The following is a 230,208-nucleotide window of genomic DNA, read 5'->3' as shown; positions in this document are numbered from 1 at the left end:
ACGTAATTCGGATTATCGAAGATCGGCAGCGGATTCATTTGCGCTTCCGCACCGGGCTGCCGATCTTGATGCTGCGGCGGATAGGGCGGGGCCGGCGGCTGCAGCGGCTGCTTTGGGCTCGGGTTGGGAGTCGTCGCTTGTGCCATTTCTATATTCTCCTTTTGGTCCCTGTTAACGCTGCAAAATCGGGATGCATGATTGTTCGGCTAGTATGCCGTCCCGCCGGCTCGTTTATTACCTGCGATTCCTCCGATCGCACGGGTCTCCCGAATGGAGGAAGCACCGATTCTATCTGTTGCGCTTAGGTCATCCGTAGCAGGTCATTGGAACCGAAACCAAAACGATCCTTGACATCGATTGGAAGGCACCATACCATGAGTAATGGTGTCGAAATTTCGAGATTAAGGGCGTATGAACGCATTGACAACATCATATAATGCAACTCTGGTTGCTTTGTCCTATCTTCTATCCGTTCTATCTTCCTATACCGCGTTGAATTTAGGAGGGCGGATTCACGATTCGCGGGGGAAGGTCCGCCTGTTCTGGCTGCTGGGCGGCGCTTGTTCCATGGGGATCGGCATCTGGTCGATGCACTTCGTGGCGATGCTTGCTTTGCATCTGCCGATCGAGGTGAAGTACGACATCAAGATTGTCGCGCTCTCCATTTTTTTTGCGATTTTCGCTTCGGGAATCGCTTTATTTGTGTCCGGCGGCAAGCATCTCTCGCTGAAGCGGCTGGCCGTCGGATCTTTATTTATGGGGGCGGGGATCGCCTCCATGCATTATACCGGGATGGCCGCCATGCAGATGGAGGCCGAGATCCGGTACGACCCGTTCTGGTTCACGGTCTCGATCCTGGTGGCCGTGCTTGTATCTGCCGCGGCTCTTGCGATTACATTCCGTTTAAGGAACGTCAGCCAGACAAAAGGAATCTTGCTCAAAATCGCGGCGGGCTTCGTCATGGGCGCGGCGGTAGCGGGCATGCATTATACCGGCATGTATGCGACGACGTTCGGCTATCATCATCGCCAGGAAGCATCCTCTTCCATGCTTATCAATTCATCGCTGATGGCTTACGTCATCGTGCTGGCTACCATCATCATCCTGAGCGTAACGCTGGCGACGGCATACATCGAGAAGCTGTTCATGCAGAGAACGCTCAAAATGCTGGAAAGCGACGAACGCTACAAATCGCTGTTCGAACATAATCTGGACGGCGTGGTTTTGTTTACGACGGACGGTCAGTTCCTTCACATGAATCCGCGGGCGGCCGCCATCACCGGCGAACGGGAGGTTTCCTTCCAAACGCTGCAATCGATCTGTTCGCCGCCGGACGCCGATAAGCTTACGACATATTTTCAATCGGCCACGCAAGGCGAAGCGCAAAGCTATGAAATCTCCATCGTGAAGCGAGACGGTACCGCTCTGGTCCTGAATATGACCAACGTTCCCGTCATTCTCCATGGCGAGATCTCGGGCGTATTCGTAATGATTCGGGATATTACGGAGCGCAAGCAGGCGGAAGAGAAAATCAGCCGGATGGTTTATCACGATTCGTTGACGGGCTTGCCGAATCGAAGGTACTTCGAAGAGAAGCTGCAGCAATCGATTGCGTCGGCGATGAAGATGGGGCGCGAAGCGTTCGTCATGTTTCTCGATCTGGACGGGTTTAAATTGGTGAACGACTCGCTCGGGCATGACTTCGGAGATTTGCTGCTGCAGGAAGTCGCCAAGCGAATCGAGGAGTGCGTCCGGGAGCACGGCATGGTATCGAGATTGGGAGGGGACGAATTCACCGTGATTCTCGAGGACATCACGGAAGAAGAGGCCATTGCGATCGCCGACCGGATCATTCATTCGATCGAGGCGCCCATCCTTCTGGAAGGTCAGGAATTATACGTTACCACCAGCATCGGCATCTCCCGCTATCCCGACGACGGAACGGATTCCCGGACTTTGATGAAGCGGGCCGACGCGGCGATGTACTCCGCCAAGGAGCAGGGGAAAAACAATTATCGCGTATATGCGCAGGCGATGCAGCAATCGACCGATCGAAAAATCTTTCTGCAGAATGAATTGAATCGCGCGCTGGAATGCGGAGAATTCGTGCTCCATTATCAGCCGCAGGTCAGCATGAAGGATGGCTCGGTCGCCGGGATGGAGGCGCTGATCCGATGGAATCATCCGACCCGGGGGCTGATTCCGCCGGATCAATTCATTCCCCATGCCGAGGAGACCGGCCTCATCGTTCCGATCGGCGAATGGGTGCTGCGAACGGCCTGCAAGCAAAATAAGCAGTGGCAGATTCTGGGTCTGCCGCCTGTGCGCATGGCGGTCAACTTGTCCGCCCGCCAGTTTTTGAAAAAAAACCTGGTCCAGTTCGTGGAATCCGTCCTCCGGGAGACCGGGCTCGCGCCGGAGTATCTCGAACTCGAGATTACGGAAGGAACGATGCTGGACGTTCAGCGCTCGACCGACGCCCTGGAGAAGTTGAAAAAAATCGGCGTCCACATCGCGATCGACGACTTCGGGACGGGGTACAGCTCTTTATCCTACTTGACGAACTTTCCGTTGGACAAGCTCAAGATCGACAAATCGTTTATCCGCGGCGCCCCGTACAACTCCAATTACACAGCCATTATCTCGACGATCATCTCCATGGCCCGCCATCTGAAGCTGCAGGTGATCGCCGAGGGCGTCGAGACGCAGGAGCAGCTGCTGTTCCTGCAGGAGCAAATCTGCGATGAGGTTCAAGGCTACCTGTTCAGCAAGCCGCTTCCGGCCTCGGAGATGGAAGCCTACTTGAATCAACTGCCGGTTCGGTCATAAACGTTGTTCCTATACCAGCGATAAGCAAACTCGTCCGCCCGGGCTTCATGACGCTCGTCCGCCGTCAAATAACGGTCGTACGGGATCTGGACATAAATCTTGGCCGAAGTTCCTTTCCGATTCAACGTCACAGAGCCTCCGTAAAAGGGGGAACACGAGAGAATAAGAGAACGGCGAACCATGCTCGGAAGTTGAAACGTCAATTTCAGGTTTCCATTTTTCGTTATCCTAATGGACAGGCGATTGCACATATAAAGGAGGAGGGAGAAGTCAAAAGAAAGGAGATGCGGAATGTCCAATGAGTTTGTGGCGCGTTCGTTGGACGAAATAAGGTTTTGGGCACGAATTATGAAGGAACATTCCCTGTTTTTAAAGCTTGGCTTTCGCGCCGAAGACACTCAGTTGATTCAGGAGGCGAACCAATTTTATCGCCTCTTCGAGTCGATTGAGAATAAGGCGAACGCGTACACGGTCGACACCGATCCGCAAACGATCCGGCAATTTAACGAAGAGGTCCGCCAGGCGGCAACCATGATCTGGGCGTTTAAACGAAAAGTGCTGGGCCTCATCCTGAGATGCGAGCTTCCGGGAGCGAACAATTTTCCCTTGCTCGTCGATCACGTAAGCAGGGAAGCCAATTACTTCCGGAACCGGTTGGGCGAACTCAATGCGGGCCGCTTGGAACCGCTCCCCGACGCCATTATCGACGAGAACGTATTTTTCCTGCGGATTATGGCGGATCACGCCAAGTTTATCGGACACCTGCTGGATCCTTCGGAACGCAAATTGGTCGAACAGGCCAACCATTTCAGCGAAGAGTTCGATAAGCTGTTATTTCAAGCCCGGGATTTGGAATCGATGCGCCCGCAATCGCAAACGGTTCCCCTCCTGGACCAGTTCCTCGATCAGAACCGCGTATCCGTGAAGTCGCTGCGCGACTTTAAGAAGACGGCCCGCGACTTGATCGATGCCTGCAAAATCAAAAGCATTATCCATCCCTTGCTTGCCGATCATGTGTTTCGCGAAGCCGAACGATTTTTGTTTATTATCGATATGTTTGAGAACAGCTTGACAGGAAAACCGATGGCGTCCCGTCAAAGCCTTCTTTTTGATTAACGCGTCGGGACAGGAGAAGGACGTACGCATGGGGGAAAGGCTCCCAAGCGTGCGTCCTTCTTTATCGGTGTTTATCCGCTGTTCGCTTCGTTTCCCGTACGTCCGCTATAAGCATGGGAGTGGGGATGGCTGCCGTTCACCGTCGTGAATCCTTGGAATAAATGATAGTGGCCTCCCCCCGGAAGGGAGATGGCCGGTCCGGTGGTTCCTTGAATGACGTGCGTATGGCCTTGATTGAGAGAAGTGATGGTGCGGTAATCATGAACATGGGGGACTCCGGTCGGCGCGGGGGCGGTCCAGCTGGAATATTGATGCGAATGTCCGTCATTGACCGATGTCACGCCGGCAAAGGCATGAACGTGGACAGGCCTGCCGTCCCACGACGTAATATAAAGCTTATGGGAATGCCGACCGTCATCATCCTGGGATTCCACCACGAATCCTGTAACCGGAATTTGCATACTCGGCTCCTTTCCGATCATGGTCAAATACAGTTTAGCCTATGGAAGGAGAAGGAAGCCCGCAACGGCGGAAGCCTATGGAAGCGATAGCCTTGTTGTTGAGCATGACCAACAATATTTGGCTTTGACAATTGTATTGATAGAAACAAAAACTGCTAGGAGGCGGCAAAACTGTTTCTCTAGACCCACACGAATCTGCTTTTGTATAATGACACCTAAAGCCGGGATCGAGGATAGGAGTTGTTATCGTGAATAGCGCAAGGCAGGAAAAAAAAGGATTTTCTGCGGAGAACGGGGCTTGGCTCAGCATTGCCGTCTACATCGGATTGTCTTTATTGAAGCTTGCCGTAGGCTATTTTTTCGATTCCGAAGCGTTAACGGCGGACGGCTTGAACAACACAACCGATGTGATCGCCTCGCTCGCCGTGCTGATCGGCTTGAAAATATCCAAAAAACCGGCGGACTCCGATCATAAATACGGGCATACCCGTGCCGAAACGGTAGCTTCCATGGCATCCTCGTTCATCATGCTTGCGGTAGGATTGGAAGTTCTCCTAAACGCCGTGACCCATCTGATGAAAGGAGATACTCGGTCCCCGAGCTTGCTTGCGGCCGTCGTGGCGGCTTTCGCGGCTGCCGTGATGTACTCCGTATACCGCTATAATCGGAAGCTTGCGGCAAAGTCCGGCAGCCATGCGCTGAAAGCGGTAGCCGCCGACAACCGCTCCGACGCCTTGGTCAGTCTCGGAACGGTTGTCGGCATCTGCATGAGCGTGCTGGGGCTTCCTTGGCTTGACGCCGTCACGGCCATTATTGTCGCGGTCTTGATCTGCAAGACAGGTTGGGACATCTTCAGAGAATCGTCCCATATGCTGACGGACGGATTCGATACGGATCGGCTGGAAGAGTATAAGCAAACGATTAGAACGATGGATGGCGTGGAGAAGATCAGGGATATCAAGGGACGCTACCTCGGAAACCAGGTATACCTCGATTTAACGATCGCGGTCGACCAAGAGATGAGCGTTTACGACAGTCACGCCATTACGGAGAATATCGAGAACGAACTGAGGGACAAGCACAAAGTCCGCCATGTTCAGGTTCATATCGAGCCCTATTGAACGCTCCATGCTGAGAGGTTATTTTTTGCTATTTTTTCCGAAAGTTGAACCGGTAATCCTAACCTTTCCGTATGAAGATGTATTATGATAATGAATGATTATCGACATCGGAGGTTGGGGAAATGGGATTGTTCGATTGGATTCGCGAGGGGTTGACGGGAGAACGGGTTTGCCCTCCCGAGCATTTGGAGAGCTATAAGCGTCTTGGGGAACAAGTCTATGAACTTCATGTGGAGTTGGCCGAATGCAATCATCCTCGGGCTCTTGCGTTTATGCAAGCGGCAAGGACCGTGCAGGCGATGGCGGATGCGATGCTGGGTGATGCCTTCTCGGCCTCGGATCGTTCCCCCCGTCCGGTTCCGATCGTCACCCATGAGCAAGCCGATGTCTGGTACGGCATGATTCCGGATCTGATGATTGCCGCGCGGCAAGACGCCGCTTTTCCCGATTCCGCCCGAATCGCGCTTCCGGTGCGAATGGGCAGACAGGTCGAAGGACCGGACCCCTGTCCGGTGGAGCACTTGGCCGGTCTTCGCCGCGCAGCCGAGAAAATGGAAGAGATGAATGCGCAAGCGGTGGAATCGGTTCGCAGTCAGGGAGACGTCTATAAAACCGTCATTCTGCTGTATGAATCGGCCAGAACCCGCAAGCAAGCCGGCGACGCCATCGTCGGCAGCATCGCGAACGGCCGGCGGGTCTCGAAGGAGAGTCACGAGGATGCGGAGAAGCAATATTGGCTGGCTCTGACGGATTATCTGCTGATCGCCCAAGGCTTGAAGGCGCCGGCTCTGGTTGCGCAAGCGCCGTCCGCGGCTCCGTCGCCGGACTACCGCCAAAGACGGTGCAAGCTGGACTCGGCCGATATCTGGAAGGTCACATCATCCGTTGCCAAACGGGAAATTATTCGTTCGGGCGAATGGGATCAAGCGGTGGAGGATCTCGAAGAGCACTGGGCTACCTTTGTCTTGACCGAAGTGGAACGCGAATACGAAACGACCGTTGAAGATCTGTTGGCCCGGAATCTGATTGAGGAGAACGGCTATTGGTATTGCTGTCCTTTCCCCGCTGTCTATCGCGTGCGTCCTTCGTCGGGAGGCGTCCGGGTTCTCGGCCGTTCGATTCCGGCTGGGCACGTGTTCGTTTTCGAATACGGAGACGACGGAGCCCCGGGCGAGTTCATCACGGCCGCTTCCTTCCAGACCGGAGCTGACCGGAAGTATTGCGAGGATGACTGAGCACAGAATGGAAACGGAGAGGAGGAGGCTTCGATGGGATGGTTTCGTCGCGTAAGGGACTTGTTTCACGCCGATACGCAGCCGCAAGACGACCCGGAACGCGTGCTGAACGCCTATATCGAAGCTTCTTCGGAGAAGCTTCGGGCCCTGTCGGTGTCGGTGAATCGATCCCGATCCGAGTGGCTGACCGCGAAGGAAAACTGCGAGCGCCTCGAGACGGATATGGCACAGTTGCGCTCGAAGGCGGAAGAAGCAGCCAAGCAAGGCCATGCAAACGCGGCAAGGCGTTTCCTGGAAGAGCTTCATGACCGGCGGCCCCAGGCCGAGCAATTGACGCAAGACACGGAGAAGCTGAAGGAGCGGGCTGACCAGTTGGAGCGCAAGTTCGAGCTTCTTGCAAGCAAGCTGGAGACGGCCAGGAAACTGAAGGAGCAGTTCCGGCTCCGGGCACGCGACGCGATGCTGCAACTGGAGGCCCGGAGAGCCTTGGAGATGGATTTGACGACATCGTCGGCCATGGATCAAATTCAGGAAGCGGCATTTCTGGCCGAAGCCAAAGCGGAATTGGAAAGGACCTAGCGCATGAAGACGCTTCTTCGCCGCAAGAACCGTACGATAGCGCGGCCGGTCTAGGATTTTCGTTCAGCGGGAACCTTCGGACGGCGGGAAATGAGCCGGACCAGCTCCAGCAGCAGCGTGGGCAAATAGACGCCTCTCGGGTAGGCAAGATAGCGCGGTTCCCAGTCCGGCGAGAACTTCTGCTTGTACTTGCGCAGTCCCTCGAATCCGTACCAGTACCCGCCGTATTGGAACACGATCCGAGCCAGCTTCTCTTCTCTCATCGCTCCTTGTCTCTGGCCGACGCTCGACAGCGGAGCCATGCCGAGGTTGAAGCGGTCGTAGCCGTTTTGCTTGGCCCATTCCAGTAAAGAGAGGAACAACATGTCCATCGTGCCGTTCGGCGTATCGGGAAGATGCCGCATCAGGTCGACGGATATCGTTGTTCCTTCGTCATATCCGGGCGCGAGCGTCGCGAACGCGATGATGTTCCCCGCGCCGTCCGTCAGAGTCGCGATCGGTGCGAGCTGCAAATACGGTTTATCGAACCAGCCGAGCGAGAATCCCTTCTCATGCCTCTTTTTTAACCAAGCCGCCGAGATTCTGCCTAACGTTTCGATGAGGGCGGAATCAAAGGGCGGCGACAGCACCTCGAACCGAAATTCTTCCCGTTCGAACCTGTTTTTGACCGTCCGCAGGTTGGTGTTGCGCTTGCCGCTTAAGGTGAAGGCGGACAAAGGGACGATCGCTTCTTCGCCCAGCTTGAAAAATCGGCAGCCGTTCTCGTGATAGATGGGCAAATATTCCGGTGCTACTTGGTAAAATACGACCTTGAGCGCATACTGATCCGCATAGCGTTGGAACTCTTGAACGGCGATGCTGACGAATTCCGGTTCCCCGATCGGATCGCCCAGGACCACGAGTTTATTTCGGATCTTCGCATAGGAGATCAAGACCTGGTCATCGGCAGCCCAATAGAAGCTTTTATCGCCGGCCAGGAGCATATGGGTCAGCAAGTTGCCCCGGTGATCCTTCAAGAAGGCCTGCAATTTCCGGCGTTGTTCAAGCGATGCGCCATGATCTTCCAGACGAACCGGTCTGAGCATCCACAGCATGGAGAGAATGAGCCATGCGATTCCCAAGCCCAGAATGATGGTGATTCTTTGTTCCTGAGGGGTGAAAAACCAGCGAATATTCGCGTTCGGAGGCAAATGGCGGATGATTCCGGCATGGGTGTTGGCGGCGATCAGGTCGTAAATCCAGACGAGAAGGAAGGTCGCCAATCCCCACTTGGCGATCTGTTCTCTGCTGACGGGAACGCCGACGCGGTAAAACCGCTCTCTGGACAGCCACAGCAGAAAAGCTACGATCAGCAGGAAGATCGCTTCCTCGAAATCGAACGCCTTGACGAAAGTAAAAATCGCGCCGGCGACCATCAGCAGGAGGGTCCATTGATAGGCGCGCTTGATCCGGAGGGAGATACCCCGCGACAGCACCACCAGCAAGATGCCGACGATGACGCTCAATTGAAGGGACAGCCTCATGAGCGGGATGGACAAGATCTCTTCGGCGACGTGCAGACGACGCCATAATCCCGGCGTCGCGGCCGACAGCAGCAGGACGATTCCGCTCAGGAACACCAGCTTGCCGAGCGACCAGGCGCCGAGTTCTCCGATCACGCCGATGCGTCCCGGCCAGTTCCACCATCTCTGCCAGGCATTGAACGCATTCTCGTCCTCCGTCTCCTCCTTCTCCTCCCGCTGGTAGCGGTTGCCCGAGAATTCGACGGCGGCCATGATCAATCCGATGAACCATGGCACGAAATAATAAAACAATCGGAACGTAATCAGCACCGCCGCGGCAAGATTGGGATCAAAGCCGAACCGTTGAAAGCCCAGCAAGGCGGTGATATCGAAACCTCCGATGCCGCCCGGAACGAGGCTGATCAGACCGGCGACGGCGGAAACCGTATAGATGCTTAGAGCGTTCCCCATGGAGACGGGCGCAGGAAGGACGGTGCGCGCAATCCACCAGAAGGCGATTCCCGCGCAGGCCCACTCCGCAAAAGAAGCCGCGATCCCGTATCCGATCATCCTCCAACTCAGGCGCTCACCGTCTCGTCTGAACCACTTCGCGAACCATGACGTCCGCTGAAAGACCGCGAAGACCGGCAGATAAAGAGCAACGGCCCATGCCGCGGCGAATTGCCAGGAATGCGCGGGAAATCCGGCTCGCAACGGAATGATCCCGAGAAGCCCGATCCAAGCCAGAACGGAAAGTCCCGTCATCGTAAGAGGAGACAGGTACGCGACGGCGCGAACGAGCTTCTCCGGCGGAATCTGCCGGTTCCGGTACAAGAGCATTCGGAGGCCGGCTCCCGTGAGTCCCGCAAAACCGGCGATGTTATTCGTCGTATTCGCAATCCACCCGTATCGAAACGTGTCGGCCAAGCGAAGAGGCAGGCGGTACAGCCTGCGGATGAGGAAGTCGTAAGCGCTCATCGAAGCGACCGCGGCGAGCGAAACGCCGAGCAGCACGATCCAATCTTCAAAAGGCAATCTTCGGAAAAGATGCAACGCCCGGCCGAAGTCGATGTGCCGCAGCTCTTTTTGGGCTTCCCAGAAGATCAGCCCGATGGCGGCCGCCGGGATGAGCAGCCGCAGCAGCCGAATGCGATAAAGGGATGCTGCGGCCCGAACGATTTTCCATTTTCGCATTCGCATTTGATCCCCCCGTAATGACGACCTTTAGGGTATCCTTGCGCGTCTCATCTTATCAGGCCAGGCTGCTCATGCTCGCCGTGCTCGTGCTCAAGGCGGCCGTTTCGCCAAGAACGCCGATATGGAATCGCTGTCGGACAAGGCAAAGCCCGCGAAACGGAAGAGTTCTGACGGCAAAGAAGGACGATCGCGCAAAAGGCGGTGGTCCTTCTCCCTTTCGATCCCTTTCGATCCGAATGGGAAGCAATTCGGGTATAGAGGCATATACATAAGAAAAATAGGAAGGGATGGCTGCTATGAGATATACGGTGCAATATATACCTCTTAGCAAGATCAGGCCCGGATTTTCCGACAGAATCACGCGGCGGATCAAGGAGCTTCGAAAAGCGGCGCAGGATTGCATGCATTTGATGGTCGTCCGCAAAAGCAGGAAAGAAGGCGGCTACGTCATCATTAGCGGAACCAGCCACTTCGATTACCTTCAAAAACATACGAAGCAGACTGCCGCTCCGTGTCTGATCGACGAAAGCCAAGCGTCGAGCAAATGGAACTCGCTGGTTCACCGGATGCGCAAGCGGAAACTGCCGTACGAAGTTCCTTATATCGGAAGGGAACGAACCCCCGTAAAAAGCTATGCGATCATCCGAAGATTTTTGAAGCAGGAGCCCCGGTTCAAGGCTTTGTCCCGCAGGCAGCAGATCAAAGTGCTTCGGCTCGGGCTTCAATATAAGAAAACGACCGTCTTATCCATGAAAGCGATGGTCGACGATATCCTCAAGACGCGAAAAACTGTTTGACGAACTGAAGAAAATGAACCGCGGCTTTCGATAAATAGTGCTTACGGTTCCAGGCGATCCCGAAGGTTCTCATGCAAGTCGGCTCGACGATCTTGAGCTGAACCGTTTCTTTGTTGAACGCCCGGTTGCCGAGCGTCATGGGAAGCGTCAGCGTGACGCCGAGTCCCATCTCCACCAACGTCTGAATGGCGCTTGTCTCTTCCAGTTCGAAGGCGATATTGGGCTCGAATCCGGCCCGGCGGCAGTAGTCGTCCGTAATTTCCCGGAAGCTGGTGCCGACAGGCAGCGAGATAAAAGGCTCCTCGGACACTTCGCTCAAGTTGACGCTTTCCCTAGAAGCGAGCCGATGATGCTTGGGCACGGTCAAGCGCATCTCTTCTTTCACGAAGGTCAGCCATTCGATGTCGGGACCCGAGATGGGGAAGGTCGACAGGCAGAAGTCGATGCCGGACCGTTCCAGCTCTTTTTTCATTTCCAGCGTGGAATTCAACTGCCGCTGCGAAATCCGGACATGGGGATGAACCGCCAGAAACTCCTTCAATAAGGTAGGCAGAAGGTGCGGGAGCATCATGCAAATCGTCAAATGGCCCTTGCTCAAGCCGGCCATTTCTTTGATCTCCGTTTCTCCTTCCTCCAATGCCTTGAACGCCTGCTCTATTTTGCCGAGATAGACTTTCCCGAATGCGTTGATCTTGAGGTGTCTCCGATGGCGGTCGAACAGGGGGACGCCTAATTTCTTTTCCAATCGTTGAATGGAGTTGCTGAGAGAGGGCTGAGACACGTTTAACTCAGCCGAGGCTTGCGTCATATTCTCGTAGCGGGCAACGGCTTGAAAGTACTTCAACTGCAGGAACTCCATTTCCGCCCCCCATATCATATCAATGTGATGAATAAATCATTTAATTGGTATTATACATGATAAAAATGGTCTTGTATAATATTTCACATACTAGATAGACAAAAAAAGGATGGAGCAGAGATGCCGGAAGGACAGAAAATCTGGACGCGAAATTTCGTTATCGTTTGTTTAAGCAGCTTTTTTATGTTTCTTACGTTTTACGTTTCCGCAACGGCTTTTCCTTTGTACGCGCGGGACAGCCTGGGAGGAAACGTTCAGCAGATGGGACTAGTCATTACCATCTACGTCATTGGGAGCGTCTTGATCCGGCCGTTCTCGGGCTTATGGGTGGATCGTTTCGGTCAGAAGAAGATGGCGCTGATCGGAATGACGCTGTTCCTGCTTGCTTGCATCGGTTATCTGGGCGCCAAAGGAATCGCCTTGTTCCTCGTCATCCGTTTTATTCATGGAATGAGCTACGCCGCGGCATCGACGGCGACGAGCACGATGGCTTCCGCGATGGTTCCGGCCGCCCGGAAGGGGGAGGGCATGGGCTACTTCAGCATGTTCATGAGCATCGCCATGGTCATCGGACCGGCGCTCGGCTTGCTGCTGTGGAAAGATCGGCACGCGATGCTGCTTCTGTCCGCGGTTGGCGCGATCGCGCTGTTATCTTTGCTGCTCGTATTTCCGCTTAAAGAACACACGCCGGCCGTTTCCGCTTCAAGAACCTCATTTCGCCTCCAAGATATATTCGAACCGAAGGCGTTGCCGATCTCGCTGGTAGGGTTCGTTCTGGCCTTCGCGTACAGTCCCATTGCGGGATTTCTCGCGCCTTATACGAACGAGATTCATCATTCCGAGGTGGCCGGCACCTTTTTTATCGTGTTCGCGATCATGATCGTGGCGTTCCGACCGATCGTCGGCAAAATATTCGATAAGTTCAACGAGCACTTTTTGTTCTATCCCGGCATTGTTTTATTCGGAGGCGGGCTGCTCTTGCTCAGCCGATCGCATTCCGGGAGCATGGTGTTGTTCTCCGCCGTGTTGATGGGCATCGGCTATGGCGCGCTTTTCCCGTGCTTTCAGGCTCTTGCGATGAAGCTGGCCCCGAAGCACCGTACGGGAGCCGCCAACGGCACGTTTTTCCTGCTCTTCGATTTGGGGTATGGGGTAGGGACGTATATGATGGGCTCCATCAGCTCGCATTCCGATTATCGCACGATGTTTATGACCGCGGGTCTGATCGCATGGGTATCCATCTTGTTTTACTACTGGATCCATCATAAACGATCGCAGGCGCAAACGTTGGAGGATAGTCAAGGCAGAGGCATTGCTTGAAGTTATAGACCGATCGGTTTACAATGGAACAAACGGATTAGAAAGGTGATGAGCCCATGAGCGTGCTCGTACCCCCATTCACCCGGGAAACCGCCATCCAGAAAGTCCGGATGGCCGAGGATAGCTGGAACAGCCGCGACCCGCACCGGGTGTCGCTCGTCTATACGGAGGACAGCCAATGGCGGAACCGCGCCGAATTTCCGGTCGGTCGGGCGGAGATCGAGGCGTTTCTCGCCAGGAAATGGGCGAAGGAGCTGGATTATCGGCTGATCAAGGAGCTTTGGTCCTTCCACGGCGACCGGATCGCGGTGCGATTCGCCTACGAATGGCACGACGACAGCGGCCATTGGTTCCGGTCCTACGGGAACGAGAATTGGGAATTCGCAGCCGACGGCTTGATGAAACGGCGTTATGCTTCGATCAACGATATGCCGATCCGCGAGTCCGAACGGAAATTCCATTGGCCGCTCGGCCGGCGCCCCGACGATCATCCCGGCCTCGCCGAACTGGGCCTATGACGCGTACCGTGTTCGAGAAGGCCGATATCGTTCCGATGATCGCCGAGGTGTTCCGCGAGCTTGGTTACGAAGGCGCAACGATGAGCCGGATAACGTCCCGTACGGGAATCTCCAAGGGAAGCTTGTATTATTTCTTTCCCGGAGGCAAAGAGGAGATGGCCGCCGAGATTCTCGCCGAAATCGAGGAGTGGTTTGTCCGCAACGTTTTTGAGCCGCTGGAACGGGAAGAACCGCAAGCAGCCGTTCAAAAGATGTGGCGCGAGGTCGATGCGTATTTCCGATCCGGACAACGGATCTGCCTCGTCGGCGCATTCGCTCTTGACGAAACCCGGGACCGGTTTGCCGCGAAGGTTGCCGAATATTTCAGAAGTTGGATCGATTCCTTGCGCGCAGCGCTCGTTCGTTCGGGAGCGTCCGCCGAATCCGCGGCCGCCCTTGCGGAGGAGACGGTGGGCGGGATTCAGGGAGCGTTGATCCTCGCCAGGGCGCTCCGGGACGAGCGCGTTTTTGCACGCGCCGTCGCAAGCCATGCCGAGAGAATAACGAAGTGCATGCAACCGTTATGAATCCGCGCCTCGCGCGGATTTTTTTGTTTTGGGCGATAAAGGGCCCGTTTCATGATTTGATTTATCGCGGAATATACTTCGTTAACTCGTGAACATCGGGAGGTTGGGTCATGTCCGTTCCCTATTACCCGTACATCGGATCGAAGCGGAAGTGCGCGGAAGTGCCGATCGTCTTTCCTCCGCAGCACCAGAATCGAAGGCCGGGGTACGAATACCTCATGAATCCTCGGCCGATCTCTGAAAATCCGTCCTATATCGGATCCGGCAGGCTGCGGGATAAGGTGGCCATCGTGACCGGAGGCGACAGCGGCATCGGACGGGCGGTGGCGATCGCCTTCGCCAAGCAGGGGGCCGATCTGGTCGTCCCCTATCTGGATGAACATCGGGATGCGGCAGAGACGAAGTTTAGGGTTGAGCAACTGGGCCGCAGGTGCATGACGCTTGCGGTCGATTTGCGGGCGGAGGGAGCTTGTGCCCATGTCGTGGAGAGCACTCTCCAAACGTTCGGAAAACTGGACATCCTGGTCAATAATCACGGCGTTCAATATCATCAGGCCAGCATCCTGGACATCAGCAGAGATCAGCTGTTGGACACGTTTCATACCAACATCATCTCATTCTTCGAGATGATCCAAGCGGCGCTGCCGCATCTTCCTCCCGGAAGCTCCATCATCAATACGACCTCGGATACCGCATTCTCGGGAATGGCGAATATGATCGACTATACGGCTACGAAGGGGGCGATTGTTTCATTAACCCGTTCTCTGTCGCTCTCGCTGGCCAAGCAGCGGATTCGGGTAAACGCCGTCGCTCCAGGACCGACTTGGACGCCTCTGATTCCGACGGCGTTTACCGCCGATGAGGTCTCTACGTTCGGTACGGATACGCCGATGGGAAGGCCGGGACAACCGTTCGAACTGGCGCCGACCTATGTCCTGCTGGCTTCCGACGATGCTTCCGCGATCTCCGGCCAAGTCGTGTTCGTCAATATGGGATCGGTCGTAACGTAACCGGCCGGTTGGATCTCATTGAGGAGGTATTTTCGGACCGTTCGAACGAAAACAAGACGATCTCCCGAAGGACCGGGGGATCGTCTTGTTTTATTGGGGATTGAAAAGCGGGACTATGAGATCGTCTGCAAAATTCGGGCGATCTCTTTTTCGATTTCGGAATCGTTCGTCGCGTCCAGATATTCCGGTTTGAGTAGCTCATACTTTTTCAGCTTGTAATAATCGACAATCGCTTGTTTCAAAGTGATATCGTACTGAATGGAGAAAGCCGGCTCCATGATGCGGCGCAGAACGGCGTCATCTTGAACCATAAACAAGACGGCGTTCAACCGGTTGAAAATGTTCCGGTCCATCCCGGACTCAAAGAACGCTTGCAAGTTTTGATTTCGGTTTTGTTGGGCAACCGCAAGCTCGTCGAAAAGTGGAGGGTAAAATTCTTTGAGATCGTTCTGGAAAATATCGGAAATATAAATCACGCAGATCAGCGACTGCAGAAACGTCTTCTGAAATCGCTCCACATAGGAGAGGGAATCGTCTTGGACGACGGTATCGACCTCCTGCAGAAAGTGAACGGAATATTCGACGACCTGTCGGATGATGTCGTCTTTCGATGCGAAATGCTTATACAGCGTCACCTTGCTGATATCCATCGATTTGGCGATATCGTCAATTTTCAGTTGGCTGAACTTGGTTTTCCGGATCACCGGTTTGATTTTCTCGATATATTTCATCTCGTTCGAGGGTTTCCTCATATTACGATGCCTCCTTTGATCCATGCCAAACCATTATAACGAAAAGCTTGCACAAGCAAAACACTCTTTGGCAAATTAATTAAATTAACCAATTGATATAAAGTAGTTTACTTGATTAAGTTATCGTACCGGCCGACAACCCGGCCTCGAGCGCGCGGACACAGGAATTGCTGGGCTGGAAGCCCGCGCATCGCGCACTGATTCCGGATCTAGAGCAGGGCCATTATTTCGGCAAGTGAGCGGCAAAAAAGCGTGGAACCGGCGAAACGTCCGGTTTCGCGCTTTTTTTGATCAGCCCATGAAACGGCGAGGTCGGGAAGCTAACCCTATGCGGCTAAATGCCCAGAAGCGAGGAGGGGAGGGGGCGTTGAATTTATATCCACGGTTAGTTGTGCCGGTAAATCTCTTCAGGTAACATCAGAATCGACCGGAAGAGCAAAGGAGGACGATGGTGTGGAAAATAAGAAGAAGTATGCCAACCTGTTGAGCATGCCGGAATTGGATTCGACGGCGAAGCGCTTGTTCCCCTTCGAGATCCTAACGGGTCTGAGAAGAGAATCGCCGGTTCGGTACGACGGCGCGAGAGGCTGTTGGGACGTCTTCGCCTATGAGGATGTTCATCGCGTTCTGAAGGATTCGCGCATCTTCTCCTCCACGCGAGGCCCGGCTGCCGGGCAGAACATGCTGTATATGGATCCCCCGAAGCACACGCAACTGCGCGAACTGGTCAACAAAGCTTTTACTCCCAAAGCCATCCAGGACTTAGCTCCGCGAATTCAATCGATTGCCGAGGATTTGCTGGATCAGGCGGCAGGCGAACGGATGGACGTCGTAAGCCACTTCGCGACTCCTCTCCCTGTCATCGTTATTGCGGAGCTGCTCGGCGCGCCGGCCGAGGATCGAACCCGCTTCAAGAGTTGGTCGGATATTCTGGTGGAAAGCGCGGAGGACTTGTCCGAGGAAGCGTTCGTCAAAATCAATGAAAAGCGAATGCAAGCGATTCAGGAGCTTTCGGAATATTTCGTCAAAATCCTTGAACTCCGAGCCCAACATCCGCAGAACGATCTGATCACCGCGTTAATGAGCGCCGAGATTGACGGAGAGAAGCTGAGCGGGCGGGATATTATCAACTTCTGCATTCTCCTCTTGGCGGCCGGCAATGAAACGACGACCAACTTGATTACGAACGGCGTGCGGATTCTGACGGAGCAGCCGTCGCTGCAGGATGAGCTCCACGCAAACCCGGATCTTATTCCGCGCTTTGTAGAAGAGGTGCTCAGATACTACCCTCCCATCGTGGCCATCGGACGGATCGCGACGCAGGATGTCGAGATCGGCTCGCAGAAAATCCGGGCCGGCGACCAGATCATCGCATGGGTAGGGGCGGCGAACCGGGATGAAGCCAAGTTTGCGAAAGAGCCGGATCGGTTCGATCTGCAGCGCAGCCCGAATCCGCATATGTCCTTTGGCTTCGGCATCCATTTCTGTCTGGGGGCGCCGCTGGCGCGTCTCGAAGGAAAGATCGCTTTGGAGGTCTTGCTGCGGCGTCTTCATGAGATGAAGCTGACTTCGGAGCAAGATTTGATTCCGATTCAAAGCTCGTTTGTATTCGGCGTGAAGAACTATCCGATCTCGTTTCAACGAAGAGCTTAGGAACGAATTCCGACCGTATTCAACCAAAGCGGGCCGCCCCTTGAAGGGACGGCTTTCTTTCCTTTATTCGCTCCATGGGGAATGAAGGACGCAATCGCAAAAGCTGGGGCGCTTGTATCCCGGCAGAAGAAGCTCGCAAACATCGGACTTGATGTTGCCGAACGTCGTCTCCGGTTTGTGCTTGAATCCTTCCAGGAACGCGGGGAGGATCTTCTGTTTGAACCGGTCGCGGGGAAAAGCATCGACGATTTGCCCGCGAACCTCTTCCGTAATGAGCTCGAAATGCTCTCCCATGACGTCGTAACCGACGCCGAAATAGAGCAGGGCGACTTCCTTTTCTTTATATTCCGCGATGCCGAGCGTCGTATGCAGGGCGATCGCATCCCACACAAGCCGGACGGATTCCTCCGGAACCCCGCGGCTATGCAGAAAATCGCGGGCGGCATTCGCCCCGTCGACTTCAAAGCGCTTATCGGGGCTGCTGTATTTGGGGGTGAGGCCGAGATCGTGGAAAAGCGAACTGATATACAGCAGCTCGGAATCGTACTTCGCGCCGATACGATTCCCTTGAAGGGCGGCAAAAAGAAAGACCCGGTTCGAATGATTCCACAAAAGATCGTCTCCGTGCTCGCGCAGCAATTCGGCAGCTTCGGCAGCCAGCTTGCTGTCGGGGATTTTCACATCCGCGATGAATTTGGTCATGGGTCCATCCTCCTGTCAGATCGTCAAATGCAGCTTTATTCTAACTTTCAAAAAATCATAGATCAATACGATTGTTTCTATTAAAATGATAGATGAGATGCCTGGTTTGAGCCTGGATCGGAGGGGGACGTTGTGGAATTACGACAATTGGAATGCTTTAAAGCGGTGTGCCGGGAGCTGCACTTTACGAGAGCATCGGAGACTTTGGGAATCACGCAGCCCACTTTGAGTTACCAGATCAAGCTGCTGGAGGACGAGCTCGGCGTTCCTTTATTCAACCGGATCGGCAAGAAGATATCCATGACGGCCGCCGGAGAAATTTTGGATAAGCATTGCCACACGATCTTTTCGTCCTTGGAAGGAGCCCGCCGGGAAATCCGCGAATGGCAGCACTCCGAGCGCGGTACGCTTGCGGTTGCGGCGCTCATCGGGGAAATCAACGAGCTGGTCTCCCGTACGTTGGGGGAGTTTTACAAGTCGCATCCGAAACTGCAATTTTCGCTGCGCGGATCGGAGGACGTCACGGGGCCGTTATTGCTGGAGGACCTGGATTTCGGCGTGACGATTCTGCCTTCGGAGGACGAGCGGTTCGAACAGATTCCGCTGTATGAAGAACAATTTTTTTTGGTGGCGAGCCGGGATCATCCTTTGGCCGGTCAGGAATCCGTCGACTTTGAAGAGATCAGGCGGCAAACGGTCGTGATGTTTCCGAAGACGCACCGGTGCCGCCAGATGATCGATTCGGTCTGCTCCCTCAAGGGATTCCGACTGCGCCCCCAAATCGAGACCACGACCATCGAATCGCTGCTGCTCCTGGTCGGCTCCGGCGCCGGGGTATCGATTCTGTCGAAGACCCTGCTGGAATTGTACGACACCGAAAATTTGAAAATCATCCCCTTGTCCAATCCTTCGCTGCGCAGGGAGATCGGGGTCGTTTACCTAAAGGACAAATATATCGGGAACGCAGCAAGAGAGTTTATCGAGCTCCTGAAGAAGCAGGTTCAATCGTTCTAGGGCGTCCCCATGAATAGCCGCCCGAAGTTTGGCAAAATGTAAGCTGACATGCCAAATCAGGGGGGCGATGAAGGATGAGAAGAAGTGCAGCGACGGTTTGGGCCGTAGCCGTATTATCTTGCTTGCTGTGGGCCGCGGCGCCTTCTTCGGCGAGCGGCAGCGAAGGGCCGTACCATTTCGGCTTTAAGAAGAGCAAGGGAGGCCAGCTTCCTTCCATTGCGGAAGAAGGCTTTATGCCGATTTTGCAAAAGCACGGGGCCATTTTCCTCGGGGATACGGACAAGAAGGAGCTTTATCTGACGTTCGACAACGGATACGAGAACGGCTATACCGGCCGAATCCTGGATGTGTTGAAGGAGAAGAAAGTGCCGGCCGCCTTTTTCGTCACGGGCCATTTCGTCAAGGACCAGCCGAAGCTGCTCTTGAGAATGGCGAACGAGGGCCATCTGATCGGCAACCATTCGTGGAGCCATCCGGATATGACGCAGATATCGCCTGCGCAGATCAAAGACGAGCTGGAGAAAGTAAGCCGCGAGGTGTCCAAGCTTACGGGATTGCAGCCGATGCGCTATGTGCGGCCGCCGCGAGGCATCTTCAGCGATCGGATGCTTGGCGTTTGCCGGGAGCTCGGCTACACGAACGTCTTCTGGTCGATTGCTTATCGGGATTGGGAGAGGGATCGGCAAATGGGGTGGAATTACGCTTATACGAACGTTCTGAATCAGCTGCATCCCGGGGCCGTGATTTTGCTTCATTCCGTATCCCGCGACAATGCCCAAGCGTTGGGGAGAATCATCGATGAAGCGAGAGCGCGCGGATTCGAATTCAAAAGCCTCGATTCTCTTGAGGAAAAAGTTTACAGGTAGATCTTTTGGGGAAAATCGATGATCGGTGGTTATACCATGGGAATCTTGTGTATAGGCAGGAAGGGGGGCGGAATTTATTGTATAATGACGGATAGCGACAATCGGATCAGGGAGGCGGAAAGAAGTGGACGACGCAAGGTTTAACCGGCAGAACTTGTTCGCGCACGTTTTCAACTTTACGCCTGTCGGAATCGCGCTGATCTCGCTTGATTACCAATGGATCGACGTGAATCCGGCGGCATGCCATATTCTCGGATACGAACGGGACGAGCTCATTCGACGCGATCCTAACGAATTGATTTTCTCCGCGGAGGACGGCAAGCTCGGCGCCCGGTTCGACGATTTGCTCCAGGGCCGTATCTCGAAGTTCAGCCTGGAGAAGAAGTACGTGCACAAGAACGCTTCCGTGTTCTGGACGTCCGTGCATGTCTCGCTTGTCAGCGGCGGTTCGGACGCCGAACCTTGGTATTATATCGTCCAGATCGTCGACATCACTTCGAACAAATTGACCGAGCAGAAGCTGCAGGAATCGGTAGAGAGGTATACGTCGCTCAAGAAGTACAATCACGATGCGATCATCTCTTTCGATCTGCAGGGCAACATCATGAACGGGAATGCAATGGCCGAGAGGCTGACCGGGCAGCGGGTGTCGGACTTGATCGGCACGAGCATCGCCGCAATCATCGGCGAAGACAAGCTTTCGCGCATCCTGGCCGATAACGAACCCTTTAACGAGATCGAAGGTTCGATCAATCACGTGCCTCATATCGAAGGATATCTCGTCGAGGTTCTCGTCACGATCGCGCCGATCATCGTCAACAACAGAAGCATCGGTTTTTATCTGCTGATCAAGGACATTACGGAACAGAAGAAGCTGCTGATCGAGAAGGAAGCCGCGGAGAGAACGAATGAAGTCAAGAGCGAATTCCTGGCCATGATGAGCCATGAGATCCGCACCCCCATGAACGGCGTGATCGGCATGACGGATTTGCTGCTCGATACGCCGCTCGACGAGGAACAGAGGGAATACGTCTCCATTATCCGCAAGAGCGGGGATACGCTTCTGGCGATCATCAACGATATTTTGGACTTTTCCAAGGTGGAATCGGGCAATGCGGAATTGTCGGAGGAGCCGTTCAATCTGACCGCGGCGATCGCGGAGACGTTCGATACGCTGATGCCGAAAGCGCTGGAGAAGAACCTGACCCTCAACGTGGCGATCAACCCCGGCATTCCGCAGACGGTCATCGGCGATCCGCTCAAAATCCGGCAAATCCTGATGAACCTGATGGGCAACGCCATCAAATTTACGCCCGAGGGCTCCATCGCCGTTACCGTCGACAGAGCCGATGTCGAGGGCGATCGGGTGCGGATTCATTTCGCCGTGAAGGATACGGGAATCGGCGTTCCGGAGGACAAGCTGCCCTATCTGTTCGAACCGTTCTATCAGGCGGATCACTTTATGGTGAGACAAGCGGGAGGCACGGGTCTCGGCCTTGCCATTACGCGCAAGCTCGTTGAACTGATGGATGGCGAAATCCGTTGCGAGCCGAATCCCGGCGGCGGCACGATCTTTAGTTTCCATGTGCTGATGAGCGCGGAGACGCTGCCGGCGGTCGTCGAGACCGAAGAGCGGTTGGAGATAGTGCCGGCGCAAGACGAGACGCTGCGCATTCTTATCGCGGAGGACAACGACGTCAACCGGCGGGTGCTGATCCGGATGGTGGAGAAGCTCGGCTATCGTCCCGACGCGGTCTGCAACGGAGTCGAGGTGTTGGAAGAGATTCAAAAGAAGAGTTACGATATCGTGTTTATGGACATTCAGATGCCGGTCATGAACGGCATGGAAGCGACGAGAATTCTGCGCCAGACGATCGGACCCGGCGAGCTTCCGTATATCGTCGCCGTGACGGCGAACGCGCTCGTCGGCGACAGGGAACGCTATATGAATTCGGGAATGAACGAATATATCAGCAAGCCTCTGCAGAGCTCGGCGGTCGCGGCCGTCATTCGGAAATGCCTCGAGAGCAAGACCGCGCAGGCGAGAGCCTCCAGCTAGGGCGCAAGGAACGGCAAAGACGGCGAAAAAAGGGGCCGGGCGTGCAGACGCCCGGCCTTTGATCCGGCGTCAGAGAACCTTCAGAGCCAGGATCCCCAAGTATTCCCGGAGCGCGACCCCGGAGGCGCTCAGACCGCCGGAGGACGGAGCCAGCTTGTTCGCATACAGGATCGCCTGCCGCCCGGCCCAATAGTCTGCAGGATAGGGAATGGGCTGCATTCCGGCTGCTTGAAAATCGAGCAGGGCCCGTTCCATATGAAAGGCCGACGTGACGAGAACGGGCTTGCTCCAATGACGCTCGTCCAAGATTTGTCCGACATTCTCGGCGTTTTGCTCCGTATTCAGCGATCGATTCTCCATCACGATCTGATCGGCCGAGACTTTCAGGCCGATGAGCTGGCGGCGGGCGATTTCCGCTTCGTTGCCGCTGTCCTTGTATACCTGGCCGCCGGAAAATACGATCGGAAGTCCGGTCCGGAAGTGCAGCCTGGCGGCGGTCAACAGACGGTTCGCGGCGGCTCCCGTCAGATTGCCGTACCCATCCACGTCCGGCGAATCCTTGACTGCGCCTCCGCCTAGAACGACGATAACGTCGCCTTGAACCCGGTCCGGACCCGGAGGCGTATAGCGGCTCTCCAGCGATCGGATCAGCGCATCTCCGACAAGCTGCGTCGACAGCAGATAGAGCACGATCGTCGCCGACAGCAGGAGCAGCGCCGCGATCCGGTCCCGTTTGCGGATTCGCAAGGCGAGCAGCAGCAGAATCACGACGAACAAGCCCGGCGGCAGCGCAAAGCTGTACAAAAATTTAACGACATAAATCAATCGGGCAACCACCTTTCCCCAAACCCCCATGACGCGTCTATTGTAACACGTATTCGGTTGATTAAGGCCAAGGGCTTTCGGCATGTTTAAACAGGCCGGATGTATCCGAGAATGAAAAAAAGCCTGCTTAAAAGCCGGAAGGGGATCGGGTCTTGACTGTTCGCGCTTGGTTCAAATCGGTGACGACCTGGATCGCTATTCTCTCGATCGTCCCGCTTCTGTCCGGATGCTGGGACCGTCTGGAGATCGAAGACCGGGCCGTAGTGCTTGGCATCTCGGTGGACACGGTCTCACCGGAGGAGGCGGAACAGGAGAAGGAGGACGAGATTACCCATCTTCGAGGCAGCTACTTGCCGCCCGGCGGTTCCAAAATCCGGGTCGGGGTGCAGCTCGCCGTACCGGGACGAATTCCGCTCGGTCCTGGTGGAGGAATGGGAAGCGGAACAGGCTCGTCGAGCCGGACCGTTTGGGTGCTGGATGTGATTGGCAACACCATTGACGACGCGCTGATGAATTTGCAGCAGCAAGTGTCGGGCCAGCTGTTCTTCGGACATCTTCGGGTCATCGTGGTATCCGAAGATTTGGCCCGGAAAGGTCTGCAAAATTTGAACGATTATTTTCGGCGCAATTCGCAATTGAGGCGGATGGCCTGGATGATGGTGTCCAGGGGCAAAGCGCTGGATCTCATGCAGACGACTCCGGAACTGCAAAGAGTTCCGACGTTCTATTTGTTGTCGACAATGGACAGTGCCGTTCGAATGGGAAAGCTTCCGGTCAATTACGTCGGCATGTATTGGAGCCGAACCTCGAAATTGGGACAGGAAGGTTTTCTGCCGTACGTGGAGATGAAAAAGAACCAGAATATCGAGATCGAGGGGCTTGCATACTTTCGGAAAGACCGGATGGTCGGCAGCACGAATCCTTTTCAGATTGCCTCTTATATGTCCGTCATGGGGATGAATCCGGCTGGATACCGGGGGATGATCCAAGTAGGCTCCCCCGAACGGACCGTGATGGTTTATGCGACCTATCGAAAAGCGACAAGAAAAGTCGACATTCGGAACGGGGTGCCTCACTTTACGTTGAATCTGTTTTTTGAACTCAACCTGGAAGAAAAAGTAAGCCATGCGTTGACCATCGACCGTTCGAGTTTGCTGAAGCAGATCAACAGGCTGGATGAGGAGGGAATCGCCAAATCCGTCACAAAGCTTATTGAAGAGACCAAACAGGCACATAGCGATATTTTCGGCTTCGGAGAATATGTAAGGGCATTGAAGCCGGGTTTTTGGCGGAAGCATGTGAAAAACAGCGAAGCCTGGGAAGAGATGTATGGAAGAATACAAATCGATATTAAGGTTCATTCCAATCTTAGAAGAATCGGGATGAAAGCCAGGTGACGAAAGCGGGCGGTTGTTTGCTTTCCATGCCGAGCAACGGCCGACGCAACGTTATGTTAAAATAATAAATATACCGGATTATTATCGACTTATGGAGGTCCGATCGGATGACTCCCTTTACTACGGATCGTATCGCAATGCCTTCGGGATTCTGGGCCGGACTGCTCCGATTAGGAATAACGGCTTCCGACGTCGCCCGCCAAGCGCGGCTGCCGCTGACCGTTATTCAGGAACCCGCGCTTGCCGCCGCCCCTTATTTCGCGATCTGGCAGGCTTATTCCGAGCTGATGGGAGACGCGGCGGCCGGCATCGTTAAGCTTGTGAGCGCCTTTGCGAGCGCTCAGTACCCGCCGGCTGCCTTGGCGACGTTCCACGCTCGCGATTACCGGGACGCATTGAATCGAATGGCCCGTTACAAAGCCATGTGCCCTCCCGAGAGCCTGCGGATTCAAGAGGGAGGCGAGCTCTGTACCCTCGAACTGGATTCGCCGAATGGCGAGCAGCCCTGCCCGCCGGTGCTGGTCGGCATCACGCTGGCCTATTTGCTGGAGCTTGGCCGCCGCGGCACCGGCCGACAACTGACGGCTCGGCGGGTCGAATTTTCGCAGGATATGGGAGATGTCCAAGCCCTTGAAGCCTACTTCGGCTGCCGAGTTCGAGCGGGCGCGGACGCGAACCGCTTGACGCTGGACCGAAGAGATCTGGATCGTCCTTTCGTCTCGCATAACGAAGAACTGTTGGAGATTCTGACTCCCGCGGTGGACCGCTCGCTGGACGAGCAGCGCCGAAGCGGTTCCATCAGCGAGACGGTAAAGAGGATCATGAAGCGCAGCCTGACGGGAGGACGTCCCGATATCGCGGCTGTCGCAAGCGAACTGGGGTTGAGCGACCGCACCCTGCAGCGCCGTCTTACGGAAGACGGCACGACCTTCAAAAGCCTGTTGGCTAGGGCCCGGCACGAGCGGGCTTGCGAATACTTGGCCGATCCGGCGATCGATATCAAAGAGGTGGCGTTCCTGGTCGGATACGAAGACCAGAGCTCCTTCTACCGCGCTTTCCGCCAATGGGAGGGGGAGACTCCTTCGAATTGGCGTTCCGAACAGGGAATGGCGGGTTAAGCAAATCCTTTGGCGCACGGGGCCAGTTACGGAGCGATCCGGACTTGATAAGATGGTCACAGCCGGCGCACAAGATTGCTTAACGAGGAGAATGATTCATGGATATGGGATTGAGCCGTCAAACCGCTCTTGTTACCGGATCAACGAAAGGAATCGGCAAAGCGATTGCCGTCGAGCTGGCCAGAGAAGGCGCTCATGTTCTCATTAACGGCCGAAACGGGGAAGAAGCGGAACGGACGGTGAATGAGATCAAGACGATGTTTCCGGATACGTCGCCTCAGAACGCCGCGGCGGATCTTGCAGATATTCGGCAGAGAGAAGCTTTGTTCGAGAAATATCCTCATGTCGATATTTTAGTGAACAATATGGGGATTTATGAGATCATGAGTTATGAAGACGTTGACGATGCGATATGGGAGAAATATTTCCGTACCAATGTTCTGGCCGCCAACGGCTTATCCAAATTCTATTTGCCCGGCATGCTGGGCAAAGGTTGCGGCCGCATCCTCTTTATTGCGAGCGAAGAAGCCGTTATGCCTTCCGGACAGATGCCCCAATACGCCGTGACCAAGTCCATGCTGCTGTCGTTGTCCAGAAGCTTGTCCAAGTTGACCGCAGGAACGGAAGTCACCGTCAATACGATTATGCCGGGACCGACCCTCTCCGAGAACGTCCGGCAAATCATCGAGAGCATCTACCCGAATGAAGAGATGACCTTCGCGGAGAAAGAAAAACAGTTCATGGCAGCCAACCTGCCTCAATCGGAAATCCGGCGATTGATCAGACCCGGCGAAATCGGCAGACTGGCTGCATTCGTGTGCAGTCCGTATGCTTCTGCCTTCAAAGGGTCTCCCATTCGCATGGACGGGGGAATGGTTCCGACGATTTTCTGACGGCACCGCCCTGGGGAACGGAACGGGGGAACAGACTTGAGATACGAGTTCGCGGTAATCGGCGCGGGCGTCGCCGGTATCTTCGCCGCGCGCGAGTGGGCGGAGCGCGGATACAAGGTGCTGATGATCGACAAAGGCAAGAAGCTGGACGAACGCAGCTGTCCGCTCGACCGGGGAGAGAGCTGCGACTGCGACGCATGCGACAAATACGTCGGCTTCGGAGGCTTGGGCTTGTCCGAAGGGAAGTACAACTATACGAACGACTTCGGAGGAGATCTGGAGCGGAAGGTCGGATACGGGCGCGCGCTGGAGCTGATGGACGAGGTCGATGCCGTACTTTGCGAACATGGCGGAGGCCGCGTCCAACTGTACGACACCCGCGACCCGGAGATGGCCGAGAGGGCGGAGAAAGCCGGATTCGGCGTCCTGACGACGAGAACCCGCCATCTGGGCTCGGAGCTTTCCCGATCGGTTCTTCACAAAATGTACGAGGAAATGGAGAGCCGGATCGACTGGCGATTCCGCTCCGAGGTTCGCGAGATGCGCCGGCTCGCGTCCGGGGGCTTCGAGCTGACGCTGGCGGACGGGGAGACCGTCCAAGCCGGCACGGTCGTCATCGCCACCGGCCGCAGCGGCAGCGAATGGCTGACAAGGCAGTGCCGGGTTCTCGGTATCGACCGCGGCGAAGCGAGAGTCGATCTCGGCCTGCGGATCGAGATGCGTGGCGATCAGCTGCGATCGATTCTCGGCCGCTCGTTCGAGACCAAGCTGCGCTTCGCCGGCAACGGTTATTCGGCGACGACGTACTGCATGAACCCGAGCGGACGCGTCATCCTCAAGCATCAGGAGGGACTCGCGATGCCGGACGGACAGAATTACCGGGAGCGCGAGGAAGGGGGCTCGCCCAATCTGAACTTCACCTTGTTCGTGCCTTCGTACTTCCGGTCGCCAGAAGAGGCGGACAGGTATTTGCGCGACGTCGTCGGCGGCGTGAACCGGGGGCGCGCCCGAATCGCGGCGCAGAGGCTCGGGGAGCTTCGCCGAAGGCGAAGCTCCTCCCGAACCGCGTCGGTATCCGCTCTGCGCGCCGTCGTCCCGACGCTCGATGCGGAGCTCGCGGATCTGAGGCTCGAGGTGCCGGAGACGTACATACGGGCCACGCTTGAATTTTTGGATGCGCTGGAGAAGCTGCTCGGCGAACCGATCGACGAAGACACGATCCTGTACGCCATCGACGGCAAGCTCTACTCGCCGGGAATCGAGACCGACGGGCGGTTCGAGACCCGAATCCCGCGGCTGTTCGTGATCGGCGACTGTTCCGGCACCACTCATTCCCTCTCCCAGGCGGCGGCGAGCGGCCTTTATGTCGGGAGGGAGCTGGCGGCTGAATAACGTCACGGATTTTTCTCGATGACGCCGTTGCCTCGGTAACTCCACTTTCGATTAAAGAGGGCCTCGCTTTGCTCCCAATATCGGCGGACCGCGTTGTCGCGGTCCGGATTCGGATAATATTCGTGAACGAGAACGCTGGCAGGACAAAAGATGACCCGATAACCGCAAAAATTCGCGTTAAAGCAGTAATCCGTTTCCTCGAAGTAATGAAAATACCCTTCATCCAGCATGCCGATGGCGTCCAATAACTTTCTCTTCAAGAGAAAGCAGGCTCCGTTAATAGCCAGACATGCCCTCTTCTCCGTAAGGAGATTTGCCTCATGCTCACACATGAAATAGGGAGAAGTCCAGTCCCAATCGGTGCCCACCCCGACAAGCTGATTGGAACTATTGATCAACTTTGGAGCGACGATTGCGTTTTTCTCATCCGACCAAAGCGTGTCATGCAGCGGAGGCAGCCATCCGCTCGTAACGAATACGTCGGGATTCATAATCACAATCGTATCGGAGGCGCCGGCGAGCATACCGCAGTTCACCGCTTTGGCATAACCCGCGTTGTAGCCCATCTCGATGAGCTTGATATTCGATCGGCTTCTCAGAATTTCAACCGTGCGGTCGGCGCTGCCGTTATCGACGACAATCATCGTTGCGTTCGGCGGCGTATGCTCTTCAATGGCATCAAGGCATTTCTCGATATAGGCAGCGGCATTAAAAGTGACGATAACCAGGTCCGTATTCATGGATTCCTCCTTGCAGCCACCGGCTTTTTCGTACAGTTTATGATTTCCGCCGCTCGGTCGTCAGGGATACGCGACTAGCTCTGACGCTAATTTTAGAGAAAAGCCTATACGGACAAATGCCAATGTTCTCGGGATATACGACGGAATAGAATGAGCGTATACGAATCCAGGAGAGGTGTGTATGTCCATAACCGTTATTACTCCCGTCCTGAATGAATCGACTTTCTTGCCCTTGTACTTGCAGAGCGTGACGGCCTTCGCGGATGAAGTGATCATTGTCGATGGAGGAAGCACGGACGGCTCGATCGAAATGATCGAATCGTTCGCGAGCACCCATCCTAACATTCGTCTCTATTTATCGATGCAAGGAACAGCCTACACGGACGAATGGAATGAGTCGGACGTTCGCAATTTTATGGTCGATCAGGCAAAAGGCGATTGGATCGCCAATATCGATGCGGACGAGGTCTTTGATGACGCATTTCAATCGACCGTGCCGGCGTTGCTTCCCCAACTGGATGCGGACGTCTTGATGTTTCCAATGATTAATTTTTGGAAGGATCCCTGGACCGTGCGGGTCAATGCGCCTAACGACGAGAGATGGTCGAACGATATCATTCGGATGTGGCGGAACGGCAAGGGGATCCGTTATCGGGATCAAAAGCATCACTGCACGCTCAGAGGCAAGACCGGGGATGTGTGGACGCTTCCGTCGCAGAGGCTGAACATCCCCCTTTACCATTATCACTATGCGTTCGGAAATCGATTTAAATTCAACGACAATCGGCGCGGAGACGTAAACTTGTACGAAAACGTCGGGAAGCCGGATTGGTCTTACCGACATGGCGAATACGAGATCAAGCTGGTTCCGTTCGCCGGAAAACATCCTGAAGTGGTTAACGCCTACATGGAATCTCAATCCATGAAAGGGTGGGATGGATAACATGTACTCCAAAGAGCAGAGAAGACTGTTGCGTATGTTGAATGGAGTTGTCCGTTGGAAGAAGAATAAAAGACAGGCGCGGCTGCAAAAGGCGAGACTCCTTCGAAAAATAGAGTATTGGCGGCGAACGAGAGCAAAGTCTCGAACAAGGATTGCCCCTGCACATTCAATACCGGTTCTTCAAGAAGGGAAGGACCCTGCTCTTCCGGAACTTGCGACCCCCTCGTTTGATCTGAGCTCATCGACTTCGGAATCGACGGCATCCGAGGTCCCATCCTCGCCCGCCAGTGTCCGTTCTTTCGATTTATTTCGGTTTCCGATCATCGATTGGGGCTACCGATGGCAACGGCCGCAGCATATGAGCCGTCATTTCGCGCAGGATGGCATCCGCGTTTTCTATTTCTCGGTTCATTCGACTCAAATCGAAGATCCGAACGCTACATCTGATGACATTCGTTCGAAACTTCAAATCGAACAAGTAGAGCCGAATGTTTGGTTGGTCAAGTTATGTTCTCATACGTTATTAAACGCGTATGTCCATACCATCGAAGATCCCTTGGATAAACAGTATTTGCAGTGGTCGATTGAAGCTTTAAAGCAAAAATTCGGCATTGACTATACGGTGTCGATTGTAGATCTTCCGTTTTGGACCGCATTGGTCTTTGAGCTGAAGAACAACAAAACGATTTATGATTGCATGGATGAGCATTCCGGATTCTCGAATACATCGGAAGAGCTGCTGGCGTTGGAGCCGAAATTGCTGGCATCGGCGGATGCAGTCGTTGTTTCGTCCGTTCATCTCCAGGAGAAAGCCAAGAAGTGGAATCGGAGAGTCGAATGGATTCCGAATGCGGGCGAGTACAAACACTTCAGTCGTCACTTTCACGATGCGCCGAATGATATGCCTTCCGTTAACGGCCCGATTATCGGTTATTTCGGAGCCATTGCCGACTGGTTCGATATCGATCTTATCTACCAAGTCGCAAGTGCGAATAGGGACTGGAGCTTCGTGCTGATCGGAAATTCCTACCATACCGACGTTGCCAAGTTAATGTCGCTGGAGAATGTATACCTTCTGGGCGAGAAACCTTATCAAGAACTTCCCCGTTACCTCGACCGGTTTGACGTTTGCATCATCCCGTTCCTGATCAACAAGCTCACCAAAGCGACCAATCCGGTAAAGGTTTACGAGTATTTGGCGGCAGGCAAACCCGTCGTGGCTACAGATCTGCAAGAGCTTCACGGCATGAAGGAGTACGTTGAGCTTGCAGCTGACAGTTCGGAATTCGAGACTTCGATACGGCGGGTCCTTCAAGAGAAGAACGACCCGACATTGGCGGACAAAAGACAGCAATTCGCTGCCGAGAATACATGGGAGAAGCGGTACCTTCAGCTGAAAAAACTCATTCGTACCAAGCTGTATCCTAAAGTCAGCATTATTGTCGTGACGCACAACAACTGGGAATTGAGCGAAAGGTGCATGGACAGCGTGCTTCGCAAAACCGACTATCCGGATTACGAAGTTATCGTCGTGGATAACGGTTCTCTTGACGAGACGCCGGCATCCTTGCTGCAGCTTAATCACCCCAAAGTGAAGACCATTCTTCTTCCGAAAAATGGAGGTTATGCGCAAGGGAACACCATAGGCGCGTTCAACGCGGTCGGGGACATTTTGGTATTGCTTAATAATGATACCCTCGTATCCGAAGGCTGGTTGAACAGGCTGTTACATCCCTTTAGCCTTGATCCCGAGATCGGGGCCGTGGGGCCAATGTCCAATTCCGTTGGCAACGATCAACATGTGGATTTCTTTATCGGAGACAGCACGAACGGTGCGAACGAAAACTGGCTGCGGGATTTTTACGAGCTTTATGACGGAAAGATGCGGTACACGGAGATGCTCGGTTTCTTTTGCGTAGCCATTAAAAAAGAAGTATTCGCGAAAATCGGCTACCTGGATGACCGTTTTGGCGCCGGCATGTTCGAAGACGACGACTACTGCCTGCGCATGCTGGCAGGAGGTTACCGGCTTGCGATTGCGGAAGATGCCTTTGTTTATCATTACGGCAGCGCAACGTTCAAGCAATGGGATGAACACCATTACGACGAAACGTTTAAGAACAACAAAAAGATCTTCGAAGAGAAGTGGCAGAGGGAATGGAAGCAGCACAAAATGCCGGCGTCGCCCTTTCTTCATCTTGCCGACCGGGACCGAATCGCGGAAATTATCGCGGAAAGCGGTCAGCCTGCCGTTCTCGTCTATATTTCCAAGGATTGGAGCGAACTCCATTCGATTTGGAAACGAAGGCTGATCGAACTTAACCAGAATCAAACCATGGTTTTTGTTCGTTGTTCTACCTATCTCCAGAAGCCGGTGCACGGCATTCGGCGAATCGGCCCGAATCTTTATTTGACAAACGATGATAATCTTCTAAAAAAAGCCCGCTTCGCTCACATCTATACTTTCACGGAATACAGGAGGGAAGCGAATGACAACGCCGGATGATTACTTGATCGCTTCTCAATCGCCCGAATATAGGGAAGCCTTCGAGATCGATCAGCCGCTGGTTACGGTGTGCATTCCTACCTATAACCGGGCTGATCTCCTGTTAAACCGCAGCTTGAAGTCAGTCGTGAATCAAACCTATCGACATCTGGAGATTCTCGTTGTCGGGGACGGTTGCACCGATCATACGGAGGAAGTCGTTCGGGGATTCAACGATCCCCGAATTCAATTTGAGAATCTGGACAATCATGGACTTTATCCTGACGAACCGTTCCAGCGATGGCTCGTGGCCGGAAGCATCCCCACCAATCGGGCGCTTCAAAAGGCAACAGGACATTTTATTACACACTTGGATGACGACGACGATTTTAATGCGGATCGCATCGAGAAGTTGGTTCAATTCGCCCGACAGACGAGAGCCGATTTGATCTATCACCCCTTTTATTTCATGTTCGCCCCGGAACAATGGGGAATGAACGATGCGGAGCCGCTGCAGTGCGCCAAAATCACGACCTCGTCCATGTTCTATCATCATTGGCTAAAGCGCATCGAATGGGACCCGAATTCTTATCTTCTTCAAGAACCGGGGGATTGGAACAAAGTTCGCCGAATGATCGAGCTTGGGATCAAGACGGCCAGATTTCCGGAACCGTTGACCTGGAAGCATTGAGGAGAGGAGAAGACTCGGAAGAACGGAGGAGAAGTATCGGAATGGACGAGATTCCGTTTCTTAAGCCGCGGCTCGTTTCCAAAGATGCTCTGACGGGGTATCTCGAGCAAATCGATGCGACGAGAATCTATAGCAATCACGGTCCGCTCAACAAGCGAGTGGAAGAACGAATCCTTCGCCGTTTTTTCTCCGATGAAGGAGCTGTCGTCACGGTTAACAATGCAACGACCGGACTCATGCTTGCGATCATGCAAGTCAAACGGGCCGGCAAGTACGCGCTGATGCCCAGCTTCACGTTCTCCGCCACTCCTCTTAGCGCCATGTGGTGCGGACTGGAGCCCTATTTTATCGATATCGATCCGGAGCGTTGGTGCCTGAATGAACGGCAGCTCGAGGAGGCACTGCAGAAGCTCGGCGATGAAGTCGCCGTCGTCGTGCCTTATGCGGCTTTCGGAGCCGAACTGAACCTTGAATATTATGAGTCGTTGAGAAGGAGCGGGGTTCCCGTCGTGATCGATGCGGCGTCCAGCTTCGGATGCATGAGGGACGACCAGTTCGGTCGGGGCTTTAAAGGAGCCGTCGTATTCAGCTTTCATGCCACGAAGTTGTTCGGAATCGGAGAAGGAGGATTGATATACAGCGCGGATGAGACTCTGATCCATCGTCTGCGCCAGAGCTCCAACTTCGGCTTTGACCAGAATCGGGAATCGAGGCAAATCGGGCTTAACGGTAAAGTATCCGAGTATGCCGCCGCGATCGCACTGGCAACTTTGGAGGTCGTCGACGAGAAAATAATCGCCCGCGAACGGATCGCCGATTGGTACCGGGCCGAATTGCAAGATGCCGGAATGCTGTTCAAGGGGTGGAAGCTTCAAGAAGGCGGGGGGAAGATTCCCTACCAGTTTTTTCCCTTGTTATGTCCGCCTAAGCATGACCATCGGTTTTACTTGAGCAAGCTGCAGGCCGCAGGCATACAAGCCAGAACGTATTTTTCTCCTTCCTGCCATGAACAACCGCTTTTTCAGCGCAGCCCCCATTCGGATTTGTCCGTTACCGAAGACGTCTGTCGAAGGATATTGAGCTTGCCCGTCTGGGAAGACATCGAACAGGCGCAAGTGCAGCGTATCGTCCGGTGTCTGGCCGATGAATAAGGATAAGCTGCTGATCTGGGGTTGCGGCGGCATGGGAAGAGAAGTTGCAGCCTTATGCGACATTTTGGGTCGCGAGGTTGCCGGGTTCCTCGACGAACGTCCCGAGATGAACGGGCAGGTCGTCGAAGGGATTCCTGTTTTTGGAGATCTGAAATCGTTCGAAAAGTACCGGGAAGAATTCGCCGTCGTCTGTGCAGGAGTCGGGGACCCGCATCTGAAGAAGAAGTTCGCGAACATCACGGCAAGCCAAGGCTTTCGGCTGTCCGAAGCCCTGGTTCATCCGTCGGTTCACATTCCCGAGAATACCGAACTCGGCCTGAATTGTATCCTATGCGCAGGCAGCATCGTCAGCATTCACGTGCGAATCGGCAGCTTCGTTATCGTCAATACGAATGTGACGCTGGCGCACGACGTATCCGTTGCCTCGTATGCGACCATCAGTCCCGGAGTTAACGTAAGCGGCAATGTACAGATCGAAGAGGGGGTGTTCCTGGGCACCGGTTCTTCCATCCGAGAGAAGGTAAAGATCGGAGCATGGTCGGTCATTGGAGGCGGGGCGTTCGTTCGAAGCGATGTCCCTCCTCAAATGCTCTATGCCGGGGTTCCGGCTGTATTCAAAAAGGCGATCGTTCGCCCTAAGGGGTGAACGATCGCCTTTTTGCCATAGAGTCGCTTAGCCGCGTTTTCTGACCAATCGGAGACTGATATAGTCGCATACATACTCATAGGCGTCCTGCGCGCACATTTCATCGACCGCTTGCGTGACTCCGGGCAGCTCCGCCCACTCGTATCCCGGACATTCCCTGTAGGAATAATCGTGGAAAGCGATGATCCCGCCGGGTACGACACGGGAGGCGTAATGAATGATATCGTGAACAACGCCTTCATAGCTGTGGTCCCCGTCAATGAACAAGGCCGCGATGGCTTCCGGACAATCTGCGTACGCCTCCTGGCTGGGCTTCTTGATCACGTTGACGACAGAGCCGATACCGGCTTTTTGAATATTGGCTTTAAACCCTTCTTCGTATGGGGCCAATGCAGGATGGGAGAAAGGATCGATCGCCCAAACCGGGCGCTTTTGCGTAGTCAGAAGCTGACTGCCTTTGGCCAACGCAATCGTGCTTTTTCCCTTGAAACTGCCGATCTCCACAATGGCACCCGGTAGATGATCGACCCATGCGGGAAGCTGCAGCAGCCCCATGATCTCCAGATCCATCAGGAAGCCTTCGGTTCCTTTTACGGTTTCGAGCAGTTGAGAGATACGGACGTCTCGATGTTCCTCCAAAGTTGAATCGCGCTCCTTTAATCGGTTTTGTTCTTTGATTTCCTTCTCATATTCGTTTACGAACAACAGCCGGTTCTCCTCGAAGCCCGTTAAATCCGCGACTCCGCAATCATGCAGCGCCCAAGGCTCGGCCTGAAAGGGAATCGCGATCTCGTACCCGGCCCGGCGAAACTCCATGCATTGAGACAAGTCGTAATAGTGCCAGCCTTTGAAGAGGTCCTCGCGCCAGTTAAGGTCGTACTGCGTTATCATCAGCAAACCGTCCACGGCAGCAACCCGTTGAAATGCGCTTTCGCCGTTTTGCTGAAAGGAGAGTAGCTCCATCTTGCCCGAATGGCTGCCATACACCAGACCGTAATTGTCGTCGGATTCCCACCACATTCCGCTCTGGGGAAGTTTGGCGGTTCCGATCATGCCGATGAGTCCGATCTGCGGATGCCGTTGGAAAAGAGGGAGAGCATCCTTGATGAATCGCCGATTGAGGATGTGAACGTCTTGGTGGAGATAGACCTTGTATTTCGCTTCCGTTCTTCCCATCGCTTCATTGTAGCCGGACGTCATGCTTGCGGCGTCGAATATTCCCAATATTTCAATTTCATAGCCCTCGGGAACTTCAAGTTCTTCGATGTGCCGAAGCGATGTTTTCCATGCCTCCCGGTCGTTGACGCAAAAAATAAAGCTGATTTTTTTCTCGTTCAAATGACACGCCTCGGCTCTCGGTTCATTTATCCTGAAGATTCGTCCTATGGACGGGAATAAACCTGGAATTGGCAATAACGATCGTGGACAAACAGAGCTTCCAAGTCTTGTTTGGATTTCCATTCCTGATAGGGATGGCCGCTGTCTGCGTAAACGTCCCAAGTGAGGTGAACGGCTTGGCTGAGCTTCGTTTTTCCCCATTTTTTCCCGAGAACATGGTGACAGTAATGATGCATCGGGATATCCAAAATCGAATTCCCCGTTTGTCGGGAATAGTCCAAATACTGAGCGAATTCCTTTGCTCTCAGCAGGAGGAGATGGAACCCGGTCACCGTCTCCACATAATCGGGGTGAACGTGGAAATCGCCCGGAATCCACGACGTCGCATCCGGGTAGTTGTTCAATGGAAGATTGTGCATGCTTAAGCTCACTCCGCATGCAAACAGCTCCGGATGCCGATCCAAGATGTTCAATTGTTCGGTTAGGAAATCGGAATGAGGGACGATCAAGTCACCGTCCGTCAACATGAGATAATCGCTGGCCGACGGTTCGATCAGCCCGTGTTCAAACGCGATCCGATAGGCATTCATCGTAATATTTTCGTCAAACAGCACATAACGCTCGATTTTTGAATCGTTCACGAGACTCTGCAAATAGGGTTTGATCGTCGAGTCGGTGTGGATACTCTTATTCTCGAGAACGGTGATGGCTAGACGATCGGAATAAGGCAGCAGAAACTCCATCGTGCTGACAATAATTTCGGCATTATAATAAAACAAGACCACGCATGGTATTCTGGATTCCACGATTCCCCCTCATTTCTGACTGTTATTCATCAGTCCCGTTCGATCCATTATATGCAAGTCCGGTATCCTGGAAAGGGCGAAACGGAAGGGAAGGCTGTCCAAAAAAAGGGAAAATGCATAAAATGGCTGGCCAGAAGCACTCTAGATGTGAAAATTTTGGAGGAGGGGTTATGTTGACCGAGAACCAAGGGACTTCTATAGGGCAAGATGTGCGCCGTGACACCTTGACGACGCGACAGGGTCATCCGGTGATGGACAACCAGAATCTCAAGACCGTCGGCAATCGGGGACCGGCCACGCTGGAGAATTATCATTTTATAGAGAAGATTTCGCATTTCGACCGGGAAGAGGTCCCGGAGCGGGTGGTCCATGCGCGCGGATCGGGAGCGTTCGGCTATTTCGAAACTTATGGGAAAGTCGGAAACGAGCCTGTAGAGAAGTATACGCGGGCGAAAGTTTTCTCCGGTGCCGGGAAGCGTACGCCGCTGATGGTCCGGTTCTCCACCGTAGCCGGGGCAAAGGATTCGCCGGAGACGGCGAGGGATCCGCGCGGTTTTGCAGTAAAAATGTATACGGAGGAGGGGAATTGGGATCTGGTGGGGAACAACCTGAAGATCTTCTTCATTCGCGATGCGATGAAGTTCCCCGATATGATTCATGCATTCAAGGCGGATCCGGCATCGAACACGCCGAACCCGCAGCGAATGTTCGATTTCGTGTCCCGCACGCCCGAGGCCACGCACATGATTACGTTCCTGTTCTCTCCGTGGGGGATTCCCGCCACCTACCGCCATATGCAGGGGTCCGGCGTCAACACCTACAAGTGGGTCAACGACAAAGGCGACGCGGTACTGGTGAAGTATCACTGGGAACCGAAGCAGGGGATCCGCAATCTGACGCAGGAGGAGGCCGCCTCGATCCAGGCCAAGAATGTCGGTCATGCGACGCAGGATTTGTATGAGGCCATTGAGCGGGGAGATTATCCGGAGTGGGAGCTGTACGTTCAAATCATGGAGGACGGTTACCATCCGGAGCTCGATTTCGATCCCCTAGACGATACGAAGCTCTGGCCGGAAGATCGGTTCCCTTGGCTGCCGGCCGGGCGGATGGTTCTGGACCGCAACCCGGTCGATTTCCATGCGGAGATCGAGCAGGCCGCTTTCGGCACGGGCGTTCTTGTCGACGGAATGGACTTCTCGGACGATAAAATGCTCCAGGGACGCACCTTCTCGTACTCCGACACGCAGCGTTATCGCGTAGGCGCCAACTATTTGAAGCTGCCCGTGAACGCTCCGAAAGCGCCGGTTCACACGAACCAGCACCGCGGCCAAATGGATATCCGCGAGCCGAAGGAGTCCGGGGAAAATCCGCACATCAACTATGAACCGTCCCTGATCGGCGGCTACCAGGAAGCAAGCAGAGAACATCGTCCGCCGCACCAGCCTGCGTATCAAGCGACGGTAATGAGCGCCCCCATCGATCGCCCGAATCCTTACGGCCAAGCAGGCGTTACCTACCGCAAGTTTGAAGATTGGGAGCGCGAGGAGTTGATCATAAATTTGTCCGAAGCGCTGGCCGTTTGCGATTCACGCATTCAAGACGCGATGATCGGGCACTTCACGCAAGCCGATGAAGAGTACGGCCGCCGCGTGAAGGAAGGCATCGAAAAGAAAAAGAAAGAAATCGAACAAGCCAAAACGGAAGCCAAAGTTCCAGGCCGGGAAGCGGGCATTTCGAAATATGGAGAAGGCTCGTTGGATGCGAACGATGCGGCACAAGCCGCGGCGAACAAAGGCCGCGAAGCGGATCCTTACTAAGCACGAACCATGCTCCCCATTAAGATAAATGGGGAGCGTTTCAACCACTAGGATTTTACGAAAAACCAACCCGGCGATCGCGCCGGGTTTTTATTTTTGCGCGGAAGGCCGTTGAGAACTCCCATCATTCATGACCGTTCAGTCCAAGGGCGGTCGGCACGCCGTCAACCCGAGCCGGTTCGACCCGATCGAGCTCCAGCCTAAACTTTCCCTAAAGAGTTGAAAATCTTGGAATCTACTTGCAGAATCCTGCGTATCTAATAGTGATCTAATAGAATGCTCAAGGAGGCTGCAATGAGAACAAAATTATGGCTGCCGGCGGCGGCGACCGTCTTATCGCTTCTCGCGCCGACAGCGGCAATGGCTTCGGCCGCGGACGGGACATCGAACGCTTACGAAGAGACGCAGAAGGCTTCGGCGGAGAAAGCCGATCTCCTCACGAAATCTTACGGCACCACCAGCGTGCAGTACGCCCTCATCGATCATGGGCACATTGTCGTATCCGGCCAATCCGGCGTGAATGACGAGAAGGGGAAGAAGCCGCTAACGGCGGACACGATGTACGGAATCGGCTCGACGAGCAAGATGTTCACGACAACGGCCGTCATGCAGCTGGTCGACCAAGGGAAGATCGACCTGGATACGCCGGTCGTGCAGTATATCCCCGAGTTCACGATGAAGGACGATCGCTACAAGAAGATTACGCCGCGCATGCTGCTGAACCACTCCTCGGGTCTGAACGGCTCGTCGCTGACGAACGCCTTTTTGTTCGAAGACAACGATCCTTACGCGCACGATACGCTTCTGAAGCAGCTGGCCGATCAGACCTTGAAGGCCGATCCTGGCGCTTATTCCGTTTATTGCAACGACGGATTCACGTTGGCCGAGATTCTGGTCGAGAGAGTCAGCGGCATGGACTTTACCTCTTATATCCACCGGTTCATTACGGAGCCGCTCGAAATGTCCGATACGAAGACGCCGCTCGATTCGCCGAACGCATCCAAGATGGCGGGACTCTATTATCCGACTTACGAGGGACAGCTGCCGAACGAGACGGTCAATGTCATCGGGACGGGCGGAATTTATTCCACGGCGGAGGATTTGGCTCGATTCTCGCAAATCTTCACGGGGCAGGCCGAAGGGATTCTGTCCGGCCAATCGGTCGAGGCTATGGAACAGGACGAATACAAGACGCCCTTATGGCCGGACGATGCGGACAATTCGATCGGATACGGACTCGGCTGGGACAGCGTCGATCTGTATCCGTTCGGAGACTACGGCATCAAGGCGCTGACCAAAGGCGGGGATACGATCCTCTACCACGCGTCGCTCGTCGTGCTTCCCGGGGAAGATATGGCGGCGGCCGTCGTCTCTTCCGGAGGATCCAGCACGACGGACCAGCTGCTGGCGAATCAGATGCTGCTTCAGGCGCTGAAGGAAAAAGGAGAGATTGCCGATTTTAAGCCCGAGAAGTCATACGGCAAGCCGATGAAGGCGGATATGCCGGAATCTGTCCTCCAATATGCGGGAATCTACGGAGCGAGCAATCAAACGATGAAGGTCGGGATTAGCAAAGGCGGAGAACTGTCCTTGTCTACGGAGCAAGCCCCGGATTATCCGGCCGAGAAATACGAGTATGCGGCGGACGGTTCGTTCCGGAGCGCGGACGGGAATACCAAAATCAGCTTCGTGACGGAGGACAACGGCCGCACCTATTTGTGGACTCGACAGTACGCTTCGCTGCCGGGATTGGGGCAGACGGCTCTGTCGTTGTACTCTGCCGAGAAGCTTCAGCCAGGCGATCCCCTTCCGGCCGAGACGGCTGCGGCTTGGGAGCGTCGCGACGGCAAGAAGTACTACCCGCTGAATGAGAAGGATACGTCGCTGGCCTACTTGCTATTGCCGGCCATGACCTTGAACCTTTCCGAGCAATTGCCGGGTTACGTGCTGGATAAACGCATCACGGGTCCGGATACGGCCGTCTCCGAAGTGCAAATTCCGGGCATGTCCGGCCGGGACCTCGTGAATTATACCTTCTATACCCGGGATGGCGTCGAATACCTGAATGCGGCGGGAAGCGTCTATGTAAACGAAGAGGCCGTGAAGCCCATTTATATCGCCAAGAAGTCGTCGGTCACGATCCCGTCGAGCGGTTACGCCAAGTGGTACACGGTAAGCGACAAGGATGCGGGCAAGGCCGTTCGGGTGAAAACGCCCGCGAACGGCTCCGTCGCCGTCTACGATGAGAAGGGAACGTGCGTATTCTTCAGCGTGATCGGCGGCGATCGGAAGGTGGAGCTGCCGGCCAAAGGATCCGTCGTTTTCGCCGGAGATGCCGGCTCGAAGTTCGAGATTTCCCTGCAGTAATCTATTAGGAAGCAAAGATTTGCCCGCCCGGTCATTGGCCGCGGCGGGCTTATTTTATAAACTTCGTTCCAATAATGTCCCGACCTGCCTGGCCATGACTTCCGGAGGATAGGGCATACCGTTCGTGATCCACCCTTCCACAATCCCGACGTAGGCCGTTCCGACATATTGGAGGATGACCTCATCGCGTAACCCTTCGTTTTTGCCGTTTCTGTCCACTTCATCCCTATCCATAGCGCCTACGGAGAATGGGGCGGAGGAATCTTCCCGATGGTTCCGGGCCATGAAATCGCCGGAATTACAACTCCTTGGATTATGACGGGAATCCGACTTTCGGCGGTTACAGTCAGAAGATCGTCGTGACCTTTTTTTATTGCCGGCGTCCGGCCGCCATGAGGGAGAAAGGCGGATCGTTCGTTCGGCAAAAAACGGGGTTGACACGACACCAAACGGTGACCTATAATCTAAGCGTCACTAAATGGTGTCCGATCTTCAAACCCAACGGCTGATCTTTCGTATGAATATTTAGGAGAGGGTGTTGTGGGCGGGAACAACCAGTTGCGGGATGTATTTGACGCGATTGCAGATCCAACCAGACGCCGGCTGATTCGTCATCTGGCAGAGGCGGAGGAGCTGCCGCTCCATGAGTTGACGGCGCTGTTTCCCATGGGACGAACGGCAGTATCCAAACATTTGGCCGTCCTCAAGGAAGCCGGACTCGTGCTGGACCGCAAAGTCGGCAGAGAAACGCGATATCGGCTAAATGCCGCTCCGCTCAGAGAAGTCAAAGATTGGCTGGCTTTCTACAGCAAGTTCTGGAGTACGAATATGCTGCGCTTGAGCCAACTTATGGAGGAGGAAGAAGAATGAGTTTAGCATTAGCTATGGATTTTGAATTCAAGACATCGATTGAGAAGCTTTGGTCCGCCTTAACCGACTCCAACAAGCTTGCCAAGTGGGTGGTCGACATCCACAACGGACAAGCGATGGATAATGATTTCAAGCCGGTCGTCGGACATCGTTTTCAGTTCCGCACTCAGCCGTCGGAATGGTGGGACGGAATTATCGAAGGAGAAGTGCTGATCGTAGACGCGCCGAACCGGGTGTCCTATACTTGGGCCAGCGGCGGGGAGAAGCACACGGTCACCTGGACGCTGCAGGATCTAGGGAACGGCAAGGTGAACCTTCATCTCGATCAAATCGGATTCGCCAACGCTCAAGGACTCGAAGGGGCTCGGTATGGCTGGACCAAATGGTGCGGCGAGCTTGAAAAGTTGTTGGAACAATAATCGTGTGAACCGTATCGACTTAAACCGGCTGCATGTGATGTGCAACCGGTTTAAGTGTGCTTCGGACAAACCGCAGCGATGAATGGTACAATGCGAATAGGAGTAGAAAAAAACGCGACGGAAGGATGTCAGGATGAGCGAATCGAATCAGGAGTACATCGTCATCTCGGGCGCGAGAGAGAACAATCTCAAGAACGTATCCTTGCGCATACCCAAGCGGAAGATCACGATTTTCACCGGAGTATCCGGTTCCGGCAAGTCGTCGATCGTCTTCGATACGATCGCCGCGGAATCCACGCGGTTATTGAATGAGAACTTCAGCACGTTCGTGCGTACCTTTCTGCCGCGCATTCCGCAGCCGGATGCAGACGCGCTCGAAAATCTCAGCATGGCGGTCGTTGTGGATCAGAAGCGGCTGGGCGGCGGCTCCCATTCCACGATGGGCACGATTACCGACATTTCTCCCATTCTTCGTTTACTCTTCTCCCGCGTGGGCGAGCCATATGTCGGATCGGCGCATATGTTCTCGTTCAACGATCCGCAAGGCATGTGTCCCGAGTGCAACGGGATCGGGCGCAGCCTGGGCGTCGACTTGAGCAAGGCGGTGGATCAGTCAAAGTCGTTAAACGAAGGGGCGATTCAGCTTCCGGGCTATACGGCGGGCAGCTGGGATTGGAACCTGATCGTTCAGTCGGGGCCCTTCGATCCCGACAAGAAGCTAAGCGACTATACGGATGAGGAACGGGAACAGCTGCTGTACGGCAAGGCAAGGAAAGTGAAGATGGATTTCGCCGGGAAGGCGACGAACATCACCGTGGAAGGCGTTATCGAGAAGTTCAGCAACAAATACATCAGGCAGGATGTAAAGACGAAGTCCGAGCGCACGCAGCAAACAGTTGCGCCGTACATCACCGAAGGGGTCTGCACCAGTTGCCGCGGCGCGAGATTGAGCCAGGCCGCGTTGAGCTGCAAGATCAACGGGCTCAACATTGCCCAGATGTCGTCCATGGAGGTCGGGCAGCTCATCCGGATTATCCGGGAGCTTGACGCCCCGACCGCCGCTCCGGTTCTCAACTCATTGGTTGAGCGGCTGCAGCATCTGGTGGATATCGGACTGGACTACTTGACATTGGATCGGGAGACGGACACGTTATCCGGCGGCGAGTCGCAGCGGGTCAAGATGGTCAAGCACCTGAGCGGAAGCCTGGTGGATGTCACGTACATCTTCGACGAGCCCAGCGTCGGCTTGCACCCCCGCGATGTGCATCGCTTAAACGAATTGCTTCAGAAACTGCGCGACAAAGGAAATACCGTGCTGGTCGTCGAGCACGATCCCGATGTGATCAAGGTGGCGGATCATATTGTCGACGTCGGTCCTCATGCCGGCAACCGCGGCGGCAACATCGTGTATGAAGGCGGCTACTCCGGCTTGCTGGAAGCAGGTACGCTGACGGGCACCCATATGAAACGCCCGCTCCAGTTAAAGAGCGATTGCAGGCAGCCGTCCGGCAAGCTCTCCATTCAAGATGCCAATCTGCACAACCTGCGGAACGTGAGCGTCGATATCCCTGTCGGTGTGCTGACCGTCGTGACGGGAGTCGCCGGCTCGGGCAAGAGCACGCTCATTAACGATGTATTCCTCAGCCGGCATCCGGATGCGATCGTCATCGACCAATCGGCGGTAGGCGTGTCCACGCGCTCGAATCCGGCGACCTACACGGGCATCATGGATGATGTTCGCAAGGCGTTCGCCGCCGCGAACAAGGTGAACCAGGGCTTGTTCAGCTTCAACTCCAAGGGGGCCTGCGAGAACTGCCAGGGGCTCGGCGTCGTGTATACGGACCTATCCTTCTTCGAGAGCGTGAAGATGCCCTGCGAAGTATGCGGAGGCAAACGGTTCAAGGAAGAAGTGCTCGCGTACAAGCTGAACGGCAAATCCATAGCCGAAGTGCTGGAGATGACGGTGGAGCAGGCGTTGGACTTCTTTGAGCAGAAAGAGGTCGTGCGCAAGCTCCAGGCGATGAAAGACGTGGGGTTGAACTATCTTACGCTCGGCCAGCCGCTCAGTACGCTCTCGGGCGGAGAATGCCAACGCATCAAGCTGGCCAGCGAGCTGCACAAGAAGGGCAGCATCTACGTGATGGACGAGCCGACGACCGGCCTTCACATGTCCGATATCGGTCACCTGCTGGAGATCATGAACCGTCTGGTGGATAGCGGCAACACGGTGATCGTCATCGAGCACAACCTCGAAGTGATAAGCCAGGCGGATTGGATCATCGATATGGGACCGGACGGAGGCAGCAGGGGCGGCCAGGTGGTGTTCGAGGGGACGCCGTCGCAGATCGTTCATGCGGACCAGTCGATTACGGGAAGATATTTGAGGTAAAACAAAGACAGTCATTGTCATAAAAGTACAGTGGAACGGCTTTGCATCTAATCATATAATAATAGAAAGAAGCATGAGCAGCCGCGTGAATCGCGGCTTCTTTTTGTTTGGATAAAGGGGGAAGCATCTTGAAATGGAGCATGGATCCCAGGAGATTGAAGATATTCCCGAAGCTCGTGATCACTTTGCTGCTGGTCTGCATCCCGCTTTATTTGGTCAGTTTATTCATGAATCAGGCATCCTCCCGAACGGTCGAGAAGGATATCTCCGAATCCACGCAATCCCATTTGCAATTTTATGTAAACTCTTTGGAAGCCGAGATGAACCACTTAAGCAAAATGAAAAAGGATTTTCTATTAGACGATGACGTTCAAAACTTATCGACCATCGCCCCGGCCATGAACGATTACGAGATCGCGAAGAGCATTTTAAGAGTGGAGAACAGGCTTACGGTGTTAAAAGAATCCAGCGTTTATGTCAGGGAAGCGAAAATCTACATTCCTTTGTTGAATCATACGATTTACTCAAGCAGCTATGAAGCGGCTATGAACGAACAAGAGTTCCGGTTTATATCCGACCATGCGGACAAGCTTCCGGTATTTTATTTCAAACCGGACGATCGCCTGTTGATGAGCCAGATTTATCCGGACCCACTGAGCGAAGGAAGATCGCCTACGTTTGCGCTTGAGATCGATTTGTCGATTGGCAAAATCCGTGATATCCTCTCTCAGATTTCCTCCGACAAGGGGGAAGTCCTCCTTGTTTCCAACGACGGCGAATGGTCGGTGTATGAGAATCCGACCGATCCCGCAGCCAAGATGGTTTCGAGTGATCTGCTTCGGAACAAAGAAATCGCAGCTTCCGGCGAAAGATTGGTGAAAATCGGGAATCTGCCTTACTTCGTTTTTTATCAGAGCTCGTCCGTTCTGAATGCTACCATCGCCTGCTACTTGCCCGAGCAAGAAATCATGGGGCCATTGCATACCTATCGGTTGTGGTTCTGGGCACTCTCGATTTTATCTATTTTCATTATCCTCCTTTCTTCCTACTGGACGTATAGCGTCATCCATCGTCCGCTGGTCCAAATGGTTCAGGCTTTCCGAAGGGTCCAGAAGGGGGATCTCGCCATCTCCATAGAGCATCGCTGGGAAGATGAATTCGGATACCTATATGCGCAATTTAACAAAATGGCGGATCGACTGAGCACCTTGATTCAAGAAGTGTACGAACAAAAGATCCGCAATCAACGTGCCGAATTGAAACAATTGCAAGCGCAAATCAACCCTCATTTTCTTTATAACAGCTTTTTCATTCTGTACCGGATGGCCAGAGTTCAGGACCATGACAATATCGCAAGGATGACCCGGCATCTGAGCGAATACTTTCAATTCGTTGCCCGCTCGGCCGCCGATGAAGTTCCGTTGGAGCGCGAGGTCAGCCACGCCAGAGCTTATGCCGAGATTCAGTCGTTTCGATTCAGAACGCAATTGTCCATCGAATTTGGCGAATTGCCGGAATCGTGCCGGTCCGTGGCGGTGCCGCGGCTTATTTTGCAGCCGGTTTTGGAGAATGCTTTCCAGTACGGATTGGAACAAAGAGAGAAAGACGGCCTTCTCCGCGTTGCGTTCAGAGAAGAGGGAGACGGAACCGTCCTGACGGTTGAGGATAACGGAGAAATGTTAACGGAGGCGGACTTAACGGGATTGCAGGCTTTGCTTCAGCCGCAGACGTCCGATCTGGAGACGACGGGACTTCTAAACGTTCACCGGCGGCTTCAAATGAAGTTTGGAGACCAGGGAGGGCTCTCCCTGTCGCGAAGCGAGCTTGGCGGACTCCGTGTGGACATTCATATTCCGATTGCGAGGGGGGAAGGGCATGTATCGGATTTTGCTGGTCGATAACGAATCCTACATCGTGGACGGATTAGCCGAGATGGTGGAGGAGGAAAGACGCGAATTGGAGGTTTATAAAGCCTATTCGGCATCCGAGGCGGTCGATTGGCTGAATCGTACCCGAATCGATCTGATGCTGACGGATATCCGCATGCCCGGCATGTCGGGACTGGAGCTGCAGCGTCTGGTCGTCCGGCAATGGCCGCGCTGCAAAATCCTGTTTCTGTCCGGCTATAATGATTTTGCTTACGTTCAGGAAGCGATGCGTTACGGCGGAGTCGATTATTTGCTGAAGACGGATGGGGACGAAAAAATACTGGAGGCGATCGACCGGGCCGTGCAATCTCTGGAAGATCAGCTCCAGGCAAACGAAATTTTGCAGCGCGCCCAAGCTCAGGTAAGAGACACGCTGCCGCTGCTGCGCAAGGATTTCTTTTGTGACCTGCTGCATGGCGACTTGCAAGCGCTTCGCTCGCTGTCCGGTCAATTCCAAATGCTTGACGCTGGTCTGGATAGCGCGCAGCAACTGCTGTTGGTGGTCGGAAGAACGGACCGTCCGGCGCATATTCCGTCGACGGATTGGCCTCTGCTGTTATTTGCCGTCCAAAACATCGCGGAGGAATATATGGCGACTTCGGTCCGGTCTTTGTCCATTCCGTTCGACTCGAGCCGCATCGTTTGGTTCGTTCAATTGCCGGACGGCGCAAGCGAAACGGAGGAGTGGGAGCGGGCCGCTCGCTTTATCGGGGGCACGTTGGAAAGAATACAGGAAACCTGTCTGCAGCTGTTGGAACTCAAAATTTCATTCGTATTCGAATCGGAATGCGGGGCATGGCAGCAGGTTCCCGAGCGCTTCGGGGCGCTGTGCAGACACATGAACCGAAGTCTCGTTAACGGTCTCGACATGCAGCTGCTGCGGATCTCGCCGGAAAGCGAAGCCGCTTCCTCTTCGCCCTCCATCATAGGCAGGCCGACCGTTCCCGGCTATAAGCTCGAAATGCTTGCAACCTGTTTGGAAACGGGACAAAAATCGCAGTTTCTGGCGGTTCTCCATGAAATGGCCGGCGCCGCTTCTCTCCAAGATCCGGATCCGCTGGAACAAGTGTCGCTTTATTACGGCATCGTCTCTGTGCTTCTGTCCTCTCTCTCGCACGGCGAGTCGAAGGAGCTGGCGAAGCATCCTATCGATCTATGGGGACTGACTCACTACGAACAGCATCCTTCCTGGCTGGAAGCCATTGAATACTTGTCCGCTGTCGCGGAGAAGTTATTTCTCTTGCAGAACAATCGGCTCCAAAAGACGGAAAATGAAACGATCGTCAAAATCCACAACTATATTAAAAGTCATCTCGAAAACGATCTGTCCCTCACGCGTCTGGGGGAAGTGACCGGGTACAATCCGTCTTATTTATCGCGATTCTACAGTCAGACGACCGGGCAAAATCTGACCGATTACATTGCCAAAGAACGTCTTCTTCAGGCCAAAGAGCTTCTTGCCGGAAGCAAACTGAAAATAAGCGAAATCGCGGAGCGGATCGGGTTTGCGTCCGAGCACTACTTTTACCGTTTCTTTCGGAAAGCGACGAATGTATCCCCTCAGGAATATCGAGAATGCGTAAAGCGAGGACAGTCCATGTAATGCATGGACAGTAGAGCCGCTTACACGTTCTTTTTATAATCAAAACGTAAGCGAAAATAGGAAAAAGGGGGCATGGAAAGCATGAAGAGACGCAAGAGCAAAGCCATTCTATCCGTCCTGATCGGTCTCCCTCTCGTATTGTCCGCCTGCGGCGGAAACCAGGAAGAGAGCGCCGGCAATACTCCTTCGTCGGCATCTGCCAGTCAAGGGGGCGAGGAGGGGAGTCCGAGTCCAAGCGGCACCGCACAGGCGGATCCTTTCGGGAAATACGATCCGGCGGTCTCCATTACGGCGGCCAGACCGGTCGGCAAGCCTTCGGAAGGCGACGCCAACAACCCTTACAATCGACTGTTCCAACAAGAGCTGGGAATCAAAGTCGCCTATGATTGGACCGCGCCCAACAATTCGTACGATCAGAAGCTAAGTGTCTCCATGGCCTCCGGGGAGCTGCCCGATCTGTTCTGGGTGAACGCCAATCAGCTCGCGCAGCTTGTGGAGGCGGGACAGGTCGAGGATTTGTCGGCTGTGTACGACAAGTACGCTTCGCCGTTGACGAAGAAAATCATGACGGAGGCGGCGAATCAGCTGGACTCGGCCAAATTCGACGGCAAACTGTACGCGCTGCCTTACACGAGCTCGCCGTACGATCAATCCCAGTTCATGTGGATCCGCACCGACTGGCTGAAAAAGCTGAATTTGCCGGAGCCGAAAACCATGGCTGACGTGCTCCAATTGTCCGACGCGTTCACCCATAACGATCCGGACGGAAACGGCAAGAACGATACGTACGGACTGGCCATCAACAAAAATCTGACGACGGCCTTCTACACGGTCATCACCGGCTTGATGAACGGTTATCACGCTTATCCGGACATATGGATCAAGGATTCGTCGGGAAAGCTGGCATACGGAAGCATCCAGCCGGAAGTGAAGCAAGCGCTCGCGGAGCTGCAGAAGCTGTATCAATCGGGACAGATCGATAAGGAGTTCGGGGTGCAGGACGAATCGAAAGTGATCGGTTCTATCGACAAGTTCGGCATTTTGTTCGGTTCGTTGTATGCCCCGGTCAGCGGCATGAACGCCGTCAAGGACCAACATCAAGATATGGATTGGCAAGCCTATCCCGTTCCTTCCATCGACGATGACCCGGCGAAAGTGCAAACGACGCTGGGCGTTCAATCCTATTACGTCGTCAAAAAAGGATATGCGCATCCGGAAGCGCTGATCAAGCTGATGAACACGCACCTTGAGTATGACTTTGGCGACGGCGAGAGAGCGGATCAGTACAGGGAGAAGCTCAAGGCGCTGTCGGGCGGCAACGAATTTGTCGTGGACGATAACGATGCCGTTGTCGGCGGAGAGCCGCCAACCAAAAATTACGACGAATACGTGGCCATCAACCAAGCGTTGCAGTCCAACGATCCGAGCAAGCTCGGCCCGTCCATGAAAGCTCCGTACGATCAAGTATCGGCGTATTTGAAAGGGGATACCGAGAATTTGGGCCTGAATTGGGCCTTTGCCAAAATCTTCGGTCCGCAGAGCGCGGAGTCCGTGGAAGGACATTACTTGGATCAGCAATTGTTTATTCCCGATGCGTTCTACGGCGCGCCGACACCTACGATGAGAGACAAAATGGCGGCGCTGAACAAGATGGAGGTCGAAACGTTTACCAAAATCATCATGGGCGCGGCCTCCGCGGATGAGTTCGATAAATTCGTAGAGGATTGGAAGAAGCTTGGCGGAGAACAAATCACGAAGGAAGTAAACGATTGGGCGGCAAGTCGATAAGACGCTGGAACGGGGCCGTTAAAGAGAATCCGTCTTTTAACGGCCTTCGCTTTTCAAATACAAGGCAGGGCGGATCGGGGTGTACGGGAGATGAATGCCAGGCTGAAGCGGGAGCTGCCTCTTTATTTATTGATCCTTCCGGGCGTTTTGTTGGTTCTCGTCTACAATTACGTTCCGATGCTCGGCAGCGTTATCGCCTTTCAGAAATTCGTGCCGGCATTGGGCGTCTTCAAGTCCAAATGGATCGGGCTGGATAACTTTCAATACTTGTTCGCATTGCCCAGCTTCGAGCAGGTGTTATGGAATACGGTTTTGATCGCTTGCATGAAAATCGCGGCGGGGCTTATCGTTGCGATTGCCGTCGCCGTCTTTTTGAACGAGATGCTTCATGAAAAAATGAAGAGGCTGGTTCAGACTTTTATCTATTTGCCCCATTTTCTATCCTGGGTCGTTTTGGGCGGCATCTTGATCGAGATTTTGTCTCCCAATGGCGGGATTGTAAACCGAATATTGGCGGGGCTCGGCATCAACCCGATTTTTTTCCTCGGAAGCAATCATTGGTTCCAACCGACATTGGTCGTATCGGACGTATGGAAGGAATTCGGCTTCGGCACCATCGTCTTTTTGGCCGCGATCACCGGGATCGATCCGGCGTTGTATGAATCGGCCGAATTGGACGGGGCGAGCCGGCTGCGCAAAATGCGGCATATCACGCTTCCGGGCTTGGCTTCCACCATCGTTCTCATGATGACGTTGAGTCTTGGCAACGTACTGAATGCCGGGTTCGATCAAATCTTCAATTTGTACAGTCCGGTGGTCTACCAGAGCGGAGATATTCTGGATACGATGGTTTACCGGATCGGATTCGAGGATGCCCAGTATGGCGTCGCGACGGCGCTGGGCATGTTCAAATCCGTCGTCTCGCTGCCGCTGATCTCGGTTGCTTATTGGCTGGCGTACCGTTTCGCGAACTACCGGATTTTCTAACGAAGGCGGGGGCAACCGAATGAATTCGCATAAGTCGTTTCACCTGTTCAACTATGCCTTTTTCATCGTACTAAGCTTGCTCTGTCTATTGCCGATCGTTCACGTGTTGGCCGAATCGTTCAGCTCCAATTCCGCGGTCACGTCCGGAATGGTCGATTTATGGCCTGTCGATTTTACGCTGGATTCTTATCGGTACGTTCTCTCGAAGCCGGAGCTTTACCGCGCGTTCGGAATTTCCGTCGAGCGTCTCGCCGCGGGAACGCTGATCAATCTTGTACTGTGCGTCATGATCGCTTATCCGCTCTCCAAAGAAGTGAAGTCCTTTCGAGCGAGAACGTTTTTTGCCTGGTTCTTTGTGTTTACGATGCTGTTCAACGGCGGCCTCATTCCGAGCTATATGGTCGTACGTTATACGGGCTTGCTGGATTCGATCGGGGCTCTTACCTTGTCCAACGCGGTCAATGTTTTTTTTGTCGTCCTGATGCTGAACTTCTTCCGGGGATTGCCCAAGGAGTTGGAGGAAGCGGCATTCGTGGACGGTGCGGGGCATTGGACGACGTTATGGCGGATTTACGTTCCTTTGTCCACGCCTTCGATCGCGACGATCGCCTTATTCTCGATGGTGTTCCATTGGAACTCCTGGTTTGACGGGTTGATCTTCATGAATTCGCCGGACCATTATCCGTTGGCCAGCTATCTGCAAACCGTGGTCAACGTTTCGCTGCAGCAGTTGATGGAGCAGGGAGACTTGAACAACCTGGTGGAAGTGTCCGACCGTACCGCGAGAGCGGCCCAAATTTTGGTTACGACAGCCCCGATTTTGGTCGCCTATCCGTTCCTTCAACGATACTTCGTCAAGGGGATCGTCCTCGGCAGCGTGAAGGGGTAGAGCATGACCATGAAATAACCAAGTTGGATTTTCACGCAAAGGGAGAGATGGACGCGATGAAAGCATTGCAAATTATCGGAAAAAACGACTATCGGATCGTGGACTTGGAGGTTCCGGCCATTGGCGATCATGAGGTGCTGGTGGAGATCCGGATCGTCAGCACCTGTCCGCGCTGGGATCTGAACATGATGGGCGGAAGGGATATGTTCCGGCTTGATTCCGAGCCGGCGTATCCGCTGCCTCCCGGTTGGCCCGGACATGAGATGGCCGGCTTCGTTGCGGCCGTCGGGCGCGGCGTGAAGGAGCTTCGGATAGGAGACCGCGTCGCGGCGCTCAATCACATCGAAGGCAACGGGGCGTACGCGCAGTATTTGGCCTATCGCGAAGAAGAATTGATCAAGCTTCCGGACGAAATCTCCTTTGAGCAGGCCGCTTCCTTCGAATTGCTTCAATGCGTCGTGACCGGATTGCTGCAATTTTCCGATCTCAAGGGCAAATCGATCCTTGTATCCGGCCTGGGGCCGGCGGGGATTTTGGCTGTTCAGGCCGCGAAGCTGTGGGGGGCTTCCCGGGTTGTCGGAATCGATATGAACGAGGAGCGGTTGGCGTTCGTTCGGGAGAAGGGCTGGTGCGAAGCCGTTCACGTGAAAGATCTTGGAGACCTGCGGTTCGACCTGGGATACGACTGCGTGGGCGATGCGGCCTCGGTGCAAAACGTGCTCGACCACACGGACGATCACGTCGTCATCTTCGGCGTGTTACGAGGAGAAGTGAAGTACGGGGCGCAGCTGTGGTTCAAGGGCACCCGGTTGGAGTCTTACCGCTATCAGCCTTTGGGCAAGAAGGAACGCAAGCTGCTGCTCGATCTTGTGGTTCATAAAGGGCTCGACACCCAAGTCCTGCAGAGCGTACACGGTTCGTTCGCGCGGTATCGCGAAGCGGTCGACCTGCTGAGGAACCAGCAGGCCATCAAAGTGTATTTTTATCCGCAGACGGACTTTGAATAAGGAGGGGATCGATTGAAAGCGCGAGCGGTCGTTTTTACCGATAAGCTGAAGGTTGAATTCCGCGAAGTTGCCGTTCCCGAACCGGGCCCCCACGAGGTCGTCCTCGATCTCGACTATTCCTGGATCAGCATTGGGACGGAATCTTCCTTCCTGCGCAAGGAACGGATAGGCGGCGAAGTCAGATGGAAGGAAGGCGACCCATCTCCCTTTCCGCATGTGCCGGGCTATCAGAAGACCGGGACGATTCGTCATGCGGGGGCGGAAGTGCGGGGGCTGAAGCCGGGGGATCGGGTATTCGCCACGTCGAGCAAGGTGGAACAGATGGTTTTCCCGACGGGCGGACATGTCAGTCCGGCCGTCACCCACAGCAGTCAAGTCTGGAAGCTCCCGGAAGGAGCCGATCCTCTGGCCTACTGCGGGATGGTATTGACCCAGGTGGGATATAACTGCGGGCAGCGGGCGCCGGTCGCTCCGGGAAGCACGGCGGTCGTCATCGGCGACGGCCTTGTCGGTCAATGGACGGCGCAAACCTTGCTTCACCGCGGCGCCGACGTCATCGTCCTCGGACGGCACGACGAACGGCTTGCCTATCTGGCTCCGGAAGTTCGCAGGATCAATGCCAAGAAGGAGCAAGCCGCGGCCGCTCTTTCCGAATACGAGGGGCAAATCCATATCGTTGCCGATACGGTTGGCGCCATCGATACGTTCCATGAGCTGCAGCCGCTTATGGCGAGGGAAAGTCATTTGGTGTCCGCGGGCTTCCTCGGCGAGCGAGGACTCATCGATATCCAGGGGCTTCGCGAGCAGGAGATCACCTTGCATTGTCCGTCTGGCGCAACCGGGCAGCGGATGGACGCAACCTTGGCCGCCATTCAAGAAGGCTGGCTTCGGACAATTCCCTTGATCACTCATCGTTTCCCCGTTCAACAAGCTGCGGAGGCTTGGAGCGTGATCCTCGATCCGAAGCAGGTTTGCTTGGGCGTGATTCTGGAATGGCCGAGATAGAAGCAGGGCAGAGAAGGGGGCGGCGCAAGTGAATTCAAGATTGTCGGACAATCTGAACGGCAGTCCGGACAACTATATTCTCCCGTTTTTTTGGCAGCGCGGCGAAGACCAAGGGACGATCCGGGAAGAAATCGCGAGAATTCAGGAGGCGGGAATTCAAGCGCTCTGCGTGGAGGCGCGTCCCCATCCGGACTTCGTCGGTCCGACATGGTGGGAAACGATGGATGCGATCCTGAACGAAGCGCGAAGCCGCGGCATGAAAGTATGGGTATTCGACGACGATCACTATCCGACCGGACGCGCCGTCGGGCGATTGATCGGGGCGCCGAGAGAGCTGCGCCGGCTGTTCCTCCGCGAGCATCATATCGATGCGATCGGCCCGATGAAGAGCGCTTCGTTTTCCTTGAGACAGCCCGGCTGGCTGGACAGGCAGGAAGAAGACGACAAGCTGATCGGAGTCACGGCGGCCCGCCGTCATCCTCAAAGCGGCGAACTGACGGGGGAACTGCTGGATGTCAGCGAATTCGTTCATGGCGACAGGTTGATCTGGGACGTTCCCGAAGGCTTCTGGCGTATTTTTGTCATGGCGGAAACGCCGATCGGAGGAGACCCGAACAAACAAGATTACGTGAACTATATCGTCCCGGAATCCGTTCGCGTGCTGATCGACACGGTATACGAACGATTCTATGAACGGTACAGGGAGGATTTCGGCAAGACGTTCGCGGGCTTCTTCTCCGACGAGCCGGGCTTCTACAACGATCCTGCACCGGGCTTCGATTCGAAGCTGGGGAAGAGCATGCCGCTGCCGTGGAGCGGGGAGCTGCATGCCTTGCTGCGCGAACGTGTCGGACCGGAGTTCGCGAAGCTGCTTCCTCTGCTCTGGCATGAGGGCGGCAAGAGAACGCAAGCGCTGCGGTATACGTATATGGATCTGGTCAGCCGGCTGTACGCCAAGCACTTCGCCGAGCAAATCGGCGACTGGTGCCGAAGCCATGGCGTCGAATATATCGGTCACCTGATCGAGGACAATAACGCGCATACCCGATTGGGCGTCGGTGCCGGTCATTTCTTCCGGGCGCTCCGGGGACAGGACATGTCGGGCGTCGATGTCGTGCTGTGGCAGCTCGTGCCGGGCTTCGACGAAACGCCGTTCACCTGGTGCGCGGGGGAGACGGACAGCGAATTTTTCCACTACGGCTTGGCAAAGCTGGCTTCCTCGCTCGGACACCTTGACCCGAAGAAAAAGGGAAGAACCGTCGCCGAGGTGTTCGGCGCTTACGGCTGGGCCGAAGGGTTGAAGCTGATGAAATGGATGACCGATCACATGCTGGTGCGGGGCGTCAATCACTTCATCCCTCATGCGTTCTCCCAGAAGGAGTTTCCCGATCCGGACTGTCCTCCTCATCTGTATGCCCGAGGGCAAAATCCGCAATTCCGCTATTACCGCATCCTGAATGAATACACGAATCGGATGGCCCACTTGCTCAGCGGGGGACGTCATGTGGCGTCGGTCGCCGTATTGTACCATGCGGAGGCGGAATGGTCCGGGGAATCGATGTCCTTTCATAAGCCGGTCAAAGAGCTGCTGCGCAATCAGATCGACTGCGATGTCGTTCCGATCGATTATCTGCTTGAATCGGCAGTTCCGGAAGAGGCGAAGCTCCGCATCCATGAAGAAACCTTCGACTGTTTGGTGATCCCTTACAGCGAAGCGCTGCCTCGCGATCTGTTTCTTCGCTTATTCGTCTATGCCAGGCAAGGATTGCCGCTCGTATTCGTGGACGGCTACCCCGTTCGATCGAGCGAAGGCGAAGAGGTGGCCGAGATCATCGAGACCTTGTCCGAATTATCCAAAGTCCGCTGCGTGAAGTTGGACGAATTGGCGACGTCATTGAAGGGGCAGGGGGTACGCAAGATCGAGATAAGCGGCGCTCATCCCTATTTGCGGCATTATCATTACGTCCATTCCGATCTCGACGTGCATATGTTCTTCAACGAGCATCCTTACGAGGAGATAAAGACGGCGGTCGAATTGCCGGCTCCAGGAGACGTTCTCCAATATGACGCGTTTCGCAATGAGCTGTTCTTCGTCGACGGGCAGTTTCGGCAGGGCCGATTTGGTATGAGTCTGAACCTTTCTCCCTACGAATCGGCAACCTTTATCGCCGGCGAGAAGGAAGTCATGCAACTCTGCAATGCCAAGAGGGAAGCCATCCATACGGAAACGAACATAAGTATCGCAACCCTTGAAGGACCCTGGACGCTCTCCATGGCTTCTTCAGAACAGTATCCCAGGTTCCAACACGCGGGCAAGCTCACGGAGCTTCAGGATATGAGCGCTCCCGGCAGGTTTCCCGCTTTTTCCGGCACCTTCCGATACGAGTCGCAATTGGACTGGACCCCGGCAGAAGGACCGGTATGGTTGGATCTGGGCGAAGTCTGCGAGACGGCGCAAGTCTGGGTCAATGATAGGGCGGCAGGCATTGCCATCTGTCCGCCTTACCGATTTGAAGTCGGCAGCCGGCTGCGTGAAGGTTCAAATACAATCGTTATCGAAGTCACCAACACCCTTGCGAAGAAGGTGTCCGATCCGTTTTCCCGTTTTGCCCAGTGGGAACCCAGCGGTTTGATCGGCCCCGTTCGGCTCATCGATAACAGGAGCTAATCTGTCGAAGGACAAAACGATATTCCTATCCATCCGCGCTCCTGCGCGGTTTTTTCTTTTTTTGCGAAAGGCTATTGTTCGCTCCAGCTGTTTCTGCTAAGATGATCCTAACTTATTAAAATGATTTAATAAGTCTCGCGATTAACGAATGAAGGAGCATCCGGAACATGACGCCAAAAGAGATGAAGAAAGCGATTGTTCATCGCATTCGCGCGGGACTCATTACGATGGGAAGCGCCACAAAGGCCGAGCTCAGCCAGAGGCTGGGAATCAGCTTCCCGACGATCAGCAAGTTTCTGGCGCAGATGGAAGAGGACGGAGAAATCCGGTACGCGGGCGATGACGATTCCAGCGGAGGCAGGAGAGCCAAGCGGTTCACCTACGATCCCGAATATATGTTGGGCCTGGCGATCTTTATCGAGAAATCGGAGACGAATTATTCGGTCTTTAATTGCGTCGGCGAGATCAAGGAACAAGGCACATTGCCAAGCATACTGCAGCAAGATACGCAAAAGCTGGCGGATGTCATTGAGTCCTTGATCGAGAAATATCCCAAGCTTCGTTCCATTGCAATCGGAGTGCCCGGCGCGGTAAACAACGGGAAAATCATCTTTATCCCTTACACGCAGTTCACGGATTACGATTTAAAAGAGATGTTCGAGTCCCAGTTCCAAATCCCGGTCGTGGTCGAGAACGATATGAACGCCTCTGTGCTTGGTTACGCGACGAAGCTGGAGATCGAGAACGAATCGCTGGTGTATCTATATTTCGGGCAGAACGGACCCGGCTCCGGAATTATGATCAATGGAGACGTGGTGCGGGGGAGTACGTTTTTCTCGGGCGAGATTTCCTTCGTTCCGCAGTATGATAACCGCTCCTTCCTGCAAGCTCTGCAGCAAGGGAAGCCCAATAGCCGGGTCGTTCTGACCGAGGAGAATCAGATCGATGCCGTCGCCCGTTTAATCGCGACGTTCGCCGCCATTACCAATCCTCAGGCGGTCGTGTTCTGCGACGACGAGGTGGACGAATCTCTCTTGGCCCGGATCGCCGACAGGAGCGCCGCGTATATTCCGCGCGAGCATTTGCCGGCCCTCATCATGAGCAATTGGAGACAGGATTATTTAGCCGGCTTGCAATATTTGGCGCTCGAGCAGATGGTTGCGGAATGATGAAGGGATGAGGCGTGATCGACGGCCTCTCTGAAGGAGATGCACGGGGACTTCTGCATGAGACTCCGGCCCGGTTCGGGAAAGAAAATTCCGCAAAGCTCATGGGGTATCAAATGGCTGTCGCCTACACGGGCTCGACCGTTCTTCCGCCGCTCTTCGGTTTCATCGCAACCCATACGAGCATCGCCTTCTTTCCGTTTATTTTGGTTGCATTCCTGTTTGCCATGTGGATGAGTTCGGAGAGCGTTAACCGCAAGATCAAAAATACGAACGCCGTCAGAGGAGCAGAAATATCGCAAGCTGAAGGATCTTAAACGGAATGAGCAAGGGCATCCGTCCGGGTGCCTTCCTGCTTTGCTTCATTTGGCTTATTTCTCCCGTATTGCCTCCCATATAACGGATGTCCAAATAGTAAGGATCACGAAAAAAAGAAGTCCCCGGGGGAGAGCGGGGACTTTTTGATGTGCGAAGCAGATGATCAAATCACAGATTCCGATCATGAGAATGCATCGTCTTCCGGCCGGCCAAGTCGTACACTTGCTGTAAGAAGGAGGAGACGCCATGTTGACGGAGCAGGTCTTTGTTGGAAGCGTATTTCTGGCCGGCATCTTCTCGTTTTTCTCCCCCTGCATTCTGCCGCTGCTGCCCGTCTACATCGCACAGCTAGGCGGCACTGCGCCCGGGGATCGGAACAAGGCGGTCATGTTCGGCCGGCTGCGGCTTCATCCGGCGCTGATCGGCAATACGATGTTTTTTGTCCTCGGCGTCTCGTTCGTGTTCGTCCTGCTCGGCTTCGGTGCGGGTGCGCTGGGTAATGTTATCAACGCGTCCTGGTTCATGCGGGCGTGCGGTCTGCTCGTCATCGCGTTCGGGATTTTCCAGACGGGCGTGATCCGGCTGCCGTTCCTGCAGCGGGAGCGCAGATGGTCGGTCGATTGGAGCGGCAAAAAAGGCTTCGCCGCTTCCTTGCTGCTGGGCTTTACGTTCAGCTTCGGCTGGACGCCGTGCATCGGGCCGGTGCTGACGGCGGTGCTCAGCCTGTCGGCGGGCGAAGGCTCGGCCTGGCAGGGCGGCGGCTATATGATCGTATACGCCCTCGGCCTCGCCATTCCGTTCCTCATTCTGGCGCTGTGCTCGGATTTGCTGCTTGGGCGGCTAAGGAGGCTGAACCGTTATACGACCGCCGTGAAGATCGTGTCCGGCATTCTTCTCATCGTCATGGGCGCGCTCTTGATGACCAACGACCTGGACCGCATCGTCACGGCGATCTGACGCTTTATCGACAAGGAGGAGTTACCATGAGCAGGAAATGGAAGCTGGCGGCGACCGCCATCGCCTTGATCGCCATGCTGTTCGGGCTTGCCGCCTGCGGGAGCCAAGGTCCGGAGACGGATCTGCCAGCCGGTCCCGCGGCGGTGAAGAACAAAGGATCGGCGGCGCCGTCGTTCGACCTGAAGGACGTGGACGGCAACGAGGTGTCCCTCGCCAGTCTCGCCGGGCAGAAAGTATACGTGAAATATTGGGCGTCCTGGTGTCCGATCTGCCTCGCCGGCATGGACGAATTGAACACGCTGGCCGGTCAGGACAACGACTTCAAGGTCATCACGATCGTCAATCCGAACTACAAGGGAGAGCAATCGGAAGAGGATTTCAAGGAATGGTTCAAAGGGCTGCAGGCGGAGAATACGGCCACCAACGTAACCGTCCTGCTCGACGACGACGGCAAGCTGGCGCAGAAATTCGGCATTCGCGGCTATCCGACGTCTCTGTACATCGGCTCGGACGGCGTGCTCGTCAAAAGCTCGCCCGGCCACAACACGAACGATGCCATTACGGAGGAATTCACGCACATTTCCTGACGCACAGGGATCGAATCTGTTGCAACAAGCAGGGAAAACATGGCTTAATAGGGGGAGGAGAAGCTTGTGAAGCGAATCGCTTATGCATGTGCTTTAATCTCCGTCCTGTTGCTGTCCGCATGCGGCAGCCGGGCGGACTCCGGCAATTCGTCCAATGCGGCGGCGCCGGAGCAAGGGGCCGGCGCGTCCGTCGTAACGGCCGCCGCGGAGGCGGACGGCGGGACGACAACGACGAGATCGCCGAATCCGAACGACAACATCGATTATTCGCACAGCAACCTGAAGACGATTTATTTGGCCGGAGGCTGCTTCTGGGGCATCGAGGCTTACGTGGAGCGCATTATCGGCGTGCAGGACGTCACCGTCGGTTACGCCAACGGAACCGGCGAGAATCCGACTTACGAGGACGTCGTGCGCGGCGACCGAGGCTTTGCCGAGACGGCCGAGGTCAAGTATGATCCGGCCAGGCTGCCGCTGCCCGAGCTGCTGACCGACTTCTTCAAGGTCATCAATCCGACGAGCGTGAACAAGCAGGGCAACGACGTCGGCATCAATTACCGGACGGGCATCTATTACACCGACAAAGCCGATCTGCCCGTCATCAACGAAGTCGTCGCCAAGGAGCAGAAGAAGTATTCGAAGAAGATCGTCACGGAAGTGCTTCCGCTGCAGAACTACTATCTCGCCGAGGAATACCACCAGAACTATCTGGACAAAAACCCGGACGGCTACTGCCACGTCGACTTGTCCGTGCTGGACCAGGTGAACGACAAGCCGGTGAAGGTCGATCCTTCACTGTACTCGCGGCCGAGCGACGCTGAGCTGAAGACGAAGCTGACGGACGCCCAATATGCGGTCGCCGTGCTCAATGACACGGAAACGGCGTTCTCCAACGAGTATTGGGATAACTTCGATCCCGGCATCTATGTCGACGTGGCGACAGGCGAACCGCTGTTCTCCAGCAGCGACAAATACGATGCCGGCTGCGGCTGGCCCAGCTTCACGAAGCCGATCGATCCGGACGTCGTAACCTACCATGAAGATACAAGCTTCAATATGGTGCGCACCGAAGTGCGCAGCCGGGTCGGCGATATCCATCTGGGCCATGTGTTCGACGACGGCCCGGAGGATAAAGACGGGAAAAGATACTGCATTAACAGCGCCTCGATCCGGTTCGTCCCGCTTGCGGACATGGAGAAGGACGGCTACGGCTATTTGACCGCGGCCGTCAAATAAGGTTAGCTTAAGGGGAATTTGCCGATGTACACGCTGCTGATCGTGGAGGACGAAGAGCTGGTCAGAACCGGCATCCGGCGGCTCGTTCCGTTCGAGGAGTTCGGCATCACGACCATCCTGGAAGCGGGCAACGGGGAGGAAGGGCTTCGGCTCTTCCTCGCCCACCAGCCCGATCTCGTGCTGCTCGACATCAACATTCCGAAGCTCAGCGGACTGGAATTGGCCGCCAAGGCCAAGGAGAGCCGGACCGGCGTCAAGATCGCCGTCATTACCGGCTACGACTATTACGATTACGCGGTGACCGCGCTGAAGCTCGGCATCGACGACTACGTGCTGAAGCCGGTGTCGAGGGGCGACGTGTACGAGGTGCTCCGCAAGCTGGTCGACAAACTGCGCGCCGAACGGCAGCAGTCGGAATTGCGGCTTCTGGTCGGCGAGATGATGTCGGCCCGCGGGAATCCCGACGAATCCGACGCCAAAACCGCGATCGCCCAGTCGATCGAGGACAACATCGGCAATCCGGAGTTCAACTTGACCGCGCTTGCCGAACGGCAGGGCTTCAGTCCCGGCTATATGAGCGTGCTGTTCAAGCGGCTGTTCAATGTCGCTTTTCAGGATTATGTGCTGTCCGTACGACTGGAGCGCGCCAAGCTCCAGCTGCTCATGACCGACATGAAGATGTACGAGATCTCGGCGGCGCTCGGCTTCGACAATCCGAACTATTTCAGCGCCGCCTTCAAAAGAAAATTCGGGCTGTCGCCCCTTCAATACCGGGAAAGGACGAAGCATCCGTGAGCCGATTTCCACGTTCCCTCCAGTTCCGTATCTCATGGGTGTATGCGCTGATCAGCTTCGTGACGATCGTTATCATGGGAGCCGTTCTGTACGTCGGCATCTCCAGAGTGGTGCTGAACGATTCGATCCGCTCGTCGCAGATGGCGATCTCCAAGAGCGGGACGCTCGTGGAAATGTACGTGGAACGGCTCAAGGTGCTGTCCACCCTGCTTGCCCATAATCCCCAGACGATTCAGGCGCTCTCTTCCCCGACGCAAAACGGGGAGCAGGGCGTATTGCAGTTTATCGACACCGTGCTGACCTCCGACCCCAACATCAAGTCGGTCATCGTCGTCGGCAAGGAAGGCTACGTGCTCTCCAACGAGAAAAAGCTGAACATGACGCGTTCCTCCGACATGATGAACGAGCCATGGTATGTCGCCGCGATCAACAGCAGCATGCCGGCACTGACCTCGGCGCGGATGCAAAATTTTTCGATGGACAAGAACAATTGGGTCATCTCCATGAGTCAGGAGATCAAAGATGCCGACGGCGGCAATCTCGGCGTCGTGCTTCTGGACATCGAGTACAGGGGAATCGAGAGCTTCCTGAACGACCTGGACCTCGGCAAGCAAGGGTTCGCGTTCATTATCAACAGCAAGGGCGGCATCGTCTACCATAAGGATCCCGCGTACTTCACCGACGCGGATAAGCAGGCCCGGCTGAGAGACATCGTCAAGACGGAGAAAGGCTACATTCCTTCGCAGAACAGGCTGGTGTACCAAACGAAGCTGCCGGGTACCGACTGGACGCTGGTCGGCGTCAACTCGCTGGACGGATTGCGGCAGATCCGCGACCAGTTGATGCGCTCCATCGCCATCGTCGGCATCGGCCTGCTGCTGCTTATCCTGGCGGCGGCTCCGTTCCTGGCCAAGGGCATTACCCGGCCGATCCATCGGCTGCAGCAGGCGATGGCGAAGATGAAGAGCGGCTCGCTGGAGGTCAGCGTCGCGGAGACGGGCTTGACGGAGGTGCAGGGACTCGCCCAGCAATTCAACGCGACGGTGCTCGAAGTTCGGCGGCTGATGCGGGAAGTGGAGGCGAAGGAGAAGGCGCTGCGCGGCTACGAGCTGAGCGTCCTGCACAGCCAGATCAATCCTCATTTTCTCTACAATACGCTGGACACGATAGTCTGGATGGCGGAATTCAACGAGAGCGATCGCGTCATCTCGACGACGAAGGCGCTGGCCAAGTTTTTTCAACTGTCGCTCAGCGGCGGCAGCGAGACGACGACGATCGAGAGCGAGATGAACCATGCGGCCCAATATTTGTTTATCCAGAAGGAACGGTACGGCGAGAAGCTGCAGTATCGGATCGACTGGGACCGCGAACTGTCGGAGCGCGTCATTCCCAAGATCATCCTGCAGCCGCTCATCGAAAACGCGATTTATCACGGCATCCGCGAGAAGGACGGGCCCGGGCTGGTGGAGATCCGCTGCGGCCGCGACGGCGACGGCAATGTGATGTTCATCGTGCGGGACGACGGCGTCGGCTTCGATCCCTCGTTGCGCCTTAAGCGAAAGGGAGCCGAAGCCGACGAGCTTCCCGATAGCGCAGGCTCTCTCGCGCCGCCCAAGCTGGGCGGCGTGGGCATCCGCAACGTCGACGATCGGCTCAAGTTGTATTACGGGCCCGAGTACGGCGTCCGGATCGACTCCCGTCCCGGGGAAGGGACGACGGCGAAGATCGTCATTCCGCATTAATTTTCTAGCGTCCATCCTTGAATTTGTCTTGCTCAAACGGATCTGGGCAAGGCTAACAAACGCTTAAGGTTGTCGTCAATAAATTGATTATCGTCCCTGTTGATTCCGCGGCCGGCAAAATGTCCCCAGATCGACGGGATCGGATTCAAAACAGCGTGAGGGATAAGCTTGGCCTCGTATTCGTTATCGTCCGCCGTGCAAAAGAGATCCGTACTCCCCGGCATGACGCAGGCGAGCGCTTGGATGCTTTTGAGCGCCTTATCGAAATCTCCGTTATAGGAGGGGTTTGCGCTAATATCCGCATTTTGGCCTGTCCATAACATGGCCAGGACATTGTGCGGATCCATCTTCATAAAGCTGCCTTCCCAGACGCCGGCTACAAAATCCGCCAATGTGTCAAATCCCAGCTCACGATAAAGTTCCTCTCGATAAAACGCCTGCGAGACTCCCCATCCCGCATAGACACGGCCGACGGCACGCATGTCTTCCGAAGTCAATCGGTTAAGTTTACTTGAATCGAAGCCGACTGCAGCCATGAGCGAAGCTTTCATTCCGTCCAAGACCATAAACGTATGGGGCCATGTCTTGGCAACTCCGGCGAAGGGCGCAATTCGTTCCACCATGTCCGGGTAACTTGCCCCCCATTGGAACGCTTGAATGCCACCCATCGACCATCCGACTACGAGAGCGATTTTTCGAATGCCGAATTTTTCGGTCACCAGCCGATGCTGGAATTGAACGTTGTCATAAATGGTTACCTGCGGAAAATGTGCCCGATCGAAAGGGGGAGGCGTATTGCTCGGAGACGAAGATAAACCGTTGCCCAACAGATTGGGAACGATAATGAAGTATTTCCGAGGATCCAGCGCCATGCCGTTTCCAATCAGCCATTCATTCTGAACATGCCGGTCGCCGAAAGCAGTCGGATAGACGATGACATTATCTTTCTTTTCATTTAATGTTCCATAAGTCTTATAAGCAAGAAAAGCGTCCGGTAACGTCGCTCCCGATTGCAAGGTTACGTCGCCCAAATCAAAAATCTCATAATCCATCGCATGATCTCTCCCTTCTTGTTAGTAGTATAGATCTGTGATACCCTCAATAAAAGTGAATGAAATTCAAAGCAACATTCAATATCATTGACAGCAAAAGGGGGAGCTGACGATGGAGTTGCGCCAACTGAATACGTTCCGCACGGTCGCATCCACTTTAAATTTCAGTCGGGCTGCGGAAGCGCTGAGCTACGTCCCCTCCAACGTCACGATGCAAATGAAAGCATTGGAGGATGAGCTTGGCGTTCGTCTCTTTGATCGCTTGGGCAAGCAGCTCGTTCTCACAACTGCGGGCAACCGCTTCTTAACTCATATCCAAGACGTACTAAACAAATTGGACGAAGCTCGCAGCGTCGTTCATGACAATGAAAATCTAAGCGGCACCCTAACGATAAGCGCCAACGAGGTTCTTTGCGCCTATCGGCTTCCAGGCGTCTTTCATCGGTTTCGTTCGCGCTATCCGGGAGCGCGTCTCATCTTCCGCTCCGTATCCAATCAGCAGCTCAAGCAAACGCTCTTTGAGGGAACCGCGGATGTCGTCTTTATGCTGGACGAGCCTATTCGCTCAACGGGTCTTGCAGTCGAACCGTTGCTGGAAGAAACGTTCCGCTTTTTCGCCGCTCCGGACCATCCGCTTGCGAAACGAACGGTACTGCAGCTCGAGGATTTTCACGGAGAAGTGTTCCTGACGAACGAAAAGGGTTGTACGTACCGAACCCTGTTTGATCGGTCTTTTGAGAAAGAGGGTGTCGACAGCATTACGTATTTGGAGTTTCAAAATGCCGAAGCCATTAAACAATGCGCCATTACGGGAATCGGAATTGCCTTTCTGCCTGAAATAACGGCGAAAGCCGAAGTCGGGCGGGGCGAGCTTGTTGCTCTTCCCTGGCAAATTCCGGACCTGCACGTGCATACCCAGATGCTATGGCATAAGGACAAGTGGCTTTCGCCAATCGTGTCGGCTTTCATAGAAGCGGCAAGGGAGGTTCTCGGCAACCATTCCGATGAAGAGGAGATGAAACCATGACGGCTTACGAGAAGCCGAACGTGACGAGGAGCGAGATCGAGGAAGTGCTGCGAAATCACCTCGGACCGGGCGCGGCCGAGATTGCGCCGCTCGCCGGCGGCAACCTGAGCAGCGCGTTTTCGTTCGTCCACGATGGCAGAGGCTATGTCTTGAAATTCAGCGATCTGGCCGGCGCGTACGAGACGGAACGTTTTGTCTCCGGCTTGCTGTCGGGCCGGGGCATTCCTGTTCCGAAATGTATGGCGCTCGGGAAAACCGGCCGGTTGGCCTACGTGATCATGGAGCGAATCGAAGGGCGCAATCTCGCCGAATACACGGCAGAGGAGCAAGCCCGTCTATTGCCGGAACTGATCGGCATCTTGACGAGCCTGGCCGATGCGGATGTCGGGGCAACGAACGGGTATGGGTGGATCCGGCCTGACGGCAACGGAGCCTACGCGTCCTGGAAAGACTTTGCCGTTGCCGTCTATGCGGAAGATCAAACGGGGACGTTCTGGGACAATTGGCATGAACTCTATCGGACGTCTTGCTTGGAGAGAGACGTTTTCGAAGAAATCTATACCCGCATGCTGGCCTACGTCCCGTATAATGAGCCGTATAGAAGCTTTATCCACGGAGATTTTCACCAATGGAATATGTTGACGGACGGCGAGCGGATTACCGGCATTATCGACGGCAACTGCCTGTACGGCGATTTTCTCGTGGACCTTGCGATTCTCGACCGGCATATGCCGTGGGGCGGCGTCGTTCAGGCATACCGAGACCGTCAAGAGAAAGCCGGCGTTGCGATTCCGGATTTCAAAGAGCGGCTGTACGGCGCCTATTATTTCAAGGGGCTCGACGGGCTTCGCTTCTACGCGAAGATGGGATGGCAGGAGGCCTATCAAAGCACGCGCCGATTTCTTTTGAACCTGGAAGATTAGCTTTCAAAAGGAGCGATCGTTGATGAAACAGGCACATAGCGAGGAAAAGCCGAACGTCGTGCAAGAGCCGTATATCCCGTTCGTCGAGAATGCTTCGTACCCCGTCCGGAGCGGAAATGCGGTTCGTCCGCTCGTGGACTCCGCTCCCGCTTTCCGGCGCATCTGCGAGGCCGTCGAAGCGGCGCAGGTCAGTGTCTGGCTGTCCGTTACGTTCTGGGCGCCGGATTATCAAATGCCGGACGGCCGCGGGACGCTGCTTGACGTGCTGGACCGCGCGGCCGCGCGGGGTGTCGACGTCCGCATCGTCTTCTGGCGTCCGAATCCGGAGAGCAGCGGCTACGGCCAAGCCTTCGCGGGAACCCCGGCCGACCGCGAATGGCTCGCAACGCGCGGACCGCGGCTGAAGGCCCGCTGGGACCGCGCCTACGGCTACTACTGCCAACACCAAAAATTTTGGCTGATCGATGCGGGCCATCCGTCCGAGACCGCCTTCGTCGGCGGAATCAATCCGACCTACGGAACCTTTGAACCCGGCCATGCGGGCATAGGGCATCGCCACGATATCTACGTCGAAGTGAGCGGCCCTTCCGCAACCGACGTTCATCACAACTTCGTCCAGCGGTGGAACGAGGCCAGCGAGAGAAGGGAGCGGGACGGGACGTGGGGCGGCGGAGCAGACGAGGTCATGGCTTTCCCCGATCGTATATCCGCCGCGCGAGGCGACATTTTGCTGCAAATGCAGCGGAACGTATACAAAGAACGCTATTACGGCAGTCAGCCGACTCCAGGAGGCAAACCCTTCGGCTTAGCGGAAGGTGAGCGGACTCTTCTGGAACAGTACAAGCAGGCGATCGACGCCGCCCGCCGCTCCGTCTACATCGAGAATCAGGCCATTCCGGTTCCGGAAATAGCGGCACATCTGGAGGAGGCTCTGCGGCGCGGAGTGGAGGTGGTGCTGCTTGTGCCGGCCGAGCCGGAAGGGCATGTGCGGGAATACCGGAAAAATCCGGACAAGCGAAGCTTCTTCGAACACATGGAAGCGCTCGGACGATACGAGCGCTTTACGCTAGCCGGCATAGCCGGGCCGAACGGAGACGGGGGACGCGGCAGCATCTATGTGCATGCCAAAATCATGCTGATCGACGACGCTTGGGCGACGATCGGCTCCTGCAATCTTCATTCGAATTCGCTTTACGGCCATACGGAGCTGAATGCGACGTTCTGGAACCCGGAGGCCGTTCGCGCGCTGCGCGGCCAACTGCTCTCCGAGCATTTGGACCGGGATACGTCCGGGATGGACGATCGCGAGGCGCTGCGGCTTTACCGAACCATCGCCGGAGAGAACCGGCGGAGGGGAGAGAGCGGAGACTTCGCATGGCAGGGGCTCGCCTTCGAACTGAATCCGGCGGAATACGGATTGGAACTATCGTTCCTGTTGACATGACTCCATATAGTGTCCTATAATCAAGACACCATTTGGTGTCAGGAAAGGAGCGATGCACATGTCCTATGCCGTTGATTTCAAAAATGTGTCTACGATTGGTTTGGAGTCTTCGCCCGTGGCGGAAGCGCTTGCCGGATTGCGCGCGAATGAAGCCCGTTATTTCATGAACAAATACAAGCGCGAATTTACGGTTGTACCCGCTGGCGAAAGCCAGGATACCCTGATCTATGTAAACCGCATTTTGAAAGAAGAACGAGGTCTTGAATTTGCGGCCAAGCCCTTGGAGACGTCGCGCCTTCAAGTGGAAAATATCGATTGGACCTTCGTCTTTTATGAGGACGGACTTGAGGTCAACGTGTTGTATACGATTGACGATCCGAAGAAGCGCGCGGTCGGCTTCAAGCTTTCCGAGGGGATGGAAGTACCGAAGGAGCTGGCAGAAGCGAAGTTTAAGTTTGCCACCCAGAAGTCCAAACTGGCCGGAACGATTCGCGGCTCGTTTTTTGTCATCAAAGGAGAATATTAAATCAATAACACTTCATCGGCCCATTCGGAGAGTGCCGACTTCCGGAAGAGAATGTAAACTTTCATCCTCATGAATCAAGAGGGGGATGGAGGTTTTGCACGTTCATTTTGAAGGTAGCCGGAAAGCGCTATAAAGCTCTGAGCCAAGAGACGAAAAACTTCGCGGGCAGAAGAAGCGCTCCAAGGATCGCCTGTCAGGGCGTCGTTGGAGTGCTTCTTTTTCGGATTCGCCATCACATAACCGGATGGACGTCATCTTGGATATGCATTTTACAGAATATCCGCCTCATTGTATGATGAATCCGCAGCCTCGTCCCGGGAAACATTAGACGGAAGAATGCGAAGATACGATCAAACAAGATAGGATGATATTCTATGAAAATCACATTGCAAACCGCGTTGTGCGAGCAATTTGCGATCCGCTATCCGCTCTTTCTCGCCGGAATGGCAGGCGGGCCGTCGACGCCCGAACTGACGGCGGCCGTCTCCGAGGCGGGCGGACTCGGCACGCTCGGGGCGGCCTATATGGAGCCGGAAGACATCCGGGAGGCCATTCGCCGAATTAGGGAACGGACCGCGGCTCCCTTCGGCGTGAATTTGTTCGTCTATCAACCTGGCGACGATAACGCGCGAATTCGTGAAGTTCAGAGCGAGCTGAACAAGATGCGCCGTCATCTTGGGATTCCCGGCGCAACGGATAACGAAGTGCATACGCCGTATCGGTTCGAACAGCAGTTTGAAGTGCTGCTGGAGGAGAAGGTGCCTGTCATCGGCACGGCTTTCGGCGTATTGCCGGCTTCCTGTATGCTCGCGGCAAAATCGGCCGGGCATCGGGTCGTCGCCATGGCGACGACCGTACGGGAAGCGAAGCTTGCGCAGGAGTCGGGCTGCGACGCGATCGTCGCCCAAGGCAGCGAAGCGGGGGGCCATCGCGGTACCTTCGCCCTTGATGCTCATCCGATGGGAGCGAATATCGGAACGATGGCGCTCGTCCCGCAGATTGCGGATCAAGTAACGATTCCCGTTATCGCGGCGGGCGGGATTATGGACGGCAGAGGCCTGGCGGCGGCTTTGGCGCTTGGCGCGCAAGGGGTGCAGATGGGGACGCGCTTCTTGACCGCCATCGAAGCCGGAACCAACGCAGCCTATCGAAAAGCGCTGCTTGCAAGCGACGAAGAAAGCACGGTGCTGACCAAGGCATTCTCGGGAAGGCCGGCCCGCGGCATCGCCAACGCGTTTATTCGGCAATGGGAGGCAAGCGGAATATCGCCTCTCGCTTTTCCCGCGCAAAATACCGTGACCCGCGATATCCGCAATGCGGCAAGCATGCAGCAGCAGGCGGAGTATTTGTCCTTGTGGGCGGGCCAGGGGACCCGAATGCTGACGCCGGAGGATACGGCCCAACAAATCATAGACCGAATCATGAAGCAAGCCGCGGATTTAATCGGTTCATAAAACTACATTATACCAACATTTGATAACGCTTTCACTAATTTCCTTGTTATTTTTCGAGAAAATATCCATTTACCTATCAAAACCTAGGACTAAGATACCGATAAATGGGATACGCAGGAGCGATGGAGTGTCTATCGTCATAATTAAATAAGTTGCAACGGCAAACCTGTCGAAAGACAGCGACGCAAAGCCACGGGTCTACGGTACCAACTATGATCGCCGGGCTGCCAACTTCTGTTTCCTCATGGGCAGCAAGGGCTTCGTTTGTCGAAAGCCCTTTTTTTGTTGCCCGCGGAGATGCCGCCTCCTGCGAAAGGCGCCAGAGCCGCGAAAGAGGGTGAGCGATGCCGATCGAGACGCGCCCTGGTCCGGCGAATGACCGTGCGCGGTTCGGCCTGCAAACTGGGTTGCGTTCGAATAAGCGAGATGCTGGAGGAGAAGGACGTTGAAGGAAAGGCGTAGCAAAATCAGCTTCTTGGAAAAATGGATCCGGCGAAACGGCCAATCGTCCCGCGGCGCCGGCTCGGTCGATCAAGGCAACGGCGCCCCGCCGCCATCTCCCGAGAGCTCCGCCCCGAACGGGCGGCCGGACGATGAATTCATCGGCAGCATCTCGGAGATGTCCGGAGCCCTGGCGAACACGTCCGTGTCTTTAGCCGGCAACATCGAGTTCTGCACGGACCTGGTCGCGGGAATCTCAGAATCGATCCGGCAGATCGCCTCGGGCAGCGAGTCGATTGCCGAGAGCGCGCGCGGGAACCAGCTCATGCTTGCGGAAGTGAGCAAGGGAATGGAGCAGATCGCGGAGTCTTCCCTGGCGCTGGCGAACGAGACGGCCGAAGTCGCGCAGAAGGCGGGCGAGGGTTTGCAATCGATCGAACGGGCCGTCGCGCAGATGCAGATCATCTCGGAAGCGGCGTCGGATTCCTCGACCGCCGTCGCGCAGATGGATCTCCGCACCGAAGAGATCGACCGCGTCACTCTCATCATGGCGGAGATCGCCAGCCAGATTCAACTGCTCTCGCTGAACGCGGCGATCGAGGCCGCGCGGGCGGGCGAATACGGCCGTGGCTTCGCCGTCGTGGCCGACGAGATTCGCAAGCTGGCGGATCAATCCACGACCTCCGCCAAGGACATCGCCAATACCGTCGCCCATATCCGCCAAAGCTCCCGGGAGTCTAAGGAAGCGATGAACCGGGTCTCCGCCGAGATTCAAGCGGGCTACGAATGCGTGGATGAGGCAGGCAGGTCGTTCCAGGAGATCGTGACGTTGACGGAGCAGGTATCCTTCAAGGTCCAGGAGGTATCGAGCGTCACGGAGGAAGTAAGCGCCAGCGCGGAGCAGATACTCGTATCCGTGCAGGAGACCGTCTCGATTACCGAGGTCTCGCAAGCCGGCACGCGGGAGATCGCGGTCTGTACGGATGAGCAGATGACGATGATGGAGGAATCGCTGGCGTCCGCCCGCCAATTGCGGGAGCAGGCGACGCAGCTGAACGGCAAGATCCGGTCGTACGCCGGCGATGAGGAGGTTGGTTGAATGATCGTAACGGAACGGCTTCAGGAACTGTTCGGCCGGCTGGAACAGATTACGAACGTGCAGGACATCGCCTACCACCGTATCAAGGAGGGGAAATTAAGTCCCGTTCTCAAGACCAGGACGGATCACCTAGGCAACGAGAAATGGAAGAGCGTGCACGCGGCAAGCCCGGTTCTCGTCGAGAACGATCAGCTGCTCCGCGAGATGGTCCGGAATCCCAAGCCGGTCTTTGTGCAGGACGTCAAGAACGACCCCCGGTCGGCCGAGGAGTTCTTCCTGTTCGGCATCGACAGCATTCTGATTCTTCCCGTTACGGACGGCTCGGCCGTTCGCGGGATCGTGGTCGTGGCTTCTATCGGCCGTCTGCACTCGTTCACGGAACAGGAAGTTCGTCAGGCGGAAGAGCTCGTGGAACAATATAGAGAGATATTACTTGGATAACGGAGGAGATGGGCTTTATGAAAATAGCGGAAGCCATACTTCACTATTTGAAAGCCAGCAACGTCGAGTACGTGTTCGGAATTCCGGCCGGCATCGTCGGTCCGCTGTACGATTCCTTGATTGACGTCGACATAAAGCCCATCATCACCAAGAACGAAGCCGGAGCGGCGTATATGGCCGCGCGTTACGCCAGCACCTCCGGAAAGCTGGCCGTCTGCGCCGGGGCGGGAGCCGTCGGCGTCAGCAACATGATGAACGGAATCGCGGACGCGATGCGGGCCAAAGCGCCGATGCTGATCCTCGCGGGGTACATCAACCGCTGGCAGATGGGCAAAGGGGCCATTCAGGAGCTGGACGGCGAGCAGATGGTGAAGGGCGTCACCAAGTACACCGCGACGATTCTCGACGAACAGGACGTTCTGGCCGAACTCGACCGGGCGGTTCGAATCGCGCTGACGCCTCCGTGCGGACCGGTCTTCCTTTCCATCCCGATCGACGTGCAGCGCGCAGAGGCGCCGGAGCCGCTGCCCGAGCCCGCGTCGTTGGCCGACCTGCAAGCGGTCAGGCCGGAGCCGGCTGCTCTCGCGCAAGCGGCGGAGCTCATCGACCGTTCTTCCCGAGGCCTGATCATGGTTGGCCGGGGCGGCCGCGGCTTGACCGAGGAGATCAAGCGGCTGAGCGAGCATCTGAAGTGGCCGATCGTTACGACGCCGGCGGGCAAAGGCGTCGTGCCCACCGACTTCGCCCTGAATCTGGGCAACTACGGCTTCTCCAGCACGAATGCGGCAAGCGACTACGTCAACTCGGAAGAACCGGATTGCGTGCTGATTCTGGGTACGAGCCTGGGCGAAGCGTCCACCTGCAACTTCAACGATGTGCTTGTCGCGGGAAGGAAGGTCATTCACATCGACCGCGACCCGAGCGTGCTGGGGAGGGTGTTCAAACCCGACGTCGCGATTGTTGGCGACTTGCGGGAAGCGGTGCCGTACCTTGCGGCCAATACGCGCAAGTCCGCCGCCTCGTTCCGCAAGCCGGTGCCGGTCAACGACCCCTACGAGCGCAACCATGCCGGCCTGTCGCTGCGCCTGTTCCTCGAAGGCCTTCGTTCGGTCATGCCGGCGAACACCCGGTACGTCTGCGATATCGGGGAGTTTACGAACTTCGTCCTGAAATATCTCGACATCGCCGAAGGGGGAGACTTCGAGATCAATCTCGACTACGGCGCCATGGGATCGGCAATCGCCGGAGGCGCGGGCCTGCATGCCGCCGATCCGACGCGCCCGGTTGCCGTTATCGCCGGCGACGGCTGCTTCTTCATGAACGGCATGGATATTCTGACGGCCAAGGAATACAAGATGCCGGTGATCTATATCATCGTCAACAACGCCATGCTGTCCTATGTCGAGAGGGGCCAGAAGTTCCTTTACAAGCGATCCATTCCCGACTACAAGCAGGAGCGCATCTCGATCGCCGACATGATGAGCGTCGCGGGCATCCGCACGATGACCGTCGAACGTCTGGAGGACCTTTCGGACATTCCGGCGTTCACGCGGGAATTGGACGGCCCGGTCCTGATCGAGGTTGTGACCGACGGCAGCGAGCCCGCGCCGATTCTGGACCGGCTGAAGGCGCTTGTCAAATAAGAGGGTTCACTCATTTTTTCATATATCGGAGGCACGATCGTCATGGGAAGCTTCAACATTGAACTGGATCACGGGAGCAAGATTTTAAAGGCGAAGGTGGAAGGCACCTTCTCCACCGAAGACGGCATGAAATCGGTCGAGGCTTACCAGAAGAGCATCGCGGGACTGAACGTGCCCGATTACGAGATCGACATCGACTGCACGCAGCTGAACGTCTCCGCTCCGGAGACGATTCCGATTCTGGAAGCCTGCTTCAACATGTACAAGAACGACGGCTTCAAGAAGGTGACGCTGCGCCTGATCAAGAATCCGATCCTGAAGATGCAGCTGGCCCGGGTGGCGCGAACGGTTCAATTGAACAGTTACGAGATTATCGAAGTTTGATCGAGAAACGATAAGGGAGTGGAGAACATGGGGGCCGTTCGAATTCGCGAGCTTCAAATCTATCATCCGTCCAACGAAGTCGACAATGACTACTACATCAAGCGTTACAAGGAACGCGGCGTCGAAGTGAGCGGCCTGCTCAAGGCGCTGGGCAGGGACAAGCGCTTCATCGTCGACGATCCGGCCGAGAACACGCTGACGATGGCCGTCGAAGCTTCGAAAAAGGCGCTGCAGAAGGCGGGCCTGACGGCAAGCGACGTGGACCTGATCCTCTTCACCTCGCAAACGCCCGAGTACCTGCTCCCGAGCAACGCCTTGAAGATTCACAGCGCGCTTAAGGGCGATCTGAACACGATGTGCTACGACATCAACGCCAACTGCGCCGGCATGCTGGTCGCCGTGGAGCAGGCGTGCCGCACCATGATGGGCAACCCCCGCATCGAACGGGCGCTGGTGGTCGGTGCCGATTATTTGTCGGTGCACAGCCCGGATCAGCCTGTCTACCATTCCAACTTCGCGGATTCGGCCGCAGCGGTCATCCTGGAGAGCGGCACGGAAGGCAGGGGGTTCATCGACTCGGTGTATCAGACCGACACGGCGGTCATCGACAACTCTCTCTTCCCCGCGCACGGGCTCTCCAACCTGTATCGCGAAGAGTATACGGCGAAGGACGCGCAGGTTCAGTTCACGCCGTTCGACGATTCCGTCTGCGTCGATTCCGCGGTCGATTCGCTGAAGATTCTGCTGGAACGGAACGGGATCGCCAAAGACGCCGTCGGCGGCTTCCTGTTCTCGCAGTTCTCGGTCGGCAACCTGAAGCTGGTGTCCGAGCGGCTCGGGCTCGACTCCGACAAGGTATTCTACGTCGGCGACAAGTACGGCTATACGGCGACCAACAGCCCGTTCCTAGCGCTGCACGACGCCTTGCAGGACGGCAAGATCAAACGGGGAGACTACCTGGTCTTCTGGACGGTCGGCGCCGGTTGGCAGAACGTATCGCTGCTATTCCAATATTGACGCAAAAGCCGGGCGAATTCATCATTTGCCCGGCTTTTTCCTGCCGTCGATCGCCGCTCACGGTCCGTACACATCAAGCTCGCCGATCGTCGTGGCGGTTCCTCCGCCGCTTGCCGGCGCCACGTTCACGCGAACATGGCGGGTACTGACGGTGCTCGGCAGATTGTCGGCGACCGTATCATGTCAGAACCGACACCGCTTCAACCCGGCGGCCGTATGCCGGCGGCTTCAGGACGATCTGATTACGAGTCGCGAGACCGCAGGCCGTGGCATAGCGTACGGCCTGTTTTTTTGCGCGCGGAGACAATTTGTTCACAAGTAGGCGACGATTCGGCCACATGTCCTCTGTAAGCTTGTAGATGCGCCGGCAGGCAGACTGGAGACAGAAGGTGAATTTGGGATGAAAAAAACAGCTTGGACGGGGCTCGCCCTGTTATTGCTTCTCTCCGCTTGCTCCGGAGGCCCGGAGAACGAGGACGGGAAGGGAACGGCATCGGACTCGCCGGCACAGGGGGCGCAGTCGAACGGACAAGCTTCGGCGCCGGCGGACTCCAAGAACGGTATACCGGCGAAGAGCGGTGATCCTAACGAGCATGTGAAGCTGGTCGTCGCCACTTATTACCTGAGCGGGCAGCTGGAGGCCGCCGTGAAGAAATACGAGACGCTGCATCCGAATATCGATATCGAGCTTCACGCCGCTTCGACTTCGGGCAAAGATTTGAACGACGTGCTGAACAAGCGGGACCAATTCATCGAGACGAACAACACGGCGATGCTGGCGGGCGGCGGTCCCGACCTGATCGAGCTCGACGAGCTTCCTTCCGAGCAGTATGTCAAGCGCCGCCTGTTGGTCGATTTGGATCCGCTGATGAAGCAAGACGCCGATTTTCACCGGGAACAGTATTTTACCAATGTTATCGACCATCTGCAGACCGGCGGGGGATTGTACGGCATACCGCTGTACTTCTCGCTGATCGGCCTGTTCGGAGATGCGGACGCCATCGGGAAAGCGGGCGTTGCCTTCGATGACGGCAGCTGGACGTTAAACGACTTTATCGGCGCCGCCAGGCAATGGAAGCAGAAGGGCGAATATGAATACGCCTTTGCGAACGAGCCGTCCGCTCTGCTGAACGAACTGGTCTCGGAAAATTACTCGAAGCTTGCGACCGGAACGGACGGGAACGCGAAATTCGACGCCGACACCTTGGCCGATCTGATGCAGCAAGTCAAGACGCTGTTCGACGAACATCTTCTTTACAACTTCCAAACGGGAGGGCGGGGACCGGCAATGGCGGTTCCCCAATCCGGAGGAGGAAGCCCTTACGAAAATGCTTATTTTATCGAGACGGAGCTTTTTTCGCTGCGCGACGCCGTGACAAACGCCCCTTTTCCGAATACGAAGCTGTACGCCAAGCCGCATCCGGCAAACACGGGCGACGGAGGCTTCTTCAAGCCGTTCGGGACGCTCGGCATCAACGCCAACTCCGCCCACCCTCAGCAAGCCTGGGACTTTATCAAGTTTTTGCTGAACGACGACAGCGTGCAGTCCTATGTCGGCGTGCTCGGCGACAATCCGGGATTTCCGATGAACAAAAGCGTTTACGAGCAGCAGAAGAACAAGATGAAGAAAGACGGGATGGTAAAGCAGGAGGATGGCTCCACGGTTCAGGCCGATCCGGCCCTGCTGAACCAAATAGAGGCTTACCTGACCGGGGCCGTTCATGCCGTGGGCGAACCGTCCAAGCTCGAAGAGATCGTCGGCGACGGATCGGAGGCTTTCTTCTCCGGCCAGAAGTCTGCGGACGCCGCGGCGAAGCTCATCGCGAACAAAATCGACCTTATGTTAAATGAATAATAGGAAGCCTGAAAGCCGCGACGAACGCGGCTTTTTTTATTCGGCACGGCACCTCGTTACCCGGTGAAGGCTTCCGATTGAAGAGCGCGATCAGGCGGGTAAATATCGGAAAGGACGGTGAAGGGAGGCGTTCCGATGCAGGATTATGCGGAGATAGCGGTCAAGCTCGCGATTGCGTTCGCGGGGCTGTGGACCATGACGCGTCTGCTGGGCAAAAGGGAGATCGCTCAGCTGACGCCCTTCGATTTTGTCTCCTCCTTGGTGCTCGGAGATCTGGTCGGCAATACGATCTACGACAAGCAGGCGAGCTACGGGATGCTTCTCTTCGCATTAGCCTTCTGGGCCTTTCTGTCTTACGCGTTCGAGAAGATCATGGCATTCGGCAAGCCGTTCCGCAGACGGCTGGAGGGCAGGCCCGAGATGCTGATCGCGGACGGAAGGATCGACCTGGCCGCGATGAGGCGCAACAGCATGGAGATCGAGGAGCTGCGCATGATGCTGCGCCAGCAGGGCATCTTCACGGTAAGCGAGGTGGCTTACGCCATCTACGAGACGAACGGTTCTCTCAGCGTCTTAAGGAAGTCCGCTTATGAAGAGGTTCGACGAAGAGACCTCGAGCTCGAACCCTCCGGGACCGTCTTGCCCAGAAGCCTGGTCGAAAAGGGAGTGATCCAGCCCCATGGGCTCGCCGCGATCGGCCGGGACGAAGATTGGCTTCGGCGGGAGCTGCGGGCGCTCGGATTCACGGAAGTCGGTTCGGTTGCTTTCGCGGAATGGACGGAGGAAGGAAGGCTGGAGGCGATCGGTCCAACTTCAAGCCTCGAGAAGCCGGCTCGCGTTTGTACCCGATAATCGTCCTCTGAGTATTCCTTTTCAAAGACGGGTATACGATAGATATTCGGATGATTTCCAGCAGGACATTTTGGAAAGGAGAGATTCGCGATGAACCGACGGATGGATGAGGAAAAAAGGGACATGCCGGCAGTGGGGCTTCCGCTGGCAGGCAAGACGGCGCTCGTGACGGGAGCCGGCTCGGGGATCGGCAGAGCTTCCGCGTTGGAGCTTGCCCGCGCCGGAGCGAATGTCTGCCTGCTCGATCTGATCGGCGAGCGGACCGAGGACGTCGAGGAGGAGATTCGCGGCATGGGCCGGGAGGCCGAGTTTTACGACGTCGACGTATCCGATCCGGTCAGAATGGAACGCGCCGTCCGCGCTGCTGCGGAGCGCTTCGGCAGCATGGACGTCGTATTCGCCAACGCCGGAATCAACGGTACGCTCGCCCCGATCGAGGATTTGACGCCGGAGTCGTGGGACGAGACGTTGGGGATCAATCTGAGGGGGACGTTCCTGACCGTCAAGAACGCCGTGCCCCATATGAAAGAGAAGGGGGGCAGCATCGTCGTGACGAGCTCGATCAACGGCAACCGGAAGTTCTCCGGGTTCGGGATGTCCGCTTACAGCGCGTCCAAGGCCGGGCAGGTCGCCTTCGCCAAGATGGCCGCCTTGGAGCTGGCCCGTTACCGGATCCGCGTCAACGCCATCTGTCCCGGGGGGATTCGGACGAATATCGGAGAAAATACCGACAGCACGAAGCAGGTGGAGAAAATTCGCATCCCGGTCGAGTATCCGGAAGGAGCCCATCCGCTCGAGCACGGGCCGGGGCGGCCCGAGCAGGTGGCCGATCTGGTGCTGTTTCTCGCTTCCGACCGGTCCAGCCACATTACCGGCACGGAGATTTACATCGACGGGGCCGAGACGCTCCTGTAAGCGGAGTTCAACTATGGAATGCATTTGAGCAAGCGAGGGCACGGAAATCAATCGGATCGTGGATCTAAATCGATAGCCTGGAAGCCCGTCGCCGAATCGCTTGCACAGAGATAGCTGCTTTAGGAAACCGCGGGGGATCCCCGCGGTTTTTGAATGCCGCTATATTTCGACTGTTCTTTTACCTGCCGGCCGATATCTTCCGGCCAAATACCTCCGATGTGGCTCCGATCTATGCGTGCGCCGATAAAGTCGTCGCGGAATACCAGAAGCAGTCGGACGCTTATCTGGCCGGCGCCGGGAAGCAGAGCAAGCGATGAAATGCAAACATCCCATGACGATGTATCCAATTCCCGATTCCGCTCATAACCTGAAAATAGGCACTTAACCAGTAACGACCACAAAGTGCGTGGGGTAAGGGATGGTGTGATTCGTGGAGATCGAAACACGGAACGGAAATATACCGCAGCCGATAAGGAAGGACGGCGCCGGTTGGTTGGATTTGGGCCCGCGCGATGTCATGAGAGACCGCGAGAACCCCGACATGCTGGTCCCTCCCGTCACCGATGCCGGGTCGGTGCCCAATATGAAGTTCTCATTCTCCGACGCTCATATGCAGTTGAATCACGGGGGATGGTCGCGGGAAGTAACGGTTCGGGAGCTGCCGATCGCGACCACGATCGCAGGCGTGAATATGGCTTTGACCCCGGGCGGCGTGCGCGAGCTCCATTGGCATCAGCAAGCGGAATGGGCGATCGTGCTGGTGGGGCGGGCGCGCATTACATCCGTCGACCAGGACGGAAGGAATTTTATTGCCGATATAGGAGTGGGGGACCTGTGGTACTTCCCTCCCGGCATTCCGCACTCGATTCAGGGGCTGGAAGAAGGCTGCGAGTTTTTGCTCGTCTTCCCGGACGGCCATTTCTCCGACCTCAATACGCTATCTCTTTCCGATTGGTTCTCCCATACGCCAAAGGAAGTGTTATCGGCGAACTTCGGCGTTCCCCGGAGCGCTTTTGCCCAAATCCCGGACCATCAGTTGTATATTTTTCAAGCGAACGTACCCGGTCCGCTCGAGAGTCAACAGGTGGCGGATCCGCAAGGCACGATACCGAAGTCTTTTAAACATCGGCTGCTTGCCCAAAAGCCGATCGTAACTCCGGGCGGAAGTACCGTGCGCATCGTGGATTCAACCAATTTTCCCGTTTCCACTCAGATTGCCGCATCGCTGTTGGAGATTAAACCGGGCGCCATGAGGGAGATGCATTGGCATCCGAACAATGACGAATGGCAATATTATATCTCGGGAACGGCACGCATGACGGTTTTCGCGGCCAACGGCACGGCTCGCACTTTCGATTTTCGCGCCGGGGATGTAGGATACGTGCCTCGAGCCTTCGGTCACTACATCCAAAATACGGGCAATCAAACCGTGTGGGCCTTGGAGATGTTCAAGAGCGACCGCTTTGAAGACGTTTCCTTAAACCAGTGGCTGGCGCTCACGCCTCATGAACTGGTGCAACGGAACCTAAACGCAGGACCGGAATTCATGAACGCATTGAAAAAGGAAAAACAATTTATCGTTTACAATCCGGGGTTTACTTATCATCCAGGGACTGAACCGGTAAATAAACGGTAAAAGCCGAGCCTTGATCAAGCCGACTCGCAACGCGGATGAAACCTCCGTGGGCTTTCATCAATTGATGTGCAATGGTCAATCCGAGCCCCGTTCCGCCGGTATGGCGCGAACGGGCTTTTTCTACGCGATAGAAACGGTCGAACAAGCGGGGGAGTTCTTCCTCCGGAATACCGACTCCGGTGTCGATAATCGAGACGCATGCATAGGTTTGATCCCGCTCCGCGACTTTGTCTTCCACGACGACCGAGATTCTTCCGCCTGGCGGCGTATAACGAATGGCATTCGTAAGCAAATTGATGAAAACCTGCGCAATCCGTCTCGCATCGGCTATCACGGTTACGGGCCCGGTTCCGGAAGAGAGTTGAATCTCCAGTCCGTTTTCTTCGGCTTCCATTTTCACGTCATCCACGATTTGTTCGAGTTTCGCTGTCAGATCGAGCGGTTTGAAATCCAGCGACAGCCGTCCCGCCTCCGCCAACGACAAGACATGAAGATCATCCACCAACAGGCTTAAGCGAATCACTTCGTCGTGAAGTCTAAGCAGCATTTCCGGAGAGGCAGTTTGGCTGGACTGCTGGGCATTCTCCAGCTTGAGCTGAATAATGGACAGCGGGGTCCGAAGCTCATGCGCGACATCGGCCACCAGATGTCTTCGGGCGTCCTCGGCCTCCCGCAGGCGGAGCGTCATATCGTTGAATGTCCGAATGACTTTCCCGTATTCGTCCTTTGACTGCACAGGTACGTTCACGTCCAGATTTCCCTGAGCGACGCGTTCGATTGCGGCCATCAGTTTTTTGAGCGGTAGCGTCAGTACTCCCGAAATCCATAAACTGAAGAACAGCCCGATCGCAAGGATAAAGACTCCTTTTCCGGGGCCGATCCACTTCATCTTGTCTGTAACGTACGCCTTCAAGATTTCGACTTGTTCCCCGGGCGGAGCGTTCAAATAAGCGGCGCCGATTTGTTCCTTGCGAAATTGGTCGAACACATGGTTCATATAGATCTGATTGATTACGGCATGAGAGACGCTAATGATCAGGACGAGCAGTCCCATATAAAGAAATATTTTGTGGCGTACCGTCATCTACCTGATTCCCTTCTAGACTTCTTCCATCGCCGAAAGCATACGGCTTACCAAATTATACCGTGATCGGAACGGTTCTTAAAGAAATCCATGCAAAAAGAGATAGATCTGCATAAGTCCTCAACATTTGTTTTGTACACTGTGTGCGAAGCAGGGCCACATAAAGATATCGAAAGCGAGGATTCGAAAATGAGTAAGCTTGCTCTTGGAGCGCGTTCAGTCTTTAAAGCGTTGGCATGGATTTTTGCACTCTGCATTCTGATTCAGGTGTTTTTAGCGGGTCTCGCCTTGTTCTGGAATTCGGATCAATGGTCCAGTCATACGGGCTTTTCCAGATTGTTGATGATCCTTCCGGTCCTGATGTTCATGGTTTCTTTCATCGCGCGGCTGCCGAATTCTCTTCGCCTGCGCAGCGCGGGTTTGATCGGTCTTGTGATTTTGATAGCGGTTTGCGCCAATCTACCGTCTGGAGTTGGATATTTGGCCGCTCTTCATCCGGTCATTGCGATTGCGTTATTCCTGGAAGCCATGTCCATCGCACGAACTCGTGCCCTCTCGAATACAGAGGAGGCTCGATCATGAAAAAATGGATGCTATCGGTCGGTTTCGTCTTTACTTTGTCGGCGTTCGCAACGGCATGCGCAAGCTCCGACGCTCAGAACGCAGCCTCGACGGGGGCAGCGGATCAAGCGATCACGATCAGTGCCAAAAACTTCGAGTTCGATCAGAAGGAAATCAGACTGAAGAAAGGCGACACCGTAAGATTTACGCTGAAAAACAGCCAGGGCCGCCATGCCATACACATCGACGGCTACGATAAAGACATCAAAGATAACGATACGGTCACCTTCACCGCAAACCGAACAGGGAGGTTCAAGTTTGTTTGTTCGAACATGTGCGGCAAAGGGCACTCCGACATGGTCGGAACCCTTATTGTGGAATAGAAAGTGGATTTAGAAGTCTTGTACACTTTCCTCGTATAAAATGGGATATACTTCTTGTTGAGACAGTTCGATGCCCTGGCATCGTTTTAAATTGAAAGAGAGAAGGGGTTGGCCGTGGATTTTGAATCGGTTATGCAAGAGCTTGAAGCCCTAGGCAAGGAACGACTCAAGAAAATGTACCTATCCAACGGCGCTCGCGAGCCCTTGTTTGGCGTTGCTACAGGCGAAATGAAGCCCATTGCGAAGAAAATCAAGATCGATCAGGCGTTGGCCGAACAGCTTTACGCCACAGGGAACTATGACGCCATGTACTTTGCCGGCGTCATTGCGGATCCGAATGCGATGACGGAAGCGGATTTCGAGCGTTGGATGGACGGGGCTTATTTTTACATGCTGTCCGATTACGTGGTTGCGGTGACTTTGGCGGAAGCCGATAGGGCACAGGAAGTATCGGACAAGTGGATCGCAAGCGGCGAAGAGTTGAGAATGTCGGCGGGCTGGAGTTGCTACTGCTGGCTCTTGGGCAGCCGAGCGGACCGCGAGTTTTCCGAAAGCAAGCTTGCCGGCATGCTGGAAACGGCGGAGAAGACGATTCACGATGCGCCCGACCGGGCAAAATTCGCCATGAGCAACTTTATTTACACGGTAGGGACATCCTATATGCCGCTCCACGGGCGAGCGGTCGAGACTGCAAAAGCGGTCGGTCCGGTAGAGGTCCAAAAAGACAAGAAAAAGAGCAAGCTGCTGAACGCTTCCGATCAAATTCAAAAGGCTGCGGATAGAGGGCAACTCGGGTTTAAACGCAAATATGTAAGGTGTTAATAAAACAAACGCCATCTGAATATGATGTTGTTTACAGGAGGGATTGAAGAAGGAAAACCTTTCGCACAGGGGGAATGTTTGTGGAACGGCATGAATGCAGGGACATGATCAAGGCAGCCAAAAAGCTTATTCCGGAAGGGAATCTGGAAATTTATAAAATCGATGGCATTCCGAATCTGGAAGTTGTCACCACGGTTGACGATTCAAGCCACGACGACGCCAGAGAAGAAAGTGTTTTTATTGAAATCAAATATTGCCCCTTCTGCGGACATCAGATATGAGCACCGTTTCTGATCATGACGATGAGAAAAAGAATCCAATTCGGCGGTTCCACCCATAATGGTGGGACCGCTTATTTTTTATCAATATCGGAGTTAAGGTATTAAAATAAAAACACTACCTTGACAGACAAAGTAGTGTGCCGTATTATACAGACATGGAGGTAATGGTATGAGCGATCACAAAATCACTTCAGACTTGCTGCGCGGACATACGGATACGATGATCTTACGGCTCTTGTCCGAAGGCGACCGCTATGGCTACGAGATTGTCAAACTGATTGCCGAACGATCGGGAGGCGAGTACGAATTAAAGGAGGCTACGATGTATTCCAGCGTCCGGCGGCTTGAGACGGACGGCGATATCGAGTGGTACTGGGGCGATGAATCTCAGGGCGGACGACGCAAATATTTTAGAGTTACCGATAAGGGCAAGGAGACTTACGCCCGCAACAAAAGCAACTGGGAGTATGCCAAGCGCGTGTTAGATAACTTATTATAAGGAGTTGCGATCATGACGAACCCGAAGCTGACCGGCTACTTGAACGGCGTGTTTGCACCGTACGACGGGGTAAAAAGCGTCAACGAATTAAAGGACGATCTGCTCTCCGATTTGCAGGAGCGGTTCAATGAACTTAAAGCCGCGGGCCATGACGAAGAGACGGCTTTTAAGATGACGATTGAAGGCGTCGGCGACATTGAGCAAACGATTCTGGAAGTCGCCAACCTTTCCCGCTCGCTGGAGCGGCAGGTGCTGACAAACTTTAGCGCGAGCAACCTTCCCGAGAGCGACTTTGCCGGCGTGATCGCGCATAAAGGACAATTTAAAGCGAGCGCGCTGCGCGGATCCGACTTTTCGGGCGCAGACTTGACCGGCAGTTCGTTTAAAGGCAGCGACGTGCGGGAAGCCAATTTTGACAACGCCAATCTGACGGACTGCAACCTGTCCGCCCTTGACCTTGCGAATGCGAGCTTTCATCAATCGATCCTGGTACGCACCAATTTCAGCAAGTGCGGGCTGAACGGAGTCAAATTCTCGGGCGTCAAACTGACCGACGTCAAGCTAACCTTGACCGACCTTCGAGAAACCATTTTTGAAAACTGCATCTTTAACGGCGTGAACTTCGAATATTCCGACTTGCGCGGGCAGTGTTTCGACGAGTCGACCTTCATCGGCGTCCAATTCGGCAAGGCGGCGCTAAGCGAAGTTTCTTTTAAGGGCGCGACTCTCAAGAACGTGTCTTTCCATCCGGGGTTTACGTTGAGCAAGAAATACTACCGTGCCATCAAAACCGTCTGCTTTGACGGCGCGATGATGGATAAATTGACGTTTGCCGCGCTCAAAGGCATGGAGGCCGATTTGTCAAAGGTTACGGTTATCTGAGGAGCAAGCAGGCCTGTTGGACTAATAAAAAGTAAAGAGAGGGAAATTAAATGCAAAAGACGGCGAAAGGCTTCTCCGAAACAGGGCTGCGCAAAATGCGCGACGTGCTGGCACGGCATGTCGATTCCGGAAAGATCCCCGGGCTTGTCGCCCTGGTCAGCCGGCATGGCGAGACTCACGTCGAAGCGATCGGGACGATGAGCCATGACGGCGGCACGCCGATGCGCCGGGACACGATCTTCCGGATGGCCTCGACATCCAAGCCGGTATCGACTGCGGCGGCGATGATCCTGCTCGACGAGTGCAGGCTGCGGCTGGATGACTTGGTAGAGACGTGGCTGCCGGAACTCGCCAACCGGCAGGTGCTGAAGCGGATCGACGGCCCGCTCGACGACACCGTGCCGGCGCGGCGGCCGATCACCGTGCGGGACCTGTTGACCTCTACGTTCGGGTTGGGCATGGATATGACTTCGCTTGGCACTCCGATTATGAACGCGATCATCCAGCAAGGGCTCACGCCCGATCTGCCGGAGCCGATGCCCGAGCCGGATGAGTGGATGCGCCGCCTCGGCACGCTTCCGCTGATGCACCAGCCCGGAGAGCGCTGGCAGTACCACATCAGCAACGATCTGCTCGGCGTGCTCATCGCCAGGGTGACGGGCCAGTCGTTCGAGACATTCTTGCGCGAACGCATCTTCGCCCCCTTGGGCATGAAGGATACCGGCTTCCACGTGCCCGCCGCCAAGATCGGCCGGCTGCCGCCGCTCTACGCCCCCGATCCGCAAACCGGAGAGTTCCTCGTGTGGGACGGGGCCGAAGGGGGACGCCACAGCCAGCCTCCGGCATTCCAGGGCGGCGGCGGCGGACTTTCCTCCACCGTCGACGACTACCGCGCCTACTTCCGGATGCTGCTGAATCACGGGATGCACGGGAATGAACGGATCTTGTCCCGGCCCGCCGTCGAGCTGATGACCACCAACCGCCTTACGCCCGAGCAGCAAGCCGCCCGAAACGCCATGGCCGTCGACAACGTCCATGTGTCATTCGGCCAAGGGCAGCACGGCGGCTGGGGCATGGGGATGGCGGTGCGTACCTACCGCGGCGATTATGCGCCCATTGGCCAGTTCGGCTGGGACGGCGGAAGCGGCACCTCGACCTACGCCGACCCGGTCAACCAGCTCACCGGAATTCTGCTCACTCAGGTCGGGATGTCCACTCCGGATTCGGCGCGGCTAATCCACGACTTCTGGACCACGGTTTACCAGGCTATCGAAGACTGACGACGTGCGGTCCCGCTCGCTAAACTAACGTTACCGAATCGATAGGGGATGTCTCTCATCGAACGATTCTTGCGCCAGCCGGTCATCATGATCGGCTGGCGTTTTCTTTCGATTGATCAGCAGGATTTGTGCCGATCGAATCGCGCTAAACCTTTCATGACAGAAGCTTCGTCGAGCGGGATCGGGGAATCCTCGCGTTGAGCCCTTCGCCGAATTGCATGGATAAAGCCCCTTGAATAAAAATAAAAAAAGATTTGGAGAGCAACGAACAATAACTCCTTCTTCGAAGTCTTTTGAGACATACAAACCGAAAAGGAGCTTCAAAAATGAATAAATTCATTCAGGCAGTCATGCAAAGGTCCGTGATTATCCTGATTTTTGTTCTGCTCATCCTTGCCTGGGGAGGCGTTGCCGCCTTTCAAATGCAGCGAGACTATATGCCGGGGATCAACAATACGACGCTTATGGTGTCCTTGCGCGCTTCCTCTTATCAAGCCAATCAGGTTCAGACCAATCTAACCTCGGCGTTGGATAACGCATTAAAAAGCGTTGACGGATTGTCGAATGTCGAAACGACGTCTTATGACGGCGGCTTGCTTATGAATTTGTATTTTCCGATGGACTACAACATGAACAAAGCCGAATCGGACACCAAACAAGCGCTGGCCGCCGCGGCGCTGCCGGATGGCGTAAATGCGCCGACCGTCACGCGGCTGACGACGAGCACCTTCCCGATTCTGAGTTACAGTCTAACCGCCAAGAGCGACAAGATTGACGACACTACTCTGCGTTCCAGCATTCAAACGGACATCGTCAATCAGCTGAAATCCGTACCCGGCGTGGCGGCAGTGAATACGACAGGCGGCGCGAACGACGGTTATGTCATTACCGTCCGCATGAAAGACCTCTCCAAGAACGGCTTGACGATCGACGATTTCAACCAATCGGTATCGGCAGAGCTGCCGAACTGGTCGCAAGGCAATATCGCCAATGTTCGGGCGCAGGTCCCGCTGCAGGTCAACAGCTGGGATTTGAGCGACCAGGAGTTCAAAAGCCTGCAAATCCGCAATAAGAACGGCGTTTCCGTTCCGCTCTCGGCCGTGGCAGACATTGCTCATTCGCTTACCGACGTAAAGACGATCTCGCGAACGAACGGTCAAGCCAGCGTGCTGATCGACGTCATCAAGACACCGTCTGCCAATATTATCGATGTTGCCAAGCAGGTGAAGGATCGGGTGGCAAGCCTGCCGGCCTTGAACAACGGCGACGTGTCGCTTCATCTGACGCTGGACCGCGCCCATGACTTGAACGATTCGCTTAAGGGGCTTCTGCGGGAAGGACTGCTCGGCTGCTTGTTCTCTATGCTCTGCGTGCTCGTCTTTTTCCGCAATGTCCGCTCGACGCTCCTTATCGCGGTGTCCTTGCCGATCTCGCTGCTTGCGACGACGGCCATTCTGAAATCCATGGGCATTACGCTGAACATTCTGACCGTCTCCGGACTGATCGTGGCGATGGGACGCATCGTGGACGACGCGATCGTCATTCTGGACAATATGTACCGCAGAATGAAGGAGAATAAAGAGAAGCCGGCGCTTCAAGCGCTCGCGTCGGCGGTCGTTGAAATGCTGCCCGCCATCTTCGCTTCGACGGCGACAACGGTCGCGGTTTATATCCCGATCGCTTTGGTCGGAGGGATCGTCGGAGCTTCGTATTCCGGCTTCGCCTGGTCGGTCGTGATCGCCATTGCGGTTTCTTTCTTCGCCGCCATGCTCGTCATTCCTTCGCTTGCTTTCTTGGGGTGGAAGGGGATTGGCGCAAAGTCGGTCACGCTGGAACCCGTGATGAAGCCGATTCTTCAAGGGGCATTGAAGCGCAAAAAGACGGTGGTCGGCATCACGCTGGCGCTGCTGGTCATCGCGGCCGCATTGGGTTCGCAGCTGCCGTTCAGCCTGCTGCCGAGTACGACGACCGGACAAGTGGCCGTCAAAGTGGAATTGCCGAAAGGCAGCACGTTGCCTGAAGTAGACGCAGAGGTCCGGAAGGTGGAGGACGTGCTGCGCCACAATTCGAATATCGCTTCGTACTCGGCGAATTTCGGATCCACGGGAACGCCGGAAGCGGACGACGTGTTCGACCAGGGAGGCGGCTTCATCCAGCAGCCTAACGTAGCCAACCTGTCGCTGGAGCTGCACGACAAAAGCCGCTTATATCCATTTATTCAATCGCTGCAGAATTCGCTGAATCCGGTCGCAGGCCATTCGGTCATCACCGTCTCCAACCAGAACATCGCGGGCGACGACGCGCAAATGAAGATTACGCTGACCGGCGCCGACCAGCAGACGCTCGAGGATACCGCGCAGAAGATTCGGGAGAAGCTTGCTCCCATCGACGGTTTAAGCGTGGACGGCAAAGCCGATCTATCGAGCGGTGCCGTCAAATATGCGATCACGCTGCGCAAGGATCGGATCGAGAAGTACGGGGTGAACCCAGCCGACATCAACTCAATCATTGCGCGTTATACGACCAAAGGCAAGGACTTTACGGTTCCTTCGTCCAAGGGAGACATTCCGGTCGACGTTTATCTGGACCCGGTTGCCACGGGCAGCGTCTCGAATGGTGTTGAGAGCACCAAGGACGTGCTCGCGGCGCTCTCTAAGGAGACGATTGCGGCAAAGGACGGCACGCCGATTCGGCTGGATCAGTTGGCCACCATCGATGTCAACCATGCTCCTTCGTCGATTCAGGAACGGGACGGCAAGCCGTTCGCCGTCGTCACGACCGAGATCGTGGGCAGCAATATGAGCAAGGTAGCCAAGGAAGTGAACCAGACGCTCGCTCATATCGAACTGCCGCAGGGGGTAACCTATTCCATGGGCGGCATCTCCCAGCAGGTGACCCAAATGATCGAGGAGATGGTCATTGCCGTAGCCGTCTCGATATTGCTGGTGCTTCTCATCGTCAGCTTCGTATTCAAAGGGCTTAAAGCGCCGCTCGCCGTACTCGTCAGCATTCCGCTGGCCCTCATCGGCGTCGTGCTTGCGCTCTATCTGATTCATGGCCAATTGAACTTGGCCGCGCTCGTCGGCGTTCTCATGCTGACCGGTATCGTCGTGACGAACGGCATCGTGCTGATCGACAAGATCGAGCGCAACCGCAAAGACGGAATGGGCCTGCGGGAAGCGGTCTTGCAAGGCAGCTTGTCGCGGGTTCGCCCGATCTTCATGACGGCGGGCACGACCGTCCTTACCTTGATTCCGCTGGCATTCTCCCATACCGGAGACGCCGTCGTCTCCCAAACGCTCGGCATCGTCGTGATCGGAGGGATGATTACTTCGACCTTGAACAGCATCCTCATCATCCCCATTCTTTACGAGTGGATGCAAGGTAAAAAGGCGAAGATTGCGGATTCCCATACTCAAGAGGTCACTTCGGTTTAATAGCCACACTGTAACCCTTGCGCGACGCAAGGGTTACAGTTCCTTAGAGAGGAGGGGAGTCATGAGTTATTTCAACGACCTTGTGATCCGCTTGCTGGAGTTATACGGCTACTTGGTTCTTTTCTTCGGTCTTTTTCTGGAAATGCTGGCGATACCGCTTCCCGGAGAACTGATCATGACTTATGCGGGGCTTACCGTATACGAGGGCAAGTTGAATTGGCTGCTGAGCATTGTCATCGCAGGTACAGGAGCTTCGCTGGGGATGACGATCGCTTATCTGATCGGATACAAGCTGGGACGTCCTTTCTTCGAGAAATACGGGAGCCGGTTTCATTTCGGGCCGGACAAACTGGACGGCATCTCGAAATGGTTCGACCGGTACGGCAACAAAATGCTGATTTTCGCTTACTTCATTCCGGGCGTTCGTCATCTTACCGGCTATTTCTCGGGAACGACGCGGCTGCCGTTTCGAAAATACGCTGTATTTGCCTATTCCGGAGCCTTCTTCTGGGTATCCGTCTTCATAACGCTAGGTAAACTGCTCGGGCCGGAGTGGGAACGATATCACTCGGCCATCAGTCTCTACATGCTGGCCTTCGGATTGTTGACGGCCGTCGGTTATCTGCTGTTTACGATCATTCGCAAGCATCGTTCGCAAATACAGCTAAACGTGTTAACGTGGTTGGAGAAGGGGCTTAACCGCTTTAAGTCGACGGGAAAGGTGCAGCTGCTGATCTTATCGGCCGGCGCTCTGTTCATCGTCTGTTTTTCCTTCACGATCGGTTTGATTCAAGACTTCTTGGCGAATGAATTTACCCAATTCGATGAAGTATCCGGTTATGTCATTGCGCGAGTGTTTACGCCGGATTGGTTGACATGGATGGAATGCATGGCGGCCTTCGGTTCTTACCCGTTCTTGTTGTTGCCGATGGCTGCGACCCTTGTTTGGATCGGATTTCATAATAAAGACCGGTTGCTCGAGCTTACCTTTTTCGCCGTGGCTATGGCGGGAGGCGAAGGACTCGATGAAGCTCTGCGGAGAGGGTTCCATCGTTTCGGTCCCGTCGGCAGCCACTTGTCTTTTCCCAGCGAGCAAGTTTTCATGGCCGTAACGGTTTATGGATTTTCGGTTTATTTGGCGGTTCGCCATCGTCAAAAAACGCGTTACCGGCTAACGGCAACGCTCGTTGTCTTGGCGCTGCTTGTTTTTATCGGAATCAGCTCGGTATATATGGGGACGAATTATCCAAGCGATGTTGCGGCAGGGTATGTTTTTGGCGGATTATGGTTTACGCTTAACGTAGCGTTGCTGGAAATTTTCCGGTTGATGAGAAGCAGGCATCTATGGCCGAGAACCAAGCTTGCCATTTGACCCCATCGATTTTATCGTTACAATAGGGGCTGATCATGTTTGGACGAAGAGCTGTACCGAATCATTCGGGAGGCCAAACAAGGCAAGAAAGACGCCTTTGCCATACTCGTACGTCGATTTAAGGATTACGTTTATCGGTACGCTTACGGAATGTTGGGAGACAGGATGGAAGCAGAGGACGTGACGCAAGAAGCTTTTCTAAAGTGCTATGCCGCCTTGCCGCGTCTCGAGAACGAATTTTCGTTCGTCTCCTGGCTTCAACGGATCGTCTCCAACCTCTGCTCGGATCATCTGAAGAAACGACAGAAGGAGAAGACAAAGCCGATCCAGGAAACGTTAAGCCAAATGGAGATCAGCGAGGCGCGGCAGCGTCACAGCGCTCAAGATTTGAAATGGACGATTGAAGAATCCCTGAAGCAATTATCTCCGGATCACCGGCAAATCATCTTGCTGCATGACGTGCAAGGGTTTCGTTATGAAGAAATAGCGCAAACGCTGGAGATCCCCGTAGGAACGGTGAAGTCCAGGCTCAATGCGGCCCGGCTCGCGCTCCGGCAGATCATGAAAAAAGGGGAAGAGGAAGAATGAGCGATCACCCGACCGAATGGTTGTCCGCCTATGTCGATCAGGAGTTGGACGCGGCAGAACGGGAGCAGGTGGAGCGTCACTTGGAACAATGCGAGTCATGCTTGGCCACGGTGACCGACTTGATCGAGATGCAGGCTCAGATTGCCCATTTCTATCGGCAAGTAGAAGCGCCCGAAGATTTGGAACAGACCATCATGAAGGTGTTGGACACGGAATCGACGTCGTCAACGATTACAAGAGCCGGCTCGGCCGTTATTCCCCTTTTCGGAGTGGCTGCACTTATCGTACTGTTCTCGATTTACGGATCGATCTTGGTCAAGCTGTTCTCGTTCGTCTTGCAATTGGTCATTACGGCTGCTTACGTGATGTCGCATGTGATTGCCTCCGTTCCGGCGCTTTGGATACCGGTAATGGGGCTGGCCGTCGGACTCACCTTGATATCCGGATTATCGCTCAGACGAATTCTGCGAAGTTCCGCACAGTAAGGGGGAACTGTTCTGCGAAAACTGCGTTGGTTTTTCTTACTAATCATATTTTGTTTGTTCGCTTCCCCGTCCTCGACGCTCGCCGCAAGTTTATTCGATCATCAGAATACGACGATTCCGGCCGGGCAGACTCTTACGGATGTAGTCGTGATCGGAGGGGATGTCTCCGTTGCGGGAACCGTCAACAATACGGTCGTGGCCGTAAACGGGGACGTGCTTATTCGCTCGAGCGCGCATATCAAGGGCGTCATCATTGTGATCGGAGGACATTTGCAGCAGGAAGACGGCGCGGATGTCACGAATGATATCGTCAGTATTTCCTTCGACAATGCGACCGTGAACAGCCTGATCATCGGATCCGGTCTTATCCTAGGGATTGGAGCCTTGAAGCTGGCTGCCAGTCTTTTGATGCTGATCGTCCCCGTGCTTATGGTTGCCCTCGGGAAGCGCAAGACGGCGGCACTTGTAGACCGGTATCGAAATGCGCCTCGGGGAAAAATCTTTTCCATGGGCTTCTTCGCAGGGTTACTGCTTGTTGCCGTTAGCGCCTTGCTGCTGCTGACGATTATCGGCATTCCCTTTATCTTGTTGATTGCGCTGTTCATAATAGCGGCAGTGGCTGTCGGTTTAACAGTGGCAAGCCGCGTCTTCGGGGAACAAATTCGGGGTACATCCGACAAGCCGGATTGGGTGAGGACAGGAGCCGGCGCCTTCATCTTGATCTCCGCAATCAATATTCCGTTCATCGGTTTGTTTATTCTAATGGCATTGGTCCTGTATTCCTTAGGAATTACGACCTCCTGGTTGGAGTCGTTGCTCCGCAATCGGAAGAAGAGCAAATGAAAGAGGGAAGTCAAATGGCGGTCGGAACGAGAAGCGCGGGGTTTAAAAAAATATCTGTGCAATTTGCGCATTTCAGCTTAATCGGCCTGATGAACGGCGCAATCGACCTGCTGTTGTTGAATGTTTTGCTGGCCGTATGGCATACGACGAACCCGCTGGCCCTCATCGTGATCAATTCGGTCGCTTACGCAGGAGCGGTATTGAACAGCTACTACTGGAACGCGAAGTTTACTTTCAGGAGAGAGTCGCAATTCAGCGCGAAGGAGAAGACGGCCTTTGCCGTTCAGGCGTTGGTCAGCCTGCTGATCAGCAATATCGTATTCATCTCGTTCGTCTACCTGCTTAACTTCTCTGCCCTCCCGGTTTGGATGATCGAAAATGGATCGAAAGGGATATCCATGATGTTATCCTCATTGTGCAGCTATTTTTTTATGAGATTATTCGTTTTTAAGGGTTCAAAGCTTAAGAAACGTTAAGAAGAGCGTATGGAGGAAGGAACAAATGTGATGGCAATCCTGCATAACTTTCCGCTTATTTCCGCATTGTGCGCCATTATTGCGGCTCAGATCATTAAGGTTCCGATTTATCTCGTGACTCATCGTACTTGGAATGTGGGATTAGGCTTTAGCACAGGCGGTATGCCAAGCTCGCATTCCGCAGCGGTTACCTCGCTTGCAACAGCCATTGGCTTAAAAAGCGGGTTTGACTCCAATGGCTTTGCGATCGCAGCCGTGGTCAGTGCCATCACCATGTTCGATGCTGCCGGAATCCGACGGCATGCCGGAATGCATGCTTCCATTCTTAATCAGCTGCCCAAAGCATTTCCGAATCATTTTTTCGACGGAAATTTTAAGCTCAAAGAGCTGCTCGGCCATCGACCCAGCGAAGTCTTTGCCGGCGCTTTTTTCGGCATCTTCATCAGTTTGTTTCTTCACTATACGTTGAATTAACGGGAACTCTATCTAAGCGAAATGAAAACGACAGAGATGTCGTTTTTTTTTTGTAGTTATCCTGGTCTCGCGCGTCGGTCGTAGTTCGCATATGCGAAATTAATTTCGCGGGAATCATATTCAATGCTTCAAATCGGCAGGATATAATCGAGTTATAAAGATGCGGTTCTTCATGGCGAAAAAGTGAATTCGCAGCCGAAGGGGATGGCAGCATGAAAATGGTAAAGTCCGCTTACCGGGCTTTGGACGTCCTTGAACTTCTCGCGGATGTTCCCGCGGGCTACACGTTTACGGAGATCCTGCAGAGGCTGGAGCTGCCGAAGAGCACCGGGCATGAGCTGCTGAAGACGCTGGCAAGCCGCAAATATATTCAATTCGATCCAAGGACAAAGTTGTACTCCTTGGGTTCCCGGATGATCACGCTTGGGATGCAGCGTCTGCAAACTTCGGAAGAGATGCAGGCGGCCATCCGATTGGCGGAACAATTGGCCGATGCCGTCCATCAAGCGGTTTCCGTTCAAGTCGGGGTGCCGGCGGGGGACGAGGCAGTGGTTGTATTTGCCGTCGATCGCCGGCCGAATCAAGAAAGGGATGCCCGTCCTTTGATCGGCGCCCGGTTCCCGTTAACCTCCTCGGCATTAGGCAAAGCCTGCTTGAGCGGGAGCTCCGAGCAGGAGATTCGCCATGTATGGCGTTCGTCAACCCCATCTTTTCTTCATTGGAGAGAGCTGCATTGGGAGCTCAAGGAGGTTCGGCAATGGGGCGTCGCGTTCGAGGCCGACGAGGCGCAGGGACGATATCGCTTGGCGGTTCCGGTTCGGAATGCCCTCGGAGAGACGGCAGCAGCGGTCTCCATCGAGCTGAAGATGCAGACGGAGGAAGGTGAGCTTCAATCGGCTTTCCGGACTTTATCGGAATGTACCGGTTCCGGAATCGGCGGAACGCAGGCAGCGAACGATCGCGGGCTTGTCTTCGTCTCGCTGCCGAACTTCCATTCGCAGAAGGCTCTCGCCTATTTACAGACGTTCGAGCGGGAGTTCGAGCTGCCGATGCTGGCGGTAACCTCGCACGATTTGGAGTGGAAGCAGCAGCTGTACCTCGACTGGGCTCTGGATAGATGGGGACCGTCTTGCGTGATTCTGTCGCCCGTGAACGCCGCCAACTCCGATTCGCTGTTTCGCGAGGTCCGGGAGAAGAACGTTCCCGCGATCTGCTTTCAACGGCCTTCCCGGAGCCGCTTCGTCGACTATTTCGTAGGCGGCGACGGGTACGAGCAGGGCGTCATGCAGATGGACTACGTTGCCAAACGGCTGAAAGGACGCGGAAGAGTGCTGCTGCTCGAAGGCGACCCCTATAACGACAATGCCCATAACATGTCGATGGGGCATCAATCTGTGCTTAAACAGCATGAGGATCGCATGCAGGCGGAGTTTATTTCCGTTCCTCTGTGGAGCAAAGAGGAGACGAAGATGATCGTCGAGGAGTTCCTGGATGCCGGAGCCAAGTTTGACGCCATTATCGCTGGCACCGATCTGATGGCGGAAGGCGTCATCGAGGAGCTGGTGAAGCATAAACAGGCCGGAAAGGTTCTCGTGGTCGGCGGAGACGGCGATCTCTCGGCGATCCGATTGATAAAGGCCAGACAGCAGCATGCGACGGTATATCAACGGCCGGATGAAGCGGCGTCGGCGGCTGTTAGAATCGCCCATTTGCTTATAAGAGGAATGCAGGCGGATGTAATGGAGCGAAGGCCGCTGATCCGGGATCTTCCCGGAAAGGAAGTGTGGGTATATCCGATCCCTTATGCGCTTTATGACGCGTCCAACCTGAACGAATTGGAGAAGCGATGGACGGACAGGGAACGATTGTCCGAATAAATGATCATGGAGCGGGAGTGAAGATCTTGGCCAAAGGAACGGTAACTTACGATTTCAGCGGAAAAACCGCCGTTGTAACCGGAGGGGCGATGGGGATCGGAGAAGCGGCGGTACGCAAATTCGCCGAGGCCGGCGCTTCGGTTGTCATCGCCGACGTCGATACCGTAAAGGGGAAGCAGCTTGAGGAGCAGCTGCAGTCGCAGGGCTGCCGCGCCCGCTTTCAGCAGACCGACGTCGGATCGGATCGCGACGTTAAACGACTGATGGACGAAGCTTTCCATTGGAGCGGGCGAATCGACGCCGTTTATAACAACGCGGGCGTTGCCGTGCCGGGCGAGGCCGCGACGATGAGCGAGGAAGATTGGCAGCGGGTCGTCAACACCAACCTGGGCGGCGTTTTTCGAGGCTGCAAGTACAGCCTTCCCTATATGGAGAGGCAGGGAAGCGGCGCCATCGTGAATTGCAGCTCGACGCAGGCCATCCATGGATTTCGCGGTTGGGTGGGGTACGCGGCTTCCAAAGGTGGAATTCTCGCGATGACCCGTCAGATTGCGATGGACTATGCGTCTAAGGGGATCCGCGTGAATGCGGTGTCTCCGGGGACGATCATGACGCCGATGAACGAGAAGATTTTCGAAGAGGTGGAAGATCCGCAGGCTTTGATCGACACGTGGAACCGGGCGCATCCGGTCGGACGGTTCGGTCAGCCGGACGAAGTCGCGGACATGGTCTTATATTTATGCAGCGACGCCGCCGGGTTTATTACCGGGCAAACGTTCGTCGTCGACGGGGGACAAACGGTTCGAGGGGAATAGAAGAAGGGGGCGGGAAACGAATGAGCCAGCATGGAACGACGGAATTGCCGGTTTACGCCTTTTTGGCGCTGGAAAGATCAGAGCGCGTGCTGACGGTGACGATCCGGCGCGAAGAAAAGCTGAACGCGATGAACGATACGATGATGGAAGAACTGACGGAATGCTTCGGGTGGATTCATCGGCAAAAAGACATTCGCGCGGTCGTTCTGACCGGAATCGGCAAAGCCTTCATGGCAGGCGCGGATATCGGAGGGTACCACGATTTCGATATGGGGCAGTTCTTTGCCTTTCAGGATAAGGGACGGGAAATGTACCGTTCCATTGAAACCTGCGGCAAGCCGGTCGTCGCCGCGGTAAACGGTTACGCGCTGGGCGGCGGATTCGAGCTGGTCATGGCCTGCGACATCGTGATCGCCTCCGAGAAAGCGAAATTCGGGCTGCCCGAGGTAAAGCTCGGTCTTGTGCCCGGCGGCGGCGGCGTGCAGAAGCTCGCCCGGGCCGTAGGGCCGTACCTGGCCAAGGAGCTCTTGATGACAGGCCGGATGATCCTTGCGGCAGAAGGCAAGGAGCTTCGCTTCGTCAATCAGGTCACGGAGCACGGCAAGCTGCAGGATACGGCGCTGCAGTTGGCGGCACAGCTTGCGGAGCAGGCCCCGCTGGCGGTTCAGGCTCTCAAGAAGCTCGTGAACGAGGGGCGGGATGCCAGTCTGGAATCCGCTCAGGCGTACGATCGCTCCTTCCTGGCCAATTTGTTTCGCAGCGAAGACGCCAAGGAGGGCATTGCGGCGTTCGTCGAGAAGCGGCAGCCTCATTTTCAAGGGAAATAGGAGAGGAGAAGATCACATGGAAAAAGCGTTAAAGGGAGTAAAGGTACTGGATTTTACCCATCTGCTGCAAGGCCCCTTCGCCACGCAGATGCTGGGCGACTTGGGTGCGGACGTCATTAAAGTGGAGAGGAAAGGAAGCGGAGACAGCTACCGGGCATGGTCGTTCCTCAAGTATTGGGTTGGCGGAACCGAATCTCCCTGTTATCTGGCGTTCAACCGGAACAAGCGTTCGCTCGCGCTTGACCTGAAGCTGTCGGAAGCGAAGGAAATTATTTATAAGCTCGCAGAAGAATGCGATATCGTAGTGGAGAACTTCCGTCCGGGCGTCATGGCAAAGTTGGGCTTCGGTTACGACGATCTGAAGAAAATCAACCCGCGAATCATCTACTGCTCCAGCACCGGCTACGGACAGGACGGACCTTATGCGGAGCGTCCCGGACAGGACCTGATGATCCAGTCGCTGAGCGGCTTGACCACTTTGACCGGGCGAAAGGACGCGCCGCCGACGCCGCTCGGCACCGGCATCGCCGATCAGCTCGGCGCGTATAACATCGTCTATGGGCTGTTGTCGGCACTCTACTATCGGGAGAAGACCGGCAAAGGGCAAAAGCTGGAGATCAACCTGTACCAGTGTCTGCTTACGCATCAGCTGCAGGAATTTGCGGTCACGCTGAATTCGGGCAAGCTGTTCGAACGTCCGGAATCCGGCATCGCCCACCCGGGACAGTCGGCCCCTTTCGGCATTTACCAGACGGCCGACGGCTATATGTGCATTTCGGTCAACCCGATTCCCGTACTGGCCGAGGTTCTGGGCGATGAGGGACTAAACGACTTTAACGAACCGCAAATTCTATACGACAAACGGGATGAAGTATTCTATCGGATTCAGGCAAGCGTAATCAAGCAAACGACCGGCTACTGGATGGAAAAAATGCTGGAGCGCGACATGTGGGTATCCGAAGTGAAAAACCATCTGGAGGCAGAGCAGGACCCGCAGGCCATTCATCTCCAAGCCTTCACGACGTATGAGCATCCGACGGCCGGACCCGTCCGCACCGTGAACATTCCGGTCAAATTCAGCGAAACGCCGGGAGAGATCCTTCGCCATCCGCCGCTGATCGGCGAACACAACCAGGAGATTCTTCGTGAGCTCGGCTATTCGGAGGATAGGATCGGTTCCTTGGGGGACAAAGGCGTTATTTAAGGCAAGGGGTGAAAATAACCGTGGCGATGCTAAAAGGAATGACTTGGGATCACGCTCGCGGCTATGAGCCGGTTCTGGCCGCGTCGGACGAATTTCGCCGGCTTCATCCGGAGACTCGGATCGAATGGGAGAAGCGCTCGCTCAAAGACTTCGGCGATTATCCTGTCGATGTGCTGGCCCGGGAATACGATCTGATCATGATCGATCACCCTCATGTCGGAATCAGTTCCGCGCAGGGCGTGTTGGTGCCGCTCGAACAGCACCTTCCGGCGGACTACTTGGCCGATCAAGCGGCGAATTCCGTAGGACCCAGCCACCTCAGCTACCAATGGAACGGTCACCAGTGGGCGCTGGCCGTGGATGCTGCCGCTCAGGTGGCCTCGTATCGGCCGGATCTGTTGAGCGCGGAATCGTTGCCCCGTACCTGGCAGGGGGTCATCGAACTCGCGCGATCGCTGCCTTCGGGGCGCAAGATCGGATGGCCGCTTTGCCCGACGGACGCGATGTGCAGCTTCCTTACGCTGTGCGCAGGTACGGGAGGAGACTCGTTCTTCAGCGAGACATCCGGCATTCCGCGCCCGGTTGGGGAAGCCGCCCTCGAGCGGATGTTCGTCCTGCTGCCTCGTCTGCACGAATCGTCGCTGGCCTCGAATCCGATCCAGATGTACGATCGGATGGCGGCAGAGGACGACATCGCATACATTCCGTTGGCTTTCGGCTACTCGAACTACTCCCGAAGCGGATATGCGAAGAAGCTGCTTCGCTTCTCGAATATTCCGGGCGAGACCGGGGAGCCGCGAGGGGCGCTGCTGGGCGGAGTCGGCATCGCGGTATCCGCTTCGTCCCGCTCGATCCCGCAAGCGGTCGAGTTCGCCAAGTTTCTGGCGGGCGGCGAATTGCAGCGGACTTTATACGCAAGGAACGAAGGGCAGCCGGGCCATGCGGCCGCGTGGCGGGATCCCGAGGTCAATCGCTATACGCACGGCTTCTTCGCGGATACTTCCCAAACGCTGGCAGCCAGCTATATGCGTCCTCGCCATGCCGCTTTTCCGGCCTTTCAAGAGCAAGCAGGGGTCCTGCTTCACGAAGCGCTCGTTCAGTTTCGGCAAGGGAAAGAAGCGAACAAATCTCGGCTCATCGACGAGATGAATCGGTTGTACGAGGGGATACGCAGGGAAACGCTCGTTTAGGGTGCCGGAGTTCGGGCCATGGACCGGCTGCGATCATTGCTGCTGTTCATATGTCGGTGACAGAACCGCTGAGGGGTAAGCGGTTCTGTCTGCCTCTATTCCATGCTTTTCTTGGCTTCGTTAAGTAAATTGGATTCCAAGCTGCCGGAAATCTCGATAGAAAATGAAAGGCCGGTGTAGAATATTTGATTTTGCCCTCCTATGTAAGCGTTTAGAATATATCGTGTAAATCCATCTGAATGGGAGGCAAAAGGATGAACATCAGGTCTTTCCGCAAAGCATTCCGTTTGACGCTCTCCGCTGTGCTTCTGCTGCCTGCAATCGGGATAAGCGCCGTTGCGCCGATCCGCCAGGCAAGCGCCGCAACGGTCGATCCGACCGTTTATAACGTGAACGTTTCAAGCACGGATCAGCAGACGGTCAAAGGCTGGGGAGTCTTTCCGTCGTGGAACCGCGCGGACTGGAACCGGAATTTCATCCCCGCGACGGGAGCACAGGATGCGCTCTTTAACGATCTGGGCATCAGCATGTTCCGCGTAATGATCCCGGCTGTCGCAGGGGACGAGAACGGAAATGTGTATGACGACAAAATGCAGGAAATCTACGATCTCATTCAAACCGGCGAGACCAGAGGCAAGCACGATTATATCATCTCCGTGTGGTCGCCGCCGATCGGGATGAAGACCATTCCGACGGTCAACGGCTGGACCGGCACGGAGCATGTCCGATTGCGCGCCGACAAGGAAGATGCGTTTACCGATTATCTGGTGAATTCGATCCAGTGGCTGCAAAACAAAGGAGCCTCCGTCCCGAAAGCCATCAGCTTTCAGAACGAACCGCTCTCCACGATCATCAGCGAATGGTGCTATTGGGGCGGCGACAACGGGGTTCAATATCAGCGCGTGGCCAAGCTGCTGCGTTCGAAGCTGGATGCCGCCGGCCTGACGGGCGTTCAGATTTTGGGACCGGAGGGGGCGGCGTATTATGAGAACGAGCAATTGTTCGGACAAGGCTTCTCCGCTTTGACGAACGATCCGGTCTTGAACGACGCGATCGGCGGGATCGCTTCGCACAGCTATTTCGCGAAAGGCTTTGACACGACCGGCGTTTACCAGAACTATGTTAACGTATTGAATCAAGTGCCGGACAAAGACCGTTGGCAAACCGAATACAGCGCCAACGTAACCGGGGGCATTTCCCAGATCGATATGGCGATCAACGCCTCGCAGCGCCTGGCGAGCGATATGGCGTTTATCGGCAACGACTACTGGTTCTGGTGGCTCGGCTGGGCGGCCAACCGGCATCCGACGGATAACGGCGAAGTGCTGCTTGACGGAGACGGAGTCACCGTCACGAAATCAAAAGCCTTTAACGTTCTCAGCAAAATTTTCAACAACGCCCCCGTCGGCTCGAAGGTGCGGCGAATCACGGCCGATGCCGCTTCGGGACTCACGACGGACAATTCCGTGTGGATGGACGGCGTCGCCTTCGTCAACGGCGACACGACATCCGCGCTGCTCGTGAATCCGACGGATCAGGCGAAGACCGTGAAGGTGAACGGCTTGACCGGAGTGAGCGCGAACGTCTATCAGGACACCGCGGATATCCCGGTGGGGCAGGACATGAAGCTCTCGGCCGTCCGCAATATTTTCGGAGGAACGGCAGCCGATATCGTGCTGCCGGCCAAGAGCGTGTCGGTCATCGTCACCTCGGACACGGATACGGCCCCTCCGCTGGTTGCGTTCGACCAAACGAGCAGCTCGAACGTTAATGACGCCGATTATGCGGTGCGGAATTCCCAGTTCACGGTCTCCGGACACCTGGACGAGCCCGGCACGCTGCAGATCAACGATCAGCCGGTCGACGTGGCGGACGATCTCAGCTTCAGCACGACGGTTACGCTGAAGGTCGGCAGCAATACGATAACGGCCGCCGCGACGGATGTCGCGGGCAATCAGGGACAGTCGTCCGTCCTAAACATCCGGTACGATCCGACCTATCTGGGTCTGAGCGTCGATCAGAGCAGCCCCATCTATGTGAGGCAAAGCGCCTTTACCGTCTCGGGTCATACGAACGGGAGCGCGGCGGTCGATATCAAGCAGGAATTTAACGGGGAGGTTGTCGACGATATCACCCAGAATGTCGGCGGGGGAGGATCCGGGGGACATACGGCGGGAGAATTGATTCAATCGCTGGCAAGCAACGGCTGGCCTACGCCGGGAACGTCGGGAGCACCCTTGTCAGGCGCCTTGGGATCCGTCTACATGGGCCTGTTGGGAGCCGGCAGCGGCGGATTCACCGTGGGCGCCCAGGGAGTTTGGGACAATTCAACCACATTTGCGCCCGCGGAAGGCAGCAGCTCGCTGCGATTGAAGCTGGGAGACCCGTCGACAGGCGGTTTCGCCCGTCTCAACTTCGATTTCCTTAACTCGTCGTGGCAAGGCATTACCCAAGATTTATCTTCCTACCGGAGCATGGCCGCTCTCCAGTTCTGGGTCAATGCTTCGGCTACGGACAGCAGCTTCGCCGTTGCCGTTGAATCCAACAACGGCACGAGAGTGGAAGCCCGTCTGCCGCTTGCCAATTACCTTGCGGCATCTGATTACACCAACAAATGGGCGAAGGTGACCGTTCCCCTGTCGGATTTCGATGCAGCCGTTCATTATGCCCCGTCCACCGATCGGTCGGCCTTTAACCAAACGGTCAGCGACCCGATCGATTGGAGCAAGATCAACGGATTCGCGTTTTTGAGCAATGCGACGAAGTTTATCTCACCGCGCGTGGACGATATCAAACTGGTTTACGTGAACGATTCGTCGACAGAGACGGGGCCGCTGACCTTCAGCGGCGACCTGAACCTGCAGATCGGCGACAATACCGTCACCGTCTCGGCTGCAAACGATGCAGGCGTACAAGCGGCCCCGGCCGTCATTCACGCGATTTATGATCCCGACGCGCCGATCCTTACGGTTCCTGATTCCGGAACGGCGACGACGACCAGCTACGTGCTGAAGGGAAGCGTCAATGAACCGGCAACCGTCACCGTTAACGGGGCGGCGGTGAATTTGCAGAGCGACAACTCCTTTACCGCGATCGTGCCGGTTGTGAAGGGGATCAACACGATTGCGGTCGTCGCGACGGATCCGGCGGGCAATTCGTCATCCGCTACCGTCAGCGTAGACTGCAATCCGGCCGAGGACGGAGCCGTCGCACCAGGAGTTGCGGCGGGCAACAAGACGGCGTCGCCTCCGGTTATCGACGGCGATTTGTCGGACACCGGCTGGAAAGTCGATAACCTGGTGCAGAAAACGATTATCGGCACGCCCGACAATCATGTCTCTTTCGGCACGATGTGGGACGACAACTCTCTCTATGTGGCCGTCCGGGTGCTTGACGCCAATCTGGCGAACGATTCGGATCAAGCGTATCAAGACGATTCGGTGGAGATTTATGTCGACGGCAACAACGAGCGGAGCGCGACGTACGGCTCGGACGACCATCAAATTACGCTCGGATGGCACGACTCGCAGCTGTCCGTCGGCGGGGATGTCGACGGGATCCAATATGCGCAGCAGGATATCGACGGCGGTTACTCGGTGGAAATGGCCATCCCCTGGAGCGGTATCGGCGTTCCGGCGCCGAAGGCCGGCTCGGTCATCGGCTTCGATGTGGGCAACAACGACGATGACGGTCTCAACAACGGCAGCCGGGAGAGTCAGCTCTTGTGGGCGGGCGACAATAACAACTGGCAGAGCACGGCCCGCTTCGGCGCTCTTTACTTGAACGACGGCAAGAACGTAACGGCTGCGCTGGAGCATGCCGGCAGCATGACGGTCGACGGGGCGCTGACGGAATCGGATTGGAGACTGAACGGCAATGTAACCAAGACCATTACCGGCTCGCCGAACAACGCCGTCAGCTTCGGCACCTTAAGCGATTCGCAGAATCTTTATGTCGGGGTGCAGGTGCTGGATTCGGTTCTCAAAAACGATTCGGATCAAGCCTATCAGGACGACTCGGTGGAAATTTATCTCGATTCCGATAATAGCCAAAGCACGGCCTATGACGGGAACGATCATCAGATTACGCTCGGGTGGCACGATTCGCAGCTGTCCGTCGGCGGCGACGTGGCCGGTATCCAATATGCGCAGAAGGATATCGACGGCGGCTATACGGTGGAGATGGCCATTCCTTGGAGCTCGCTGAACGTGACCCCGGCCCGGGATATTACGCTGGGATTTGACGTGGGCATCAACGACGACGACGGGAACAACAACGGCAATCGCGAGAGTCAATCGATGTGGAACGGAACCGCCAACAATTGGCAGGATACGTCGGGCTTCGGACATCTGTTAGTGCATAACTTGAGCCTGCCTTTGCCGACCGTGATCGTAACGGAACCGGAAGGACTTGCGGAGCTGACGGACGACGCGCACGATTTTTCCAAGCTTTATGCGAAGTCGGCGCATATCGCCGTGCAAACCACGCATCCGGAAAATTTCGCGAACGATGCCGCTTCGTTCATTCATTCCAACGATAATCCGGATCCGGCCGAGTACGTCGTTTACCGATCGCCGGCAGGCGACATCTATTCGTTTGACATGGCGACGGGATTGTACTCGACGACGCCGCAGTTTACGTTCTTCGGCTCCGCCGACGGCGAGAACTATACGCCGATCACGGTGAATTCGAAGCTGACCGGCGGCGCGAACGGATACTCCGTGTGGAGCAACACGGCAACCAACCTGCCGTCCGGGATCAAGTACCTGAAGGCGGTATTCCCCGGAAAGCTGAATTGGAACGAACGGCTGCTGAACGTATCTTTCAAATATTTCGATGAGCAGACGCCGCCCCTTGCCTCTATTGCGCTGACAGCGGATAAAACGGCATTGCAGTCCGGAAATACGGCGTCGTTGACGGTGGCCGGAGTGTTGAGCGACGGCTCCGAAGCCGACCTGAGCCCCGCCCAAATCGCTTTTGCAAGCGACGACGAGCAGACGGCGACCGTCGATTCCGCCGGTTCGGTCACCGCGGTCCAGGAGGGGACCGCTCGTCTGACGGCAACCGTTACGCTTTCGGGAGTGACGCTATCAGCCGGTGTTGACGTCATCGTCGACAGCACGCCGCCGGCATTCAGTCTCAGCGCAAACGGCAATACCTTGGCGCAGGGGGGATCGTTCGACGATGAATGGCCGCTTACGTTCAAGGCTTGGGATACCCTTACCGGCTTAACCGACGCCAAGCTGGCGATCGACGGAGAGGACTACGCCGTCGACCCGCAGTCGGCAGACGGCGCGACCGTGGATCTGGTCGGTCAAGTCGGCGCCCATACGGCGACGATTACGGCCGAGGATCTGGCCGGCAACCGCTTGGAGATCGCCTTTCCGTTTACGGTGACCACGAGCATCGATTCCATGAAGCACCTGCTTGCGCGGTATGCGGGGGATGCGAAGCAGGTTCTGACGAATGAGTTGGATCAGGCGCATCATCAGATGGATGACGGCAGACCTGAACAGGCTGCGAAGCACATTCAGGATTTCATCAAGCATCTGGACAATGAGGCATTGGCCGGAAGCATTGAGAATGCCGGAAAGACGGTACTGATTAACGACGGCAATGCCTTAACCGCACTCTGGACGAAGTAGCGCGCATGACAGTTGCGAAAAGACCTGGCCGGCGTTCCGACGCCGGCCAGATTTTCGCAATGGAAAGAGAGGATGGAGGAGCAAGGTGAGGAAGATGACCGTAAAAGAGCAGGTTCGGATTTCGCGGGAGCTGGAGATGAACGGTCGGGTTTATGTGCCCGACGCGTATGAGAACGATCCGGATACGGCTTGGCCGCTCGTTGTTTTCCTGCACGGAGCGGGTGAGCGCGGAAGCGATCCCGCTCTCCTCGATCGGCACGGACCTGCGAAGGAAGCGGCGGAAGGAAGGGAGTTTCCCTTCCTCCTGCTCGCGCCCCAGTGTCCCGAAGATTCGGTTTGGATTATGCAGCAGGATCGGGTGATGGAAGCCATCGCCGGCATTCGCAGACAATACCGCGTGGATTCCGAACGAATCTATTTGACGGGAATGAGCATGGGCGGCTTCGGCACCTGGGAGATCGCGATGGAGCACCCCCGAATGTTCGCCGCCATCCTTCCCGTATGCGGCGGAGGGATGTCGTGGAGGGCCGGGAACTTGCGGCATATGCCGATTTTGACTTTTCACGGCGCCAAGGACGACGTCGTGCCGATCGGATATACGGAGGAAATGGTGCGTGCACTTCAGGCTCATGGAAATCCGGTACAGTTTACGATTTACCCCGAAGCGCGCCATGACTGTTGGACGGAAACGTACCGCCGCGAAGATATTTATAATTGGCTGCTTAAGCATAAGAATCGGCGAGGAACGATAGCAGAAGACGAATAACCCAGATCCTGAATATCGACCTGAACGGCGCCGACAACTTATCCTGTATAGAGGAAGCAATCCTATCAATTACACATAAAGGGTGACGAGAAATGAGCAGAAAAAAACGATTTGTCCAAGTGGGAGCCGGCGGCAGGGCCGAGCTGTTCTATGCCGCGATTGCGACGGATTACCGGGAAACGTCCGAATTGACGGCGTTTTGCGATGTAAACCAGACGCGGATGAACTACGCGAATAAATTGCTGACGGAGAAGTACGACTATCCGGCGGCGAATACCTATAAAGCCGAGCAGTTCGAAGAGATGATCGCGGCGGAGAAGCCCGATGCCGTCATCGTGACCAGCATCGATCGCACGCATCATCATTACATCATTCGGGCGATGGAGCTGGGCTGCGATGTCGTGACGGAAAAACCGATGACGGTCGACGAGAAGAAATGCCAGGAAATTCTCGATGCCGTCAAGCGTACCGGGCGCAACATGCGCGTGACCTTCAACTACCGCTATGCGCCGCATCATACGAAGGCGAAGGAGCTGATCGCGAGCGGGGCGATCGGCGAAGTCTATTCCGTCCACTTCGAATGGCTGCTGAATACTCAACACGGAGCCGATTATTTCCGCCGCTGGCATCGGGATAAACGCAACAGCGGAGGTCTGCTCGTTCATAAATCGACCCATCACTTCGACCTGGTCAATTTCTGGATCGACTCCCAGCCGGAGACGGTGTTCGCATTCGGCGATCTTCGCTTTTACGGCAAAGAAAACGCGGAGCGCCGCGGCATTACCCGGTTTTACGACCGGTCGACCGGCAATCCGTTGGCCAAGGACGATCCTTTTGCGCTGCACATGGATCAGAAAGAACAACACAAGGCGCTGTACTTGGACGCGGAGCACGAGGACGGCTATCGCCGCGATCAGAGCGTCTTTGGCGACGGCATCAGCATCGAGGACACGATGGGAGTCATGGTCCGCTACAAGAACAATGCCATTCTGACTTACTCCTTGAACGCCTATCTCCCGTGGGAAGGATATCGAATCGCTTTTAACGGCAGCAAGGGAAGATTGGAGATGGAAGTCGTCGAGCAGTCGTATGTGAACGCGGGCGGGGAGAAGTCCGAAGAAGGCGCCCTGCTCGGGCAGAAGATTACCGTTTATCCGATGTTCGGCGCTCCGTACGAAGTGAAGGCAGAAGAAGGAGTCGGCGGCCACGGCGGCGGCGATACCGTCATGCTGAACGATATTTTCGGTACGCCGGTCGAAGACCCGTTCCATCGGGCGGCGAATCATATCGACGGGGCGCGGTCCATTCTGACGGGCATCGCGGCCAATCGCTCCATCCGCACCGGTCAGCCGGTGCAGGTTCAGGATTTGGTGAGATTCTAGTCTGACTTACCGGGTTTCCGGATCGTTCAAGATATCGAATACGATGTGAGCCATGAGGATCGATCTCATGGCTCGCTTTTATTTTTTTAAGCAGAAAATGATTACTCGGCAAAAGAAGATGAATATAGGCAAGCGGGGCATGGGAAGTAACCATTTGAGGAATATCGACCTGAACGGCAATCTCTATTTAAAGTGTAGAGGAGACAAGATGCGTAAAGGATGGATAACCGATGACTTATCAATTGAACGACTTTGCATTCGACCTGCGGGCGAGCCTGGCGCCGGCGAACCACATATGGGTCGGAAGCGGTTATAGTACGGTCGCTCCGCTTGCCAATACGGCAGCGGGAGTGAAAGGCTTGTTCTCCCCGCCGTTCGCGGCGCGGGACGTACAGCTGCTGCTGAACATCGAAGCGGACGGGCATGTCGTAAGCGACACCGGGAATTTGGGCAAAGGGGATTGCGGGCTGCTGTACGCCGGGGCCGAATGGAGGCCGGACCGCATCGCGCGGAGCGGGACGTATCATTATTTTCACGAAGGACGGCTCATTTCCTTGTTCGTTCGGAGCCGTCTCGTGCCGCTGGCGGACCGGGCGGGATTTGTTCTGGCGGTTCGCATCGCCAACCGTACGGAGCGAAGCATCGAGGTCCATGTCAAGCCGGATCTGACGCCGGGACGCCTCCGCCTGCAGCCGCTGGATGACTGGGACTACGGGCATCCGGCGCCGGGCGAACCGGCGAGCCCGATCCGCGACGGCGTATGGGAAAACGGCGAGGTTCGCATGACGCTGATCAACGACTCCCCCTTGCCGTCCCGTCTGGCTCCGGGAGAGGAAGCGGTGTGCCGCTTGGCCGTCGTGCTGACGCCCAGGGGCGAGGAATGCAGCATGGACGCAAGCTTGGAGGCGTGGGAGAAGCGGACGGAAGCAGGTTGGCAGGACCGAATCGACCGCCTGTGCGCCTCCGTCCCGCGGCTCGAAAGCGACATCCCCGGGCTTGAGGACTATTACCGGCGTTCGCTCGTCAGCGGACTCATCTGCTTGTGGGAGCATCCCGATTTTGCCATGCAGCCGTTCCCGGTCGTGTCGGGCATCGAGGGGGCGGGAATCTGCTGCTACCCATGGGACACGGGCGGCTATGCAGGCCGGCTGTTGGCCTTGATGATCGGAAGCGAACGGATGATGGAGCTGGCGCGTCTCATGGCCGGCAGCGGCATCGAGCAGCATTCGCGCTTTTCGCCTAGCGGCGTCGGCAAGGACGTTCCCTATTCCTACAGCCTGTGGTCGTTCTTCAATCTCGTCTGGAGCAATGTCGAACAGCATGGCGAAGGCCAGGAGCTGTACGGCGTCATGCGGAATTTGCTGCTCAGCGACGAGAAAAGGCTGCCTGCCTGGGGCGAGCTGCTCGATTACGGCAAACAGCATAATTTGCTCGAAATGCGCAGCGCCGCCCACGAGCATGTCGTCTCCAGTCCGAACGCCGAGCGGGCCTGGTGCTACGATCGGCTGGCCGATCTGGCCGAGCGGCTGGGCGTGGAGGAAGCTGCCATGTGGCGGGATCAAGCGGAACGAATCCGGCGCGCGATTCGCGATCATCTGTGGGACGACGAGGCGGGTTGGTTCGTTTGCCGTTATCCGGACGGTCATTTGGAGCGGGTGTACACGATCCAAGCTTACGATACGCTCCGAATGGGCGTTTGCACCGAACCGATGAAAATCGCCTTGCTGTCGCACGTGCGCGACGGCGCATTCCTCGCTCCTTACGGCGTCAGCAGCATTTCGGCCGAAGATCCGATTCATTATGAACTGAACGATCCGGATTGGTCGGGCGGAGGCTGCTATACGGGCGAAGCGACGATGCTGGCGCTGACCTTGTGGGAGATCGGCGAGTCCGGACCCGCGTGGGACGTCCTGAAGCGGCTGCTCTGGATGGGCCGGCACTTGCCGTATTTTCCCCAGGAGCACTACTGCGATCGCCCGGCCGTCCCCGCCCACAAACGGGCGAACGTTATCGCCGGACTGTCCGGCGCGGAAGCGATTCTGTTCGGAATGGCCGGCTTGAAGCCCGGAGCGGACGGCACGCTGACGATCCATCCGCAGCCGCCGCAAGAAGGGAAGGTGTCCGTCACGGGATACCCTTATCGAGGCCGAATCATCGATATTCATATGCAGCCCGGATCTTGCAGAATCGTCTGCGACGGCCGCGTCATTCACGAAGGCGCGCCCGCACTCTGCACGCTATAATCGCGAAGAAAGCCGCGAATCCATGGCCGATAAGCTGCAAGGTCGCGGCTTTCGCCGATGTGCCCTGTCAGAAGATGATTAGCGGGAGGCAGAAAATGAATACGTCGCCCCCCATAACCAGGCTTCTTCCGGGCTGCGTCCGCAAAAGAGCAATGAAATGACTATCGACGGAAACGAAAGCCGGCTCCTACAATGGGGGATGTCGAAACGGAAAGGTGAGATGGAGAGATGAACGAAACTGTGGCCCGGAAAGGAGATGGGCGAGCGGCAACCTTGCCGAAACCGAAAGAACGAGGATATATGATGCGGCTTGTTTCGGATATGAAGAGAGAGAAGCTGCTCTACCTCATGCTGCTCCCCGGCCTCTTGTTTTTTGTATTGTTTAAGTATCTGCCGATGCTGGGCGTTGTAATCGCTTTCCAGGATTACCAGCCGTTCGCCGGCATTTTGCATAGTCCTTGGGTCGGGCTGAAGCACTTTCATCGCTTTTTCATGGACCCGGACTTTTGGATGCTGTTCAAAAATACGCTGCTGCTGGCGGTGTATAACCTGCTCTTTTTCTTCCCGCTGCCGATCATCCTGGCACTCATGCTGAACGAGGTGCGGAAGCATTTTTTCAAGCGGTTCGTGCAGACGATCATTTACATTCCGCACTTCATTTCATGGGTCGTCGTGGCAGGCTTGACCTATACGATGCTGACGACGGAAGGCGGCATCGTGAACGAAGCGCTGGCGTCGCTCGGAGCGGATAAAGTCAATTTCCTGCTCAGCACGGATTGGTTTCGCACGTTGATCACGTCGCAAGCCATTTGGAAGGAGACGGGCTGGGGGACGATCATCTTCCTCGCCGCGCTGGCGGGCGTCGATCAGCAGCTGTACGAGGCCGCCCGCATGGACGGCGCAAGCCGCTGGCAGCAGCTATGGAGCGTGACCTTTCCCGCCATCCGGACGACGATCGTCCTCTTGCTCATCTTGCGGCTCGGCAGCTTCCTGGACACGGGCTTCGAGCAAATCTTCCTGATGCTGAATTCCGGCAATCGCGATGTGGGCGAAGTGTTCGATACGTACGTCTATACGACCGGCTTGCAGAACGCGCAGTTCAGCTACAGCACCGCGGTAGGGGTGTTCAAATCCGTCGTCAGTCTGATTCTCGTCATCTCCGCGAACGGGCTGGCCAAAAGGTTCGGCGAGGAAGGGGTATACTAGCATGAGAGAGCGCACGTTAGGAAGCAAAGTGTTCGATACGGCCAACCACATCGTGCTGCTGATCGTCGGGATTGTGACGGTTCTGCCGTTTCTATACGTCATATCGGGTTCGCTGGTCAGCTCGGAGGAGCTGCTCACCAAAAAAATCGTGCTTTTTCCGACGCATATTTCGTGGGATGCGTACCGGTACATTTTCGCCACCAAAGTTATCTACAGCAGTTTGCTGAACTCTATCTTCATCACGGTCGTCGGCACGCTGATCAATTTGCTGCTGACGACGCTGATGGCCTACCCGCTGGCCAAAAGGACGCTGCGCGGAAGAAACAAACTCATGCTGCTGATCGTGTTCACGATGCTGTTCAACGGAGGCATGATTCCGACCTACCTGGTCGTCAAGAGCATGGGGCTGCTGGATACGTATTGGTCGCTGTGGCTTCCTTCCGCGATTAGCGCGTTCAATCTGATTTTGCTCCGCAACTTTTTCCAGCAGCTGCCGGAGAGTCTGGAGGAATCGGCGAAGATCGACGGCTGCAACGAATTGGGGATTTTGTACAAAATCGTCGTACCTCTGTCGCTGCCGGCGATGGCCACGTTCGCGCTGTTCTACGCCGTCTATTATTGGAACTCGTATTTCACCGCGGTGTTGTACATCAACAAGTCGAACCTGTGGCCGATTCAAGTGTGGCTGCAGCAAATCGTGCTGCTGTCGGCGGGAGGTTTTACGGACGCGAACGCCTTGTCGGAGGTCGTCGTGCCGCCGGAGAGCATCAAATACGCGGTCATCGTGGTGGCGGCGATTCCGGTTCTGCTGCTGTATCCGTTTCTTCAGAAGCATTTTGCCAAAGGAGTTTTGCTTGGTTCGGTAAAAGGATAGATCTGCCCGTTAGCAGGCAGGCTGTCATTTTATATAAAATAGAAATCATGGAGGGTTTTCGATGGAGACGAGAAAGAAAAGAAATGTTCGGAGAAAAGGAATGGCGGCCGGCGTCGCTACGGTCTTGGCCGTTTCGCTGCTAACCGCTTGCGGAGCGAACTCGAACGATGGAGGGGAGGCCAGCGGCAGCAGCAGCAGCAGTAGCGGCGGGAAAGCGGCGCAGCCGGTCAAATTCAGCGCCATGGTGCCTTTCTTTGCCGCGCAGCCGCCGGCGACGGACGACTCCAATCCTGCGTTCAAGGCTTTGGAAGACAAAACGGGCGTCAAGTTGGACGTTACTTTCGTTCCCGGCTCGGCTTATGACGATAAGGTGAACGTCACGCTGGCTTCCGGCAATTTGCCGCAAGCCATCGTCGTGACCAACAACAAGAACTCCTCCGTCATTAATGCGATCCGTTCCGGCGCCTTCTGGGAAGTCGGCCCGTACATCAAAGATTTCCCGAACCTGCAAAAGTACTGGAACGATCAAATCGCCACCAACATCTCCGTGGACGGCAAGATCTACGGCATATACCGCGAACGTCCGGTGGCTCGCAAAGGCTTCTTGTTCCGTCAGGACTGGCTGGACAACCTCGGCCTGCAGCAGCCGAAGACAGTCGACGATATTTATAATATCGCGAAGGCCTTTACGACGGATGATCCGGACAAGAACGGCAAGAACGACACGTTCGGCCTGGCGTTGTCGTCCGACGGCTTGGCAAGCGATACGATGATAGACCTCGTGACGGCGCTTGGCAGCTTCAACAAATGGGGGATTCAGGATGGGAAAGCGACACCCGATTTCATGACCCCCGAGTATATGGAAGCACTGAAATTGCTGAAGAAAATGTACGATGAAAAGCTGATCAACCAGGACTTCGGCGCGATCAAAGGAACGAAGGTGCGAGACTTCATCAACCAAGGCAAGGCGGGGATGGTCACCGGGAGCATCGATGACGCGAATTCGCAGTTTACGTCCTTGTACAAGCTGATTCCGGACGCCAAGATCGGCTTCGTGGCCGGCCTCGAAGGACCGAAGGGCGTCAAGCTGCCGGCGAACTCCGGCTACTACGGCGAGTTCATGTTCCCCAAATCGAGCGTGAAGTCGGAAGCGGATCTGAAAAATATCCTGTCCTATTTCGATAAAGTCCTGGATCCGGAAGTAGAGAAGCTGTTCGATTTTGGCGTCGAAGGCGTGCATTCCAAAGTGGAAAACGGAAATCCGGTGATCACGAATCAGGAGCTGTTCGCGAACCAGGTCGCCGATTTGGGCCAACTGCGGATTGCGCCCTCGGACTTGACCTGGCCGACGGAAAACGATGTAATGAAGAAGGTAAAGCAAATGTATAAAGAGCAAGCTCCGAACGCGGTGCCGAACGTAACCGAGCCCTTCCTTTCGCCGACGCAAGCGGAGCGCGGCACCGATCTGGATACGATCATCAACGACGCAAGCATCAAATTCATCATGGGCTCCATCGACGAGGCCGGCTTCGCCAAAGCGACGGAAGAATGGCGCAAGCAAGGCGGCGATAAAATGATCGACGAATTCACGCAGGAATATAATAAAGCGCAGAACAAATAACCGATAGCGAGAAGACATTCCTTTACAGCTCAGCGCCTTCCTGCCGGAATTGCTCCGGACGGGAGGCGCTTCAAACGTTGATGGCGGAGGCTTAATCCATGAAATTGCGCGCACCGACCTTTTTGTCCAAGCTTATCTGGTTCAGCTTGCTGCTCGGAACGTTCCCGGTCATCGTGCTGGGCGCTTATTCCTACTACACGGCATCCGGCACGCTGCAGACGAAGGTGTACGAAAGCAATCAGCAGAGGCTTCTGCAAACGGAGTCGCAAATCGAGCAGCTGCTGCGGCTGGTCGACTATTCGGCCATCCAATATATGAATCAGCCGCTCGTCATTGCCTCCTTGCGCGGAAGCTTGACAAGCGACGCCAGCGGCGTAGACACGGTGCAGGATCTGCTCAATTCCATGAGCAAGCTGCAAAGCAGCCAACTCGTCGCGATGAGTACGGAGCTGGTCAGTCTGACAGGCAAATGGTCGGTCAGCGATGTCGGATTGTCCGCGCTCTCCGCAAGCGACGTGAAGGGGTACGACAAGTGGGTGAACGACCCCAGAACGTCGTTCTGGTCCGCAGCTCCTTCCGCCATGCAGCTTGTCAAAAAAATCCCGTCGTATTCCGCCCACCCGACCGGTTTGCTTGTCATGTCCATTCCGCTCTATGAGATCAATAAGCTGATCGGCAGCGAGACGAAGCTCGGCAGCGTTCTGGTCATGGACGAAGCGCAGTACGTGTTCGCGGGCAACGAGGGAGCCGCTCTGGGCAAACGGTTCGACGAATTGCCGTTTGGCGGCAAGCAGACGATTGCCGCAGAGGATCACGGCTTTTATAAGGCTAATGCGGGCAAGGAACGGGTGGGGGTCAGCTATCGCGTATCTCCTTATAACGGGTGGGCGTATTTGTCCGTCGTATCGATCGACGAGCTGAACAGAGAGTCGCAAAATATCGGCTGGTTCACCTTGTTTCTATGCCTGGGCATCTTGGCCGTCGCCTTGATCATTTCTTACCTGGGTTCCAAAAAAATGTACAGACCGATCCGAAGCTTGTACGATGTAATGCGGAACGCACCGGAAGCGGCCGATGCGGCCGAGACCGGCAACGAATTCGAATTTATGAACGAACGTTTTCGCGGTCTGCTGCAGAGCGAGAATCGGCTTCTTCAGGAGATGCAGGGGCATTCCCGTCAGATGAAGGAGTATTTCGTGTTCAAGCTGTTTCAGAGCGATATGGCCAAGTCGGAAATTCAAGACAGGCTTGCGATGTTCGGGCACCCGCTCGGGTGGAGCCACATGTGCGTCATGGCGATTCAAATCGATACATTCGCCGGCACGCGCTTCGAGGAGCAGGACCGGGATTTGCTCATGTTCGCCTTGAACAACATCGTCTCCGAGCTCGTGGCCGAGGAGTGCCGGCTGCTTCCCGTCGTGATGGGCGATTCGCAAGTGACTTTGCTCGGCCGCTCGGAATCCGACGCGCAGCTCTTCAAATCCTATCTGGATACGCTGGCGCAAGACATTATGGGCATGGTCAACCGCTACCTGGAGCTGAAAATCAGTATCGGCTTCAGCCGGGTCTTTGACGATATCAAGATCATCCGGGAAGCGTACCGGGAAGCGCTGACCGCGCTGAAATACCGGATGAAGCTCGGCGAAGAGTCGATTTTGCATATTGATGAAGTACAGCCGGAGCAAAGCGTTCCGCATCATTATCCCGACGCTCTCGAGCAGCAGCTGCTCGACGCGCTCAAGCTGGCGGACCGGGAGCAGGCCGAACGGCTGCTGCCGCAGCTGATTGCCGCCATTGCCGCCGACGAGCGGACGCACGAGGCCTATTTCATGTCCTTTGTCCGTCTTCTTCTGCAAATGCTGCAAGCCGCCAAAGACGCCGGGGTCAATCCGAACCGGTTGTATGCGGCGGAGCAGGATCTGTTCATCCAGCTGTTCGACTTGAAAACGGTCGGGCAAGTGGAACTGTTTTTCCAGCAAACGGTGATGTCGCCGTTGCTGGAGCATTTGGAGCAGCGAAGAGTCAAGCAATATCAGAGCATCTCCAGCGAGATCATTCGCATGATCGAGACCGGCTTCGATACCGACCTGACGCTGGAGGTTTGCGCGCGGCGCATGAACTACAGTCCCAACTATTTGACCAAAGTGTTCCGTAAGGAAACGGGCGTCAATTTCAGCGATTACTTGTCGGAATACCGCATGAAGATGGCCAAGAAATGGCTGGTCGAGACGAATATGAAAATATCCGAAATCGCGGAGAAGCTGAAATACAATACGCCGGCGAACTTTATCCGCTACTTCCGCAAGCTGGAAGGGTGTACCCCGGGACAGTATCGGGAAAACTATTTCAACAAATAAATTCAAGCGAACTCTTCTTTTTAGGAAGAGTTTTTTTTGTGTTCAAGGCGGTTTGGGTTTTATGGATAAGATTTGGAGATAATGCTTAACGATCAAGGCGGAATGAAGGGAGCGAAGACGAATGACGGAGAACTCGGTAACCCGAGACGAACGGGAAGGGAAGTCCTTATTCCTTGTCATGCAAATTGCCGCATGGGGCGGATTCTGCGCGGGAGTGATCCTTTGCTTGCTGCGCCTTGGCAATTTCAGCGACAGCAACGGCTATTTGATGGCAGGCATCGGATTTTTGGTAGGCAGCGTGTTCGTTTATATGATCGGAACGGCGATGAATCTGGTGCACAAACGAAAATCCGAATCCGAATAGAAGTAACGGGGAAAGATTGACATGATCGGTTACAACAAGAGCCCGCAAGGCATCACGCGGCAGGAGAGAGCGACTCATGAAATTCTTGTCGATCGTCAGACGGTTCGCCGCATTCCCGATGCTGGCGGCTATAACCCTCGTGGCCGCCGGGTGCAAGTCGATGATCGTCTTCGATCCGAAGGGACCGGTCGGCTCTCAGCAGCGCGACCTGATTTATTTTACGGTCGGGCTTTGCCTCATCGTGACCGTACCCGTGCTGCTGCTTATGGTATGGATCCTGTGGCGTTTTCGCGAGAAGAGGAGCAGCGAAGCTCCTTATCAGCCCGAGTGGTCCCACAGCACGAAGCTGGAAATCATCTGGTGGGGGGTTCCCGTCGTCCTCATTCTCGTATTGGCAGTCGTGACGGGGAGATATACGCACGAGCTGGATCCGGCAAAGCCTCTCCGTTCCGATGTCAGACCGGTCACCGTCCAGGTTGCGTCGCTGGACTGGAAATGGCTTTTTCAGTATCCGGACCAAGGCATTGCTACCGTCAACTATTTGGTCATTCCGGAGAAGACCCCGATCCGGTTCGAGTTGACCTCCGACGGACCCATGAACTCCTTCTGGGTTCCCCAGCTCGGCGGCATGGTCTACACGATGTCCGGAATGGCGACGACGCTGCACCTGCAGGCCGACGAGCCGGGATCCTACATGGGGACCGGAGCCAACTTTACCGGACGCGAATTCGCGAAGATGGCTTTCACGACGGAGGCCGTCAAACGGGCCGATTTCGACAAATGGGTGGCCGACGCCAAGGCGAGCGGAAACGCGCTGACGGAGGATAGCTATCGACAGCTGGCCCGCCCGGGGACTTCCGGCCAGTTGACCTTCGCTTCCATTTCCCCGGGGCTATTCCATAAGATCGTGCACGAGTATTCCATGAGCCGGGGAGCTCCTGCGGGGATCGGCCGGAAGGCGATTACGCTAAGCGGCGGGCTTGCGACGGAGCATACCGAAGGGGGACAGCTAGCTCCCGACTCGGAGCCCAGCGTCCATGCCGGTCATCACGGTCACATGATCCATGGTTCAGACTCCGCCCAAGACCAACGAAAGTAGGGAAATTTCGTGCTGGACAAGCTGATAAACTTCGCTTCCTGGTTTTTCGTCACGGGCGATCCCTTGATCTACGGGGCGGACGTCGCTATCGTGGTAACCGTGATCGCCATCGTCTTCGCCTTGACGTACTTCAAGAAGTGGGGCTGGCTCTGGCGCGAGTGGCTGACGACCGTCGACCATAAGCGGGTCGGCATCATGTACATCGTCTCCGCCCTGCTCATGCTGTTCCGCGGCGGCTTCGACGCCTTGATGTTGAGGACGCAGCTTTCCTTCCCCGATATGAAGTTCCTCTCGCCCGAGCATTACAATCAGGTGTTCACGACGCATGGAGTCATTATGATTCTGTTCATGGCGATGCCTCTCATGTTCGGTTTGTTCAATATCGCAGTTCCGCTGCAAATCGGAGCGCGCGACGTTGCGTTCCCGTTCCTGAACGCGCTGAGCTTCTGGCTGTTCTTCTTTGGCGCGATGCTGTTCAATATGTCCTTCGTCATCGGAGGCTCGGCGGACGCGGGCTGGCTGTCGTACCCTCCGCTGTCGGAAATGACGGGGAGCCCCGGCGTAGGGGAAGATTTCTATATTTGGGGCGTGCAAATTTCCGGGATCGGCTCGCTCATGACGGGAATCAATTTCATCGCTACGATCGTCAAGATGCGCGCCCCGGGGATGAGCTGGTCCAGGATGCCGATGTTTACGTGGTCGGTGCTGGCAAGCTGTATCGCGATCATTGCTGCGTTTCCCGTCTTGACGGTGACGCTCGCGCTTTTGTTCGTGGACCGGTATTTGGGAGCGCATATTTTCACGATGGACGGCGGCGGCAATGCCATGATGTACGTCAACCTGATCTGGATGTGGGGGCATCCCGAGGTGTACATCGTCGTGCTGCCCGCATTCGGCGTCTATTCCGAGGTCGTCGCGACCTTTTCGAAGAAACGGCTGTTCGGCTACGCGTCGATGGTATTCGCGATGATGGCCATCAGCGTCGTGTCTTACTACACGTGGCTTCATCACTTCTTCACGATGGGCTCCGGCGCCAACGTCAATACTTTTTTCGCGATATCGACGATGATCATCTCGATTCCGACGGGCGTAAAAATCTTCAATTGGCTGTTTACGATGTATCGGGGCCGGCTCTCCTTCCCGACTCCGATGTTGTGGACCATCGCGTTTATCCCGTGCTTCGTCATCGGCGGGATGACGGGGGTGATGCTCTCTGTCGCGCCGGCGGACTTCCAGTTCCACAACAGTTATTTCCTGATCGCCCACTTCCATCAAGTGCTGATCGGAGGAGCCGTCTTCGGTTACTTCGCGGGACTTTTCTACTGGTGGCCCAAAATATTCGGTTTTAAACTTAACGAGACAATCGGAAAATGGGCGTTTTGGGTGTGGAACATCGGATTTTACGTTTGTTTCATGCCGCAATACGTCGTCGGACTGGACGGAATGACCCGTCGGATCAGCACGTACGGATGGGATAAAGGCTGGTGGGGGCTGAACTTCGCGTCAACGGTCGGCGGCTTCCTGATGGGCATCGGCTTCTTGTTCCTGGTATGGCAGATCGCCCACAGCATCAAGTTTATGGAGATGGATACGACCGGCGATCCGTGGGGAGGCCGCACGCTGGAATGGTCGATCCCGTCGCCGGCTCCGCTCTATAACTTCGCGACGACGCCGATCGTGACGGACCGCGACGAGTGGTGGGAAGAGAAACAGCGCATGGCTGCCGGAAAAGCCGAGAAAAAGAGGCAAGAGCTGAGTCCGATCCATATGCCGAAAAACTCCGCGATCCCGTTCCTTCAAGCGATCTGCTGGTTCACGGCCGGATTCGGTCTCGTGTTCCACTGGTTGTGGATCGCGATCCCGGGTTTTCTTGGCGTCGCGGCGACGTTGCTCGCGCATTCGTTCAATTACGATACCGACTATTACATCTCCGTGGACGAAATCAAACGCAGGGAAGCTGCGGCGAGGAGGACGGTGTGATGGCGCATTCTGCCGATCATACGCATCATATTGTCCACGAAGACGGACATCACGATCTGGAGGAGCTCCGCAAATTCGGCTTTTGGCTCTTCCTGATCACGGACTGCATCCTGTTCTCCGTCCTATTCGCGACATTCGCCGTTTTGAAGAACAGCACGGCGGGCGGACCGGGACCGAAGGACATTATCGAAATGCCCGGCGTCATCGCCGAAACGTTCATCCTGCTGACTAGCAGCTTTACGAGCGGGCTGGCCGTCCTGGCCATGAACAACGGGAGCCGAAAAGGGCTGATCGGCTGGCTGGCCGTAACGATTCTGCTCGGCGCCTGTTTTATCGGACTGGAGGCATCCGAATTCCTGAAGCTTGTCTCGGAAGGGCATACGATCCGCACAAGCGCGTTCTTATCGGGGTTCTTTACGCTCGTGGGCACTCATGGGCTGCACGTGTCCGTCGGCTTCTTCTGGATTCTAGCGCTCATCCTGCAGCTGAGCCGTCACGGCATCACTCCGGTAACGGTTCGCAAGGTGCAAATCACGAGCCTGTACTGGCATTTTCTCGATGCCGTGTGGATCTTCGTGTTCTCGATCGTCTATTTGATGGGAGTGATATAAGGTGGGAATGCATGGCGGCCACGGTCACGGCGCAGAAGAGGGCAGGCATGGATCGCTCAAGGAATACGCGACGGGATTCGCTCTCTCTATCGTCCTGACGATCATTCCGCTGCTGGCTGTCTTGAACAGGTGGATGACGGGGATGGGGGCGCTGCTCGTCATTCTCGTCGCGGCGGTCCTGCAGTTTGCCGTCCAGCTGCTGTTCTTCATGCACCTTCGCGAAGAGAAAGGGCCTCGCTACAATTTAATGGCGCTCATCCTCGGCATCGTCGTGGTCGTAACGGTGATCGCCGGCTCGATCTGGATCATGGCTAACAACAAGATGTATTAGGCGGCGTAAATCACCGTGTCAAGAAAGGAAAAGGACGTACACTTGGGATAACGTATCCCAGGCGCACGTCCTTATTTATTGATTTTTATCTGACGTTCACTTCATTCTCCGCTAAACGTCCGTTATAGACATTAGCACTTTAAATATCCCTCTTAGGGGGATATAATATCGAGGCCGGATTAGCGATCTAATGAAGAGGTGTGCGAATTTGTTCCAGCTCCCGCAGCAAGCCAGGCGAATTTTGAATATAGCGATTCCGGCAATCGGAGAAGCCTATTTGCAAAATCTTCTAGGTGTTGCGGATTCGTTCTTCATTGCCAAGATGGGGCTGCTTGCCATTGACGCCGTCGGTGTAACGAACGTTTATAGCATGACCTATATCGGAGTCTTTACAGCGATTTCGGCGGCTCTATCGGTATATTTATCACGCGCATACGGAGCTAAAGACATCGGACGGGGCCGTTCTGCCGTATGGCATGGCTTCCTCATTGCATTCCTTGTCGGACTTGTTGCATCCCTCGTTTCCGTTTTGGGAGCCGGCCCTCTTCTGCATATCATGGGGGCATATGGGGAGCTGGAAAACGCCGCCTACTCCTATTTTTGCGTTGTGCTCGGCATATCGCCGTTAATCGCTCTGTTCACGGCTCAATCCGCCTCCTTTCGTGCGATCGGGGATACCAGAACTCCTTTGCGCGTCGGGCTTGAAATGAATATCCTTCACGTCGTCCTGGATTCCTTTTTGATCTTCGGCGCAGGTTCCTTTCACGGGCTTGGGCTTTCAGGCGCAGCGATCGCGATGGTTGCGGCGCGTACCTATGCGCTTGCGCGATTATGGCTGAAGTCGCGGAAGATAGAGGCGATTTCGCTTTCCAAACGGGATTTGAAGGTTTCCGCTTCCTATAGTTGGAATATGACGAAGTTTGCCGTACCGGCGGCTTTAGAACGGTTGTCCATGCGTCTCGGGCAAGTCGTTTACTTCGGCTTAATCGTTCGAATGGGCGTCGATGTATATGCAACCCATAATATTGCGGGTACGATAACAACCTTCGGCTTTACGATCGGGTCCGGTTTTGCCACGGCTGCCACAGCCGCCATTGGCCAAGCGATTGGCAGCGGTGACGAGGAGAACGTCCGAACTTATCGCAGGTGGAGCTACATCCTGTCGGCTGTATCGATGACAAGCGTGGCGATTTTATTATGCGTGTTCAGCCCCTGGATCGGATTATTGTTTACCCGCGATTCAAACGTCCTGCACTTGCTTCTGACGATCCTGGCCATTGATATTATTTCGCAACCCTTCTTGGCAGCCGTACTGGTCGACACCTCAGCCATACAGGCGGGAGGAAATACGAAGTTCCCCATGATCGCGACCATGATCGGAATTTGGGGAGTCCGCACCTTGGGCGTCTATATTTTCGCTTGGTATTTGGACTTCGGACTTCCGGCGGTATGGATTAGCATTGCACTCGACAATGCTCTGCGTGCCCTATTGTTTTTATGGTATCGCAGGACACGCAATTGGGTCCGCAAGCTTGCGTAGCTCTCATCATGGGGCGCATGTCCGGAGCATAACCTCCAATCGAAATGCTTGGGTTCATGAAACGGGGTCATGGAGGTCAAGAACGTTTTTGAATCAGGATCGTCAGACTGACCAGGGTGACGAAGATCGTGGCGCCCATGTCGGAGAGGATCGCGATCCAAAGCGTCAGCCAGCCGGGAATCGTCAGCAGCAAGGCGATCAATTTCAGGCCTAATGCCATCCCGATATTGAATCGAATGATATGATTGACTCGCCTGGCGATCCGGATCGCCGTCGGCAGTTTGCCGAGATGATCCTGCATGAGAACGATGTCGGCGGTCTCGATGGCGCTGTCCGTTCCTTTGCCCATGGCGATGCCGAGCTGGGCGGAGGCCAGGGCAGGGGCGTCATTGATGCCGTCGCCGATCATGCCGACCGAGCCGGTCGCGGCCAGTTGTTTAACCTTGGCCACTTTGTCTTCGGGAAGAAGGCCGCCGTGGTATTCGCTGACGCCGACCGCTATGGCCACCTTCTCGGCCGTCTTCCGGTGGTCCCCGGTCAGCATCACCGTACGGCGGATCCCGCTGCGGTGAAGCTCGCCGATCACGCCCGCGCTTTCCTCCCGAATCTCGTCGGCAATCCCGAACATCCCCAGCACTTCGCGTTCATCGGCCAAGAGGACAAGGGTCAAGCCATCTTCTTTCAGACTTTGAACGGCGGAGCGAACCTCCTCCGTAAAAGTTAGATGAGAGATGCTTTTCTCATTGCCCAGCCAGTACTTTTTTCCGTCGCAGGTCGCCGTGATTCCTTGACCGGATACGGTCTCGATGTCATCGGCTTCCCCGATCGGTGTTCCCAGCCGGTCGATTTCCTTCATCACCGCTTTTGCCAGCGGGTGAACCGAGGCTTTCTCGATCGCGCCGGCGACGGAGTAGAACCTTGCTTCATCGTAGACAACCGTTTTCTCCACAAAGGGCTCGCCTTTGGTCAGCGTTCCGGTTTTGTCGAAGGCGATCGTGTCCAGCTTCCCGAGCTGTTCGAGGAAAACCCCGCCTTTAATCAGGATCCCGTTCCGCGCATTGCGGGTAATGCCGGATACGATCGCGATAGGAGAAGACAGAATCAGCGCGCAAGGGCATCCTACGATGAGAACCGCCAAGCCTTGATAAAGCCATTTGGACCACTCGCCCCTAAGAAGAAGAGGGGGGATAAGGAATACCAGAATGGCGAAAATGATAATGAGCGGCGTGTAATATTTCGAAAACTTGTTGATGAACAGCTCCGTCGGCGTTTTGGTTTCTTGCGCTTCCTGCACCAGATGAAGAATTTTGGCCAGCGATGAGTCCTCGTACGCTTTGTCGATGCGGATCTGCAGAACGCCTTCGTTATTGATGCTGCCGCCGAAGACGGGCTCGCCGCCCGCTTTCTCCACGGGAAGGGATTCGCCGGTAATGGCGGCTTCGTTCACGGAACTTTTCCCGCCGGCAACCGTGCCGTCGGAAGGAATCTTTTCTCCGGGCCTGACGATAACGGTATCGCCGACCTTCAGGGTTGCGATCGGAACAACCGTCTCGGTGCCGTTGTCCAGCCTCACGGCTTCCTTGGGCGCAACCTGCAGCAGCATCTCCATCGACTTGCGGGCTCTCTCCATTCCCATGCCTTCCAGCAGCTCGTTCAGGCCGAACAGGATGGCGACCAGCGTCGCTTCCTTCCAATCCCCGATAGCTGCCGCTCCCGCGAGAGCGATCGTCATCAAGGTGTCGATGTTGAACTTGAACTTCGCAAGGTTCTTCAACCCGCGCCGGAAAGTCGAGTACCCGCTAAGAAGCGAAGCGAGAATGTAAAGCGAAATATAGAACGCCGGCGCCATGATTCCTTGTGTAATCATGGTGCCGGCATACAGCAGGGCGGAGACGGCCAAAAGCCCGATGATTCGTTTCGAGCCAGCGGCTCCGTGATCGTGGCCGTGATCGGGGCTGTGATCGTTAGTGTTATCATGACCATGATCGTCGTGTTCATGTTCATGATGATGTTGGTGAAGCTGTTCGTTTGAGTTGATCTTCTCGCGTCCTTCTTGCGAAGGGGGCAGCTCCAGAGAAGCGCCGTCCGATTTTAAGATCCGTTTGACTTTCTCCAAGTCGACGTTCTCATCCACCGTCAGCTTGCCGGAATTATAGCTTAATTTCGCCGTTTCTCCATGCTCAAGCTTTTTGATTTCCTGCTCGAGTTCCTTTGTGCAATTCGAACAGGATAAGCCTTTCACCCGAAGTTCCATCGCCATCGTGCCACCGCTCCATTTCCAAGCAGAACAAATGAGTATATGTTCATATGATATTCTTTAACAAAGGGGGGTGTCAATCTTTTCTAATCCATTATGAATATTGGGCGAAAGAGCGAATCCGCATACGGCCCCTATCCTAATCGTAAAGTTTTCTGATTAAAGGATCGTCTGCTATAATGAATCATCAGCGATTGTCGTAAAGAGGTGATCTTATGATTCAACAAGCGACGGAAGAGTGCGATGCAACTTGCGGCGGTACCGAAGTCGACTTGGATCAAATCAAGCAGCAGATGCCCGAAGAAACGTTGGTCCGGGATATGGCGGAATGGTTCAAAGCTTTAAGCGATCCGACTCGAGTCAAGCTTCTATGCGCCATGCGGCAGCAAGAGCTTTGCGTCCATGACTTGTCGGAGCTGCTCGGGATGGGGCAGTCCGCGGTTTCCCATCAGCTTCGGTACCTGCGTAATATGCGCATGGTCAAGCGAAGAAAAGTGGGCAAAACCGTATTTTATTCGCTGGACGATTCCCATATTGACGATATTTTCGACGCCACGCTTCAGCATCTCAAACATAAATAAGAACCAAGGGCTCGTTCTTCTTAACCGAAGGCGGGTCCTTTTCCTTTTTATTGGACGATTCGACCAACATTGATCAGGTTGACAGGGAGAGTTCGACTTCGTAATATACCTATAGGGGTATATGTATAAAAATGAAGGAGGTTTTCGAATTGCCGGAAATCAAGGCGAATCAAACGCTTGATTGCAAAGGTCTGGCTTGTCCGATGCCGATCGTGAAAACGAAGAAGGCGATGGATCAATTGGAGGCCGGCCAAGTCATGGAAGTTCAAGCAACCGACAAGGGCTCTCTTGCGGACATTCAGGGATGGGCCAGGAACACGGGTCACCAGTATCTGGGGACAGTAGAAGAAGGGAATGTGCTGAAGCATTACCTCCGCAAGTCGAGCCCTAACGAAGCCCGGGATGAGAAGAAGCATCCGCATGTCGTATCGGCCGAAGAGCTGCAGAGGAAGCTGGCGGCAGGCGAGAAGTTGACGGTCCTCGATGTTCGGGAACCGGCCGAATATGCGTTCGGTCGAATACCAGGCGCGGTATCCATTCCGCTCGGAGAGCTTGCAAGCCGCATCCATGAATGGAATCGGGACGACGAAATTCATATCGTTTGCCGAACGGGCAACCGCAGCGATCTTGCCTGTCAGCTGCTCGCGGAGAAGGGATTTACAAATGTGAAGAATGTAGAGGCCGGCATGTACGGATGGACCGGACCGACAGAAAAAAGACTTTCCAAAAAGGGGGGAACGCAAGATGGAGGCAGCGGCAGGACCGAATAGGATGAAGGCCAAGGAACTCGCACGAATCGTCTTGTCCAAGGAAGAACTGTTCATTCTCGATGTACGCAACGAGAGCGACTTCAACGACTGGAAGATCGAAGGCGAAAGCATCGAAACCCTCAACATCCCTTATTTCGATCTTTTGGATGGCGTCGAGGAGGCAATGGATCGGATTCCCGCCGGCAAAAACCTGCTTGTTGTGTGTGCAAAAGAGGGATCCTCCAAATTCGTCGCAGAGCAATTGTTCGAAGCAGGCCGGACCGATGTGCACTATCTGGAAGGCGGCATGAAGTCGTGGAGCGAGCATCTGGAACCGGTGAAAATCGGCGACCTGAAAGACGGCGGATCGCTGTACCAATTCGTGCGGATCGGCAAAGGCTGCCTGTCTTATATGGCGATCTCGGACGGCGAGGCCGCCGTCATCGACACGCTTCGAATGACCGATGTATTTGCAGGATTCGCAGCCGAACGAGGCGCGAAAATCAAGCATACTCTCGACACGCACCTGCATGCGGACCATATTTCCGGCGGCAGGAAGCTGGCCGAGGAGACGGGGGCAACCTATTGGCTGCCGCCGAAGGATGCAGGCGAAGTGACGTTCTCCTTTGAAAAGCTGGAGGAAGGCCGCGACATTACGGTAGGGAATGCGACGATTCGCATACAGCCCATTTACTCCCCGGGTCATACGATCGGCAGCACGTCTTTTATCATTGACGATCGCTACTTGCTCACCGGAGACATTCTATTCATCGAATCGATCGGACGCCCCGATCTCGCCGGCCAAGCGGAGGATTGGACGGGAGATCTTCGCGAGACGCTTTACAAGCGATACAGAGATTTGCCGCAGGATTTGACCGTCCTGCCCGCTCACTTCGGCAAAGTCGCCGAATTGGGCGAAGGCGGCCGGGTGATGGCAAAGTTATCGGACCTTTACCGCAACAATCCGGGCCTCAACATTCAGGATGAGGATGCCTTCCGGCGTACGGTCACCGAGAACTTGCCGCCGCAACCGAACGCGTACCGGGAAATCCGGCAGACGAACATGGGCAAATTGACGCCTGACGAAGCCGAGCAGCGCGAAATGGAGATCGGCCCGAACCGCTGCGCGGTTCACGATCGATAAGAGGAGGAAGAAAGACGATGAAGATAGATGTTGTCGTAGATACGAAGGGAATGGCCTGTCCGATGCCGATCGTGAAAGCAAAAAAAGCGCTGGACGGTCTGGCAAGCGGCCAAGTCATGGAGGTCCTGTCGACCGATAAGGGCTCCGTAAACGACTTTCGGGCGTGGGTCAAGCAAACGAATCACGAGCTCCTTGGACACGAAGAGGACAACGGCGTTTATAAATTCTACGTGAAGAAAATTTAATAAGCATGCACGGAGCGAGTCGCCGGTACAGAAAGGAGGAGCCGATGGAGGTTCTGCTCTTTATCGTCATGATCGTGCTCGGTCTGGTGGGCTCCTTCTTTTCAGGCTTGCTGGGAATCGGCGGGGCGATCATTAACTATCCGCTTCTGCTGTACGTGCCCGCATTATTCGGCGTTGCCCGATTCACGGCGCACGAAGTGTCTTCCATCAGCATGTTTCAGGTCTTATTTGCTTCTCTGGCAGGGGTGCTGGCATTTCGGAAGAAAAACAAAGCCGGTCCTTCGGTCGTCCACAAAGGACTCGTGATGGATATGGGAAGCGGCATTTTGGCGGGAAGCTTGATCGGCGGCTTTGTATCCGGCATGCTGCAGGGCGATATCATCAATCTGATGTACGGAATTCTTGCCGTTGTAGCCGTAATTCTTATGCTGCTCCCGCGCAGAGGAACCGAAGAGCCGACGGACGATCTTCGATTTAATAAAACGATTGCGATCGGTTCCGCTTTCGTCGTGGGTTTGGTGTCGGGGATCGTAGGTGCCGGAGGCGCGTTTATTCTCATTCCGATTATGCTTACCGTTCTCAAAATCCCGATGCGCACGACGATCGCGTCTTCTCTCGCCATCGTTTTGATATCCGCGGTCGGCGGAGTCGTCGGGAAATTAGCCGGTGGCGATATTCCGTTCTGGCCGACCGTATTTACCGTGATCGGCAGCCTGATCGGCGCATCGCTCGGTTCCAAAGCAAGTTCGAAAATCAACGTAAAGCTGCTGAGAAACGGGTTGGTTGCGTTGATAGCCTTAACCGCGGTAAAGGTCTGGATATCTATCCTATAGTATAAAAAAAGGTGGTTTGATGGATTATGGCAGATCAATCAACGATCGTCCTGTTCAGCGGCGATCTCGATAAAGCGATCGCGGCGTTTATTATCGCGAACGGCGCGGCAGCTTATGATCATGAAGTGACGATTTTTTTCACCTTCTGGGGCTTGAATGTGCTTCGCAAGGACGAGGCGGTGAAAACCGATAAAGGGTTGCTTGAGAAAGCCTTCGGATGGATGATGCCACGGGGCGCCAAGAAGCTGGGCTTGTCCAAAATGAATTTTGGCGGACTGGGACCGCAAATGATCAAGCAGGTCATGAAGAAGCATAACGCCTTGTCGCTGCCTCAGCTGATTGAGCTTGCGCAGGAGCAGGGCGTGAAGCTTGTCGCCTGTACGATGACGATGGATCTTCTCGGTCTTAAGCAAGAGGAACTGATCGACGGTTTGGAATACGCCGGGGTAGCCGCTTATCTGGGAGACGCTTCGAACGGGAAGGTAAATTTGTTTATTTAACGTGTGAGCCGATCTTTTTTACTCTATACTATACCTATACCGGTATGCTTATAGAGAGGAGCGATGGAGGATGGAATACCATTACACGGAATCCATGAAAATGCGTTTGAAAAGAATTGAAGGGCAGATACGAGGCGTACTTCGGCTCATGGAAGAAGGAAAGTCCTGCAGGGAGGTAGTGGCCCAGTTATCCGCTGTCCGCAACGCTTCCGATAAAGCCATTGCGCAGATTGTTGCCGAGAACCTGCATCAATGTATTGTAGAAGAGCAGGCCGCCGGCAACAAGGATACGGGCAAACTGGTACAGGAAGCGGTCGAGCTGCTGGTGAAGAGCCGCTGATGTATATTCATTTGTTGGGTACAATGATGAATGTGCAGTCAAACGGAGGGCTGATGAACGATGTTCCATTATACCGCCGAAACGGCCAAGACGCCCGAACAAGCAATCGAAGCCTTGACGGAAAACCTGAAGGCGGAGAAGTTCGGGGTCTTATGGCAGTTGGATTTAAAAGAAAAGCTTCACGAGAAGGGCGTAGAGCTCGACTCGCCTTATCGGATTCTTGAGGTCTGCAATCCCGTGGAAGCCAAACGAGTTTTATCTGAAAATTTGTTGGTCGGGTACTTTCTCCCTTGTAAATTGGTTGTGTACGTGGAGAACGGGAAGACCAAAATAGGCATGCCGAAGCCGACTTCCCTGATTGGGCTGGCAGAAGACGGCAGCTTGACGAGCATTGCCTCCGATATCGAGAGACGGCTGTCCGCTTGCGTGGACAAAAGCATCTGAATGTCAAAGCAGCATCACGAAATGATCTTGGCGACCAGAAAGGCGATACCCGCCGCCACGCCGCCGACCAACGTGGTTTGCACGGCGCTTTTGAACGGTCTTGAACCGGTAAATTTGCCTTTGACATACCCGAAAATGAACAAAGCGATCAACGTCGCGACGATGGAGACCAACAAAGCCGCTGTGGCCCGATGAATAAGCATATATGGGATCAAAGGAATGAGCCCGCCCACGATGTAGGATAAACCGATCGTTAAGGAGCTGTTGCGGGCTCTTTTGGGTTCGGGTTCTTCAAGCCCAAGCTCGTGTTTCATCATGAAGGCGACCCATCGATTTTGATCGCTGCTTATTTCTTTTACAGCCGATTCGACGTTCGCCTCCTGAAGTCCCCATCCTCGGAGAACTTCGGCCACTTCTTCCTTTTCACGCTCCGGAACCTCAAGGATCTCCCGCCGTTCTCTCTCCAATTCGTTCTCGTAATGCTCCCGGTCCGTTCGCGCGGCCAGATAGCCGCCCAATCCCATGGCGATCGAACCGGCTGCAATCTCGGCAAGACCGGCGACGACGACGATGTTCGTGCTGGAGACGGTTCCGGAGAGACCGGCGGCAAGCGCGAACGGAACCGTCAGTCCGTCCGACATTCCGATCACGATGTCCCGAATCGTATCCGATGCGGTAAAGTGACGTTCCCTATGCGTTGATTTTTCGGATTGGCCCATCTGATTCACTCCTTGAATTAACCGAAGTACCCAAGAATAGGATGCGAATGACTCGACATTTCCATTCCATCCTAACAAGGCATTATTGAAATGATCTTAAAATCTGACAGAAGCCCATCCTAGGCAAATTTAACGCCGCCGACGATTCCGTCTGCCTGCAAACCGTCCCGCAAGTGCCGGATATTGACGTTCGTGCGCACGAGGAAGGGAAACTTCCGCTTTCGTTCCCAAGCCGACCTCGGAACGGATCCGAATCGTGCCGTGATGCGCTTCGACAATCCACTTGGCGATGGACAGGCCAAGGCCGGTTCCTCCTTGTGCACGGGAGCGAGCTTTATCCCCGCGGTAAAACCGCTCGAACACATGCGGAAGATCTTCCTTCGGAATGCCGCATCCGGTGTCCGCGACGCTCAAATAAACCGAATGGGATCGGGATTCGCCGGTGATCTCGATTCGCCCCGAGAACGGCGTGTACTTGAAGGCGTTATCCAGCAAAATAACGAGCAATTGACGCAAGCGCGCCTCGTCTCCCCGAAACGTTAACGGCCGCTGAACGTTTGTTTCGATCTCGACACTTTTGTTCTCGGCGAGAAATCGAAACTGATCCGCCACTTCGACAATCAGCGAATCAAGCGCTACTTCGGACGCTTGAATCTGAATCTGGTTCGAATCGGAGCGAGCGAGCGTGAGCAGATCGGCGATCAGCTTCCCCATCCGCTTGTTCTCCTGAAGAATAACGGCGATATGGGGACTTTCTTGCTCGATGGACCGTTCGGGATAGTGAAGAAGCAGCTCCGTACGGGCCTGAATAATCGACGTAGGCGTCCGCAGCTCGTGCGAGGCGTCGGCGACGAAACGCTGCTGTTTCTCCCAGGAACGGCGGATCGGAACGAGCGCTCTCTCCGCAAGAAACAAGCCGGCCAGGATGGAGATGGCCGCGCCGGCTACGATCCCGCCTGCAAGATCCAGCAGCAGCGAACGAAGCGTTTCATCCACGTCTCTCAAGCTTCGGATGACAGTGATCGAATCCGCTTCGAGCCTGGAATTGGCATTGGGAAAAGTTACCGCCCGATAACGCTTGCCGCCTGCCGTCGCGTTCCGAATGACCTGATCGGCGGCAGGCCCCCGCAGTTGGGCGGCTGTCTCCTCATCGATAGAACGGTCGGGAGACTGCCCGATCAAGCTTCCGTTCGAATCCCAGAACAGGTACGTCGTTTTCTCGTCCTGCTGAGGGTCTTGATCCCTGCCGCGAATCAGCTCAGACAAATTGTGGAACGATTCGATCCGGGGCATCGACAGCTTCAACACTTCGTCTGTTTCGTGGAACAGACGATGCCGCATATGAACGTAAAGCACGGAGCTGAGCAGGGAAAGTACGAGCAGCAGAACCGCGGCGTTCAGGAAGGCCAGCCTCGTGCGGATGTTACCGAACATCGGAATCACCCGTAAACATATAACCGACGCCCCGGATGGTGCGGAGCGCAGAGCCTGCCCCTTGGGAAGCGAGCTTCTTGCGCAGATGGTGTACATATACGTCGACCGCCGTCAGTCCCGACGACGAATCGAAACCCCAGACCCGGTCGAAGATCTGGTCACGGGTTACGATTCGATCTTTGTTGCAGAGAAAGCATTCCAGCAGCTCGTACTCCTTGACCGTCAAGTTCAGCGGCGCGTCGCCGACAAACGCCGCCCTGACCGAAGGAACAAGCCGGACGGGGCCGCCGGTCAGTTCGCCTTCCTGCCCGATCGTGCCTTTCCGGCGCAGGACCGCCCTGGTGCGGGCCAGCAGCTCCGAGACAGCGAACGGCTTCGTGACGTAGTCGTCCGCACCCGCATCGAGCCCGGCCACCAGATCCTCCACGGCATCTTTAGCCGTCAGGAGAATAACCGGAATGTCCAAGCTTTTGGCCCTCAGCTTGCGGACGATTTCGAGCCCGTTCATTCCCGGCAGCATCAAGTCGAGAACGATCAAATCGTGAACGGCCTGTTCGGCCCAATACCAGCCTGCATCGCCCGTCTCCGCGCCGTCGGTCGCGAACCCTTCGCCTTCGAAGACATCGCGAACGATTCGAAGCAGGGATGCGTCGTCCTCTACCACTAACACTCGCATTCTGATCCCACCCGTTCCGGTCTCATCATCACAACCATGTTATCAGAAAGCCCGGCTTTAAGAAAATTTAAATCTAGTCCTGCTACACTGGTCCTATGGCGGAAGGAGGATGGGCGATGGCCAAAATGAAGAAGAAATGGATCGTTCTTTGTTCCGCCGCGATCGGCGTCATTTATGCTTCCGAGTATTACGCGTCGAATGCCCAGGCGTACCTGCCTCAACCGGGAAATCAAGAATCGCTCATCGCGGGCAACCCGCTTTCGGGTAATTCGGCCCTTTCGGACGAGGAAGGCGGATCTTCAAGCGGCTCCGCTTCCGCTCCGCCGTCCACGGGCGCGCCGTCCGCGAGTCCGGGTCCAAGTTCGGTGAACAAGCTCTTCAACGACGGTACCTATACGGGGACGGGCAGCAACCGGCGGGGTTCTATTCAAGTCGCCGTCACGGTGAAGCGCGACAAAATTACGGACGTGGAAATCAGCGATTTCGCCATGCATTATTCCGAGAGCGATGTCGTCGACCTGCCGGACGAAGTGCTGCAGAAGCAAAGCTCGCGGGTGGACAACGTATCCGGCGCCACATACAGCACGCGGGCTTTCGAGGATGCGGTGGCCGATGCGCTGTCGCAGGCCAAGATCGGATAGTTGACGTGAGGACGATGCGAAGAACGAAATTGTATATGGATACCGTCGTCGACATTCATGTAGCGACCGTGCGGCCGAAGGAAGAAGCAGACGCAGCGATCGAACGGGCATTCTCGGCTTTTCGCAAGGTGGAGGATGCCTGCAGCCGATTCCATCCCGACAGCGAGCTCATGAGGGCGTGCCGGCGGATCGGCGTTCCGGTGCCGGTCGGGCCCTATTTGTTCGAGCCTCTAAGATTTGCAATGGAGCTCGCCGATTGGACAAACGGCGTCTTCGACCCGACGGTGGGCGGTACGATGGAGAAGTTCGGCTTCAACCGCCGCTACTTGACGGGCGATATCGCGGACAATCCCTCAGACGCCTCCGCCGCTTACCAGGACGTCGAAATGGACGTGCGCAATCGGACGCTGCTGTTGCGGAAGCCGACGGTAATCGATCTGGGAGCGGTGGCCAAAGGGTTCGCCATCGATCTGGCCGTGCGGGAGCTCAGCCCATTCGAACGGTTCATCGTCAACGCCGGCGGCGATCTGTTCGCCGGCGGGGCAGACGGGCGATACAACGTCTGGAACATCGGGATCCGTCATCCCGAACGGCGGGACGAGTCCATACAGACGGTAGACATTTCGAATGAGGCGATCTGCACGTCCGGAAGCTATGAGCGAATAAGCGCCGCCGCAGACGGCGTTCATCATATCGTCGATCCGCGAACGAAGCGGTCGCCGAATGTCTGGGTCAGCTGCAGCGTCATCGCTCCCTACGCGATGCTGGCGGACGCCTTTTCGACCGCCGCATTTCTGCTGGGGGAAGAAGAGGCCCTGTCCCTTCTCGAGCAAGCAGAGCTTCGCGGCGTTCTCGTCAAGCCGGATTTGCGGATCGTCAAGGTTGGAGGAATGTGAGAAATGAAACCGAAGGTATGGCTCAAGTCGCCGAAAGGAAACGTTCTATTGATACTGCTCGCATTCCTGGGAATCGCCTCCGCCGTTTCCCACGATTGGGGTGGCGCGAAGAACGCCCTGATTGCGGTCGGATCGGCGGTCGTATTCGACGTAGGCTGCTGCCTGATCGAGCGAAGGAAGCGAATTTTTCCCGACGGCGCGTTCATTACCGGCCTGATCGTCTCCCTGATTCTGAGCGCAGCGTCCCCGTGGTACGTCGTGGCGGCCACCGCCGCCGTCTCCATTTTGTCCAAACATCTGCTCGCCTACCGGAAAAAGCCGCTGTTCAACCCGGCGGCGTTCGGACTGCTTCTGTCCGTTCCGATCTTTCATGCGCAGCAAAGCTGGTGGGGGGCGTTCGGAGATTTGCCGGGCTGGTTCTTGCCGGTCGTTCTTATCGGCGGCTTCCGGGTGACCAACCGGATTCAAAAATTTCCCCAAGTATTCTCTTTCGCGGTCGTTTATCTCCTCGCGCTGTTCGTTCTCGACGCCGGCATACTCCCTTTGCACGCGGAGAGCTTGCGGACGGGCGGCTTCTACGACGCGCTGCGGCCGCCGTTTATCAACGCGGCGCTGTTCTTCGCCATGCTGATGCTGACCGACCCGCCGACTTCGCCGGCCAAAACGGCGGACCAGATCGTATTCGGAGCGATCGCCGGCGCTGCGGGCGCCGTTATCTACGGTCTGTTCGGAGGGCTGATTTATTTGTACATCGGACTGCTGGCCGGCAATCTCTACCAGGTGCTGCGGTTCAAGTTCTCGAAGCGCCCGGCGAAGCCTGCGCGCCCCGAATCTGAAATTCGACCTTATCGCCGTTTAAGCTAGATGAAAGAATGTTTTTCTATACTCGCGGTCAAGCTTTCGATTCGAAAGCTCGCAGACAACAACAACTTTGGAGGGAACAACGCATGGCACTATACACGAGAGTAGACCAGGATACTTGCATTGCTTGCGGAGCGTGCGGCGCCACGGCGCCCGATCTTTTCGATTATGACGACGAGGGGCTGGCGACGGCCATTTACGATAACGACCGGAACAGAGGGGTGACGGCCATTCCCGGGAATCTGCATGACGATCTTCAAGACGCCCTCGACGGATGCCCGACGGATTCGATCAAATGCAGCGAACGCCCCTTCTAAATCGGGACGCGACCCAAGAAGAAGCAAGAGAGGAAGACACCCCATGAACGATTCGGACCTGATCATTATCGGCGGCGGACCTGCCGGCTTGTTCGCCGCTTTCTACGGCGGCATGAGGAACGCTTCCGTCACATTGATCGAGAGCTTGCCCCAGCTGGGAGGGCAGCTTTCCGCTTTATATCCGGAGAAATATATTTACGACGTTGCGGGTTTCCCGAAAGTGACGGCTCAGGAGCTGGTGGACCGGCTCGTGGAGCAGATGCGGCATTTTCCGGTCGATATCTGTCTGAACGAACAGGTCCTGCAGGTGAACAAGCTGGAGGAGCGGAGCTTCGAAGTCGTCACCGACCGATGCGTTCGCCGCGCGCGGGCGGTCATTATCACCGGCGGGATCGGCGTTTTCGAGCCGAGACGGCTGGAATTGGAGGGAACCTCAGGCTACGAGCGCGCCAACCTGCATTACGCGATCTCGGATCTGAGCCGGTTCGCGGGTCAAAAGGTGCTGATTACGGGAGGAGGGGATTCGGCGGTCGATTGGGCGCTGATGCTGGAACCGATCGCGGAGAAGGTGACGCTTGTGCACCGGAGAGACAAGTTCCGTGCTCATGAGCACAGCGTCCGGAATCTTCTGGCTTCTTCCGTCGAGGTCAAAGCTCCTTGGGAGATCGCCGGCTTGGCCGGAGCGGAGCGGATCGAACGGGCGACGCTGCGCGACCTCGCGTCCGGAGCCGAGCGCGAGGAGGAAGTCGATGATGTGATCGTGAGCCATGGGTTCGTGTCCGCGCCAGGTCCCATCGCGCAGTGGGGAATCGAGATGGAGGGAGGCTCCATCCGGGTCGACTCCCGCATGGAGACGAACGTTTCCGGCATCTTCGCCGCGGGAGACATCACCGCTTATCCCGGCAAGTTGAAGCTGATCGCGGTCGGGTTCGGAGAAGCGCCTACCGCCGTCAACAATGCGAAAGTGTACATCGACCCGTCGGCCAGGCTGTCCCCGGGACACAGCAGCAATAGAAGCGGTAATAGGGGAGGAGTCGGACTCTCAAAATGACCAGTCTCCGGACTGGGCATTCGCGCGTACTTCTGAACCGGATGGGAACGACACCTTAAGCGCCATTTTTATATGTCCATGACTCCGGTGAACAAACAGCGCGGGCCTAAGGCTTGCGTTTTTATAGGCTACATAAAATATATTATGTAAAGTTTATGAATTCCGATAAATAAGAGATACGGATCGTTTGTATGGGGACCGTTGCAAGTTATTTATGATAACATGCAATTAAAAGTCAAGGGAGTGGGCCCCATGTCCGATCATTTGAAACGGGAACTGCTGCCGTTTAGGGATGTCCGGCTTCTCGGCAATCACAGGAGCAGCAAAGCGCGTTGCGAGCCGGGCTGGAACTGGTGTCCGCAGCCGCTGCCGGATTATGATTTATGGTATGCGGTATCAGGCAAGGGGCGGATGAAGCTCGGCGGCGCCGAATATACGATTGGGAAAGGCAGCTGCTTCCTGATCCGGCCCGGCGATCGACCGGAGGCGGTACAGGATCCGGCCGACCGGTTGACGGTCATTTTCGCCCATTTCGACGCGATGGACTGCCGGACGGGCAAATCTTGGAATCCGGAGCTGATGCCAGGCAGGTTTGCACAGGTGAAGGATCCGTTCCTGTTTGAATCCCTGCTGAACCGCATTTTACAAGTCGTCCACTCCGATGATGCATGGCGCGAACAGGAATACGATCTTCTGCTGAAGCATGCGTTGCTGCATATATACCAAAGCCAGCAGCCGGCGCCTTCGTCGCCGGCCGACAAACACAAACCGTTGATCGAGCGGCTCGTCGCCAAAATTCGGGAAGACCCCGGACGGCGAATCTCCCATCAAGAGCTTGCCGAAGAGGCGCAGCTCTCTCCGGAATACTTGAATGTGCTGTTTAAAACCTGCACCGGCAGCTCGATCAAATCTTTCATCACGGAAGTTCGTCTCGAGAGGGCGGCTATGCTGCTGGCGGAAACCTCGATGAACGTTTCGCAGGTGGCCGATGCGCTCCATTACTCCAATGTATACTTGTTCAGCAAACAGTTCAAAGCCAAATACGGCGTGCCGCCTTCCGCATATAAAGGGAACGTGCCGCCATCGATTCCGCATAAAGGTTAGCGGCGTTTCGCCATTCTCCGGCGGCAGTCGGGCCGAACGGAATTCCGGTTTCAGTATAAAAATTATCGGTTTGCGGACATTCGCCGTCCTCCTTCTCCCCGGTACAATAAAAACGAACAACCAATCCGCAGGAAGCTGAAGGAGGAGCCGTCCGAATGGAGAAGAAAACGCCGAACCGAACTCTGTTTTCCTACGACAATACGGAGGAGGTTCAGCTCGCGCAGACGATCGCCGGCACGATGTATCGATACGATAATTTACCGAAAGATCGAATCGCAAGCATGGAGCAATTAAACGAGGAACACGTCAGGCAGTTTTGGGAACGAGGGTATCTGGTCGTCGACCGGGTACTGAACGAGCAGGAAATCCGCACGTCGATCGACGCTTTAATGGATATTATTTATGATCGTTCCGTCGGTTCGAGAGTCCAATTCGTCAAGCCGAAGTCCGAGCTTCTTACCGACGAGGCCAAAGAGCTTGCGGCGCGCAAGGTTTACGAATATGCGGACCATGAGCCCCGGCTTAGGGCCATCATCGACCACCGCGAGATATTGCGCGCGATGGAGAAGCTGCTTGGCGAGAAGCCAAAAATGGTTCAGGATCAGGCCATTTTGAAGCCGCCTTCGGGCGGGGCCGAGAAGCCTTGGCATCAGGACATGGCATATGGCAATCTGGCATACGACAAGTCGGTCATCGGCATCTGGATCGCCCTGGATCCGGCAGAGCTCGATAATGGCTGCATGCACGTCATCCCGTACTCCCACCGGACCGGGGCCACGCCGCATTACGCGGTAAGGGATTGGCAAATATGCGACGTGAGCGTGCAGGTCGATCGCGACGTTGCCGTGCCGCTGCAGCCGGGAGGAGCGCTCCTTTTTTCGGGACTGCTGCATCATGGAACGCCGCCGAACTTTTCCAACAAGCGCCGTCGCTCCATTCAAATCCATTACGCGCCGGAATCGGCCGTTAAGCTGAAGCCGCAAGCGTACAAGCAAATGTTCACGAACGAATTGACCCATGCAGAATGCTGACCGTTCGGCCCGTCCGGCATCCGTATCCGTCATCGGATCGCCGGATGGGCCGAATCTCGCCGAAACCGCTCATTCCTTAACCAACTTCTGATAATTTCGACCCCAGACCCGCATTAGATCGAAGATGGGTCTTAAGGTATCGCCCAAATCACTTAATTCATATTCAACTCTGGGAGGAACTTCCGGATAGACCTTCCGGGTAATGATGCCGTCTTCCTCCATCGCCCGCAGATTCTGGGTTAATACCTTTTGACTGATCTCCGGTATTCCTTTCCTCAATTCCCCGAAACGCTTGGATCCCGTCAACAGATCTCGAATGATGAAGAGCTTCCACTTATTGCCGATTAAGCCGATGATCGTTGCAACCGGACAAGGGGGCAATTCCTTCTTCTGTATCATCCATTTCTCCTCCGTTGGTTACCTTTTGGTTCCTATCTAATAAAAAGGTGCCTACTTTCAAGACGGGATATATTGCTCTTATTATAAATCCAGCACCTTGAAATGCAATGAAGCAAAGCGAAGGGTCTAAGGAGGAGAAAAAAGCATGGATTTCAAGCCGCTATCCCAATTCATCGATCGTATCACTTCCTGGCGCATTCCGTGGGCTGAGGTTCTCGTGATGCAGAATAATGTTCCGGTATTCCGTTACCGAAGCGGCTTCGCCAACTTGGAAGAAAAGACCCCCATCCGCGAGTCGCACATCTTCAACCTCTACTCGATGACGAAGATCTTAACGTGCACGGCAGCTCTTCAGCTCGTGGAGAGAGGCGCGATGCTGCTAAACGATCCTCTGGCGGAATATCTTCCTGAATACGCCGAGATGACGGTAAAGAGAACGCTGACCAACGGCGGAATCGAGCTCGCGCGTGCGACGCGTCCGATCACGGTGCGCGATCTGTTCGTCATGACGGCCGGCTTCTCCTACGACATAGAGACGCCTTCCCTTAAGGAAGTCTTCCATCGTACGAACGGTAAAGTGCCGACACGCGAATTCGCGGCGGCGCTTGCGAAGGAGCCCCTGCTGTTCGAGCCGGGCACGCACTGGAACTACAGCCTGTGTCATGACGTTCTCGCGGCACTCGTCGAAGTGGTGGACGGCAGACGATTCGGAGCCTATGTACGCGATATGATTACCGGACCCCTCGGCATGCGCGACACCGGCTTCGGGCTGTCGGAGGAACAGCTCGAACGACTGGCTCCGCAGTATGAATACGACGATGCGTTGGGTCAACCGGTCCGCATGGACGAGAATCGTTATCGGCTAGGGACGGAATATGAGAGCGGGGGAGGAGGTCTGTTCTCGACCGTAAGCGACTATGCCCGGTTCCTGAATGTGCTGACCAACCGCGGCACAAGCACGGATGGCGTACGCATTCTGTCGCCGGCGTCCGTGGACCTGATGCGGACCGATCATTTGGATGATAACACCCGCAGAGATTACTGCCGGGGGCGAACGGACCGCAACGGTTATGGCTACGGGCTGGGCGTCCGAACCCACTGCTCAAGCGCCGGCAGCGGATCGCTGAGTCTGGCCGGCGGCGAATTCGGCTGGACCGGATTGGCCGGTTGCCTGGCGATAATCGATCCGGAATCCAGGCTGACCGTCATGTATGCCCAGCATCTGCTGAACAGCCAGAAATCCTACGTGCATCCCCGGTTGAGAAATATCGTCTACGCTTGCCTGTAAGGGCTTATAGGAAGACATGCTGTTTCGCTGCAAAATGACGATCCCGGGCGACGCGGGCCAACCCGCTATTCCGTGCGCCTCGTCAACAAAAAGAGGTCGGCCGGCAACAACCGGCTGACCTCATCATACGGGCGGACAGGATATCAGATGGGACGTGTGCTTGCCTGCCGCTCGCCGGCAGAGGCCTTCGTAGATTTTCCTTCTTGCTCCCGCCACCAGAGATCCTGTTGCGTTGAATGGCGAATCGACTCCAGGTAGACGACTTCGCCGATTTTCGGAATCCGGTAAGGAATCCTCTGCTTTTCGGCCGCGGCCGAAATTCTTCTCGCGGGGTCGTTCCAATCGTGCAGGGCCAGAGTGAAGCCTCCCCAATGAACGGGCAACAGAACCCCGCCTTGGACGTCTCGATACGCTTGCAGCGTCTCCTCCGGAAACATATGCACCCCGCTCCACCGCTTGTCGTATTGCCCGCATTCCATAATGGCCAGCTCGAACGGTCCGTGCTGCTTCCCGATTCGTTCAAAGTGGGGCCCGTAGCCTCCGTCCCCGCTGTAGAAGAGACTTCTCTCTTCCGTCTTGATGACATACGAGCACCATAGAGTGGAATCCCGGTCGAACAGCCCTCTCCCCGAGAAATGTCTCGCCGGCGTGCACACAAAGCGGATGCCCTGAATGATCCGTTCTTCCCCCCAGTCCAGCTCGATGACGGCATCCGGCGATGCTCCAAGCTTTCGGATTCGCTTGCCGACTCCGAGCGGAACGAGAAAAACGCCGGCCTTCGGAATAAGCTTGCGAATGGAGGAGGAGTCGAGATGATCGTAGTGATCATGCGACAGGACCACGATATCGATCGGAGGCAGCTCTTCGATCGTTATCGGCAGATGAACGCTGTATCTGCGATTGCGGGATAAAGGAATCGGCGATGGATTCTTGCCCAGCATCGGATCGATCAGGATGGTCTTCCTTTCAATCTGCAGCAAGGATGCCGAATGTCCGAACCAAATAAACTTGTCCTTTCCGTCGCGAAGCGTGCCGGACTGAACAGGAACGATAGGAAGCGGCTGCTTCGGCCTTCTTTGGGACGTAGACGATAAGAAGTCGCGAAGCAGCGACACCATGTCGGCTGCCCCCATTTTTACGGCTGCGGGGATTTCGTTCTGGAATTTGCCGTTCTTGGCGCGTAGAGATCGGTTCCAATCGTTCATTTGTCTGTTCTCCTCCTTCTGGTATTTCCGATTAATCGATGCGAATTCCAATTTTATTTTCATTCTGATAGCTGCCAAGAAGGAGTTGTTTCTTCCAGTATACGAAAAACGGGAGACATTTTGAACATCGGGAAGTTTACATTTCGGACGGCAGTGTCGACGCTGGAACGGCAGATCGGATAGGCGGTAAACTCGGCGTAACTAACTCATCTTGTTTTCAGTACTTAAATCTAGCTCTTGTCTTCGCTACAATAGAAGGGAACAGCAAAAGGAATGCCGTGCTTGCGAAGAAGATAGAAGACTGAGGAGGAAACCAAATTGAACTACAGAACGCTTGGCAGAACGGGCTTATCCATCTCGGAGATCGGTTACGGAGCCTGGGGAATCGGCAAATCGGGCTGGCTCGGCGCATCGGACGACGAATCGTTGAGGGCGCTGAACAGATCCATCGAGCTAGGCCTTAACTTCATCGACACCGCTCTGGGATACGGAGAAGGCCATAGCGAGCGGCTGGTGGGTCAGGTCGTAAAAGAGCATTCCAAGCCCATTTATGTCGCCACCAAGATTCCGCCCAAAAACCGCATCTGGCCGGCTCCTTCCGGCATATCGGCAAACGAGGCGTTTCCCGCGGATCACGTGATCTCCTGTACGGAGACCAGTCTTCGGAACCTGGGTCTCGAGACGATCGACGTGCAGCAATTTCATGTCTGGTCCGACGAATGGGTCGGACAGGGGGATTGGCTGGAAGGTGTAAGGAAGCTGAAGGAGCAAGGAAAGATTCGCTATTTCGGCGTGTCCATCAACGACCATCAGCCGAACAACGCCATCAAGTTGATCGAGACCGGCGTTGTCGACACGGTTCAGGTTATTTACAACATTTTTGACCAATCCCCGGAAGACGGGCTCCTGCAAGCTTGCGAGAAGCACAATGTCGGCGTCATTGTCCGTGTCGCGCTGGACGAAGGCGGACTGACGGGCAAAGTGACGTCGGAAACGACGTTCGAAGAGGGCGATTTCCGAAATCATTATTTCCGCGGCGACCGCAAGCAACAAGTATACGACCGGGTGAACGGCATCGCCGCCGATCTCGGCATCGCCGTGAATGACATGGCGGAGACCGCTCTGCGTTTCGTGCTTAGCCATCCCGCCGTTTCGACGGTCATCCCGGGCATGCGCACCGTGAGCAACGTAGAGCGCAACATGAAGGTCGGCGACGGACGCGGACTGTCCAAGGAACAACTCGCCAAGCTTAAGACTCACAGATGGGATCGCAACTTTTATCAAGGATAGCACTTACGCCGCGCCGGCATCAAAGCTTTGCATTTGTCAAAGCTTGACCTGTCAGAAGACATAAATATTGTCCGTTTTGAAAGCCGCGATAATTGCGGCTTTTTTTTCGTAAATGGGGTCGGGGGATATGTCTGGATGAATCAACACATCTCGTCGCAGACCGATTCTACCCAAACGACATTAGCCGGGGAGTTAACCGAATTCGTCGATGTAGAAAACGATATTCTTAACAATGTCGATTCCAGCAGCTTAGCGAACGCGAAAACGGGCGCCGACCGATTGGAACATGATTGGGACGATGCCGAGCCGAAGCTTCGAAAAATCGATCGGAAAACGTGGACCGAAATAGACGGTACCATCGACAGCGTTTTGGCGGCGGTTCGTTCTAAGAATCCGGATGCGAGCAAATGCAAGTCTGCTTTGGATCATTCGCTAGCCGCACTAAACCATGCCAACCAATAAATATTCAAAAGCCGGCAGGGCCGCTTGGACATGAAAAATATTCGTGGAACAGATTCGGGCTGCCGGAGTAACACATCCGCTTCACCTTCAATATGATGAGCCTAGAAATCAAAACGAGGTGGAGCCAATGGCAGTCGTAAAAGCCAGGCAACAGGATATCGATATGTTGGCAAGGTTGCTTCGAGCCGAAGCCGAGACCGAAGGCGAAATGGGCATGCTCCTTGTTGGAAATGTCGGCATTAACCGGGTCAGAGCGAATTGCTCCGATTTTAAAGGAATCCGGACCATTCCCCAAATGATCAACCAGCCGCATGCGTTCGAAGCGTTGCAGCATGGCTTGTTCTATCAAAGCGCAAGAGACAGGGAACGCCGCCTGGCGCGACGGTCCGTGAATGGGGAACGGAATTGGCCGGCCGAGTTCTCCCTCTGGTATTTCCGTCCGGGATCGTTCGAAAATCCCGGACCGTGTCCGGATACTTGGTATAATCAGCCGCTCGTAGGAAGATGGAAGAAGCACTGCTTTTATCAACCGACCGTGGAAGAATGTGAAAATATATTTAATACGTTTTAGTTGAAAGCCGCGGTTGCGGCTTTTTTACATTGCGGGATGACAAGAACTTGAACTCGTTCCGCAGCATCCGTACGGATATTTATGATAAGATTAATTTGCACGGAGTTGTTACAACAAATCGATCTGGAGGATGATTGGGATGATGATGGAGGTCGTACATGATTTCGTGAACCGGTTCATTTCACATGATTCGGTTCACAAAATCAAAATGCTGGAGTCTTACCAGACTATCGACATACGCACATAGTGCTTATTGAAGATACTTGGTTAAGGGACGTAATTTAAGGTGCCTTGACGGCTACTTTTACGTCTTCTCCAGCGGTGAGGAGAAGACATGCAAACCGGTTCGAAGTACGAAAAAATTCGTGAAGTGTTGTCCGAGTCGCAGCAGCCTTCTTACAGATATGCGCAGATTACGGAAGCCATTTTCAAAAAAAGAATCGGCGAATACGAAAAGATGGTTGCCTTGCCTCAATCCTTGCGTAACAAGCTGGTTCAGGAACTGGGTGCACAGGTCTGCGGCATTGTTCCAGCCAAGGAGATTACATCGAGTCAGGTCGGCAAGGTGTTATTCGAGATTGCCGGCGATGAACGAATCGAGACCGTACAACTTCATTATGAGCGAGGATGGAAATCCTATTGCGTCTCCGCGCAATGCGGCTGCGGGTTTGGGTGCAAGTTCTGCGCCACGGGCACGATCGGTCTAAAAAGAAACTTGACGGCCGACGAAATTACCGATCAATTGCTTTATTTCCACCTCAACGGCCACAGCCTGGACAGCGTTTCCTTCATGGGGATGGGGGAGGCGCTCGCTAACCCGAATATTTTTGATGCGATCAACATCTTGACCGATCCGACTCTTTTTGGATTAGGCCATCGCCGAATTACTCTTTCAACGATCGGCTTGCTGCCGGGAATCGAAAGATTGACCCGCGACTATCCGCAGATCAATCTAACCTTCTCTATGCATTCGCCATTTGACGAACAACGCAGCGAGCTGATGCCCATAAACAAACATTATTCAATCCGCGACGTGCTCTCTGTACTGGATCAACATATCCGACAAACAGGGAGAAAGGTGTATATTGCGTATTTGCTTCTGCGAGGGGTCAACGACACGATCGAGCATGCCGAAGCCATTGCCGATTTGTTGCAAGGCAGAGGATCCGGCCAACATCTCTATCACGTAAACCTGATTCCCTACAACGCAACGGAAGTAACTCCAAGCAGCTTTCGGACATCCGATGCGAGCCGAATGGCAAGCTTTGTTCAAGCGTTAAAGGCAAGAGGGATCAAAATGACCGTCCGGACGCAATTCGGAAGAGACATTCATGCGGCATGCGGCCAGCTTTATGCTTCAAAATGATACCGAAGAGAAGGAAAAACGACGATGTAAAGGCAGCCTAAAACGGCTGCCTTTTTACTAAAACAATTACGCTTACAATACTTGTTTGCGGTACCCAAGTTTTAACGAGATTTCATATGCCGCCTGCCTGACCTTGCCAATCAACTCCGGGAGACGATCCTCCCCGAATCTCCCTTCTGGCCCCGCAATACTGATACCGGCCGTCATCTGCCCGGTATGATCGAAGATGGGGGCGCTCAGCTCCGCCGTGTAATTTTCCAGTTCAGATCTGCTGAAGCTGTATCCCGTCGTTCTGGAGATCGCCAGCAATTCGCGCAGCTTCGATTTGCTGACGATGGTGCCGATGCCGATCGCTTCCGGTTCGACTTCGCTGAGATAGTTCTCCCGTTCCTCTTCCGGCATGAAGGCGAGCAGAATCCGCGACGACGCGCCGGCGTAGAGCGGCGCCCTTCGCCCAATTTTCGTAAACAAGCGTACCGGATGGTCGGTATCCAGTTTTTCGATGTACATGGAGGAGTCGCCGTCGCGCACGGCCAGATGCACGGCTTCATCGGTTTCGTCGCGGAGCCGCTGCATATCCGTCAAAGCGACATGCCGGATATCGAGCCGTTCGGCGACCAGGTTGCCGAACTGCAGGAATAGCAGTCCGAGCGAATACTGCCCGTCCTGATCCCTCGTAAGCAGTCCCATGTCCGCAAGCGAGCCTAGCATGCGGTGAACGGAGGATTTAGGAATTCCCGACAAGCGGATCATATCGTTCACGGTAAGCTTCGTATGCGTGAGGAATAAGTTCAAGAGATCCATGGTCCGAATGACGGTTTTGTTTTTATTTTGCACTTTGGCCTCCCGGAACCCGCGCTTCGCTCTATTTGAACAATCATCGAATAGTATACTCCGAATATGCGGAAGTTGAATACGCGTTTTCTGTATTTTGGAACGACGATAAATTTTGAACTTTCTCTTGTATTTTGCGAAAAGCCGATTATAATGATCGTATATATCGGAATTAAATTTCGGGATTATTGTACCGAAATTCGGGATTTTTGAAAAGGCGTTGATCGCAATGAACGGTTCAAGCAGTAAATACAATCCATTCGGCGCCGTGAAGGCGAAGATTAGCCCGTTAGGCGACTTGGCCGTTATGGTGCAGTTCGGAGAGACGATTGAGCAAGCGACCTATGAGCGGGTCAGGCAGTTGTCAAACTATTTAGAGCGATTTCCTTTCGTCGGCATGGTTGAATATGTGCCGTCCTTCCTGTCGGTTACCGTTTATTACGACCCTTATGCGCTGATTGGGGAGACCATTCTGTCCGACGCGCAGGAAATCGTCGGGCCTTACGAGCTCGCCGCAAAACGGGTGGAGGAGATTCTCGCCAAATTGGAGGCTTCGGGAGATCAGCAACCCAGAATCGTGGAGATTCCGGTCTGCTACGGCGGCGAATTCGGTCCCGATCTTCCGGAAGTTGCGGCTTATCACAACCTGTCGGAGCAGGAAGTGATCGACATCCATTCCTCCGCGGATTATCTCGTTTACATGCTGGGCTTCGCGCCGGGCTTCGCTTATCTGGGCGGCCTGCCCGAAAGCATCGCGACCCCCCGCAGACAGACGCCGCGCTTGTCGATTCCGGCAGGCACCGTCGGCATCGCGGGAGATCAGACAGGCGTATACCCGATCGCCACGCCGGGCGGCTGGCAACTGATCGGTAGAACGACGGAGGCATTATTTCTGCCTTCCCAGATGCCGCCGACGCGATTGAGGGCTGGCGATATCGTCCGCTTCCGTCCGATCTCCCGAGCCGAATATGACAGTCGGGAGGCGGCGCCGTCATGAATCTGGTTATTCTCAAGCCGGGGCTTTTGACAACGGTACAGGATTTGGGCAGGTACGGCGTTCAGAAATACGGCGTCATCGTCGGCGGCGCGATGGATGCATTCGCCCTCCGCATCGCGAATTTGCTGGTCGGCAACGGCGAGAACGATGCCGGGTTGGAGATCACGATGCTTGGACCGGAGATCTACTTCCCGGAAGCGGCGCTGATCGCGATCGGCGGCGGAGATCTGTCGCCTGTCCTGAACGGTCGGCAGGTTCCGGCCTGGCGCACCGTGTATGTGCCGGAGGGAAGCCGGCTGCAATTCGGGCGAATGAAGCTCGGCTGCCGCGCCTACCTGGCGGTGGCTGGCGGCCTGGATGTTCCGGTGCGGATGAACAGCCGGTCGACGTATTTGCGGGCGGGCATCGGCGGCCACGAAGGACGGGTCCTGCAAGCGGGCGACCGGCTACCGATAGGAGAGCCCTCGTCGATCGGACGCCATTTGGCGGACTTGCTCGCAGGCGAGGCAAGAGGAGACGAGCCTGCGATCGGCCGTTGGTCCGTCTCTCCCGAGCTGCTGCCGGCTTATGCCGCAAATCCGACATTGCAGGCCATTGCCGGGCAGGAGCAGGATCTGTTCGATAACGAAGCGATCAGCCGCTTCTATCAGGAAGACTACTCGGTGCGGACTGAATCCGACCGCATGGGCTACCGTCTCTCCGGCGGCGAACTGCGTCTTGCGACCAAGCGGGAGCTGATCTCGTCGGCGGTGACGTTCGGAACCGTTCAGGTTCCGCCGGACGGCCAGCCGATCGTGCTGATGGCGGACCGTCAGACGACCGGAGGATACCCGAGAATCGCTCAGGTCGCATCGGTGGACCTGCCATTGCTGGCGCAGACGCCGCTAGGCGGTCGGATTCGGTTCCGCGCCGTGTCCCTAGAAGAAGCGCAAAAGCAATATCTGGTTCGGGAGAAGGGAATCCGCGTGCTGCGAAGCGGATTGGAGCAACTGCAGACGAACAGGAACGGGAAGGTGAGAACGAATGGCGAACGATAATCAGGCCAAGCTGTCGATCCGGGATTTGAAGGTGGAATTCCGCGCGAAGGGACGGAACACCGTGGCGCTGGACGGGGTGCATCTCGACGTCAAGGACGGCGAGTTTGTCTCGGTCGTCGGTCCCAGCGGCTGCGGCAAGTCCACGCTCCTGAAAGTAGTCACCGGCTTGCTCCAGCCGGCCTCCGGCGGCGCCTTTATCGACGGACAGCCGATCGACGGCGTTCCGGACCGTGTAGGCATGGTGTTCCAGAACGATGCGCTGCTGCCCTGGAAGACAGTCGTTCAGAACGTCCGGCTGCCTTTGGCAATCAAGGGCTTGCCGGACAAGGAGCAGAGGCGAGAAGCGGAGCGATTGTTGAAGCTGGTCGGACTCGAGGGCTTTGCGAGCTTCTACCCCAAGCAGCTGTCCGGGGGCATGCGGAAGCGGGTCGCGCTGGCGCGGACCTTTGCCTACGATCCGGACATCTATCTGATGGACGAGCCGTTCGGTCCGCTCGATGCCCAAACCCGGGTCAAGATCGGCGAGGAATTCCTGCGGATGTGGGAGTCCGTCGGCAAGAGCGTACTGTTCATTACGCATGATATCGAGGAAGCGATCGCGCTGTCGGACCGGGTGATCGTCATGTCGCCGCGCCCGGGACGCATCAAGGCCGAGTTTCCTATTCAACTTGCGCGTCCTCGTCCTTTCTATGACATCCGGTTCGATCCGGTCTTTAAGGAATTGCAAAAGGAAATTTGGGCGCAAATGTCGGACGGTGCCTCGGGAGGGGTTCATTAATGGCGGAGGCATCTAAGAGGCGTGCCCGAAGCACGTCGTTCCGGGGACGCGAATACAGCAAAGCATCCGTCTGGCTGGGACGGCTCGCCGTGTTCGTGCTGCTGACAGGCTTGTGGGAACTGCTGTCCGGACGAGCCTTTAATTCATTCTGGTTGAGCAAGCCTTCGCTCATTGCTGATCGGATCGTTCAGATGCTCGGGGACGGCGATCTGTGGTACCACATGAGCGCGACGCTGCAGGAAGCGGTCGTCGGTCTCGCGATCGGAATGGTCGGGGGCACGCTGCTCGGCATCGGGCTTGCGTTCAGCGGAATTTTCGAGAGATGGATTTATCCGTTCATGATGGCCCTCTACAGTCTGCCCCGCGTCTCGCTGGCGCCGCTGTTCATCGTCTGGTTCGGAATCGGACAGTCCTCCAAAATTCTCATGGTTGTCGCTATGGTCATTTTTGTCGCGTTTTACAATGCCTTCGAAGGCATGCGCAACATCGACAAAGATCTGATGGATATGATGAGCACCTACAAAGCCAAGTGGACGCACAAGCTCCGCTGGGTGGTGCTGCCGTCGATTACTGTCTGGATTCTGACCAGCGTCAGACTCAATATCGGCATGGCTTTGATCGGCTCGGTCATTGCGGAGCTGGTCGGCTCCAATCGGGGGCTTGGCTACTATATTACGTATTCCTCCAACATGCTGGATACGACGGGGATTTTCACCGGCCTCGTGCTGATCATGCTAATTGCTGTCGCCCTGGAGCAGCTTGTTCTGCTGCTGGAGCGCTTGCTGCTGCGGTATCGTTAATCGATTCATCGACATCCGGCTGGACCCGACAACGGAGCGGCTTGATATACAACCATTCAGAAGTCCGAGGAGGTCCACCTATTATGAAATTGGCAAAATCAACGCTGTTTACCCTGCTGACGCTTCTGGTTGTCGCGCTCTCTTCGTGCGGCAATAACGGCTCAAGCTCCAATGCTTCTTCCGCTCCGTCTTCAGAGGCCCCGCCAAGCGCAAGCGGCGCCGGTCCGAGCGCAGGAGACGCTTCCGCATCCGCGCAAGCCGGCGGTACGATCCGCCTTGGCCTGGTCGGCGGCGGGATGACCCCCATGATCGCCCAGATCGGCATCAGCGACGGCTCCTATGAGAAAGCAGGCATCAAGATCGAAGAGAAAGACTTCACCGCGGGAGCGGATATGGTGCAGGCGCTTGTCGGCGGCAGCCTGGACGTCGTGCTCGGTTCCTACGAGCATGTGCTCAGGCAACAGCAGAACGGTCTCTCCGTCAAGGCATACGGCGAAATCTTCAATGGCGTCGGCTACTCGCTGATCGTTAAGAACGACGCGCCGTATCAGTCGCTGGCGGATTTGAAGGGCAAGACGCTGGCCGTTACGAAGGTTGGCAGTCTCTCCGACACGGGCTTGCGCGAAGGCTTAACCCAAGCGGGCCTTGACCCTGAGAAGGACGTCAAACTGATCAACGGCGGCAGCGGCGCTACCATGCTGGCCGCGATCGAGAGCGGTCAAGCGGCGGGCGGGATGGTGTCGGAGCCGACAATCTCGCAGATGCTTGCTACCGGGAACTACCGGGTGCTATACGATCCTCCGTTCGATTTCGCCGGTATTGTCGTCATGGCCAAGACGGATTGGGTGGAGAAGCATCAAGACCTGATGAAACAATTTCTGAAGGTAAGCAGCGAGATCAACGCGCGTGCGCAGCAGGACCCGGCCAGCGCGGTAGGCGCCTTGCAGAAGGTATTCGACAAAATTCCTGCGGACGTGCTCAAGACAGCCGTCAGCAACAATCTGCCCAAGGTGCCCGAAGGGCTGAAGGTGACGGAGGCCGGCGCGGACTATGTGCAGAAGACGCAGATGGATCAAGGCATTTTGAAGAAGGAAATTCCTTTTGATCAGGCGGTAGATCTTACGTTACTCCCCTAAAGAACAGGAGATGGCATCATGGCTCAGGATTTGAGGACGTACCTTAGCCAATTGGCGGAGTTCGACGCCCGCAGCGTGCGGATCGTAGACAAAGAGGTCGATCCTCGCTTCGGGATTACCGGATATGCCGCGGCTCTGGCGGAGAAGGGCGATTATCCGGCTCTGCTGTTTCAAAACGTGAAGGGCGCGGAATTCGCATGCATCTCCAATCTCCTCACGGCATACGAGCGCATCGCCCTTTATTTGGGCTGTGAAGTGCAGGACATTCCTAGAGTATATGGCGAGAAATTGAAGAAGCCGATTGCGCCGGTCGTCGTCGAGCGCGCGCAGGCGAAGGTCAAGGAGAACGTCGTACCTGAGCAGGATGTCGATCTGGGCAAGCTGCCGATTCCCGTGCATAACGAGATGGATGGCGGCCCGTACCTGTCCGCCGGCGTCATGATCATCCGCGATCCGGATTCAGGCCTTATTAATGCGGGAATCTACCGTCATCAGATCTTCAACAAGACCGACATGGGCGTCTGGTTCCTTGGCGCCCATCACGGCGGGTTAATCTACAAGAAGTACAAAAAGATGGGCAAGCCCGCTCCGATCGCGATCGCCTTGGGCCATCATCCCGGCTTCGTCATGGGTTCGGTATCCAGGGTGCAGGGAATCGGCGGCGAGTACGAGGCTGCCGGCGCGCTGATGGGCGAAGCGCTCGAACTGGCACAGGCGGAGACTTCGGATCTGCTCGTGCCCGCTCAGGCAGAGATCATTCTCGAAGGCGAGATATTGCCCGATGAGGATCACAAAGAAGGACCGTTCGGAGAATGGCCTGGCCATTATCTGGGCGGCGGCTCGGTGCCGACGATCCGCATCAAGCGCATCACGTACCGCAACGACGCCATTTTCCAGGATATTGTCGCATCGAGCCGGGAGCACCTTGTCGTCGGGGGCGTTCCCCGCTCCGGCAGCATCTATCAGACCGTGAAGGAAGTCGTGCCAAGCCTGAAGACCGTGCATGTGCCGTTCTATGCCCGGATGCATTGCTACATCTCGCTGCATAAAGAGCGGGAGGCCGATGTGAAGAAGGCAGCCTTCGCCGCGCTCAATACCGAGCAGGAGAACCTTCGGCACATCGTCGTGGTGGACGACGACATCGACGTCTTCAAGGGAGAAGAAGTGGTATGGGCAATCGGCACCCGATTCGATGCGGAGCGGGATCTCCTGGTCATTCCGAAGTGGAACGGTCCGGGCGGCCTGCTGCCGACGAACTGGGAATACAGCGCGGAAGGCAAGAACACGCCGCGGATGTCCAGCGCAGTCGTCGTCGACGCGACCAAGCCGGCACCGCCGGTTGTCTTCCCGAAGCGCGCGGTCGTGCCGCGCGAGCATATCGAACTGGCCGATCTCGGGGTGCTGCGCGAGCCGGGAGTGAGCGGGCTGGACAAGTGGCTGAAGCCATAATGCACCGTTGACGTAAAGCCCCGCCCAATGTCTCGAGACTCGGGCAGGGCTGTCAAACCCCGCATATGTCGGAGCCGTACGTATTCTCAAATCCGCTACCTGCGGTCGGCGGCTTGATGCCGTCAACTCACCGCGGGCGCCTTGAAAGGATGAATGGAACCATGAAAGCTGTCGATTTGAATTGCGATCTGGGCGAGAGCTTCGGCGCTTACAAGCTGGGGCGCGATGAGGAAATTTTAAAATACGTGACTTCTGCCAATATCGCTTGCGGGTTCCATGCCGGCGATCCGGCGACGATGCGCAAGACGGTGAAGCTGGCGCTGGACCATGGAGTCGCGATCGGCGCCCATCCGGGCCTGCAGGATTTGATCGGCTTCGGCCGCAGAGATATGGATATCAGCCCCGAAGAGGCCTATGACCTGGTCGTTTACCAGCTCGGCGCGCTTTGGGGCTTCGTTCGCGCCGAAGGGGCGAAGCTGGAGCACGTGAAGGCGCACGGGTCCCTTTACAACATGGCGGTTCGCAGCGCAGAGCTGGCGGAGGCCATCGCCGAGGCCGTCTATAAGGTCGATCCGTCCCTTATTTTGTTCGGCCTTGCGGGAAGCAAGCTGATCGCAGCCGGCCGGAAGATCGGACTGCGTACGGCGAGCGAGGTGTTCTCCGACCGGACTTACCAGTCAGACGGCACGCTCACGTCAAGGCGGCTGCCCGATTCGGTTATCAAGGAGGATGACCGCTCGCTCGCACAGGTCATTCGGATGGTGAACGAAGGCAAAGTGCTGACGCAACAGCAGGTCGACATCGAGATCCAAGCCGATACGATCTGCGTACACGGCGACGGCGTGCGCGCCGTCGAGTTTGCCAGCAAGATCAAAAGCTCGCTGACGGAAGCCGGCATTAAGGTGCGGAGGATCGGCGAGACGCTGGCGGCGGCAAATGAATAGGCAGAAAGGAGCGGCGCGCGTGAACACGCTACAATTGCAAACAGACGTGCTCATCATTGGTTCCGGAGCGGCCGGGATGATGGCGGCGAGAGCCGCGTCCGATGAAGGAGCGAAAGTCATTCTGGCGGATAAAAGCTTGATCGGCCGAGGAGGCGCGACCATTCTCGCTCAGATGACCGTCGCGGTCGCGCTGGGCGAAGCCGAGGAGGACAGCGTAGACGTCCACTTCGAGGATACGATGGAGGGCAGCCGCGGATTGGCCGATCCGAGCATCGTTCGCGCGATCGTAGACCGCGGTCCGGAGGTGATTTTGGAGGCGGAGGGCTACGGCGTGAAGTGGGCAAGAACCCCGGACGGCAAACGTTCGCAGGCGTTCGCGCCAGGCCACTCCCGCGCCCGCTGCGTCTACGTCGACATTCTGAATACGGGCGGCGCGACATCGAACGGGCTGAAACGGGCGATCTGGAAAGACGAGCGCATCCGGCGGCTGAAGAATGTCATGCTGACGAAAATCGTCGTCGAGAACGGCCGAGCGATCGGCGCCGTCGGCTTCGAGATGGACGAGCTTCGTCCTGTCGGCATCTCCGCCGGCTCGGTCATCTTGGCGACAGGCGGATTGACGGAGGTATACGAGCGCAACAGCGCCTCGACGAATATGACCGGCGATGGCCATGTACTGGCGGCTGAAGCAGGGGCGGAGCTGCGGGACATGGAAATGGTTCAATTTTTCCCGATCGCACATCTGTTTCCGCCGCTTGTCGGTATCGATCCGATTATGTGGGACCCGTTTCGCTACAAGCTGGGCGGCCGATTGCTAAACGGTGAGCAGGAAGAGTTCATGCATCGGTATAACGGCGAAGTCGCGGGCAAATATACGGCGGCCCGCGACCAGACAACGCTCGCGATCTTCCGGGAGGTCGAGGCGGGGCGCGGTACGCCGCATGGCGGCGCGTACCTGGACTTCCGGATGGTGCCGGAGGATCAATTGAAGGAAGCGTTCGGACCGGTCATCGACATTCTGCGCAACCAAGGTGTCGATTTGACGAAGGATATGGTCGAAGTGGCACCCATGGCGCACTTCATGCTTGGCGGCGTGCGCGTGGACGAACGGATGCGGACTCGGGTGAACGGCCTGCTCGCCGCAGGCGAGCTGATCTACGGCATGCACGGCGCCAACCGGCTGTCCGGCAATGCGATTACGGAGGCGCTGGTGACGGGGCGTATCGCAGGTGAGACTGCGGCTCGGACAGCGGCTTCAGCGAGTGATGAAACAGCCATCGAGCGGGCGCTTGCGGCAGAATGGGAGCGGTTGGAGACATTCTGGCATCCGACGGAGGTGAAGAAAGACAGTGCTTCGCTGCAGACGTTCAAGCACAAATTGCAGCACGTCATGTGGAAGGGAGCGGGGCCGCTGCGGACGGAGGAAATCTTGAATGCCGCGCTTGCGGAGCTGCAGGCGCTTCGTGCCGAGTTGGACGAGATTGCGCTGGCGAGACCGGGCAAGTTCGCGCTATCGCTGGTCGAGAAGCTGGAAGCGGACAGCATGCTGAAGGTGAGCGAAGCGATTATTCTCGGCGCGATAGAGCGGCGGGAGTCTCGAGGCGCGCACGTGCGCCTCGACTACAGCGAGATGCTTGCGGAGCCGACGAGCTCCAGCCTGACGCTTGACGCGTTAGGCCGCTGGCGGCTTGAGACTGTCGCGCCGCCCGTGGACGGATAGGAGAAAGGAGAGATAACGGAATGTCCAATGTGAAGCTGAAGGTTACCCGCGGGGAGGCTGGCTCAGAACCGGCAGCGGTAACTTACGAGGTTCCTTACCGGGACGGCATGAGCCTGTTGGACGCGATCTTCTGGATTCGCGAGCATGAGGACCCCTCGCTGGCCGTGCGGTATTCCTGCCGATCTGCCAATGCCTGCAAGGAATGCTCCGCAATCGTGGATGGCAAGGCGGGTTTCCTGTGCAGCATTCGCGCCAAGTCCGGCAGCGAGGTGCGCATCGAGCCGTTGAACGGCCGGGCATGGATCAAGGATCTGGCGACCGCGCTCGATTGACGGAAGTCAAAAAATGATGATCGAAAGGAGCGGAGAATCGAAAATGGATCCCAAGCTGACGATTGCAATGTCGGAGAGCGACCGTACGCTGAAGCTTCTGTCGGGCGCTCGGCGTCTGCCCGGCTTCGAGCTGGACGCGCAGCAGGCGACGGTCGAGCAAATTTTCATCAATCAAGTCTCAGAGGCCATGTACGATATCTCGGAGCTGTCGCTGGCATCCTATCTGATTGCGAAGGCGGGAGGCGACAAGCGTCTGACGGCGATCCCCGTCTTCCTGTCCCGTTCGTTCCGGCACAATGCGATTTATGTGCGGGCGGACAGCCCTTGGCGCCATCCGTCCGAGCTGAAGGGACGGCGTTTCGGCTTCCCTGAATTTCAGATGACGGCTGCCGTATGGATCAGAGGGATGTTCCGGGAGGAATGGGGCATCCGCGAGGGCGAGCCGGAGTGGTTCACGTTCCGTCCGGAGCGGGTGCCCGTGAACATTCCGGCGCGGCTAACCGAAGGCGATATTTTCGAGGCGCTTGTGGAAGGCCGGGTGGACGCGATCATGTCGGCCCGTCGTCCGCCGGAGAAGATCTTCCCGGCAACGGGAGAGGGCGGCGCGATTCGCCGTCTGATCCCGAACGTATGGGACGAGGAACGGGCTTATTATGACCGAACCGGCATTTTCCCGATCATGCATCTGGTCTCGCTCAAATCGGAGACGGCGGAGCGTTATCCGGAATTGCCCAAACATCTGTACGAGCTGATGCTCGGTATCAAGAACGAAGGCGTTGCCGGGCTGCTGGAGACGATCAAGAACAACACATCGGATCCGTGGATTTGGGAATCGGTTGAACGCGCTTCGCGGCTGATGAACGACGATATATGGCCGTATGGCGCACAAGCCAATTGGGAACAGATCGTGAAGTTTATGGGCTATCTGCGTGAGGACGGCTTGCTCAAACGGGATTTGGCGCCGGAGGAAGTGTTTCACTCTTCCGTGCTGAATACCTGAGACGACGTCAGTCCCATGCAGGATCCGTATCAATAGGAGTTGATCAAGATGAGCGCATCCGAACAATCGGCGGAACCGACGCTATGGACCCCGAACGAACCGCAGCATCATCCGGACAGTCCGTTGTCCCAAGCGTTCGCGCAGCCGTTGATGCTCGGTCTGTTCCTTCCGCTGCAGACGGGCGGCTGGTCGCAGTCGACGCTGCCGAGAGGGACCGACTGGACATTCGAATACAATGCCCGGCTGACGCGGCAAGCGGAAAATCTGGGCTTCGACATAGCCTTCGGATTGTCTCAGTGGTTGCCGAAGGGCGGCTTTGGCGGGGAGACGCACTACCGTGAAAATTTTCTCGACCCGTTCGTATCGGCGGTCGCATTGGCATCGGTGACGCGGCGAATTCTGCTGATGGGCACGATTCACATTCTGTACGGCCCGTGGCATCCGATGCACCTAGCGAAGTTCTTGGCCACGGCCGATCATATCTCGAAGGGACGATTCGGCGCGAATATCGTCACGGGCTATGCGGAGAACGAACCGCGCATGTTCGGATTAAGCCGGGCCGAGCATGACCTGCGTTACGCGAAGTCGGCCGAGTTTACCCGCATCTGCAACGCGCTGTGGTCGGGCGTCGACAATCTGACGTACAAGGGCGATTTCTACTCGCTGGAGAATGCCTACGTCTCGCCGCGTCCGCTTTACGGCCGCCCGGTGCTGGCGACGGCGTCAGGGTCGCCTGCAGGGTTCGATTACGCGTCGAGATACTCGGACATCGTGTTCGTCTCGAGCCCTGCCGGGGAGAAGCTCACGGACGCGCTGCCGAAACTGCCGGCCCACGTGGCGACCGTCAAGGACGCGGCGGCGGCCCGCAACCGGCAGGTGCGTGTCATTATCAATCCGACGATCATCGTGCGTCCGACGCGCGAAGAAGCTTTCGCGTATTATCAGTCGATCATGGATCACGCCGATTTGGGTTCGATCCGCAACTTTACGTCTCGACACGCGGCAGGTGACAGCCAGTCCTGGTTGGAGCATTCGGCCAAGGGCCGTGCCGTAGGCGGGCATCTGCATATCGTCGGCTCGCCGGAGGACGTGGCGGAGCAACTGAAGCAGCTTCACGCGACGGGCATCGACGGCATTCAGATCACGTTCTACGATTACGAGCCCGAGCTTGCCTACTTCGGCGAGAGCGTCATCCCGCTGCTGGAGGAGGCCGGTCTGCGGCTGCCAGTCAAGCTAGACGAATAAGCCTAACACTCGGTCGTCAAGCCGTACGATCGCGGCACTCCGAAAACAACCACTGTGAGTTAGTCACAGTGGTTGTTTTATTGAACATTCGTCATTCAAGCGGATTGTTTGGTCGGAGCAACGTCCGCATGTGCGGTGACGGGGCTCGAGGTCACGTGGACATTTCACTTAATGACTTTGAGCTTTGTGGTTGACGTTTTTTGGAAGACGGTGCTAGTATGATCATAATTCATAGTATCGCGATGCGAATATTTGAAGTTGATAACTATTGCTGCACAATCCTGCGCATCGGCAGCGGTAGACGATTATGCCGATCGAGATCGCAAGGAGGAAGATGCATGGCGAAGTTAGGGAGCGGCGGTCGGACGGTGCCGTCGCACGGCGAAGCGGAGAGTTCCTGGCGTAAAAGCTCGTTCGATGCTGCCGAAGTGTTCCGCCTGCTGGAGGAAAAAGAAGGAGAATGGATTGCCCTGCGCAGGGACTTTCACCGCCATCCCGAGCTGATGTACGCAGTGGACCGGACCGCCGCGCGGGTAGCCGGATTGCTCGCTGAATACGGATTGGCGGTGCGGGAGCGGGTAGGCGATCACTTCGGAAAGGGGGTCGTCGGGGTGTTGGAAGGAGGGCGCCCCGGGCCTGTCGTCCTGCTGCGAGCGGATATGGACGCACTTCCGATTCGGGAGGCGGGCGGATCCGAATACCGTTCGGAGATCGACGGAGCGATGCATGCTTGCGGACATGACGCTCACACGACGATGCTGTTGGCGGCGGCATACGGCCTCAGCCGCCGCCGCGAAAATTTGGCCGGCAAAGTGCTGTTCGTCTTCCAGCCGGCGGAGGAGGGGGCGGCGCCCAGCCCGAAGGACGGCGAGCTGCGCAGCGGCGGCCGGGATCTGGCGGAGAGCGGTGTCGCCGACGAAGCGACCGCCGCTTTTGCTTTGCACGTATGGCCGGAGCTTCCGGTCGGGCAGCTCGCGATTCATCAACGGGAAGCGATGGCGGCTTCGAGTCACTTTCAAGTCGTGTTTCACGGCCGTTCGGGTCATCACGGAGCACCGCACCTGGCAGCGGACGCCGTGCTCATGGCCGCTCACTTCGTTGTCGAGACGCACAGTGCCGTAGCGGCAGCGGTTCCTCCGTTGGAGCCTTTCTCGTTTGCCTTCGGAAAACTTCAAGCGGGGACGGTCGGCAATGCGATCGCCGATTCGGGAGAGGTGCTGGGCACCTATCGCGCCTTCGATCCGGAGACGGTTTTTCGTGTCCGGTCGCTGCTTCAGCGATGCGCGGAGGGGTGCGCCGAGCGATTCGGAGGAACGTGCGAGCTACGTTGGCGGATGGGCAAGGCGCTGATCAACGACAGCGGAGCGGTCGAGGCTGTCGCGAAGTCCGGGGCCAAGATTTTCGGGGAGGAGCGAGTCGTTCGGCTTGACAAACCGAGCCTGGCCGGCGAAGACTTCGCCTATTATCTCGACAAGGCGCCCGGAGCGATGGCTCTGCTCGGGATTCGAAACGAGGAGAGGGGCATCGTTCATCCGCTTCATCATCCATCGTTCGATTTGGACGAGCGCGCGCTGACGCTCGGGGCCAAGCTGTTCGTGCAACTGGTCGCCGATCTGCAGCCGAACGGGTAAAGCAAGGCTCGAACGAAAAGGCCCAGAATAGCGGCGATTGCCCTCATCACTGCCCATTAGCCAAAACAAGCTCTATCGGCTTCATCATTTTCAAGCAACCCAACACTTGACGAAGTCGCGCGTTTTCCTAAATGTAAAACAAATCATGATCGAATGGAGGACTTTCAATGGAAGAGGCAAAGGTCTCTGGGGCGACGATCGAAAATCTGGGCGTGCTTAATTTATGACCGACGATTTGGGCTACGACTGGTGGCGTCAGCTGATCGGAGGATTTTCCTTCCAAACCCTGAACCCTTTCCCGGCTTTTCGTTTCTGACGGCCGATTGCTTTACGGATTTCGTCACTCGACTCGAGGATACCTTGACCAAGCCTCATCCGTCATGGAATGAGGCTTTTTTTCGTCTATTAGAACTTGATCCCATTCCCGCGCTTTGCCAGAAGTGTATTGATGGCAATGTGAAAGAAAAGGCGCGGTTCCAGCAGCATCCGCAATCTCGGTGTTTCAATCTCGCCCAACATCGACCTCGACTATTGTCCGAGATAGAACTGTTCCCGGGTCCGTTCTTCGACTGCCAACGGAGGGTTATACTGATGAAGACTGAAGACAAGGTCAAAAACGCCTTCCAAGGGGCTGGAATATATGGAATGGATGAATGCGCTGTTCGAGCAGTACGGATACGTGTTGCTGTTTTTCGGATTGCTTGCGGAATCGCTGGCGCTGCCGTTCCCCGGCGAACTGGCCATGGCGGTCGCAGGCCATTTGGCGTATTTCGGCAATTCGAACTATTGGCTGGATGTTACGTACGCTTTTCTTGGCGCGACGATCGGCACGACCATAACGTATGCGTTGGGCCGCAAACTCGGTACGCCGTTTATTGAGAAATACGGCAAATATATATTTCTGAACAAGAAGCGTTTCGCCATGCTGGCCGATTGGTTCGACAAGTACGGAAGCAAAATTTTGCTGGTCAGCTATTTCATTCCGGGCTTCCGTCATTTTACGGGATATATGTCGGGCGTGCTTCGCATTCGATTCCGCACCTTCTTGTTGTTCAACCATTTCGGCGCGCTTGTATGGGTCATCGTTTACGTATCGATCGGACGGCTGTTCGGAGCGCAGTTCGAGAAGCTGCTTCACCTGATCTCGGCTTATTCGCGGATTGCCGTGGCGATCCTGGCCGTTGTTCTGGCTCTGGTCCTATTCTTCAAAATGCGCCGGGCTCGGCTGGCGAAAAGAGCCGGGCCGGCGGAAGCGCCGGAACCGGCATCCGCGGAAACGGAATTGGCGGAGATGACGGGGCGGGAACAATCGGTTCAACCCCAATCCGCGCTGAAATCTCGCGATAAGCAGCTGGCCGTGCCCCGTTATGCGGCTTCCAAAAGCCGGATACGATGAATACCTGTTCGGGCGTTCCCTTGCGGCAATACGACATTAAAATAATTGTCCGTCAAAACAGAAAACGCTCATGCCCTTTTCGGATATAGTCATCGTATCCCTCCAAATTAAGCAAGGCTTCCTTCACCTTCAGTCCGCCCGCGAATCCTGTCAACTCTGTATTTTTGCCAATGACCCGATGACACGGAATCACGATGGGGATGGGATTTGCCCCATTCGCCGTGCCCACGGCCCGAACCGCCTTCGGACCGTTCACCATGTTGGCGATGTCCGAATAACTCCGTGTCTCCCCATAAGGAATGCGGGTCAACGCCTGCCAAACCGAAATTTGGAATGAGGTGCCCCGTAGATCGATAGGGAGAGAAAAGACTTTACGGCCTCCTTCCAAGTACTCCTTTAACTGTCGCATGTACTCGGTTAACTGCGAGGTGTCCTGAATGAGAAGGGCGTTCGGTATTTTTTTGTTCACCCATGACCTTAATGTATCAATCGACTCGCTTGGCCAGTTGATTCGGCATAAGCCTTGCTTCGTAGCAGCCAAATAGAGCGGTTGATCCTGGAAAAATGAATGCTCCATGGCGGCCCAGTATACTTCAGTCGCAGTGCTGTCCATTCGAAGAAAGCTCCTTTTTTATCTGGTATTCACTCGGCGTACAACCGATCGTTCTTTGAAAAACAACTGAAAAATGGGATACGCTGCGGTATCGAACGGCAGCGGCGATATCGGCTATCGTACGATCCTTTTGAACGAGTAAATGCTTCGCCGCTTCCATCCGAGTATGAAGCAGTTCTCTTGCCGGGGTTATACCGGTCATCCGTTTATATACGCGATGCAAGTGAAAAGGGCTTAAATTCAGAGCGGCGCCCATCTCGCCTAGAGTCAAACTTTCGCTGTACCGATTTTGAATGAAACCGCGTATTCTCTGAACCATTTCCGCATCAGGGCCATGTTGACTTGGGTTGTCGGGCTGGCATCTTTTACACGCGCGAAATCCCGCTTGACGCGCTTCCTCGATGCTGCCGAAAACTTTGACATTTTGCCGTTTCGGAATCCGTGACCTGCACGAAGGCCTGCAGAAAATCCCCGTTGAAGTGATTCCCACATAGTACCTGCCATCGTAACAAGTATCGCGTCGTAAAATCGCGTCGTAAACGGACTGAAAGAGATCGTCTTCCACACTAACCACCCCCCCTTTGATAAACCACATTATAAACAAATGTAGGACTTCTGATAACGATTGGGAAATACGAGAGCAAGAATTCGATATTGAGGCTTGTCGCCGCGGAAAATAAGGGATAGATATATTCCATTTATGATTTGGGTGCTCTCGTCCAAGCATATTGCATGGATGGTGCATAAAATTTTGCAGCGAGGATGAAATGCGGTGTTCGCGCGAACCCTTATCAAGTCGATTCGTAAGATCCCATGGGAAAATGAGGAGAATTCGGAAAGGTTTTATCATTATTCTCCTAGGAGGGTAGATAGAGTGAAAAAGGTGAAATACAAAATGGGCAAATTAGGAAAATATCATTATATGAAAAAATATAGAGATATCATCATGTTTTTACCTGATACAAGAGCAGCTACAAAATCAACAATCTTTAGAATGACAAATAAATATCACTCGATATTCTTAAAACCGGACGAGGGCACTGGGGGTCACGGAATCTATAAGATAACCAAAACCCATAATGGCTTTGTTTTAAGAAGCGGTACTGCCTCAAGGAATTTTGCTACATTTGATGCGTTATATAGTTCGATTGAAAAGTTTCTATATAAAAACAAATATATTGCACAAAAAGGTATTGATCTGTTAAAACATAATGGCCGTTCATTCGATATAAGGGTGATGGTGCAAAAGAACAGAAACGGTCAACCCGAAACAACCGGTATCGTTGGGCGGTTGGCTAAACCGAACAAGATCGTAACGAACTTTCACAGCGGAGGCACGCCATTACCGATAGACACTTTACTCAAAACACATCTTACCGGAACCGCCAGGGCAAACTTTATAACGAAGATGAAATCTTTAGGGAGAAAAGCGAGCATTATTCTTGGTAAAAGTTATAGAAGTAAAAAAGCTTTCGGAGTCGATATTGCAATCGATTCAAATATGAAGCCTTGGATCCTGGAGATTAATACTAAGCCGGATATGAGTATTTTTAACGCGCTTAAAGACAAAACCATGTATAGAAAGATTTTGAGGTATTCAAAGTTCTGAAAACGGCCAAGATGCGGCCTTTGTCCTGAATTCCGTGAGACGGAGGCCGTTTCGTTTTGCCTGTTTGGAGATGCTTTGCGTCGGGTTCTTGCAATAGGGCCACCGCGCCAAACGAGGATGCGGCAAGTTTAACGACGAGGCGAATGATATTGTAGCGACTAGAGGTAGGAAGAAAGGAAGCCCCGTACGACTCGCGTTTGTTAACACGGATCGGACGAAGCTTTTTTTGTTCTTACTTTTCACCGACGAGTTTGAACTCGCCAGACGACGAATCACCAATCGCATAGTTTTTAATCGTCAGACTAACGGAGGTCGAGCCGTCCCATTTGGGCAAACTGTCAGGGGCTTCCGAGGCATAGCGGTTCTTAACCGCGTCTATAATGGCAAGACTTTTCGCACGCAATTCCCGATCACTCAAGTCGAACGCGCCTTGGCCCGTGTAATGCAGGTTCATTTGTGGCTGTGTATCCAAGTCGATGGTGACATCTAATTTATTGTCATCCGCAATGCTAAAGTAAGTTTTACTAACGACAAAGTCGTCGGTAACGACTCCGCCTTCAATATCATGCTGTAACACCGTAAGATATGATGCTTTTGCGATTGCATCAGCTCTATCTTGCAACGCGGCGAGTTTGCTTGAGTCCGCTTTATAAGCCTCGATCCTCTTCGACAGTTCGTCAAGTGACGTCTGCTGTGCTTCCGATTGCTTCTTTAAATCTGTGTTCATTTGGTAAAGATAACCGACACCGGCCACAGAAATGATCGCAAGGACAAGCGCGATGATAAAGAGCGGTTGATGAATTAATGGCTTCTGTTTGGCAATCGGTGGCGGCTCTTGAAAATAAGCAGTTTCAACCTCCATATAGATCCCCCTCGTTCATTTTTACTAGGCATAAAGACCCTATATTCGACAAGGGCCATCCAATTCCTTCCTCGAGATGAAATTAGGAATAAGATAGCGCCAGCGTTCGACAGAATGGGAACGAACGCACGTTATCAAACAAGCCAGCAATTCGTATTCATCATCGTCCGAGCCAGAAGCGGTGTTCATGAATAGGAGGTTCGTTCCGAAAATTCAATGTTTTTGAAATGCGTTCAGTAAATTTTTGAATGGTTTTCCGTTTCCGCCGGACCTACAATTTGAGTCGTGTCTGGGCAAAAAACAAATCGAGACGGAGGCTTCAACATGCAGCAGAAACGATGGAGGCGAGCGATCGGCCAGTATTTGATTTGTGTGCTTACAGTAGTTGCATTGCTGCTCAGCATTTTCCCTGTAGCTTTTGCGGATGCGGCCAAGGAAGATGTTAACCTGTCTTTGGGCCAAACGGCTACAGCTTCGTCAGTTCAGGACGCTGCACATAATGTTGAGATGGCGATCGACGGGAATTCGTCGACGCGCTGGGCAGCGAATGGCAGCTCAAAGCCGCAATGGTTGCAGGTCGATCTCGGCGCCTCGCGTAGGATCTCAGAGGTGGAGACATCCTTTGAATTCACCGATTCGTATTATCAGTACAAAATCGAAACGTCAAATGACGGCTCGGCTTGGACCACTTTCGCCGATCGGACGGGCAATACTGCGCTGGCCAAGGGCGAATATCGGGATACGGGCAGCGCTTTAGGCCGTTACGTCAGAATTGCGGTAACTGGCACCCAGGACGCGGGCATGTGGGCCAGCATTAAGGAATTTCGTATTGCTCCATTCGAGCAGGAGGACGTTGTAAATGCGGCGCTTGGCAAGGCGGTAAGCGCATCTTCGGCGCAGGACAGCGCTCATGCGCCGGAGATGGCGGTCGACGGCGATTCCGCGATGACACGATGGGCTGCGAACGGCAGCTCAAAACCACAATGGTTGCAGGTTGATTTGGGGCAGAGCTATCGGATCGTAGGTACGCAGACTTTTTTTGAATTCGATGATTCCTATTATCAATACAAAGTTGAGGTTTCGCAGGATCAGTCAACCTGGACGACATTGGCTGACCGCACGTCCAATACCGTTTTAGGCGCTCCATTTTATGATGACCGCGGCGGCGTAACGGGTCGGTATGTGCGCATTACGGTGACCGGACAACAAAACGCGAGCGTCTGGGCTAGTATCAAAGAGTTCAAGGTGCTCGCCACGTTGAATTTGGCTCAGGGGAAGCCAGCGACTTCGAGTAGCAACCAGGATGTCGCTTACGGTCCGGACCGCGCTGTCGACGGCGATTCCGTTGGTACGAGGTGGGCCGCGAACGGCAGCTCAAAGCCGCAATGGCTGCAAATCGACTTGGGCCAGCCGCTCGCGATTGCGCGCATAGAGACGGCCTTTGAATTTACGGACTCTTATTATCAATACAAAATCGAAGTATCGGACAATGGCTCTCAGTGGCACCTATTCGCCGATCGAACAACCAATACGGAACTTGCGAATCCCGCCTATACCGATCTGGGCAGCCAGACCGGCCGCTTCGTCCGCATCACGGTGACGGGCACCCAATCAAGCGGAATGTGGGCAAGCATTTACGAGTTCAAGGTATTTGGACCCGAAAGCCCGACACTCTCGACCAATCAGCTGATCTCCGGCGATTACCGGCTAAAGACGGAGACCGTTGCACCGAACCGATACGGCATCGGCATCTATCGATCAAATGGCGAACGTGTTTACGGCCAGTCGATGCCACAGTCGGTGCTTATCAAAGACAGCATGGGCAATATGCGTGCTTACGAATCGGCTTACACCAGTGCGGCTTGGACAGGAGGAGGGCTTACTTTAAGCGGAACCGTTACGACCGACAACGGGAGCCAAATCGGATTTCAGGACGTCTATACGGCGACAGCAGCCGGCGGAGGAGAAGGATCTTTTGTCGTATCACGCACCGCTACGGTCTTACGGGCTGACAGCAGGGACGAGGGGTTCAACACGAAATTCAGCTTGACTCCGGCAGCCCCAGAGAGCATCATGCAATACGATATGCTGGCGCCAGGGGTCTGGTACAAGCAAAATGCCGATGCGGTCGCGGGAGCCTTGGGAAAAGGCTTTGATGACGATTACGATTACATTCGCGAGATGCGGCTCACGCTGCCTTTCTTCATGATGCAGAACCGGAACAGCGGGGATATCGCTTCGCTCGGACACATCAACGCCGAAGACGCCTCGGGCGTTACGGAGAAAACTTCGGAATGGCTCGTTGATGGCTCGATTCAGTTCGGCAGTCTAGGCGTGCACAAGGGTACGCAGCCTTCGCTTGACTTTGTTTATCCGGGAATGGAAGGCGAGAAAAGCTATTTGGGCGGTGGCTGGACACGACGCAGCCATCCGGTGCAAGCGGGTTTCTCCCACCAATATCAGCTGGCGCTTCGGTTCACTTCCGGCACGGATTACAACGAAGCCATGAAGAATCATTGGCGATATTATTACGGCTTGTACAATCCACAGGTGCAGGCAGTTTCGGTCCCGAGTGTTTACAACAACGCGATCGAACTGTTAGATACCTACTCACGAGATTACAATGGCGTCATCGGCCTGCCGTTCAAGGCGGCAATTCCAAACGGACAGGTTACCGGTAATGGGATGGTCATGGGCTTCGTCGGGCAGCAGCTCCCGGCGGCGTACCAGATGATCCGATATGGCCTCCAGAACAATGATAGCGGCATCTTAAACAAAGGATCGGCGATGGTCGATTTCTGGGTAAATCACTCCATGACCCCGTCCGGCTTGCCAAAAATCTGGTACGAACCGTATGAGTCTGGCGGTTCTTTCCGTCCCAATGACGTCGATCTCCGTACCGTCAGTGATGGCATGGAGGGCGTCGTAGACGCTTATCGCGTCATGGAGGAGAACGGGCAAACGAAGACCGCGTGGCTGAATTATGCGCAAACGTTCGGCGATTGGCTCGTCGCAAACCAGAATGCGGACGGCTCTTATTACCGAATTTACAATCAAGCGGGTAATCCGGTCCATACCGGTAAGTTCAACACGACCAACCCGATCCGGTTTTTAATTAAACTCTACCGAGTGACAAATGATATGGATTACTTAAACGCCGCCGTTGCGGCCGGCGATTATGCATACGATCATGTATATGAGACGACGCAGTACGTCGGCGGTACGTCGGATAACAACAACACGATCGACAAAGAAGCGGGTGCGCTGGCGATCAACGCGTTCCTCGCGCTTTATGACGCGACGAAAACGGCGAAGTGGCTTACGGCTGCCCAAGGTGCGGCCGCTTATACGGAGACATGGACTTACGCATGGAACTACGAGATTACGCCTGGCGGCACCCGGTGGGCAGCGGCGGGAGACGCAAAGCCGCAGTGGCTTCAGGTCGACCTGGGTCAGACAACCGCGATCGAGAAAGTCGAAACCTACTTTGAATTCCCGAACAATATCTACCAATACAAAATTGAGGTTTCGAACGACGGCACGAATTGGACCCTGTTCAAGGACCGAACATCGAACTCGGCAGCCGGCAGTCCGTCTTACGAGGATACCGGCAGTGCGAACGCGAGATACGTGCGCCTGACCGTGACGGGGACAGAATCACCTGGAGACTGGGTCAGCGTATGGGAGCTTAAGGTATACCGCTCGTCCGACCATACCAACATCGCCGTGGGCAAGCCGACGACGGCTTCTACTTACGACAGCGACCGAAATGCGCCGTCCAAGGCGACAGACGGTTCTGTCGATACGAACGACTATTCGCCGTTCCCTGCGAGCGGCCTCGTCGGTCAAAGCCTTGTCGCGACGGGTCATTCTTATACGGATATGTACATGGCATACATGGGCGCGGCTTATTATCGGCTCTATCTGTATACTGACGATGAGCATGACCTGAACATGGCCCGTATCCTGCAGAACAATGCCAACCGTACGACAGATTGGAATGGTACGCTCGGCTACGCCTACCCTGGATTGGTAGAGGAGGGTGGCGACGTGACGGAGTTCAAGTACGATGGGATTGGTGTCTGGCTGACTTGGTGCACGGTTGCGCAGCTTGAGCCGCTTTCCCTGCTCGAGGATCGGTTTGGCAGCATGTCGATCGACGAGATCGAGCAGCTGCCGCTTCAGACTCGCAAGCAACTTAATGAGGAGTTCTAAGCAACAAAGGGGAATCTTTCTTTCCATGCCAGGTGCAGTTCATACAAAACGAGTCATCATGCGGGGACTGGAGACGCAAAAGCCAACGTCTTCCAGTCCCCGCATTTCTATAAATTTTTAGAATCAGGTCTCGAAATTTATGAACTGTTCCGCTCTCCGTCCTCCTGTACGATGAAAGTGTAGATTGACGAACCAACGAAAGCCGGCGAGTTTCTGGCATGGAGGGATTGCAGCATGGCGAGAAACGAGTATCCACGTCCGCAGTTCAAGCGGAAGAACTGGATCAACTTAAATGGGGGAGCCGTCGATTATGCGGCTACGGTAGGGGTGAATGGCCGAAAAGTAGGTGAGCACGAAGGCGGACATGTCCCGTTCTCTTTTCAGAAAATCGAGGAGCGGGACTTCAACCATCCGTGCATCGTCGCTTGGGTATCTCATAACGAGAGTCGGGGCGTGCCGAATGTTTTGCGCAACGAACAAGAACAACAGTTTGGGCAACCAAAGGTTCCGCTTGAGCGAACGAAACGAATGCTGGAAGGTTTATCATGAGCACTAAGTTTCGCAGCATCAAGCTGCCGCTCATTCTGATGACCGTGCCGTTTTTTGCCTTCATCTTACTATTTAATTATGTCCCTTTGTTCGGTTGGCTTATGGCATTCCAGGATTACTTTCCAGGCAAGCCGATTCTGGAACAGGATTTCGTCGGCCTTAAGCATTTTCACCGGGTGCTGACCGACGCTCAGTTCATGCATGCACTTCGAAACACGCTGGTCATCAGCTTTCTCAGCCTCTTGACCTCGCCCGCCCCGATGATTCTCGCGCTGCTGCTGAACGAAGTGAAGAAGATGAAGTTTCGCAAGTTTGTGCAGACCGTATCGTCTCTCCCGAACTTCATCTCGTGGATCATCGTATATTCGGTCTTCTTCTCATTCTTCTCGGTAGACGAAGGAGCGATCAACAAGCTGCTGCTGCAATTCGGTCTGATTCATACGCCGACTGACTTGCTTTCAAATTCGGGCATCGCCTGGTACTTTCAGACGTTGGTAGGCATGTGGAAGGGGCTTGGCTGGGGCGCCATCATCTATCTTGCAGCGCTGAGTGGGGTCGACCAAGAGCTGTATGAAGCAGCGCGGGTCGACGGAGCGAGCCGATACCAAGAAGCTTGGCACATCTCACTCCCGGGTATGCTGCCGACTTTTGTTGTGCTACTAATCCTCGGCATCGGTAATTTGCTGGCCGGTGGCGGCTTCGAGCAGATGTTCACTTTCATGAATCCGATGGTCATGGATCGGCTCGAGAACCTGGACACCTACACGTATAAAATGGGGCTGCAGGGCCTGAGCTTTTCTTATGCAACGGCGGTCGGGATCATGAAATCGCTCGTCAGCGTTTTGCTGCTATTGGCAGCGAACGCGATAAGCAAACGGATCAACGGCCGGTCGATTTTGTAAGGCAAGGGGGACAAAAGAATGAGGGAATCGCCGTCCTATCGTATGTTCAATATTATGAATTACGCCGCGCTCGGGTTGCTTGCGCTGGCGACCTGCTACCCGTTTTACTTTATCCTTATCTATTCATTGTCTGAGCCATCGCTTGTGGTTGGCCATCCGAGCTTCCTCGTGCCAAGGAGTTTTACACTCGTCAACTATAGCGAGATTTTCAAAAAAAATGATCTTACCGGGCCTCTCCTGATCTCGATCGGTCGAACCGTCATCGGGACGCTGATCACGCTGTTTGGCTGTTCGATGTTCGCTTTTGGGTTGACGAAGCGTGCGACACCCTTTCGCAAACCGATGTATATCGTCGTCATCCTGACGATGTACATTCAAGCAGGCCTCATTCCGAACTACATTTTGATGTATGAACTTCATCTGCTCAACACGTTCTGGATCTATGTGATCCCGGGACTTGTCAACGCGTTCTTCCTCGTACTCATCAAAACATACTTTGAGCAGTTACCGCCGGAACTGGAGGAAGCCGCAATGATGGAAGGAGCAGGTTACTTCACGGTATTCCGCCGCATTGCTTTACCGCTGTCGAAGCCGATTCTGGCGACGATCACGATTTTTGCCGCCGTCGGACAGTGGAACAACTGGATGGATAATCTGATCTACAATAGCCGGCAGGAGCTCATGACGCTGCAGCTCATGCTGCTACGCTTTCTTCAGACGCAGCAATTCAGCTTGCGCGATGCGGCGCTGTTGTCGGCCTCGCAGGATACGCTCTCGGTAACGCCGACCTCGTTACGAATGACCATTACTGTGCTCGTCGTCATTCCCGTGTTTCTCGTGTATCCGTTTCTGCAGAAACACTTCGTTAAGGGCATTATGATCGGCGCCATCAAAGGTTGATCTGTTACGGCATCTGCCGAATAGATAAAATAGAATTAATCATAGGGAGGTTGCACAATGAAAAGATGGCCAATCGCGACCGGAATGACGGCCACGCTCCTCGTGATCGCGACCGCATGCTCCGGTGGAGGCAGCAACTCAGGCAACAACGCAGCACAGGAAGGGAGTCCTTCTAGTAGCCCAAGCTCCTCGAGCGCGGCGAGTTCGAACACGCAACAATCCACCGAGCCCGTCACGATCAAGGTATTCCATGCCAATGCGGGGACATTGCCGTCAAATGTGCTCGATAACCCGGTCATGGATGAAATTGAGAAGCGTGCCGGCGTCAAGCTGGAGTTCGTCAACACGGGCGGCAGCCAGGACGAAGCCAACCAAAAGCTGTCCACACTGATTGCGACCAACGATTTGCCAGACCTCATCATTACCGGTGATATGAACATTAACAAACTCATGCTAAAAAACGGCATGATCGAACCGCTAGACAATCTGATCTCCCAGTATGGCCCGGACTTGACGGCCAACGTGAAGGAAGGTCTTGATTACAGCCGGCTCATGTATTCGGATGGCAAGGACGGGCTGTACTTTGTCCCAGGACTGATCGGCGACGAGAGCTTCTATCCAATGGGATATGACCTCGTGTTCCAGGTCCGCGGCGACCTCCTCGAAAAGTCCGGTCTTGGCGAACTTAAAAGCCTGGACGATCTGCTTGCGTACGGCAAGGCAGCACAGCAGCTCGAGCCAACGAACGCTGGAGGTCAGAAAACGTACCTTTCCGGTATTCCGTTCGCGGATCCGGGCGGCTGGGATTACGTCGATTGGAATACCGCACATAACGATGGCTTTGCTAGTGTCGGCGGCTTCAATTATTTAGACATCGAAAAGAATGAGCTGGTGCCGAGATTTACGGATGAGGACAATTCCTTTTGGAAAGCGATGACATTCTGGAATAAGGCGTATCGCGAAGGGCTGCTCGATCCGGAATCCGCAACGATGAAAGCCCAGCAAGTACAAGATAAAGGTAAAGCGTTGCGTTACCATCTTGGCCTGGCCAACTGGCAGATCGGCTGGCCAAATGATGTCATTCGCGGCAACAAGGACACGGAGAAAGGCTTCATTCCTACGTTGCTTGACGCGAAGCAAGACTATACGTTCTTCCGATTCTCTTCTCCGGTAGGCAATAACATGCTTTGGTCGATCTCTAAGAAATCGGACAAGAAGGAAGCTGTCATGAAATTCATGAACTTTGCGGCGAGCTGGGACGGCGTGGAGTTAATGTGGAACGGTCCGGAAGGGCAGCTGTGGAAGATGGACGGCGGCGTTCCGAAGCCGCTACCTGTGGATCCGAACAAGCCAAGCGATCCGGATGCCGCGAAGAAGGTTGGTAACGCCTACATGGCGCCGAACTTCATCATCAACGGCAAACCGCTTAACCCCGACAAGGGCTGGAAAGTCAAATATGGGGACAACGCGCCGGAACGTTACGTCGAGAACATGACGGAGCCGGAGAAAAAATATATCGCCGACCACCAACTGAAATATCCGACGCAAATTTTCGAGACACGCCAGCACTATTCGGCCGATACGTCTCTCATCGATCCGGTCAAGCCGGACCCGAACAGCGATGTTGCGTTGCTTGAGCAGCAAATCAAGACGTACTTGGACATGAATATCGCGCGTGTTGTCTACGCCAAGGATGACGCTTCCTTCGCCGCGGCGAAGCAAAAATTCATCAAAGAGCTGAGCAATATGGGCATCGAGAAGGTCATGAACTTCTATAAGGAAGGCTTTGAGACGAACAAGCAAAAGCTAAGCACGATGCATTAACCGGTCTTGGTTTAGACTTGTAGTGCGTATGCCGGCGTAAGAGGGGAGATCCTCCCCTCTTTTGCCTATTTCATTTGCGGGAGTGGACAAGTGAGTGAAACGGTGGGGGAATCTATCGCTGCGATTCAAACTGATTGTTGTTTATTTCTTCTCCGTCTTTCTCCCGCTATTGTTGATCGCGCAGGTCTTGTTAAACGTATCGGGGAATCAAATTATTCGGCAGACAACAGAGCTGACCCAGGAAGCGGCAGAGCAGATGGGCAATAACGTGAAGGAGCTGGTTCAGCAGTACGCCGACATGGTCACGCGTTTTGGAATGGACGAGACTCTGCAATATTACTTGAATCCGATTAAGGACTATCGTGAGAATTTGGACAGCATTGACGCCTACCAATATTATTTGAAGCCCATTACGTACGATTTCGGATTGCGGAACGCTACGACGGGTTTAAAAATTTACTTCGTCAATGAAACGCTGTTGCCTGGACTCGGCATCTATGAACGCGTGGACGATAAGGTGCGCGCGCTTCCGGAATATGCCCGCGCTGTTGAAGCAGGAACCGGCATTGTCTGGGGCAGGTCCGGTAGTGATCTGTATGTAAGCAGGTCCATCCGCAACTTAAGCGGTAATTTGTTCGGGGTCGTCACCATTCGCTTCGAGGAATCGCGGCTTTATTCGCTCATGAAGGAGAGCGATCCAAACGAAAGAAGAACATCGATCGTAGATGAGACCGGCACGGTTGTATCGTCGAATGAACGTTCTGTCGTCGGCCGTCCTTTCTCCGTCAGAGCGGAGGATGATGGTTCAGGCGAGTATAAGACGATCACGACAGAAATTAGTGGACGTGATTTGCCCAACTGGCGCATCCTCATTGAGGCGCCAATTGACAGCCTGCTGAAGGAAGAGAAGCAGGTGCGGAAGACCAGCCTGATCGTGACAGGGCTGACGTTGCTGTTCTCCTGTTGTCTGATCATTGTCTTCCTCAATCGAATCATGGATCGAATCCGTAAACTGCTCCGAACGATGACTCAGGTGAAGCAGGGGAAATTCGTGAAGGTGCAAGGGGACGGACGTGCAGACGAAATAGGACAACTAACCAAGAATTTCAATCAAATGGTTGAAGGTCTCGAACACTCGATCGAAGAGAATTATGTTATTCGGCTTAGCCTACAGGATGCGCAAATCAAGAAACGTGAAGCTGAGCTATATGCGCTGCACAGTCAGATCAATCCGCATTTCCTGTTCAACACACTTGAATCGATTCGCATGAAACTGATTACGTCCAATCAGAATCGGGATACAGCCAACATGGTCCGCAATTTGTCCAAGATTTTGCGCAAATCTCTCAACTGGCACGATGACGTCATCCGCCTGGAAGAAGAGATCGACTTTGCGAATAGCTACCTGGAAATTCAGAAAGGACGGTTCCACGACAAGATCACAGTAGAGATGGATATCGATGAATCGCTGCTGAGTATGAACATTCCAAAGCTAATCGTACAGCCAATCGTTGAGAACGCGATCAAGCACGGCATCGAGAACAAGAAGGGGAAGGGCGTCATCTCGATTACCGCGAAGAAAGAGAACGATGGCGTGCAGATCGTCGTCCGCGATGACGGCATAGGGATCTCAGCCGATAAGCTTGAGCGCATCCAGCTATCACTGCGGGCCCGGGATAAGTACCGCAACGAAGGGCGGGCAATTGGATTGCAGAATGTTCACGAACGCATCGCACTGTATTACGGTGAAGGTTATGGTCTGACCGTAGAGAGCGTTCCTGGAGAAGGAACAAGCGTCACGATCTCTATTCCGCGGCGACTAGAACGGACCGAGGTGAATCCGAATGTTTAAAGTATTGATTGCAGACGACGAATACGATATCCGCCAAGGCTTGAAGCAGATCATCGATTGGTACGAAGAAGGCTTCGTCATCGTTGGGGTAGCCGAAGACGGTGAAGAAGCGCTGGAGCTATACGAGAGGGAGCGGCCCAATCTGCTCATTACCGATATTCGAATGCCTGGGTTAAATGGGTTGGAACTGGCTCGCTGCGTTAAAGAACGGGAGCCAGATGCCTTCATTATTATTCTAAGCGGCTACGACGATTTCGCCTATGCCAAACAAGCGATACAGTATGGGATTTCCAGTTACCTGCTCAAGCCTGTTGACGAGGACGAGCTACGTGGCGTCTTATCGAAAGTGAAGCGAGCGCTTCAAGCGCAATGGTCAAGCTCCTACGAGCAGCGCAAGAAGGATAAATGGGTTCACGACTACTTTTTTCGAAAGCTGGTCCACGGCGAATCGATCCAGAAGGACATTGCCGAGACGATGAAGCTTCAGACGCTGCTGGAACGCCATTATTTCCGAGTGCTGCTCGTAGAACTCGATCATTACGGCGAGATGTTGTTGGAGCTTCCGGAGAGTGAAATTCATTTGTTTCGTTTTGCCGTTCGCAATATTCTCGAGGACATCGTGAAGACCTTTAGCATCGGTTTCGTGTTCGAGGAGAGCGAGCAGCGTTACGGAATTTTGTTGGTCGGCGAAGACCGGCAGTTGTCTCATGCGTCCATCGAGCCTCTGCTACGCCAGATCGTCGACTTTACGCAGGTGTATGCAAAGATGAGGGTATACGTTGGAACCGGTATGACGGTCGGACACAGCCAAGTGATCGTTCGCTCGTACGACAAAGCCAAATCAGCGTTGGAGCAAACCTTTTTTCAGCCCGAAATTCAAATCTACCACGGCGAAGCTGTTCAAGATTTCGTACCGGCTTGGTCGCTGAGCTGGGATGCGGAGAAGCTCAAGGAAGCCGTTAAGAGCGGGGACCATACGAACTGGGAATACGGAATCGAATCGCTGTTTCGGGAGCTCGAAGACCGTTCCGCGCCATTAGGAACGATCCGCAACGCGATCGTTTATGCCATCCTCCAGCTGTCTCGCCTCGTCCTTGCTCAGGAGGGGGACTGGAACAAATTGTACCGGGAACGGTGCGGCAATGAAGATTGGATGGCGAAGCTGAAGAATCATGAGGATGCGAAGAAGAAGCTGCTGCTGCTGTGCGAGGACGTTTCGAAATTCATACTCAAGACGCGGGAGACGCCGCCGGACGTCGAGATTGCGAGTGTTGTGCAGTACGTGCGATGCCATTATTGGGAAGATATCAATCTGAAGAAAATCGCGGGCATGTTCTACATCAGCTCCGGGTATCTTGGACAACTGTTCAAGAAGGAGACGGGCAAGTATTATAACGACTTTATCAACGGCATACGCGTCGAGGAAGCGAAGCGTATGCTGCGCGATCCGAAATTATCTATTGCAGACATCGCCGAGAAGGTCGGCTATAAGAATACAAATCATTTTTATTTGCATTTCAAGAACGATACCGGCATCAGTCCGGGAGATTATCGAAAACAGCCGAGCTAGTAAAGATGAGGCAAAGGGGGCCATACGATGAACCGAATGAACCTAACATCAGGGGAATACGTGCTTACTTTCGTCAAAAAGTCGAGCGGGGGGTATGAACTGGAGCTCGAGCAGGTGTCGAAAGAGACGAGGCAGCTATTATTTCGGCAGCGGCTGCCGGTTGCAGCTATGTTGAAAAATGAAGCCGGGGAGCCGTCAGAGCTGGCCGGGACGTATCGCGACTGCGTGGGAGACGAAAGCCGGTTGCTGCTCACCGGAGAATTGCGGACTGAGGCGGGCACGATGATCCGAATTGAAGATACATTCGAAGCGGGAGAAGAAGACGGCACGTTCGTATGCGAACGCCAAGTAACGGTCGTTGCGGCCGGCGGGGATATCGAGGGCTTCTCGTCACGCTTCGGCATGGAGCCAGAGAGAGGAGGCGCACTAGCCGAATACGAAATGTTCGCGCCGGGCGTTTGGTACGTACGCAACGAGAATACGGTTCAAGACGCGATCGCGAGCGATTATACCCACCATTTCTTTTATATGCGCGAAATGCGGCTGGCACTGCCGTTCCTCATGATGCGCGACCCCAAGACGGGGTACACATTGTCGCTTGGACGCATGGACGCCGATTCACGATCGGACGCCGACGAAACCTGCTCCAAATGGCTTGTGGACGAATCGATTCGTTATGGCAGTCTTGGGATTTGCGGGAATACCGCTCCGCGGCTTGACTACCTGTATCCGGGCTGGGAAGGGGAAGTCAATTATATCGATCGTAGCGAGCCTTGGGTTCGGCGAAGCCATCCGGTCCGTCCAGGGGTTAGCCACTCTTACCGGCTCTTGTTGCGACTGGAAAGGGAATCGGCGGGGTTCGAGGAGGCGATGAGCAAAACCTGGAGGTTCTATTTCGGTAAGTACAATCCCGAGGTGAAGCGGATCGACGTAGCCAAGTTTTATGGAGACGCCATCGGCTTATTGGATGTCTACTGCCGGGACTATAACGGCGTTGTCGGATTGCCCTTTAAAGCTCAACTGCCGGACGGGAAGGTGACAGGACACGCGATGGTTATGGGATTCGTAGGCCAGCAGCTTCCTGCGGCCTATCAGATGCTCCGCCATGGCTACCGAAATGGGAATGAGGAGCTGATCAGGAAGGGTTGCGCGATGGTCGACTTCTGGGTGCAGCGATCGATGACACCTGCCGGGGTTCCCAAAACGTGGTACGAACCTTACTTTGAAGGAACCGGCATCTTCACAAACAGCTTTGTCGATCTGCGGACGATGGCAGACGGGATGGAGGGTGCATTGGACGCGTATCTTCTCTTAAAGAAGCAGGGAGAGGAACGGGTGGATTGGTTACACTATGTTGCGACCTTTGGGGATTGGCTAGCGAAGTGTCAGAACGGGGACGGATCCTTCTGTCGCATCTATGATCTTGAAGGCCAGCCTACGCATCCAGGAACGGCCAATACCAGTAACCCGGTCCGTTTCCTACTTCGACTTCACGAAGCAACAGGGGAGCAGCGATATTTCGCCGCGGCAGTCCGAGCCGGGGAATATGCATACGAGCATACCTACAAACGCTTCCGGTACGTCGGCGGAACATCGGACAACGACAATACGATCGATAAGGAAGCGGGCGCGATGGCAATGAACGCCTTTCTTGCGTTGCACGATCATACGGGCGACTCCAAGTGGCTGAAGGCATTTCAGGGTGCAGCAGACTTCACGGAGACGTGGATGTTCGCTTGGGATTACGGTCTGGAGAACGGCGGCACTCGGTGGGAAGCGGGAGAATCCCAGCTGCCTCAGTGGCTCATGGTCGATTTGGAAAGAAGCCAGTCGATTCAGACCATTGATATCAGCTTTTATCCGGACGACATGGCTTATGAATACCGGATCGAAACGTCGTTGGATGAAGAGCATTGGAATCCGTTCGAAGGTTCGTGCTCCACAAGATACGTGAAAGTAACCGTCGTGGGAATGAAGGGCTCAGCCGAATCCGGGCCGAGGGTCAGCATACGGGATTTGATCGTGAGTGGTGAAAACGGCGAAAACATGGCGCTCGGCAAGCCGACATCAGCCTCATCGTGGCGTAACGAAATCTATCGGCCAGACAAAGCGACGGATGGTCGTGGAGCAAACTTCCGATCCCCGGTTCCCGATAGGCTCGTCGGCCGCAGTCTGGTCGCGACCGGGCATTCGTACGCAGATATGTACCTGACCTATCAAACAGCGCAATATTACCGACTTTATCTTTTCACGAGAGACGAGCACTACCTTCATGTCGCATTGCTACTCAAGCATAACGTCAATCGCTTGACGGACTGGGACGGAACGAAGGGCTATGCTTATCCCGGACTGATTGAGGAGGGCGGCCGTGTCTCGGAATTCGTCTACGGCCCAATCGACGTGTGGCTGACCTGGTGCACGGTTGCCCAACTGGAGCCGCTCTCGCAACTGGAGGACCGGTTTGGCTCTAGCAGTATTGATGCTCTTGAGAAGTTGTCTTGGGAGGAGCGAGTTACTCGGAACGGCAACTCTCTAAACAATCAGCCTGAAAGTTGAACTGAGACCGTATGACTCGAAAACCGCGTTACCGGCTACAGCTCTAGAAAACCCCAAGTAGTTGCAACGAAATTCGTGTACTCACATATGATGCTTGGTTCATCAGAGCTCCCTTCTTATAACAGGACCATAAGTATTTCCATAGTGCTACATTTAATATAAGCAATAGCCATGACGAAAGTTGTAGAAACAATACTTAAGTGATGGTACAATTTTCCTACCTCAATTGTGATAAGAGTTAATTGCGCAATGGGAGAGGATCTAAAATGGAGATGACATTTGGAAAATATAAAGGAAAGACAGTAGAAGAAGTCTTTCAAATGAATCCAGGTTACTTCAAATGGATGGAGGAAAATGGACTTACTGAAAAGAAGAGTATGATTATTTTGTTCATGAGATCCCTGATGAATATCCTGAACTGTTTAAGTGGGAAGTTGATATTCGATCAGGATATAAATGCTGGAAATGTATTGCACATCTGTCCTCATTGTGGAACGCATCAAGGGGACTACCATATTGTCGAAGATAATAGTCAACCAACACGATTAGAGTCTCGATTCATTATTGCATACAATATAAAAACACAAACCTGGAGTCCGGAACAAGCGAACATTTGATAGATACTTATCATTCCGAAAATGAAAGTTCAAATAATCTGATGTTTACAATGACTGGGCGCCAGTGGGGGAAACAGCAAATGTCGTCGCATGATATTGAACAAAAAGTTAGTGAATGGATCCGCAGCAGAGCAGAGACTGTGGTCTCAAAGCTTTCAGATTTGTATCGCTATGACCAAAAGCATGGACTTGTATTTCTTATCGCTATCGGTATAGCCGTTGCTCTTCTGTTTAGGTGGATGAAAAGAAAAGGACTGAATCAGATCGAGCGCAAGGCATGGTTCGATGGCGGAATCAGTTTGCTTCTTACAACGGGATTAGGTTATGTTTTGAGCTTGATCGATAAGTTTGCCGGTTTTGTGAAAAATGCCAGTTGGTTCATGCCCCTATTAATTCTCGTCTTTTTAGCCATTTTGGTACGTGATTTATGCCTGTACGCCAAGTCTCGGCAAAGGATTTTGGACCATTTCGTTAAGATCATGCAACTGATCTTGTTAATTGGACTCTCGCTCGGATGGGCTTACGGCTTCGTATGGTCGACCCAGGGAATCCTAGCAATCTTCTATGTTTTATTCTGGTACATGGGGAATGCGAGAGAGAAGGAAGCAGTGAAACCGAGAACTCTAGACGTACTTTCGGATCGGCCCGTTGCCAACAAAGAAGACTTGTTCCCCTCTAGAGAGAGGGAATATGAGAGATTTCTTCAGCTCCTGCAGCTGCAGGATTCAGATGAACCCTTTGCGACTGCCATTTGTGCACCATGGGGCGAAGGCAAGACGAGTTTCGTTTTGCCCCTTCTGAAGGAGAGTCACGTGGCTCACATGATCTTCATTCAACCTTTGATTATGGATAACCGAGAAAAATTGGTGGAATATTTTTTTGGTAGACTGAAGGATATGTTGGACAAGAACGGGATCTTTACTGGAAAGGGCAGTTCATTCAAAGCCTACTTGGACATCGTCCTGAAGTTCGTGGGCGATTCCAAAATCTCAACATTCCCGGATTTGTTAATGTGGAACAGCAAAAGTGAGCCCTTGGATTACCGGGAGACGAAACGGCGCTTTGAAGAGGATATCTTAACCATGTTAGACCGAACCTCCAATAGCTCAGAAAAGAAGCTATATGTCATTGTCGACGACATGGACCGACTTGAAAATCCAAAAGAAACACTGGTATTTATCAAAGAGATTGCTGACTTCCGCGGATGTATAGTCGTATTCCTAATGGATTACAACAAAATAATCGCGAATAGTTCTTCGGAATACTTGGAGAAGTTCCTACATAACCGCTTCGATCTAGATGAGGTACCTTTCGAAGAGATGATTCAGTTTATCTTCGATCACCAACAACGGACACAATCGCTGAAGCATGGCTTCATTAAACAACATGCAAATTCCATGGTCGACCATATTTTAAATGAAGTAAAGAAGATAAAAGGTCGAGCAGAGAAGGCACTGGCAAAAATAAAGCAAGATAGTGAAGAATTCAAGTCCAAAGAAGGAGAAGAAAGCAATAAGTACAAAGAGCGGCTTGCCAAAGCGAGAGAACTGGAGCATGCACTTAGCGAGTTCAATCACCGGCTTCTGAATGCGCGAAAAGTCAAACGTATGGTTCGCACCTGTATTGAGTTGCTGGAATACAGTGATGATGTGATCATGAAGCATCCAGAGATAAAGAAAGTAGAGACCAACTGGTCCGAATTGGACCTTCAGATCGTAGTCATTCAAGTGGCGATAATCAAGACTTGGTACGAACCGCAATATACCGAATGGATAATGGAAAAAAGATCTTCTTTATTCATACGAAGGCTAACTCATCCATTGATTCGCTGCATATTGGAAGATTATCTGCACATTCTGCGTTCAAATGAACGGATGCAGCTAAGTGCCGATGCAAGGATGAGTTTCATGGATGCGCTTATATTCTCGAGGACTGAAGATGCCATGTTTCTTGATGCTCTCAAAACGCGAATGGATAAGAAATTCGCTGAGATCGACGAGGGACGATTGACTTTAAGCCCCGAGCCTAAAGAACGTATAAGGGAATATGCTGACTTATTGAATAAATATAGCTCCGGAGTCAAGTTTCAGGAGCGAATGGACAATTTCTTGACTGCCCTGATAGATAGTGGCATCCAATTTTCTCATGTTTGGGAAGTCGCGGTTGAGATACAAAGCTCCAAGTTGATTCTGTCAAGCTTTATTCCTCGGATGCTTGAGTACATCAGACGGCAGCCGCCGGAATTTGACGAGTCAAGGGTAAAGAAATGGGTGCAGGGGCGAATCATTGTGCTTAAGGATGCATTTGCCCGAGAATTTGCTACTCCTTTCGGCAAGCTCTACTTTCTACAGATTTACCCCGATTCCAAGATCAGCGAGCAAAGCATTAAGTCTATGACGGATCAATGGAATAGTCTGCAAGATATGATGAGTGAGCAAGTCCTTTTAAATGACGCCTTATTTGATAAAAATAAGGGACAGGCATCGTCAGTCTTCGAGCAATGGCACATAGATGTAATGAGTTTACTAGAAACAAAGCATGCCTTGTTGCCGCAAAATGATCCGCGCAAGGAAGCGATGCAGTATTATGGTGAGCGCTTTGACAGTCTAGTTGACTTATTGCGAACCTTAGAGGAAATAGAGGAAGCGGTTGAGCGTACAGGAGTACAACGTTATCAGACTGAACCGATGTCCCGGAATGAAGCATCGACGGCGTTGGGAGAACTTAATGACTCGCTTGATAAGACGGGATTTACAATTAACTCTAATATTTGTTACAGGTTTCTTCATATTTTGGATTGGTTAGCCACTCAGAGGCTTACGGAAACAGAGATAGAGCGAGTAAATCAAGTGTGGACGAAGCTGATTAGTTCGAAACCAGTTGAAGGCGTAGATGAAGAGTTTTGGATCTCGACTGGCCTGCGAAAATTTGTCCTGACTGACCGTCCTCCTGCCACTGCTTAAGAAAAAAATCACAGCCTGCCGTCATGATTCGGCAGGCTGATCAAGGGCCTTGGAACGTTTGGTTCACCTGGGGAATGGTCGTTTCTTTATTTATTGATTTTTAGTCCTGTTAAAATAATGAATCGAATAGGAGGGGGCGGCTTAGCCCCTGTTCTTTCACATCACCTGTACATGCGGATCCGCATATGGCGGTTCCAAAAGCAAAGCTCACGAGAAATGAGCTCTTCCGTTCGAACGTTAATTGATTATTTACTTGAAATTAAACCGAGTACCAATGCGAACAGGACTGCGAGCGCACCGCCTACAAGCGATCCTGCGACGTTAACGGTATCGTTATTCCAGCCGGCACGGCCGCGAATCCTAACCGCCGGTTTGCCGCAGTGCCGCATTACCTCGATTTCGCGGCCGCAAGCGCTGCAACGATACATTTGCTGCCATGTTGCACCGATCCACGAATCAGACAACGATCCAATGAGGCCGGCGACTCCGGCGACTCCGGCCCAGACAAACAGTCTAACCGCCGATGCGACCTTATCCGACGCTTCTTGATCGGGCAAAGCAACAAGTAGCGCCCACGCTATAGCGCCAATAAACAGGCCGCCGGCCATCGATGCGAAGAGACCGAGGCCGGAGATACCGCCGGACGTACCTGGCGAAACGCGCCGGCCGGTCTTGATCGATATGGGAGCCGTCCGGCTCAAACCGCCGATTTCCGTAGCCCACGTATCGGCAGTTACCGCCGCCATGACGCCAAGGAAGGCGTACCACCAAAGCGGATTCGGCCATGCCCAATTCGCCGCGCATAATAGCAGCCCCAGTCCACCGTTGGCAAGTACCTGACCGGCGTCTCGCGCTCCGCTTTTTTCATAGCCGCTTGCGATCATTTCCTTTGCATGCTTTTTCCACTTGGACCATAAAGTCGACGAAACAAAAAAGGCGATGAGGGAGCCGAACCAGACCGTACTTCCAAGCGCATACATCGCAGTGCCCAGTATAGTCGCCGCCAGAAATCCCGATCGGGATAACGACCGCTTGGCGTAAGCCACCCCTGAAATCCCTATGCTGCCAATCAGTCCGATTAACCATTCCACCGTCTTGAGTTACTCCTTTGTTTTCTTCTATTATATCTCAAGTCAACCAGTGACTGATCAAATGCACTCTGATCGAAGACAGAAAGTAAAGAACAAGGTAAGCTTCCGACTACGTCAGAGGCTGCGGCATATTCCGTGATGGCAGAATACCGCGAACGCCAAGTTTTCACGCCTCCGCAAGTGGCTGGTCGCATTTATCTGCCAATTGGATGGTTTCAAACCTTCCGCTTTCCGCTAACGTAGGAGTCAGATGATCAACGTTGAACGAATGAGGGGGATATACGGATGAAGGTTGCGGTAGTACAGGCCGCTCCGTTCCTGTTCGACAAGGCGTCAGCGCTGGAGAAGCTCGTCGCGATGTCGAAGGAAGCCGCTGCGGCAGGCGCGAATCTGGTCGTGTTCCCCGAGGCATTCCTGCCGGGCTACCCGCGCGGTCTCGGCTTCGGAGCGCGGGTTGGCAGTCGGACGGACGGCGGCAGGCGGGATTGGGAGCGGTATTGGGCGAGCGCGGTCGACGTCCCGGGCATCGAGACGGAGCTGCTGGGCGAGACGGCGAAGGAGCTGGGTGTTTATCTGGTCGTCGGTGTGGTAGAGCGGGACCAGGAGTACAGCAGGGCAACGTTGTACAATTCCATCGTTTACATCGGGCCGGACGGCAGGCTGCTAGGCAAGCATCGGAAGCTGGTGCCGACCGGCACCGAGCGGCTGCTCTGGGGGCAAGGCGACGGCAGCACGCTGACGGTCATCGATACATCATTCGGGCGGATCGGCGGGCTCATCTGCTGGGAAAATTATATGCCGCTCGCCCGCACGGCAATGTACGCGCAAGGCGTCGACATCTATATCGCCCCTACAGCCGACGCGCGCGATACGTGGCAGGCGACGATCCGCCACATCGCCTGCGAGGGACGCTGCTTCGTCGTCTCCTGCAATCAGTTCGCGACCAAAGCGTCCTATCCCGCAGATCTGTCCTCCGGCGGCGACATCGAAGGCGACGATGACATTCTATGCCGGGGCGGCAGCGCTGTCGTCGGCCCGCTCGGCGAATATGTCGCGGAGCCGCTCTACAACGAGGAAGGGATCGTATATGCCGAGCTGGATTTATCGGCGGTTACACGTAGCCGTTTCGACTTCGACGCGGTCGGGCATTACAGCCGTCCGGATATTTTCCGATTGGACGTCAACAAACGGAAGCAAGCGATCGTAAGCTCGCAAACGGAGGGATGGATATGATCTGGCTTAAGGTGCAGGTCGTCATCGTCATGGCGGTGGGGCTCGTCGGGACATGGATGATCGGGCAACCGTTGGAAGATCGTTTCCGACGGTTTTTTCGTATGTTCAAGATCAGTACGTATAGGCGGAAAAGGGCTTATCGTTCGCCCAGTTACTTCCGGTGAGAACCTGGTCATCATTGGTCCACGGCATTTGGAGATGGTTTCGGGTTTTTGAGGGCAGGCAGCAGAATGCCGTCGATTAGCGCAGTGAAATATCGCTTGTCGAATGGCTTGCGCTGGATGAGTCCGCGAAAATACGACATTGAGGTAATAACCTCGCAAGCCAACTCAATATCCGCGCTAGCGGAAATTTCACCGCGGCCGACGGCTCGGTGCATGAGCTCGCGGTTTATGACGATCCACGGCTCGAAAAACCCTGCTATTCCCGCCTCGACGAATTCCGAATGCTGCCAAAAGGATCCCATGCCCGCAAATACTCGATATTTGCGCTCATCTTCCTCGATCGATCGCGGCTTCAACAGCGCAAGCAGATCACCGCGCAAGGTTCCTGTATCGGGCAAGTTATCGAGCTCAAGATGAGTTCGGTTCATCCAAGCCAAGGAATCTCGAACCAACTCTACCTTGGAAGACCAACGGCGATACACTGTCGCTTTCCCAGCCTTCGCTCGAGCCGCGACCATGTCCATTGTCATTCCGTCGAATCCTGCTTCGGCAAGGATTTCGATTGTTGCCTCGAGGATTTTAGCATCCCGCGAAGGATCTCGCTTGCGGCCCGGCTTTTGCACGGGCTTGTCTTCCGCTTCGTCGGATAATTGAGATCTGACGGATGATTTTCCCCTTTTGATTTCACTCATGAATTCAACCCCTTTTAATTTTGGAACTTATTAGTTCCGGAACTTGACAGTACCGTAATTGTGCGCTTAAATCTAAGTGTAACCTACACAACAGGAAAATAAAAGGAGGATATCATGGATAAAAAAGTCTGGTTTATTACGGGAGCCTCTCGAGGTTTTGGACGCATTTGGGCCGAAGCTGCGCTTACTCGAGGCGATAAAGTTGCGGTGACTGCTCGTGTATTAGAGAGTGTTGCGGATTTAAAGGAACGTTTCGGCGATACCGTTCTCCCCTTGGCGCTCGACGTAACCGATGCCGATCAAACGAGACGCGTCGTTCAACAGGCTCACGCGCATTTCGGCAGGCTGGACGTTGTAATCAACAATGCCGGTTACTCCTTAGTCGGTATGGTTGAGGAAGCCAGCGAGGCCGACGTCAGGGCTCTATTTGATACGAACTTCTTTGGCATGCTTCGGGTCGTTCAAGCTGCTCTGCCTCTGCTTCGGCAACAGGGGAGCGGACATATACTCGGCGTCTCAGCCGGCTTTGGAATTGTGACGACGCCGCTCATGGGTTTCTATTGCGCCTCCAAATGGGCAGTCGAAGCGCTCCACGAAAGCCTATCGCAAGAGGTTCAAGGCCATGGTATCAAGGTGACGTTGATCGAGCCCGGCCCCTATGAGACCGATTTTAGCAGTCCTTCGTCGCTGAAGTTCGCACCGGAAATGGACGCCTATGCCGATTTTCGGAAGCGGATTGTCGAGGGTCTATCGAGCCAAAAATTCGGCGATCCGCAAGCGACGGCAGAAGCCATTCTCAAGATCGTGGACGCAGAAGATCCACCGCTGCGATTTGCGCTCGGCTCCTGGGTTCTGAATATGGCGCGTGACGCTTATGCTGACCGCCTAGCGACCTGGGAAGCGTGGGAGGCTGTTTCGAACGCAGCCGAAGGCAGACCAATGAAAAAGGCTGTTACGCTATGAAGTAACCACCAAAAGTTGAAACTTGTTTGAAACGGCTGATTACGTCGAGGAAAGATTCAGTTTAGATAACCGCGTGCGCATGCTTTTAAAAATATTCAGATTTCTGTCCAACCGAACGGTAATGGCGCCCATGACGCGTCGAAAATCTCCGATTTTCCGATTATTCTAAGTACTGCTCGACGAGACTGAACCCATAATCCTGCCTATTTATTCGGATTGAGGCTGACCGCTTCATTGCATATAATGAAGGTACCGCCCTTCGGGGAGATCGTTAAGGGAGGTCACAATGAACGAGACCGCATTTGACGAACCATTATTTGCAAGCTTGAAGCCGGGCTTAGCCTCATTCTGTTACCGAATGCTAGGCTCCATGGACGATGCGGATGATGCCGTTCAGGAGACGAGTATTCGGGTCTGGCAAAGCTGGAGCACGTTCAGACAGGATTCCTCGTTCAAAACTTGGGTCTATCGGATTGCCTCCAACCTGTGCTTGGACAAGCTGAGACAATCCAAACGCCGCGCGCTTCCCGTTGACCTGTTCGATCCGGCCGTCGCCATCGTCGAGCCTCGCGACACGCTGCCGGACTCTGCCTGGATCTGGCCGTCTCCCGACTTTGGGGGCAATCCGGAGGATCAGCTCGTCCGCAGAGAAACCCTTCAACTGTGCTTCATCGCTCTCCTGCAGACCTTGCCTCCGCGGCAGCGCGCGGTACTCATTTTGAAGGATGTGTTTGAATGGTCCTCCAAGCAGATCGCGGAAACGTTGGCGATGTCGCCGGCAGCGGTGAACAGCGCCTTGCAAAGAGCCCGAGAGACGATGGACCGTGCGCAGCTTCGCTCGGATGAGCTCAGCAGCATGGACGTTCAACCGGAGCAGCAGCTGCTGTCCCGGTATGTGGAGGCCTTCGAGCAATTCGATATTGCTGCGCTCGTCGCGCTGTTCCACGAAGAAGGCTGCATGTCGATGCCGCCCTTCGAGATGTGGATCCGCGGCAAGGAAGATTTGTCCGCCTTCTATTCGCTTACTCGCTGGCATTGCGAAGGTTCGCGATTTGTGCCCATTACGGTGAATGGCGGTTATCCGGCGTTGGCCCAGTATATGCCGGGCAAAGAGGGCTCTGGCCTGGTACCCTGGGGCATCCACGTCATCGAAACCAAAGAAAATCAAATCCTGCACGTTCAAAACTTCATTCATACGCCATTATTTTCGCGATTTGGACTGCCTGAGCGAATTGACCAATGAATTTTGTCATTGGCTTACGTCTATATTATTGAGAATAACCAAACGACGAATATCAGGAGAGAGGTGTCTATTTAAAATGGAAACGAGTCAACCGACGAAAGTAACCGTACAAGCCGTCATTCAAGCTCCTGTCGAGAAGGTATGGCGCTATTGGACCGAGCCGGATCACATCACGAAGTGGAATCAAGCGTCCGAGGACTGGCATGCGCCGAGAGCCGAAAACGATCTGCGGATCGGCGGCAAGTTTCTGACACGGATGGAAGCGAAGGATGGCAGCATGGGCTTTGATTTTGGCGGCGTCTACGATGTCGTGAATCGGCATGAGGCAATCGGCTACACCATGGAAGACGGAAGAAGAGTGGATATTGCTTTCGTCGATCAAGGGAATGAGACGAAGGTCATTGAAACGTTCGACGCGGAAAGCTCCAATCCCGTCGAGTTCCAGCAAGCAGGCTGGCAAGCGATCATGGACAATTTCAAAGCCTATACCGAACAAAACTAATCATAGCGAAGAAGACGCCGGGGAAGATGCCCGGCGTCGTTCTTTTTGAATCCTAGCACGAGCGTGCTCTCCGTTAGCCTTAACCTCGTGCCGCATCCATGTTCATGTAGTTAATGGCCCACAGATGGCCGTCCAAGTCCACGAAGCCCCAATGGTACATGAACTCATGATCTTCAGGTTCAGCGTGCAATTTCCCGCCCAAGGAGACCGCGGTATTCACGATTTCATCGACCTTTTCCCGGCTCTCAAAGGCCAATGCGATCGTCATCTGCGCATACTTGCTCGTATCGACGGATTCCTTCTCCGTGAGCGTATTAAAGAATGCTTGATTGATCAGCATGACCTGCAGGTTGTCGCCGATCACGATGGCTACCGAATTCTCGTTCTCGGGGAATTGCGGGTTGAGCTCGAATCCGAGTCCGGTGAAGAACGTTTTCGATTGTTCTACGTTTTTTACAGGCAGGTTGAAGCTCGTGAATGCGGACGTTAATGCCATTTTCAAAACACCTCTTCGTCATATTTGTTTGTGTTCATTTATGCCTTCGTTTATATAGACGACAGCCGATCCGGGAATTCATCGGTCTCATGGATTCGGATGCGCGAATTTTGAAAAATAACTTGGTATGGAGTGCGGATACCCGCCATTCCCGTAAGGTTGCTTATTCTTATTGTGCAGGGATAAAGATTGAACCTCTCTAAAAAGGAATTCGTCTGAATAAATGACAATTAAAGGGTGGGTATCGAGTGACGGAATGAGGGAACGGTATGGAAATTAATGATAAAACCGAGTACAGTCCCGACCGGGTCGGCGTTCAATGGGTCGGCTATATGTACTAGATGAAGGGAGCCAAGGAGAATCTGGACTTTTACAAAGAAATCAAAGTGGATCAATCGGATGCTTAACGGTTATAAATCCTATCAAATCGACAGCTTGCTGCGCTTAGTGTCATTTAACACAACCGACAATTAACTGGTGTGAGAAAAGGGTTTGAACTGCTTTCTAGACATATGTATAAAATACAAAGTAATTTATATTGCCGAATTATGACTCTAAACATATATACACCATGGTTTTGAATATGGAATGTCAACATAAATTTCTATAATACCGGTAAACATTACTTATATTAAACAGCCTGCCGGTGTAATCGGCAGGCTGTCAGCTAACTGGCAGGATAATAGAGTAGTGCTGGAGAATAATATACAATCGAGGTGGATTGAATGAACAATGCAATACCGATAATTGCGAGCTTTTCGGGAGCATTCTGTTGCATCCTTGCGGCGATTACTATTCGGAAAAAGAAAAAGAAAGCCGCTAGACAAATTTTACAATAAAACCGTTTGACTAACGGGCAGCATTCCTATAATACAAAAATATCAGGTTTGAGTAAGAAAAAGACTCCTTGGTAAGATCTTCAAGGGTCTCGTAAGCCCACCAGTTTCGCATCCAAACAGGCTCCTTATGGAGAGGAGAAGCAAATGATATTGGAACAAGAATTCCAAGTGATTTCGGATGTCATCTATGGGGAAGCGGACGGAAAGCCACTGCTGCTCGACATCGCCATGCCCGCACATCCGGTTGGCAAGCTTCCGATTGCTTTGTGCATTCATGGGGGCGCATGGTTATGGGGGGACAAGGCGGAACCTTCGGAGAGCGGAATGTTCGTTCGTCGCTTCGCAGCCCATGGCTATTTCTCCGTTAGCATCAATTATCGACTGAGCAACGAAGCGATTTATCCTGCTCAGTTGCATGATGCGAAGGCAGCAGTGCGTTGGCTTCGAGCGAATGCAGAAACTTACGGGGCCGATCCGAATCGTATCGGCGTGTTCGGGCATTCAGCCGGCGGTCACCTAGCGGCTTTGCTCGGTACGACGGGCCAGGTAAGAGAATTAGAGGGCAATAGCGGGAACCTCGATATTTCCAGCTCCGTACAGGCTGTGGCAGCTTGGTCGGCTCCCGTTGATTTCCTTCAGATGTTGATCGGTTTCCATGACTCGCCGGAGTCGATGGAGTCGTTGCTAATCGGCGGATACGTGCGGGAGCATCCAGAAAAGGCAAAGCAAGCCAGCCCTCTTGCATACGTAACGGATGCCGCGCCACCATTCTTGATTATTCACGGTACTGAAGACGAGATTGTTCCTTTCGATCAGGCTGAAATTTTACACGGAGCACTACTCAATTCCAGCATTTTGGCAATCAAAGGAGCAAATCACAGCCTCCAAGGGGGCAACTTCGGTTGGGAAGACATTCTTCGGACTACCGTCGTCTTCTTCGATCGACATATTCGCAACACGCCCGCTGGCTAATTTAAGCCGAAGATTTGCAGTAATCATGCTGTTCAAAAATTGGATCGTAATCAGAATATTAAACTTGACTAATGAATAACCTCTTCGGAACATCAGGGCGTCATACCCAGACGTCTTTTTTTGGTTATTCATGTTCCAGCCAAATGGTAACTGCTATCAACTTATATGAACCGAATGATTTGGGAACCTCACCCATGTGTAATTGCCCCGTGGTATAATTAACCAATAGTTCTATGAGAAGGAGACAGTCAGGATGCATGAACATACGAAACGACCGGTAGAGAGCAACCATGCTCCTACTCCTGTTAATCGATCGCGTGTGCCGACATCATCAGGTCACTCCTCCTTCATCACGGGGGATAATATTCAGCGATTGCAACAAAGGGTTGGAAACCAGGCAACTATGCAGTTAATGCGTTCTACGCAAAACAACAACATTATTCAACGCATGAAATTTGATCGCAATGGAAATGAAGTTGATCCTTTTTGGGGCGCCGGAGAAGAAAGCGATATTGTCGCAGATACTTCTGATTTGAATGCTTTCGAGATATGGATTAAGAAGCAAAGGCCGGAGGTGCTCCAAAAGGTTTACGAGACGCTTAAAAGCAGTAGTAATGTGAGTCGCGAGGATGCAATAGCCAAAAGCCAACTAAAAATGCTAATGGTGTCTCTCGATGAAGGTGAGAAACCAGAAAACGGTCTTGCCCATTTACCAAAAGAAGACTGGTGGAAACTTTTTATTGATCGAGACCTTCATAATGCAAATGATAGTGATAAGACGAACGCCTTGCGTTTTGATATGGATAGCTCCCCTGGATTTTATGACGCTATGATGATTGGTCTTGAGAATTTTGTCGCCCCTGCCAGTTCAGAATATCCAACCTCTCTCACGTCGAAAGAATACATGGACATGCACCAAGCTGTAACGAAAGGAACACTTATTAAGAGCCACGAACAGGAAGGAAAATATATTCCCATACCCAATGATAAGAGCGGCAGCACTTCCGGGAGGGGGGGCACTTCTTTTGGAATGACAAAAGTAGAAGATTCCCTCCCCAACATCAAAGCCTTTAAGTCTCTGGCGGAAGATGGCATTGTTGGGCTCAATCCTCATCACAATCGACCTTTGAGGGAAGCTGAAGATGGCGATTCATCTCATACACGATTTTTACGTGAAGCCTCAAAGATTTCAAGTCAGACAAGCACAACGCCCCGTACCGAATTAACTGCTTTCGACAAAAATACGCTATCGACTAAGTATGATAAATCGCAAATGGAAGACTTGCTAACAAAAACATTAAACAGATATGATGAGGAAATCAAAGGGATTAAGGAAAATGATAAATTGGAACAAGGAGAAGTAGAAGAGCAGAAGCTTTATGCAATTGCTGGCGTGATTCGTGAATTGCATGTTAGCCACTTTTTTACGGACGCCAACGGACGATTAAATACTTTTTTACTGCTCAACCGCTTTCTGATCGAGGAAGGTTTTAGCCCGGTCATTATGGATGACACCAGTATGTTTGGCGGCGGTTTTAGTATTGGTCAACTGGTCGGCCAGTTGAAGCGAGGGATGAACAATTTTAATGACGCTTCTGGGCGTGAACGCACACAGAATGTACAAAGGAGGAATTATAACAATTTTGAGTACCGAGAAGAGGAACAATCATCAGGCGATGTGCTTCATGTTATTTTGTTCTACCCATCTTCTTATCTCCGTAAGGATCTTAAGGAAGAGGCCCCGGAAAAGATTGAGGAGGAGCACCTTAAAGGTGGCATACGCGAGATGATTACCCGCTTCCGAGAACATGGAAAATTAGAAAAGGGAGATCCCTGGAGATTCGAATTTAAGAAGTCGCTTCATGCTCTCCATGTCGAGAACGAGCTCCTGCTCTACGATAATGACTGATGTTGGTGACCTTATTGCTAAGCCTGCTAGTGTAATTTAATTAAGCTTTTAGGAAGTTTCTAATGAGTTCAATCATTCCTCTAAATGGCACAAATTCAGCAGAATTTCAATAACTCTGGTGAATGGTTACAAACATTGCCAACTGCTTTATCAACCTTATAGGCCCACATTTTGTCCGCCTCGTATGGTCTGAGCAAAGTTAAGAGTAACTCCTTGTTTTGGTTGCCCTTGTCTAGCCAAATGTCAACATCGTTATGGTTTAAGATGACATGCATCCAATCGTGTATATCGGCCATTAGTTCATTCGGTATTGTCGTAATGATGGTACAAGTGCTTAATTTATCTCCGCTATCTGGATAGACCCATGTATCGTAGGGCTTGGCAATCTCCTGACAAAAGATCAAATTAACTCTTTACTATCAAGCAGCCTCCCGTTTTGCACATCCTGATCAGGCTGTTGATCTGCAAGAAGTACTCGAGGATTTAAAAATCACGAAACCGCAAATTCAACCATTCGCTGCCTCTGGAATAATCGACGCCGGCGGAATTGGATTTGAGTCTTACTCACGCGATGCAGCCTTTTTTAGAGCCCAGGCGCATGTTTTTAATTTAGTTCCCTTGACTACGATCGACCAAATCGCCGGATACGTGGAAGGCTTCCGACAACTATCACTCGATTTTCCAACTTCCTATGTTGTCATGTTCAATGAGTTCTACGATGCAAGAAATGTTGGCTTTGGAAACACAAAGGAACTTGACCCTAAGTCGATTGGACACTTAGGCTTAATTGCAAAAATGACGATTAGTGGAGTAGTAAAAGTCGGTAACGATACGAGGAGTCTTACAAACACAATTGTTAGTAACACAGATGGAACATTTATCAACGGCTGATAACTCGAAGTGAATCCCAACAATCTAATAAAAGGAATCGTCTTATTTTAGACGGTTCCTTTTTCCTATCTTGCCCTTAATATCTCTTTTATTATACTTGAACGACTGACGTTTTCTCAACTAACTGGCTGGATAATGGAGTAGTACTGCAGAATTTTAAAATACAATCGAGGTGGATTAAATAAACAACGTAATACCGATAATTGCGAGCTTTTCGGGAGCATTCTGTTGCATCACTGCGGCGATTACTAAGGATACTCTCGTTTTTTTGTCGGTTTTCGCTTCAGTCAAAAAGTTACAAAAAAAAAGTAAAATAAGTAGAACTCGGTGTGAATCGGACTTGTTACAATAGGTTGGACGCGGTGTGCGACACCCCGGAATTTAACAAAGGAAGTGAGCGTTCGTGCCCAACCGCCGCAACCTGCTGTCGGTCGGACTTTATCCCAAGATCGTATTGGTATTCATGGCTGCCCTTCTGCCCGTTCTGATGATCGGTTCGATGATTGTGGTCAACGGAGAAAAAGCGTTCCGGCGCGAAATCAACATGTCGCTCTCTTCACGCATTCATTTTTACATTACAGAATTGAACACGGCTTTCGATTATATCGCCAATCTGAAGCGGGAATACATTTTCGATCAAGACATCCAGAAATTCAACGCCCTTTCCTCGATTATGAGCGATTACGACCGGCGCGTGGGCGTGCTCGACATTGAGAAGAAGATGCTGACGTTGAAATCTTCAAACGCTTACATTGCGGATGCCGGCTTATACCTCATGTCCGAGCATAAGGTCATTTACTCGAATCGGATCGCTTACCATATCAGCGAGCAGGATGCGGCTGTCAACAATTTGTTGAATCGCCAGACGGCTCCGGTATTTCAATGGAACGGGCAGTTGATGATGGCCGAACGCTTTCCGGAAGGAACGTACGACAACGGAAGCTTGCCGGCTTATTGGCTTGAGATCGTGCTTGATCGAGGGAAAATCGAGTCCACGCTGGCACAGATGCTGACGGAAAGCGGCGGCAACGCGATTCTGTCCGATATGGACGGTGAGTGGCGTGTGTCCGGCAACGAAGTAGACGATCGCTTCGAGCGTCATATGACGGAATTATATAAAGGAAATGCCGAAATGACCGGTCAGCGGGTCGTCACCGTCGACGGGCGGCATTATATCGCGGCATACGAACGGTCTCCGAAGGCGAACATTGCGCTCACGCTTTACCTGCCGGAAGAGATCGTGCTTAAACCGCTTGCGGTCTACCAAATGTGGTTCCGCATTTTTATCGCCACAGCCATCGCTATCATCTTCTTGTTCGCCTATTGGATTTACTTGTTCCTGCAACGGCCTCTCCAACGGCTTGTCCGCGCGTTTCGGAAAGTAAGCGAAGGCGCGTTCGACGTGCAGCTGAAGTCGCGCAACCGCGACGAGATCGCCTATTTCTATGAGCAGTTCAATCGGATGATGGACACGATCCAAGCGCTCATTCGCGACGTTTACGAGGAAAGCATTCGTTCGCAGCGAGCGGAGCTGAAGCATCTGCAGGCGCAGATCAATCCCCATTTTCTGTACAACACTTATTATCGGCTGCACAGGATGGCTCAGGACGAGGACACCGACAATATCAAACGCTATACCCAGTTGCTCGGCGACTATTTAAAATACATCGCGAGAAATGCGCAGGAGGAGGCGACGCTGCGGATGGAAGTCGATCATGCCCGAACGTATGCGGATATTTTGAAGATGCGGTTCCGCGACAATCTGACGGTGCGATGGGGAGCGCTGCCGGCCGAAGCGGAGCATATTCCGGTGCCGCGGCTGATCGTGCAGCCCATTGTGGAGAACGCTTTCATTCATGGGCTGGAAGAGCTGGATGGTCATGGCATTTTGCAATTTTCGGCCGCAGCCGAAGCGAAGGGACTGACGCTGGTCGTTGAAGACAACGGCGATCGGCTGACGGACGAACAATTAAGCGAGCTGGCAGGACAGCTGCGCAATAGGAAGGACTGGAGCGAGACGACCGGTCTATTCAACGTGCACGGACGCCTAGTTCTGAAGTTTGGCCCCCCGTTTGGGCTGCGGCTTTCCCGCAGCAGGCTGGGTGGGCTGCGCGTGGAAATTCACTTGCCTATCGACGAGGAGGTCGAATCATGAACAGATTGCTGATCGTGGATAACGAAGATTACGTCGTCGAAGGGCTGGTCGATGTAATGCGGAGGCTTTCTTATCTCGATTTGGAAGTCATCGGCGCTTACTCCGCCAAGGAAGCACTGGAATGGCTGAAGCGCACGAAGATCGATATTGTTATCTCCGACATTCGCATGCCGGGAATGGACGGGTTGACCTTGCAGCGCGAAATCGTACGTTATTGGCCGCGCTGCAAGGTCATCTTTCTGTCCGGCTTCAATGAATTCGATTACGCCCAGACGGCAATTCGGGGCGGAGCGGTCGATTATGTGTTGAAGACGGACGGAGATGAACGGCTGGTCGCGGCCGTAGAGAAGGCGATCGAGCGGCTGAGGGACGAGATCGAGTTCGACCAGCTCATCGTCAAGTCGAAAAATCAGATGCGGCTGGCGTCCGAAGCGCTGCAGCAAGATTTTGTCCGCCAAATGCTGCACGGGGAGCGAATCGAACGGGACGAGCTGGAGCGGCAGTTCGCCAATCTGGGGATTCCGCTGCGGCCGTGGGCGCCCGTGCTGGCGGTTGTCGGACGCGTCGACGACGGGATGGACCATCTCTCTTATTACGAACGCTATCTGCTTTTGTACTCCATTCGCAACATCGCGGGGGAGTATTTGGATACGGCGGTCAGCCAAATGTCGGTTCCGACGGATCGCTTTCATATCGTCTGGGTCGCGCAGCCGAAGGGGCTCCATCCGGACAGTTCTCCACGGATGCGGGACGATATGTGGCGCATTGCGGCCAGCTTCGTGCAGGGTGCGTTCGAATTGATTCAGAGCGCTTGCAAGGATCTGATCAAGCTCGAACTGTCCGTTCTGATCGCGGACAGCCCCGTGGACTGGGACGGGCTGAGCCGCAAATTCGTCTCGCTCAAGGCAAACATGCTGCGGGGGCTTGGTTCCGGGCGCGGTCTGCTGATGGTCGATCAGACGATGTCCGGTGACGGCATAGCCGGTTTGTTCCGCGATTCGGCAGCCTGGATTGGCAGCCTGGCGTCGATGCTAGAGAACAGCCGACGGGAACCGTTCCTGGTCCTGCTGAACGAAATGCTCGAGCAGGGCGATGCCGAGAGCCAAGAGAAGCACTATTTTATGGCAGCCTCGGTGCTGCTGTCCTTTCACACGAAGGAGATGCGTCTGGACGGCACGGGAGAACGCTGGGACGTCGCGCGCCTCATCCATCCCGATCCCGCGCATTCGCCCGAGGAGGCCATAACCTACCTGAGGCGCTGCGGCGAATCGGTATTCGACTTCCGGGAGCGATCCCGAGGCGAGAGCGAGAACGAACTGATGACCAAAGTCAAAAAATATATTGCCGATCACCTGTCCGACGAGCTGTCGCTGACCGGTATCGCGGAGGATGTCGGCCACAATTCCTCCTATTTATCGCGCTTGTTCAAGCAAAAAAATGGAATCGGCGTCGCCGAGTATATTACGGAATGCCGCATTCGACTCGCCAAGGAGCTGCTGGCCGATTCGGACCGACGCATTCAGGAGATTGCGTCGCTGACAGGCTTCGCGTCGGTACAATACTTCTACCGCGTGTTCAAGAAAGCGACGGGCATGACGCCGCACGAATGGCGCGAGCGGTCATGTAGCCGTTGACAGAGCGGGCGCAGTGCAAGCAAGAAGGTGCAAGCGAAAGTAAAATCATTGGAATGGAGAGGCGCTTTGCGGCGTTGCTATAATCGGCTTGTGTCATGAAAGCGCTATTGATAACGCCATTCATTCAAGGGGGAGAGTCCGTGTTCGGAAGAAAGAGTGGATTATCGTTGTTGACGGTTCTGCTGGCGTCGTGTGCGCTTGCCGCATGCAGCGACGGAGAATCAACCGGCGGAACGAGTTCGCCTGCCGCATCGACCGCAAGCGGCGGGGAGTCATCGGGCGGAACGAAGACGGGAGAAGCGTCAGGCGCTCCTTTCGGAAAGTTCGAACCGCCGATCGCACTGACATCGGTCATGGGGACTGCAGGCTGGGCGACGTTCCCGGACGGGGAGACATGGGACAACGACAACCGCTGGATGAAGCTGATTCGCGAGCAGCTCGGCATCAATGTGAAATGGAATTGGCTCGTCGACTCCACGCAGTACGACAACAAGGTAAACGTATCGATCGCCTCCGGCGACATTCCCGATCTGATGCTCGTCTCCAAGAAGCAGCTCAACCAGCTTGTGGACGCAGATATGGTGGAGGACCTGACGGCCGCGTTCGATAACAATGCGATGCCTTATTTAAAAGAGCAGGTGGCCGACGCACTCGCGCCGGCGCAACAGATGGCGACGTACGATGGCAAGTTGATGGCGCTGCCGCAGTACGGCGGAGATCCCCGCGATTCGCTCGTCACGCTATACATCCGTTCCGATTGGCTGAGTAAGCTCAATCTGCAGGCGCCGAAGACGATCGACGAGCTCGTCCAAGTGGCCGACGCTTTCGTTCATCAAGATCCGGACGGCGACGGCAAGGCGAATACGCTCGGCCTCGGCATTCTGAGCGCCACGATGGGCGGAGGCTCAATGGGCGGCTTCCTGAACGGGTATCATGCCTATCCTGACATCTGGGTGGAGGATGGCACAGGCAAGCTGATGTACGGCAGCACGGCTCCGGAAATGAAGGCGGCGCTCGGCAGGCTTCAGACCATGTACAAGGATGGCCTGATCGACCGGGAGTTCGGCACGAAGGATTACAACCAACTCAAGGAGGACGTCGTCTCCGGCAAGCTGGGCATGTTCTACGGCACGATCTCGGAGTCGGCCCTGATCGCGGCGGATCTGATCAAGAAGGACCCTGGCGCTTCCTGGGTCGCGGTGGCTCTTCCTTCGGTCGACGATACGCCGGCCAAGCCGAGCGTCGGCGTCTCCGTCTCCGGCTTCTACGTGGTGAAGAAGGGTTACGATCATCCCGAGGCGGCGGTTCGGTTAATGAACCTGTTCATCCAGAAGGTGTACGGGGAGGACAAGGAAGGGACGAACGGCGATAACAAGAACTATGCCTGGGTCGACAACGCCAAGTATGCGATGCACATCCTGTCGCCGGTGCAGGGCTATATCAAGGATTACAATTATCAGTTGGTTCGGGACGCGCTGGCCGCGAGTGATCCTTCCGGCCTGAACGAGAGCCTGAAGGAGACGTATGACCTCGTCAAGTCGACGGACGGGTCCGATCCGGAAAAATGGCAGCAGTGGTGGATTCATCAGCCGGCGGTCAGCCCGTTCGAGGTGCGCGACAAGTATGAGCTGCAGCCGGACGGGGTGGTGATCGACAAGTATTTCGGAGGTTCCACCAAGACGATGGACGAGAAGATGTCCACGCTGATGACGATGGAGAACGAAACGTTCGTCAAAATCATTATGAACTCGGCGCCGCTGGACGAATTCGACAAATACGTGGCGAACTGGAAGAAACTCGGCGGCGATCAAATTACGCAGGAAGTCAACCAGTGGTACGCTGCCAACCATTAACTGCCGCAACGGTTCGCTGTCAGGCTGCGGACGGATGCAAGGGCGTCCGGACCGCCGCCTGGCGGCGCAGGAGGTGAGATCAACCCGTGAGACGCTGGTGGGAACGGGAAAATGCCAATCATATCATGCTGCTGCCGGGCGTCCTGTTTCTGTTGCTGTTCTGCTACATTCCGATGCTCGGCATTGTCATCTCCTTCCAGACGTATTACCCGACCAAGGGATTTCTTCATTCCGATTGGGTTGGTCTGGCCAATTTCCGCTATATCTTCGATTTGCCGGATTTCCGACGCGTGTTGTGGAATACGCTCTTCATCGCGACAATGAAGATCGTACTGAATCTGATCGTGCCGATCACCACGGCGCTGCTGCTGAACGAGGTTCGCAGCCGCCTGTTCAAACGATCGGTACAGACGCTTGTTTATTTGCCTTACTTCCTGTCCTGGGTCATTCTCGCCGGCATTCTGATGGATGTGCTGTCGCTCGACGGCATCGTCAATCGGATGCTCGAAGGAATCGGCCTGAAGGCTGTCTATTTTCTCGGCGACAACGCCTGGTTCCCGTGGACGCTCATCTTCTCGGACACGTGGAAGCAATTCGGCTTCGACACGATCATCTACATGGCGGCGCTTACCGGCATCAATCCGACGCTGTACGAAGCGGCCGTAATTGACGGGGCGAGCCGTTGGAAGCAGACGATGCACATTACCCTGCCCGGCATGGCGCCGATCATCGTGCTGATGGTGACGCTCAGCCTCGGAAATGTGCTCAACGCCGGCTTCGATCAAGTGTTCAACCTGTACAGCGCCCCGGTGCTGGAGAGCGGAGACATCATCGACACGATGATCTACCGGATCGGACTGCAGGATTACCAGTTCAGCGTATCGGCGGCGCTCGGCCTGTTCAAATCGTTGATCTCTTTTATTCTGATCTCTGTGTCGTACGGACTGGCGTACCGCTTCGCCAACTACAGAATTTTCTGATGGGAGCTGCAGGCAGATGATGAGAACGACATCCTGGAGCAGAAGAAGCTTCGAGATCGCCAATTACGCGCTGCTGACGGTGCTTGCGGCGCTCTGCTTCCTCCCGATCGTGCATGTGCTGTCGCTGTCCTTAAGCTCAAGGGTGGAGGTGGAGGCCGGCAGCGTGCTGTTCTGGCCGCGCCAGTTCACGTGGGCTTCCTACGAATATGTCGCATCGCAGGGGCAGTTCTTTCGTTCGATGGGCATTACGCTGGAGCGCGTGACGCTCGGTACCGTACTCAATCTCGCGCTGACGCTGCTGTGCGCATATCCGCTGGCCAAGGAAGCGCGGGAGTTCCGGCTGCGCACCGTCTATGTCTGGTATTTCGTCTTCACCATACTGTTCGGCGGCGGGCTTATTCCCTGGTATTTGACGATCAAAAATCTCGGTCTGCTCAATTCAATTTGGGCGCTCGTGCTGCCTGGGGCGGTGCCGGTATTCAACATCATTCTGCTGCTCAATTTCTTTCGCCGGCTGCCGAAGGAGCTTAGCGAATCGGCGCGGATCGACGGAGCAGGAGATTGGCGGATTCTACTGAATCTATTCATTCCGCTATCGACGCCCGCTCTGGCGACGATTACGCTGTTTACGGTCGTCGGGCATTGGAACGCATGGTTCGACGGGCTGCTGCTGATGAACAACCCGCACCGCTATCCCCTGTCGAGCTATTTGCAGACGGTGATCACGATGCCGGATCTGTCCAAGTTCACCGATCCGGAGACGGCGAGACTTTACAACCGAATCTCGGACCGGACGACACGCGCCGCCCAGGTGTTCGTCGGCATGCTGCCGATTCTGCTCGCGTACCCGTTCCTGCAGCGGTACTTTATTCACGGCATCGTGCTGGGCAGCGTGAAGGAATAAACGAACGACTCCAACTCCTAAAGGGTGTGAAACGATGAGAGCTCGGAAAATGCGCATCGCCTGCTTGCTTTCTCTGACGCTGCTGTTCGTTTTGCCGAATCTCGGTATCTCCCCGGTAAACGCAGCCGACGGGGAGCTCGCGCCGACCTCAAACATGAGGACGGTCGGACAATTTACGCCTTATACGGTCATTGAGGATTTCGAATCGGACGCATCGATTGCGGGCTGGCAAGCGGGTGAGAACGTGTCGGAAGTGAGCCTGGCTTCTTCGGCGTGGGACGTGTTCTTCCCGTACGAAGGCAGCCGTTTCCTGGCCATCAAGAGCAACCCGAACCTGCAAAACAACGTGTGGAGAACCGCGAGCAAAACCTTCGACACGCCGCTCGATCTGTCCGGATCGCGGTACTTGATGATGGCATACAACAATTTCGGCTATTTGCCGAACGATGATCCTTATTACGCGCGTCTGAAAGTGTACAGCGGGGATTCTTCCATCGAAGGCATCGTACGCGTCTACAACAACCAATGGAACAAAATCGGAATCGACCTGAGCGGATGGGAGGGCCGCGGCGCGATCGATAAGCTCGAAGTCGGCTTTATCCATGATTACGACCGCGCCGACCACCCGGAGGATACGCTTCCTAATTGGCCGACGGCAGAGTTCTATATCGACTACATTCATGCGGCCAATGTGCTTGATTGGCAATTCTCTTATGACGGAGATTCGGAGGGCTGGCGGTTTAGCGATTCCATCGCTTCGCCGACGGTGGCGGCCGGCCGGCTATCGTTCGAGGTGACGGGGCCGGATCCGATGCTGACCTCAGCGCCGATCAGGTTGGACGCGGCCGAGAACAACGTCGTGACGCTGAAGCTGCGCAACGGCACGGCAAGTACGTCCGGCAGGCTCTATTGGACTACGGAAGATGACGGGCAATACGATAGCGCGAAAATGCAAGCGTTCGATTTGAAGGCGAATGACGGTGGGGATAGCGCGTATTCGATTCGGCTCATCGGCAATCCCCGCTGGACTGGGCGCATAACCGGGCTTCGCCTGCAGCTGGCGGAAGGCGACGCCGGAACGGGGGCGGTTGCGCTGGACGGCATCGATTTCTCCAAGCAGGATCGCCCGGATTACGAATACATTGGCACCGTTGCGGATGTTCGCGCCGATGCGCAAACGGTGACGGTGACCGGATCGATCGGGGAGGATGCGGCGATTCCAGCGGACGCTCAGTTGCAGCTGTATGAGCTTGCCCCGTACCAATACGAGCCGGATGTCGCGGGCTTGACACCGGCGGGCACGATGCAGCTGCAGGCAGGGGAGCGAACATTCTCGTTCCAATTGGATCGATTCGACGGAACGAGAGACCGGTATTTTTCCAAATATTCGGTCGCTGTTCATGAGCAGGACGGCAGCGGCGGGGAGCAGTTCCAATTCGTGGACTGGCCGAAATCGGTTACGGATGTCGCCTTCCCGGCCGCCCATTCGTTTCCTTATCCGGAAGCGCAGTCGAAGAAAGGCCTGAACGTGCAAATGACGGATGACGCCGAAGAGCTCGGTGTCAGTCACGCCACAGTCACGGTCGTCGTAAACGGCCTAATGTACAAGGACGACGTAGACCCTGCCAACGCCATCGCGTTCGAGCAGGGAGGGCAAACCTACTATTTTCACAAAGACGCCGTGGAAGAGCTGGACCGGCATATCAAGTCGCTGTCGGACAACGGCACGCTCGTTTACCTCGTTCTGATTCTGTACGACGCGGACGATCCGAACGGTTCGACGAACGTGCTCATTCACCCGGATGCGGCGCGCGGACAAGGAACGGTGTACGCATTCAATACGGCGAATGAAGAAGGGGTCCGGTATTTTACGGCGGCCATCGGCTTCCTGGCCGACCGCTACACGCAAGACGACGAACGCTACGGAAGAGCAATGGGCTATATCGTCGGCAATGAGGTCGATTCCGCCTGGCAGTGGCAGAATATGGGTGACAAGACGGTCGACCAGTTCATGGAGCAGTACGAACGGACCGTGAGGCTGGCTTACCTGGCCGTCCGCCAATATTCCGACAGCGCCAGAGTGTATATCTCGCTCGACAACGCCTGGAACGAGCCTTATTTTTCAAGCGATCCGACTCGTTATTACAAGGGCAAGGACATCGTCGATCTCATGAACACTCTATCCAAGCAGGGAGGAGACTTTCCCTGGAACGTTGCTTACCATTCTTATCCGGAAGATATGCTGGATCCCCGAACCTGGAACGATCATGAGCATGTGACGGAGGACTTCGACTCTCCCAAAATCACGTTCAAAAACTTGGATGTCCTGGACCGGTATATGGGGCAGGAAGCGTTGAAGATTCACGGAGAACGCAGGCGAATTATCTTGTCCGAGCAAGGCTTTCAAACGCAGGCCGATACGCCGGAAGCGGAGCAGGTTCAGGCCGCCGGCTATGCCTATGCGTATTACAAAGCGCGGTTTCTGGACGGCATTGACGCATTCATCCTGTTCAATCAGCTCGATATTCCTTCCGCGGGATTGAACATGGGGCTGTGGACGCAAGATCCGAGTTTGGCGGGATTCGTCGCCCAGGACAAGAAGTTCATCTACGATGTCTTTCGGGATATCGATACCGACCGCTCACTGGAAGCGACCGCGTTCGCCAAGCCGATTATCGGAATCTCCGATTGGAGCGAGGTCATTCCGAATTTCGACGCTTCCCGGCTGTCGCAGCGAATGCCGCCGCAACAGGTGCCCATATCGATCAATAAACGGGCGCCGAAGCTCGTTCAAGGCGACGGCTTCGAGGACGGCGCGGACGGCTGGACGATCGCGGACAACGCGGTATCCGCCCGACAGACCGCATCCGACGCGTACCAGGGGTCCGGATCGCTGCAGGTTGACTTCGCGAAGCTGATCCAGCTGACGTTCGTCGGGCTGGAGAAGCTGTGGAAAGGGGCGGAGAAGACGTTCGACTCGCCGGTCGACGCGTCCGAAACCCCCAACTTGAATTTGGCGGTTAAGCTGACGGATCCGCTGGTCGGCCAACCGTACTACGTGAAGGTGAAAGCCTTCAGCGGGACGCAAGTCGCCGAGGGCGTCGTCCAGATCGACGCGGCAAAAGGGTGGAATGCGCTGTCGGTCGATCTAAGCGATTGGGAAGGCGTCGGGTCCATCGACCGCATCAAGGTGTGGACACGAAAGACGACCAGCGAAAGCTGGAACGGATCGCTGCTGATCGACGAGGTCGGATTTTCGAAGAAAAACGAAGCCGTAGGCGGCCAGGCGAATCTCGAGATGGCGGTAACGTCCGATATGACGAATGTGGAAGCAGGCGCTTATTTCACCGTCGAGGTGACCAATCATGACGCCAAGGAACTGTCGGGGGAAATCGCTGTCGAGCCGATCGGGAATCTGAGCTTCGACAGCAGCAAATTGAAGCTGAGCAAGCTGGGCACGGGTGATGGGCAGCGGTTCAGGCTGCGGGTCGCCTCGTACGATCCGCAGCAAGGCGGAGCGTACGGGATCCGTTTCCGATACCGCAACACGGTACAAGAGACCTTATTCCGCGTGGGGGATTCGGAGGAGGCTGCGAATGTGGAGACGACATCGATGGCGCCCTTTTGGCAAGGAGATACGGTGGTAAACGAATCCGTACTCATGGTCGATCAAGGGGATGGGCTTCCGGAAGGCAGATTCATGTATCCTCCGACCGAGATCGTATCGGTGAAGAATGCCAGGTTGGATACGGAGTATGAGGAAGGCGTCGACTGGACGTTCGAAGACGGTGCGTTCCGGCTGACGGCGCAGTCGCGCATTCCCTATATGACAGAGGACGAGATGGTTTTGCCGGAATACATTCCGAACGAAAGCATGCCGAGACTTGGCGGCGGCGCCGTCCTCTACCGGGAAGGCTCCTTCTTCCACGACCGGCAGATCGTCATTACCTATAAGCATGTCGGCGCGTGGAACGGCCCTGTGCCGAAGTTCGATGAGGCGAGTCTGCCCAAGACCATCGGCAAATTGCGCGCCGGCGCGCCGGTCAAGCTGGCTTTGTACGGAGACAGCATCTCGGTAGGCGCCAATGCCAGCGGCTATACCGGCGTACCGCCTTACTTACCGATCTGGGGGCGGATGACCGCGAATGCACTCGAACGCTATTATCATACCGATATCACATTCGTGAATCCTTCCGTCGGCGGGACAACGTCGACTTGGGGCAAAGATCATGCCGCCGCGCTCGTTGCCTCCGAGCATCCGGATCTCGTCATCATCGCTTTCGGCATGAACGACGGCTCTGGCACCGGCATCGGAGACGGAGTAAGACCTTCCGTCTTCAAGGAGAACATTCGGTCGATCATCGACACCGTCCGTGCGGTCAATCCAGCCGCTGAATTCATTCTCGTAGGTACGACGCTTCCGAACCCCGAGACGTTCTTCCTGGACCAGCAACCCTATTATAACGCAGCGCTGAACGAGCTGGCTTCCGGGATGGAGGGGGTCGCCGCCGCAAACCTGACCGGCGTTCACGCCGAGCTTCTGAAAACGAAAAGCTTCGGCGACATGACCGGAAACAACATCAATCATCCAAACGATTTTCTGTCCCGCTGGTATGCGCAGTTTGTATTCGGCATGCTGGCTGACCGTCCCGGCAGAAATGCCGGCTGATGACATGCGATAATCAAGGAGGGACTGGCATTGAATAAAACGCAATATTCTGTGATTTTGTCCAATGTAGGCAGCTGTTCGGACCGATTTTTGACGGAAGGCTACGATCGGCCATATGCATTGAGCGAGCTGTTCGAGCGGGTGGCGCAAATCCCGCAGGTGACCGGCGTCGAGTTGGTCGGCACGTGGCATGTGACGGAGAGCAACGTGAAGGAGCTGAAAGAATACCTGGAGCGGTACGGGCTTCAGCTCGTGTCGATCATTCCCGATCACTTCGGTCAGATGAAATGGAAATACGGCAGCTTCGCCGCCAAGGATCGGGCCGTTCGCCAGCAGGCTGTCGCGCATGCGAAAGAGATGATTGACGCCGCGGTAGAGCTCGGCGGCGATCTCATCTCGCTGTGGCCGGGTCAGGACGGGTATGACTACTTGTTCCAGGCCGATTACATTCAGGAGCGCGACTGGTTTGCGGAAGGGGTCAAGGAGGTTTGCCGTTATCGCCCGGACGTGCGAGTCAGTCTGGAGTATAAGCCGAAGGAGCCGCGCACCCACTGCTACTTGAGCACGGCTGCGAACGCGCTGCTAATTACGCAGGAGGTCGGTACGGACAACGTGGGGGTGACGATCGACTTCGGCCACGCGCTGAACGCTTACGAGACGCCCGCCGAATCGGTCGCGCTGCTAAAGAAGCATGGCAACAAGCTGTTCCATGTGCACATGAACGACAATTTCCGACACTGGGACGACGATATGATCGTCGGAAGCGTGCACACGATCGAGTCGCTTGAATTTTTCTACTGGCTGAAGCGGACGGCTTATTCGGGATGGCTGTCGATCGATCAATATCCGTATCGCGAAGACGGATTGGAGGCTGTTCACGAAGGGGTCCGCGCGATGGAAGCGTTCGGGCATGTCGTTGACTCGCTTCCGGCGGAGAAGGTGGAGCGGCTTATTCGTGAAGGGCGCTCTCCGGAGACTGCCGCCTTCTTGCGCGAATGCCTGCTTCGCGTCTGAGCGCAGCAGTAATCGGAAGGAGAACGTTATCGTCATGCTGACCATCCATACGTTGACAACAGATGATGAAATCAATCCGATCGGAACGGAAACGCGCCGACCCGCGTTCGGCTGGCGGCTGGTGACGGCCGAGTCGGTACGGAATGTTCGGCAGAGCGCGTACCGATTGATCGTCGCCAGCAGTCTTGAAAGCTTGATGCGGGACGAGGGAGATATCTGGGATACTGGACGGGTGGCTTCCGACCGGTCGCAATACATCGCGTACGAGGGGCCGGTGCCGGAATCCGCCGCGCGCTATTACTGGAAGGTGAAGGTGTGGGACCGGGACGGTCAAGAAAGTCCATGGAGCAATGAAGCCTATTGGGAGACCGGGTTGTTGGACGAACGGGAGTGGGAGGCAAAGTGGATTGCCGCGCCTTTTTCGCGACCGCCGGAGCCGGAGCCCGACCTACTAAGAGGCGAAGCATTGGTATGGGATGGTGAGAACGCGGAAGACGGCAGGAATCGGCTGTTCCGGCTTGTCTTCGATTGTGGGCCGAACCCGCCGGCTCAGGCCAAGCTGCATGTGCTAGCCACCGATTCGCTGCGCATTTGGGTAAACGGTAGCAGTGAAGGGCTGTTCTATCCTTACTTGCAGACAGTTGTGCTCGATATCGCTGCGCTGCTCGTTCCGGGCGATAACGTCCTGGCAATGATCGCGGACGGAGAGAAGCAAGGGTTTGTCGCGATGCTGTCGCTGGCTTGGGCAGACGGTACCGTGCGGACGCTTGGAACCGATGCGGGCTGGCGAGTGTTCGATCGGGAGGAGGAAGGCTGGAAGATGCCGGCCTTCGATGATCGTCATTGGCGCGAGCCGAAGTCGAACGGGCGAGTCGGCAACGGGGAATGGGAGCATTACAAGCGAATTCTCTATCCGGTCAACGTCGGATACGGTCCGCTTCCCGTATTCGGCTCCACGCTGCGCATCGCCAAGCCGGTGCGGCGAGCACGCCTGTACGTGTCGGCGCTGGGTCTATATGTCTGCACGCTTAACGGGCAGCGTGTCAACGGCGATGTGCTGGCGCCGGGCTGGATGGATTACCGCGTTCGCATTCCTTACCGCACGTACGATATCGCCGCTTGTTTACGCCGCGGCGACAACCGGCTGGAAGCGATCGTCGGTCCTGGCTGGTACGCTGGCCATCTCGGCATTTGCGGCCCGTTCCATTACGGGAGCACGGTCGCGTTTCGGGCCGAGCTGCGAATCGAATACGAGGACGGGTTGCAGGAACGGTGGGGAACCGACGAGAGCTGGCAGGCGGCGGAAAGTCCGGTCCTCTCGGCCGACCTGTACATGGGCGAGACGTACGACGCCCGGCTGGAGCGCAAGGAGCGCCGCTGGCAGCCCGCCATCGTGCCGGATCAGCTTTCGGGCGGCCGGATGACCGCTGCGCAAGGGCCTGCCATTGTCCGGGCCCGGGAGCTGCCTCCGAAGTCGGTTGTACGCGTCGATGCCACGACCTATCTGGTCGACTTCGGCCAAAACATGACGGGCTGGCTGCGGCTGACATCGCGAGGACCGTCGGGAACTCGCATCCGCATTCGTTATGCGGAGCGGCTCGGTGCCGACGGGCGGCTGTACATGGACAATCTGCGCACGGCCAAACAGACCGACATTTATCTAATGAGCGGCGAGGGGAAGGAGACCTACGAGCCCTCGTTCACCTATCACGGCTTTCAGTATGCCGAGATTGAAGGCTATCCGGGCGAGTTAGACGCTGGGGCGCTGACAGGCATCGTCATCCATTCTGATGCGGCGGAGGTGGGCGAATTGGAGGCATCGCATCCGCTGCTGAACCGGCTCTTATCCAACATTCGCTGGAGCCAGCGCGGCAATTTTATCGGCATCCCGCTCGACTGTCCGCAACGCGACGAACGGCTCGGATGGACGGGCGATGCCCACGCGTTCGCCCGCACGGCCACCTACAACATGAACGCCGCCAGCTTCTATCGCAAATGGCTGACGGATATCCGGGACGCGCAGCGGGACGACGGGGCTTATCCGAACGTCGCGCCGGATGTCGTGCATTTTGGAGCGGGACACGTTTTTTTCGGCGACTGCGGCGTCATTTTGCCCTGGACAATGTACCGCGTCTACGGGGATGTCAGGTTCATTCTCGAAAACTACGAAGCAATGAAGAAGTGGATTCAATATCTGGAGAACGACAGCGATGACGAAGGTATCCGTCGAACGGAAAGCTTCGGCGATCATCTGGCGTTCGGCGCCGAGACGCCCAAGAAGTTCATCAATCTGGCTTTTTTCGCTTACAGCGTCAAGCTGATGGCGCAGATGGCGGACACGATCGGGGAGACGGCCGACGGCGAGACGTACGGCCGCTTGCTGGAGAAACTACGGATCGCTTTCCAGAACCATTTCATGACGGCCGACGGCCATGTCGCATGCCGCACGCAGACGGCCTACGTGCTAGCGCTCATGATCGGTCTGCTCACCGCAGAACAGGAGCCCGCCGCGGTGCGAGACCTTGTGGACAATATCCGGGACAATGGCTGGCATTTGACGACGGGCTTTATGGGAGTCAGCTATATTTTGGAGGTGCTGTCCCGGTTCGGTGAGACGGACGCAGCGTTTCGCCTGCTGCTGCAGGAGGAATTTCCAAGCTGGCTTTATCCGGTGCGCAACGGCGCGACGACAATCTGGGAGCGGTGGGACGGTTGGAGCGCGGAACGCGGGTTCCAGGACCCGGAGATGAATTCGTTCAACCACTATGCGCTAGGCTCCGTTGGGGAATGGCTGTATCGGCGTCTGGCCGGTATCGATCTCCGCGAGGACGGGGCGGGGTTTCAATCGTTCCTCATACGTCCGCAGCCTGGAGGAGGTATCGGCAGGGTCCGGTGCCGGTACGAGACGCTTTACGGACCGATTGCCGTTGGCTGGAGGGAGGAGGCAGGCGCCTTTACGCTGGAGGCGGACATTCCCGCCAATTCGAACGCCGAAGTAGCCGTTCCTTGCCGCTCAGGCTGTCGGGTCGAGGCGGACGGGATGCCCGTCGAGCCGGGCAGCGAAGGGAACGGGTGGTCGTTCCTGCGCCGGGAAGGCGAGGCTGTATGGCTGGTGGTCGGTTCCGGCCGCTACCAATTCAGAACGATACCTGTCGCGGGCGACGAGAGAGGATGAATGTGGAAATGAACGTCGGAGAAAACGACGCAACGGATCGGAAGCCGGACAAAGCGCTTCCGCCAGTAAACGAAGATAGGCGTGGCGGGATGGAATCGAGCGAAGCGCGCTGGATCTGGTATCCAGGCGACTACGAGCATTGGCTGAACGCCAAAGCTTCCGTGCTGAGGCAGTATCGGGGATATGTCTGTCCGCCGGTATGGCGCCTGGATACCGCTTATTCGAATGTGATGTTCCGGCGTTCGTTCGAACTCGAACAGCCGGAGGTACTGACACTAACCGTGCAGGGCGACTTTATCGCACATTTGGACGGCAGCATGGAGCCGGTGCCGTGCGAGCGTCGGTCGCCCGCGGCGATCTTATTACCGGTGGGCCGACACGAGCTGACGGTCAAGGTTGTGAACGATGCCGCGCTGCCCGCCATCTATGCGGAGAGCGAGCATTGCGGCACCGGCAGCGGCTGGGAGGTGACATGCTTCGACGGCCGGTGGGTGCCGGCGGCGTCTTGGGCAAAGCTGAACCGGGCATCACGGCCGCCTGCGGCGTTCCCGTTCGAATACGAGACCGTATGCCCGGCGTCCGTCTTCGAGCGAGAGGGCAAGACAATCTTGGACTTCGGACGCGAGACGTTCGGTCATTTGTCGTTCAAAGCGCTGCAAGGGACGGGTGTCCTGCGCTTGCATTACGGCGAATCACTGGAGGAAGCGATGGCCGGAGAGCGGGCGGAGACGACAGATGAGCTGGTCGTCTCCGGGGACGCCCCTTGTGATGTCCAAACGGCGGTTGCCCGCGCGTTCCGATACGTGCAGTTAGCCGCGGACGATGGCATCTCGTGGCGGGAGGCGCTGCACGAATACGAATTTTTGCCGATGAAGGAGAGAGGCGCGTTCCGCTGCTCCGACGAGCTGCTGAACCGGATTTGGGACGTTTCGGCTTATACGCTGCGGATCAACATGCGGGAATTTCTGTACGATGGGATGAAGCGGGACCGGTGGGTGTGGAGCGGTGACGCCAATCTCGGTTTTTTGATCAACCATTATTCGTACTTCGAGCAGGATGTGACGCGGAGAACGCTGATCGCCTTGCGAGGCAAGGACCCGGTCCGTATTCATATCAACACGATTATGGATTATACATTCTACTGGTTCCTTAGCCTGTCCGACTATTATATGTATACCGGCGATTTGGACTTCATTCGAAGCCGCTACACCGACATGCTGTCGCTGGCGGAGTTCTGCCTTGGCCGCCGCAATAGCGAAGGGATGATGGAGGGTTTCCCTGAGGATTGGGTTTTCGTGGACTGGGCGGACATGGAACGCCGCGGCGAGCTCTGCTTCGAACAGCTCATGTTCTGCCGTTCGCTGGAGACGGTGGCCGAATTCGCCCAGCTGCTGAACGATTCGGCGACTGCGGATCGGTTCGCCGGACTAGCAGAAGACTTGCGCGAACAGATTTTGCATCTGTTCTGGGACGAGAATCAGAGCGCCTTGATTCATGGCCGGCTGGCTGGCGAGAAAATCGAACGGCTGTTAAAGTATCCGAACATGTTCGCCCTTCGCTTCGGTTATCTTGACGAGCAGCGAAAGGAATCCGTCAAGCGAAACGTGCTTCTTAACCGGGATGTGCCGGCCATTAAGACGCCGTTTATGCGCTTCTTCGAGCTGGAAGCGCTGTGCGAGGTGGGTGAGCGGCTCTATGTGCTTGACGAGATGCGCCGCTATTGGGGGGGGATGCTGGCTCTTGGCGCGACGACGTTCTGGGAGGAGTACGATCCGAGCCTGTCGCCCGAGCTGCAGTACGACATGTATGGCGACAAGTACCGCAAGAGCCTGTGTCACGCCTGGGGAGCCGCGCCAATTTATTTGCTTGGCAAATTCTTGCTCGGCGTACGGCCTGAAGCGCCCGGTTATAAGCGTTACCGGATCGAGCCGTTTCTCGGCGATCTCGAATGGATGGAAGGGGAGGTTCCGACGCCCGATGGCGAGGTCAAGGTCCGCGTGACCCGATCGGACATCGTCATCACAACGCCGGACGCCGGCGTCGGCACGCTGCGCTTTCCGTGCGCGGGAGCGCCCTTTTGCGAAGAAGGGGAGCTTGTTCCTGTCGGCAGCGGGTACTACGAACTGGAACTAACGAAGTCGGCCCATACGTACCGGATTGCTTTCTGAACACGTGATAAGTAAGAAAACCCTATCTTGATTTTTTTCAAATCAACCACCCCCAACCATTCGGCTGGGACACTTCAGAGTGTGGGAGAAGGAAAACGCCCGTCAATGCAAGGAGAACACCTTGACGGGCTTTCTTGTGATCTTCTAAGGTCTTCTCTTGCGTAGACTTATCGCACTTTCCTCTTGAACACGTAGTGTTCCAGAATCTGCGCAGGCTGGCTGCTATAACAGCCCTTAATTCACCCAAAAGACATCCCCAAAATCAATCGTATGTTGAATTTCAAAACCTTTACCGCGATCATTGAGAGATTTCAACAAGTCGTCAATTGAGTCAAAACGAGCATGATCCTTTCTTGAGAATATTGGACCAGACCGTAGCTAATTAGTTTACTGCTGCGAATAAGTCTGCGTTCGATTCCACGATTCGTTAACGCACTAAAGATTCCTTTATATAACCACACAGATTACTATCATAATCGTTGGAATTACAATATGGTTGATCAGTTGGATTTTTCGCAATCACAAAATCGATTGAGCATGCAAAAGGAACTAGCCGATAAAGCCGGGACGATTCAGGCCCGAATGTCTAAGATCGAAGCTGGCGACGAAGGGATTAAGACGGGAACTCTGTGGAAGGTATTTTCAAGCGCTTGGTTTAAAAATAAATGAGCCGCTTTCCGGAATAGACATCGAGCAAAAGAAAACCGCATCTAATAAAGGCTGTAATAGAAAACAACTAAAGATCTAAATGAAAATAAAACGCCATTGACCAATTTTTGGTTAATGGCGTTTTTGCGTTTTTATTAACCCAGGTTCTTAATAGCAAAATCGGCTTCTTCTTTTGTGAATTTTTCACCGTATTTTTGATGTAGCGTTGAGCCTGGGAATGCCTGAGTGGCAAACCAAGATTGAAGAATCCATTAATTTGTTTTTTATTTGACACCGGACGAATCTCATGAGAACATAATTCCAGGCATTATTTTGAACGATGTTCATAATGTGGAACTACTTATCGTTGAGAGAGCCATTAATACAACCATTCGAATGGGAGTGGCGCGTAAGATTCCTCGAAAATCTCATTTACAGAAAGCGCTAAGGAGGGACAGAGCATGAAGAAAGTGGTAAAAGTTGACGTATTCAGGAATACATTCGATCCTGTATCTAAGCAGGAACCAGCGATATGGGCAGTTTGCCATCTGACGAATGTGCTTCGCAGCCGGAAGGTAGAGACAATCGCGCACGATGGGATTGACGGTTTCGGCAATGATCAGGATGGACTTCAAATTGTGATAACCGGCTTATCCTCGGCTTCGAAACTGCCGGGATGGTCAGACGCAGGATTGAACGTTCCCGTAGAAGCAGAGTCATTTGGAATTGCAAACACAAATATAACATTGAATAGCGTCCCTACCGTTTTCGCTGTCGGAAGCGATGTTCGCGGTCTTGTCTATGCGGTGTTGGAGCTCGCCGATATCGCAAAGCATGCGGAAGACCCGGTCGAAGCTTTGCAATCTATTCAGTCGATAGTCGAGAAGCCGACTAATCCGGTACGCCGCATCACTCGCCTGTTCACCAGCGAACCGGAAGATAAACCATGGTTCTATGATCCTCAATTTTGGGACGAATATTTAACGGAGCTGGCCACGCATCGATTCAATCAATTTACCTTCAGTGTGGGCGCAGGCTACGATTATCTCATTGATCGTGTCGTACTGGACACTTACTTTTGTTTCTTCTATCCCTTCGTGCTTTCCGTTCCCGGATATTCTGTTGAAGTGGAGGGGCTATCGGCGGATGAAAGAGAGCGAAACCTGGCGATGATTCGGTATATCGGACAGCAGGCTAAGCTTCGCGGCCTGGATTTCCGCCTTGGTTTGTGGAATCACGCATACGATTACGGACCGAATAACACAAATAAAAAGTATCGGATCTCGGGACTAAACGCGCAAAATCATGCGCAGTACTGCCGTGACGCCTTGGCGCTGCTGCTTGAAACTTGCCCGGAGATTGAAGGCCTGACGTTTCGGGTCCATTTCGAAGGCGGCGTTCCCGAGCCCACTCATGAATTTTGGCGGGTGGTTATGGAAAAGGTGAAGGATGCCAAGAACTTAACTGACTTAGATTTTCATTCCAAGGGGGTCAATGATGAACTCTTGGAGATCACGGAAAAGACAGGCAAGCAGTTTATGTTGTCGACCAAATATTGGGCGGAACATATGGGGTTGCCTTATCATCAGGCATCAATCCGCCGAAAAGAATTTGTTCCGGGAACGGGGAAAGGCAAAATATCGCTTCATCCGCCGAGCACCGGGCATCACGACGGCAAAGCAAGGAGTGGGATGAGCACCACGTCTAAGCGAAGCTTTACTCGTTACGGCTATGCCGATTTTCTTCGTGGCGATCGCACCTATGGACTAATTCACCGGCTCTGGCCGGGTACGCAGCGCATCCTGCTGTGGGGCGATCCTGCAATGGCTGCCGGCTTTGGTCGATTTTCCGGCTTCTGCGGTTCACTTGGCGTCGAATGGTTTGAACCGCTTTCGTTCAAAGGGAAGAAAGGTTCAGGGACGATCGGGGGGCGTGAACTCTATGAAGACGAGGAGTTGAAGTTGGGCATTCGCGATTGGACCAAATTTCTGTATACCTATCGATTGTGGGGCAGGTTGTCCTACAATCCACAGTCGCATCCGGAAACGTGGCGACGTTATTTGCGCTCAAATCAAAGTTTTCTGAACTTTTAATGAAGCGGGAGTCGGTGTTGCATCTAAAATTGGATCCGAGCAGACCCGAGAGGTTTTATATGTTATAGACATATGTATAAAATACGGGTTTTGTGAAAAAGATATGCCAATAATATAAGCCAACGGTTTTAAAGCATTTCATTCGTATTCGGGCATTTACTTTTGAACCGTAAACCAAATATCCGTACACTGGCCCGTTTCAACGAGTCTTGTCTTCTTAAACATGATCAGCATTCCTTCAAGTTGTTCGAAAAGCCGCTGACCCTTGCCGATTTGCAATTCATTCACGTGGCCGGCTTTCAATAATTGCAGGCCGACGCTCGGTCCGTCAATAACCGGAACGTCTTTTTTCCGGAGGCTCGTTTGGCTTACTCACTAGCAGCTTCGACCGTTTGGACGAATGTAAAACGGATTCTGCCGTTTTTTTGGGTTTTCTCTCAGAAGCTCGCTCGATTGTAACAAAAATTGGAACCTGAAGCTCATGGGCATCGGCATAAGAATCAGGATCGATGTCCCCGAATTCAAAACGCACGTTCTCCTCTCTATTTTTCCGGCTTTGTTACGCCTTTCGCCAAATCGTGATTAGTCTCTGATTCATTCTAAACGGCAGTGCAAGCCTTTTCACTGGATCGGTTTTATAGTATCTTACTTTTTAAAGGAGGATGAAAATCTATGGTGAAACAACTGATCGTCGGAGACGCCACGCATGAGCTTGCCCTGACGCGAACTATTCTGGAGCGTTTGCCTAACGAGCATATGGCGTGGAAGCCGCACGAGAAATCGATGGCGCTGGGCGGGTTGGCCACGCATCTGATCAACATTCTGAACTGGCAAATCGCCATTTTTCTTTACCCGGAATTCGATCTTTCGACCGTGCCGCTTCGGCGGGAAGCCCTGGGAAGACGCGAAGACGTATTGGAGGAATTCGATGCGAACGTCGTCAAGCTGGAAAAGCTGTTAGCGGAATGCGACGAGAACACGCTCGGCGAGGAATGGACTTTGCGGAACGGCGAGCATCTCATCCTGCGCCAGCCGCGGGCGATCGCCCTTCGCTCTTTCGGCTTAAGCCACATGATTCATCACCGGGCGCAGCTCGGGGTTTATTTGAGGCTTCTCGATCTTCCGGTGCCGGGTCTCTATGGTCCCTCTGCCGACGATGAAGGCAAATAAACGATGACGTACCGAAAAGCCGCAGGTACCGTCATAACCGTCGATACCCTGCGGCTTTTTTCGCGTAATATCCCTGCAAACTTCTCTATAAAACCGTCGGAAATGATCTTCCAACAGTTATTTCTTAGGCATGCTTCCAGTTCTTAAACCCGTTATCTTCGATAATGCCGATGGTGACGTCCGATATGTCTTTATCCAGCAGCAGGCTGTCTCTTACCTTGAATTTAATGTCGTCGGCATCCGCCAACGTAAGGCCGGGCATCAGCTCGATGAGACCTTCCACGTGATAATAACGCCCCTCCTGCAGGATTCGCATCTCATTGATGTCGGTAACTTGCGTATGGGAGAAAATGATCTTGGCGACCTTCTCCTCCACTTCCGGCGGTGCGGCCACGCCGATCAGCCCCACCATATTATCGTAACCGACCCGGAAAGCCACGACCACCATCAGGCAGCCGATCAGCAGGGTCGAGATGCCGTCAAGCAGCGTAAAGCTCGTCAGCGAGGTGACGACTACGGCCAATAAAGCCAACAATCCGCCCGCCGTTGCGACGAGATCCTCATAAAATACGAGGCGTGTCGGAGGTGCGGCTCGTCCGATATGGCGGAACGCCGCCCGAAGAATAGTGAGGCCCGAGGCTTTGACCCGGGCCTCATGCAGGATCTCCTTCATCGCCTTGATCAAGACAAAACCGTCTACGGCGATGGATAGCAGCAATACGATCACATTCAGCCAGAAGCCATGGGATTCGGACGGATGAGACAGCAAGTGGATGCCTTCGCGAATCGTTTCGTACGCCATGACGGTTACTACGATCACCGCCACCATGCAGAACAGGTTGATGACTCGCCCGAATCCGACCGGGAACCTTCGGGTCGGCTTCTTCTCGGCCAGCACGCTGCCGGCGAAGACGAACGCCTGGTTCACCGCGTCCGCCGTAGAGTGCATCGCCGAAGCGAACATCGCGCCGCTTCCGGTTACAATGGCGGCGATTCCTTTCACGATGGCGATTCCCGTATTCCCGATTGCGGCCGAGGCGGACGATGTATTTCCCTTTTTGATGAGTTGCCAAAAACCGTTCCGACTACTGTCTGTTTCCATTCGAAGAAATGTTCCTCCCAATCTTCCATCCTATTTTGTAAAAAAAAACGGCGTTCTGCATTTCATACGTTCGGGATGACCAAACGTTTCAGGAGGGATCCGATATCCTCCCATGATTTAAGAAGTTGAACATGGGAGCTTAATGGATTGTTAATAACTCGACTTTATGATGGTGAGGTGTCAGATCATTCGGAATCACGGAGGAGATTCAAACGCATGGACAAGCCGCTATCCCCCACTCTCCAAGATGTCAAAAGCCTTGCGGCCAAAGTTCCGGAAATTACGGTATACTTCTGGATCATCAAGCTGCTCACGACCGGTATGGGCGAAGTCGCTTCCGACTTCCTGTTCGAGCGTTTGAACCCGATCGTCTCCGGACCTCTTAGCGTATTGATCTTTATAGCGGCCATGATCATGCAGTTTAAAGCGAGACGCTTCATTCCCTGGGTGTATTGGCTCGTGGTCGTGATGGTCAGCATCTTCGGGACGATGGCTGCCGATGTGGTCCGGGTCGGCCTGGGAATTCCTTATGTCGCGTCCACCGCATTTTTTGCCGTGCTGCTGGCCGTCATTTTGATCGTCTGGTACAGGAAGGAAAAAACGCTGTCCGTTCACAGCATCTGCACCCGGCGCCGGGAAGTTTTCTACTGGATGACCGTACTGACGACGTTCGCTCTCGGCACCGCAGCCGGCGACATGACCGCGAATTCTCTGCATCTGGGCTATCTGGCCTCAGGGATTTGGTTTGCCGTCGTGCTTGCGATTCCGGCCATCGGGTATTTCCTGTTCGGGTTCAAGGAAATTTTCGCTTTCTGGTTCGCCTATATCATGACGCGGCCGGTCGGCGCATCGTTCGCGGATTGGCTCTCGGCGGCTCATGGAAGCGGCGGCCTCGGATGGGGCAAAGGCGAAGTAAGCTTGGTTCTGACGATTCTGATCGTGGTGCTGGTAGCGTTCCGCGGCGGTTCGGCCGCCAAAGATCCGGAGCTGGAAAGCCGGCTTAACTTAACGTAAATGAGGGTTTGGCATGTGGAAATTATTCTGGATTCCTCTCATCGCTCCCTTTCTCGCCTCCGGGCTGTTCCTGATGCATCCCATGACCGATCGCGCGAACGATGGCGGCGGATCCGTGAAAGCGGCGAGTACTCCCTCTTCCCCGCTTCCCGCGAGGCCGGAGCACATTGTCGTCGTCATGGAGGAGAATCATTCCTATCGCGAAATCGCCGGCAATCCCGACGCTCCTTATATGAACAAGCTGATGAAGCTCGGCGCCAACTTGACGAATCATTACGCCATCGAGCATCCGAGCCAGCCGAATTATCTGGATCTGTTCTCCGGATCGAATCAGAAGGTAACGGACGACCTCCCGAGCCATACGTTCAAGACGGACAACCTGGCCGCCGAACTCATCAAGCACGGCTATACGTTCGGCGGATATTCCGATGGGCTTCCCAAAGCCGGGTATACGGGACCTTACGATCTGAAAACATCCTATGCGAGAAAACATAATCCGTGGGCCGACTTCTCCAACGTACCGGCCTCCGTCAATTTGCCTTTCTCCAGCTTCCCGAAAGATTACGCCAAGCTTCCGACGGTCTCTTTCGTCATCCCCAATCTGAAGCACGACATTCATGACGGAACGATCAAACAAGGAGACGATTGGCTCAAGACTAATCTATCCGGATACGTCGATTGGGCGCGCAAGCACAACAGCTTGCTCATTCTGACTTGGGACGAGGACGATCGCAGCGCGAAAAACAAAATTCCGACCGTTCTGGTAGGCTCCGGCGTGAAGCCCCAATCGTACGATGTCCGTACAAACCATTACAGCATTCTTCGGACGATCGAGGATTTCTACAGCCTTCCGGCTATCGGGCACAGCAAAGAGGCGGCCGCCATTAAGGTTTGGAAGTGACTTTCCTAAAAGTTTACATAAGATATATTATGTAAACTAAACATTCGCAGCTAGCCGCCGATCGCCGCCGGATCTGTGGAAAAAAGCCCGCCAACGGCTTGGCGGGCTTTCCTTTTACCGAAAATCCGTAACGTCCCGAACGAACTTCTCCAGAATCGCGGTATCCGTCAGATTCCGGTTGCAAACCTCGCTATCCGTACACATATAATTGCCGATCGCCTTATAATAGTCGGGCGATGCGCCTGCCGGCCTCGACTTGGTAACCGCCGTGAACAAGGCGACTTCTTCCTGGCGCCGGCACAGGAAGCAAGCTCCTTTCTTATTCGCGGGCGTAAATCTTCCTTCGATTCCGACAAGCCTGCCGTCCAGCCGGTAAACGAGAAACAGCTTGCCGGTCGCCACATCGGTCCAGCCCAAATAGGTGACGTAACGGAAGTCGACCGCGGACAGATCGGGGACCTTCAGTTTTTTGACCTTCGGAAACAGCTTCTTCAGCTGCTGCTCCGTTACCGGAGAGAACTCTTCCATCAAAGGCTCCAGCGAGCGCATATAGTCGCGGAACTGCTCTTCCGATCGAAGCGAAACCAATTGCTCCAGCGTCTGCTTCTGCGTTTCCGTTGCATCCGGGAATGCTTCCATTACGTGAATAAGCGCGCTCTCCCTTACCGACTCCGTCACTTTCGGGTCGGAACCGGTCTCGAACGCTTTCTGCAGAAGCTTGGCTTGTTTCAGGATTTGATTATATTGGTGGTTTCTAATAAATGGTTGGCACATTCGTTCTCAGCCCCTTATTTTGTTTGGAAAGCACAAATAAGGTGCAAAGCCCATTATTAGAAACGATATTTTCTTATCGGGCGATATCCCTTCAAGATCTTCGTCCGCCCCATGCAAAGTATCGCCCCAATATCAGGCTTTGCACGAGTCGTTGCCAGCTCCGGCAAACGGATTTGCCATCACGATCGACCCCCTTTGCCCAACATTATACGTGAAATGCGATACCTGCCGCAATGCCCGGCCGTTTCAACGTGCCAAAAACCGGCTCTCGGGAATATCGTAAGATGAGCCGAGACGGTACCTTCTACGCTCTCGGAATTTTTTTCGAAGGGAGACAATCGGTTGGCCGAGAATTCGGATAGATCGAAAAATGAGATTACTTATGCCTTGTTCGATATGGACCCCGCCGTTTACTACCAGGAGAGGTTCGCTTACAGCAATGTCGTCGGCGTCGCGGCCCAGGAAAGCCGGGTCACTCGCGGCTCGGTCGCTTATCAGAAAGCGTCCAACCTAATGGACACGCTTCGCAGCCGGGTAAACGAGACGGGAAACCCGGCTTTGAAGGTACTTGAAGTCGGCTGCGGGTCCGGCACCTTCGGCGCGCGGATCAAGCGCTTTTTTCCGGATGTGCGGTTGTACGGCGTGGACATGAGCTCCAGCTGCATCGACATCGCCAGACAGAACGGTTTTGACGAAGCCGTGACCTGCGACGTCGTTCAAGGGCTTCCCTACGCAGACGACGAATTCGATTTCATCTATACGATGGATTACTTCGGGCATATCGAATTTCGGAGCAAGGATGCGATGATCGGGGAGCTCCAACGGGTAACCAAGCCCGGAGGATACGGATTTCACGGCATCGAATCCGGCTTCGTCGACTACTTGAACTGCAACCCCAAAGACCCGGAAGACGTCGTGCGCAAATATGTCTATATGGAGGGACATATCGGCGTCGAAACGCTGGAGGACATCGTCCGGCGCTTCTCTCCTTTCTTCGAGGTCGTAAAGGCTTTTCCGTTTCCCATCCGTCCGCTTCTCAACATCAGCAACGTCATGACCAGCCGCTTCTGGGGCGAAGAGTTCTGTTCCGCGTTCGCGGAGATCGATACGCCCCGGACCCGCGCCGCGGCGGATCTCGTCATCGGCTGGGTCAACCGATATTTGACCGATCGGCTGCTTGAGGTATACGGAGACCGGCTCCTTCGCTCCGAGCTCGGTCCTTCGAACCCTCTGATCGATACGATGCTGACCGGATCGGGCTTCGCGATGATAACCGTTCGAAAAAGCTTATAGCCCCGCTCCAGGGGAAAATGCCGTCAGGCGAAGCGGAGGCACCTCACCTCTGCTTCGCCTGATTTCAAGATCGTCAACGATTCGTTTACTCGCCGTATCCCAGCCGCGTCAAGCCGTCTTGGCAAACCGACCGAATGCGGTCGACATCCTCTTCGCTCCTCTCGGTCCGGGTGCTGTTCAGACGGACGCCCAGCACCTTCTCGATTTCCGGGCGGGGGATCTCCGCCAGCTCCGAGAGCAAGCTTATCGTGTTCTCGTCCCGAGCGACGATGTCTTCATACCTTACTAGATGAGTGCCGCGTTCCGGGTCGCGAAGCTTCGCGTACGCGATCGCCCGTTCGTTCCAAATTCGGGCGAACAGGTCCGCATCCCCCGACCAGAACTCCGCCGCGCTGCGCCAGACGTCGACGGGATGGCGGACGAGCAGCACGATCGTCGCCGCGGGGTAACAGCTTTTCAGCAGCTCGATCTCCGGCTTCCCGTATCGGACTTCCTTGAAGCCGATCCGGTCGTGGCTTTCCCGATACTCCGCATAAGCGGCCGCGAAGAAAGCTCGAACGGCCTGGACGACGCCTTCGCCTATCCGCTCCGGCTCGGGAGACATGTTGGCGATCCACGTATTCGCATTCTCCCCGCTGCCGAAGTAAGCTTTCTTCTCCGCCTTGCCGTGTACGGCGAAATGCTCGGCCAGCGCGCGGATCCGGACGAATTGGCTGACGATGCCCCCATGTTCGCCCCAGATCAGCGTCCCTGCGCGTTTGTTGAAGATGCGCTGGACGAGCGTCGATCCCGTTCGATGGGCGATGGCCGAGAGGATGATATCCATTCCCACTCCCCCTCTTCGTCCCAGACGGCATCGACCGGCCGGCGCACTTCTTCCAGAACGGACCGGCCGGCGAACACCCAGTCCGGTTCGGAGAACGAGCGGTCCCCCCAGTCCATCCATTGCAACCGGCCGAAGGAATGAATCCGTTTGTGGACAAAGTTTTTCATGCGCAGGACGACCGTGTCTCCGCGCTCCAGAAAGTTCAGAACGAGCGAGCCCAGTGCCGGATTCGGCTTCGGCGTTTCCGCCAAGTAGATCTCGATCCATTGCCCGCCGTCCGCGTTGTCATTCCGAACCCTTCCTTCTCTCTTTCCGCCTAACGCTTTTTCCAGAACGGTCAACCAGTTCCGTTCCCACCGCTGCTTGGAGAACGTCTTCGCCACCTTCACCGCCTGCCGCTTCAGCGCAGCCAGCTTGGCTGGCCGATCCAGCAGCTCCCGTATCGCCTCATGCAGCGACTCGGCGTCCGGCTCGATCAGCAGGCCGTTGTGATCGTGAATGACCAGGTCGGACAATCCTCCGATCCGCGTCGCGATCACGGCGTTGCCGCACGCCATCGCTTCCAGGCAGGAGAGGCTGGTCCCTTCGCTGTGCAGCGTCGGAATCAGCGAGATGTCCGCATTCCGGTAAGCTTTCGCCATTTCCTCCATCGGCAGGTTATATCGACGGATTCTGTCGCCCCACTTCTCCCGCTTCTCGTCGACGCGGGACGTATCGGCCGCCTCGCCGTTGCCGACGAAATGAAAGTCGACTTGCGGATACCGTTCCAGTATCCGGTCGACGATGTCCAGCGTCAGAAAAAGTCCCCGCGGACTATAAAGTCTCCGAGGGTACAGGATGACGATCCGATCGCCTGTTCTCGTGTAATCCGGGCGGGGCGTGAACTCCGCAATCTCCACGTAATTCGGAATCACCCGAATGCCGCGGCCGAGCTCATAGTCGATCGTCTGGAACCAGTTCGCCGAGTTCGTATCGACCGAGACCAGGCTGCCGCACGATTTCGCTCCCTCGATAAACCGTCGATTGCGCTCCCAGAAGGCGATTCCGTCTTCGAAGCGGGCTCCCGGGTCGTCCCAGCCGACGCCGTGAACGATGCCGATGCTCGGGCAGCCGCTGCCGTGAGGCCAAGCGTTGAAATAGGCGGAAAAGACAGCCAGGACCGCCCTTCCGTCCGTCTGTTCGCGGAACAGCCGGCTGAATATGCGGACGGTCGCCACGCTCAGCTGCCGGGCGTGCTGCCCTCCCCGGGACAGCGAGATGACCTCGACGCCCTGGAACCGGCGCCGCCAAGCGTAATTTCCGTATTGGTAGATGACGAGTTCCAGCCCTATTCGGCGGCACAGACGGCTTAAGTCGAGCAGATATCGTTCCGCCCCGCCGGAATAGAAGCGTTCTCCTTCGAAGTCCAGGAACGTTGCGGCCATGACCGCGACCTTGCCGGCAGGACGGTCGTTGGCGAACGCCTGCCAAACCTTCGGGAGCTCGTCGAAGCGCCGCTGCACCAGCTCGAAGCGCTGCCCCCATTGCTGCCGGCTGGCGAACGCCGCTCCTTCCTCCTTCGCCAGGCGGCGAACGTCCGGCTTCAGCGCCTGCTCGATCGCGGCTTCGAACGCGTCCGCCCCGTCGGCGATCCGCACCCATTCCGAGCGATAAGGAATCATCTCGGCGATCGAAGTGGAGACGACGGGCAAACCCAAGGCGGCGTACTCGAAAAATTTGACCGGGGAGACGCAGTCGGTCATCCCGTTCACCGTGAACGGGATGATTCCCACGTGAAAAAAACGTCCGTACGCCGAGATTCGCTCATATTCTTTGAATCCCAAGAAGTGAACGTTGTCCGACCGGATTCGTCCCTGCACCGGACCTTTGCCGATCAGCACGAACTGCCACTCGGGCCGTCTCGACGCGATACGGCCGATCGTTTCGGCGTCGAACCATTCTTCCAAGGCGCCGAAATAGCCGATGATCGGGCAACCGCAGGCTGCGATCGGCTCCAGATCGCAAGGCGGCGCGTCGTCCGATTCCGGCGGGAGCCGTTCCGGTCCGCCGGCGAAATGCTCGGGAAAAGCCGCGTTGGGAAGATGCAGCGCGTCCGGCCTGTTCTCCAGGAAGCGTTCGAGGCTTCGCGCCGAATAGGTAACGATATCTGCCGATCGAACCAGCTGCCGGTGCTTCGCCAGCATGTTGTCGTCGTATAGAGAGAAAAATTCGAGGCTGTCCAGGAGATCGTACCATACGATTTTATGGGGCAGCAGATCGGCCCAGGCCATCTGCATCATCCAGGTGCACAGCACGATGGCCGATTGGCTTCGCAACGCGTGCAGCAGATCGCCTTGACCGCCGCGCAGCGCGAATAATCGGGGCTCGATCTCGCGAAGGCCGCTCTCCCCTTCCGCGGGATCGCAGAAAAAACAAAGGTAGCCGCGCCTTGCCATCTCTCTCAGCCAATGGTGAGGACGCTGCTGCGGCTCCCAATGGACGGCTTCTGGGTACACGACGACCGCCCGGCCGTTACTGGCGCCGAGCAGGCTCATCAACTCCAGCGCGAGTCGGGACGGCTGACCCTGCAAAATCCGGATGTACTCGGATTGGCGAGCGGAATAGACGGACTGAAAATCCGGATGGATGGCATCCAAGTTACATCCCCCCCACCAAGATTCGCTTCACCCGTCTGGGTGTTCTTCTATATGTATGTGGCGCCGGACCGTTCGGAATCGTCACCCGCCCAGCGTCCGCCGACACTAAGCTCATGATCAGGTACGTCCGCGGATAGGTTGTTTCACTAAGTTCGGATAGACGAGTTTCCCCCCATCATGCGACTACATAACTTACTAGGGACAACAACCCCTGAAGAGAGGATGCGAACAGAGATGATGGACATTCAGTCCTGTTCTTCTCCTAAAAAGAGAAGCTGCCGGAGAAGAAGGCCGAAGCGCCGCCTGGTTCGGAAACATCGCTCGTTAAAGAAGAGAGTCCGGATTCTTTCGCATCGGCAGCGGGAATTAAACAGTGCGATCCATACGGTAGAGTCGCAGAACGCTTCGTTGACAAGTCAAGTCGGCTCACTTGCGACCCAAGTCGCTTCCCTTACGTCCCAATCGAACTCGCTTGCAGGGCAGACAGGAACGCTTGGCTCGCAGCTTGCGAGCGTTCGTACCGAAGTCGGAGCGATCGGCGCGAATCTGGGCGCCTTCGCAGCCCAGACCGTCCAATTACAGCGAGAGTTCGTCTCGCTTAGCGCCGAGTTTTCTCAGGTACAAAGCCGGGTCGAATCGCTGGCCGATCCGTTCGTCGCTACCCGGACGATGCTGGAAGGCCGAGTCGGAACCGTCGTCACGATCGAGACGACGGCAGGGCCCGTGGCCGGAACGCTAATTGCGGTCGGGATCGACTTCGTCGAAATTTTGGAACCGTCGGGCGCGCTTGTCTTTATCCCGCTCGGCAGCGTTGACGCCTTCGCCTAACGAAGAGGAGGAATTCGAATTGAACTTCGCTCAAGCTTTAGTGCCGCATTTCGGACGCCGCATCGAAGTGTTCATGGACAATCGTTTTCTGCAGGGAACGCTGCACGGCATCACGGACGGCATTCTGTCGATCCTGGCCGACAGCTCCGTTTATTCCGAAGAATCAGGCCTGTTCAGCATTCCGGTCGCCAACCTCGAATTCGTTCGCATTTTGGTCGGTTAGCCCGTTCCCGGTCTGAACCTCCATCCACTCCCGCCATTTCGGATAACAGGCTTTGCCCCGTTGGGTCACGCTCCCGGTCCGGACCCTCCGATGGTACAGCGGGACGGGAATTCGCAGCAGCGAACCGTGCGGCGCGACGCGGATCAGCATCTGCAGATCCTCGTACAATCGGCCGCCATACGGATCGTGCGTCCACCAACCGCCTATCCTCCTGAGAAGGGGCACCGAATACGCTCTTGGCGCTATGGCGAACGGATGCTCCAGCAGCTCCGCCGCGCTCGGCTCTACCGGGATGCTCCGAACGTTTCCGGGGATGAGATCATGGTTCGCCCGCTCCAGCCATTCGACGTGCTCGCCGCCTATCGCCGCGATCAAGCCTTGCGCATGGGCCGCATAGCGGGCCATCGTCACGAGGCAATCGGGAGCGAGCCAGTCGTCCGCGTCCAGTTCCAGCAGCCAGCGTCCCCGGGCAGCGGCCAAGGCGCGGTTCAGACTGGCCGCTTTACCCCGATTGGTATCGTTGCGATGCACCTGAATTCGAATGTCTCCGAGCAAAGAACTTTGCCGCAACACGTCTTCCGTCCGATCGTCGGAACCGTCGTCCACCACGATCAGCTCCCATTCCGGAAGCGTCTGGACGCGAACGCTGCGCAATGCCCATGGCAAATATTCCGCGTCATTATAGGTGCATACGGCGATCGTGAACAATGGAGGCGCGTTCGCGGGCGGAGCCGTGCATTCTGCGGCAAGCAGCGGCGCCAGATAGCGCCATTCCGCGTCCGAACGCAACCAGCCCGGCTTGCGGCGGGGTGCCGGGCGGTAATCTGAACTGCGAAGCGTCCCCCAAGTCCATTCGCGATCCAGGCTTCGCTTCTTGTCAAGCAAGGCGATCTTCCCGAACGGCAGCGCCTCCCGTTCCGCGAACCCCGGCGAAGATCCGGACATGACGGCCGCCGTGCGCCAGAACGACGGAGCTCTTGGCGGCAAGCCGGCTCGTTCCGCATCCCGATCCTCGCCCCCGTCGGCCGGGTCGACGATGAGACCGGCGTCTGACTCCTTCAGTTGATTCAGCGCGCGGCGAACGTCCGGGAAGAAGCCGGGCCCGAACGTGTCGCCCGCATCCGCGACGAAGAAGAACCGTTCCCCGTAACCGGCAAGCTCCCGGTTCATCGACGAGGCAGATTCGTCTTCCAGGCGCACGAATTTGCAACCGGGCCAGACGCCGGCGATGCATCGTTCCGTTCGTTCCGCCGCCCGCCCGCCGTCGGTTGCATTCCAATTCCATACAAAGACAAGCATCGGATCCTCCGTCGAAGCGGGAATCAAGCGATCGAATGTTATAGCCTATGTCATTCCTTTGAAGAAGGTGATTGAATGGCCGTCATCGTCGTTCCTCCGGGAATCGACTGGAACTGGATGAAGCAGCGCCCGCAGCAGCTGATGGAACGGTTGGCCGCTCACGGCCATGTCGTCTGCTATTGCGACCGGACACGGTCGGCCGGAGCGGCGGAGCCGGTTGCGGAACGAATCGCCCCCCGTCTCTATCGGATTCGCCATCACGAGCGCTGGCTGGCCGAGCTGTGGCCTTCTTTTCGGCGGCAGCGGCAGGATCCCGTCATCGTCTGGTGCTGTACTCCGGCGGATCCGCCCGCACAATTGCGAGAGCGCTACAGGCCCGATTTTATCGTCTACGACTGCGCCGACGACGTTCCCGAGTGGTACCCGCGGGAACAGCCGCTTGCCGCCGAAGCGGATCTGATCGTCTGTTCATCCGAGCGGTTGCTGGAGCGTTGGAGCCGAAGCTTCCCCGGCAAGCCGGTCCGCCTCGTTCGCAACGGCTACGATCCGCGGATGGGCTTGCACCTGCCGCCTGGCGAGGACGACGAAATCCCGCCCGCCGAGGCGAACGGGAAACGGTTGATCGGTTACGTCGGCGCCTGGGCGCCCTGGATCGACGCCGCGCTGCTTTGCGAGGTTGCCCGGCTGCCGAACGCGGAAGTCATCGTCATCGGTCCCGAATTCGGCCGAAAATATTCGGGCGGCGGCGTCCGGTTCTTGGGCATGATGCCGCACGACCGGTTGGCCGGATGGATTCGCCGGCTCTCCGTCTGCCTCGTTCCGTTCCACATGACCCCCATCGCGCTGGCTGCCGATCCGATCAAAGCTTACGAATACCTGGCCGCGGGCAAGCCGGTCGTGGCGACCGATCTGCCGGAATGCAGGCGGATGCGTCCGCATGTGGACGTGGCGGCGAACCGCCGGGAATTCGTTCGCGCCGTCGCGCGGCGTCTGGACGATCCCGGAGACGAGGCGGCGCGCCGGACGTTTGCCTTGAACAGCACTTGGGACCGAAGAGGAGCGGACGCGGACGCCGTTCTTCGGTCCCTGAGTCTCTGAAGCGTTATGCCGGATTGACGATCCGGTTATTGGAACGTACGCTGATCAGGTAGTAAACGAAGTAAACGACGAGATAAGCGCCCATGGAAATAAGGATCGGAGGCGTGACGTTCATGCCGACGAGCGAAGCGGTAAAGATGCGTATCATGACGTATCCGTGAGCGACGCCGAGCGCCAGCGGCAGGGCAAACGCCAGCAGCGTCTGCCCGGCGATCGAAGATCGGATCTCCTGGCGGCTGACGCCGATTTTGCGAAGCGTCTCATAACGGCCTCGATCCGCCTGAGCTTCGGTCAACTGCTTGAAGTAGATCACGCTTCCCGTCGCCGCGAGGAAGACAAGCCCGAGGAACCCGACGATGAACAGGAACAGGCCCGATTCCTCCAACGAATTCCGATACTCGGTATAGAACGCATGGAATCTGTTCTCGTCGGCCGCCATTCCGAGCAGCTTTTCGGAAGTCGCCTTGGCCGACTCGGGATTCTCGACTCTGAACAGCTCGTACGTCGTCGGCGCCAACGCCTTCGTCATTTCTCCGAATAAGGAATCGCTGACGACGATATAGAAGTCGGGAAAATGCCAGCTCAGCACTCTTCCCTTGAGAAAGTCGACGAACGGAAGCGTTCGCTCGCCTCCTTCCAGCTGCACTTTCAGCGATAATCCGTCGTATTGATCGGCGGTCTGGTTGTCGAGCATCGGCCGAACCGAGGCGGCTTCGTCGCCGTTCAGTTGAACGGTCTCCTCTCTTCCGAGCGCCTGCGACATCCGATTGTAGCTGCTGGCGGACAGGAACGAGATCGACGTTCCCGGCTTGGCATAGGAGAAGTATTGAATCGGCAGCTCGAGCGCATTCGTCCGTTCGGACTTCCATTCGACGACCGGAACCGTCAACTGAGCCAGCACGGGGTGCTCCCGGTCGGCTTCGATCAGCTGCCGCGCCTGACTGTCGAACGGTTCGCCCCGCGATACGAATTCATAGCTGAACGGCGTGTTCGTCTCGGCGCTCCTCTCCGTATAGTAATACTGCGTATATGTCAAACCGAACGCGCCCAGCGCCAAACCGCTCAGCAGCGCGATCAGCGTGAACGTCCGCACGTTGCCCCGGTTCCGGAACGACAGATTGGACGCGCCGATCAGATTCATGCCGCGGTAATAGCGCTTCTTGTTTTTCCGATAAAGAACAAGCGCCGCCGCGATCGTCGACCGAAACAGCAAATAAGTGCCGACGATAATGCCGGCGAGCGCCAGCCCCATATTGCGCGCGAACTGCTCCGTCGTATCGATCGGCTGCAGGGCGAGCGCATAGCCGAAGGCGAGAAGCGCGATCGCGGCGAGCGCTTGCCAGATTCTCGGACGGGTCGCCGGCTCGCCCGCCTTTTCCGCTTGGAACAGCTCGATCAGCTGGAACTGGTAGATCAGGCGGTAACCGTGAACGGAAGTGGCGAGCAGGATGACGGCGAACACAATGAGCGTATTGATAATTGCGGGTCCAGAAAGTCCGAATCCGATCGCCGTCTCTATGCCGAGCAGCCGAACCAGAATCATCGCGAACAGCTTGGACAAGACCATGCCGAGCAGGATTCCCCCCGCCAGCACGACAGCTCCGATCGTCATATTTTCGTAGAACAGAAGCCGTCCGATCGTCTTCTTGCGCATCCCGAGCAGCGAGTAGAGCCCGACCTCCCGCTTGCGCCTCTTCAGGAAAAACGAGTTGGAATACCAGATGAAAACCGCCGAGAACAGCACCAGCACGACCGAAGCCGCCAAAAACACCGTTTGCAGGTTTTGCGACGACTCCATTCCTTTCTGAATGTCATCGCTGTACTGCAAGGAGACGAACGTATAGTAGATGACGACGCTGATGAGCATCGACGTGAAATAAAGCAGGTAGCTTTTGGCGTTGCCGGCCATGTTCTTGCGGGCGACTTGAAACAGCGTCACGCGGATTCTCCCCCTTCGCTTCTAGACGGCATCCGGAGCGCTGCCGCCGAGGACGGACAGCACGTCCATGATTTTTTTGAAGAACGGCTGACGCGGTCCCTCGCTCTTCGCCAGCTCGGTGAACATGCCCCCGTCCTTGATAAACAGCACGCGCGAGCAATAGCTGGCCGCGAACGGGTCGTGCGTCACCATCAGAATCGTCGCCCGGTCGCGCTCGTTCAAGCTTCGAAGGCTTTCCAGCAGGTCGGTGGCCGACTTCGAATCGAGCGACCCGGTCGGTTCGTCCGCGAGCACGAGAGTCGGCTTTGTGACGATCGCCCGGGACGCGGCCGTCCGCTGCTTCTGTCCTCCCGAGATTTGATACGGATACTTGTCCAGGATCGTCCGGATGCCGAACTTGTCGGCGATCTCCTCCACACTTCGTTCCAGTTCTTTGACGTCGGTCTTGGCGAGCGCGAGCGGCAGCAAGATGTTCTCTTTGACCGTCAGCGTATCGAGCAGGTTGAAGTCTTGGAAAATAAACCCGAGCTTCTCCCGGCGAAACGCGGACATCCGATCCTCGCTCATCTTCATGATGCTCGCGCCGTCGATCTCGATCTCTCCCGAAGTCGGCTGGTCGATCGTCGCGAGCAGGTTGAGCAGCGTCGACTTGCCCGACCCGGACGGCCCCATGATGCCGACGAACTCTCCTTCGCGCACCGTCAGATCGAGCTCGCGGATCGCCGTGAAGACGTTGCCCTTGGCCCCGTATACTTTGCGAATCTGTCTTGCTTCCACGACCGTTCTCATCGGCCTTTCCCCCATTCCCTTTGCCCATGCGGCGGTTTGCCTGTATCCATTCTACAACAGGTCAAACGAATCTCATCTTACAGAGAGACCGTTCAAACGAACAATATTGTCACGTTGAACGTCTTGCCACCTCGCTTCGGCAAATGTTATGTTGCATACGGAAGCCTTTCCGAAGCAAGGAGGCATACGATGAGAATCATGATAGTCGAGGACGACCGGACCATCCGCGAGCTGATCGCCGAATCGCTCGGAAAATGGGGCTTCGAGACGGTGTTGCCCGACGATTTCGACCGGATCGTGCCGGTCTTCCTGAGCAGCGAACCCCACCTGGTGCTGATGGATATCAATTTGCCGTCCTTCGACGGCTTCTATTGGTGCCGGCAAATCCGCGAAGTGTCCGAGGTGCCGATCTTGTTCCTGTCGTCGCGCACGACCCCGATGGATATGGTGATGTCCATGAATATGGGAGGCGACGACTTCATTCAGAAGCCGTTCCACATGGACGTGCTGGTCGCCAAAATCCAGGCGCTGCTGCGCCGAACGTATTCCTACCTGGGAGCGCAAGCCCAGGCGGACGCGATCGAGCATGACGGCGTCCTGCTCGACCTGAAGGACGGCGACATCGTGTGCGGGGATCGGAAGGCGGAGCTGACCAAGACCGAATTCGTCATCTTGAACCTGCTTCTTCGCAACAAGGGAACGATCGTCACCCGGCAAAAGCTGATGCGAAGCTTATGGGAGGACGAAAGCTTCGTGGACGAGAATACGCTCACGGTGAACATCGGCAGGCTGCGGAAGAAGCTGGCCGAACTCGGGAAGGAATCGTTCATCGTCACCCGGAAAGGCCAAGGGTATCTTGTGCCATGACATTCGGCTCTTATTTACGGGATAGGCTGAGCTTCCTGCTGCTGTTCGCCGCCGTTATGGCTTTCGTGGGATTGATGATGGCGCTCACGAGTGTTGACATAATTAATGTTATGTACACTTTAATCGTCTGCTGCCTGATGACGGCCATCTACTTGATCGCCGGATATTTCCGCCGCCGTCCTTTCTATCGTGAACTCGAAGATCGGGTTCGCGAGCGCCAACCGGACGTCTCCGTCGGATGGCCTGCACCGCTAACAGCCGAACAAGCGCTGTTTATGGACGTTCTCCGCCTGACGCAGGAAAATCACCATGAGCACACGCGGAAGCTTCAGCAGGAAATCAAGGATCATCAGGATTTTATCCTGTCGTGGATTCATGAGGTGAAGCTTCCCATCTCCGCCAGCCGTCTGCTGCTGGAACGGAACTCGGACGAAGCGCAAGAGGAATTGGCGGACCGGCTGGAGGACGAGCTGGACAAGATCGATCATTACGTGGAGCAGGCTCTCTACTTCTCGCGGATCGATTCTTTCTCTCGCGATTATTTCCTTACCGAGGTATTGGTTCCGGCCGTCGTCAAAGGAAGCGTGAAGAAGTATGCCAAGCTGTTTATTGCCCGCCGCATCCGGTTTCGCTTGCAGGAAGGCGATCTCTCGGTTCATAGCGACGCCAAATGGCTCGGCTTTATGATCGACCAGATCATGGCCAACGCGCTGAAGTATACGCCGGAAGGCGGCGAGATCGCCGCCGGATTCGAAGAGGATGATCGGGAGAAGCGGTTGACGATCGCCGATACCGGAATCGGCATTGCGCCCGAAGAGTTGGCCCGAGTGTTCGAGAAAGGGTTCACCGGCTCCAACGGCCGCAGCCGCGGCGCCAAATCGACCGGCATGGGCCTCTATCTCGCCCGGCAGATGGCGCTCAAGCTGGGTCACGACTTGTCCGTTCAATCCGAGGTGGGTGCCGGTACGCGGCTTACCGTCCATTTTCCGAAGTTTCGCACGTACTTGAACGTATAAGCCTGGAATCGAAGAGATCGCGCTCCATGGAACAAATCCCCCAAAAGTGAAGTGATGCTTTGAAGTTAAATCCGATTCCTTTTGGGGGAGCCCCCGGTTATCCACAGGAAATTTATTCGCATAATTTCCTGAACAACAAAAAAGCCGACCCTAAAGTCGGCTTCAGAATGTCGAGAAACCCCT

At 55.0% G+C, this 230,208-nt stretch carries 192 protein-coding genes, 4 pseudogenes and 1 riboswitch; of the genes and pseudogenes, 160 read left to right on the top strand and 36 right to left on the bottom strand.

The window, feature by feature from the left end:
* A pseudogene (locus H7C18_RS26860) lies at positions 1 to 146 on the bottom strand (NAD(P)-dependent oxidoreductase); the annotation flags it as partial.
* A gap of 421 nt (positions 147 to 567) precedes the next feature.
* Here H7C18_RS26860 and H7C18_RS26855 point away from each other — a divergent pair.
* The gene (locus H7C18_RS26855) at positions 568 to 2,829 is read left to right on the top strand and encodes a bifunctional diguanylate cyclase/phosphodiesterase (RefSeq protein WP_238357964.1); all 2,262 of its coding nucleotides are present in this window, start codon (positions 568 to 570) and stop codon (positions 2,827 to 2,829) included.
* Here the strand turns inward: H7C18_RS26855 and H7C18_RS26850 are convergent.
* Positions 2,808 to 2,954 carry a hypothetical protein gene (locus H7C18_RS26850; RefSeq protein ID WP_185132203.1) on the bottom strand — a complete coding sequence of 49 codons (147 nt, stop codon included), beginning with the start codon at positions 2,952 to 2,954 and terminating at the stop codon, positions 2,808 to 2,810. The genes H7C18_RS26855 and H7C18_RS26850 overlap by 22 nt on opposite strands.
* Before the next feature lie 166 nt (positions 2,955 to 3,120).
* Here H7C18_RS26850 and H7C18_RS26845 point away from each other — a divergent pair, with 166 nt between their 5' ends.
* Complete coding sequence (locus tag H7C18_RS26845) at positions 3,121 to 3,945, top strand: DUF2935 domain-containing protein (RefSeq protein WP_185132202.1); 825 nt, start codon at positions 3,121 to 3,123, stop codon at positions 3,943 to 3,945.
* A 71-nt stretch (positions 3,946 to 4,016) separates the two neighbouring features.
* Here the strand turns inward: H7C18_RS26845 and H7C18_RS26840 are convergent, their stop codons facing one another.
* Complete coding sequence (locus H7C18_RS26840) at positions 4,017 to 4,406, bottom strand: YmaF family protein (RefSeq protein ID WP_185132201.1); 390 nt, start codon at positions 4,404 to 4,406, stop codon at positions 4,017 to 4,019.
* 248 nt (positions 4,407 to 4,654) lie between these two features.
* Here H7C18_RS26840 and H7C18_RS26835 point away from each other — a divergent pair, with 248 nt between their 5' ends.
* From H7C18_RS26835 to H7C18_RS26825, 3 genes are all read left to right on the top strand, one after another.
* The gene (locus H7C18_RS26835) at positions 4,655 to 5,527 is read left to right on the top strand and encodes a cation diffusion facilitator family transporter (RefSeq protein ID WP_185132200.1); all 873 of its coding nucleotides are present in this window, start codon (positions 4,655 to 4,657) and stop codon (positions 5,525 to 5,527) included.
* A gap of 122 nt (positions 5,528 to 5,649) precedes the next feature.
* Complete coding sequence (locus H7C18_RS26830; protein WP_185132199.1) at positions 5,650 to 6,762, top strand: hypothetical protein; 1,113 nt, start codon at positions 5,650 to 5,652, stop codon at positions 6,760 to 6,762.
* A gap of 33 nt (positions 6,763 to 6,795) precedes the next feature.
* A complete protein-coding gene (locus H7C18_RS26825) occupies positions 6,796 to 7,341 on the top strand; it encodes a PspA/IM30 family protein (RefSeq protein WP_185132198.1) in 546 nt (181 codons plus the stop codon).
* A gap of 50 nt (positions 7,342 to 7,391) precedes the next feature.
* Here H7C18_RS26825 and mprF read toward each other — a convergent pair whose 3' ends face one another.
* Entirely contained in the window at positions 7,392 to 10,037 is a 2,646-nt protein-coding gene (gene mprF, locus H7C18_RS26820; RefSeq protein ID WP_337913909.1) for a bifunctional lysylphosphatidylglycerol flippase/synthetase MprF, read from the bottom strand.
* A 299-nt stretch (positions 10,038 to 10,336) separates the two neighbouring features.
* Here mprF and H7C18_RS26815 point away from each other — a divergent pair, with 299 nt between their 5' ends.
* Positions 10,337 to 10,837: a hypothetical protein gene (locus H7C18_RS26815; RefSeq protein WP_185132196.1), complete on the top strand. Its 501-nt coding sequence runs from the start codon at positions 10,337 to 10,339 to the stop codon at positions 10,835 to 10,837.
* Here the strand turns inward: H7C18_RS26815 and H7C18_RS26810 are convergent.
* Positions 10,815 to 11,696, bottom strand: a complete 882-nt coding sequence (locus H7C18_RS26810) for a LysR family transcriptional regulator (protein ID WP_185132195.1) — start codon at positions 11,694 to 11,696, stop codon at positions 10,815 to 10,817. The two genes, H7C18_RS26815 and H7C18_RS26810, sit on opposite strands and share 23 nt — an antisense overlap.
* Positions 11,697 to 11,816: 120 nt before the next feature.
* On the opposite strand from H7C18_RS26810, the gene H7C18_RS26805 reads away from it, so the two are divergent.
* From H7C18_RS26805 to H7C18_RS26790, 4 genes are all read left to right on the top strand, one after another.
* Positions 11,817 to 13,016, top strand: a complete 1,200-nt coding sequence (locus H7C18_RS26805) for an MFS transporter (protein WP_273388090.1) — start codon at positions 11,817 to 11,819, stop codon at positions 13,014 to 13,016.
* A 56-nt stretch (positions 13,017 to 13,072) separates the two neighbouring features.
* Positions 13,073 to 13,534 (top strand): nuclear transport factor 2 family protein, encoded by a 462-nt coding sequence (locus H7C18_RS26800; protein ID WP_185132193.1) that lies wholly within the window; start codon positions 13,073 to 13,075, stop codon positions 13,532 to 13,534.
* Positions 13,531 to 14,100 (top strand): TetR/AcrR family transcriptional regulator, encoded by a 570-nt coding sequence (locus H7C18_RS26795; protein WP_185132192.1) that lies wholly within the window; start codon positions 13,531 to 13,533, stop codon positions 14,098 to 14,100. Before H7C18_RS26800 ends, H7C18_RS26795 begins: the two co-directional genes overlap by 4 nt.
* Before the next feature lie 110 nt (positions 14,101 to 14,210).
* Complete coding sequence (locus tag H7C18_RS26790) at positions 14,211 to 15,110, top strand: SDR family oxidoreductase (protein ID WP_185132191.1); 900 nt, start codon at positions 14,211 to 14,213, stop codon at positions 15,108 to 15,110.
* A 113-nt stretch (positions 15,111 to 15,223) separates the two neighbouring features.
* On the opposite strand, the gene H7C18_RS26785 is transcribed toward H7C18_RS26790, so the two are convergent.
* Positions 15,224 to 15,862 (bottom strand): TetR/AcrR family transcriptional regulator, encoded by a 639-nt coding sequence (locus H7C18_RS26785; RefSeq protein WP_185132190.1) that lies wholly within the window; start codon positions 15,860 to 15,862, stop codon positions 15,224 to 15,226.
* A gap of 489 nt (positions 15,863 to 16,351) precedes the next feature.
* Here H7C18_RS26785 and H7C18_RS26780 point away from each other — a divergent pair, with 489 nt between their 5' ends.
* Positions 16,352 to 17,515, top strand: coding sequence for a cytochrome P450 (locus H7C18_RS26780; protein ID WP_185132216.1), 1,164 nt, complete (start codon positions 16,352 to 16,354; stop codon positions 17,513 to 17,515).
* Between the two features lie 63 nt (positions 17,516 to 17,578).
* Here H7C18_RS26780 and H7C18_RS26775 read toward each other — a convergent pair whose 3' ends face one another.
* The gene (locus H7C18_RS26775) at positions 17,579 to 18,217 is read right to left on the bottom strand and encodes an HD domain-containing protein (protein WP_185132189.1); all 639 of its coding nucleotides are present in this window, start codon (positions 18,215 to 18,217) and stop codon (positions 17,579 to 17,581) included.
* 132 nt (positions 18,218 to 18,349) lie between these two features.
* Here H7C18_RS26775 and H7C18_RS26770 point away from each other — a divergent pair, with 132 nt between their 5' ends.
* The 3 genes from H7C18_RS26770 (at position 18,350) to H7C18_RS26760 (ending at position 22,156) form a co-directional block, all read left to right on the top strand.
* On the top strand, positions 18,350 to 19,231 hold the full coding sequence (locus H7C18_RS26770; protein WP_185132188.1) for a LysR substrate-binding domain-containing protein: 882 nt from the start codon (positions 18,350 to 18,352) through the stop codon (positions 19,229 to 19,231).
* Positions 19,232 to 19,305: 74 nt separating this feature from the next.
* Positions 19,306 to 20,097 carry a delta-lactam-biosynthetic de-N-acetylase gene (gene pdaA / locus H7C18_RS26765; protein ID WP_185132187.1) on the top strand — a complete coding sequence of 264 codons (792 nt, stop codon included), beginning with the start codon at positions 19,306 to 19,308 and terminating at the stop codon, positions 20,095 to 20,097.
* A gap of 124 nt (positions 20,098 to 20,221) precedes the next feature.
* A complete protein-coding gene (locus tag H7C18_RS26760; RefSeq protein ID WP_185132186.1) occupies positions 20,222 to 22,156 on the top strand; it encodes a PAS domain S-box protein in 1,935 nt (644 codons plus the stop codon).
* Positions 22,157 to 22,225: 69 nt separating this feature from the next.
* On the opposite strand, the gene H7C18_RS26755 is transcribed toward H7C18_RS26760, so the two are convergent.
* Entirely contained in the window at positions 22,226 to 22,981 is a 756-nt protein-coding gene (locus tag H7C18_RS26755) for a YdcF family protein (RefSeq protein ID WP_185132185.1), read from the bottom strand.
* Between the two features lie 152 nt (positions 22,982 to 23,133).
* Here H7C18_RS26755 and H7C18_RS26750 point away from each other — a divergent pair, with 152 nt between their 5' ends.
* The 4 genes from H7C18_RS26750 to H7C18_RS26735 all read left to right on the top strand — a co-directional run bounded on the left by H7C18_RS26750 (position 23,134) and on the right by H7C18_RS26735 (position 27,781).
* Positions 23,134 to 24,378, top strand: coding sequence for a Ger(x)C family spore germination protein (locus tag H7C18_RS26750; protein WP_185132184.1), 1,245 nt, complete (start codon positions 23,134 to 23,136; stop codon positions 24,376 to 24,378).
* Positions 24,379 to 24,485: 107 nt separating this feature from the next.
* Complete coding sequence (locus H7C18_RS26745) at positions 24,486 to 25,496, top strand: helix-turn-helix transcriptional regulator (RefSeq protein WP_185132183.1); 1,011 nt, start codon at positions 24,486 to 24,488, stop codon at positions 25,494 to 25,496.
* A gap of 98 nt (positions 25,497 to 25,594) precedes the next feature.
* Entirely contained in the window at positions 25,595 to 26,389 is a 795-nt protein-coding gene (locus tag H7C18_RS26740) for an SDR family NAD(P)-dependent oxidoreductase (protein WP_185132182.1), read from the top strand.
* Between the two features lie 36 nt (positions 26,390 to 26,425).
* Entirely contained in the window at positions 26,426 to 27,781 is a 1,356-nt protein-coding gene (locus H7C18_RS26735; RefSeq protein WP_185132181.1) for an NAD(P)/FAD-dependent oxidoreductase, read from the top strand.
* A gap of 2 nt (positions 27,782 to 27,783) precedes the next feature.
* Here the strand turns inward: H7C18_RS26735 and H7C18_RS26730 are convergent, their stop codons facing one another.
* Positions 27,784 to 28,521, bottom strand: coding sequence for a glycosyltransferase family 2 protein (locus H7C18_RS26730; protein ID WP_185132180.1), 738 nt, complete (start codon positions 28,519 to 28,521; stop codon positions 27,784 to 27,786).
* Positions 28,522 to 28,702: 181 nt separating this feature from the next.
* On the opposite strand from H7C18_RS26730, the gene H7C18_RS26725 reads away from it, so the two are divergent.
* From H7C18_RS26725 to H7C18_RS26705, 5 genes are read left to right on the top strand one after another with little or no spacing between them, the layout of a single operon-like run.
* The gene (locus H7C18_RS26725) at positions 28,703 to 29,464 is read left to right on the top strand and encodes a glycosyltransferase (protein WP_185132179.1); all 762 of its coding nucleotides are present in this window, start codon (positions 28,703 to 28,705) and stop codon (positions 29,462 to 29,464) included.
* A 1-nt stretch (position 29,465) separates the two neighbouring features.
* On the top strand, positions 29,466 to 31,970 hold the full coding sequence (locus H7C18_RS26720; protein ID WP_185132178.1) for a glycosyltransferase: 2,505 nt from the start codon (positions 29,466 to 29,468) through the stop codon (positions 31,968 to 31,970).
* Entirely contained in the window at positions 31,954 to 32,640 is a 687-nt protein-coding gene (locus H7C18_RS26715) for a glycosyltransferase family 2 protein (RefSeq protein ID WP_185132177.1), read from the top strand. Before H7C18_RS26720 ends, H7C18_RS26715 begins: the two co-directional genes overlap by 17 nt.
* Before the next feature lie 41 nt (positions 32,641 to 32,681).
* Positions 32,682 to 33,791 carry a DegT/DnrJ/EryC1/StrS family aminotransferase gene (locus H7C18_RS26710; protein WP_185132176.1) on the top strand — a complete coding sequence of 370 codons (1,110 nt, stop codon included), beginning with the start codon at positions 32,682 to 32,684 and terminating at the stop codon, positions 33,789 to 33,791.
* The gene (locus tag H7C18_RS26705; RefSeq protein WP_185132175.1) at positions 33,784 to 34,437 is read left to right on the top strand and encodes an acetyltransferase; all 654 of its coding nucleotides are present in this window, start codon (positions 33,784 to 33,786) and stop codon (positions 34,435 to 34,437) included. The genes H7C18_RS26710 and H7C18_RS26705 overlap by 8 nt, the downstream gene beginning before the upstream one ends.
* A 27-nt stretch (positions 34,438 to 34,464) precedes the next feature.
* Here the strand turns inward: H7C18_RS26705 and H7C18_RS26700 are convergent, their stop codons facing one another.
* Together H7C18_RS26700 and H7C18_RS26695 are read right to left on the bottom strand one after the other, a co-directional pair.
* Complete coding sequence (locus H7C18_RS26700) at positions 34,465 to 35,775, bottom strand: glycosyltransferase (RefSeq protein ID WP_185132174.1); 1,311 nt, start codon at positions 35,773 to 35,775, stop codon at positions 34,465 to 34,467.
* A gap of 44 nt (positions 35,776 to 35,819) precedes the next feature.
* The gene (locus tag H7C18_RS26695; protein WP_185132173.1) at positions 35,820 to 36,581 is read right to left on the bottom strand and encodes a hypothetical protein; all 762 of its coding nucleotides are present in this window, start codon (positions 36,579 to 36,581) and stop codon (positions 35,820 to 35,822) included.
* 170 nt (positions 36,582 to 36,751) lie between these two features.
* Here H7C18_RS26695 and H7C18_RS26690 point away from each other — a divergent pair, with 170 nt between their 5' ends.
* Together H7C18_RS26690 and H7C18_RS26685 are read left to right on the top strand one after the other, a co-directional pair.
* A complete protein-coding gene (locus tag H7C18_RS26690) occupies positions 36,752 to 38,398 on the top strand; it encodes a catalase (protein WP_185132172.1) in 1,647 nt (548 codons plus the stop codon).
* 294 nt (positions 38,399 to 38,692) lie between these two features.
* Entirely contained in the window at positions 38,693 to 40,765 is a 2,073-nt protein-coding gene (locus H7C18_RS26685) for a serine hydrolase domain-containing protein (protein ID WP_185132171.1), read from the top strand.
* A gap of 54 nt (positions 40,766 to 40,819) precedes the next feature.
* Here H7C18_RS26685 and H7C18_RS26680 read toward each other — a convergent pair.
* Positions 40,820 to 40,981: pseudogene (locus tag H7C18_RS26680) on the bottom strand (TetR-like C-terminal domain-containing protein); the annotation flags it as partial.
* A gap of 12 nt (positions 40,982 to 40,993) precedes the next feature.
* Between H7C18_RS26680 and H7C18_RS26675 the strand changes: the two are divergent.
* The 19 genes and pseudogenes from H7C18_RS26675 to H7C18_RS26585 all read left to right on the top strand — a co-directional run.
* A pseudogene (locus tag H7C18_RS26675) lies at positions 40,994 to 41,130 on the top strand (alcohol dehydrogenase); the annotation flags it as partial.
* 175 nt (positions 41,131 to 41,305) lie between these two features.
* Positions 41,306 to 41,635 (top strand): metalloregulator ArsR/SmtB family transcription factor, encoded by a 330-nt coding sequence (locus H7C18_RS26670; RefSeq protein ID WP_185132169.1) that lies wholly within the window; start codon positions 41,306 to 41,308, stop codon positions 41,633 to 41,635.
* Entirely contained in the window at positions 41,632 to 42,054 is a 423-nt protein-coding gene (locus H7C18_RS26665; protein WP_185132168.1) for an SRPBCC family protein, read from the top strand. The genes H7C18_RS26670 and H7C18_RS26665 overlap by 4 nt, the downstream gene beginning before the upstream one ends.
* Before the next feature lie 133 nt (positions 42,055 to 42,187).
* Complete coding sequence (locus H7C18_RS26660; protein ID WP_185132167.1) at positions 42,188 to 44,443, top strand: ATP-binding cassette domain-containing protein; 2,256 nt, start codon at positions 42,188 to 42,190, stop codon at positions 44,441 to 44,443.
* A gap of 176 nt (positions 44,444 to 44,619) precedes the next feature.
* Positions 44,620 to 46,344, top strand: coding sequence for a histidine kinase (locus H7C18_RS26655; RefSeq protein WP_185132166.1), 1,725 nt, complete (start codon positions 44,620 to 44,622; stop codon positions 46,342 to 46,344).
* Positions 46,319 to 47,974 (top strand): response regulator, encoded by a 1,656-nt coding sequence (locus H7C18_RS26650; RefSeq protein WP_185132165.1) that lies wholly within the window; start codon positions 46,319 to 46,321, stop codon positions 47,972 to 47,974. Before H7C18_RS26655 ends, H7C18_RS26650 begins: the two co-directional genes overlap by 26 nt.
* An 81-nt stretch (positions 47,975 to 48,055) precedes the next feature.
* Complete coding sequence (locus tag H7C18_RS26645) at positions 48,056 to 49,762, top strand: extracellular solute-binding protein (RefSeq protein ID WP_185132164.1); 1,707 nt, start codon at positions 48,056 to 48,058, stop codon at positions 49,760 to 49,762.
* 90 nt (positions 49,763 to 49,852) lie between these two features.
* Positions 49,853 to 50,749, top strand: coding sequence for an ABC transporter permease (locus H7C18_RS26640; protein ID WP_185132163.1), 897 nt, complete (start codon positions 49,853 to 49,855; stop codon positions 50,747 to 50,749).
* Between the two features lie 19 nt (positions 50,750 to 50,768).
* Positions 50,769 to 51,638 (top strand): carbohydrate ABC transporter permease, encoded by an 870-nt coding sequence (locus H7C18_RS26635; protein WP_185132162.1) that lies wholly within the window; start codon positions 50,769 to 50,771, stop codon positions 51,636 to 51,638.
* Positions 51,639 to 51,694: 56 nt separating this feature from the next.
* Entirely contained in the window at positions 51,695 to 52,645 is a 951-nt protein-coding gene (locus tag H7C18_RS26630) for a zinc-dependent alcohol dehydrogenase (RefSeq protein WP_185132161.1), read from the top strand.
* A gap of 12 nt (positions 52,646 to 52,657) precedes the next feature.
* Positions 52,658 to 53,650, top strand: coding sequence for an alcohol dehydrogenase catalytic domain-containing protein (locus H7C18_RS26625; protein WP_185132160.1), 993 nt, complete (start codon positions 52,658 to 52,660; stop codon positions 53,648 to 53,650).
* 28 nt (positions 53,651 to 53,678) lie between these two features.
* Positions 53,679 to 56,318, top strand: coding sequence for a glycosylhydrolase-like jelly roll fold domain-containing protein (locus H7C18_RS26620; protein ID WP_185132159.1), 2,640 nt, complete (start codon positions 53,679 to 53,681; stop codon positions 56,316 to 56,318).
* Positions 56,319 to 56,485: 167 nt separating this feature from the next.
* Positions 56,486 to 57,487: an ROK family transcriptional regulator gene (locus H7C18_RS26615; protein ID WP_185132158.1), complete on the top strand. Its 1,002-nt coding sequence runs from the start codon at positions 56,486 to 56,488 to the stop codon at positions 57,485 to 57,487.
* Between the two features lie 47 nt (positions 57,488 to 57,534).
* Positions 57,535 to 57,801: pseudogene (locus H7C18_RS26610) on the top strand (hypothetical protein); the annotation flags it as partial.
* 247 nt (positions 57,802 to 58,048) lie between these two features.
* On the top strand, positions 58,049 to 58,759 hold the full coding sequence (locus H7C18_RS26605; protein ID WP_202887486.1) for a cytochrome c biogenesis CcdA family protein: 711 nt from the start codon (positions 58,049 to 58,051) through the stop codon (positions 58,757 to 58,759).
* A gap of 26 nt (positions 58,760 to 58,785) precedes the next feature.
* The gene (locus tag H7C18_RS26600) at positions 58,786 to 59,346 is read left to right on the top strand and encodes a TlpA family protein disulfide reductase (protein ID WP_185132157.1); all 561 of its coding nucleotides are present in this window, start codon (positions 58,786 to 58,788) and stop codon (positions 59,344 to 59,346) included.
* A gap of 66 nt (positions 59,347 to 59,412) precedes the next feature.
* On the top strand, positions 59,413 to 60,582 hold the full coding sequence (msrB, locus tag H7C18_RS26595; protein ID WP_185132156.1) for a peptide-methionine (R)-S-oxide reductase MsrB: 1,170 nt from the start codon (positions 59,413 to 59,415) through the stop codon (positions 60,580 to 60,582).
* Positions 60,583 to 60,606: 24 nt separating this feature from the next.
* Positions 60,607 to 61,377 (top strand): response regulator transcription factor, encoded by a 771-nt coding sequence (locus H7C18_RS26590; protein WP_185132155.1) that lies wholly within the window; start codon positions 60,607 to 60,609, stop codon positions 61,375 to 61,377.
* Positions 61,374 to 63,119: a cache domain-containing protein gene (locus tag H7C18_RS26585; RefSeq protein ID WP_185132154.1), complete on the top strand. Its 1,746-nt coding sequence runs from the start codon at positions 61,374 to 61,376 to the stop codon at positions 63,117 to 63,119. The genes H7C18_RS26590 and H7C18_RS26585 overlap by 4 nt, the downstream gene beginning before the upstream one ends.
* A gap of 32 nt (positions 63,120 to 63,151) precedes the next feature.
* On the opposite strand, the gene H7C18_RS26580 is transcribed toward H7C18_RS26585, so the two are convergent.
* Positions 63,152 to 64,171, bottom strand: coding sequence for an alpha/beta fold hydrolase (locus H7C18_RS26580; protein ID WP_185132153.1), 1,020 nt, complete (start codon positions 64,169 to 64,171; stop codon positions 63,152 to 63,154).
* 112 nt (positions 64,172 to 64,283) lie between these two features.
* Here H7C18_RS26580 and H7C18_RS26575 point away from each other — a divergent pair, with 112 nt between their 5' ends.
* From H7C18_RS26575 to H7C18_RS26505, 14 genes are all read left to right on the top strand, one after another.
* Positions 64,284 to 65,198, top strand: a complete 915-nt coding sequence (locus tag H7C18_RS26575) for a LysR family transcriptional regulator (RefSeq protein WP_185132152.1) — start codon at positions 64,284 to 64,286, stop codon at positions 65,196 to 65,198.
* The gene (locus H7C18_RS26570) at positions 65,195 to 66,121 is read left to right on the top strand and encodes a phosphotransferase family protein (protein ID WP_185132151.1); all 927 of its coding nucleotides are present in this window, start codon (positions 65,195 to 65,197) and stop codon (positions 66,119 to 66,121) included. Before H7C18_RS26575 ends, H7C18_RS26570 begins: the two co-directional genes overlap by 4 nt.
* Before the next feature lie 22 nt (positions 66,122 to 66,143).
* A complete protein-coding gene (locus tag H7C18_RS26565) occupies positions 66,144 to 67,565 on the top strand; it encodes a phospholipase D-like domain-containing protein (RefSeq protein WP_185132150.1) in 1,422 nt (473 codons plus the stop codon).
* Positions 67,566 to 67,623: 58 nt separating this feature from the next.
* Positions 67,624 to 68,091 carry a phage tail protein gene (locus tag H7C18_RS26560; protein ID WP_185132149.1) on the top strand — a complete coding sequence of 156 codons (468 nt, stop codon included), beginning with the start codon at positions 67,624 to 67,626 and terminating at the stop codon, positions 68,089 to 68,091.
* Positions 68,092 to 68,465: 374 nt separating this feature from the next.
* Entirely contained in the window at positions 68,466 to 69,545 is a 1,080-nt protein-coding gene (locus H7C18_RS26555; RefSeq protein WP_185132148.1) for an NAD(P)H-dependent flavin oxidoreductase, read from the top strand.
* Between the two features lie 149 nt (positions 69,546 to 69,694).
* Positions 69,695 to 69,777: riboswitch (cyclic di-GMP riboswitch) on the top strand.
* 213 nt (positions 69,778 to 69,990) lie between these two features.
* On the top strand, positions 69,991 to 71,085 hold the full coding sequence (locus tag H7C18_RS26550; protein ID WP_185132147.1) for a methyl-accepting chemotaxis protein: 1,095 nt from the start codon (positions 69,991 to 69,993) through the stop codon (positions 71,083 to 71,085).
* Positions 71,086 to 71,526 carry a GAF domain-containing protein gene (locus tag H7C18_RS26545; protein WP_202887482.1) on the top strand — a complete coding sequence of 147 codons (441 nt, stop codon included), beginning with the start codon at positions 71,086 to 71,088 and terminating at the stop codon, positions 71,524 to 71,526.
* A 17-nt stretch (positions 71,527 to 71,543) separates the two neighbouring features.
* Positions 71,544 to 73,169, top strand: coding sequence for a thiamine pyrophosphate-binding protein (locus H7C18_RS26540; protein WP_185132146.1), 1,626 nt, complete (start codon positions 71,544 to 71,546; stop codon positions 73,167 to 73,169).
* 42 nt (positions 73,170 to 73,211) lie between these two features.
* The gene (locus H7C18_RS26535; protein ID WP_185132145.1) at positions 73,212 to 73,553 is read left to right on the top strand and encodes a hypothetical protein; all 342 of its coding nucleotides are present in this window, start codon (positions 73,212 to 73,214) and stop codon (positions 73,551 to 73,553) included.
* A 27-nt stretch (positions 73,554 to 73,580) separates the two neighbouring features.
* Positions 73,581 to 74,570: a ketoacyl-ACP synthase III gene (locus H7C18_RS26530; protein ID WP_185132144.1), complete on the top strand. Its 990-nt coding sequence runs from the start codon at positions 73,581 to 73,583 to the stop codon at positions 74,568 to 74,570.
* Positions 74,571 to 74,970: 400 nt separating this feature from the next.
* Positions 74,971 to 76,425, top strand: a complete 1,455-nt coding sequence (locus H7C18_RS26520) for an ABC transporter substrate-binding protein (RefSeq protein ID WP_185132142.1) — start codon at positions 74,971 to 74,973, stop codon at positions 76,423 to 76,425.
* Positions 76,426 to 76,560: 135 nt separating this feature from the next.
* On the top strand, positions 76,561 to 77,277 hold the full coding sequence (locus tag H7C18_RS26515) for a DUF421 domain-containing protein (protein ID WP_185132141.1): 717 nt from the start codon (positions 76,561 to 76,563) through the stop codon (positions 77,275 to 77,277).
* Between the two features lie 102 nt (positions 77,278 to 77,379).
* Positions 77,380 to 78,192: an SDR family oxidoreductase gene (locus H7C18_RS26510; RefSeq protein ID WP_185132213.1), complete on the top strand. Its 813-nt coding sequence runs from the start codon at positions 77,380 to 77,382 to the stop codon at positions 78,190 to 78,192.
* A gap of 430 nt (positions 78,193 to 78,622) precedes the next feature.
* Positions 78,623 to 79,828 carry a cupin domain-containing protein gene (locus H7C18_RS26505; protein ID WP_185132140.1) on the top strand — a complete coding sequence of 402 codons (1,206 nt, stop codon included), beginning with the start codon at positions 78,623 to 78,625 and terminating at the stop codon, positions 79,826 to 79,828.
* Here H7C18_RS26505 and H7C18_RS26500 read toward each other — a convergent pair.
* Positions 79,788 to 80,717 carry a sensor histidine kinase gene (locus tag H7C18_RS26500; RefSeq protein ID WP_238357962.1) on the bottom strand — a complete coding sequence of 310 codons (930 nt, stop codon included), beginning with the start codon at positions 80,715 to 80,717 and terminating at the stop codon, positions 79,788 to 79,790. The genes H7C18_RS26505 and H7C18_RS26500 overlap by 41 nt on opposite strands.
* 384 nt (positions 80,718 to 81,101) lie before the next feature.
* On the opposite strand from H7C18_RS26500, the gene H7C18_RS26495 reads away from it, so the two are divergent.
* The 33 genes from H7C18_RS26495 (at position 81,102) to H7C18_RS26335 (ending at position 121,227) form a co-directional block, all read left to right on the top strand.
* A complete protein-coding gene (locus H7C18_RS26495) occupies positions 81,102 to 81,494 on the top strand; it encodes a DUF6220 domain-containing protein (protein ID WP_185132138.1) in 393 nt (130 codons plus the stop codon).
* Complete coding sequence (locus tag H7C18_RS26490; protein ID WP_185132137.1) at positions 81,491 to 81,856, top strand: cupredoxin domain-containing protein; 366 nt, start codon at positions 81,491 to 81,493, stop codon at positions 81,854 to 81,856. Before H7C18_RS26495 ends, H7C18_RS26490 begins: the two co-directional genes overlap by 4 nt.
* 114 nt (positions 81,857 to 81,970) lie before the next feature.
* Entirely contained in the window at positions 81,971 to 82,678 is a 708-nt protein-coding gene (locus tag H7C18_RS26485; RefSeq protein ID WP_185132136.1) for a DNA alkylation repair protein, read from the top strand.
* Between the two features lie 80 nt (positions 82,679 to 82,758).
* Entirely contained in the window at positions 82,759 to 82,959 is a 201-nt protein-coding gene (locus H7C18_RS26480) for a hypothetical protein (RefSeq protein WP_185132135.1), read from the top strand.
* A gap of 169 nt (positions 82,960 to 83,128) precedes the next feature.
* Positions 83,129 to 83,458 carry a PadR family transcriptional regulator gene (locus H7C18_RS26475; RefSeq protein ID WP_185132134.1) on the top strand — a complete coding sequence of 110 codons (330 nt, stop codon included), beginning with the start codon at positions 83,129 to 83,131 and terminating at the stop codon, positions 83,456 to 83,458.
* Between the two features lie 12 nt (positions 83,459 to 83,470).
* Positions 83,471 to 84,340: a pentapeptide repeat-containing protein gene (locus H7C18_RS26470; protein WP_185132133.1), complete on the top strand. Its 870-nt coding sequence runs from the start codon at positions 83,471 to 83,473 to the stop codon at positions 84,338 to 84,340.
* Between the two features lie 50 nt (positions 84,341 to 84,390).
* Complete coding sequence (locus H7C18_RS26465; protein WP_185132132.1) at positions 84,391 to 85,620, top strand: serine hydrolase domain-containing protein; 1,230 nt, start codon at positions 84,391 to 84,393, stop codon at positions 85,618 to 85,620.
* A 326-nt stretch (positions 85,621 to 85,946) separates the two neighbouring features.
* A complete protein-coding gene (locus tag H7C18_RS26460) occupies positions 85,947 to 89,057 on the top strand; it encodes an efflux RND transporter permease subunit (RefSeq protein WP_185132131.1) in 3,111 nt (1,036 codons plus the stop codon).
* A 61-nt stretch (positions 89,058 to 89,118) separates the two neighbouring features.
* Positions 89,119 to 90,429 carry a bifunctional DedA family/phosphatase PAP2 family protein gene (locus tag H7C18_RS26455; RefSeq protein WP_185132130.1) on the top strand — a complete coding sequence of 437 codons (1,311 nt, stop codon included), beginning with the start codon at positions 89,119 to 89,121 and terminating at the stop codon, positions 90,427 to 90,429.
* A 39-nt stretch (positions 90,430 to 90,468) separates the two neighbouring features.
* Entirely contained in the window at positions 90,469 to 91,017 is a 549-nt protein-coding gene (locus H7C18_RS26450) for an RNA polymerase sigma factor (RefSeq protein ID WP_185132129.1), read from the top strand.
* Positions 91,014 to 91,502 carry an anti-sigma factor family protein gene (locus tag H7C18_RS26445; protein ID WP_185132128.1) on the top strand — a complete coding sequence of 163 codons (489 nt, stop codon included), beginning with the start codon at positions 91,014 to 91,016 and terminating at the stop codon, positions 91,500 to 91,502. The genes H7C18_RS26450 and H7C18_RS26445 overlap by 4 nt, the downstream gene beginning before the upstream one ends.
* Positions 91,503 to 91,649: 147 nt before the next feature.
* Positions 91,650 to 92,345, top strand: a complete 696-nt coding sequence (locus tag H7C18_RS26440; RefSeq protein ID WP_185132127.1) for a DUF8173 domain-containing protein — start codon at positions 91,650 to 91,652, stop codon at positions 92,343 to 92,345.
* 14 nt (positions 92,346 to 92,359) lie between these two features.
* Positions 92,360 to 92,821, top strand: a complete 462-nt coding sequence (locus tag H7C18_RS26435) for a GtrA family protein (RefSeq protein ID WP_185132126.1) — start codon at positions 92,360 to 92,362, stop codon at positions 92,819 to 92,821.
* 30 nt (positions 92,822 to 92,851) lie between these two features.
* The gene (locus H7C18_RS26430; RefSeq protein WP_185132125.1) at positions 92,852 to 93,295 is read left to right on the top strand and encodes a divergent PAP2 family protein; all 444 of its coding nucleotides are present in this window, start codon (positions 92,852 to 92,854) and stop codon (positions 93,293 to 93,295) included.
* 212 nt (positions 93,296 to 93,507) lie between these two features.
* The gene (locus tag H7C18_RS26425; RefSeq protein WP_185132124.1) at positions 93,508 to 95,172 is read left to right on the top strand and encodes a substrate-binding domain-containing protein; all 1,665 of its coding nucleotides are present in this window, start codon (positions 93,508 to 93,510) and stop codon (positions 95,170 to 95,172) included.
* A gap of 26 nt (positions 95,173 to 95,198) precedes the next feature.
* Positions 95,199 to 95,987, top strand: coding sequence for an SDR family NAD(P)-dependent oxidoreductase (locus tag H7C18_RS26420; protein WP_202887476.1), 789 nt, complete (start codon positions 95,199 to 95,201; stop codon positions 95,985 to 95,987).
* 20 nt (positions 95,988 to 96,007) lie between these two features.
* Complete coding sequence (locus tag H7C18_RS26415; RefSeq protein WP_185132122.1) at positions 96,008 to 96,814, top strand: enoyl-CoA hydratase/isomerase family protein; 807 nt, start codon at positions 96,008 to 96,010, stop codon at positions 96,812 to 96,814.
* Between the two features lie 16 nt (positions 96,815 to 96,830).
* Complete coding sequence (locus H7C18_RS26410) at positions 96,831 to 98,018, top strand: CaiB/BaiF CoA transferase family protein (protein WP_185132121.1); 1,188 nt, start codon at positions 96,831 to 96,833, stop codon at positions 98,016 to 98,018.
* Between the two features lie 26 nt (positions 98,019 to 98,044).
* Positions 98,045 to 99,208 (top strand): extracellular solute-binding protein, encoded by a 1,164-nt coding sequence (locus tag H7C18_RS26405; protein WP_238357973.1) that lies wholly within the window; start codon positions 98,045 to 98,047, stop codon positions 99,206 to 99,208.
* A gap of 254 nt (positions 99,209 to 99,462) precedes the next feature.
* Entirely contained in the window at positions 99,463 to 104,853 is a 5,391-nt protein-coding gene (locus H7C18_RS26400) for a sugar-binding protein (RefSeq protein WP_185132120.1), read from the top strand.
* Positions 104,854 to 104,947: 94 nt separating this feature from the next.
* On the top strand, positions 104,948 to 105,619 hold the full coding sequence (locus H7C18_RS26395; protein ID WP_185132119.1) for a carboxylesterase family protein: 672 nt from the start codon (positions 104,948 to 104,950) through the stop codon (positions 105,617 to 105,619).
* A 92-nt stretch (positions 105,620 to 105,711) separates the two neighbouring features.
* The gene (locus H7C18_RS26390; protein WP_185132118.1) at positions 105,712 to 107,001 is read left to right on the top strand and encodes a Gfo/Idh/MocA family oxidoreductase; all 1,290 of its coding nucleotides are present in this window, start codon (positions 105,712 to 105,714) and stop codon (positions 106,999 to 107,001) included.
* 230 nt (positions 107,002 to 107,231) lie between these two features.
* Positions 107,232 to 109,244, top strand: coding sequence for an MGH1-like glycoside hydrolase domain-containing protein (locus H7C18_RS26385; RefSeq protein WP_185132117.1), 2,013 nt, complete (start codon positions 107,232 to 107,234; stop codon positions 109,242 to 109,244).
* Positions 109,245 to 109,547: 303 nt separating this feature from the next.
* A complete protein-coding gene (locus H7C18_RS26380) occupies positions 109,548 to 110,450 on the top strand; it encodes an ABC transporter permease (RefSeq protein ID WP_273388059.1) in 903 nt (300 codons plus the stop codon).
* Position 110,451: 1 nt separating this feature from the next.
* A complete protein-coding gene (locus H7C18_RS26375) occupies positions 110,452 to 111,324 on the top strand; it encodes a carbohydrate ABC transporter permease (protein WP_185132115.1) in 873 nt (290 codons plus the stop codon).
* 61 nt (positions 111,325 to 111,385) lie between these two features.
* On the top strand, positions 111,386 to 112,945 hold the full coding sequence (locus tag H7C18_RS26370; RefSeq protein WP_185132114.1) for an extracellular solute-binding protein: 1,560 nt from the start codon (positions 111,386 to 111,388) through the stop codon (positions 112,943 to 112,945).
* A gap of 98 nt (positions 112,946 to 113,043) precedes the next feature.
* A complete protein-coding gene (locus H7C18_RS26365; RefSeq protein WP_185132113.1) occupies positions 113,044 to 115,302 on the top strand; it encodes a helix-turn-helix domain-containing protein in 2,259 nt (752 codons plus the stop codon).
* Between the two features lie 121 nt (positions 115,303 to 115,423).
* Positions 115,424 to 115,666, top strand: coding sequence for a hypothetical protein (locus H7C18_RS26360; protein ID WP_185132112.1), 243 nt, complete (start codon positions 115,424 to 115,426; stop codon positions 115,664 to 115,666).
* A gap of 76 nt (positions 115,667 to 115,742) precedes the next feature.
* Entirely contained in the window at positions 115,743 to 116,765 is a 1,023-nt protein-coding gene (cyoA, locus tag H7C18_RS26355; protein ID WP_185132111.1) for a ubiquinol oxidase subunit II, read from the top strand.
* A gap of 9 nt (positions 116,766 to 116,774) precedes the next feature.
* Complete coding sequence (locus H7C18_RS26350) at positions 116,775 to 118,745, top strand: cbb3-type cytochrome c oxidase subunit I (RefSeq protein WP_185132110.1); 1,971 nt, start codon at positions 116,775 to 116,777, stop codon at positions 118,743 to 118,745.
* The gene (gene cyoC, locus H7C18_RS26345; protein WP_185132109.1) at positions 118,745 to 119,356 is read left to right on the top strand and encodes a cytochrome o ubiquinol oxidase subunit III; all 612 of its coding nucleotides are present in this window, start codon (positions 118,745 to 118,747) and stop codon (positions 119,354 to 119,356) included. Before H7C18_RS26350 ends, cyoC begins: the two co-directional genes overlap by 1 nt.
* Before the next feature lie 7 nt (positions 119,357 to 119,363).
* Positions 119,364 to 119,687 (top strand): cytochrome o ubiquinol oxidase subunit IV, encoded by a 324-nt coding sequence (gene cyoD / locus H7C18_RS26340; protein WP_185132211.1) that lies wholly within the window; start codon positions 119,364 to 119,366, stop codon positions 119,685 to 119,687.
* Positions 119,688 to 119,895: 208 nt separating this feature from the next.
* The gene (locus H7C18_RS26335) at positions 119,896 to 121,227 is read left to right on the top strand and encodes an MATE family efflux transporter (RefSeq protein WP_185132108.1); all 1,332 of its coding nucleotides are present in this window, start codon (positions 119,896 to 119,898) and stop codon (positions 121,225 to 121,227) included.
* Between the two features lie 76 nt (positions 121,228 to 121,303).
* Here H7C18_RS26335 and H7C18_RS26330 read toward each other — a convergent pair whose 3' ends face one another.
* A complete protein-coding gene (locus H7C18_RS26330; RefSeq protein ID WP_238357961.1) occupies positions 121,304 to 123,487 on the bottom strand; it encodes a heavy metal translocating P-type ATPase in 2,184 nt (727 codons plus the stop codon).
* A gap of 212 nt (positions 123,488 to 123,699) precedes the next feature.
* Between H7C18_RS26330 and H7C18_RS26325 the strand changes: the two genes are divergently transcribed.
* The 8 genes from H7C18_RS26325 (at position 123,700) to H7C18_RS26290 (ending at position 128,320) form a co-directional block, all read left to right on the top strand.
* Entirely contained in the window at positions 123,700 to 124,065 is a 366-nt protein-coding gene (locus H7C18_RS26325) for an ArsR/SmtB family transcription factor (protein ID WP_185132107.1), read from the top strand.
* Between the two features lie 158 nt (positions 124,066 to 124,223).
* Positions 124,224 to 124,835: a sulfurtransferase TusA family protein gene (locus tag H7C18_RS26320; protein ID WP_420481889.1), complete on the top strand. Its 612-nt coding sequence runs from the start codon at positions 124,224 to 124,226 to the stop codon at positions 124,833 to 124,835.
* The gene (locus tag H7C18_RS26315; RefSeq protein ID WP_185132105.1) at positions 124,810 to 125,958 is read left to right on the top strand and encodes an MBL fold metallo-hydrolase; all 1,149 of its coding nucleotides are present in this window, start codon (positions 124,810 to 124,812) and stop codon (positions 125,956 to 125,958) included. Before H7C18_RS26320 ends, H7C18_RS26315 begins: the two co-directional genes overlap by 26 nt.
* 17 nt (positions 125,959 to 125,975) lie before the next feature.
* Positions 125,976 to 126,203, top strand: a complete 228-nt coding sequence (locus tag H7C18_RS26310) for a sulfurtransferase TusA family protein (protein ID WP_185132104.1) — start codon at positions 125,976 to 125,978, stop codon at positions 126,201 to 126,203.
* Positions 126,204 to 126,247: 44 nt separating this feature from the next.
* Positions 126,248 to 127,036 (top strand): sulfite exporter TauE/SafE family protein, encoded by a 789-nt coding sequence (locus H7C18_RS26305; RefSeq protein WP_185132103.1) that lies wholly within the window; start codon positions 126,248 to 126,250, stop codon positions 127,034 to 127,036.
* Positions 127,037 to 127,062: 26 nt separating this feature from the next.
* Positions 127,063 to 127,536 carry a DsrE/DsrF/DrsH-like family protein gene (locus H7C18_RS26300; protein WP_185132102.1) on the top strand — a complete coding sequence of 158 codons (474 nt, stop codon included), beginning with the start codon at positions 127,063 to 127,065 and terminating at the stop codon, positions 127,534 to 127,536.
* Between the two features lie 70 nt (positions 127,537 to 127,606).
* On the top strand, positions 127,607 to 127,876 hold the full coding sequence (locus tag H7C18_RS26295; RefSeq protein WP_185132101.1) for a metal-sensitive transcriptional regulator: 270 nt from the start codon (positions 127,607 to 127,609) through the stop codon (positions 127,874 to 127,876).
* 60 nt (positions 127,877 to 127,936) lie between these two features.
* Positions 127,937 to 128,320 carry a DUF302 domain-containing protein gene (locus H7C18_RS26290; protein ID WP_185132100.1) on the top strand — a complete coding sequence of 128 codons (384 nt, stop codon included), beginning with the start codon at positions 127,937 to 127,939 and terminating at the stop codon, positions 128,318 to 128,320.
* 14 nt (positions 128,321 to 128,334) lie between these two features.
* Here H7C18_RS26290 and H7C18_RS26285 read toward each other — a convergent pair whose 3' ends face one another.
* The 3 genes from H7C18_RS26285 to H7C18_RS26275 all read right to left on the bottom strand — a co-directional run bounded on the left by H7C18_RS26285 (position 128,335) and on the right by H7C18_RS26275 (position 131,149).
* Positions 128,335 to 129,039, bottom strand: a complete 705-nt coding sequence (locus H7C18_RS26285; protein WP_185132099.1) for a VIT1/CCC1 transporter family protein — start codon at positions 129,037 to 129,039, stop codon at positions 128,335 to 128,337.
* 129 nt (positions 129,040 to 129,168) lie between these two features.
* A complete protein-coding gene (locus H7C18_RS26280; RefSeq protein ID WP_185132098.1) occupies positions 129,169 to 130,473 on the bottom strand; it encodes a sensor histidine kinase in 1,305 nt (434 codons plus the stop codon).
* A complete protein-coding gene (locus H7C18_RS26275; protein WP_185132097.1) occupies positions 130,463 to 131,149 on the bottom strand; it encodes a response regulator transcription factor in 687 nt (228 codons plus the stop codon). The genes H7C18_RS26280 and H7C18_RS26275 overlap by 11 nt, the downstream gene beginning before the upstream one ends.
* 116 nt (positions 131,150 to 131,265) lie before the next feature.
* Between H7C18_RS26275 and H7C18_RS26270 the strand changes: the two genes are divergently transcribed.
* The 7 genes from H7C18_RS26270 (at position 131,266) to H7C18_RS26240 (ending at position 137,050) form a co-directional block, all read left to right on the top strand.
* A complete protein-coding gene (locus H7C18_RS26270) occupies positions 131,266 to 131,790 on the top strand; it encodes an FMN-binding protein (protein WP_185132096.1) in 525 nt (174 codons plus the stop codon).
* Positions 131,791 to 131,804: 14 nt separating this feature from the next.
* The gene (locus H7C18_RS26265) at positions 131,805 to 132,686 is read left to right on the top strand and encodes an FAD:protein FMN transferase (protein ID WP_185132095.1); all 882 of its coding nucleotides are present in this window, start codon (positions 131,805 to 131,807) and stop codon (positions 132,684 to 132,686) included.
* A gap of 3 nt (positions 132,687 to 132,689) precedes the next feature.
* Positions 132,690 to 133,550, top strand: a complete 861-nt coding sequence (locus H7C18_RS26260) for an RnfABCDGE type electron transport complex subunit D (RefSeq protein ID WP_185132094.1) — start codon at positions 132,690 to 132,692, stop codon at positions 133,548 to 133,550.
* Positions 133,551 to 133,633: 83 nt separating this feature from the next.
* Positions 133,634 to 133,864, top strand: a complete 231-nt coding sequence (locus tag H7C18_RS26255) for a ferredoxin (RefSeq protein ID WP_185132093.1) — start codon at positions 133,634 to 133,636, stop codon at positions 133,862 to 133,864.
* Between the two features lie 43 nt (positions 133,865 to 133,907).
* Positions 133,908 to 134,915 carry an NAD(P)/FAD-dependent oxidoreductase gene (locus H7C18_RS26250; RefSeq protein ID WP_185132092.1) on the top strand — a complete coding sequence of 336 codons (1,008 nt, stop codon included), beginning with the start codon at positions 133,908 to 133,910 and terminating at the stop codon, positions 134,913 to 134,915.
* A 252-nt stretch (positions 134,916 to 135,167) separates the two neighbouring features.
* Positions 135,168 to 136,019, top strand: a complete 852-nt coding sequence (locus H7C18_RS26245; protein WP_185132091.1) for an AraC family transcriptional regulator — start codon at positions 135,168 to 135,170, stop codon at positions 136,017 to 136,019.
* A 155-nt stretch (positions 136,020 to 136,174) separates the two neighbouring features.
* Complete coding sequence (locus tag H7C18_RS26240; RefSeq protein ID WP_185132090.1) at positions 136,175 to 137,050, top strand: phytanoyl-CoA dioxygenase family protein; 876 nt, start codon at positions 136,175 to 136,177, stop codon at positions 137,048 to 137,050.
* Positions 137,051 to 137,119: 69 nt separating this feature from the next.
* On the opposite strand, the gene H7C18_RS26235 is transcribed toward H7C18_RS26240, so the two are convergent.
* Positions 137,120 to 137,449 (bottom strand): winged helix-turn-helix transcriptional regulator, encoded by a 330-nt coding sequence (locus H7C18_RS26235; protein ID WP_185132089.1) that lies wholly within the window; start codon positions 137,447 to 137,449, stop codon positions 137,120 to 137,122.
* Between the two features lie 145 nt (positions 137,450 to 137,594).
* On the opposite strand from H7C18_RS26235, the gene H7C18_RS26230 reads away from it, so the two are divergent.
* Positions 137,595 to 138,737 (top strand): serine hydrolase domain-containing protein, encoded by a 1,143-nt coding sequence (locus H7C18_RS26230; RefSeq protein WP_185132088.1) that lies wholly within the window; start codon positions 137,595 to 137,597, stop codon positions 138,735 to 138,737.
* A gap of 143 nt (positions 138,738 to 138,880) precedes the next feature.
* Here H7C18_RS26230 and H7C18_RS26225 read toward each other — a convergent pair whose 3' ends face one another.
* Positions 138,881 to 139,942: an MBL fold metallo-hydrolase gene (locus H7C18_RS26225; protein ID WP_185132087.1), complete on the bottom strand. Its 1,062-nt coding sequence runs from the start codon at positions 139,940 to 139,942 to the stop codon at positions 138,881 to 138,883.
* Positions 139,943 to 140,260: 318 nt separating this feature from the next.
* On the opposite strand from H7C18_RS26225, the gene H7C18_RS26220 reads away from it, so the two are divergent.
* From H7C18_RS26220 to H7C18_RS26205, 4 genes are all read left to right on the top strand, one after another.
* On the top strand, positions 140,261 to 141,232 hold the full coding sequence (locus H7C18_RS26220; protein ID WP_185132086.1) for an aldo/keto reductase: 972 nt from the start codon (positions 140,261 to 140,263) through the stop codon (positions 141,230 to 141,232).
* Positions 141,233 to 141,367: 135 nt separating this feature from the next.
* Positions 141,368 to 141,694 (top strand): hypothetical protein, encoded by a 327-nt coding sequence (locus H7C18_RS26215; RefSeq protein ID WP_185132085.1) that lies wholly within the window; start codon positions 141,368 to 141,370, stop codon positions 141,692 to 141,694.
* 127 nt (positions 141,695 to 141,821) lie between these two features.
* Entirely contained in the window at positions 141,822 to 142,265 is a 444-nt protein-coding gene (locus H7C18_RS26210) for a cell wall hydrolase (RefSeq protein ID WP_185132084.1), read from the top strand.
* A 334-nt stretch (positions 142,266 to 142,599) separates the two neighbouring features.
* Positions 142,600 to 143,631, top strand: a complete 1,032-nt coding sequence (locus H7C18_RS26205; RefSeq protein WP_185132083.1) for a Cfr family 23S rRNA (adenine(2503)-C(8))-methyltransferase — start codon at positions 142,600 to 142,602, stop codon at positions 143,629 to 143,631.
* Between the two features lie 72 nt (positions 143,632 to 143,703).
* Here H7C18_RS26205 and H7C18_RS26200 read toward each other — a convergent pair whose 3' ends face one another.
* Positions 143,704 to 144,468 carry an IclR family transcriptional regulator domain-containing protein gene (locus H7C18_RS26200; protein WP_185132082.1) on the bottom strand — a complete coding sequence of 255 codons (765 nt, stop codon included), beginning with the start codon at positions 144,466 to 144,468 and terminating at the stop codon, positions 143,704 to 143,706.
* A gap of 226 nt (positions 144,469 to 144,694) precedes the next feature.
* Between H7C18_RS26200 and pxpB the strand changes: the two genes are divergently transcribed.
* From pxpB to H7C18_RS26135, 13 genes are all read left to right on the top strand, one after another.
* The gene (gene pxpB, locus H7C18_RS26195) at positions 144,695 to 145,462 is read left to right on the top strand and encodes a 5-oxoprolinase subunit PxpB (protein WP_185132081.1); all 768 of its coding nucleotides are present in this window, start codon (positions 144,695 to 144,697) and stop codon (positions 145,460 to 145,462) included.
* Complete coding sequence (locus tag H7C18_RS26190; protein ID WP_185132080.1) at positions 145,459 to 146,499, top strand: 5-oxoprolinase subunit C family protein; 1,041 nt, start codon at positions 145,459 to 145,461, stop codon at positions 146,497 to 146,499. The genes pxpB and H7C18_RS26190 overlap by 4 nt, the downstream gene beginning before the upstream one ends.
* On the top strand, positions 146,486 to 147,277 hold the full coding sequence (locus H7C18_RS26185; RefSeq protein WP_185132079.1) for an ABC transporter ATP-binding protein: 792 nt from the start codon (positions 146,486 to 146,488) through the stop codon (positions 147,275 to 147,277). Before H7C18_RS26190 ends, H7C18_RS26185 begins: the two co-directional genes overlap by 14 nt.
* On the top strand, positions 147,277 to 148,077 hold the full coding sequence (locus tag H7C18_RS26180) for an ABC transporter permease (RefSeq protein ID WP_185132078.1): 801 nt from the start codon (positions 147,277 to 147,279) through the stop codon (positions 148,075 to 148,077). Before H7C18_RS26185 ends, H7C18_RS26180 begins: the two co-directional genes overlap by 1 nt.
* 83 nt (positions 148,078 to 148,160) lie before the next feature.
* Complete coding sequence (locus H7C18_RS26175; RefSeq protein ID WP_185132077.1) at positions 148,161 to 149,213, top strand: ABC transporter substrate-binding protein; 1,053 nt, start codon at positions 148,161 to 148,163, stop codon at positions 149,211 to 149,213.
* A gap of 18 nt (positions 149,214 to 149,231) precedes the next feature.
* Entirely contained in the window at positions 149,232 to 150,662 is a 1,431-nt protein-coding gene (locus tag H7C18_RS26170; RefSeq protein WP_185132076.1) for a UbiD family decarboxylase, read from the top strand.
* A gap of 161 nt (positions 150,663 to 150,823) precedes the next feature.
* Positions 150,824 to 151,606, top strand: a complete 783-nt coding sequence (locus H7C18_RS26165; RefSeq protein WP_185132075.1) for a LamB/YcsF family protein — start codon at positions 150,824 to 150,826, stop codon at positions 151,604 to 151,606.
* Between the two features lie 19 nt (positions 151,607 to 151,625).
* A complete protein-coding gene (locus H7C18_RS26160) occupies positions 151,626 to 153,326 on the top strand; it encodes an FAD-binding protein (RefSeq protein ID WP_185132074.1) in 1,701 nt (566 codons plus the stop codon).
* 20 nt (positions 153,327 to 153,346) lie between these two features.
* Positions 153,347 to 153,658: a 2Fe-2S iron-sulfur cluster-binding protein gene (locus H7C18_RS26155; RefSeq protein WP_185132073.1), complete on the top strand. Its 312-nt coding sequence runs from the start codon at positions 153,347 to 153,349 to the stop codon at positions 153,656 to 153,658.
* Positions 153,659 to 153,701: 43 nt separating this feature from the next.
* A complete protein-coding gene (locus H7C18_RS26150) occupies positions 153,702 to 154,658 on the top strand; it encodes a substrate-binding domain-containing protein (RefSeq protein WP_185132072.1) in 957 nt (318 codons plus the stop codon).
* Positions 154,659 to 154,706: 48 nt separating this feature from the next.
* Entirely contained in the window at positions 154,707 to 155,903 is a 1,197-nt protein-coding gene (locus H7C18_RS26145; protein ID WP_185132071.1) for an LLM class flavin-dependent oxidoreductase, read from the top strand.
* A gap of 338 nt (positions 155,904 to 156,241) precedes the next feature.
* Positions 156,242 to 157,534 carry a M20 metallopeptidase family protein gene (locus H7C18_RS26140; RefSeq protein ID WP_185132070.1) on the top strand — a complete coding sequence of 431 codons (1,293 nt, stop codon included), beginning with the start codon at positions 156,242 to 156,244 and terminating at the stop codon, positions 157,532 to 157,534.
* Between the two features lie 640 nt (positions 157,535 to 158,174).
* A complete protein-coding gene (locus H7C18_RS26135; protein ID WP_185132069.1) occupies positions 158,175 to 158,930 on the top strand; it encodes a DedA family protein in 756 nt (251 codons plus the stop codon).
* Positions 158,931 to 158,982: 52 nt separating this feature from the next.
* On the opposite strand, the gene H7C18_RS26130 is transcribed toward H7C18_RS26135, so the two are convergent.
* Positions 158,983 to 159,543, bottom strand: coding sequence for a methylated-DNA--[protein]-cysteine S-methyltransferase (locus H7C18_RS26130; RefSeq protein ID WP_185132068.1), 561 nt, complete (start codon positions 159,541 to 159,543; stop codon positions 158,983 to 158,985).
* On the bottom strand, positions 159,524 to 160,108 hold the full coding sequence (locus tag H7C18_RS26125) for a bifunctional transcriptional activator/DNA repair enzyme AdaA (RefSeq protein ID WP_337913907.1): 585 nt from the start codon (positions 160,106 to 160,108) through the stop codon (positions 159,524 to 159,526). The genes H7C18_RS26130 and H7C18_RS26125 overlap by 20 nt, the downstream gene beginning before the upstream one ends.
* 309 nt (positions 160,109 to 160,417) lie before the next feature.
* On the opposite strand from H7C18_RS26125, the gene H7C18_RS26120 reads away from it, so the two are divergent.
* Entirely contained in the window at positions 160,418 to 161,152 is a 735-nt protein-coding gene (locus H7C18_RS26120; RefSeq protein ID WP_337913906.1) for a YheC/YheD family protein, read from the top strand.
* 232 nt (positions 161,153 to 161,384) lie between these two features.
* Here the strand turns inward: H7C18_RS26120 and H7C18_RS26115 are convergent, their stop codons facing one another.
* A complete protein-coding gene (locus tag H7C18_RS26115; protein ID WP_185132067.1) occupies positions 161,385 to 162,014 on the bottom strand; it encodes a hypothetical protein in 630 nt (209 codons plus the stop codon).
* A 324-nt stretch (positions 162,015 to 162,338) separates the two neighbouring features.
* Between H7C18_RS26115 and H7C18_RS26110 the strand changes: the two genes are divergently transcribed.
* The 10 genes from H7C18_RS26110 to H7C18_RS26065 all read left to right on the top strand — a co-directional run bounded on the left by H7C18_RS26110 (position 162,339) and on the right by H7C18_RS26065 (position 179,962).
* A complete protein-coding gene (locus H7C18_RS26110) occupies positions 162,339 to 166,229 on the top strand; it encodes a discoidin domain-containing protein (RefSeq protein WP_185132066.1) in 3,891 nt (1,296 codons plus the stop codon).
* Between the two features lie 234 nt (positions 166,230 to 166,463).
* Entirely contained in the window at positions 166,464 to 166,778 is a 315-nt protein-coding gene (locus H7C18_RS26105; protein WP_185132217.1) for a hypothetical protein, read from the top strand.
* The gene (locus H7C18_RS26100; RefSeq protein WP_185132065.1) at positions 166,775 to 167,680 is read left to right on the top strand and encodes an ABC transporter permease; all 906 of its coding nucleotides are present in this window, start codon (positions 166,775 to 166,777) and stop codon (positions 167,678 to 167,680) included. Before H7C18_RS26105 ends, H7C18_RS26100 begins: the two co-directional genes overlap by 4 nt.
* 18 nt (positions 167,681 to 167,698) lie before the next feature.
* Positions 167,699 to 168,580, top strand: a complete 882-nt coding sequence (locus H7C18_RS26095; RefSeq protein WP_185132064.1) for a carbohydrate ABC transporter permease — start codon at positions 167,699 to 167,701, stop codon at positions 168,578 to 168,580.
* 57 nt (positions 168,581 to 168,637) lie between these two features.
* Complete coding sequence (locus tag H7C18_RS26090) at positions 168,638 to 170,404, top strand: extracellular solute-binding protein (protein WP_185132063.1); 1,767 nt, start codon at positions 168,638 to 168,640, stop codon at positions 170,402 to 170,404.
* A 94-nt stretch (positions 170,405 to 170,498) separates the two neighbouring features.
* On the top strand, positions 170,499 to 172,256 hold the full coding sequence (locus H7C18_RS26085; protein WP_185132062.1) for a histidine kinase: 1,758 nt from the start codon (positions 170,499 to 170,501) through the stop codon (positions 172,254 to 172,256).
* Complete coding sequence (locus tag H7C18_RS26080; protein WP_185132061.1) at positions 172,249 to 173,826, top strand: response regulator; 1,578 nt, start codon at positions 172,249 to 172,251, stop codon at positions 173,824 to 173,826. The genes H7C18_RS26085 and H7C18_RS26080 overlap by 8 nt, the downstream gene beginning before the upstream one ends.
* 27 nt (positions 173,827 to 173,853) lie before the next feature.
* Entirely contained in the window at positions 173,854 to 176,382 is a 2,529-nt protein-coding gene (locus H7C18_RS26075; protein ID WP_185132060.1) for a discoidin domain-containing protein, read from the top strand.
* A gap of 266 nt (positions 176,383 to 176,648) precedes the next feature.
* A complete protein-coding gene (locus H7C18_RS26070) occupies positions 176,649 to 176,999 on the top strand; it encodes an exodeoxyribonuclease X C-terminal domain-containing protein (RefSeq protein WP_185132059.1) in 351 nt (116 codons plus the stop codon).
* A gap of 80 nt (positions 177,000 to 177,079) precedes the next feature.
* A complete protein-coding gene (locus H7C18_RS26065; protein WP_185132058.1) occupies positions 177,080 to 179,962 on the top strand; it encodes a P-loop NTPase fold protein in 2,883 nt (960 codons plus the stop codon).
* 245 nt (positions 179,963 to 180,207) lie between these two features.
* On the opposite strand, the gene H7C18_RS26060 is transcribed toward H7C18_RS26065, so the two are convergent.
* The gene (locus tag H7C18_RS26060; protein ID WP_185132057.1) at positions 180,208 to 181,053 is read right to left on the bottom strand and encodes a DUF92 domain-containing protein; all 846 of its coding nucleotides are present in this window, start codon (positions 181,051 to 181,053) and stop codon (positions 180,208 to 180,210) included.
* 285 nt (positions 181,054 to 181,338) lie between these two features.
* Here H7C18_RS26060 and H7C18_RS26055 point away from each other — a divergent pair, with 285 nt between their 5' ends.
* Positions 181,339 to 182,286: a carbon-nitrogen hydrolase family protein gene (locus tag H7C18_RS26055; RefSeq protein ID WP_185132056.1), complete on the top strand. Its 948-nt coding sequence runs from the start codon at positions 181,339 to 181,341 to the stop codon at positions 182,284 to 182,286.
* Between the two features lie 175 nt (positions 182,287 to 182,461).
* Here the strand turns inward: H7C18_RS26055 and H7C18_RS26050 are convergent, their stop codons facing one another.
* Positions 182,462 to 183,142 (bottom strand): TetR/AcrR family transcriptional regulator, encoded by a 681-nt coding sequence (locus tag H7C18_RS26050; protein ID WP_185132055.1) that lies wholly within the window; start codon positions 183,140 to 183,142, stop codon positions 182,462 to 182,464.
* Between the two features lie 114 nt (positions 183,143 to 183,256).
* Here H7C18_RS26050 and H7C18_RS26045 point away from each other — a divergent pair, with 114 nt between their 5' ends.
* The 3 genes from H7C18_RS26045 (at position 183,257) to H7C18_RS26035 (ending at position 185,850) form a co-directional block, all read left to right on the top strand.
* A complete protein-coding gene (locus tag H7C18_RS26045) occupies positions 183,257 to 184,105 on the top strand; it encodes an SDR family NAD(P)-dependent oxidoreductase (protein WP_185132054.1) in 849 nt (282 codons plus the stop codon).
* A 286-nt stretch (positions 184,106 to 184,391) separates the two neighbouring features.
* Complete coding sequence (locus tag H7C18_RS26040) at positions 184,392 to 185,348, top strand: sigma-70 family RNA polymerase sigma factor (RefSeq protein WP_185132053.1); 957 nt, start codon at positions 184,392 to 184,394, stop codon at positions 185,346 to 185,348.
* Between the two features lie 76 nt (positions 185,349 to 185,424).
* Positions 185,425 to 185,850, top strand: a complete 426-nt coding sequence (locus tag H7C18_RS26035) for an SRPBCC family protein (RefSeq protein ID WP_185132052.1) — start codon at positions 185,425 to 185,427, stop codon at positions 185,848 to 185,850.
* Between the two features lie 79 nt (positions 185,851 to 185,929).
* Here the strand turns inward: H7C18_RS26035 and H7C18_RS26030 are convergent, their stop codons facing one another.
* Complete coding sequence (locus tag H7C18_RS26030) at positions 185,930 to 186,346, bottom strand: VOC family protein (protein ID WP_185132051.1); 417 nt, start codon at positions 186,344 to 186,346, stop codon at positions 185,930 to 185,932.
* Between the two features lie 983 nt (positions 186,347 to 187,329).
* On the opposite strand from H7C18_RS26030, the gene H7C18_RS26025 reads away from it, so the two are divergent.
* Both H7C18_RS26025 and H7C18_RS26020 read left to right on the top strand, forming a co-directional pair.
* Entirely contained in the window at positions 187,330 to 188,157 is an 828-nt protein-coding gene (locus H7C18_RS26025; RefSeq protein WP_185132050.1) for an alpha/beta hydrolase, read from the top strand.
* Positions 188,158 to 188,410: 253 nt separating this feature from the next.
* A complete protein-coding gene (locus H7C18_RS26020; protein WP_185132049.1) occupies positions 188,411 to 190,066 on the top strand; it encodes a hypothetical protein in 1,656 nt (551 codons plus the stop codon).
* 95 nt (positions 190,067 to 190,161) lie between these two features.
* Here H7C18_RS26020 and H7C18_RS26015 read toward each other — a convergent pair whose 3' ends face one another.
* The gene (locus H7C18_RS26015) at positions 190,162 to 190,470 is read right to left on the bottom strand and encodes an SOS response-associated peptidase family protein (RefSeq protein ID WP_185132048.1); all 309 of its coding nucleotides are present in this window, start codon (positions 190,468 to 190,470) and stop codon (positions 190,162 to 190,164) included.
* An 890-nt stretch (positions 190,471 to 191,360) separates the two neighbouring features.
* Between H7C18_RS26015 and H7C18_RS35850 the strand changes: the two genes are divergently transcribed.
* The 9 genes from H7C18_RS35850 (at position 191,361) to H7C18_RS25970 (ending at position 209,509) form a co-directional block, all read left to right on the top strand.
* Entirely contained in the window at positions 191,361 to 193,112 is a 1,752-nt protein-coding gene (locus H7C18_RS35850; RefSeq protein WP_185132047.1) for a histidine kinase, read from the top strand.
* Positions 193,109 to 194,746 carry a response regulator transcription factor gene (locus tag H7C18_RS26005; RefSeq protein ID WP_185132046.1) on the top strand — a complete coding sequence of 546 codons (1,638 nt, stop codon included), beginning with the start codon at positions 193,109 to 193,111 and terminating at the stop codon, positions 194,744 to 194,746. The genes H7C18_RS35850 and H7C18_RS26005 overlap by 4 nt, the downstream gene beginning before the upstream one ends.
* 140 nt (positions 194,747 to 194,886) lie before the next feature.
* On the top strand, positions 194,887 to 196,599 hold the full coding sequence (locus tag H7C18_RS26000) for a type 2 periplasmic-binding domain-containing protein (RefSeq protein ID WP_185132045.1): 1,713 nt from the start codon (positions 194,887 to 194,889) through the stop codon (positions 196,597 to 196,599).
* Between the two features lie 125 nt (positions 196,600 to 196,724).
* Positions 196,725 to 197,579: an ABC transporter permease gene (locus H7C18_RS25995; RefSeq protein WP_185132207.1), complete on the top strand. Its 855-nt coding sequence runs from the start codon at positions 196,725 to 196,727 to the stop codon at positions 197,577 to 197,579.
* 16 nt (positions 197,580 to 197,595) lie between these two features.
* Positions 197,596 to 198,483, top strand: coding sequence for a carbohydrate ABC transporter permease (locus H7C18_RS25990; protein ID WP_420481888.1), 888 nt, complete (start codon positions 197,596 to 197,598; stop codon positions 198,481 to 198,483).
* Between the two features lie 34 nt (positions 198,484 to 198,517).
* On the top strand, positions 198,518 to 203,152 hold the full coding sequence (locus H7C18_RS25985) for a DUF5722 domain-containing protein (protein WP_185132044.1): 4,635 nt from the start codon (positions 198,518 to 198,520) through the stop codon (positions 203,150 to 203,152).
* 30 nt (positions 203,153 to 203,182) lie between these two features.
* Positions 203,183 to 204,166, top strand: coding sequence for a sugar phosphate isomerase/epimerase family protein (locus H7C18_RS25980; protein WP_185132043.1), 984 nt, complete (start codon positions 203,183 to 203,185; stop codon positions 204,164 to 204,166).
* Positions 204,167 to 204,200: 34 nt separating this feature from the next.
* Entirely contained in the window at positions 204,201 to 207,341 is a 3,141-nt protein-coding gene (locus tag H7C18_RS25975) for an alpha-L-rhamnosidase (protein ID WP_185132042.1), read from the top strand.
* Positions 207,342 to 207,349: 8 nt separating this feature from the next.
* Positions 207,350 to 209,509 carry a family 78 glycoside hydrolase catalytic domain gene (locus H7C18_RS25970; RefSeq protein ID WP_185132041.1) on the top strand — a complete coding sequence of 720 codons (2,160 nt, stop codon included), beginning with the start codon at positions 207,350 to 207,352 and terminating at the stop codon, positions 209,507 to 209,509.
* 803 nt (positions 209,510 to 210,312) lie between these two features.
* On the opposite strand, the gene H7C18_RS36120 is transcribed toward H7C18_RS25970, so the two are convergent.
* Positions 210,313 to 210,426, bottom strand: a complete 114-nt coding sequence (locus H7C18_RS36120) for an Ltp family lipoprotein (RefSeq protein WP_185132205.1) — start codon at positions 210,424 to 210,426, stop codon at positions 210,313 to 210,315.
* Between the two features lie 192 nt (positions 210,427 to 210,618).
* On the opposite strand from H7C18_RS36120, the gene H7C18_RS25960 reads away from it, so the two are divergent.
* Entirely contained in the window at positions 210,619 to 212,250 is a 1,632-nt protein-coding gene (locus H7C18_RS25960; RefSeq protein ID WP_185132040.1) for a hypothetical protein, read from the top strand.
* Positions 212,251 to 212,922: 672 nt separating this feature from the next.
* A complete protein-coding gene (locus tag H7C18_RS25955) occupies positions 212,923 to 213,420 on the top strand; it encodes a DinB family protein (RefSeq protein ID WP_185132039.1) in 498 nt (165 codons plus the stop codon).
* Positions 213,421 to 213,544: 124 nt separating this feature from the next.
* On the opposite strand, the gene H7C18_RS25950 is transcribed toward H7C18_RS25955, so the two are convergent.
* Positions 213,545 to 214,522 carry a cation diffusion facilitator family transporter gene (locus H7C18_RS25950; RefSeq protein WP_185132038.1) on the bottom strand — a complete coding sequence of 326 codons (978 nt, stop codon included), beginning with the start codon at positions 214,520 to 214,522 and terminating at the stop codon, positions 213,545 to 213,547.
* Positions 214,523 to 214,738: 216 nt separating this feature from the next.
* On the opposite strand from H7C18_RS25950, the gene H7C18_RS25945 reads away from it, so the two are divergent.
* Positions 214,739 to 215,536 (top strand): COG4705 family protein, encoded by a 798-nt coding sequence (locus H7C18_RS25945; protein WP_185132037.1) that lies wholly within the window; start codon positions 214,739 to 214,741, stop codon positions 215,534 to 215,536.
* A gap of 13 nt (positions 215,537 to 215,549) precedes the next feature.
* The gene (locus tag H7C18_RS25940) at positions 215,550 to 216,437 is read left to right on the top strand and encodes an alkaline phosphatase family protein (RefSeq protein WP_185132036.1); all 888 of its coding nucleotides are present in this window, start codon (positions 215,550 to 215,552) and stop codon (positions 216,435 to 216,437) included.
* 114 nt (positions 216,438 to 216,551) lie between these two features.
* Here H7C18_RS25940 and H7C18_RS25935 read toward each other — a convergent pair whose 3' ends face one another.
* Positions 216,552 to 217,211, bottom strand: a complete 660-nt coding sequence (locus tag H7C18_RS25935; RefSeq protein ID WP_185132035.1) for a FusB/FusC family EF-G-binding protein — start codon at positions 217,209 to 217,211, stop codon at positions 216,552 to 216,554.
* A gap of 342 nt (positions 217,212 to 217,553) precedes the next feature.
* Between H7C18_RS25935 and H7C18_RS25930 the strand changes: the two genes are divergently transcribed.
* Positions 217,554 to 218,504 carry a class I SAM-dependent methyltransferase gene (locus H7C18_RS25930; RefSeq protein WP_185132034.1) on the top strand — a complete coding sequence of 317 codons (951 nt, stop codon included), beginning with the start codon at positions 217,554 to 217,556 and terminating at the stop codon, positions 218,502 to 218,504.
* Between the two features lie 85 nt (positions 218,505 to 218,589).
* On the opposite strand, the gene H7C18_RS25925 is transcribed toward H7C18_RS25930, so the two are convergent.
* Both H7C18_RS25925 and H7C18_RS25920 read right to left on the bottom strand, forming a co-directional pair.
* A complete protein-coding gene (locus tag H7C18_RS25925) occupies positions 218,590 to 219,330 on the bottom strand; it encodes a sulfotransferase (protein ID WP_185132033.1) in 741 nt (246 codons plus the stop codon).
* A complete protein-coding gene (locus H7C18_RS25920) occupies positions 219,246 to 221,966 on the bottom strand; it encodes a glycosyltransferase (RefSeq protein ID WP_185132032.1) in 2,721 nt (906 codons plus the stop codon). The genes H7C18_RS25925 and H7C18_RS25920 overlap by 85 nt, the downstream gene beginning before the upstream one ends.
* A 408-nt stretch (positions 221,967 to 222,374) precedes the next feature.
* Between H7C18_RS25920 and H7C18_RS25915 the strand changes: the two genes are divergently transcribed.
* Both H7C18_RS25915 and H7C18_RS25910 read left to right on the top strand, forming a co-directional pair.
* A complete protein-coding gene (locus H7C18_RS25915; protein ID WP_185132031.1) occupies positions 222,375 to 222,794 on the top strand; it encodes a DUF2642 domain-containing protein in 420 nt (139 codons plus the stop codon).
* Between the two features lie 19 nt (positions 222,795 to 222,813).
* The gene (locus tag H7C18_RS25910) at positions 222,814 to 223,017 is read left to right on the top strand and encodes a hypothetical protein (protein WP_185132030.1); all 204 of its coding nucleotides are present in this window, start codon (positions 222,814 to 222,816) and stop codon (positions 223,015 to 223,017) included.
* Here the strand turns inward: H7C18_RS25910 and H7C18_RS25905 are convergent.
* Positions 222,958 to 224,316 carry a glycosyltransferase family 2 protein gene (locus H7C18_RS25905; protein WP_185132029.1) on the bottom strand — a complete coding sequence of 453 codons (1,359 nt, stop codon included), beginning with the start codon at positions 224,314 to 224,316 and terminating at the stop codon, positions 222,958 to 222,960. The two genes, H7C18_RS25910 and H7C18_RS25905, sit on opposite strands and share 60 nt — an antisense overlap.
* A gap of 75 nt (positions 224,317 to 224,391) precedes the next feature.
* On the opposite strand from H7C18_RS25905, the gene H7C18_RS25900 reads away from it, so the two are divergent.
* Positions 224,392 to 225,414, top strand: coding sequence for a glycosyltransferase (locus H7C18_RS25900; RefSeq protein ID WP_185132028.1), 1,023 nt, complete (start codon positions 224,392 to 224,394; stop codon positions 225,412 to 225,414).
* Between the two features lie 4 nt (positions 225,415 to 225,418).
* On the opposite strand, the gene H7C18_RS25895 is transcribed toward H7C18_RS25900, so the two are convergent.
* On the bottom strand, positions 225,419 to 227,353 hold the full coding sequence (locus H7C18_RS25895; protein ID WP_185132027.1) for an FtsX-like permease family protein: 1,935 nt from the start codon (positions 227,351 to 227,353) through the stop codon (positions 225,419 to 225,421).
* Between the two features lie 21 nt (positions 227,354 to 227,374).
* Positions 227,375 to 228,142: an ABC transporter ATP-binding protein gene (locus tag H7C18_RS25890; RefSeq protein ID WP_185132026.1), complete on the bottom strand. Its 768-nt coding sequence runs from the start codon at positions 228,140 to 228,142 to the stop codon at positions 227,375 to 227,377.
* A gap of 189 nt (positions 228,143 to 228,331) precedes the next feature.
* On the opposite strand from H7C18_RS25890, the gene H7C18_RS25885 reads away from it, so the two are divergent.
* Both H7C18_RS25885 and H7C18_RS25880 read left to right on the top strand, forming a co-directional pair.
* Entirely contained in the window at positions 228,332 to 229,009 is a 678-nt protein-coding gene (locus H7C18_RS25885) for a response regulator transcription factor (RefSeq protein ID WP_185132025.1), read from the top strand.
* Positions 229,006 to 230,025, top strand: a complete 1,020-nt coding sequence (locus tag H7C18_RS25880; RefSeq protein WP_185132024.1) for a sensor histidine kinase — start codon at positions 229,006 to 229,008, stop codon at positions 230,023 to 230,025. Before H7C18_RS25885 ends, H7C18_RS25880 begins: the two co-directional genes overlap by 4 nt.
* Positions 230,026 to 230,208 lie beyond the last annotated feature (183 nt).

It is taken from the genome of Cohnella zeiphila (assembly GCF_014212055.1).
Lineage (GTDB): Bacteria > Bacillota > Bacilli > Paenibacillales > Paenibacillaceae > Cohnella > Cohnella zeiphila.
This window is presented reverse-complemented; position numbering and strand designations above follow the sequence as displayed.

Bases quoted from the DNA above. Each gene is read 5' to 3' on its own strand.
- H7C18_RS26650 (WP_185132165.1), top strand. From the start codon at position 46,319: ATGTATCGGATTTTGCTGGTCGATAACGAATCCTACATCGTGGACGGA.
- H7C18_RS26215 (WP_185132085.1), top strand. From the start codon at position 141,368: ATGAATCAACACATCTCGTCGCAGACCGATTCTACCCAAACGACATTA.
- H7C18_RS26070 (WP_185132059.1), top strand. From the start codon at position 176,649: ATGGAGATGACATTTGGAAAATATAAAGGAAAGACAGTAGAAGAAGTC.
- H7C18_RS26020 (WP_185132049.1), top strand. From the start codon at position 188,411: ATGCATGAACATACGAAACGACCGGTAGAGAGCAACCATGCTCCTACT.
- H7C18_RS26110 (WP_185132066.1), top strand. From the start codon at position 162,339: ATGCAGCAGAAACGATGGAGGCGAGCGATCGGCCAGTATTTGATTTGT.
- H7C18_RS26115 (WP_185132067.1), bottom strand. From the start codon at position 162,014: ATGGAGGTTGAAACTGCTTATTTTCAAGAGCCGCCACCGATTGCCAAA.
- cyoD (WP_185132211.1), top strand. From the start codon at position 119,364: ATGCATGGCGGCCACGGTCACGGCGCAGAAGAGGGCAGGCATGGATCG.
- H7C18_RS26285 (WP_185132099.1), bottom strand. From the start codon at position 129,039: ATGGGCCAATCCGAAAAATCAACGCATAGGGAACGTCACTTTACCGCA.
- H7C18_RS26380 (WP_273388059.1), top strand. From the start codon at position 109,548: ATGCGGCTTGTTTCGGATATGAAGAGAGAGAAGCTGCTCTACCTCATG.
- H7C18_RS25960 (WP_185132040.1), top strand. From the start codon at position 210,619: ATGAAGAAAGTGGTAAAAGTTGACGTATTCAGGAATACATTCGATCCT.
- H7C18_RS25955 (WP_185132039.1), top strand. From the start codon at position 212,923: ATGGTGAAACAACTGATCGTCGGAGACGCCACGCATGAGCTTGCCCTG.
- H7C18_RS26275 (WP_185132097.1), bottom strand. From the start codon at position 131,149: ATGCGAGTGTTAGTGGTAGAGGACGACGCATCCCTGCTTCGAATCGTT.
- H7C18_RS26300 (WP_185132102.1), top strand. From the start codon at position 127,063: ATGGCAGATCAATCAACGATCGTCCTGTTCAGCGGCGATCTCGATAAA.
- H7C18_RS26255 (WP_185132093.1), top strand. From the start codon at position 133,634: ATGGCACTATACACGAGAGTAGACCAGGATACTTGCATTGCTTGCGGA.
- H7C18_RS26290 (WP_185132100.1), top strand. From the start codon at position 127,937: ATGTTCCATTATACCGCCGAAACGGCCAAGACGCCCGAACAAGCAATC.
- H7C18_RS26065 (WP_185132058.1), top strand. From the start codon at position 177,080: ATGTCGTCGCATGATATTGAACAAAAAGTTAGTGAATGGATCCGCAGC.
- H7C18_RS26045 (WP_185132054.1), top strand. From the start codon at position 183,257: ATGGATAAAAAAGTCTGGTTTATTACGGGAGCCTCTCGAGGTTTTGGA.
- H7C18_RS26475 (WP_185132134.1), top strand. From the start codon at position 83,129: ATGAGCGATCACAAAATCACTTCAGACTTGCTGCGCGGACATACGGAT.
- H7C18_RS26210 (WP_185132084.1), top strand. From the start codon at position 141,822: ATGGCAGTCGTAAAAGCCAGGCAACAGGATATCGATATGTTGGCAAGG.
- pdaA (WP_185132187.1), top strand. From the start codon at position 19,306: ATGAGAAGAAGTGCAGCGACGGTTTGGGCCGTAGCCGTATTATCTTGC.
- H7C18_RS26325 (WP_185132107.1), top strand. From the start codon at position 123,700: ATGATTCAACAAGCGACGGAAGAGTGCGATGCAACTTGCGGCGGTACC.
- H7C18_RS26090 (WP_185132063.1), top strand. From the start codon at position 168,638: ATGAAAAGATGGCCAATCGCGACCGGAATGACGGCCACGCTCCTCGTG.
- H7C18_RS26855 (WP_238357964.1), top strand. From the start codon at position 568: ATGGGGATCGGCATCTGGTCGATGCACTTCGTGGCGATGCTTGCTTTG.
- H7C18_RS25995 (WP_185132207.1), top strand. From the start codon at position 196,725: ATGCTGCTGCCGGGCGTCCTGTTTCTGTTGCTGTTCTGCTACATTCCG.
- H7C18_RS26425 (WP_185132124.1), top strand. From the start codon at position 93,508: ATGAAAATGGTAAAGTCCGCTTACCGGGCTTTGGACGTCCTTGAACTT.
- H7C18_RS26815 (WP_185132196.1), top strand. From the start codon at position 10,337: ATGAGATATACGGTGCAATATATACCTCTTAGCAAGATCAGGCCCGGA.
- pxpB (WP_185132081.1), top strand. From the start codon at position 144,695: ATGAACGGTTCAAGCAGTAAATACAATCCATTCGGCGCCGTGAAGGCG.
- H7C18_RS25935 (WP_185132035.1), bottom strand. From the start codon at position 217,211: ATGTGCCAACCATTTATTAGAAACCACCAATATAATCAAATCCTGAAA.
- H7C18_RS26165 (WP_185132075.1), top strand. From the start codon at position 150,824: ATGAAAGCTGTCGATTTGAATTGCGATCTGGGCGAGAGCTTCGGCGCT.
- cyoA (WP_185132111.1), top strand. From the start codon at position 115,743: ATGAAATTCTTGTCGATCGTCAGACGGTTCGCCGCATTCCCGATGCTG.
- H7C18_RS26415 (WP_185132122.1), top strand. From the start codon at position 96,008: ATGAGCCAGCATGGAACGACGGAATTGCCGGTTTACGCCTTTTTGGCG.
- H7C18_RS26555 (WP_185132148.1), top strand. From the start codon at position 68,466: ATGAAAATCACATTGCAAACCGCGTTGTGCGAGCAATTTGCGATCCGC.
- H7C18_RS26145 (WP_185132071.1), top strand. From the start codon at position 154,707: ATGAGCGCATCCGAACAATCGGCGGAACCGACGCTATGGACCCCGAAC.
- H7C18_RS26040 (WP_185132053.1), top strand. From the start codon at position 184,392: ATGAACGAGACCGCATTTGACGAACCATTATTTGCAAGCTTGAAGCCG.
- H7C18_RS26510 (WP_185132213.1), top strand. From the start codon at position 77,380: ATGGATGAGGAAAAAAGGGACATGCCGGCAGTGGGGCTTCCGCTGGCA.
- H7C18_RS26395 (WP_185132119.1), top strand. From the start codon at position 104,948: ATGACCGTAAAAGAGCAGGTTCGGATTTCGCGGGAGCTGGAGATGAAC.
- H7C18_RS26580 (WP_185132153.1), bottom strand. From the start codon at position 64,171: ATGGATTATGAGATTTTTGATTTGGGCGACGTAACCTTGCAATCGGGA.
- H7C18_RS26305 (WP_185132103.1), top strand. From the start codon at position 126,248: ATGGAGGTTCTGCTCTTTATCGTCATGATCGTGCTCGGTCTGGTGGGC.
- H7C18_RS26725 (WP_185132179.1), top strand. From the start codon at position 28,703: ATGTCCATAACCGTTATTACTCCCGTCCTGAATGAATCGACTTTCTTG.
- H7C18_RS26390 (WP_185132118.1), top strand. From the start codon at position 105,712: ATGAGCAGAAAAAAACGATTTGTCCAAGTGGGAGCCGGCGGCAGGGCC.
- H7C18_RS26720 (WP_185132178.1), top strand. From the start codon at position 29,466: ATGTACTCCAAAGAGCAGAGAAGACTGTTGCGTATGTTGAATGGAGTT.
- H7C18_RS25885 (WP_185132025.1), top strand. From the start codon at position 228,332: ATGAGAATCATGATAGTCGAGGACGACCGGACCATCCGCGAGCTGATC.
- H7C18_RS26135 (WP_185132069.1), top strand. From the start codon at position 158,175: ATGGAATGGATGAATGCGCTGTTCGAGCAGTACGGATACGTGTTGCTG.
- H7C18_RS26665 (WP_185132168.1), top strand. From the start codon at position 41,632: ATGAGTTTAGCATTAGCTATGGATTTTGAATTCAAGACATCGATTGAG.
- H7C18_RS25970 (WP_185132041.1), top strand. From the start codon at position 207,350: ATGAACGTCGGAGAAAACGACGCAACGGATCGGAAGCCGGACAAAGCG.
- mprF (WP_337913909.1), bottom strand. From the start codon at position 10,037: ATGCGAAAATGGAAAATCGTTCGGGCCGCAGCATCCCTTTATCGCATT.
- H7C18_RS26270 (WP_185132096.1), top strand. From the start codon at position 131,266: ATGGCCAAAATGAAGAAGAAATGGATCGTTCTTTGTTCCGCCGCGATC.
- cyoC (WP_185132109.1), top strand. From the start codon at position 118,745: ATGGCGCATTCTGCCGATCATACGCATCATATTGTCCACGAAGACGGA.
- H7C18_RS26495 (WP_185132138.1), top strand. From the start codon at position 81,102: ATGAGTAAGCTTGCTCTTGGAGCGCGTTCAGTCTTTAAAGCGTTGGCA.
- H7C18_RS26315 (WP_185132105.1), top strand. From the start codon at position 124,810: ATGGAGGCAGCGGCAGGACCGAATAGGATGAAGGCCAAGGAACTCGCA.
- H7C18_RS26185 (WP_185132079.1), top strand. From the start codon at position 146,486: ATGGCGAACGATAATCAGGCCAAGCTGTCGATCCGGGATTTGAAGGTG.
- H7C18_RS26635 (WP_185132162.1), top strand. From the start codon at position 50,769: ATGAATTCGCATAAGTCGTTTCACCTGTTCAACTATGCCTTTTTCATC.
- H7C18_RS26250 (WP_185132092.1), top strand. From the start codon at position 133,908: ATGAACGATTCGGACCTGATCATTATCGGCGGCGGACCTGCCGGCTTG.
- H7C18_RS26825 (WP_185132198.1), top strand. From the start codon at position 6,796: ATGGGATGGTTTCGTCGCGTAAGGGACTTGTTTCACGCCGATACGCAG.
- H7C18_RS26615 (WP_185132158.1), top strand. From the start codon at position 56,486: ATGACGCCAAAAGAGATGAAGAAAGCGATTGTTCATCGCATTCGCGCG.
- H7C18_RS26500 (WP_238357962.1), bottom strand. From the start codon at position 80,717: ATGAAGTGGATCGGCCCCGGAAAAGGAGTCTTTATCCTTGCGATCGGG.
- H7C18_RS26775 (WP_185132189.1), bottom strand. From the start codon at position 18,217: ATGACCAAATTCATCGCGGATGTGAAAATCCCCGACAGCAAGCTGGCT.
- H7C18_RS26445 (WP_185132128.1), top strand. From the start codon at position 91,014: ATGAGCGATCACCCGACCGAATGGTTGTCCGCCTATGTCGATCAGGAG.
- H7C18_RS25975 (WP_185132042.1), top strand. From the start codon at position 204,201: ATGCTGACCATCCATACGTTGACAACAGATGATGAAATCAATCCGATC.
- H7C18_RS26170 (WP_185132076.1), top strand. From the start codon at position 149,232: ATGGCTCAGGATTTGAGGACGTACCTTAGCCAATTGGCGGAGTTCGAC.
- H7C18_RS26140 (WP_185132070.1), top strand. From the start codon at position 156,242: ATGGCGAAGTTAGGGAGCGGCGGTCGGACGGTGCCGTCGCACGGCGAA.
- H7C18_RS25890 (WP_185132026.1), bottom strand. From the start codon at position 228,142: ATGAGAACGGTCGTGGAAGCAAGACAGATTCGCAAAGTATACGGGGCC.
- H7C18_RS26740 (WP_185132182.1), top strand. From the start codon at position 25,595: ATGGATATGGGATTGAGCCGTCAAACCGCTCTTGTTACCGGATCAACG.
- H7C18_RS26455 (WP_185132130.1), top strand. From the start codon at position 89,119: ATGAGTTATTTCAACGACCTTGTGATCCGCTTGCTGGAGTTATACGGC.
- H7C18_RS26075 (WP_185132060.1), top strand. From the start codon at position 173,854: ATGAACCGAATGAACCTAACATCAGGGGAATACGTGCTTACTTTCGTC.
- H7C18_RS26280 (WP_185132098.1), bottom strand. From the start codon at position 130,473: ATGTTCGGTAACATCCGCACGAGGCTGGCCTTCCTGAACGCCGCGGTT.
- H7C18_RS26545 (WP_202887482.1), top strand. From the start codon at position 71,086: ATGATCGTAACGGAACGGCTTCAGGAACTGTTCGGCCGGCTGGAACAG.
- H7C18_RS26225 (WP_185132087.1), bottom strand. From the start codon at position 139,942: ATGAACGATTGGAACCGATCTCTACGCGCCAAGAACGGCAAATTCCAG.
- H7C18_RS26245 (WP_185132091.1), top strand. From the start codon at position 135,168: ATGTCCGATCATTTGAAACGGGAACTGCTGCCGTTTAGGGATGTCCGG.
- H7C18_RS26050 (WP_185132055.1), bottom strand. From the start codon at position 183,142: ATGAGTGAAATCAAAAGGGGAAAATCATCCGTCAGATCTCAATTATCC.
- H7C18_RS26685 (WP_185132171.1), top strand. From the start codon at position 38,693: ATGAGAACAAAATTATGGCTGCCGGCGGCGGCGACCGTCTTATCGCTT.
- H7C18_RS26790 (WP_185132191.1), top strand. From the start codon at position 14,211: ATGTCCGTTCCCTATTACCCGTACATCGGATCGAAGCGGAAGTGCGCG.
- H7C18_RS26310 (WP_185132104.1), top strand. From the start codon at position 125,976: ATGAAGATAGATGTTGTCGTAGATACGAAGGGAATGGCCTGTCCGATG.
- H7C18_RS26375 (WP_185132115.1), top strand. From the start codon at position 110,452: ATGAGAGAGCGCACGTTAGGAAGCAAAGTGTTCGATACGGCCAACCAC.
- H7C18_RS26540 (WP_185132146.1), top strand. From the start codon at position 71,544: ATGAAAATAGCGGAAGCCATACTTCACTATTTGAAAGCCAGCAACGTC.
- H7C18_RS26405 (WP_238357973.1), top strand. From the start codon at position 98,045: ATGCTAAAAGGAATGACTTGGGATCACGCTCGCGGCTATGAGCCGGTT.
- H7C18_RS25880 (WP_185132024.1), top strand. From the start codon at position 229,006: ATGACATTCGGCTCTTATTTACGGGATAGGCTGAGCTTCCTGCTGCTG.
- H7C18_RS26025 (WP_185132050.1), top strand. From the start codon at position 187,330: ATGATATTGGAACAAGAATTCCAAGTGATTTCGGATGTCATCTATGGG.
- H7C18_RS26490 (WP_185132137.1), top strand. From the start codon at position 81,491: ATGAAAAAATGGATGCTATCGGTCGGTTTCGTCTTTACTTTGTCGGCG.
- H7C18_RS26105 (WP_185132217.1), top strand. From the start codon at position 166,464: ATGGCGAGAAACGAGTATCCACGTCCGCAGTTCAAGCGGAAGAACTGG.
- H7C18_RS25925 (WP_185132033.1), bottom strand. From the start codon at position 219,330: ATGGATATCATCCTCTCGGCCATCGCCCATCGAACGGGATCGACGCTC.
- H7C18_RS26530 (WP_185132144.1), top strand. From the start codon at position 73,581: ATGGGGGCCGTTCGAATTCGCGAGCTTCAAATCTATCATCCGTCCAAC.
- H7C18_RS26295 (WP_185132101.1), top strand. From the start codon at position 127,607: ATGGAATACCATTACACGGAATCCATGAAAATGCGTTTGAAAAGAATT.
- H7C18_RS26710 (WP_185132176.1), top strand. From the start codon at position 32,682: ATGGACGAGATTCCGTTTCTTAAGCCGCGGCTCGTTTCCAAAGATGCT.
- H7C18_RS26175 (WP_185132077.1), top strand. From the start codon at position 148,161: ATGAAATTGGCAAAATCAACGCTGTTTACCCTGCTGACGCTTCTGGTT.
- H7C18_RS26230 (WP_185132088.1), top strand. From the start codon at position 137,595: ATGGATTTCAAGCCGCTATCCCAATTCATCGATCGTATCACTTCCTGG.
- H7C18_RS26630 (WP_185132161.1), top strand. From the start codon at position 51,695: ATGAAAGCATTGCAAATTATCGGAAAAAACGACTATCGGATCGTGGAC.
- H7C18_RS26180 (WP_185132078.1), top strand. From the start codon at position 147,277: ATGGCGGAGGCATCTAAGAGGCGTGCCCGAAGCACGTCGTTCCGGGGA.
- H7C18_RS26535 (WP_185132145.1), top strand. From the start codon at position 73,212: ATGGGAAGCTTCAACATTGAACTGGATCACGGGAGCAAGATTTTAAAG.
- H7C18_RS26645 (WP_185132164.1), top strand. From the start codon at position 48,056: ATGAAGAGACGCAAGAGCAAAGCCATTCTATCCGTCCTGATCGGTCTC.
- H7C18_RS26560 (WP_185132149.1), top strand. From the start codon at position 67,624: ATGTCCTATGCCGTTGATTTCAAAAATGTGTCTACGATTGGTTTGGAG.
- H7C18_RS26460 (WP_185132131.1), top strand. From the start codon at position 85,947: ATGAATAAATTCATTCAGGCAGTCATGCAAAGGTCCGTGATTATCCTG.
- H7C18_RS26150 (WP_185132072.1), top strand. From the start codon at position 153,702: ATGGATCCCAAGCTGACGATTGCAATGTCGGAGAGCGACCGTACGCTG.
- H7C18_RS26205 (WP_185132083.1), top strand. From the start codon at position 142,600: ATGCAAACCGGTTCGAAGTACGAAAAAATTCGTGAAGTGTTGTCCGAG.
- H7C18_RS26660 (WP_185132167.1), top strand. From the start codon at position 42,188: ATGAGCGAATCGAATCAGGAGTACATCGTCATCTCGGGCGCGAGAGAG.
- H7C18_RS26600 (WP_185132157.1), top strand. From the start codon at position 58,786: ATGAGCAGGAAATGGAAGCTGGCGGCGACCGCCATCGCCTTGATCGCC.
- H7C18_RS26690 (WP_185132172.1), top strand. From the start codon at position 36,752: ATGTTGACCGAGAACCAAGGGACTTCTATAGGGCAAGATGTGCGCCGT.
- H7C18_RS26810 (WP_185132195.1), bottom strand. From the start codon at position 11,696: ATGGAGTTCCTGCAGTTGAAGTACTTTCAAGCCGTTGCCCGCTACGAG.
- H7C18_RS26590 (WP_185132155.1), top strand. From the start codon at position 60,607: ATGTACACGCTGCTGATCGTGGAGGACGAAGAGCTGGTCAGAACCGGC.
- H7C18_RS26240 (WP_185132090.1), top strand. From the start codon at position 136,175: ATGGAGAAGAAAACGCCGAACCGAACTCTGTTTTCCTACGACAATACG.
- H7C18_RS25950 (WP_185132038.1), bottom strand. From the start codon at position 214,522: ATGGAAACAGACAGTAGTCGGAACGGTTTTTGGCAACTCATCAAAAAG.
- H7C18_RS26030 (WP_185132051.1), bottom strand. From the start codon at position 186,346: ATGGCATTAACGTCCGCATTCACGAGCTTCAACCTGCCTGTAAAAAAC.
- H7C18_RS26780 (WP_185132216.1), top strand. From the start codon at position 16,352: ATGCCGGAATTGGATTCGACGGCGAAGCGCTTGTTCCCCTTCGAGATC.
- H7C18_RS26845 (WP_185132202.1), top strand. From the start codon at position 3,121: ATGTCCAATGAGTTTGTGGCGCGTTCGTTGGACGAAATAAGGTTTTGG.
- H7C18_RS26785 (WP_185132190.1), bottom strand. From the start codon at position 15,862: ATGAGGAAACCCTCGAACGAGATGAAATATATCGAGAAAATCAAACCG.
- H7C18_RS26715 (WP_185132177.1), top strand. From the start codon at position 31,954: ATGACAACGCCGGATGATTACTTGATCGCTTCTCAATCGCCCGAATAT.
- H7C18_RS25900 (WP_185132028.1), top strand. From the start codon at position 224,392: ATGGCCGTCATCGTCGTTCCTCCGGGAATCGACTGGAACTGGATGAAG.
- H7C18_RS25985 (WP_185132044.1), top strand. From the start codon at position 198,518: ATGAGAGCTCGGAAAATGCGCATCGCCTGCTTGCTTTCTCTGACGCTG.
- H7C18_RS26265 (WP_185132095.1), top strand. From the start codon at position 131,805: ATGCGAAGAACGAAATTGTATATGGATACCGTCGTCGACATTCATGTA.
- H7C18_RS26830 (WP_185132199.1), top strand. From the start codon at position 5,650: ATGGGATTGTTCGATTGGATTCGCGAGGGGTTGACGGGAGAACGGGTT.
- H7C18_RS26035 (WP_185132052.1), top strand. From the start codon at position 185,425: ATGGAAACGAGTCAACCGACGAAAGTAACCGTACAAGCCGTCATTCAA.
- H7C18_RS25905 (WP_185132029.1), bottom strand. From the start codon at position 224,316: ATGCTTGTCTTTGTATGGAATTGGAATGCAACCGACGGCGGGCGGGCG.
- H7C18_RS26365 (WP_185132113.1), top strand. From the start codon at position 113,044: ATGAAATTGCGCGCACCGACCTTTTTGTCCAAGCTTATCTGGTTCAGC.
- H7C18_RS25940 (WP_185132036.1), top strand. From the start codon at position 215,550: ATGTGGAAATTATTCTGGATTCCTCTCATCGCTCCCTTTCTCGCCTCC.
- H7C18_RS26465 (WP_185132132.1), top strand. From the start codon at position 84,391: ATGCAAAAGACGGCGAAAGGCTTCTCCGAAACAGGGCTGCGCAAAATG.
- H7C18_RS26190 (WP_185132080.1), top strand. From the start codon at position 145,459: ATGAATCTGGTTATTCTCAAGCCGGGGCTTTTGACAACGGTACAGGAT.
- H7C18_RS26805 (WP_273388090.1), top strand. From the start codon at position 11,817: ATGCCGGAAGGACAGAAAATCTGGACGCGAAATTTCGTTATCGTTTGT.
- H7C18_RS25945 (WP_185132037.1), top strand. From the start codon at position 214,739: ATGGACAAGCCGCTATCCCCCACTCTCCAAGATGTCAAAAGCCTTGCG.
- H7C18_RS26005 (WP_185132046.1), top strand. From the start codon at position 193,109: ATGAACAGATTGCTGATCGTGGATAACGAAGATTACGTCGTCGAAGGG.
- H7C18_RS26330 (WP_238357961.1), bottom strand. From the start codon at position 123,487: ATGGCGATGGAACTTCGGGTGAAAGGCTTATCCTGTTCGAATTGCACA.
- H7C18_RS26470 (WP_185132133.1), top strand. From the start codon at position 83,471: ATGACGAACCCGAAGCTGACCGGCTACTTGAACGGCGTGTTTGCACCG.
- H7C18_RS26605 (WP_202887486.1), top strand. From the start codon at position 58,049: ATGTTGACGGAGCAGGTCTTTGTTGGAAGCGTATTTCTGGCCGGCATC.
- H7C18_RS26235 (WP_185132089.1), bottom strand. From the start codon at position 137,449: ATGATACAGAAGAAGGAATTGCCCCCTTGTCCGGTTGCAACGATCATC.
- H7C18_RS26435 (WP_185132126.1), top strand. From the start codon at position 92,360: ATGGCGGTCGGAACGAGAAGCGCGGGGTTTAAAAAAATATCTGTGCAA.
- H7C18_RS26520 (WP_185132142.1), top strand. From the start codon at position 74,971: ATGAAAAAAACAGCTTGGACGGGGCTCGCCCTGTTATTGCTTCTCTCC.
- H7C18_RS25990 (WP_420481888.1), top strand. From the start codon at position 197,596: ATGATGAGAACGACATCCTGGAGCAGAAGAAGCTTCGAGATCGCCAAT.
- H7C18_RS26155 (WP_185132073.1), top strand. From the start codon at position 153,347: ATGTCCAATGTGAAGCTGAAGGTTACCCGCGGGGAGGCTGGCTCAGAA.
- H7C18_RS26800 (WP_185132193.1), top strand. From the start codon at position 13,073: ATGAGCGTGCTCGTACCCCCATTCACCCGGGAAACCGCCATCCAGAAA.
- H7C18_RS26730 (WP_185132180.1), bottom strand. From the start codon at position 28,521: ATGAATACGGACCTGGTTATCGTCACTTTTAATGCCGCTGCCTATATC.
- H7C18_RS26130 (WP_185132068.1), bottom strand. From the start codon at position 159,543: ATGGACAGCACTGCGACTGAAGTATACTGGGCCGCCATGGAGCATTCA.
- H7C18_RS26055 (WP_185132056.1), top strand. From the start codon at position 181,339: ATGAAGGTTGCGGTAGTACAGGCCGCTCCGTTCCTGTTCGACAAGGCG.
- H7C18_RS26570 (WP_185132151.1), top strand. From the start codon at position 65,195: ATGACGGCTTACGAGAAGCCGAACGTGACGAGGAGCGAGATCGAGGAA.
- H7C18_RS26360 (WP_185132112.1), top strand. From the start codon at position 115,424: ATGACGGAGAACTCGGTAACCCGAGACGAACGGGAAGGGAAGTCCTTA.
- H7C18_RS26795 (WP_185132192.1), top strand. From the start codon at position 13,531: ATGACGCGTACCGTGTTCGAGAAGGCCGATATCGTTCCGATGATCGCC.
- H7C18_RS26515 (WP_185132141.1), top strand. From the start codon at position 76,561: ATGCAGGATTATGCGGAGATAGCGGTCAAGCTCGCGATTGCGTTCGCG.
- H7C18_RS26095 (WP_185132064.1), top strand. From the start codon at position 167,699: ATGAGGGAATCGCCGTCCTATCGTATGTTCAATATTATGAATTACGCC.
- H7C18_RS26410 (WP_185132121.1), top strand. From the start codon at position 96,831: ATGGAAAAAGCGTTAAAGGGAGTAAAGGTACTGGATTTTACCCATCTG.
- H7C18_RS26370 (WP_185132114.1), top strand. From the start codon at position 111,386: ATGGAGACGAGAAAGAAAAGAAATGTTCGGAGAAAAGGAATGGCGGCC.
- H7C18_RS26840 (WP_185132201.1), bottom strand. From the start codon at position 4,406: ATGCAAATTCCGGTTACAGGATTCGTGGTGGAATCCCAGGATGATGAC.
- H7C18_RS26100 (WP_185132065.1), top strand. From the start codon at position 166,775: ATGAGCACTAAGTTTCGCAGCATCAAGCTGCCGCTCATTCTGATGACC.
- H7C18_RS26575 (WP_185132152.1), top strand. From the start codon at position 64,284: ATGGAGTTGCGCCAACTGAATACGTTCCGCACGGTCGCATCCACTTTA.
- H7C18_RS26080 (WP_185132061.1), top strand. From the start codon at position 172,249: ATGTTTAAAGTATTGATTGCAGACGACGAATACGATATCCGCCAAGGC.
- H7C18_RS26640 (WP_185132163.1), top strand. From the start codon at position 49,853: ATGAATGCCAGGCTGAAGCGGGAGCTGCCTCTTTATTTATTGATCCTT.
- H7C18_RS26565 (WP_185132150.1), top strand. From the start codon at position 66,144: ATGAAACAGGCACATAGCGAGGAAAAGCCGAACGTCGTGCAAGAGCCG.
- H7C18_RS26385 (WP_185132117.1), top strand. From the start codon at position 107,232: ATGACTTATCAATTGAACGACTTTGCATTCGACCTGCGGGCGAGCCTG.
- H7C18_RS26745 (WP_185132183.1), top strand. From the start codon at position 24,486: ATGACTCCCTTTACTACGGATCGTATCGCAATGCCTTCGGGATTCTGG.
- H7C18_RS26260 (WP_185132094.1), top strand. From the start codon at position 132,690: ATGAAACCGAAGGTATGGCTCAAGTCGCCGAAAGGAAACGTTCTATTG.
- H7C18_RS26400 (WP_185132120.1), top strand. From the start codon at position 99,463: ATGAACATCAGGTCTTTCCGCAAAGCATTCCGTTTGACGCTCTCCGCT.
- H7C18_RS26430 (WP_185132125.1), top strand. From the start codon at position 92,852: ATGGCAATCCTGCATAACTTTCCGCTTATTTCCGCATTGTGCGCCATT.
- H7C18_RS26705 (WP_185132175.1), top strand. From the start codon at position 33,784: ATGAATAAGGATAAGCTGCTGATCTGGGGTTGCGGCGGCATGGGAAGA.